Genomic DNA, 228,353 nt, shown 5'->3' with positions numbered 1-228,353 from the left:
GAATATTTAGACGAAGTAATGACTGGTATTCGTGAGAAATTAAAAGAAGTTGCAATTCAACCTGAGATTTCTGGAAGACCGAAACATATTTACAGTATTTATCGTAAAATGGCACTGCAAAATAAGCAGTTCAATGAAATTTACGATTTATTAGCTGTACGTGTCGTTGTAAATAGTATTAAAGATTGTTATGCGGTGCTTGGAATTATTCATACGTGCTGGAAGCCGATGCCAGGTCGTTTTAAAGATTATATTGCAATGCCAAAAGCAAATCTATATCAATCTCTTCATACGACTGTAATTGGACCGAAAGGTGATCCACTTGAAGTGCAAATTCGTACGAAAGAAATGCACGAAATTGCAGAATTTGGGATCGCGGCACACTGGGCATACAAAGAAGGAAAAACAGCAGAAACAACAGGTACATTAGAGAAGAAACTCACATGGTTCCGTCAAATATTAGAATGGCAAAATGAAGCTTCTAATGCAGAAGAATTTATGGAGTCATTAAAAATTGATTTATTCTCTGACATGGTATTCGTCTTTACACCGAAAGGCGATGTAATGGAATTACCACTTGGATCTGTTCCAATTGATTTCGCGTATCGTGTCCATTCGGAAATTGGGAATAAAACAATTGGTGCAAAAGTAAACGGGAAAATGGTGACGCTGGATTATAAATTAAAAACAGGCGACATCATTGAAATTTTAACGTCGAAACATTCATATGGCCCAAGCCAGGATTGGGTAAAACTTGCTCAAACATCTCATGCGAAAAATAAAATTCGTCAATTCTTTAAGAAACAACGTAGAGACGAAAATATTGAAAAAGGCCGTGAACTTGTTGAAAAGGAAGTACGTGGTCTAGAGTATGAGATGAAAGAAGTATTGGCGCCGGATAACTTAAAACGCGTCGCTGAGAAATTTAACTTTGCAAATGAAGAAGATATGTTTGCAGCAGTTGGATATAGCGGAATTACAGCTTCGCAAATTGTTACGCGACTAACGGACAAGTTCCGCAAACAACGCGAAGAAGAAGAAATTGTTGAAGTTAAAGAAGTCCGTAAACCGATGAAAATTCGAAAATGGGATTCTGGTGTAAAGGTAAGCGGTGCTGATAATTTATTAATCCGTTTATCGAAATGCTGTAACCCAGTTCCGGGCGATGATATCGTTGGGTATATTACGAAAGGCCGAGGTGTATCAATTCACCGCCGTGATTGTGTAAATGTTCATACAGAAGAAGCTGTAGAACGATTATTAGAGGTAGAGTGGGAAGGTAGCCCTGAAAAAGAAATTGAGTATAACGTTGATATTGAAATTTCAGGTTACGATCGCCGCGGTTTATTAAATGAAGTATTGCAAGCTGTTACAGAGACGAAAACATACATTTCAGCTGTTTCTGGTAGAAGTGACCGTAATAAGATGGCAACAATTAATATGTCAATCTCGATTCGTAACTTACAACACTTGAAAAAAGTAGTAGAACGCATTAAACGCGTTCCAGAAATTTATGCAGTACGACGCATGATGCATTAATAGGGAGTGTAGAAAGATGAGAGTTGTTTTACAACGATCAAAGAAAGCGTCTGTCACAGTAGACGGTGAGATCGTAGGACAAATTCCGTTCGGTTTAACATTACTAGTTGGCATTACGCACGAAGATACAGAAAAAGATGCAACTTACATTGCGGAAAAAATTGCAAACTTACGTATTTTTGAAGATGAGAGCGGAAAGATGAATCATTCTGTACTTGATGTAGAAGGACAAGTTCTATCTATTTCGCAATTCACATTATACGGAGATTGCCGCAAGGGCAGACGTCCAAACTTTATGGATGCTGCGAAACCTGACTATGCAGAGCGTTTATACGATTTCTTTAATGAAGAAGTTCGTAAACAAGGATTACATGTGGAAACAGGAAAGTTTGGAGCAATGATGGACGTTTCTTTGGTCAATGATGGTCCGGTGACCTTAATTGTAGAAAGTAAATAGTGTTCATAAAAAAGAGAGGGTTATATAATCCTCTCTTTTTTATACATTGTTGTATGTTTTGTTCATTTATTTGGAATCAATAGCAGTTTCGGTTATGTATAACTCTCTCATCAATATGGAACAATAAAAAGTAAAACATCCATATTGAATGTGAGGGATATACGTATGCGTATGAATGAAAAAGGGCATTCTGTTACAAATGGTGCAAATCAACTGTTTAACGTGAATTTTCATGATTTTATTTCAAAAGAGCAAAACAATACTTCAATGGAGCTTGCTTCGGAGTTTGGGATTTCTCTTCAAGATGTAAAGCGTTTAAAGAAGCAGATTGAACGTTCTTAGAGCACTTGACAATCCTACTTAACAAACGTATAGTAATTTTATATTTACATATGAATATAACCGTTGATAGAGAAGAGTAAATGAGACACACATGGAAAGAGAAGGAATGTCTTAGGCTGAAAACATTTCTGCATGATGACTGATTGAATGACACTCTAGAGGTTTCAACTTGAACGGCATATATGCTTAGTAGGGATGAACGCATATTTAAGCGTTATTAAAAAAGTGGAAGCATACGTGCTTCAATTAGGGTGGCACCACGGGTATAATACTCTCGTCCCTACTGTTTAAACAGTAGAGGCGGGAGTTTTTTTATTTTTATTAAGATTAAAACAATTTGAGGAGGAACTGAATATGTCTATTCAAATCCCACGCGGAACGCAAGATATTCTTCCAGGCACTGTTGAGTTATGGCAGTATATCGAAGGGCAAGCACGCGAAATTTGCCGTCGTTACAATTATAAAGAAATTCGTACACCAATTTTTGAACACACTGAGCTATTTTTACGCGGTGTTGGTGATACGACAGATATCGTACAAAAAGAAATGTACTCATTCCAAGATCGTGGAGAGCGTAGCTTAACATTACGTCCAGAAGGTACTGCACCTGTTGTACGTTCTTACGTTGAAAATAAAATGTTTGGTGATGCGACACAACCAACGAAATTATACTATATCGGTCAAATGTTCCGTTATGAAAGACCACAAGCAGGTCGCTATCGTCAATTCGTACAATTCGGTATCGAAGCAATCGGCAGTAATGACCCTGCAATTGATGCAGAAGTAATTGCACTTGCTGTTGAATTTTACCGCGGCATGGGCTTAAAAAATATTAAAGTTGTATTAAACAGTTTAGGTGACGCAGCGAGCCGTCAAGCACACCGTGATGCATTAATCGCACACTTTGAGCCACGTATCGGCGAATTCTGTTCTGACTGTCAATCTCGCTTAGAAAAGAACCCACTTCGAATTTTAGACTGTAAGAAGGACCGTAACCATGAATTAATGGGAACAGCACCATCTATTACAGAATACTTAAACGAAGATTCAGCAGTATACTATGACAAAGTTCAAGAACTATTAACGATGATGGATGTTCCATTTGAAAAAGATCCGAACTTAGTGCGTGGTTTAGACTATTATCAACACACTGTTTTTGAAATTATGAGTGAGGCAGAAGGTTTCGGTGCAATCACTACATTAAGCGGTGGTGGCCGTTATAACGGACTGGTACAAGAAATCGGTGGACCAGAAATGCCAGGTATCGGTTTTGCAATGAGTATTGAACGTTTAATTATGGCGCTAAAAGCTGAAAACATTGAATTACCACTTGAACATAGCATTGATTGTTACGTTGTAGCGCTTGGCGAAAAAGCGAAAGACCATGCTGCAAAAGTTGCGTTCGATCTTCGTAAAGCTGGATTGTCAGTTGAAAAAGATTATTTAGATCGCAAAATGAAAGCACAATTTAAATCAGCAGATCGTCTAAAGGCGAAATTTGTAGCTGTATTAGGAGAAGATGAGCTAGATAAAGGTATCATTAACTTAAAAGATATGGCAACAGGTGAACAAGAAGAAGTAGCGTTAGATGTATTTGCTTCATACGTAGCAGAGAAATTAATATAGGGGGAACTTACAGTGGCTGAAAGAACACATGCATGTGGAAAAGTAACAGTAGAAGCTGTTGGACAAACAGTTCAATTAAAAGGTTGGGTACAAAAACGCCGTGACTTAGGTGGATTAATCTTTATCGATTTACGTGACCGTACAGGTATCGTACAAGTTGTATTTAACCCAGAAACATCAAAAGAAGCGTTAGAAGTAGCAGAAACAATTCGTAGCGAATACGTATTACACGTAGAAGGTACAGTTGTTGAACGTGGTGAAGGCGCAATTAATGACAATATGGCAACTGGTCGTATTGAAGTACAAGCAACAAAAGTAAATGTACTAAATGCAGCGAAAACAACGCCAATTATCATTGCTGATGATACAGATGCATCAGAAGATGTGCGTTTAAAATATCGTTATTTAGACTTACGTCGTCCTGTAATGTTCAACACATTCAAAATGCGTCACGATGTAACAAAAACAATTCGTAACTTCTTAGATACAGAAGAGTTCTTAGAAGTAGAAACACCAATTTTAACGAAAAGCACGCCAGAAGGAGCTCGTGACTATTTAGTGCCAAGTCGTGTACATGATGGTGAATTCTATGCATTACCACAGTCACCACAGTTATTTAAACAGCTTCTTATGGTCGGCGGATTTGAGCGTTACTATCAAGTAGCACGTTGTTTCCGTGATGAAGATTTACGTGCGGATCGTCAACCAGAATTCACGCAAATCGATATCGAAGCTTCATTCTTAACACAAGATGAAATTTTAGATATGATGGAGCGTATGATGACGAAAGTTATGAAGGATGCAAAAGGTGTAGAAGTGAGTGCACCATTCCCTCGTATGAAATATGCTGATGCAATGGCTCGCTACGGTTCTGATAAGCCAGATACACGCTTTGAAATGGAACTAACAGACTTATCTGAGTTTGCAGCAGATTGTGGCTTTAAAGTGTTTACAAGTGCTGTAGAAAGCGGCGGACAAGTAAAAGCAATTAATGCAAAAGGTGCTGCAAGTAAATATTCTCGTAAAGACATCGATGCATTAACTGAATTTGTGAAAGTATACGGTGCAAAAGGTCTAGCTTGGCTTAAAGTTGAAGAAGACGGCCTAAAAGGACCGATTGCGAAATTCTTCGGTGAAGAAGATGCAAATGTGTTAATGAGCACATTAGAAGCTACTGCTGGCGACTTATTACTATTCGTAGCAGATAAGAAGAGCGTTGTTGCAGATAGCTTAGGCGCACTTCGTTTACGTCTAGGTAAAGAGCTTGAGTTAATTGATGAAAGTAAATTTAACTTCCTATGGGTAACTGATTGGCCACTACTTGAGTACGATGAAGATGCAGATCGTTACTTCGCAGCTCACCACCCATTCACAATGCCATTCCGTGAAGATGTTGAGTTACTAGAAACAGCACCAGAAAAAGCACGTGCACAAGCATATGACCTTGTATTAAACGGTTATGAGCTTGGTGGGGGATCACTTCGTATTTACGAGCGTGACGTACAAGAAAAAATGTTCAAAGCACTTGGATTCTCACAAGAAGAAGCGCAAGAGCAATTCGGATTCTTATTAGAAGCATTCGAATACGGTACACCACCACACGGCGGAATCGCATTAGGTTTAGATCGTCTTGTTATGTTACTTGCAGGCCGTACGAACCTTCGTGATACAATTGCATTCCCGAAAACAGCAAGCGCAAGCTGCTTATTAACAGAAGCTCCAAGCCCAGTTGCAGAATCGCAGCTTGAAGAACTGAACTTAAAATTAAGCTTGAAAGAAGAGAAGTAAGAATAGGGTCTAGATGGTTATACTATAACCGTCTAGACTTTTTTTGAGAGGTTGTTTAAAAAGTCCGGTTTAGATAACTGTCGCATCTCATCGTTGCTTCGCCAGTCCGGTGCTCGAGTAGTGTTTCTACACTGCGCTCCTCCTGGCTTCAGCGCCTCGATCTGCTCGGTTCTCTAAATCCTCTTTTTTAAACGTGTATTTAGGAAGAAATAAAATTCTGGTCTATGTTTTCATTCTCGAAATATGTATTTTTAGGAATTCTATAACTTTTTCTATACAAATAGTCGGAAAAACGCTAGAATACATGGTAGACCATTTTTGTAATAGGAGTGTAGAGCTGAATGTTACATCAATTTTCACGTAATGAATTAGCCTTCGGTAAAGAAGGACTTGAAATATTAAAAAATAGTACAGTCGGTATTTTAGGAATTGGCGGTGTAGGTTCTTTTGCAGCTGAAGCGTTAGCACGTTCTGGCGTAGGACGTCTCGTATTAGTTGATAAAGACGTTGTAGATATTACAAACGTAAACCGTCAAATTCACGCTTTAGTATCTACTGTAGGACGTTCAAAAGTAGAATTAATGAAAGAGCGTATCGCGGACATTAACCCAGAGTGTGAAGTAATTGGACTAGAAATGTTTTATACAGATGAAACATATGAAGAGTTCTTTAAGTACGGTTTAGACTTTGTAGTGGATGCATCTGATACGATTACGTTCAAAATTCATTTAATTAAACAATGTTTACGTCGTAAAATTAAAATTATCTCAAGTATGGGTGCAGCGAATAAAATGGACCCAACTCGTTTCCGTATTGCGGACATCTCTAAAACACATACAGATCCAATTGCGAAAGTCATTCGTACGAAGCTTCGTAAAGAGGGTATTAAAAAAGGTGTAAAAGTTGTCTTCTCTGACGAAAACCCAATCGTAATTCGTGAAGAAGTACGTAAAGAAATTGTACCAGACGAGAATGCAAAAATTCGTAAGGCGAAATTACCGCCTTCATCAAATGCATTCGTACCATCTGTGGCAGGCTTAATTATGGCAAGTCACGTTGTACGTGAACGCATTAAAAACGTAGAAGTGAAACGTGTAGGGCAAGAATAAAAGAAAAGCATATATCCATTTTGGATATATGCTTTTTTATATGTATTAAAGAAATATGAATATTTGCATCACTACTAGTTCAAATGTAAGTAAGGTTAGTAAGCAATAATCATATTTATCTGATTTATAGGCGGATGTCTTTTTTAGACTGTTAATGGTGAAAAGAGCTAAAGTTAGGACGAGAAGGCCAAGAGTTATTTTGAAGATTATTAATGAAATAGCAACCATCTCCCTTTAAAGGTATATGTTTATAATAACATTTTAGTAAAAAATATCCAATCCGTTTTAGGAGTTTCCTTGTATGACAAGGAGGAATGTTATTGTCAATCTTTGTCGTTAAATCGATATCCTTTATTGAATCGTTGATATATTGTAAGTTGTGATAGATATATTTGAAAAATCGTTGATATATTGCAAGTTGTGATAGATATATTCGAAAAACCGTTAATATAATTTCATTTACCGATATCTATATATGGTTCACCGAAAACAAACAGGGATGTCACTCAGTTAAAAAAGTGACATCCCTGTTTTTAATTCTCTGCAGAATAAATAATATCTAAATTCCCATTTTGATCGGTTTTGAAAATCGGGGCAATTTGCTCTTCTTGCTCTTCGACTGAAACAAGTTTTCGAGCACGATCCATAATTCGAACAAGCATCGCGTAATCTTCTTCGATTGCTTGTTGTTTTTTTGTGAGTACCGCTAATTTCGTTTCAAGTTCATGATTCGTTTTTTGCAGAGAGGTGAGTTGAGCTTGTAATACATCATTTTCAGTTTGCAACTTTGCAAGTGAAGGATTGTTATGTTCTAAATTTTGTAAAAATGAAATGACATTTTGCATTGTAAGATCTTGTTTACTTGGCGTAATATCTTCTGAAAAATCGGCGTCAATTACGAGTTGTTTCGTTTTCGTGAACCGATTTTTTTCTATATTAGCTTCAGAACGTTTTAATTCTTTACGTTGTTTTTTTGCAAGCTGCACCGCATCTTCGTAATTCGGTCTTACTTCAGCATTCCATCTAAAGCCGCAAGCTGCTGAAGTCCGGTTCAACGCATCGCCAACTTCATCAAATGCTTTTATTTGTGTACTTCCGCTGCGAATATGTCGTAAAACAGTTTCTGCTAAAAGGAGATCATCTTCTTTTGTCCATGCATCTTGACGTGTTTTCATAAGCGAAGCCTCCATAATGGTGACGTTTTCGTTTATGTTACCCTTTATTTTTCGTTTTATTCGAAGTTTGTAATCTTTCATAAACAGTAGAAAGTGCTTGCTCAAATTTTCCTGTCGTTTTCGGTTTATAATATTGCTTGCTTTTTATTTTATCAGGTAAGTATTGTTGCCTTACCCAGCCGTTTGGATGGTCGTGCGGATATAAATATCCAATGCCTCTTCCAAGTGATTCTGCGCCTTTGTAATGACTATCTTTTAAATGGCTTGGAATGTCACCTGTTTGACCGTTGCGTAAATCGTGTAATGCAGCATCAAGTGCTTTATAAGCTGAATTTGATTTTGGTGATAAGCATAGCTCGATAACGGCATTTGCAAGTGGGATGCGTGCTTCTGGGAATCCAACTCGTTCAGCTGATTCAATTGCAGCTAGTGTACGTGGTCCAGCTTGTGGGCTAGCAAGTCCAATATCTTCATAAGCCATAATAAGAAGGCGTCTGCCAATGCTTTGTAAATCACCTGCTTCAATAAGGCGTGCTAAATAATGGAGTGCTGCATTTACATCACTTCCGCGCACTGATTTTTGAAATGCTGATAATACATCATAATGAGCATCGCCGCCTTTGTCGTGGACGAAGCTCTTCTTTTGTAAGCATTCTTCTGCAATCTCGAGTGTGATTTCAGCCGCTTGATCGTCTGTAGTAAAGCTAGATAATACAGCAAGCTCAAGTGCGTTATAAGCGGAACGCATATCACCACCAGAGGCGTTTGCAAAGTGATGTAGTGCTTCATCTGTTACCGTTACTGCATATTCTCCAAGCCCTTTTTCTTTATCTTCTAAAGCTCTTTTTAACCCAATTAAAATATCTTCTTCTGTTAGTGCGTGTAATTCGAAAATTTGACACCTGCTTCGAATAGCGGAGTTTATTGCATGGAATGGATTACTTGTCGTAGCACCAATTAAAGTAAGAAGTCCGCTTTCTAAGTGAGGTAATAGAAAGTCTTGCTTTGCTTTATCTAGACGGTGAACTTCATCTAAAATTAAAACGAGGTGTCGATGCATCTTCGCTTCTTGTACGACAACTTCCATATCTTTTTTATTGTGAGTAACAGCGTTCAATAGACGAAGCGGGGTACCGGTACTTCCTGCAATTGCACTGGCAATGGATGTTTTTCCTGTACCTGGAGGACCGTATAAAATCATAGATTGAAAATGATTGGCTTGGACCATTCGCCATAAAATCTTTCCTTCACCAACTAAATGTTGTTGCCCAATAATTTCTTGAATATTTGTAGGGCGCATTCGATGTGCGAGTGGTTGTTTCATTTGGACCGTCTCCCTTAATATATAATCTCGTTCTATCGTATCATTTTTTTCTACGGAATTTGAAATAGGATGCTGTTTTATGGGAAAAATGAAGGTTAATATTTTCATTTTTCTTTCAATTGTAATAATTTCCGAGTTTTTCAATGTGATTTTATGTTATCATTTTGATACACAAGTTGAAATTTCTTATAATACTATATTATGCTATAATTTCATAGGATTTTAAATTGTGTTCTTTTTATAAATAAGATATAACCAATAGAAGTGAAAATTTGAAAAGAGGTGCAAAATAGATGAAGATTTCAACAAAAGGCCGCTATGGCTTAACAATTATGATTGATCTTGCAAAAAAGTTTGGTGAAGGTCCGATTTCATTAAAATCAATTGCGCAGGCGCATGACTTATCCGAGCATTACTTAGAGCAATTAATTTCACCACTTCGTAACGCTCGTCTTGTAAAGAGTACGCGCGGGGCATACGGCGGATATGTATTATCTGATCAACCGGCTAACATTACAGCTGGGGATGTAATCCGTGTATTAGAGGGACCGATTAGTGTTGTAGAAATGATAGAAGAAGAAGAGCCAGCACAGCGCCAGTTATGGATGCGTGTTCGTGATGCGGTGCAAGAAGTGTTAGATAGTACAACGTTAGAAGATTTAGTACGTTATGAGGAAGAAAATCACGGGGGCTATATGTTTTACATTTAATTCCTTGTGAAACGATTTGGAAAGAAGGAGATTTAATGGAACGCATTTACTTAGATCATGCTGCGACATCTCCGACTCACCCAGAAGTGGTCGAAAAGATGATTCCATATATGACAGAAATATTCGGGAACCCGTCTAGTATTCACTTTTATGGACGTCAAACTCGACATGCAGTAGATGAGGCGAGACGAGTGTGTGCACGCAGCATTCATGCGAATCCGAATGAAATTATATTTACGAGCGGTGGTACAGAAGCTGATAATTTAGCGCTTATCGGTGTAGCACGTGCGAACCGTCATAAAGGTAACCACATAATAACGACGCAAATTGAACATCATGCGATTTTGCATACGTGCGAATTGTTAGAGCGTGAAGGGTTTGAAGTGACATATTTACCTGTCGATGAAACAGGGCTTATTCAAGTTTCTGACATACAAAAGGCATTAACAGAAGAGACGATTCTTGTATCTGTTATGTTTGGGAATAATGAAGTAGGGACAATGCAACCAATTGTGGAAATAGGAAAGTTGCTAAAAGATCATCAAGCTTATTTCCATACAGATGCGGTACAAGCTTACGGTTTAGTAGAAATTAATGTGAAAGAGTTTGGAATTGATTTATTATCAATTTCAGCTCATAAAATTAATGGGCCAAAAGGTGTAGGGTTCTTATACGCTGGTGCAAATGTGAAATTTGAACCGTTATTAATAGGCGGAGAGCAAGAAAGAAAACGCCGTGCTGGTACGGAAAATGTGCCTAGTATTGCTGGGCTTCAGCATGCAATTCTTATAGCTGAAAAAACTCGTGAGCAAAAAAATGCCCAATATGAAGAGTTTAAAGATATAATGGTATCTGTCTTCAAAAATGAAGGCATTACTTTCGAGGTAAACGGAAACTTAGAACATCGCTTACCGCATGTACTTAATGTAAGTTTTACAGGAATGAACATTGAACCATTTCTTGTGAACTTAGACCTTGCTGGCATTGCAGTATCAAGCGGTTCTGCTTGTACAGCTGGTTCGATTGATCCATCACATGTATTAGTAGCGATGTTTGGAAAAGACTCCGATCAAATACGTTCATCCGTACGCTTTAGTTTTGGACTTGGAAATACGAAAGAGCAAATTGAAAAAGCGGCGTACGAAACAGTGAAAATCGTGAAGCGATTAACACAAAATTAGCATGGGAGGTGACATGATGAACAAACTACCTCACGAAACACGCGTTGTCATCGGAATGTCCGGTGGCGTCGATTCATCTGTAGCAGCACTTTTATTAAAAGAGCAAGGTTATGATGTAATCGGAATTTTTATGAAAAACTGGGATGATACAGATGAGAATGGTGTTTGCACAGCAACAGAAGATTACAATGATGTAATTGAAGTGTGTAACCAAATTGGTATTCCGTATTATGCAGTAAACTTTGAAAAACAATACTGGGATAAAGTATTTACGTACTTCTTAGATGAGTATCGAGCTGGTCGTACACCAAACCCAGATGTAATGTGTAATAAAGAAATTAAATTTAAAGCATTTTTAGAGCATGCAATTGCGCTTGGTGCGGATTATGTGGCAACAGGCCATTATGCACGCGTTGCTTATATGGACGGCGAATATAAAATGCTTCGCGGCGTTGATGACAATAAAGATCAAACATATTTCTTAAATCAATTAAGCCAAGAGCAATTATCAAAAACAATGTTCCCGTTAGGTGAATTAAAGAAACCGCAAATTCGTGAAATGGCGAAAGAAGCTGGCTTAGCGACAGCGGCGAAAAAAGATAGTACAGGTATTTGCTTCATTGGTGAGCGTAACTTTAAAGATTTCTTAAGTAACTACTTACCGGCACAACCAGGTGTAATGCAAACATTATCTGGTGAAGTGAAAGGGAAGCATGACGGTTTAATGTATTATACAATTGGACAACGTCATGGCCTTGGAATTGGTGGTAATGGTGATCCATGGTTTGCTGTTGGGAAAAATCTAAAAGAAAACATTTTATATGTTGATCAAGGATTCCATAACGAACTTCTATATGGTGATGAAGTTATTGCTACGAATGTAGGATGGGTAAGTAACAAAGAAAAAGAAACCGAATTTAAGTGCACGGCGAAATTCCGTTATCGTCAAGAAGACAATAAAGTAACGGTTCAAATCGTTGATGAAAATACAGTTCGTATTCTGTGTGATGAGCCAATTCGTGCAATTACACCAGGACAAGCAGTCGTTTTCTATGATGGAGATGAGTGCTTAGGCGGTGCTACAATTGATGAAGTATACCGTAGTGGTAAGAAATTGGATTATTTAGGATAAACGAGAAGCCTCTGCCGATTAGCGGTTAGAGGTTTCTTTTACATAAAGCGAATTTTCGTTCGCTTGGAAAATACATTCTTTGTTATAATTTGTTGTAGAGGTGAAGGACATGTCAAACAAACTTGAAACAGGTATTCAATATATGCAAGAAGGAAACTGGGAAGAAGCAGCTAAAAATTTTACAGAAGCAATCGAAGAAAATCCGAAAGATGCGCTTGGATACATTAATTTTGCAAATTTATTAGACGTATTAGGTGATAGCGAGCGAGCGATTTTATTTTATAAACGCGCACTAGAGTTAGATGATAAATCTGCAGCTGCCTATTATGGTTTAGGAAATGTATATTATGGCCAAGAGCAATTTACTGAGGCGAAAGCTGTATTTGAACAAGCAATGCAAGCTGGATTACAATCAGCTGATGTAACATTTATGTTAGGTATCACACATGTACAGCTTGGAAATGATCGTCTTGCACTACCATTCTTACAAAGAGCAACAGAATTAGATGAAAACGATGTAGAAGCTGTATTCCAGTGCGGACTTTGCTTCGCGCGATTAGAACATGTTCAAGAGGCGAAACCTTATTTTGAAAAGGTATTAGAAATGGATGAAGAGCATGCAGATGCGTATTACAATTTAGGTGTTGCGTACGTATTTGAGGAAAATAATGAGAAGGCTCTCGCTTTATTTAAGAAAGCAACTGAAATTCAGCCAGATCACTTTTTAGCGGGTAATGGCGTTCGTTTATTAGAGCAAGAAGCTGAATAAGATAAAAATATAGTTTAATGGGTAGTTATCCCTCATCTAAAAAGGTGGGGGATGTACTGCTCATTAAAGTGAAAATATCGGAAAGGAGAGGAAAGATGGGAAATCAACATGCAATGGATTTGTTTGAGGAAGAGAAAAAGTTTATAAAAGCGCAAGTTCTTCATACCATTTTCCACAACGAAGAAAACCTCTATTCCGTTGTCAGTATGAAAGTCATTGAAACGAATGAAACGTATGACGAAAAGAAAGTAATGATAAACGGTCATTTTCCCCGCATGCATGAAGATGAAGTGTTTACATTGACAGGTCATTTTAAGGACCATCCAAAGTATGGAAAACAATATATGGTTGAAACATTTAAAAAAGAATTGCCGCAAACAAAAGCAGGTATGGTGCAATATTTAGCGAGTGATTTATTTAAAGGGATAGGAAAACGTACAGCTGAAAAAATTGTGGACCATCTCGGAGAACATGCTATTTCTAAAATTATGGATGACCCTGAGGCGTTAAATGGTGTTGTTAATAAACAAAAGGCTCAGGAAATATATGAGACAATTGTTGAACATCAAGGATTAGAGAAAGTAATGAGCTTTTTAAATGGCTACGGTTTTGGAACGAAACTTTCTATTAAGATTTACCAGCAATATAAAGAGATGACATTAGAAGTGATTCGTAATAATCCGTATCAACTTATTGAAGAAGTGGACGGGATTGGTTTTGGAAGAGCGGATGATATAGGGCGTGCGTTAGGGATATCGGGTAATCATGACGACCGTGTACGAGCGGGATGTTTTTACACATTAGAGAATGTCTCATTACAACTTGGTCATGTTTATATGAGGAAAGATCAACTTGTAAGAGAAACGATGTCACTTTTAAACAATCAAGAAGGAAGAGTGACTGAGGAAGATATTATAGGTTGTATTGAAACGATGCAAAGTGAAGGGAAAGTCATCATAGAAGAAGAACGAGTGTATTTAGCGACGTTATTCTACTCTGAAAAAGGTGTTGTAAAGTCTATTCGCAGGCTTATGAATCAAGAAGAAACACCTTCATTTCCAGAAGCGGAAGTGTTAAAAACGTTAGGTGAAATTGAAGAACAACTGAACGTACAATATGCACCGTTTCAGCAAGAAGCAATTCAAACGGCACTTCATAAACCGATGATGTTATTGACAGGTGGACCAGGAACCGGGAAAACAACAGTTATTAAAGGGATTGTTGAAATGTATGCGTCACTTCACGGATTATCGTTAAATCCGAATGAATACAGTGATGATAATCCATTTCCAATACTATTAACAGCTCCAACAGGAAGAGCAGCGAAGCGGATGAGTGAATCGACAGGACTTCCAGCTTGCACAATTCACCGTTTACTTGGTTGGACGCCAGAAGGATCTTTCCAGCGTAATGAAACGGATCCTGTCCAAGGTAAGCTCCTTATTATCGATGAATTTTCAATGGTTGATATTTGGCTTGCAAATCAGCTATTTAAGTCGTTGCCGACGAATATTCAAGTTATCGTTGTAGGTGATGAAGATCAGTTGCCATCTGTAGGACCTGGACAAGTATTAAAAGATTTATTAAATGCAGGCGCAGTTCCGACAGTGAAGCTTACTGAAATTTATCGTCAAGCGGAAGGCTCATCAGTGATTCAACTTGCCCATGCGATAAAAAATGGAACTCTACCACCAGATTTAGCGCAAAACAAAAAAGATCGTTCGTTTATCAGCTGTACAGGGGCTCAAATTGTTGAGGTTGTGAAAAAAGTTTGCGAAAATGCTAAAACAAAAGGCTTTAGTGCAAGGGATGTTCAAGTATTAGCACCGATGTACCGCGGGCCTGCTGGTATTAATGTATTAAACGAAGCGCTGCAACAAGTATTTAATCCGAAGAGGGAAAAGAGTAAAGAAATTGCTTACGGTGATGTTGTGTACCGAAGAGGTGATAAAGTACTGCAACTCGTGAATCAGCCGGAGAGCCAAGTGTTTAATGGTGATATTGGGGAAATTGTTTCGGTGTTTTATGCAAAAGAAAATGTTGAGCAACAAGATATGATTATCGTTTCATTTGATGGAATTGAGGTAACGTATACGAAGCCCGATTTAAATCAAATTACGCATGCATATTGTTGTTCTATTCATAAATCACAAGGTAGTGAATTTCCGATTGTTATTATGCCAATCGTGAAAAGTTACAACCGTATGTTACGTCGTAATTTAATTTACACGGGTATTACAAGAAGTAAGAAGTTCCTTATTATTTGCGGGGAGGAAGCAGCTTTCCAATCTGGTGTAAATCGCCTTGATGATGCAATGCGTCAAACAACTTTAGCTAGTCGCTTGCAAGAATCACAAGGAGAAGTACAGATGGTCACAGTTAATGGCGAGGAAATGGACGTGGAAAACATTTCACCGTATGATTTCATGTAACAAGGTGAAATTATATAGTGAAACTTTCAAACGCATAGCGTTGAAAGGCTCCAGTAATGTATAAATGAATGCAGTTTGGACATAATGGCGAATAGAATCTGGGAGACTGTAAGGAGATGAAAGCCATATGTTCATTTGTCCAAATTGCAAAGGGAAAGACATTGGAAAAATAGGTGTCAACCAATTTTATTGCTGGAATTGTTATATCGAATTATCGGTTTCAAAGGGGAAAATCCATACACATCAAGTTGAGGAAGACGGTTCATTAAGCTCTCTTGATGATTTATTTGATGAGAATGAAAGAACGATCGGATAACGAAAAGGGGGATTTACTTTGAATCTACGCAATTCATTAATCGCATTAGGTGTTGGAGCTGCAGCATATCAATATGCTCGTAAACAAGATGTATTTTCAAAACGCAATATGAAAAAAGCACGTAAGATGATTAAGTCTTACTTATAATCATTTCGATAAATTGAAAAACTCCCTTGTAGACAAGGGAGTTTTTTTATGCACCCATATGCAAATAAAAAAGTCCGATCTCTGAGGAAAGATAAGATAGACCGTAGCAGCCAACGCCAAGTATTCCATACTGCCATAATTGCTTCGCTTTTTCTTTACGTGAGGAATGAATAAAGAACCCCTTCCAAATACCGAACCCGATACAAATCCATTCAAGAATCATAAAAAGTGCTGATAATCCAAGCATAAACAAAACCATAATTAGCCCTCCTGATTATATTAATTCATGCTGTATTCTCAGGGGTGGTTGTCCTTGTTATGTTATTTATATGTACGTCTTTAAAAAACAGTATGGTCCGTATGAAAAGATTTTAAAAGTTTCGCACATAACCTACCCCATTTATTTTCAAAATAAAGGTGGAGGAGGTTTTTCATGTGAAGAATCTTAAAATCATTTGGATATATCGTTTAGGATTATTGTTACTTGTTTTTCTTTGTCTGCTCGTCTTTTTAAAAATTAAGCCGCTATGGGCACCGATTATTTTTGTATTTAAAGTAGCAATCACGCCGTTTCTTATCGCGTGTTTTATTGCGTATTTATTGCACCCTTTAATTGAAAAAATTCATAAGGAAGGGATGCCCCGTACACTTGCCATTTTGCTCATTTATATCCTTTTCTTTGGCGGAATTGGTTATGGGATTTATAAAGGAACACCAGTCGTTATTAAACAGTTACAAGAGATTAATGAACAATTTCCCCAGTTTACAAAGATGTACGATTCGTGGATGGATGGCGTTACAGAACAAACAGCGAATTTCCCTTCGTTCATTCATGAAAAGGTGAAACAACTTTTTGTGGGTGTGGAAACGAAGATTCAAGCGCTTTTAAATAAAGTGATGAGTACAGCTCGTGGTGTACTCGATTCATTGCTCATTATTTTCTTAATACCGTTCATTGTATTTTACATATTAAAAGATTATGGTGAGTTTTATCATATCTTTTGGAAACTAGTCCCAAGTAAATGGCGAGGTACGGGGCAAATGCTTGCGAAAGAAATTGATAAGTCACTTGGAAGCTATATTCGAGGACAGTTATTTGTTTGTTTAGTATTAGGGGGAGTATCAGCTCTTTCTTTTTGGTTTATCGGTATGAAATATCCATTATTGCTTGGCATTATTATTGGGGTAACGGATATAATCCCATACTTCGGTCCTATTTTAGGAGCGATCCCGACGTTAATGATTGCAGCAACAGTATCAACGAGTTTACTTATTAAGGCGGGGATCACGATTGCGATTTTGCAATTTGTGGAGAGTAACATTTTATCGCCTTACATCGTTGGTAAGTCACTTCGTATGCATCCCGTTATTATTATGCTTGCCTTACTAGTTGGGGGAGAGGTAGCTGGGATTGTAGGATTGCTAATATCGGTTCCGATTTTAGCAGTTATTCGCACTGTCATTGTTCATGTGAGACCGCTCTTGAAAAAAGAAGATGTGTAAGTATAGAAGCCCTCTATGTAAGAAATAGAGGGCTAATCATATATTTATTTAGAAAGTTGCTCGTGTATTTTTTGAATGAGGGAGCTCACATCATTTGTTTGAATATGTTTTATTTTTTTCCATTCGTTATCATACATAAATATAATTTGATTGTTGAAAAGACGCTTTTGTTCTTTTAGATTAGAAATTTTTGCGAAAGAGTACTCTTCAAATATTGGATTCTTACTTACATCTGGCCCATAAAAGAATAGTCTTTTGTTCGTTAAAATTAGCAATCCTGGCCTTGCGACGGAACGATAAATAAATATGTCTAATGAACATGCTGCGTAAAATAATATCGTTTCGTCAGTCGCTAATATGTTTTTAGCTTTGCTAAGTAAGGTTGTCATTGTGATCGCTCCTTTATTTTATTAACAATAATTTAATTATAGCAAAAAAAGTAATATTTAGAAATTTTTATAAATCATTCTTATAAGGAGATTCCGATTTGTTAATAAACGCATAATATATGAAAAGGCTGTTAAGAATGAATAGTAGAATACCTATGATTAATAAGCAATTAATACAATATAAATGATTATCTACATTGACAAACTTAAGAGAATTCTATTATATTTAGTCATATAATACATTAAATCAATGACGGAACAAGTACGTTACAGTCCATTTATAGAGAGAAGCTTCCATATGGCTGAAAGAAGCTTTAAATGAAGGGTAACAGAAAGCTAATCCTGAGAGCAGCTAATCACTGCCGTCTTGCCACGTTACGGCACCATGAGGTGATGAATTGATTGTTATTGTAATCAATTCATAATTAGGGTGGTATCGCGAGTTAACTCTCGTCCCTTTTATAGGGACGGGAGTTTTTTATATTTAAGGAGGAAAATACAATGAAACAACTAACAGGCGCACAAATTCGTCAAATGTTTTTAGACTTTTTCCAAGAAAAAGGACATGCAGTAGAACCTAGTGCATCACTAGTTCCACATGAAGATCCATCTCTTCTATGGATTAATAGTGGTGTAGCTACATTAAAAAAATATTTTGATGGACGTGTAATCCCACAAAATCCACGTATTACAAATGCTCAAAAATCAATTCGTACAAACGATATTGAAAACGTAGGGAAAACAGCTCGTCACCATACATTCTTTGAAATGTTAGGAAACTTCTCAATTGGTGATTACTTCAAAGAAGAAGCAATTACATGGGCTTGGGAATTCTTAACGAGCGACAAATGGATCGGATTCGATAAAGAATTACTATCAGTTACAATCCATCCAGAAGATGAAGAAGCATTCACAATTTGGAATGAGAAAATGGGCGTTCCAAAAGAGCGTATTATCCGCTTAGAAGAAAACTTCTGGGATATCGGTGAAGGGCCAAGTGGACCGAATACAGAGATTTTCTATGACCGCGGAGAAGCTTACGGTAATGACTTTAGTGACCCAGAATTATATCCAGGCGGAGAAAACGAGCGTTACTTAGAAGTATGGAACCTTGTATTCTCTCAATTTAACCATAATCCAGACGGTTCATATACACCACTTCCTAAGAAAAACATTGATACAGGGATGGGTCTAGAGCGTATGACATCTATCGTTCAAGATGTACCTACGAACTTTGATACAGACCTATTCATGCCGATGATTGGTGCAACAGAAACAATTTCTGGTGAAAAATATCGTAATGGCGATTTAGAAAAAGATATGGCATTCAAAGTAATTGCTGACCATATCCGTACAGTAACATTCGCTGTTGGTGACGGTGCTCTTCCATCTAACGAAGGCCGTGGTTATGTATTACGTCGTTTATTACGCCGCGCTGTTCGTTATTCGAAGAAATTAAACATCAACCGTCCATTTATGTTTGAATTAGTACCGGTTGTTGGAGAAGTAATGAAAGACTTCTATCCAGAAGTACTTGAAAAGAAAGATTTCATTGCGAAAGTTGTGAAGAACGAAGAAGAGCGTTTCCATGAAACACTTCATGATGGTGAAGCGATTTTAGCTGAAGTAATTGCAAAAGCAAAAGAAGAAAAAACAACTGTTATTTCTGGAGTAGATGCGTTCCGTCTATATGACACATACGGTTTCCCAATTGAATTAACAGAAGAATATGCAGAAGAAGCTGGCATGACAGTTGATCATGAAGGTTTTGAAAATGAAATGGAAAAACAACGTGAGCGTGCACGTGCTGCTCGTCAAGACGTTGATTCTATGCAAGTTCAAGGTGGTGTCCTTGGAGAAATTAAAGTAGCGAGCGAATTCGTTGGTTACGGTACAGTTGCAACAGAAAGTAACGTTGTTGCACTTGTGAAAAACGGCGAATACACAGACAGCTTACAAGCTGGTGAAGAAGGACAGTTAATTCTTGATGTAACACCATTCTATGCTGAGAGTGGTGGACAAATTGCAGACCGTGGTTACCTTCTTGCAGATGGTGTGAAAGTTCTTGTAAAAGACGTACAAAAAGCACCAAACGGCCAAAACTTGCATAAAGTTGTTGTTGAAGAAGGTACATTAACGAAAGATGCGGCTGTAAAAGCTATTATCGATACGAAAAACCGTAGTAGCGTTGTAAAAAATCATACAGCAACTCACTTACTACACCAAGCATTAAAAGACGTACTTGGAACACACGTTAACCAAGCAGGTTCTCTTGTAACTTCTGAACGTCTACGTTTTGACTTCTCTCACTTCGGTCAAGTACAAGCTGACGAATTAGAAAAAATTGAGCGTATGGTAAACGAAAAAATTTGGGAAAGTATTGATGTTGAGATTTCTCAAAAAGCAATCGAAGAAGCGAAAGAAATGGGCGCAATGGCATTATTCGGTGAAAAATACGGAGATGTTGTACGCGTTGTACAAGTTGGCGATTACAGCTTAGAGCTTTGTGGTGGTTGTCACGTTGATAATACAGCTTCTATCGGTATTTTCAAAATCGTTGCTGAGTCTGGTATTGGTGCAGGAACTCGTCGTATTGAAGCAGTAACTGGTAAGTCTGCATACGAATTAATGAACGATCAAGTAGGTTTATTAAAAGAAGCAGCAGGAAAAATGAAAACAAATCCGAAAGATATTTTAACAAGAGTTGATGGTCTATTTGCTGAAGTGAAACAACTGCAAAAAGAAAATGAATCTCTTGCTGCGAAATTAAGCAATATCGAAGCTGGAAACTTAACTGATTCTGTAATGACAGTTGATGGTGTGAATGTATTAGCAGCGAAAGTAAATGTTGCAGATATGAACAACTTACGTACGATGATGGATGATCTGAAAAATAAATTAGAGTCAGCAGTTGTTGTATTAGCGTCTGTTAATGACGATAAAGTAAACATCCTAGCAGGTGTAACGAAAGACTTAATTAGCCAAGGTTACCATGCTGGTAAACTTGTGAAAGAAGTAGCTTCTCGTTGCGGCGGTGGCGGTGGTGGCCGTCCTGATATGGCACAAGCAGGCGGTAAAAACCCAGCTCAAGTCGAAGAAGCTTTAGCATTTGTACAAGAGTACGTTAAATCTGTTTCAAAATAAAGAGATAGTAGTGTACAATGGTAGGGAGAGGAGAAGTTCTTCTCCCTATACTTACTATATAAGTGAGGTGCTTGAAATGGACGGTTTTGATAAAACAATGAAGTTTAGCATTCAAGATGAAAAACAGAGTGTCCATGTAAATGATGTACTTTTAACTGTGTATGATGCACTTCAAGAAAAAGGCTATAATCCGATTAACCAAATCGTCGGTTATTTATTAAGTGGAGACCCAGCATACATACCTCGCCATAAAGATGCACGTAGCATCATTCGCAAGCTTGAACGTGATGAGTTAATTGAAGAGCTTGTGAAGTCTTACTTGAAACATCATCGTGAGGAGTAGTTTATGCGGATATTAGGTTTAGATGTAGGTACAAAAACAGTCGGAGTTGCAATTAGCGACGAGATGGGCTGGACAGCACAAGGATTAGAAACAATTAAGATTAACGAAGAACGAGGTCACTTTGGTTTTGATCGTATTTCTGAGTTAGTAAAGCAGTACAATGTGGACAAAATAGTAGTAGGTTTACCTAAAAATATGAATGGTACAATTGGCCCACGTGGTGAAGCGTGCCAACAATTTGCAGAAAACCTACGAGAGCTGTTACAATTAGACGTTGTAATGTGGGACGAGCGTTTGTCAACAATGGCAGCGGAACGTCTACTCATTTCAGCTGATGTAAGTCGTAAGAAGCGAAAACAAGTAATCGATAAGATGGCTGCAGTCGTAATCTTACAAGGATTTTTAGATAGAAAATAAGAGGTGACCAAAATGGAAGAACGTCAAATTACAATTGTAGACGAAAAAGGTAACGAACATTTATGTGAAATTATTTTCACTTTTGATGCTGACAAATTTGGTAAAAAATCATACGTAATCTTCTCTCCAATCGGTGAAGTAGATGAAGATGGAGACCCAATTTATGATGCAATGGCTTATGAGCAAAATGAAGAAGAGGGCGGAGTTTTACTTCCAATCGAATCAGAAGAAGAGTGGGAAATGGTACAAGAAACGTTTAACACTATTGCTGATGAGCAAGAAGCTGAATAATAAGTACTGAAAAGATGGACGACATACAGTCCATCTTTTTTTGTATTTATATGTAAAATGAAAGATTTTTTGTCGAAACTGTGTAAGTCTTTGTAGTATAATGAGACGGATTGTAGAAAAATAAAGTATCAATTAAAAAAGATAAGTGAATTTGTTGCGTTTTTACATCGTGCTGTATAGAAAGGTGTACATACGGTCTACAATTAAGTAAGGAGGAAATGTTTTGATAGAGAATCAAGTGAAAAAGAAGCGTAGACGCATCTTTTTATTTTCGATTATTGCACTGCTTTTAGTTTGTGGTTCAGTCTATGCGTATATTTCATCCGCATTAGGACCAGTTGATAGCGGGAATAAAAAAGAGATTGAAGTAGAAATTCCGAAAGGATCATCTACAAGTAAAATTGGAGAAATTTTAGAAGAAAAAGGCGCTGTAAAAAACGGTACAGTTTTTAGTTTTTATACAAAGGCTAAATCGAAAAGTTTACAAGCAGGTACATATTTATTAAATCCTTCAATGAATGCTGAAGATGTGATCGAACAAATGTCATCTGGCAACGTGCATCGTCCAGCTCTTTATAAAGTGACGATTAAAGAAGGGGCGCAAGTAACTGAAATTGCAGAAACGATTGCGACAGAACTAAAGTGGAATAAAGATGATGTTACGCGTCAATTAAACGATAAAGCATTTATTCAAAAAATGCAGCAAAAGTATCCGAAGTTATTAACAGATAAAATCTTTGATAGTAATATTAAATACCCATTAGAAGGTTATTTATATCCTGCAACGTATTCGTTTTATAAGAAAGATACGACGTTAGAAGAAATTGTAATTCCAATGCTTGAGAAAACAAATGCAATCATTGTTCAAAATGAGGCGAAAATGAAAGCGAAGAATTGGGATGTTCATCAGCTTTTAACATTATCTTCACTTATTGAAGAAGAGGCAACTGGTTTTACAGATCGTCAAAAGATCTCTAGTGTCTTTTATAATCGTTTAACAAAAGGTATGCCACTTCAAACGGATCCAACGGTATTATATGCACTTGGAAAGCATAAACAACGTGTATTATACGAAGATTTAAAGGTCAACTCACCGTATAATACGTATGTTGTAAAAGGATTGCCGGTAGGGCCGATCGCAAACTCTGGTAAACATTCAGTGGAAGCTGCGTTAGAACCTGCGCAAACAGATTATTATTATTTCTTAGCTGCACCAAGTGGTGAAGTGTATTATGCGAAAACATTAGAAGAGCATAATGCATTAAAGCAAAAATACATTACGAAAAAACAGTGAAATGGGGAGGGATAGCGAAAAAAGTCGCACATCCCTCTTTTTTGTGGTAAAATATATCGGGTTAAAAACTGGCAGAAGAATCGTTTTTAATATCAAAACGGGACGTACAAGCTAAGGGTAAAGCTGGCTTGTATTTTTATTGCATTCTATGTGTGAAAAGACGTCATAGAGGCACTTCTCCATGTAAATAAGGAGGACCATTTATGGAGGATGCAGTTAACGAGTACCTATTATCATTTATTGATCCGAAAGATAAATTAATTCTTGAAATGGAAGAATATGCAACAGAAAATCATGTGCCGATTATGGATCGACTTGGAATGGAATTTATGCTGCAATTTTTACGTTTAATTGGACCGAAAAGCATTTTAGAACTTGGAACAGCAATCGGTTATTCTAGTATTCGTATGATGCAAGCTATTCCAAATTCACGTATTGTGACAGTTGAGCGCAATCGTGAGAGATATGAAAAAGCACTTGAATATATAGAACGTTCCCCAGTAACAGATCGTATTTCAGTTATTTACGGTGATGCGTTAGAGACAGGTGAACAAGTAAAAGAACACGGGACATTTGATGTTATTTTTATTGATGCAGCAAAAGGACAGTATCGTCGCTTTTTTGACTTATATGAACCGTTATTAAATCCTGGTGGAGTAATTATTTCAGATAATGTTATGTACCACGGTCTTGTAACGACAAAAGAGAAAATTGAAAACAGACGTACACGTGGTTTAATCCGTCGTATTAAGACGTACAATGAGTGGCTTATGAATCATGAAGGATATGATACAACGATTTTCCCAATTGGTGATGGAGTAGCTGTTAGTAAAAAGAGAGGGTGACCAAGGTATGAAGAAACCTGAATTGTTAGTAACGCCAAGAGCGGTGGCGGATATCGAACCTCTTGCGAAAGCAGGAGCAGATGCGGTAATGATCGGTGAGCAAAAGTTTGGTTTACGTTTAGCAGGGGAGTTTTCACGTGAAGATGTAAAACAAACTGTGAAGATTGCACATGAAAATGGTGTGAAAGTATACGTAGCCATGAACGCTATGTTCCACAACGATAAAGTAGAAGAATTAACAGATTACGTTTCATTTTTAAACGAAGTAAATGTAGATGCAATTGTTTTCGGAGATCCAGCGGTATTAATGGCTGTTCGCGAAGTAGCACCAAATATGCAGTTGCACTGGAATACAGAAACGACAGCAACAAACTGGTTCACTTGTAACTACTGGGGACAAAGAGGAGCGAAGCGCGCTGTATTAGCTCGTGAGCTGAGCTTAGATGAAATTGTTGATTTAAAAGAAAATGCTGAAGTGGAACTAGAAGTACAAATTCACGGTATGACTTGTATGTTCCAATCGAAGCGTTCATTAGTAGGAAACTACTTTGAGTATCAAGGACGTAATCTTGACATTGAAAAGAAAAAATATGAAGAGAATATGTTCTTATATGACCCAGAGCGTAACAATAAATATCCAATTTATGAAGATGAAAATGGTACTCACATTATGAGTCCGAACGATATTTGTTTTATCGATGAATTAGAGGAACTAATCGAAGCTGAAGTTGATAGCTTAAAAATCGACGGTGTACTAAAAAGCTCTGAATACATTATTGAAGTAACGAAGAAATATCGTCAAGCGATTGATTTATGCGTAGAAGATCGTGATGCATATTATGACGTGAAAGATGATCTATATAAAGAAATAGAAGAAATGCAACCAGTAAATCGTCCATTAGATACAGGATTCTTCTTTAAAGAAACGGTTTACTAAACGAGGAGGGTGTAGGAAATGACTGTACAAGAAATTTCACGAGTAATCGATGGCAAACGTGTTATTGTGAAGAAACCTGAACTGTTAATCCCTGCGGGTAACTTAGAAAAATTAAAAGTAGCTATCCATTACGGGGCAGATGCTGTATATTTAGGTGGACAAGAATTTGGTCTTCGTTCGAATGCAGGTAACTTTACGCTAGAAGAAATGGCAGAAGGCGTTGAGTTTGCAAAGAAGTATGGAGCAAAAATATACGTAACAACAAATATCTTTGCACATAATGAAAATATGGACGGGCTAGAGGAATATTTAAAAGGGATTGAAAAAGCTGGCGTAACGGGAATTATCGTTGCTGATCCGCTTATCATTGAGACTTGTAAACGCGTAGCGCCTTCTGTTGAGGTGCATTTAAGCACACAGCAATCACTATCCAACTGGAAAGCAGCACAGTATTGGAAAGAAGAAGGTTTACATCGTCTTGTATTAGCTCGTGAAGCAAGCTATGAAGAAATGAAAGAAATTAAAGAAAAAGTGGATATTGAAATTGAAGCATTCGTACATGGTGCAATGTGTATCGCATATTCAGGAAGATGCACATTAAGTAACCATATGACAGCGCGTGATTCTAATCGTGGTGGTTGTTGCCAATCTTGCCGCTGGGATTATGATTTAGTTCAAACAGTATCACAACATAAAGATGCAAAAGAGCTTCCTCTATTCCAAGAAGGAGATGCTCACTTTGCGATGAGTCCAAAAGATTTAAATTTAATTTTATCAATTCCGAAAATGATTGAAATCGGAATCGATAGCTTAAAGGTAGAAGGACGTATGAAATCAATCCATTACGTAGCGACTGTAGCAACTGTATATCGTAAAGTAATTGATGCTTATTGTGCGGATCCAGATAACTTTGAGTTTAAACAAGAATGGTTAGATGAGCTTGATAAATGTGCAAATCGTGATACAGCTCCTGCATTCTTTGAAGGGGTTCCAGGACATCAAGAGCAAATGTTTGGAAATCATAGTAAGAAAACAACGTATGATTTTGCTGGTTTAGTGTTAGATTATAATGAAGAAACGGGCATCGTAACGATTGAGCAACGTAATCATTTCAAACCAGGACATGAAGTGGAGTTCTTTGGACCAGAAATAGAAAACTTTACGCAAACGGTGGAGAAAATTTGGGATGAGGATGGAAACGAATTAGATGCAGCGAGACATCCGTTGCAAATCGTGAAATTCAAAGTGGATCAACGAGTGTATGTGAATAATATGATGCGCAAAAGCATACTTCAATAAGAAAGAGTGATAGTCGAATGGGGACGAATAAGCCTGTTGTAATTGGAATTGCTGGTGGTTCGGGATCAGGTAAAACGAGTGTAACGAAAGCGATTTTTGACCATTTTAAAGGTCATTCTATTTTAATCTTAGAGCAAGATTATTATTACAAAGATCAAAGCCATTTACCAATGGAAGAGCGTTTAAAAACAAATTATGATCATCCGCTTGCGTTTGATAATGATCTGTTAATTGAACATTTGCAGCAGTTGCTTGCATATGAGCAAATTGATAAGCCTGTATATGACTATACATTGCATACGCGTTCAGAAGAAATTATTCCAGTTGAGCCGAAAGATGTAATTATTTTAGAAGGAATTCTTATTTTAGAAGACCCACGTCTTTGCGAGTTAATGGACATTAAATTATTCGTTGATACGGATGCTGACCTTCGTATTCTGCGTCGCATGCAGCGTGATATTAAAGAGCGCGGTCGTACGATGGATTCAGTTATTGATCAGTACGTAAATGTTGTACGTCCAATGCACAATCAATTTATTGAGCCTTCTAAGAAATTTGCGGATATTATTATCCCTGAAGGTGGACAAAACCACGTTGCAATTGATATTATGGTGACAAAAATTGCAACAATTCTTGAACAAAAAGTAAATTTGTAATAGCATAGTAAAAGATATACGGTAGGAAGGGATTTTTTCCCTTCCTATCGAATACAATGAAACATGCAACCTCATCTATATATAGGTGAGGGCATATTTATATCAACTTTCCATACATATCTTCTTTATATAAGGAAGAATTGGAAATACGGGGTTGTATGTGACAACTCCCCTAGTGCAAGGGTACTAGAAACCTCCGCTAACAATGGAAGCGGAGGAGTTTTCATATGGAACTCCTCTTTTTTTCGGGGGATTGGTATATAAAAGGAGTGGAAAATATGTCAACAGAAAAAACATACCCTATGACGCAAGAGGGTAAGCAAAAACTAGAGAACGAACTTGAGCAATTAAAAACAGTAAGACGTAAAGAAGTAGTAGAACGTATTAAAATCGCACGTAGCTTCGGGGACCTTTCTGAGAACTCTGAGTACGATGCAGCGAAAGATGAGCAAGCGTTCGTAGAAGGACGTATTACACAATTAGAAAATATGATTCGTAACGCAGTTATCATTAAAGATAATGGCGAAGTATCTACTGTTGTTACATTAGGTAAAACAGTAACATTTAAAGAATTACCAAATGGAGATGAAGAAGCGTACACAATCGTAGGTAGCGCGGAAGCTGACCCATTTGAAGGAAGAATTTCTAACGATTCTCCAATCGCAAAAAGCTTATTAGGTAAGCAAATTGGTGAGAAAGTAACAATCCAAACACCAGGCGGAGAAATGCAAGTAGAGATTGTCTCTGTAAAATAAAAAAAAAGATTCTCCTATCGGGAGAATCTTTTTTTTTTATCCCGCTATTTTCCAGGCAGTAAGACCACTATCTCAAACTTCAGCGGAAGTAAAGAAGTTAGGTGGGCGTCGGACTGCTCGTAAACGCCCGCTTGGTGAGGGCTAATTAAAGTTTCACTTTATCTGTAGAATAGAAAAAATTGTGTAAACCTGGGAGTGATTCGACAAAAAATGTCAAAAAAACATTTTAAACTTTGATATCATAATTGGAGAATATAGGTTTCAAAAGGGAAAAGGGGCTAATTATGAAACATAAAATCTTTACAGGATTGGTTTGTAGTATCTCTATATTAGGACTTGCTGCCTGCGGAACGAAAGAGGAAACTACATCATCAAAGGGAGAAAAAGTGAAGCAAGAAGAAAAACAGGATATTAAAGCAACTGAGAGTTCAAAAGCCTTAGCAAATCCACAAGATAAAAAGAAATTCAATGATTTTGATGTAGCGTATCAATTAGCTATTGTGATGAAAATATTTCAAGATGTAACGATTAAGTACGATTATGCGATTGGGAATCCAGATTATTTATTGCGAGATTCGATGGATCAAAAAACAATAGATGATATGAAGAATATGTTACAAGAACAGGCGAAAAATAATGATAAAATTTTAAAAGATGAAGTGAATCAAGCATATACATATTTAAAACAATCGAAAGTAAGTAATAAAGATGACGTTCAAAAAATAATAGATGCACAAAATAATTATTTACATATTGTAGATAAGATGATTACTTGTATTGATTCTGTAACAGTTGAGAATGCAAAAGAAAAAAGAAATGAAATGGATAATTTCAGTAAGGACTATTTAAAAGTAGCGGCTAATGTAACAACTACTGTAATTGAAGTTGCTAAAAACACTGGAGTGAATGAAACTGAATTTAAATCGCTTCTTACGAAATTTTTAGAGAAGCCAAAAAAACAATAATAGCTTTATATAATATCTATTTTTGTCTTGGAGCTAGTATAAATAAAATAGTACCTCGTCTAAACTACAATAGACGAGGTGTTTTTTATGAAAATAAAACGGAGAATTACAATTGTTTTAATTTGTTTTATGAGCGTTATGTTTTTATTGCTTTGTCGTTTAATCCAAATTCAAATTATAGATACAGAATCATTTACTGATCGCAAAATAAATTTAATTGAAAAAAGTGTTACGCAACGCACACAATCCATTACAGTAGACGATGGACGTGGGCAGTTTATAGATCGTAATGGTAAAGAAATAGGTGAGGAAAAATATCCTGTTTTAATTATTTTTCCATTTTTACAAATAAAAAATGACATGTTAGAGAAAATCGCGCATATCATTGGTGTGTCGAGACAAGAGATTAGAAGACAAATGAAAAATAACAAAAATGCATTTACCCTACAAGGAGAAACTGCTCCATTTCGAGTGACACGAGAGCAGATGGAGAAGGTAAATGAATTACATGTATTAGGTATTGTAGCAGCTGAAGTGCGATTAAAACAAACTGGAGAGATAAGTCATTTAATTGGTGATGTAGGGGAGAACGAAAGGGAATTTCAAAAGCGATATGGAGAATTGAAAAAAATTTCAAAACAAACGCCGATAGGTATTTCAGGATTACAGCAATCATTTGATGAATTTCTATTGACTGATGGAGAGGCAAAAGTATTATATCAAGTAGATCGGCAAGGAGAACCAATTTTCGGAAAGCAAGCGAAATACACTTCACCAGGAAATCCATTTTATCCAGTTAGGATTCAAACTACTTTACATAAAGAGTTGCAGCAAAAAGCAGAAGAAGTGATTGAAGCAAACGAAATAAAGAAGGGGGGATTAGTATTACTTGATGTAAAGACAAATGAAATATTAGCGATGGTTAGTAAGCCGTCTTTACAAGTAAGGGATGAGAATTTATATAAAACTACACTTGAAAATCAAATGTTAACGCCACATTTTCCAGGCTCTGTTTTTAAAACAGTAGTTGCAGCTGCAGTCATTGATCAAAAAGTAAATTTGTTTAATCGGACATTTAACTGTAATAAAGATTTATATGGTGAAAACGACCCGCAAGTTAGGATGGGTACGCTTAACTTTAAAGAGAGCTTTGCTAGGAGCTGTAACAGGACATTTTCCGAGTTAGGTAACGAGCTATTACAAAAGGATAGGACGGTGTTAGAAACATACGTAGCAGCTCTAGGAGCAAATGAAAAGGTTGGATGGAAAGGTTCTGTATTTCATACACCTCATTTTGAGCAAATGCCAGAAGAGAAAGGCACTACTATTTGGGGGAATGAAGAAAATAAAAGTAATAAAAAAGCGGTAGAACAAACAGCGATTGGACAGAAAGATGTACGTATATCACCTCTAGCAATTGCAAATATGATGGCGACGATTGCGAGGAATGGAGAAAAGATGGAAGTGAAAGCTGTTGAAAAAATAGTATATAAAAATGGAGCGGATTTTTTTACATTTGAGAGCCATACGTTAAATGGAAAACAGCTTTCGTATGAAACAGTGAAAACATTACAAGAGTTATTAAGAGGCGTTGTAACAAGGGAGAAAGGAACAGGAACAGCATTCCGTTCGTTGCCACTAAGTGTTGCTGGAAAATCCGGGACAGCGCAAACAGGGAAAGGGACGAGGGTGAATCGCTGGTTTGCAGGTTATTTTCCGTATGAGAATCCAAGATATGCTTTAGTTGTTGTTGATCTAGAGACTGATAGCAAAGTGAATAAAGTTACACCTACTTTTAAAGATATGGTGGGAGCAATCTATCAATTGGAGAATGAAAAGTAATCTTGCAATTTATAGTGAAATGTCTTCATTTCATGAAAATATCATTGTAAATGTTCAACCTTTCTAGATTTAATGTTACAATAGCAATTAGGAAAAACTGCATGGAGGTTTGGAGAATGGCAGGAGGATCAAGATTCCAACAGAAACAACAAAAACGTCGTCAAAACGGTGTTTTAAATATTGCAATCGCTATTGTATTACTATTAGTAGCTATTGTAGCATATCAATTGTTCGTTCCTAGTATGAAAGAGCAAGCATCTTCTACTGATAAGAAAGTCTCTCAACAAACAACAAAGAATGAGAAAGCTGGAAAATCAGAAGATAAAGAATCTGCTAAGAAAAAAGAAAAAGAACAAGAGCAAGCAGAAGCTAAGAAAAAAGCTGAAGAAGAGAAGCTAAAGGCTGAAGAAGAACAGAAAAAAGCTGAAGAAGAAGCGAAAGCTAACGAGAAAGTATCAGCTGAAAAAACTGTATCTAAGGCAAAAGAGGCTTACACAAAACCTTCTTGGAAAGCTGTAGGAACAGAACAAGGTTCATCACCGGCGATGACGTTTAAACAAGGGTCATCAGATTGGAATGAGATGCAAAGTGCAATTGCTGCAGGTGTTGAGATACCGAAAGAGCAATTAGTATTCCATTTTGTTGGAAGAGACAAAACTGGAAAGAGCAAAGCTTATGGTGATGTTCAAGATAAGCAAAGTGGGAAAAGATATTACGTAAATATTGATTGGGTAGACAATGAGGGCTGGAAACCAGTACTTGTTCAAACTCTAAACTAAAAAAGAGAAGCTCCTTAGGAGCTTCTCTTTTTTGTTAACGCAATTTCTTTAATTTAAAATGAACAACCGCGCTATAATACGGTCTTTTGCTTTCAGGATCCATAACCATTTGATGAGAGATGTGATGAACTTCAAGCATAAGTGCTTTATTATTATCAATTTGTTCACTAATTTTTCGTTCTAAAGAAGCTAAGTCTCCCGCTTCAAAAAACTCTACTTTATCTTCTAACATTTCAAAGGTAAATGACATGAAGACGGCCCCTCTCCTATGTAATCAACTATAGTGTAACAAAGAAAAGAAGGAAATACCATGTACATTTCAATTGACATTTTTAGAAAGAGGGAATATCATACTGATAAAACCGATAAGAAAAAGGGGAATTTTTATGGGTACAGAATTTAATGGTTTATTTGATGAGTGGGCTCATACGTACGACTCATTTGTACAAGGCGAAGATATACAATATAAAGAAGTTTTCGCTCATTATGAGGACATTCTAGAGGATGTAGTTAACAAGTCATTTGGTAATGTATTAGAATTTGGTGTCGGTACAGGTAATTTAACAAATAAATTATTACTTGCTGGCCGCACAGTTTACGGTATAGAACCGTCGCGTGAAATGCGCATGATTGCAAAAGAGAAATTGCCAAAAGAATTTTCAATTACAGAGGGTGATTTTCTTTCGTTTGAAGTTCCAAATTCAATTGATACCATTGTAAGCACCTATGCATTTCATCATTTAACAGATGATGAAAAAAATGTAGCGATTGCGAAGTATAGTCAATTGCTAAACAAAGGTGGTAAAATAGTGTTTGCTGATACGATATTTGCAGATCAAGATGCATATGATAAAACTGTTGAAACAGCAAAAGAAAGAGGTTTCCACCAGTTAGCAAACGATTTGCAAACGGAATACTATACACGTATTCCAGTTATGCAGACTATTTTTGAAAACAATGGCTTCCATGTAACTTTCACGAGATTAAATCATTTCGTTTGGGTAATGGAGGCAACTAAGCAATAGAAAGAGGGATTAGATTGAGAATTGCTGTAATTGGAGCAATGGAAGAAGAAGTACGTATTTTACGTGACAAATTAGAACAAGCAGAAACAGAAACGGTTGCTGGTTGTGAATTTACGAAAGGGCTATTAGCAGGGCATGAAGTAATCTTGTTAAAGTCTGGTATTGGTAAAGTAAACGCAGCGATGTCAACGACAATTTTATTAGAAAAATATAAGCCTGAAAAAGTAATTAATACTGGTTCAGCTGGTGGATTCCATCATTCTCTAAACGTTGGTGATGTAGTTATTTCCACTGAAGTTCGTCACCATGACGTAGATGTAACAGCATTTAACTATGAATATGGTCAAGTACCAGGAATGCCGCCTGGATTTAAAGCTGATGAGGCGTTAGTTGCATTAGCTGAGAAATGTATGCAGGCTGAAGAAAATATTCAAGTTGTAAAAGGTATGATTGCAACAGGTGATTCATTTATGAGTGATCCGAACCGCGTTGCAGCCATCCGTGATAAATTTGAAAATCTTTATGCGGTAGAAATGGAAGCAGCAGCTGTTGCACAAGTATGCCACCAATATGAAATTCCGTTTGTTATCATTCGCGCACTTTCTGATATTGCTGGTAAAGAATCAAATGTTTCATTTGATCAGTTTTTAGATCAAGCAGCTCTTCATTCTACAAACTTTATCGTAAAAGTGTTAGAAGAGTTAAAGTAATGTAACAAAAAGGCAACTGTCTCATATAAAGAAAATACATACAGTTGCCTTTTCTTTATTGGCAAACAAGGGGGAGAACACGATGAATGTATATCGTGGAGTTCATGAGTTAATTGGTCATACACCAATTGTAGAAATTACTCGTTTTTCACTTCCAACAGGGGTCCGTTTATTTGCAAAGCTTGAATTTTATAATCCAGGCGGAAGCGTTAAGGATCGTTTAGGAAGAGAATTAATCGAAGATGCGCTAGAAAAAGGGCTTGTTACCCAGGGTGGAACAATTATTGAACCGACTGCTGGGAATACTGGTATTGGACTGGCACTTGCAGCATTAGAACATGATTTACGTGTTATTGTTTGTGTACCAGAGAAATTTAGTATTGAAAAACAAGAATTAATGAAAGCACTAGGTGCAACTGTCGTGCATACACCGACTGAGCAAGGAATGACCGGTGCAATTGCCAAAGCAAAAGAGTTAGTAAATGAAATACCGAATTCATACTCTCCAAGTCAGTTCGCAAATGAGGCAAATCCTCGTGCATATTTTAAAACATTAGGACCTGAACTGTGGGACGCATTGAATGGAGAGATTAACATATTTGTTGCTGGAGCAGGAACTGGCGGTACATTTATGGGGACTGCATCTTATTTGAAAGAAAAAAATATAGATATTAAAACAGTTATCGTAGAGCCAGAAGGATCTATTTTAAATGGTGGTAAGGCTGGTTCACATGAGACCGAAGGAATTGGACTGGAATTTATCCCGCCATTTTTGAAGACATCTTATTTTGATGAAATTCATACGATTTCTGATCGAAATGCATTTTTACGAGTGAAAGAATTAGCGCAAAAAGAAGGACTTCTCGTTGGGAGCTCTTCAGGAGCAGCATTTCATGCGAGCTTACTTGAGGCAGAGAAGGCAGCACCAGGTACAAATATTGTAACCATTTTTCCTGATAGCAGTGAGCGCTATTTAAGTAAAGACATATACAAAGGATGGGAATAAAAAATGAGAGCAAAGACAAAGTTAATTCATGGTATTCGCATAGGAGAACCTTCAACTGGATCTGTAAACGTACCGATTTATCAAACAAGTACGTACAAACAAGAAGCAGTTGGTAAGCATCAAGGATATGAATATTCACGTACAGGTAACCCAACACGTGCAGCTTTAGAAGAAATGATTGCTGTATTAGAAAATGGGCATGCTGGATTTGCATTTGGTTCAGGAATGGCTGCTATTACAGCGACAATTATGTTGTTCTCAAAAGGTGACCACGTTATTTTAACAGATGATGTTTATGGCGGAACATACCGCGTTATTACAAAAGTATTAAACCGTTTCGGTATTGAGCATACATTTGTAGATACAACAAACTTAGAGGAAGTTAAAGAAGCGATTCGTCCAAATACGAAAGCAATTTATGTGGAAACACCAACGAACCCACTACTAAAAATTACTGATATTAAGAAAATATCTACTCTTGCTAAAGAGAAAGACTTATTAACAATTATTGATAACACATTCATGACGCCATATTGGCAGTCGCCGATTTCTTTAGGAGCAGATATTGTGCTTCATAGTGCAACGAAATATTTAGGAGGTCATAGTGACGTAGTTGCAGGTCTAGTAGTTGTAAATAGCCCACAACTAGCAGAAGATCTTCACTTTGTACAAAACTCAACAGGAGGTATTCTTGGGCCGCAAGATAGCTTCTTACTACTTCGTGGTTTAAAAACATTAGGAATTCGTATGGAAGAACATGAAACGAATTCACGCGCTATTGCTGAGTTCTTAAATAATCATCCAAAAGTAAATAAAGTATATTACCCAGGTCTTGAATCACATCAAAACCACGAATTAGCAACAGAACAAGCAAATGGATTTGGTGCTATTATCTCATTTGATGTAGATAGTGAAGAGACATTAAATAAAGTACTTGAGAAATTGCAGTACTTTACACTTGCTGAAAGTTTAGGAGCAGTAGAAAGTTTAATTTCTATTCCATCTCAAATGACACATGCATCAATCCCAGCTGATCGCCGCAAAGAATTAGGAATTACAGATACATTAATTCGTATTTCTGTCGGTATTGAAGATGGTGAAGATTTAATTGAAGATTTAGCACAAGCGCTAGCATAATAAAAAAACGCACTGCTAATATAGAGCAGTGCGTTTTTTTATTACATCATTTTGTGAAATATTTCACAAAATAGACATACACAAACGAAATGATTTCATGTATATTGAATTCAGGAAATGTTACTCACGAACAAACTTGTGAAACATTTCACAAACAATGAAATTCATGTAGGAAAGCATCTCTATTTTTTTATGTTAATTGGGACTTATTTTGACCTATAGGGACATATAAGGACCGTGATAGTAGAATAGGAGGAAATTTACATGGTAGTCAAAGAGAAAGTTGTAAATGAAATGCAGGAAGTAAAAAAGATGATTGATACGCTAGTAAATAATGGTCAACAAGCTTTACAAGCATTAGAAAGTTTTACACAAGAGGAAATTGACAACATTGTTCATGAAATGGCATTAGCAGGTGTTGATCAACATATGCCGCTAGCAAAATTGGCAGTTGAAGAAACCGGCCGTGGTGTATATGAAGACAAATGCATTAAAAATATTTTTGCCACTGAATATATTTGGCATAGTATAAAGCAAGATAAAACGGTAGGAATTATTCACGAAGATTCTCATGAAGAAATAATAGAAATCGCGGAACCTGTCGGTGTAGTAGCTGGGGTAACGCCAGTAACGAATCCAACGTCGACAACAATGTTTAAAGCGTTAATTGCGATAAAAACAAGAAATCCAATTATTTTCGCATTTCATCCTTCCGCACAAAAATGTTCTGTGGCAGCGGCGAAAACAGTATATGATGCAGCGATGAAAGCTGGTGCACCAAAACACTGTATTCAATGGATTGAAAGACCGTCTGTTGAAGCGACGAAACAATTAATGAACCATGATGGTGTAGCACTCGTTCTAGCAACTGGAGGCGCTGGTATGGTGAAATCAGCTTACTCTACTGGAAAACCAGCGTTAGGTGTTGGGCCTGGTAATGTACCGTGTTATATAGAAAAATCAGCACATGTAAAACGAGCTGTTAATGATTTAATTTTATCGAAAACATTTGATAACGGTATGATTTGTGCATCGGAACAAGCAATCATTGTCGATAAAGAAATCTATGATGATGTTAAAACAGAAATGATTGAAAACAATTGTTACTTTGTAACAGAAGAAGAAAGAAAAAAATTAGAAAAGCTTGTTATAAATGAAAATACATGTGCAGTAAATAGTGATATTGTAGGGAAATCAGCACAGTATATTGCCGATTTAGTTGGGATTACTGTTCCTGAACATACAAAAATGCTTGTAGCTGAAATTCAAGGTATCGGAGCAGCATATCCGTTATCTCGTGAGAAACTGAGTCCAGTATTAGCTTGTGTGAAGGCGAATTCATTAGAAGAAGGATTTACATATTGCGAAGAAATGTTGAACCTAGGTGGTTTAGGACATTCAGCAGTTATCCATTCTACAAATAAAGATGTGCAAAAGCAATTTGGGTTACGTATGAAAGCTTGCCGTCTCATTGTAAACGCACCTTCATCACAAGGTGGAATAGGGGATATATATAATGGATTTATTCCATCACTTACACTTGGTTGTGGTTCATACGGAAAGAATTCAGTTTCCCAAAATGTAACAGCCACTCATTTATTAAATATAAAAAGGCTGGCAAATAGAAAAAAGAATATGCAGTGGTTCAAATTGCCACCAAAAATTTATTTTGAAAAACATGCTACAGCTTATTTAGCAAATATGCCTAACATTTCACGTGCATTTATTGTAACGGACCCTGGAATGGTTGAACATGGCTATGTCGATACAGTCGCGCACTATTTAAACAAGCATGCAAATGATGTGAAAGTTGAAGTTTTCTTTGAGGTCGAACCAGATCCATCAGATGAAACTGTTTTTAAAGGTGCGGAAATGATGAGAAGCTTTAAGCCAGATGTAATTATCGCACTTGGTGGTGGTTCAGCTATGGATGCAGCAAAAGGAATGTGGTTATTCTATGAGCATCCAGAAACGACATTCTATGGCATTAAACAGAAGTTTTTAGATATAAGAAAACGTACATGTAAATATCCGGAATTAGGAAATAAGGCGCAGTTTGTTGCGATTCCAACGACATCAGGAACGGGATCAGAAGTGACACCATTTGCGGTTATTACAGATAAGAAAAATAATATAAAGTATCCGCTTGCAGATTATGAATTAACACCAGATGTAGCAATTGTTGATCCGCAATTTGTAATGACAGTTCCACCACATGTAACAGCAGATACTGGTATGGATGTTTTAACACATGCAATTGAGGCGTATGTGTCTGTTATGGCAAATGACTATACAGATGGATTAGCATTAAAAGCTATTGATCTCGTATTCAAATATTTACCGAGAGCATATAAAGATGGAAATGATGAAGAAGCAAGAGAAAAAATGCATAACGCTTCTGCAATTGCAGGTATGGCATTTGCAAATGCTTTCCTCGGTATTAATCACAGCTTAGCACATAAAATTGGACCAGAATTCCATATTCCGCACGGACGCGCAAATGCCATTCTAATGCCGCATGTAGTCCGCTATAATGCTATTAAGCCAAGAAAACACGCATTGTTCTCAAAATATGAGCACTTTGTGGCAGATGAAAGATATGCACATATAGCGAGAATGCTCGGGCTTCCAGCAAGCTCGGCAGCAGAAGGGGTGGAATCACTCGTCAAAGCAATTATTGAGCTTGGAAAAAGCTTAAATATTAATATGAGTATTGCAGGACAAGGAGTAGATAAAGAGCAATTTGAAGAGGTTGTTGGAGTATTAGCAGAAAGAGCTTTTGAAGATCAATGTACAACTGCTAATCCAAAGTTGCCGCTTATTTCAGAACTGAAAGAAATTTATATGGAAGCATATAAAGGTGAATAATGATTAAAAAAGAGCCGCAGTAAAGCGGCTCTTTTTTATTGGAAAACATCTCCCAGAATGCCTGTATTTACTGGTCTTTCAGTTTCATAGAATATGATACAGTGAAATGGAGGAGTGAGAATATAATGAAAGAATTAAAAGGAAAAATAGAAGACTATACTCGGTTCGGACAAATTCTTCTCGCTGTAAGTACATTGTTAATGGTTGGCTTGTTGATTCCGAATGGAGCAAAAGAGACAATCCAATTTTTTGTTATGATGGGGAGCATCGTTATATTTTTAAGTTTATCGTTCTTTTTCTTTCAGCGTGTGAAAGTGATGCGTGACCAGCTAGAGGAAAATGAATGTGAATAATATTGTTAACTAGAGCGCGGCGAAAAGAAAAAATCTTTTTGTCACGCTTTTTGTTTTTTGTAGAAAAATGTATGCGTTTCGTGTTGACAATGATAATCCTTATCAATTAAAGTAGAATAGTAGTTAATGATTATCATTATCAATTAGAGGTGAAGGAATGAAAAAATCTATTACGCTATTTACAGCGATTTTATCTATTTTTTTCTTGTTAATAGGTTGCAGTGCCAAAGGGGACGAAAAAGCGTCTGCAACCAAAACAGAAAAAGGAAAAGAGAAAATCGAAATTACCGACCTATCAGGAAGAAAGGTGACATTCGATAAAGTGCCAGAAAGTTTTGCAACATTAAGTATGGGGGACATGGATATTATTCATGCTTTAGGTGGAAAAATAGTAGGTCGCCCGGATACGAAATTAACTCTTCCAGAGGAGTTAAAGAAAGCACAAGTAATTGGGAATGCACATCAACCGAATTTTGAGCAAATTGCTAGTTTAAAGCCCGATGTACTTGTTGCTAACAATGGATTCCAAAAGAATGTGCCAACGGTTGAAGGACAAGGAACGCAAGTTATCATTTCTTCTGCGAATTCTGTACAAGATATTCAAAAGAATATTGAATTATATGGAACGGTAATGAAGAAAGAAGATAAAGCAAAAGAAATTAATCAAAAAATGAATGATCAAATGAAGAAATATGAGAAAAAGAGCGATGTGAAAGCATTGCTAGTGTATGGCGCACCAGGTACTTATTTAGCGGCATTACCAACATCTTTATCAGGTGATATTTTAGAAAAAACAGGCGGAAAAAATATTGCTTCTGATTTTCCAGAAACGAAAGAATATCCGCAATATGCACAGCTAAGTGTAGAACGTATTATTGAGGCGAATCCAGATGTGATTTATTTAATTACACACGGAGATCCAAAAAGTGTGAAAAAAGCATTCGAAGGCGAAATGATGAAAAATGAAGCGTGGAAAAATTTAGAGGCAGTAAAACAAAACCGCGTAGTTATTTTGCCACCTGATTTATTTGGATCTAATCCTGGTACAAAAGTTACAGAAGCAATGGACTTTATGTATAAAAGTATACAAGATGTAAGGAAATGATACGTATGGAAAGTAGTGAAGTAGTAAGAGAAAAGGAACATCCTTTTGCGAAAAAAAGATGGATAATAGCAGTTACTTTAGTTATATTAACAATCCTAGGTCTCTTGTACGGTCTTTTCGCAGGAAGTTTATCCTTTTCTATACGAGATATTTTAACAGGTATACAAGAGGAAGGTTCGACAGTTCATCGAATTGTATGGGATCTTCGCATACCGAGAGTGCTTATTGGGTTTATAGTAGGAACATGTTTAGCTGCATCTGGTACACTGCTACAAGGGGTTATGAGAAACCCTCTTGCAGATCCTGGTATTATCGGAGTTTCATCTGGAGCAGGCTTTGTAGCAATTGTCATCATGATTTTATTCCCACAGCATCTAGCTTTTTTACCACTAGGGGCGTTTTTAGGAGCTTTCATAACAGCGATGGTTATTTATGCTTTATCATGGCAAAAAGGGGCACCACCTTCAAGGATCGTCTTAGTAGGGGTGTCGATCAATGCATTAATTGGTGCAGCAACGTCAGCATTAATGTTATTACATAGTGACAAAGTACAATCGGTGTTACCGTGGTTAGCGGGCGGTATTGGTGGTGTAAGTTGGGCACATTTAAACATGATTATTTATTATGCAATATTCGCCATTATATTAGCTTTCTTTGGTATTAAGCATATTCGAGTGTTAATGCTTGGAGATGAAATGGCAAAGTTATTAGGACATAATGTGGAAAAAAGTCGGTTTTATTTAATCGTAGTAAGTACATTATTAGCTGGAATTGCAGTAAGTGTGTCTGGTCTTATTGGATTTGTCGGTCTTGTCGTACCACATATGCTACGTTTATTAGTTGGAAATGATTATAGATATTTGCTACCTTTATCATGCCTTGGCGGCGGGGTATTACTTGTTTTTGCGGATGCAATAGCTCGAAGTTGGTTTGACCCAATCGAATTGCCTGTTGGTATTTTACTGTCCTTCTTAGGTGGTCCGTTCTTCTTATATTTAATTCATAGAGGAGGAAAACAAAGTGATTTCCGTTAACAAAGTGTTTTACGCACACTCTGAAAGATTTCAAATGCAAAATATGAATGTACATATTAAGGTTGGAGAAATCGTTAGTTTAATTGGTCCGAATGGATCGGGAAAATCTACTTTGCTTCGTTTAATAGCAAGGCTACTGAAACAAAGCGAAGGGGACATCATTTTAGATGGGAAAAATATTCATATGATGAAGAGTGCTGATGTAGCGAAGCAATTAGCAATGTTACCACAAATGCATGATCATCAATTAGACTTAACAGTGAAAGAACTAATTGAGTTCGGAAGAGGTCCACATAAATCATGGAGTAGCCGCTTAAATAAAGAAGATGAAGAAATTGTTGATTGGGCATTGTCTGTTACAAATCTTGAAGGGTATGAATATCGTCTTTTACATTCTTTATCAGGAGGGGAACGGCAACGTGCTTGGATTGCGATGACGCTAGCGCAACGTACAAATGTCTTATTATTGGATGAACCAACAACCTTTTTAGATATCGTTCACCAGTTGGAAGTAATGGAACTTGTGAAACGATTAAATGAGGAGTTTGGAATGACAATTATAATGGTTTTACATGACATTAACCAAGCTGCTCAATATAGTGATCGTTTACTTGTATTAAAGCGAGGAAAGATTCAGTATGATGGTATACCAGAAGAAGTACTATGCCATGAAATGTTTCAACATGTATTTGGCATAGATGTAGATATTTTTCAGGGAAGTGACAAGCCTTTTTTTACACCGAAACGAATTTCTAAAAGGGGAGAAGAGCGATGCAAACAGAAGAGCGTATTACCACTGAATTAGTAAGAGAATTTGTTATGGCAGCTCACGGGGATTTAGAGAAAGTACAAGAGCTATTGGTTGAATCACCAAGCTTACTTCACGCTTCTTATAATTGGGGTGGATCAGATTGGGAAAGTGCGTTAGGCGCATCGGCACATGTAGGTCGTAAAGATATTGCTCTTTATTTACTAGAAAAGGGTGCTCGGATGGATATTTTTGCAGCAGCTATGCTTGGTGAATTAGAAGTTGTACAAGCTATTTTAGTAGCTCAACCAGAAGCATTGCGTGCATCTGGCCCTCATGGTATTTCTCTTCTTCAACATGCACGAATGGGTGGAGAGAAATCTAAGCGTGTATATGATTATCTAGCAATACTATCTTAATGAACGAAGGAAGTTCTTATGAGCGGTAAACTTTTCACTTGAAACAATTGGAAAGTTTACCGCCCGTTAGAACGGGATAAGTATCTAGTATATTTGAAAATCCTACACCCCCCTCAATTGTAGTTTTCTTTATGCTAGTTATGATATGGATGCAGTGGACAATATTTGTCTACTGCTTTTTTTAGTTATTTGGAATGAATATTGTGTATTTTATCGTTGGTTCATTTATCCCGCTATTTTCCAGGCAGTAAGACTCTTGCCTAAAAATTCAGTTAAAGCAAAGAAGTTAGACGGGAGATCCACTGCCCGTAAACGTCCGATTGGTAAAGGCTAATAATCAGTGGGGTGAACAAAATTCCCCACTGATTAAAGTTTCACTTTATAATAAATAGTAACATACCGTATACATACAAAACATGATCGTGAAATGAAGAATAAATTAGTGGAAAGGAGTGCCAGCATGTTTCATACAGAACGTTTACAAATTCGCAAATATACAATGGATGATTTACAGTTCTACGCTTCACTATGGGGGAACGAGAAGGTAATGCGTTATATTGGAAATGGGACATTAAAAACATATATGCAGTGTAAAAAAAGTCTGGAGGAATGGGTGATTCCTAGCTATAAAAACGGTCTCGGTTTATTTGTATTGATTGAAAAGGAAACGGGAACAAGAATTGGTCATGCAGGGCTGGTAAAGCAGAAAATAGATGGAAAAGAGGAAATTGAAATTGGTTATTGGTTACTTCCTCAGTATTGGGGAAAAGGGTATGCAAAAGAAGCGGCGGCAGCATTTCGTGACTATGGTTTCCAAGCATTACGAATGAATAAATTAATTTCTCTTATTAATCCGAATCATCCTGCCTCAATATTTGTTGCTAGAAAAACTGGGCTCAGCTACGAGAAAACAACGTCATTTCATGGAATCGATGCTCTAGTTTATTCTATTAAGCGTGTTGGATGAAAAAATTACTTTTTTAAAGGTAAATTGCATTTTTTGAAGAATGGTATATGAAAATAAAGGGAGGGGTTACATGTACATTTATCATAATGGACTTATTATTCGTGAGGGAACGAGTAGTATACCAGCATATGCAATTAAAGCTTTATTTGAAGATGCCGGTTGGAGTAATGATAATATCCCTTCTTGGCAAATTGAAAAATTTACGATAGCATTCGAAAATTCAACATGGGCTTTCACAATTTGGGATGAGGAAGAGATGATTGCGATGGTTAGAGTCATTTCTGATGGAATTATGATTGCGAACATAGTAAATTTAGTTGTGAAGTGTGAATATAGAGGGAAGGGATTAGGTAAGAAGCTTGTAGCTCTTTGCCTGCAAAAACTTCCCCACGGTGATTGGTTTGCGCATACATCAGCGAACAATTTTGATTTTTATAGAAGCTGTGGATTTGAAGTTAGAGAGCTATCGAGAAATGGAACATGTGCGTATTATGGATACCAAGTCGCGAAAAGAGATGGTCACCGATAAATGAATGGAAAGTAAAAAAGTATAGCGAGGTAATTTTGAGACTTTTGATAATAGAGAATGGATTGAGGCTCGTTTTATGATAAAATAAAAGAAAATTCTGTTTATTATTAGGGGGATAAAAATGAGTGTAAAAGCTGGGGATGTATTTAAATATGAAAGAAGATTTACTGAGGAAGAAGTTTTTGAATTTGCAAATATTACCGGTGATAAAGGTAGACACCATGTGGAATACGATGAAAATGGAAGATTAATGGTTCATGGTTTATTGACTGCTAGCATTGGAACGAAAGTGGGAGAAGAGTTACATTACATAGCAAGAGAATTAGTAAGTGAGTTTATTAGACCAGTTTTCACAGGAGATACGATCACTTGTGAACTAACTTTAACAAATGTTGAGCAAATGGAAGGCTATAAAAAAGTTTCAATCGAGTCAGTTTATCGCAATCAGCATGAAAAGACTGTACTAGTTGGGACAAGTTATGGAATTATAAGGGGATAAAAAAGAAGCCTGTTTAACAGGCTTTTTTTTTTTTATTATTTAATAAACACGTTTTCGATTTTCCGCATAACTAGAGATGAGTAATAATGCAGTTTCTTCTCCTATATTACGAACAATATGAGGAACGCATGCATTCCATGAGAAAGAATCACCTTCTTCTACAATTGCAATATCTTCACCGTGCTGAACTTCTAGTTTTCCGCGTAATACAAGGTGACATTCTTCCCCTTCATGGGCATTTGGTGAGTTTTCTTTCGGGAATCCAGTAGGGATTTCTACTAAAGATAGGCGAAGGCCCCCTTGCTCCGCAACATGTTCAATTCTTTGCTCATCTTTGCCGTATACACTGTATTTCCGTTCTTCTTTTTTGACAATTTTTAATCGATCTTTTTGCTCTAACAATAAATAGGGAAGGGGAACGTTTAAAAAATTGGAGATCGTTTCTAAAGTTGAGATAGATGGTGATGTTTTATTATTTTCAACCTGACTCATAAATCCTTTAGAAAGACCTGTTCCCTCACAAATTTGTGCGATTGTTATGCCCCTACGTTGACGAATTTCACGTATTGCAGAACCAATATTCATAAAATCAAGCTCCTTTTTGTAAACAACTATTTGTATCATAGCAAAAAAAATATATTTTTTCCCAGTGAAAATGAATTGACGAATAAAAAAAATTAGTGTATGTTTTGTAATGTAAATAAAAGTTTTGTATAAGAAAACTATAAAGGAGAGAAAGAAATGAATCAACATATTGGTAACTTAATTATTCGTATCGTGTTAGGGGTAACATTCTTCATGCACGGTTTAACAAAATTCCAATCAGGAATTGACAATATTGCAGGGTGGTTTACAAGCATTGGTTTACCAGGAGGACTTGCATACGGTGTAGCAACATTTGAATTAGTTGGAGGCCTATTATTAATTCTAGGTTTAGGTGTAAGATATATTGGATTATTATTTGCGCTTGTTATGGTTGGAGCAATCGTAAAAGTGAAATGGTCAGCTGGTTTATTGGGAGATGGAAAAAATCCTGGTTTCGAATTAGAACTTGCATTATTAGCAATGGGTGCATATTTATTTGTTGCAAAAGCTGATGGTTTTGTAGATAATTTCTTAAAAGAAAAAATGTCAAAGAAGAACTAATTTAAATGGGGGGGCTAACAAGATGAGTTTTCAACTTCATCCCGATACAACACTTGATGTTGTTCATTTATACGTATCTAATGTAAAGAAATCACTAGAGTTTTATACGGAAGTACTAAGTATGAAGGTGCTAAAAGAAGAAGAAGCAGTCGTTACATTTGGGAATGAAAATGATGAACCACTTCTTATCATTGAAGAAAAGAAAGAAGCTTTTCCGAAACAAAGAGGAAGAACAGGGTTATATCATTACGCAATTTTATTACCAAGTAGGCAGGATTTAGCGAATGTTCTTCGTCATCTTGTAGAGATGGTATATCCACTACATGGCGGAGCCGATCATTACTTTAGTGAAGCTCTTTATTTAGCTGATCCAGATGGAAACGGGATTGAAATTTATCATGATCGACAAAAAGAAGTTTGGCGTGATGAGAATGGAGAACTCCCATTTGTTAGTAACCCGTTAGCTGGTGAAGAATTATTACAGCAAGGAAGTACATGGAATGGATTTCCAGCTGGTACTGTGATGGGGCATATTCATTTCCATGTAGCTGATTTAGAGGAAGCGAAACGTTTCTATGTTGATGGTCTTGGTTTTGAAGTAACGATCCCAGCTCGTAATGGAGCGTTGTTCGTATCAGCAGGTGGTTATCATCACCATATCGGTTTAAATACGTGGCAAGGTGAAGGGGTACCACCGCAAATGCCAGGTTCTGTTGGTTTAAAATATTTCACAATTGTACTAGCGGATGAAAAACAAAAAGAGCAAGTATGTGAAAGCTTAAAAAATATTGGCAAGATTGCTACGTACAAAGATGGAATATTACAAGTCGAGGATCCATTTGGACATTGTATCCATTTCAAAATAAAAGGAGAAGCCTAAAAAGGCTTCTCTTTTTTATTTTCTTATAATTGCGTTTTCGTTTTGTAAAAATAGTTCATCAAATTGTTTTGCAAGCTCAAAATCTAGTTTCGTTAAACCTTTTGCATTCCAAGATGACAAAGTAATAATAACTGCTTTATACTGGATAAGGATAAATGGATGGTGATTATGTTCTTCTGATAGTTTGGCGGCTTCAGAGACAAATTCGACTCCTTTTAAGTAGTCGGAAAACATATATTTTCGTTCAATCCATTTCTCATCTTTTACCATCCATTTATCTACCTTCAATAATTCCTCGTGAACTTCTTCTTCAGTTAATCTTAGCATCATTTTTCACATCCTTTACTGGAAGTAACGCAAGACCATTGTTAATAAGGCGTGTTACAGCTTCGTCAGTTGTGAAAGTAGAAAGTTGATGTAGTAATGCTGCAGATGTTTCATGCCCTTTGTTATGCTCTAAAAGTAACTCTAATACTTCAAGGCGCAGCAACCATTCTTTCGCATAAAATTTATTTAATACTTCTTGAATTGCTACTAATTGATCGATATGCGCTTCGTGTAAAATCCCCTCACTTCGAATATCTCGAACTGTTTGATACATACGTTCAAGTTCATTCAGTACAAGTGGAGCAGGAATTTCTTGAACTTCTTCATCCATTGGGAAAAATGCTGCTGCATCTGCGGCACCTGGGAATACTGAAGTGATTTGTGAGCCAACAGCCATATCAAATGCGCCCCATGAAGCATCAAATAAAACGCGGGCGTTATAAGTAACTGTGCAATCGATAAAGGAAATAAGAGCAATTTTCTTATCGTTTTTTACAATATCTGTTACTGTTCCTTTTACATGAATACCACTTGCAAAAGTAAACTCAGCGATAGTTCCAATTGTAATTCCTAATGATTGTAGTTGTTCGTCTGTACAATTTTCTAATGCAATATTTTCAGTGAGTAATCCAATTGGTGTTCCAAATCCGTCACTGTGTACAGAAGTAGAATGATTCGCTAACTGTTTATTATGAAGTGCTAATGCCGTTGGCGAATTTGTTCGCATGTAAATTAATTCACCTGCATCGTTTTCAATTGTCTCGCTAAATGTACCTGTAATTTGTAATCCGCTATTTAGCTCAGCTGTTGCATAGTTCTCAGAGCGAATTGCTTTTTCTAAACCTTCTTTTCCACCTGTTTTAAAGGCCATTGTTTTAGAAAATGTTTCAAGCGCATCTGTTAATTCTTCAAAGGACTTGCAAACGAATAGTTGTGGTTGCATTTTTGTTACGTCATAAGTTGTCCCTGTACATGCTTCGATAGAAAATGGAACTTTTTCTACAGCGTCTGTTAAGCAATGTTTGCTTTCGCCAACAGAAGAAAGGAGACCAGCACCATATATTTTTGGATCATCTATATTTCCAATCAATCCATATTCTACTGTCCACCAGAAAAGACGTGAAATTTGTTCAGCTTCTGATAAACCAGAAACTAAGTTTTGTTTTTCAATTACAGCATTTTCAGCAGCCTTAACTTCATCAGGAGTAGAAGTAGGGCTTTCTTTTACTATCGTTAATGTACGAACAGCTTCAAATGCATCATGTTCTTCTTTTGTAGAGAAAGCTTTTGCACCAATTTGCCCAAAACGTTTCACATATTTTGCATATGTAGGATCAAGTAAAATCGGTGCGTGTCCTGCGGCTTCGTGTACGATATCTGGCGCTGGTGTGTACTCGATATTTTCTACTTTCCGAATATCTGTTGCGATTGGTAGTAATCCGTGTCCTTGGAAATCGAAGAATGCTACGCCGGGAATAAGTCCGTCAATCGTTACAGCACCCCAGCCACTTGGTGCCAAACACTCATTCATTTCTTCTACTTTTGGAATTGAATCTATATTAATACCAGATGATTGTAGTCCGTTCACATAGGCTGGATGAGCAACGTCTTTTAAGAAGCTATGATTTTGTCTCATAATATAACGCCACACAGCGTGATTCACCGGTGTGTATTGATCATAATGTTGTGTGGATACGAATGGTTTTAAATGTGATGGAATTTCTGTTTTCTTTGTCATTTAGACATCCTCCTTTTTTTCAATAAAATTGAATATCGATTTCGTATAGCTTGTATCACCTCCTTTCATTTTTGTAAGCGCTTATAAAATTTTATCATAAGATTCGGAATTATTTAACATCTGTTTCTGTGAGAAATAGAAAAAGCCCCTATCGGAAAGTCCGATAGGGGCGAAAGAATCGCGGTACCACCCTATTTGTAAGTGAAAATATACTTACATCTCAATTAATGATAACGGAAAAATTCCGTCTTTTCCTTCATGCATAAAAGCACTACGAAAAAAAAGCTCCAGAATTGTAATTCATACTTATATATGTGCTAATTTCCACCGACCATTAGCTCTCTGTAACAGGGATATAAGATACTACTGCGATTCTTTCAACGCGTATATATGAAATTGTGTAAGAGGATGGACGCAAAAAAGTCCCTATCGGAAAATCCGATAGGGACGATAAAAATCGCGGTACCACCCTATTTGTAAACAACTAATTGTTTACCACTCACTTTACGATAACGGAAAGATCCGTCTTTCTCTTCATGCATAAAAAGCATTACGGGAAAGAAGCTCCAGAATTGTAATTCACGCTTGTATATGTACTGATTCGCACCAACCATCAGTTCTCTGAGACAGTGATATAAGTCGCTACTAGTATTCCTTCAAAGCCGATATATAATTCGTTCAACTAAACTATGTTTTGTATTATAAAACTATATTAAAAAAATTGTCAACAAAAATTTTTTATCCCGTGTTAATGAGCAGTAAAATTCCTACCTCAAAATTCGGTTGGAGTAAAGAAGTGAGAGGGGAGATTAACTGCCCGTAACTCCCGATTGGTGAAGGCTAATAATCAGTGGGGATGAACGAAATCTCCACTGATTAAAGTTTCACTTTATTTCACTTCTAAATTAACAGTTAAATTAGAGGTATTGCCAGCTGCATCAGTTGCTACAATGTGAATAGTATTTTTTCCTTCTTGTAATTGAGTACGATCGAAATAAATGTCATAGCTTTTCTCCCAAGGGTTCAGGAATGCCTGGTCCCATACACCATTTCCATTAATTTCATATTGCATTCTCACTGGAATACCAGGTGCTATCCAACCAGATTCTGACATCCAATCTAGTAGAATATCATCAACTTTTCCTTTAATTACGAGATTTTCTTGGTCAACTTCGTATGTTAACTTAGGTGCAGTTCGATCAAGAAATACAGCAGCTGTTTGTTTTGTTTCTCCGCCAGAATTAGAAGCAACTGCTTCGATTTGATATAGCCCGTCAGCTAAAGGAGTGCCATCGGCTTTTGTACCATTCCATTTGAAAGGTTTGTATCCAGGAGTTGCATTTTTAGCTTGATGGATAATCCCTTGATACGTTACACGTTCTTTCATAACTAAATTTGCATGCAATGTGACATCATCCACAGGCGCAACTAAATAGTAGTTGATGAGATTATCATCTAGTACGTGGTCGCCATTTGGGCTAAAAGTAGAATTAATAATTTCAAGTCCATCGATACGTTTATAATCTTTAGGATCGATACTAAATGTGAATGGAATTCGAATTTCTTCTTTTGCCCCTTGTTCTTTTACATATACATTTTCAGTATACACACCTTGTGGTAGTGAGCTATCTACAGTGATAGTAAATGGTTTTTCGGTACTACTATTCGGTTGAATGCTAATAGATGAAGGGACAGAAGCTTTTACTTTTGTGTTTGCATCTAGTAACTCCACACGAGTTGAAAAACTTTTCTTTTTACTAGAAAGGTTTTGTAATGTAACATTTTGCGTCAGTTTTACTTTTCCGCTATTTGGCTTAATAAGACCAAAGCTGACATTGTTAGGTTTTACTAATACATTTGTTTGAGCTGCTTTCGGAATGTTAATTAAACCTGATCCTTGTGCCATAACAGGGTATGTATTTTCATTGACATCATGTAATGTTTTTGCATTGTTAGCAAGAGCCGCTTTCAATTGTTCTGTCGTCCAATCAGGATGCATTTGACGCAAGAGGGCAACCGCTCCAGCTACTTGCGGAGCAGCCATACTTGTTCCGTTATGCGATTCATAGCCGCCTCGCGGTACTGTACTAGTAATTTGTACTCCAGGTGCAACAACATCAGGCTTTATTAGCCAACTTCCTTGTGATGGTCCTCTTGAACTAAAGTTACCGATAAGCTCTGTTTGCTTTGGTTGTCCAATTTTTATATTTTTCTTTCGTTTTGTAATTAAAGTTTTTAATTCTTCCCCATTTGTATTTGATAATTGCATTACTGGGACAGCTAGATGTTCACGTGAAAAATATTCCGGCATCATATTAATTTCTTTTTCGCTAGAGATTAATAACACACCAAGTGCCCCAGCTTGCTTCGCTTGTTCTGCTTTTACTAATGTACTAGAAGTACCTTGTAAAATAAGTGCGAATTTCCCTTTCACATCTTGTTTTGCATAATCACTTGGATTGCCATAACCAACGTATACAAGAGGGGAATCATTTCCTATTGGAAAATCGGATTTTGATAACGGTAACCCTTGATATGTTTTGCTGGAACCAGCTACTTGGAATGTTGGAAACGGGATAGAAACCGTAGATGCTCCAACAGAAATGACACTACTTGCGTTACCGGGAGCATCAACAGACCAAGGTTTTGGTCCGTCATTTCCATTTGAAACGACAGTAGTAACACCAAGTTTCGCTGCTCGTTCTAACGTTAATGTTACAGGCTGATCAGGTACATTTAAATCCTGCCCAAGGGAGAGGTTTAACACATCCGCACCATCTTGAATCGCTCGCTCAATCCCTTGGATAATATCATCTGTTGTACCAGTTCCACCGTCATTCATTACACGATAGGCTAGAATAGAAGCGTTTGGAGCAACGCCTTTAATTTTTCCGTTACCAGCAATAATTCCAGCTACATGAGTACCATGTACGTTACCATCCATTGGATCGCTATCTTCATCAACCGTGTCATATCCACCGATATAATTTGCCTTTAAGTCAGGGTGTGTATAGTCTACGCCAGAGTCGATAATGGCTACTTTCATGCCTTTTCCATCAAGCGGTTTGCCAGATGGATCTTTTAAATTCCACGCTTCAGGTGCACCAATTGTCGGTCCACCGATATTTGGTGCTTCTTCGTTAGTAGTACTTTTTGATGTTTCATGCAATTTATATGTTAAGTTCGGATAGACTGCTTTTACTTCAGGTAAAGAGGCAAGAGAGGTAATTTGATCTCCAGGAACTGAAATAGAGAATCCGGAAAATAACGTATTATACACTTCTTTAATTTTTGCACCAGGTGCTTTTTCTTTTATTTTCTTAGTCGTATCTTCTTGTGCTTTTTTGAGCTCAGCATGATAAGACTGCGCATTACTATTTTGTAAATCTGGAGCATGCTGAATATTACTTTGAGCAGCGAGAGGTGCATGTTGCAATTCTACAATTACTGATATTTCTTTTGTTGTTTTCGTTTCAACATTTTGAGCAATTTTATGTTCTCCCCACTGTTCAATCGTTGTTTTTAATTGTGGACTAAATTGCTTCTCCTTTTGTAGTGATTCAGCATGAGCGCTTAAAGCTCCAAAACTAGAAAAGACAAGCGCCATGCTTAATAGTGTAGATGTAGTTTTTTTCATTGATACTCCCCCTAATAAAAAGTGCCAATATTCAGAAATGTAATCTTACATTTTAGTTAGAACTTATACATATAAATGTTGGCTAAACTATACTTTCGACATAATTCATACCAATCCTCTATGAATTGAAAATTTCTTGGGGAATTTTTTCTGATTATGTCGAATCGATATTTTTCACATATTGTAGGAAGAAAGTGAGGAATGCTATGAGGGAAATGGAGTGATGGTATGAAAAGGCTAATAGTAAGTGGTAGTGTAGTGTTGTTTATGTTTTTATGTTCTATCGCTATTACTAGCGCAGAAAATAATAGTGTGAAAGTTGCTTTTATTCGTCATCATAACCTTTGGATTAAAGTTGATGGGAAAGAAAAACAACTTACAAAAGGAGAGAACATAACAGGGCCAAAGTGGTCACATGATGGAGAATGGCTGGCATATGTAAAAGGGGAGAAACAAAATATTCTTGAGTTATATCGGCTGAAAGATGGAAAGAAAGTTACGCCGTTTCACTCAGAAGCATCGAATTATCAATGGTCACCAACAGAAAATATAATTGCATTTATATTTACAGGTACATTAAATACATTTGATGTAGAAAAAAAGAATGCAGATTTTGAAAATGTATCGGCTGGTGTAGGGGATTATGCATGGTACCCCGATGGAAAGAACTTTCTTGTATCCTCTGAAGCGCACTTACTTCCAACAGGATGGACAGGGGCTCAGCTATATGAAGTGCAAAAAGATGCACATATGAATCCTCACAAAATGAAGCATTTGTATGCATTGCCAAATGAACACGATGATTTCCTAGCGCTAGTAGCAAGTGGCTTTAAGTGGTCACCAGATCAAAAGTGGATTTCATTTTTAGCAGTACCGACAGCTTCATGGTCAGCTGATAGTAATACGCTTTGCTTAGTTCGTGCAGACGGCAGTCGGTTTGAAAAAGTAGATCAAATGTTATTAAACGCACAATGGTTTCAATGGGCACCATCAAAAAATATATTAGCTTATATTGAAGGGAGCGGAAGAGTTGCATTAGAAAATAAACATTTAAAAGTAAAGGAATTGCCAGCACTTCAGCAGAACATATTTACGCCGAAAGGATATGTTGATTGGGATTTTGTATGGAAGAACGATAGAGTAATTATCGTTTCACGAGCAAAAGAGGCAGGGATAGAAACTCCACCAGAAAAAAGGCCACTACCATCTTTATATGAGGTCGATAGTACAAGTAATGCACAGCATCAAATCACAAAGAAAACGAACAAGCAAGGGGATTACCACCCGATCTTCATGAAGAAGAGTAATCAATTAATTTGGATACGTTCAGACCGTAAGAAAGCGGATGTATGGCTTGCTCATAAAGATCGGAAGCAGGAAAAGAAGTGGATTGAAAATATAGATGTACCAGCGTGGTATTATGAGAAATGGAATTGGGGAAATGTTATCTCGGTGAAAGAAGAATAAAAAAACTGCCTAAAAGATAATTTTAGGCACATTTTTTTATCCTTTTCGGCAAGAAGACTCCATGTGATTTGTGTTACGGGTGAAACCCAACAATTCAGATGGAGATGAATTGCTATCAGAAGGTAGGCCGAACTCTGTTGTTTCGCTCATAATAATGTTTGAGGGCGAATGTTTGTTTCTTTTTTTCTTACGATATCATGTAGATAAATAGGAAATAGATTGTAAGACAACGAAATTATATAATGATAATGATTATCATTCTGCTACTTGAGTGAAAAGGAATTACGATGAAGAACATGTACGCATGTTGTTTCATTTCGTTCCAAATATTGATTTGTCAAAAGTAATGAACTCTCTAAGAAAGGTGGTGAAAACAATGGCTAGAAAGAAGGCAGTGAAAGTATTACGGAAACAAAAGAAAAGAGAAACGATGCAACGATTCACGCAGAAACAGAATATCGGACGAGCTTGCCTGACTGCAAAAGAATTTCGTTTACTTCAGCGCATGTCGCATAGTTCAAAAGCACTGCGAAATGTTGGGTTGTACACGATAAAACAAAGTTATTTGAACGATAACAGGGTGGCTACTGTAAAAGAAGTGGACAATGCCATGCAGGCTGATATGAACTACTCGGGCGTTCAATCAAACTCTGTTCAAGCTATTCGTAGAGCCTTATTTACAGAAGTGAAGAGCTTTTTTAAAGCGTTGGAACAGTGGAAGAAACATCCTGATAAGTTCACAGGTCGCCCTAAGTTTCCAAATTATTCTTATTCCACTGACAAGCGAATCATTGAAATCTATCAAGTGCCAAAAGTGGATGAGAACGGGTATTGGATCATTCCGATGAATGTTGCATTTAGAAAAAAATTCGGTTCTATTAAGATACGTATGCCGAAAAATTTAAGAAATAAAAAAATCTCCTACATTGAGATTGTACCAAAGCAAAAAGGTCGGTTCTTTGAGGTGCATTATACATATGAAATGCACGTTTCTCAAATGAAGAAACAACCCATGACTACGAGTAACGCTTTAGGTTGCGATTTAGGTGTAGACAGATTAGTAAGTTGCGTGACCAATACAGGTGATGCCTTCTTAATTGATGGAAAAAAACTTAAATCCATAAATCAATACTTCAACAAAATGATATGTAACCTCCAGCAGAAAAATGTGGAAAATGGACTTTCAAAACGAATTGTAACGAACAAAATCGCTGCACTTTGGCATAAACGAGAACGACAAATATATGGTTACATTGCACAAACGGTAGGCTTGTTGTTCAAAAAAGTGAAAGAATTCGATATAGATACGATTGTTGTAGGGTATAACGCTGGTTGGAAACAGAAATCTCATATGGGGAAAAAGAATAATCAAAAGTTTGTTCAAATCCCATTTCAAAAATTGATTGCTGCGATTGAGAATAAATGTGTAAAAGAAGGCATCCGATTTTTCAAACAAGAAGAAAGCTATACTTCAAAAGCTAGTTTTCTTGATAAGGATCCGGTTCCAGTTTGGTCTAAGGATGATAGGACGCAGTATCGCTTTAGCGGCAAACGAATTACTCGTGGTATGTATCAAAGTAAAGCAGGAACATGTATTCATGCTGATATGAATGGTGCGCTGAATACATTGAAAAAATCAGGAGTTATAGAATTGGATGACAATCTGAAAGTAAAAACGCCGATTCTATTAGAAGTGCAAAAACGTAAGGCTGTTGCTTCACGCATAGCTTAGTGGGTGCGTCAACCATCCATGTGTACGCGACTTGTCGGGGCTTGTAGCACACGCCGGGATTCATCTGAGTGGTGGCTTCTTCCACACGGGAGAATTGCTCTTTTTCGAAAGGGTGGTGCAAGTGGGAAAACAATCGTTCGTTGCCAGTACCAACCAAAAACATACTTGGGGTGTTACCATAAGGTGGCATGAATGCTAGAGCGTCAAACTGTCTAGCGATAGACGAAAAGACCTAGCGTTCGAACTCAAGCCCCCACTGAAAGGCTTTATCTCAGTGGGGGTAGTTGACTGTTATTTATGTGTTTTATTTGGCTTTTTTTTCGCTGGGTTTCCGTTCCCTTGGCGCTTTCTATTTTGTTCATCTTTTGCTTGTTTTTCATGTAGTGTATCTAAAAATTCATTCGAGTTACTCATGTTTATATCTCTCCTTTCATTTTGTCATGATTACTATAACCATTTAGGAGGATAATCATGAGTTAGAAGTTAGGCACTTAATTTTCTTCGATAATGTAAGTAAAATATTCCATACATAACAAATAGCATGAGTAAAACTTGTAACTCTACATTTGCCTTTAAAATAGCTGCGATAGGGTCTGGTAAGTACGGTGAGTTATCATTTGTGCTTAAACCTAACCATTTATTTAAGAGGCTAATGGTACAAAACATAAAAACACCGGACCAGCTTGCCGTAATTGCTTTTTGTTTAATTTTTGTTTCACGTTCATCATCTGTAATCCAAGGATTAGCAGTTTTATCACTACTAAAGAAGCCGTTTATATATCACCATACAATCATTCCAATAAAGACAATTATCCATTTCATATATGTAATTCTCCTTCCGGTGTAAAAAGTATTTTACATGTAATATTGTAATATTTTACAAACTTTCGTGTCGAATCTTTTTTACATATCGGTTTTTATACAGCAGGAATAAAGAATGCAATAGGGAAGAAATATGTGTGAGGATTTTATAGTAAGAGGAGACTGAATATGAAAATCGTTTTTGTTCGGCATGGTGAAGGTGAACATACAACGGATTTACCAGAAAGTTTACAAGTGTTTGACCCACCATTGACGAGAGTAGGAAAGGCTCAAGCTAAATTACTTCAACGTGATGTATCATTACAAGAAGCGGATATATTAATTGTTAGTCCTACACTTAGAACTTTACAAACGGCGACAATATGGAGTGCGAAAGTAGCTTGTCAAAAAATAGTCCATCCATATGTATCTCCGCGTATTTTTCCTTATCGAGAAGGAGCGAAAACATTACCGTGCGATTATATAGTAGATCAGGGAATGATAACAAAGTTATTTCCGCATTTTTCGATAGAGAAAAGCTCAAATAATCAGTTATGGAAGGAAGGTATAAACACTATTTCAGAGAATAGTTTTCAGCAAATAGTAGATGAATTTCTTCTTTGGTGTTATGAACTGGGTGCGGAAAGAATTTGCATTGTATCTCACGATGGAACAATTACAGCATATAGGCAATATTTACATAAAGTCATTTTAACTAGATCAGATTTTTTGAAAGAAACAGGTATATATGAAATGGATTTATCTCATAAAAGTCTGATTGATAAGGGCTGATTATAGGATGGAGGTTGTTTGTTGAATATTGCATTAGTAGTTGGTTTTAATTCGGATTTAGAGGCGCAATCAATACGAGCATCTCTTGAGTATTTTGGTGCAAGAGTTGTGACATATTGGATTGGTAGACCGAAAGATTTTGTGGAAGTTCTTTCTGGAAAGAACTTATTTGACGATATTAATTATATTATTTTTTGCTTTCATGGTGAAGAAGGAAAGTTTGTCATGGAAGAGTTAGGCGAAGAAGTATATGAACAAGATGAACCGAGAGGGTATTTTGGTAAAGCAGAAATTTATAAATATGCAAAATTGCATAATACACATATTGTAAATAGCGGGTGCACATTAGGGGAGCAAAAACTTGCAAAATCTTTTTTACATAGTGGTGCAAAATCATATATTGGACCGATTGATTATGTAGATGGAAATGCAGCACTTATGTTTACTATACGCTTATTTTATGGGGTTATTAACCATGGGAAAACGTTAGAAGAAGCGTTTCAAGAAGCGAGTTTAATTGATGAGGAGACACATACATTTCGATTCTATAATTAGTATGAAACACGTTTATTCTATATTCGAATAAACGTGTTTCACATTTAACTCACAATTTTTTTACATTTTTTTCAATGAAAATGATTATCACCTGTGGTATGATATGTTCAAGTTTTTACAGGTAATAAAAGTTACTATATAAACGTTAGTTTTTAATGTTTCATACACATGTCATGAATTATTCATAATTAACGTTTGAAAAATGAGTAACTAATGTTATTATATTAACTGTAACTAACTTAATTACAACTTTAGGAGGAAGATATGGTTATTCAATTTTTAAGAGAAAACAAAGCAGTTTCTTTTGCATTAGCAGTAATTCGAGTATATCTTGGTTACACATGGTTAATGGCTGGAATCGGTAAACTACAAGGAAAAGGATTCGATGCAACAGGTTATTTGCAAGGGGCAATTGAAAAATCTAAAGGTGCACAACCGGCTGTTCAATCTTGGTGGGCATCATTCTTACAAGAATTTGCAATTCCAAATGTAGATTTGTTTAATACACTTGTAACATGGGGAGAAATTTTAGTCGGAATTGGTTTAATTGTAGGCTGTTTAACAAAAACAGCGGTCTTTTTTGGTCTTGTAATGAACTTTTCCTATATGTTTAGTGGGTCAATTGGTGTGAACCCTGAGATGGTTATCTTATCTATGTTTGTTCTTGTTTCCGGTATGAACGCTGGGAAATTTGGAATGGATGGCTTCGTTATCCCGAAAGTATTAGGATCAAAAACTCCAAAACGCCAAAAGCAAGCTGCTTAATATATGAAAACGGGTATCTCATTTTGAGATACCCGTTTATGTTATTTTTCAACTTTAATCGGATTGTTCTTAAAGAAATCTTTTACATACCCGACAAATTCTTGTGGTTCTTGGCGAAATGGTGCATGATAACCTTTTTCAATAATATGTAAAGTGCTATTTTTTAAGAATTGATGATACGTTTCTCCTTCTTTCCAGGAAACGCTACTATCATTTCTGCCCCATATAATTAAAGTTGGCTGTTTTATTTCATTTGCATTAATTTTAAGACGTCTAGGCCATAATTTCATTTTATTATAATGCTCTTCATCATTACGTTTGAATTTCACTTTGCTTTCATCATAATCTGTAATAGAAGAAACGGCATTTAAATCAGTCGACAATTGTGGTTTTGGTGAGCCTTGTTTATTAACGAATGTATGAGGGCCACCTGTAGCATCAGTTAAAATAAGGTGAGAAACTGCTTCAGGATATAAATATGTTAAATTTAGAGAAATTTCTCCCCCCATGGAATGCCCCAGTATTGCGAATGAATCATACCCTAGTTTTTTCATTAATTTATAATACAAATTTGCATGAGTTGGAAAAGAATAATAAAAATCCATTGGCTTAGATGAGCGCCCGAATCCTAAAGCATCTACAGAAATAATTGTATGATCTTTTGCTAAATCGGAGTAAATCTTTTGAAAACCATCTGATGACCCTCCAAAGCCATGAATCATAAGTAAAGGTGGTTTTTCATTACCAATCTTTTTAAAGTAAATGGTTTGACCATCTATTTCTACCATTTTTTCCTCGGTAGCTAGTTTCGCTGTAATTGTATTTTTAACTTGTTTTACTTGTTCTACTGGCTTTTCTGCTGCACTACATCCTACTAATAGTGTAAGAGTAAGACAACCTACCATAAAATAGCTAAATCGCTTCAATTAGGTGTCTCCTTTCTAACATAACGCTGTATCTATCATAGCAAATAGCATATTACGATTTCCAGGAAGTTGGCTACCATTTTTTATCATAAGAGGTGAAAGGAGCGTTTCTTGGAAATTTTCTGTTTGAAGAAATTGACGAAATGTAAATTGTGAGTGTGGAACATCAATTCGTACTATACCATTCCAACATTCACATATCTTTTTTAATAATTGGATAGCATCTTCTTCTTGCTTGGCGATAAGTGGATTGATACATAATATATTGCCCTTTTGTATGCATAATGAAAAAGCTTCTATACAGTTATTTCTTTCAATTTTAAAAGAGTATACGGCCCTTGGTAATAGCAAAGAGTAAAGTAGAGAACGATTCATACCAGTTGCAATTTGATCCAGAGAAGTAAGAGATATAAGGTCTTCTTCTTGTACTTGTTGTAAGTGAGAAGGATACGTCTTAATAGTCTGCTTTTCAAAACGATGAATCGTTGTTGCTGTTTGAAATCCACATGATGTGTATAGAGGTTCGCCAGCTTTTGTCGCAATAAGTGCAATGGGTTGTTTTGGATGAATTTGTTCCAAGCAATGATTTAGCAACATGCGCCCTAATCCGCGTCCTTGAAAATTAGGGTGAACGATTAACATACCAATGGAAGCGAAGTTACTTGGAAAGGGAAATACTCCTCCAGTCGCAATGAGTTTGTTTTCATGAATGTAACCTACAAGTGTGCCGATAGAAAGATACATTTCGAATTGTTTTTTCATAAAAATTTCATCGTGTAACCATCCAACAGATTTGCAAAGATTAAGTAATTCAAAAATAAAAGACTCATTTAGCTTTACTATTTTCATAAAGGCTCACCGCATTTCTATTTATTTTCATAAAAATAGAGTCAAAATGTAAAAAAAGAGATTTACGTTAAATGAAATCCAACTTGTTTATATTTAAATTGTAAAGGGCGGGATGATTGATACAAAAAGACAAAGTTATACAAATTATAACTGATATTTACATAAGTTAACAAAAAATTTACATACAGCTAATTTTCTCTTAATAGTCTTCCATTAAATTTGATAGTGGGAAATGAATAACCTAATTAGGGGGACAAGACAGTGAAAAAGTTTGTGAAAAAAGCATGGCCATTTGCAGTTGTGGCATCATTAGCAGTTACTTCGGTAGCAACATGGAATTTTACTCGTTCTAGTGAGGTTAATGCAGATGAGAACGGAAGCAATGCAAAGATTAAAAATGTTATCGTATTAATTGGGGATGGTATGGGCCCTTCATATATGACGGCTCACCGTTATATGAAAGATAATCCAAAAACCTTTGAAATGGAATCTACAGAATTTGATAAGCATCTTGTAGGAACACAAAAAACATACCCAGAAGATGAACATGAAAATATTACAGACTCTGCATCGGCAGCAACAGCTATGTCAGCAGGGATTAAAACATATAATGCTGCAATTGCAGTTGATAATGATAAAGCGGAAGTGAAAACAGTTCTTGAGCAAGCGAAAGAAAAAGGGAAATCAACGGGACTCGTTGCAACTTCTGAAATTACACATGCAACACCAGCTGCTTTCGGTGCGCATGACATTAGCCGTAAAAATATGGACGCAATTGCAAATGATTATTTTGATGAGAAAATTAAAGGGAAGCATAAAGTAGATGTTATGCTTGGCGGCGGCGTAAAGAACTTTGTTAGAAAAGATCGTAATCTTACAGAAGAGTTCAAGAAATCTGGTTATAGCTATGTAACGGATCGAGATCAATTGTTAAATGATAAAAATGATCAAATTCTTGGTTTATTTGCACCAGGTGGATTAGATAAAATGATTGACCGTAATGAGAAAACACCTTCATTAGAAGAAATGACTAATGCAGCAATTGAGCGTTTGAACAAAAATAAAAATGGTTTCTTCTTAATGGTGGAAGGAAGTCAAATCGACTGGGCTGGACATGATAATGATATTGTTGGTGCAATGAGTGAAATGGAAGACTTCGAAAAAGCTTTCAAAGCAGCGATTGAGTTTGCGAAAAAAGATAAAAATACGTTAGTTGTTGCAACGGCAGATCACGCTACTGGTGGATTATCTTTAGGTGCCAATGGCGAGTATAACTTTAAAGTAGATCCAATTAAAGCTGCAAAGCGTACACCAGACTTTATGGCAAATGAGATTGCAAAAGGTGCAAATGTAGAAGAAACATTGAAAAAGTATATTGATTTACAATTAACTCCAGAAGAAATTCAAGCTGTAAATGATATAGCTCCTTCAAAAGATGTAACAAAGATTGATAATGCAATTGAAGATATTTTCAATAAGCGCTCGGTTACAGGCTGGACAACGGGTGGACATACAGGGGAAGATGTGAACGTATATGCATTTGGTCCAGGTAAATACTTGTTCTCTGGCGTTCAAGAGAATACAAATATAGCGAAACGTGTCTTTGATATTGTTGGCGGCGGCGATCCGAATAAAGGAAGACGCTAATTAAGAGCGAAAGTGAGGCGAAATGCCTCACTTTTCTTTTTAGGAGTTGGGAATATGAAAAATTTATTTAGGAAATTAAGATTCCTTTTAGTATTTGTAGTATTACTAGTTGGATGTCAACAAGAAGAGAATAATGTAGAACAAAAATCTACTACTAAAAAAACTGAGGAAAAGGTACAAATAACAAAAGAAGAAGAGAGATCTATTCAAGATGTTATTCATACATTTGTGCGAACGACGAATGAAAAAAATCTTGCAGAACATATGGAGTTATTTTCAAAGAAGATGCCTAGTGCTGAAGACTTAAAAACACAAAAAGAAGCCGCATTTCAAAAGGGAAATAAGAAAATTGAATTGGAACATATAGATATGAAAGTTAGTAAAGTAGGGTATGTTATTGTTGAAACGAAAGAAAAGGAAGTAGACGACAGTATCACTCTTCAAAAGAAAGTACAGTATGCCCTTGGAAAAGAAGAGGATAAATGGAAGATTGAAGAGGTTCGAACAATAGAGAAAAAATAACGTGAAACTTTAATAAGTGTAGGAGTCGTACTTCCCAAAATGGTAGAAAAAAGGTTCTCATTGGCGAGAACCTTTTTTTATAGTGGTAGCATAATTTGATTTGAACATGCCTCAATATCATCAATATCTTGACGAATTGTGGCCATTTTATTATCCAGATCTTCAGCTTTCATTGCTGCATCATGTAGTTCATCTTTTAAATACTCCGGTATTTTCCCTTCATATTTATAATAAAGTTTGTGTTCTAAACTTGCCCAAAAGTCCATTGCCAGTGTACGTAACTGAATTTCTGCAAATACATCTTTTGTACCAGAATTTAGTGATAAAGGGTATTTAATGATCATGTGTAAACTTTTATATCCGTTTCGTTTTGGGTTAGCGATATAATCTTTTACTTCTATGACTTCCATATCTTCGCGTTTTTGAATGACTTCTTTCAAATGATAGATATCTTCTACGAAGCAACATGTAATACGAATACCAATAATATCTTGTAAATGTGTTTGAGCGTTTTCAACTGTTGGTAATAAGCTTTTGCGCTCTAGTTTTTTAATAATACTTTCAGGTTGTTTTAGTCTTGTTTTTATATGTTCAAACGGGTTGTAATCCTCTAGAAATTGAGCTTCCCGGTTCATAATTTCAAATTTAGTTTTTAACTCTTCTAAAGCAAATGTATATGGTAATACAAAAGCTTTCCAGTAGTTAACTGTTGATTGATTATATTCCATTTATATACACACCTTTTCCTATTTGCAAGTGAGGTCGTTATTATACTAAATACCAAATCATATAAGCGCAAGCAGCAAATGATGAGATCATAAAGCGATATTTAGTTTTCATACTTTCAACTCCTTTCGAGTAAGATTTTATATAAATAAACGTGATTGTTAATAAGTTCACTATGTACAGTTTCTATAGTAATAGATTCGTGTGAATTTCGTATGAACTAATTGTTTCAGCTTTTTGTCTTTTTTGCTGTTAATCATAATTATTATTCGGATTTAAAGTGTTTTTATTTGATTTATCTATTTGTATAAATTAATGTATATTTGAATTTATAGTTATTGAGGAGGATATATGGTGAACTTTGAAGAATTAGCAATTGCTAGACGTTCTGCAATGAAATTTATACAAGGTATAGAAATCCCTAATGAGGATTTTAAAAAAATATTTGAGTTAACTAAGCTTTCTCCATCTTGCTATAATTTGCAGCACACACATTATGTTGTAATTCGTGATCAAGAGCGAAAAGAAAGATTAAAAGAATTAGCTTTCGGTCAATATAAAGTATCGAGTGCATCAGCGGTAGTGCTCGTTTGTGGTGATAAAAAAGCATACCAAAATGTTGAAAATATTTACTTCGGTATGAAAGTTTTAAAAATGATTGATGAATGTGAATATGAAGATACAATTAGGCAAACGAAAGGTTTATATGAAGGAAAAGGAGAGCGTTTCATGGAGGATGAAGCGATTAGAAATGCTTCGTTAAGCGCGATGACTTTTATGTACGCAGCTAAATATTATGGCTATGATACATGTCCAATGATTGGTTTCGATGAAAAAGCAGTACAAAGTGAATTAAATATGCCGGAGCATATAGTACCTGTTTTAATGATTACGATAGGAAAAAGTGATATGACTAAAACTCGCCCACGAGGATATCGAAAGCCGATTAGTGAATTTGTTACATACGAATCGTTTTAATAAAGTGAAACTTTTAATTAGTGGGGGTCTTACTGCCCGTTAATGCGGGAGAAAATTGATTTAACTATAAAAACAAGGGGATTCTAAATGGAATCTTCTTGTTTTTGCAATTGACAAATAGAATGAAGTTTTATAATATATAAATCGTAATCATTACGTTTTAGTTGCGATCTTTGAAAGAAAGGAGAATTAAATATGCGTGTAAATATTACATTAGCTTGTACGGAGTGCGGCGATCGTAATTACATTTCTAAGAAAAATAAACGAAACAATCCAGAACGCATCGAACTAAAAAAATATTGTCCACGATTAAAGCGAGTAACGTTACATCGTGAGACGAAGTGAAAGACTAGAGATATCTCTAGTCTTTTTTTATAGTTCCTTGTTTTTGTTTGCTATAATTACCTTAAAATGTAATAAAGGGAGCGGTATGATGAATCAAAAAGATAAAGAAAGAAAAGAGCGAGTGGCTCATATTATTAACATTCCAGATGAATATAGTCTTGTTGTAGATGATCAAGAAGGGGTTGATGACCCGTATCATCTATTATGGTGGGAGCATAAAGAGGATCAGGAGAGAACGATACAAATTACATTGAATAGACATACTGGTAATTTAATTGCATTTAGGATAGATGATGGAAATTATTTTTCGAGTGATAAGGAAGTTATAGAGGAGAATAGGGTAAGAGAGATTGCAAATGTATTTATAAAAAAACACGTGGAAGAAGGATTAGAGTTTTATACATATGTAACTATCCAGGATGATTGGCGTGGCTGGAAAGAAATAAATTATATGCAAGAAGTAAATGGATATCCATTACCGGATACAGGATGTGTGGTGCAAGTGCATCCTTCAGGGAATGTTGTGAATTTTCATTATAACGGACGAGAAAGCATAAAAGAAAAGCCGTTATGGCCAAGTGAGATTGTTGAGGAGAATATCGTTTTAGACAACTTAAAGGCTAAACAAGATATGAGGCTTGTATTTGTAGATTTAACACATTCTTTATGTAAATATGAAAATGGAGAAGAAGTAAAAGGGTACCACCTTGTGTATGTACCAGAACCTAGTCATGTATTTATTGATGCAAGTACAGGTAAAGATTTATTTGGACCAGATCATTATAAATTACCGCCAACAGTGGCTGTTAGAAAACAAAAAAGGGGTAGCCAACGAGGTGACGTATTCGAATTATTTGACTGGAATAAAGAAGGTTTTACAAAAGTAGATGAGACGGAAAATGATGATGAAATAAGGATGAAATTTGTTCCGAAAGAGGAATTACAAAAACAGAAAGAAGAAAAGAATCCATATTTAATGAATGAATTCTTTAACAAGCATTTACCGATGTTGAAATATAATAATTTAGTTAGCGTTACAATTGATAAATTAACCAATGAATTAACTGGTTTTATAAAACTGACAGATGATAAAGAAGTAAAGCAAATACTGTCTAGAGAGGAATGTTTACAAAAAGCACTTCAATTTTTAGAACGAGTTATTCCAGATATCAAACAATATCTGCGTCTTTGGGAGGAACGTGAAGCAGAAGAAGATGGGATTGAAAGATTTATCTTTTCTGTATATATAAATGATATTCCGGCAGAGTATAACCAATTTATGATCAACATCAATGCAGAAAATGGTGCTGTTATGCACTACTCGGGGGAGTCTAGCAACTTTATAAAAAAATTACTTACATATGAAACAACACCAAAAGTAACAAAAGAAAAAGCGTTAGAAATATACAGAGCGGCTATCCGAGTTAAATTAGAATGGTTTGTAGATCATGATGCAGAGGAAACGAAATACAAACTACTGTACAAACAAACGACAGATGAAAAATATAAAGAACCTTTTGATTGTAGTCGGGAAATTCGTTATATTGATGCCCAAACTGGGAGAAAGATTTGGAGTAAGTAAAATAAAAAGAGTTATTTTTCAAAGAAAATAACTCTTTTTATTTTTATAATTTGCCTGTTCGCTTTTCAAAAGTAAATGTGATAGGAAGATTGGAATGAGAACTATCACTTTTAAATATTACTTTCCATTCTTTAGTATGGGCTTTAATTTCAAAATTAAGAAGATTTATCGCTCTACGTTTATCTATTTCTAAAAACATATTATGAATTTCTGGTTCTTGCTGTAAATTAAGAGCCTTTAGTGTGACTGTAAATGTGAAAAAATTCTGCCCTTCATATACTATTTTTGATATTTTTGTTTTTTGTGTATTTAACAGCACATAAAAACGGTCTGATGGAGTTAATTGTACAGAGTCATCAGTAATTTCATTCTCGCTATTATGAAGTTCAACTAAGAAAGATGTACTATGGGAAGAATCTTTTTTGCTTGTAATCTGTAATTCAGTAGGAATCATCGGTATTTCATAAAAGTCATTCCTTATTATGTTATTGTAATCCTCTGAAAATTTACGGACTTCTTTTGGAAAAGAGTCTTCTTGTGTACTTAAAAAAGTTTTATGTTGCTTTGGAATTTTTTTACTAAAATTTAATGTTTCTTTAAAGTAATAATTGGATCCAGTTAAAAATAAAAAACTACAAATTAATAAAAAAATTCGATACAGATTTTGAAAATGAAAGAACAATAGTATACATGTAATAATTCCAATTACATAGAAAATAAAGATAAGTAGTTCTAGTTTTGAGTGAAACGAGAAACCATAGTTATGAAAAAATTTTATTCCAGTTATAATTTGAGCTCCAAAAAATAAAGAAATTCCAAATTGAAAAAATAATAAATCAGGCCCTCTTTTAATAACAAAAGTAATGAACGAAATGAAAAGTAAAAATACTCCTAAATAAATTGTTACATTTAATAATCGTTCTAATGTAATCATGAATAATGTCCCCTTTAATAGCATATTCATATATAAATAACAATTTTATATAATTATAATATAACAATAAATTATTTTAAATGTTGGAAGTGTTGAGTTTTATAAATAAACTGTACAGACACAAACAACCTCACGCCCACATACACATAATAAAGACCACTATTTTGGCGGAGGTGAAAGGTTTGAGTCTATTCGCCGCAATTGGATATATGGTTCGAGAAGTGTTTGTCTTTGTTTCTTATGTGAAGAATAATGCGTTCCCGCAGCCGTTATCATCAGATGATGAGAGAAAGTACTTAGAGTTAATGGAGCAAGGTGATGCTCAAGCGAGAAATCTTTTAATTGAACATAATTTACGGCTTGTAGCTCATATCGTTAAAAAATTTGAGAACACAGGAGAAGATGCAGAAGATTTAATTTCAATTGGTACGATCGGGCTCATTAAAGCGATCGAGAGCTATTCTGCTGGAAAGGGAACGAAGCTTGCGACGTATGCAGCACGCTGTATTGAAAATGAAATTTTGATGCATTTACGTGTACTAAAGAAAACGAAAAAAGATGTTTCACTTCATGATCCGATCGGGCAAGATAAAGAGGGCAATGAAATATCGCTTATTGATATATTAAAATCAGAGTCTGAAGATGTAATTGATATGATTCAGCTTAGTATGGAGTTAGAAAAAATTAAAGAGTATATCGATATTTTAGACGAAAGAGAAAAAGAAGTGATTGTGAAACGTTTTGGACTTGGGCTAGATAAGGAGAAAACACAGCGGGAAATCGCTAAGGCGCTTGGTATTTCTAGAAGCTACGTATCACGGATTGAAAAGCGTGCTTTAATGAAAATGTTCCACGAGTTTGTAAGGGCAGAGAAAGAGAAAAAAGCGAAAGAGTAAAGTGTATTAGAAGCAGCCATATTTAAAATGGGCTGCTTTTCTTATTGTAAATAAGAAAAGAAAACGCGTTATGCTAAGAAGAAATACATGTTCACTGTTGAAAATGACGGATTCTATCTGTAATATTAGAAGGTGCTAAATAATTTAAGAATAATACCATACTTAGTTTTCTGTATGTATAATAAGGTTGCTTTATATGATATGTGGGAATAAGAACCAATTTTACATATGATATAGAAAGAAAAGAAGGGAAAACTAAAGTTATAGACTGATTAGGGGGTTTCGCAATTTGCGACGTACATTATATCGACTTATGATAGAACTTACAAATGGTCGCTTTACTTCTTATATATTACGTAAATTTGCACAATCTCGTTTGAGCTCTATCATTATTCCATCGTATGCGAAAGTTTTTCAAATTAATCAAGATGAGATGGAAAAGGGTTTGAAGGAATATAGAACATTGCATGAATTATTTACGCGTAAGCTAAAAGAAGGAAAGCGTAGTATTGATACAGATGCATCGAGTATCGTTAGTCCTGTTGATGGTGTTTTTGCAGATCAAGGTCCTATTGAGGATACAAAAACATTTGATATTAAAGGAAAGCGCTATTCAATTGTGGATATGCTAGGTAATGAAGAACGTGCAACGCGATATGCAGGCGGTACATATATGGTAATTTATTTGAGTCCAAGTCATTATCATCGCATTCATAGTCCGCTTTCTGGTTCTGTGACTGAAAGATTTGTACTCGGTAGAAAATCATATCCGGTAAATGCAGCTGGTATGGAATACGGGAAAGAACCACTGTCAAAAAATTATCGTTCTGTTACAGAAGTAAGCAGTGATGGCGAGCATATGGCTCTTGTAAAAGTAGGTGCCATGTTTGTTAATAGTATTGAGCTTTTGCATGAGAGAGACACTGTTCAAAAAGGTGAAGAAATGGCATACTTTACATTTGGTTCAACAGTTGTGTTATTGTTTGAAAAAGATATGATAGAAGTAGTGCAGGAATTAAAGAGTGGACAAGAGCTTCGTCTTGGTCAAAAAATAGCTACTCGCTTAGCTCATAAATAAAGAAAAGCTTTTATAACCGTAAGTAAGAGTTATGGGCAAAGATACTTAATGATGAAATCCCCTAGATGGGAGTACTTGTTTATTCGAGAGCCATCGTAGGATGGCTCTTTTTACAGGGCATCCAATAAATTATCCTTTAACTGTTTAATTGGTAAGGGCTGATTAAACTTTCACTTTATATGTAATCAAGATGATTTGACAAGCTTGTCCTCTAATGAGCGTCTAATGATTTCTTGTTTTATAAGTAAAATGAAGTCGGGATTTAATTTTAGTTCTTTTGCTTTATAATAAGACTCAGTGAGTAACTCAGTGGATAACTGTTCCATATGTTTTGTTTTCAAGGTGAGTCACCTCCTAATAATATAAGGATTGATTCGTTGATGCATTTAATGTACCAAAAAAATATGACAGTCACAAACGAGTGGTTATCCACATACCTAGGTGGATAAAGTGTGTATAGTTTGTTAGTAAATTCCAAATTAACTGAAAAATTAATGTGGAAAATGTGTACAATTTTATCCACAGGTTATATATCGAAAAATGTTGTCGAAAAATTTTATGAAAAATCCTCAAAGAGGTGAAAGAAATTGAAACTATTTTTACCAAATGAATATGTGAAAAATGTATATCATGTTCAACCAGAAGATTTAAAAAAACGTGGGATTAAAGGCGTTATTACTGACTTAGATAACACTTTAATTGAATGGGATCGTCCCAATGCAACACCGCAACTTGAAAAATGGTTCTTGGAAATGAAAGAGCAAGGCATTCAAGTAACGGTCGTTTCAAATAATAATGAGCAACGTGTAAAAGATTTTGCTGATCCATTAGGTATTCCATTTATTCATAGTGCACGTAAACCATTTGTTCGCGCATTTAAGCGTGCGATACAAGAGATGCGTTTGCAGCCAGATGAAGTTGTAGTAATTGGAGATCAGTTACTGACGGACGTGCTTGGTGGCAACCGAGTAGGCCTTCATACAATTTTAGTTGTACCGGTAGCACAAACGGACGGATTAGTAACGCGCTTTAATCGAAAAATTGAACGAAGAATTATGAAAAATATGAAGAAAAAAGGTTTAATTAACTGGGAGGAATAAAGTTTGACTGAAACAATTAAATGTATTGGTTGCGGTGTAGAAATTCAAACAGAAAATAAAAACGAAGTGGGTTATGCTCCTGCCTCATCTTTAGAGAAAGAACAAGTTATTTGTCAACGTTGTTTTCGCTTGAAGCATTACAATGAAATTCAAGATGTATCGTTAACAGATGATGACTTCCTACGCATTTTAAATGGAATTGGAAAATCAGATGCATTAGTAGTCAAAATTGTAGATATTTTTGATTTTAATGGTAGCTGGTTACCTGGCTTACATCGTTTCGTAGGGAATAATAAAGTATTACTTGTTGGAAATAAAGCTGATTTAATTCCAAAGTCAGTAAAACATGATAAAGTAAAACATTGGATGCGCTATAGTGCAAAGCAGCTAGGATTAAAACCAGAAGATGTCTTTTTAATTAGTGCAGCGAAGGGACAAGGAATCGCTGAACTAGCAGATGCTATTGAGTATTATCGCGGCGGCAAAGATGTTTATGTTGTTGGATGTACGAATGTAGGGAAATCGACATTTATTAATCGTATGATTAAAGAATTTAGTGATGAGACTGAAAATGTAATTACAACATCTCATTTCCCAGGAACAACACTTGATTTAATTGATATTCCATTGGACGAAGAGTCTTCTTTATATGATACGCCAGGTATTATTAACCACCACCAAATGGCTCATTATGTTGGAAAGCAAAGCTTAAAGCTTATTACACCAACAAAAGAAATTAAGCCGATGGTATTCCAATTAAATGAAGAACAAACGTTATTCTTTAGTGGATTGGCACGTTTTGATTATGTAAGTGGTGGTCGTCGTGCATTTACTTGTCACTTCTCGAATCGCTTAACAATCCATCGTACAAAGCTTGAGAAAGCAGATGAATTATATAAAAATCATGCCGGGGATTTACTAAGCCCACCAACGCCAGAAGAATTAGCAAATATGCCTGAGCTAGTGAAATACGAATTTAATATTCGTGAACCTAAAACGGATGTTGTATTCTCTGGATTAGGATGGGTTACTGTGAACGAACCAGGAGCAAAAATTGTTGCACACGTACCAAAAGGAGTAAGTGTTTCACTACGTAAATCTTTAATTTAATATGGAGAGGGATTTATGAAACAATTATATGGTGTAATCGGAAATCCAATTGGACATTCATTATCACCCGTTATGCATAATGATGCATTTGAACACTTGAATATGGATGCCCATTATCATGCGTTCCTTGTTGAAGAGGAATTGCTAGGGGAAGCAGTAAGAGGTTTAAAAGCATTAGGTATTTCAGGATTTAATGTAACAACTCCGCACAAGGTTGCTATTATGGAGTATTTGGATGAGATTGACCCATTAGCAAGGAAAATCGGTGCAGTAAATACAGTGGTTCATAAGGATGGAAGATTAATTGGCTATAACACAGACGGGATTGGTTTTGTTCGAGCGCTGCAGTCAATTAGTAATGAACCACTTCAAGGGAAACGTATTTTGTTACTTGGTTCAGGTGGTGCTAGCCGAGCTATTTATTTTTCTCTTGCTAATGTAGATGTAAAAGAGATTGATGTAGCCAATCGTACAGTAGATAAGGCAAAGGAACTTATTGCTGCACGTACGGCCGATGTTAATTCTGTTGCTTTGTCGTTAGAAAAAGCGACAGAAGAACAAGGAAATTATGATATTATCATTCAGACGACAACGATAGGTATGCATCCACACGTAGAACATACGCCATTACAAATTTGTTCGTTAAAAAAAGGAACGATTGTATCAGATATAATTTATAATCCATTTGAAACGAAAATTTTATGTGAGGCAAAAGAGCAAGGTGCAATCATTCAAAATGGTATTGATATGTTTGTTTATCAAGGAGCACTTGCATTTGAAATGTGGACAGGACGCACGCCAAATATCGAGAGAATGAAACAATTAGTTATAGAAAAGCTTGGAGGCTAACATACATGTTAACAGGAAAACAAAAAAGATTTTTACGTGCACAAGCACATCATTTAACACCAATTTTTCAAGTAGGAAAAGGCGGAGTAAATGAAAATATGATTAAACAAATCGCAGATACTTTAGAAGCTCGTGAGTTATTTAAAGTAAGTGTATTACAAAACTGTGAATTTGATCGCCGTGAGGTTGCGGAAGAACTTGCAAAAGGTGCACGTGCTGAAATCGTTCAAGTAATTGGAAGCACAATCGTTTTATACAAAGAATCAAGAGAAAATAAACAAATTAAGCTTCCTCGATAAAAAGACTAGCATGCGCTATTTTTATCGTTTATGCGTAATGATGTAGAGAGCGAAACCAATTGAACTTTTATTAATAGCAACTCTCTTCATTCCTAACCGAGGAGAGTTGCTGTATGTAAAAGGAAGGGGCGTTTCTTTTGAGAAAAATTGGCATCATTGGCGGTACATTTGATCCGCCTCACTATGGACATTTGCTAATTGCAAATGAAGTATATCACGCTTTGAACTTGGAAGAAGTATGGTTCTTGCCAAACCAGATTCCGCCACATAAACAAGGGCGGAATATTACAAGTGTAGAAAGTCGTTTACATATGTTAGAGCTCGCGACTGAGGCAGAAGAGCACTTTTCTATTTGTTTAGAAGAGCTAAGTAGGAAGGGCCCATCTTATACGTATGACACTATGTTACAATTGACGAAGAAGTATCCGGATGTGCAGTTTCACTTTATTATTGGTGGGGATATGGTTGAGTATTTACCGAAGTGGTATAACATTGAAGCTTTACTTAATCTTGTAACGTTTGTTGGAGTTGCAAGACCTGGGTATACATTGCATACACCATATAAGATTACTACAGTGGAAATTCCGGAATTTGCAGTTTCTTCATCCTTATTACGTGAGAGATATAAGGAGAAGAAAACGTGTAAATATTTACTTCCCGAAAAAGTACAGGTATATATCGAGAGGAATGGGTTGTATGAATCGTGAGAATGCACTGCATATTGTCAAACAACAAATGCATGAAAAACGTTATATACACACAATTGGTGTAATGGAGACAGCGATTGAGCTTGCTAAGTTATACGGTGTGGACGAAAAAAAAGCAGAGATGGCAGCTATATTCCATGATTATGCGAAATGTAGAGCAATTTCAGAGATGGAAGAGATTATTAAACGTGAAGATTTGCCGAAAGATTTACTTTGCTATAACAAAGAGTTATGGCATGCACCTGTTGGGGCATACTTAGTAGAAAAAGAAGTAGGCATTACGGATTCTGAAATTTTGCAAGCTATTACATATCATACAAGTGGTCATGAGAATATGACGATGTTAGATAAAGTGATTTATGTAGCGGATTACATTGAACCTGGGCGAAAGTTTCCAGGAGTGGAAGAGGCTCGTAAACTCGCATATACGGATATAAATCAAGCTTTATTATTTGCGTTAAAGAGAACAATTCAATTTTTAATGGAAAAAGATCAGACGATTTATCCATTAACATTCCAAACATACAATGCAGTTATCAAGGAGGAAATGAGTAAATGAACGATAAAGATTTATTAGTATTAGCGGCAAAAGCAGCTGATGATAAGAGAGCAGAAGATATGGTTGTCCTAAATATGCAAGGTATTTCACCAATTGCAGATTATTTCATTATTTGTCATGGGAATTCAGACAAACAAGTGCAAGCAATTGCACGTGAAATTAAATCAAAAGCACATGAGTTCCAAATCGACGTACAACGTATGGAAGGGTTTGACGAAGCACGTTGGGTATTAGTTGATCTTGGAGATGTAGTTGCTCATGTATTCCATAAAGATGAGCGTAATCACTATAATTTAGAGCGTCTATGGGGCGATGTGCCACGTGAAGATATTACAGAAGAGTTAGGCCAATGAAATACGAACAATTTGCATTGTTGTACGACGAACTAATGAATGATGTCCCTTATGATAAATGGGTGGAATTTACAGAGGAAAGTTTACAGCAGGCAGATATGAAAGAGGCAAAAATTCTTGATGTAGCATGCGGTACAGGTAATGTAACCCTGCCGCTTGTGCAAAAGGGTTACGATTTAATAGGTGTCGATCTTTCAGAAGAAATGTTAACAGTCGCTCAGCAAAAACTAGGAGGAGAGGGATACTTTATTCCTTTTTATCAACAAGACATGCGAGAGCTTGATGTTCCAGGTGAGTTTGATTGTGTAACCATCTTTTGTGATTCATTAAATTATGTATTGCAAGAAGATGGAGTACAAGAAACATTTAGAAGAGTATTTCATCATTTACGTCAAGATGGTTTGTTTTTATTTGATGTACATTCTTTATATAAAATACATCATGTATTTCAAAATGAAACGTATACAGTGAATGGAGAAGAAATATCTCTTATTTGGAATTGCTTCCCTGGTGAAGAATCAAATAGTGTAGAGCATGATTTAACATTCTTTGTTCAAGATCCGGAAGAAGATGTGTACCATCGGTTTGACGAATGTCACGTGCAACGTGCATATCAAGTGGAAGAGTTAACGAAATGGCTTGAAGAAGCAGGTTTTACAGTGCTTCGTGTAACAGGTGATTTTGAGCGACTTGAAGTTACAGAACAAACAGAGCGTATTTTCTTCATGGCGAAGAAAAACGGATAAAACAAAAGCAACCGAGAAGGTTGCTTTTGTTTTATAAAGAAGATGTATTTTTAGTTCTAGCATAATCTGAAGATTGTATGCGTAAAGTGTGGGAATAGTAGTTGAAGTGAAAATGTATTGTAAAAAAGTAAGTATTTATAAAAAGGATTTGGAATGAAAATGACGTATTTATTATGTGTGTTTATTGAATTGCTGATCAACGCATTCTAAATCTTCATCAAATTTTTCATGTGTTCGCTCGATTAACTTATGGAACATATCTCCAACGTGCTCTTCTAAAACCCGAATGCCCTCCCCAGTAACGCCGCCTTTCACGCAAACCTTTTCTTGTAAGGTAGGTAATGTGAAGATTTCTTTTTCAAGTAATTTCCCCATCCCCACGACCATTTCACTTACTAAAGTAGTAGCCTCTTCGTGTGTAATATTTGTTTTATCTACAGCAGCGTTAATGAAGCATTGTAGTAAATAACTAAAGAAAGCAGGACCGCAACTTGCTATATCAGATGAAACGCGCGTTATATCTTCTTCTATTACAAGAGGTGTAGAAATGTTTTTGAATAGACGAAGTAGTTTTTGTTGCCATTCTTCAGAGCAATTATCTCCAAATGTAAATAGTGAGGCGCCAGAGAGCGCGCGATTTGTGATACTTGGAATGATACGCGCGACGTGGCAAGGTACGAGAGTCTCTAATTGTGATGGAGATATTGGACTTGTAATAGAAACTAAGCACGTTTCATCAGAAAAATGTTCAGCGTATTTTTTTAGGATAGGGTATATATCTATCGGCTTGACACAAATAAAAATAAGTTGTGATTGTTCGATTACTTCCGGGATTGTTTTTGCTATATGAACAGAAGGGTATTTTTCTTTTATATGATATGCTTTTGCAGGCGTCCGATTAATGATTGTAAGGCACGAAGGTTTGACAGCACGGGTTTCTAAAAATGCATCGATTAGTATATTCCCCATGTTTCCTGTCCCTATAATTCCTATGTTCAAAGTTTCATCCCTCCTTCGTAACAGCTTTCTCCTAAACAATATGAATGATGTTATAAATTTATGATTAGAGGTGTAAAATGATGTGGGATTTTCCGAAAAAGTGGTTAGGTTTAGTAGCTATTATTGGAACTTTACTTTTTCTTGTTTTTTGGAAAACGAATCAGAGTGTAGAACGAATGCCTATTACAATGAATGTACAAGAGAAGGAGATCGAAAAAAAGGGTAAACCGAAAATATCGGATACAAAGGAACAGAAAAGAACAATTATAATTGATGTGAAAGGAGCGGTTAGTAAAGAAGGGGTATATGAAATGAAGGAAGGAGATCGCGTAAAGGATGCGGTTCAAAAGGCTGGTGGTTTTTTATCAGAAGTAGATATGAAAAAAGTGAATTTAGCACAAATTGTACAAGATCAAATGCTTCTTTATATACCGAGTAAAAATGAATCAGAACAAGGGGTGCTTACTTCTTCTAAGGAAGATGGCAAGATTCGAATAAATACAGCGGCGAAAGAACAACTAGAAAAAATTACAGGGATTGGCTCTCGAAAGGCAGAAAGTATTTTGAAATATCGAGAAGAACATGGTCCGTTTCAGAAAATAGAAGATTTATTAGAGATTGATGGGATTGGTGCGAAGTCTCTTGAAAAGATAAAAGATCAAATTATTATTCCGTAAAAGATTGACGAAGTTTTTCTTCTTTCGCTACACTACAAGTAGACAAAAAAGTAGGTGAAAAATATGGAACGAATTTCATGGGATCAATATTTTATGACGCAAAGCCATCTACTATCTTTGCGTAGTACATGTACAAGGCTTGCGGTAGGAGCGACAATCGTTCGCGATAAACGAATTATTGCTGGTGGATATAATGGTTCAATTAAAGGTGGCGTACATTGTATAGATGATGGTTGTTACGTAATCGATAATCATTGTGTTCGGACAATTCATGCCGAAATGAATGCTTTATTACAATGTGCCAAGTTTGGTGCGAAAACAGAGGAAGCAGAAATTTACGTTACGCATTTCCCTTGTTTACAATGTTGTAAGGCAATTATTCAAAGTGGTATTACAGCGGTTTATTATGCGCAGGATTATAAAAATCATCCATACGCCATAGAGTTATTTGAACAAGCGAATGTGACAGTGAAACACGTTCCGCTAGAATATGATATTGCTGCATTAGAGGATCAAAAACGTTATACAGAGTTGAAAGAATTATTTGCGTCTTTAGAAAAAGATAATTTATCAATGGAAGAATTACAGCATGTATTCACGAAATCAAAAATGATGCTATAAGGAGTGAGTATAAGTTGCAAGAACAATGGGGGTATGTTGCAATCTCGTTTATAATAGGGATTGCAATTGCCTTTTCCTCGTCACTTTTATTGATAGTTTTTTGCCTCTTTTTAAATGTTTTCTTCTGTTTATATCGCACTTCGCGTAAAACCTTCATTTTTTGTATTGTAGCGTGCTTTAGTAGCGTTATATATACTTCCTATGTTCAAGTATGGAATAAGCCTCTAGGGAAGCCCTATGCAGTTACAAGAGGGGTTATACAAAACACACCGCTTGTTAATGGGGATCGCCTATCTTTTCAATTTGAAGATCAGAATAAAAATATAGTGCAGTTAAGTTATAGAATAAAATCAGCTTTGGAAAAGAAAAAAATGCAACAATTATACGCAGGGATATCATGTGTATTCGAGGGTGAGAGGAAAGAACCGGAAACAGCTCGGAATTTTCATGGTTTTAATTACCGTGATTATTTATACAAGCAACATATTCATTTCACATTTGAGGCTACATATATTTCTGAATGCTATAAAACATCACTGTCGCTCACGCAATGGATTCTTCTTTTAAGGCAACAAGCAATCTCGAAAGTTACAGAAATGTTTCCAGAGCAATCAGGTGCTTTTATGAATGCATTACTCTTTGGTGATAGACAACAAATGACGTTTGAAGTGGAAGAGCAATATCAACAATTTGGTCTTGTACATTTGTTAGCAATTTCAGGTTCACACATTGTATTGTTGATGGTGATAGTATATTTTATTTTGCTAAGAAGCGGTGCGACGAGGGAGGTAGCAACAATTTGCCTTATCATTTGTATTCCTTTGTATATGGTTTTAGCAGGGGCTTCACCCTCTGTTATAAGAGCTTCTATAACAGGGGTTTTGATGTTGATTGCTTTTATGTGCTCGATTCGTTTATCTAGTTTAGATGCTTTAAGTGTAACAGCTATATGTATGCTTATATATGACCCTTATCTTGTTTTTAATATTGGATTTCAGTTTTCTTTTGTAGGTAGCTTCGCTTTACTTTTGTCTGCTCCGTTATTGTTAGGGAGTAGCAACGGAGTAATCCGAAATTCTATTTATATTTCTATCATTTCACAGCTCGTTAGTACTCCGATTTTGTTATATCACTTTGGTTATTTTTCTCCATATAGCATTCTCCTCAATCTCTTATACGTTCCGTTTTTATCTATCATTGTATTACCATGTAGCATTATTATTTTACTGTGTATGCCAATTGTCCCGTTTCTCGCAAAAGGATTTGCGGATGTATTATCAATAGGCTTGAGTATGTCTAATGATTTTCTAAGTTATTGTGAAAGTTTACCATTTACCCAGCTTATCTTCGGGGAAACGCCCTTCAATCTTGTAGCTGTATATTGCGCGAGTGTTGTCAGTATATTGATGGTTTGGGAAAGAAGAGCGCCGAAAAAAATGGTTTGTATAGTTGCGAGTGTATTTATTTTTATTAGCACATGTCATTATGTATATCCATATTTTAGAGGAAGCGGAAGTGTAACATTTATTGATGTTGGACAAGGTGATGCAATATTAATTCGCCTTCCGTATGATAAAGGGATTTATCTTATTGATACAGGTGGAACGCTTCGTGTGAATAAGGAAGAATGGCAACAAAAAAAGCATGAATTTTCTGTTGGGAATGATGTTTTAATACCCTTTTTACAAAAAGAAGGTATTAAAACAATTGATAAATTAATCGTAACGCATGGAGATGCAGATCATATAGGTGCTGCGCAAGAATTATTATCATATATACCTGTAAAAGAAGTGGTATTTGGCCGAAAGGGAAAAGATGCAGTATTAGAAAAAGTAGTCAAGAAACAGGCATTAGAAAAGGAAATGAAAATAACTGAAGTGGGGGAAGGGGCGAGTTGGAGTGTAAATGAAGCGGAATTTTTCGTTTTAGCTCCAAAAGGAAAAGAAAAAAGCGAAAATAACGCTTCAATTGTAATATGGGCAAAATTTGGAGGGTTGAAGTGGCTATTTACAGGCGATTTGGAAGAAGAAGGGGAAAAGATTTTAGTAGAGGCATATCCAGATTTACAAGTGGATGTTTTAAAAGTTGCTCATCATGGGAGTAATACGTCATCTATAGAGCCTTTTTTGAACGTCATACAGCCTCGTGTAGCGATTATATCTGTTGGTAAGCAAAATAGGTATGGACACCCGCATAAAGAAGTGATAGAGCGTTTTGAGAAGATGGGGAGTGCGATATGGCGCACGGACAAGCAAGGTGCTATTTCCTATGTTTTTAAAGGGGAAAATGGAACCTTTAAAAGTAAAATCACATATGATAAAACACATAATAGATGAAAAAGAGAAGACTGCCATGAAGTGGCAGTCTTTAAGAACCGATAAATTTAATAACAGTTGCAATGATGAAAAGTGTTGCGAAAAAACCAAATGAGACGATAAATCCTACCCCTGAATCAATAGCGTCATTGCGTTTACTTTGAACGTTTTGTTCAAAATCATTCATTTAGAATCCCTCCCCAACATTCCACTTTAGTATAAAATATTGTCAGAAAAAAATCTACAATTTCCATATGAAGAGAAAACGAGCTTTTTTGCTACTTTTAAATCATGAAGTAATGTGAGTTTTTCGTTTCCAAGCATGTTAACAGTTGGCACTTATACTCAAATTTTTATTGCGAATAATAAAGGGAAGGTGATTACCGCACACCAATAAGAAACCCGGGGCTTATTGCGTGGCGTTTAATATAAATAAAGGGACGGGTTATAAAGCCTGTTCCTTTGTACTTGTAAAACAAAAGCCAGGGCATTAGTATAAATATATATTGCCAAGTTAGGGAGTAGGAAAAAGTATGAGTGATATACATAAAAAAATTAAAAAGAAACAGTTTGCTCCGTTATATTTACTATATGGAACGGAAGCTTTTTTTATAAATGAAACGATAAAGCTTATTACGACAGAAGCACTTGAAGAAGAAGATCGAGAGTTTAATGTTGTGACATACGATTTAGAAGAAGCGTATTTAGAAGATGTGGTTGAGGATGCGCGTACGCTTCCTTTCTTCGGAGAACGGAAAGTACTGTTAATAAAATCACCGCTATTTTTGACTTCGCAAAAAGAAAAGTTAGAGCAAAATATAAAAATTTTAGAAGAATACATTGGTGAACCTTCTCCATTTTCTATTCTTGTTTTTGTTGCGCCTTACGAAAAACTTGATGAGCGAAAAAAAATTACAAAACTATTAAAGAAAACAGCAGATGTAGTAGAAGCAAATGCGATGCAAATACAGGATGTTCAGAAGTGGATTGTTGCTCGTGCAGATGAAGTGCATGTGCATATTGATAACGCGGCTGTTAGTTTGTTGCTAGAGCTTGTGGGAAGTAATGTAACAATGTTGGCGAAGGAAATGGACAAGTTAACGTTATACGTTGGTATGGGTGAAGAGATTACGACGAAACTTGTTGCAGAGCTTGTACCAAAATCCGTTGAGCAAAATGTATTCGCTTTGACAGAAAAAGTGGTGAAAAAAGATATTGCAGGTGCAATGCAAATTTTGGATGGATTATTTACGCAGCAGGAAGAGCCGATTAAATTGCTTGCGTTATTAGTGAGTCAATTCCGCTTGTTGTATCAAGTGAAAGAGCTACAGCAACGTGGTTATGGACAAAATCAAATTGCGTCTCATATTGGTGTACATCCGTATCGCGTGAAGTTGGCAATGAATCAAACGAAGTTTTTCTCTTTTGAAGAATTAAAAAAAGTGATTATAGAATTAGCGGAAGCTGATTATAGTATGAAGACGGGAAAGATGGATAAGAAACTTGTGCTCGAGTTTTTCTTAATGCGATTAAATCATATGTGATGACACAAAAAAGTTCATGTACTAAGTACATGAACTTTTTTGTATATAAAAAAACGATCCAAATGGATCGTTTTTTAAACGCCTTACGCGTTTACTTGTTTCGCTAAGCGAGATTTTTGACGAGCTGCAGCGTTTTGGTGGATAAGACCTTTACGAGCTGCTTTGTCAAGTTTTTTAGAAGCAGTTTTGAAAGCTTCTTTAGCATTTTCAAGATCGTTATTAGTAACTAAAGCTTCTACAGTTTTAACAGCAGAACGCATGTCAGACTTGATAGAAGCGTTATGTGCACGACGCTCTTCGCTAAGTTTAGCGCGTTTGATAGCAGATTTGATGTTTGCCATACTTTTCACCTCCCTGGTGCAATCGAATGACTCGATTCTTACATAGAACAAGTGATATTCTATCAAACGGTGAAGAGAATTGCAATAGTATATCCATGAAATTTCACGTAAAGGAAAGAATGACCTTATATAACTTTGGGAAATCTAACGATATTTACTATGAATTACGGAGGAGATACGATGAAAGAACCATTAGATTTAAGTAAATATAGCATTAGAACTGACCTTGCTGTAGAAGCCCATCAAATGTTGCAAGAAAGCCAAGAGGAACAAAAAGGGATACAGGGAGTTATTGTAAAAGAGAGAGAAGAAGAGGGGACTATAATTACAAAAGTAACAATTGATGAAGCTGCCTCTGAAGCGATGGGTAAAAAGCCTGGAAATTATTTAACGCTTGAAGTTCAAGGTATACGTCAGCAAGATACAGAACTTCAACAAAAAGTGGAGCGTATTTTTGCAAAAGAATTTTCTAATTTCTTAGAAGAGGTTGGCGTTACAAAAGAAGCAAGCTGTTTAATTGTAGGTCTTGGGAATTGGAATGTAACACCAGATGCTCTTGGACCGATAGTTGTAGAAAATGTATTAGTAACGAGACATTTGTTTCAATTACAGCCTGAAAGTGTAGAAGAAGGGTTTAGGCCTGTTAGTGCAATTCGGCCGGGGGTAATGGGAATTACAGGGATCGAAACGAGCGATGTTATTTATGGGATTATTGAGAAGACGAACCCGGACTTTGTAATTGCGATTGACGCATTAGCTGCCCGTTCTATTGAACGAGTAAATAGCACGATACAAATTTCTGATACTGGAATTCATCCCGGATCGGGGGTTGGGAATAAACGTAAAGAACTAAGTAAAGACACATTAGGTATCCCTGTAATCGCGATTGGTGTTCCGACTGTGGTCGATGCTGTTTCGATTACAAGTGATACGATTGATTTTATTTTGAAACATTTCGGCCGAGAGATGAAAGAAGGAAATAAACCTTCACGCTCTTTGTTACCAGCGGGATTTTCATTTGGAGAAAAGAAAAAATTAACGGAAGAAGATATGCCGGATGAAAAGAGCAGAAATATGTTTTTAGGTGCTGTTGGTACGTTGGAAGAAGAAGAAAAAAGAAGGCTGATTTATGAAGTGCTATCTCCTCTTGGTCATAATTTAATGGTAACCCCAAAAGAAGTAGATACTTTTATTGAGGATATGGCGAATGTAATAGCGAGTGGTTTAAATGCGGCGCTGCATCATCAAATTGATCAAGATAATACGGGAGCATATACACATTGAGGGGAACAGATGATTATCGTTTGAGTCGCTTTACGCTTTTGTGTATATGTAGTGTGGCTTTATGTTTACTTATGATGATAGCAGGAGTGGCACTTGCTAATCATGGTTTGAAAAGTATGAAAGGCTATCAGCAACTGTCATATGAACAAATAGCTCATATGACAGGGACAGAAAGTACAGGTGCTGAATCAGAAATTTTGGGTAGCTCGTTTTCGGCCTCAGAAAAACAACAACAGTTAGAACGTTTAAGAAGTTTTAATGTTGTAGAAGGAATTGGAATGGCAGTAGCAAGTGTAGCTTATGAAATGACGAAGTTCGGAACGGATATCGTTGTTGGGAAAATAAAAGGAATTTTTAGCTAAGAGTAACATGGGAGGCGGTTGTTTTACTGGTTTGTAAGACAGCCGTTTTAAAATTTGAAAAGGGTTTGTCTCTTATGGTTTATTCGCATAAGATATAGATAGAATGATTTGTATCGTAAGCAGCACGAGTTTTCATTGAATCTTTGTTGCTCTATTGATATAATCAGTGCTAGTGTATATTGGCGAGACTATTAGGAGTTGAGAACATAGATGAATAAAGAAGAAAGAGCAAAAAGACAGTCCAAAATTCGTAATTTCTCTATTATTGCTCATATTGACCACGGAAAATCAACGTTAGCAGACCGTATTTTAGAGAAAACAAACGCGTTAACACAACGTGAAATGAAAGCTCAGTTGCTTGACTCTATGGATTTAGAGCGTGAGCGTGGTATTACAATCAAATTAAACGCAGTACAATTAAACTATAAAGCAAAAGATGGTGAAGAGTATATTCTTCATTTAATTGATACACCAGGACACGTCGACTTTACGTACGAAGTATCTCGTAGTTTAGCGGCTTGTGAAGGCGCGATTCTTGTAGTAGATGCAGCGCAAGGTATTGAAGCGCAAACGTTAGCAAACGTATACTTAGCGCTTGATAATAATTTAGAAATTTTACCAGTTATTAATAAAATCGACTTACCGAGTGCGGATCCAGAACGTGTACGTCAAGAGGTAGAAGATGTAATTGGTTTAGATGCATCAGAAGCGGTACTTGCTTCTGCGAAAGCTGGAATTGGTATTGAAGAAATTTTAGAACAAATTGTTGAAAAAGTACCAGCTCCGTCGGGTGATTCAGAAGAGCCATTACAATGTATGATTTTCGACTCTTTATATGATCCGTACCGCGGTGTAATTGCTTATATCCGTGTTGTAAATGGAACAGTAAAAGTTGGCGATAAAGTACGTATGATGGCAACGGGTAAAGAATTTGAAGTAACAGAAGTAGGTGTATTTACACCGAAAACTACGCAACGTGACGAGTTAACAGTAGGTGATGTAGGTTTCTTAGCAGCATCGATTAAAAATGTTGGTGACACACGTGTTGGTGATACGATTACACATGCGAAACGTCCAGCTGCAGAGCCGTTAGCAGGTTACCGTAAGTTAAACCCGATGGTATTCTGTGGTCTGTATCCAATTGACTCTGCTCGTTATAACGATTTACGTGATGCATTAGAAAAATTAGAGTTAAACGATTCTGCTCTTGAGTTTGAACCAGAAACATCTCAAGCGCTAGGATTTGGTTTCCGTTGTGGTTTCTTAGGGCTTCTTCACATGGAAATCATTCAAGAACGTATTGAACGTGAATTTAAGATTGACTTAATTACAACAGCGCCAAGCGTTATTTATAAAGTTTATTTAACTAACGGTGAAGATGTTATTGTTGATAACCCATCTAATATGCCAGATCCACAGTCTATCGATCGTGTAGAAGAGCCGTTTGTGAAGGCTTCAATTATGGTTCCGAATGACTATGTTGGAGCTGTAATGGAGATTTGCCAAGGTAAACGTGGAACGTTTATTGATATGCAATATTTAGATGAAACGCGTGTTACATTAACATATGAAATCCCGTTATCAGAAATCGTATATGACTTCTTCGATCAATTGAAATCAAATACGAAAGGGTATGCATCATTTGACTACGAGTTAATTGGCTATAAGCCATCTAAACTTGTGAAAATGGATATTCTTTTAAATAATGAACAAGTGGATGCTTTATCATTTATCGTACACCGTGATTCAGCGTATGACCGTGGTAAAGTAATCGTAGAGAAATTAAAAGAATTAATTCCGAGACAACAGTTCGAAGTGCCAATTCAGGCGACTATCGGAAATAAAGTTGTAGCACGTTCTACAATTAAAGCGATGCGTAAAAACGTACTTGCAAAATGTTACGGCGGTGACATTTCTCGTAAGCGTAAACTTCTTGATAAGCAAAAAGAAGGTAAAAAACGTATGAAGTCTGTTGGCTCTGTAGAAGTACCGCAAGAGGCATTCATGGCTGTACTGAAAATGGATGACAACTAATATTTGAAATAAAAAAGAAGTCGTTTGTGCGGCTTCTTTTTTCTGTATAATTACTTTTTAGACATCTGAGCAGCTCTCATTTACAATAATGAGAGAGCTTTTTAGTTCATATAGAGTTAGGAGATTGTTAATGTCCGAAAATATTCGAAAAGATATTCAAGATAAAATACAAAATGGTAATTTTAATTGTGAAAAGGAATTGACGCTTTCTATTATTAGTGGAAAGTGGAAAGTTGTGATACTGTGGCATCTTGGTGTGGAAGGGCCGCATCGTTTCAGTGAATTACAACGGTTATTCCCAAGCATTTCTCATAAAGTTTTGTCGAACCAATTAAAAGAGTTAATGGAAGATGGGATTGTTGATCGGACAGTATATCCCGAAATTCCTCCTCGCGTTGAGTATTATATGACGGAACTAGGCATGTCACTTTTACCGATCGTTGAAATGATGTATGATTGGGGAAAAATGCGAATGGAACAAATTCGTAATACGTTAGAGAAGTAGAGAACCCTCCGGAGTGCGGAGGTTTTCTTTTTAGAAAGGTAGGAGTTATATTTGGTACAAGCTGCATACATTCATATTCCGTTTTGTCAGCACATTTGTCACTATTGTGATTTTAATAAAGTGTTTATTGAACGCCAACCGGTTGATCAATATTTAGATTATTTAGAGAAGGAAATAATAAATACGGTTCAAAAAGTTCCATTTGATAGTATGAAAACGATTTTTGTGGGTGGGGGAACTCCGACAGCGTTAAATATGGAACAGACAAAAAAATTACTCGAGATTATTAATCGTCATTTGCGTCCGTTCGCCCCGAATTGTGAATTAACATTTGAAGCGAATCCAGGAGATCTACCGAAAGAGAAGCTAAATGTACTGCTAGAAGGTGGAGTAAATCGAATTAGTTTTGGTGTGCAAACGTTCCGTGATGAACTTCTTGAGAAGATCGGGCGCAAGCATACGAGGGAAGATGCATTCCTCGCGATTCGAGAGGCACAGGAAGTAGGCTTTAAAAATATTAATGTAGATATTATTTATGCTTTGCCAGGACAGACGATAGAAGATGTAAAAGAAACATTAGATATTGCTTTTACGCTTGGTGTACAACATTTCTCGGCATATTCATTAATTGTGGAGCCAAAAACAGTGTTTTATAACTTAATGAACAAAGGGAAATTACGTCTTCCGGGTGAAGACCATGAAGCGAAAATGTATGAAATAGTAATGGATGAAATGGAGAAACACGGTTATAACCAGTATGAAATTAGTAATTTCTCAAAAGGTGACAATAAAAGTAGACATAATCTCACATACTGGAATAATGAAGAGTATTATGGATTTGGAGCTGGAGCTCATAGTTATGTGAACGGAGAACGTATTCAAAATGTTGGTCCCCTGAAGCAATATTTTAATAAAATTGATGAAACAGGATTTCCGTATTTAGATGTTCACAAAGTGACGGAGAAAGAAAGAATGGAAGAAGAGCTGTTCTTAGGGCTTCGAAAAACAAAAGGTGTTTCTAAAACGGCGTTCCGCAATAAATTTAATGTAGAGATGGATCAAGTTTTCGCGAAGCAGTTACAAAGCAACCAAGAGCAGGGATTGCTTGAAGAGGAAGATGGACATGTGCGTTTAACGCGAAAAGGAAAATTATTAGGGAATGAAGTATTCCAATCATTTTTGATTGACTAATTAAATGTTCCATAGGCGTGAAAAAGTTTCATTATTTCGTGACGTTTCCGTTGACAATTGAATGTCAATTTTGGTAAGTTATTAATAGATTTAGCACTCAAAGACAAAGAGTGCTAACAGAGGTGATGATGAGATGCTTACGGAACGTCAGCTCTTAATTTTACAAACAATTATTGATGACTTTATTGGATCAGCGCAGCCCGTTGGGTCTAGAACGTTGGCTAAAAAAGATGAAATCACATTTAGTTCAGCTACTATTCGAAATGAAATGGCGGACTTAGAAGAATTAGGCTTTATTGAAAAAACGCACAGTTCTTCTGGACGTGTTCCTTCTGAGAAAGGCTACCGATTTTATGTAGACCATCTTTTAGCGCCGCAAAACTTACCGAACGCTGAAATTGTACAAATTAAAGATTTATTTGCTGAAAGAATTTTTGAAGCGGAAAAAATTGCACAGCAATCTGCTCAAATTTTATCAGAACTTACGAATTATACGGCAATTGTTCTTGGACCGAAGTTAAGTACAAATAAACTTAAAAATGTACAAATTGTGCCGCTTGATCGTCAAACTGCAGTCGCTATTATTGTAACCGATACAGGGCATGTACAAAGTAAAACGATTACCGTTCCGGAATCTGTTGATTTATCAGATTTAGAAAAAATGGTTAATATTTTAAATGAAAAGCTATCTGGCGTACCGATGGAAGAACTTCATAATAAAATCTTTAAGGAAATTGTTACAGTTTTACGTGGGTATGTTCATAATTACGATAGTGCAATAAAAATGTTGGATGGTACATTTCAAGTTCCGTTATCGGAAAAGATATACTTTGGAGGAAAAGCAAATATGCTTTCGCAGCCAGAGTTCCATGACATTCAAAAGGTTAGATCTTTACTTACCATGATTGATAATGAAGCCGAATTTTATGACATTTTGCGTCATAAACAAGTCGGGATTCAAGTGAAAATTGGTAGGGAAAACTCTTCGACGGCTATGGAGGATTGTAGTTTAATTTCTGCAACATATTCGATCGGCGAAGAGCAACTTGGAACAATTGCTATTTTAGGTCCTACGAGAATGCAATACTCTCGTGTAATTAGTTTGTTACAGTTATTTACGAGACAATTTACTGATGGGCTTAAAAAGTAAATGAGAGTAATACATTCGCTCAAGTGATGAAATTTTCATTGCTGTGTGTAATATATAATGCTTAGGTAATCATGCTATGCATGATACCTAATACCTTTTAAGGAGGTGAATATTGTGGAAGAGCGTAACGAACAAGTGGTAGAAGAAGTAAAAGAAGCGCAAGTTGAAGAAGCTGTCACGCCAGAAAACAGTGAAGAAACTGTAGAAGAAAAAAGTGAGGCTGCTCTTTTACAAGAAAAAGTAGATGAGTTACAAGCGAAACTAACGGAAACGGAAGGTCGCACATTACGTCTACAAGCTGATTTTGAAAATTATAAGCGCCGTGTCCAAATGGATAAACAGGCTGCTGAAAAATATAGAGCACAAAGTCTAGTTTCAGACATCTTGCCAGCTCTTGATAATTTTGAAAGAGCAATGCAAGTGGAAGCGACTGATGAGCAAACGAAATCCTTGTTACAAGGTATGGAAATGGTGCATCGTCAATTGTTAGAAGCGCTGACTAAAGAAGGTGTGGAAGTGATTGAAGCTGTTGGTAAACAGTTTGATCCTAATGAACACCAAGCTATTATGCAAGTGGAAGATAGTGAATTTGAATCAAACGCGGTTGTGGAAGAATTCCAAAAAGGTTATAAATTAAAAGACCGTGTGATTCGCCCATCAATGGTAAAAGTAAATCAATAATTTACATAAAACTAGGAGGATTCGCCATGAGTAAAATTATCGGTATTGACTTAGGTACAACAAACTCTTGTGTAGCTGTTATGGAAGGTGGAGAACCAAAGGTTATCCCAAATCCAGAAGGGAACCGTACAACACCTTCTGTTGTAGCTTTCAAAAATGAAGAGCGTCAAGTTGGGGAAGTTGCAAAGCGCCAAGCAATTACAAACCCAAATACAATTATGTCTGTTAAACGTCATATGGGTACAGACTACAAAGTAGAAGTTGAAGGTAAAGATTATACACCTCAAGAAATTTCTGCAATCATTTTACAAAACTTAAAAGCTTCTGCTGAAGCATACTTAGGTGAAACAGTAACGAAAGCTGTTATTACAGTACCTGCATACTTCAACGATGCAGAGCGTCAAGCAACGAAAGATGCTGGTCGTATCGCTGGTTTAGAAGTTGAGCGTATCATTAACGAGCCAACAGCAGCAGCACTTGCTTACGGTTTAGAAAAACAAGACGAAGAACAAAAAATCTTAGTATATGACTTAGGTGGCGGTACATTTGACGTATCTATCCTTGAGTTAGCAGACGGCACATTCGAAGTTATTTCAACTGCTGGTGACAACCGTCTTGGTGGCGATGACTTTGACCAAGTTATCATCGATCACTTAGTAGCTGAGTTCAAAAAAGAAAATAACATTGATTTAAGCCAAGATAAAATGGCGCTTCAACGCTTGAAAGATGCAGCTGAAAAAGCGAAAAAAGATCTTTCTGGTGTAACACAAACTCAAATTTCATTACCATTCATTAGTGCTGGAGCTGCTGGTCCATTACACTTAGAATTAACGTTAACAAGAGCGAAATTCGAAGAGCTTTCAGCAGGTCTTGTTGAAAGAACATTAGAGCCAACTCGTCGTGCATTAAAAGACGCTGGTTTTGCTCCAAGCGAATTAGATAAAGTTATTCTTGTTGGTGGATCTACTCGTATCCCAGCTGTACAAGAAGCTATTAAACGTGAAACTGGTAAAGAGCCATATAAAGGTGTAAACCCTGATGAAGTTGTAGCATTAGGTGCTGCAGTTCAAGGTGGCGTACTTACTGGTGATGTAGAAGGCGTTCTATTATTAGACGTAACTCCACTTTCTTTAGGTATTGAAACTATGGGTGGCGTGTTCACGAAATTAATCGAGCGTAACACTACAATTCCAACAAGTAAGTCACAAGTATTCTCGACAGCTGCTGATAATCAACCAGCAGTAGACATTCACGTATTACAAGGTGAGCGTCCGATGTCAGCTGACAACAAAACGTTAGGTCGTTTCCAATTAACTGACCTTCCACCAGCACCACGTGGTATTCCACAAATCGAAGTAACATTCGATATTGATGCGAACGGTATCGTTAACGTACGTGCGAAAGACTTAGGAACAAGCAAAGAGCAAGCTATTACAATCCAATCTTCTTCAGGTCTTTCTGATGAAGAAGTAGAACGTATGGTACAAGAAGCGGAAGCAAATGCTGACGCTGACCAAAAACGTAAGGAAGAAGTTGAACTTCGTAATGAAGCTGACCAACTTGTATTCCAAACAGACAAAGTTGTAAAAGATTTAGAAGGTAAAGTAGATGCAGCTGAAGTTGCAAAAGCAACAGAAGCGAAAGAAGCATTACAAGCTGCAATCGAGAAAAACGAGCTTGAAGAAATTCGTGCGAAAAAAGATGCTTTACAAGAAATTGTACAACAATTAACTGTTAAATTATACGAGCAAGCTCAAGCAGCTGCTGGTCAAGCAGAAGGTGCGCAAGGTGCACAAGACGCTGGCGCGAAGAAAGACAATGTAGTTGATGCTGAGTTTGAAGAAGTAAAAGAAGACAAGTAATTCAACTGTAAACATAATAAGTAAGATGACAAAAAGTCAAAGTCAAGCGTGCCTTGACTTTGGCTTTTTTCACGAATGAGAAGCGATGTGTGAGGATCTTAAGTTTTTCGCTTTGCATACTGTAAGTGAGGAAACTTTGTTGCAAAGCACTTTCTTTCGGTGTTAAAATTACGTTTATGTGAAAGATTCGGGGGTTGTAAATTTATGAGTAAACGAGACTATTATGAGGTCCTTGGACTTAGCAAGGGCGCTTCAACAGATGAAATAAAAAAAGCGTATCGTCGTTTGGCTAAAAAATACCATCCAGACGTAAGCAAAGAAGAAAATGCAATTGAAAAGTTTAAAGAAGTACAAGAAGCATACGAAGTGTTAAGTGATGATCAAAAGCGTGCGCAGTACGATCAATTTGGTCATGCTGGTGCAAATCAAGGATTCGGTGGATTTGGCGGCGGAGGAGACTTCGGCGGTGGCTTCGGTTTTGAAGATATATTTAGTTCTTTCTTTGGCGGTGGTGGCGGCAGACGTCGTGATCCAAATGCTCCGCGCCAAGGCGCTGACTTACAATATCAAGTCACTTTAGATTTTGAAGAAGCTATTTTTGGTAAGGAATTAAATGTGGAAATTCCAGTAGAAGATCCATGTGATACTTGTAAAGGTAGTGGAGCAAAACCAGGAACTTCAAAAGAAACATGTAAACATTGTTCAGGTTCTGGTCAAGTGAGTGTTGAACAAAACACACCGTTTGGTCGTATCGTAAACCGTCAAGCTTGTGGTCATTGTTCAGGAACTGGACAAATTATTAAAGAAAAATGTACGACATGTCACGGTTCAGGTAAAGTTCGTAAACGTAAAAAAATTAATGTTAAAATTCCAGCGGGTATTGATAATGGTCAACAAATTCGTGTGTCTGGAAAAGGTGAAGCCGGTGTAAATGGCGGACCAGCAGGAGACTTATATGTTGTTGTTCATGTAAGAAATCATGAATTCTTCGAGCGTGAAGGAGACCACATTATTTGCGAAATGCCATTAACATTTGCACAAATGGCACTTGGTGCTGAAGTGGAAGTCCCTACTGTTCATGGTAAAGTGAAGCTGAAAATCCCAGCAGGAACACAAACTGGAACAGAGTTCCGCTTAAAAGGAAAAGGTGCTCCGAACGTACGTGGATACGGTCAAGGAGATCAATATGTAGTCGTTCGTGTTGTTGTACCGACGAAATTGACTTCACAGCAAAAAGATTTATTACGTGAATTTGCAGGACAAGAAGAGCAGGATGATAGTTTATTCGGAAAGCTTAAACGTGCTTTCAAAGGGGAATAATGGAAATAAAAAATGGAGTTGGTAAATTGTGAAATGGTCAGAAATTAGTATTCATACAACAGAAGAAGCAGTAGAAGCTGTCTCTCATATTTTACATGAAGCTGGTGCTAGCGGAGTTGCGATTGAGGATCCAGCGGAGTTAACGAAAGAGCGCGAGCAACAATATGGTGAAATTTATGCATTGAATCCAGATGAATATCCGGCGGAAGGTGTATTAATAAAAGCATATTTCCCGCAAACCGATTCTTTACATGAAACGATTGCAGGTGTAAAATCATCTATTGATGTGCTTCCATCTTACGACATCGAAATTGGTACTGGAAATATTACCGTTAACGAAGTCAATGAAGAAGATTGGGCTACTGCTTGGAAAAAATATTACCATCCAGTACAAATTTCTGATACATTCACAATCGTACCGACTTGGGAAGAATATACACCATCTTCTCCTGATGAAAAAATCATTGAATTAGACCCGGGTATGGCGTTTGGTACAGGAACTCATCCAACAACAACGATGTGTATCCGTGCTTTAGAAAAAACAGTACAGCCAGGTGACGCTATTATTGATGTAGGAACAGGTTCTGGTGTACTTAGTATTGCAGCAGCAAAATTAGGTGCGTCTTCTGTTCAAGCGTATGATTTAGATCCGGTTGCGGTTGAAAGTGCAGAAATGAATGTACGTTTAAATAAAACAGATGATATCGTGTCTGTTGGACAAAATAGTCTTTTAGAAGGTATTGAAGGTCCTGTTGATTTAATCGTAGCTAACTTATTAGCAGAAATTATTCTATTATTCCCTGAAGATGCAGCAAGAGTTGTGAAGTCAGGTGGATTATTTATTACATCGGGCATTATTGCTGCGAAGGAAAAAGTAATTTCTGAGGCGCTAGAAAAAGCTGGATTTACAATTGAAGAAGTGTTACGAATGGAAGATTGGGTAGCAATTATTGCACGAAATGCGTAATATAGATTTTAGTCTATAATGAAAAGGGGAGTCTCTCACTATAAGGTGAGGGACTTGCCGTTTGTTATATGAAAAATGATAACGTTTCGTTTTTTTCGTAAGTGTTGACTTACGAAAGGAACGAAACTCTACTAAGGTGATTATATGCAACGTTATTTTGTAGAAGAGAAATATGTAAATGAGACAAGTATTCGCATTGTAGGTGATGACGTACATCATATCGCAAGAGTGATGCGTATGTCAGCTGGTGATCATATTTATTGCTGTGTAAATGGAAAAACAGCAGTATGTTCAATTGATGAAATTACCAGTGAATTTATTAATACGGCTATTGTAGAATGGGTAGAGGCGTCAAGTGAACTTCCTGTTTTCGTGACGATTGCAAGTGGACTGCCAAAAGGAGACAAGCTAGAGTTAATTTTTCAAAAAGGAACTGAGCTTGGGGCAGCTGCATTCTTACCATTTCAAGCATCTCGCTCTATCGTAAAATGGGATGCGAAAAAAGCTGATAAAAAAGTTGAGCGTTTAAGAAAAATTGTGAAAGAAGCTGCGGAACAATCACATAGAAGTGAAATTCCAGAAGTACATGCTCCAGCATCATTTAAGCAATTGCTTTCAATGAGTGGTGAGTATGATGCTTGTCTTGTTGCTTACGAAGAGGAAGCAAAACAAGGCGAGAAATCTAATTTTGCGAAAGCTTTAACGACAATGAAACCAGGTCAAAAGCTATTGATTGTATTTGGCCCAGAAGGCGGTTTAGCTGAGGAAGAGATTACAGCGCTTCGTGAACATAAATTTGTACCATGTAGTTTAGGACCAAGAATTTTAAGAACAGAAACGGCGCCGTTATACGCGTTAAGTGCTGCTTCGTATCATTTTGAATTGATGGGGTGATGATCAATGTCAACTGTTGCGTTCCATACGTTAGGTTGTAAAGTAAACCACTATGAAACAGAAGCCATTTGGCAATTGTTTAAACAAGGTGGTTATGAAAGAACAGAATATGAAAAGAAAGCTGATGTATATGTTATTAACACATGTACAGTAACGAATACTGGGGACAAAAAAAGCCGTCAAGTAATCAGACGTGCTGTGCGTCAAAATCCAGATGCAGTTATTTGTGTAACGGGATGTTATGCACAAACATCTCCAGCTGAAATTATGGCGATCCCGGGTGTGGATATTGTAGTTGGTACACAGGATCGTGAAAAGATGTTAGGTTACATCGAAGAATTCCGTAAAGAGCGTCAACCAATTAATGCTGTCCGCAATATTATGAAAACACGTGTGTACGAAGAACTTGATGTACCTTATTTCACGGATCGTACACGTGCGTCTTTAAAAATACAAGAGGGTTGCAATAACTTCTGTACATTCTGTATCATTCCTTGGGCGCGCGGTTTAATGCGTTCTCGTGATGGAAAAGAAGTTATTAAACAAGCGCAACAATTAGTGGATGCAGGCTATAAAGAAATCGTATTAACGGGTATTCATACAGGTGGATACGGCGAAGACATAAAAGATTATAACTTAGCTGGATTACTTCGTGATATGGAAGCGGAAGTAGGCGGATTAAAACGTCTTCGTATTTCTTCTATTGAAGCGAGTCAAATTTCAGATGAAGTAATTGAAGTGTTAGATAAATCTGAAGTAGTTGTACGCCACTTGCATATTCCGTTGCAATCTGGCTCTAATACTGTATTAAAACGTATGCGTCGTAAATATACGATGGAATTCTTCCAAGAGCGTTTAGATCGTTTGAAAGAAGCGTTACCAGGCCTTGCGATTACATCTGACGTAATCGTTGGTTTCCCAGGTGAAACAGAAGAAGAATTCATGGAAACATACAATTTCATTAAAGAGAACCGCTTCTCTGAGTTACATGTGTTCCCTTACTCAAAACGTACAGGAACACCTGCAGCGCGCATGGAAGATCAAGTTCCTGAAGATGTGAAGAACGATCGTGTTCATCGTTTAATTGAGCTATCTAATCAATTAGCGAAAGAGTACGCATCAGCGTTTGAAGGTGAAGTGCTTGAAATCATTCCGGAAGAGCAATTTAAAGAGGGCGACCGTGAAGGGTTATATGTAGGTTATACAGATAACTACTTGAAAATTGTATTTGAAGGATCAGAAGAATTAATTGGTAAGCTAGTGAAAGTGAAAATTACGAAAGCTGGTTATCCATATAACGAAGCGCAATTTGTTCGTGTTCTTGAAGATGATGTGAAAAAAGAATCAGCTAGCGCATAAAAAGAGCGTGCAACCGGAAACGGTTTGCATGCTTTCTTTATTTGAAGCGGTTAAGTAATAGAAGGTGGGGAGGCGTTTCATGCATCCCTGTATGAAAAAAGATGAAATGATAAAAATATAGTTGTCTTCATCAGTGAAGGATACTAGTTATTTGCATAACTTTTGAAAAGGAAATGCTTCTATTCTTCTTTTATTCTGCCAAATAGTTGACCTGAAGTGATAAAATGTATTATAATCGTAAAAGACATGCTGAAGAAGTGTTTCTTTTTGCATGCTGAAGTTAGTATGTAAGTGTGATGTTTCGGAGGGAGGGAAAGAGAATGTCAAAAACAGTCGTTCGTAAAAACGAGTCTTTGGAGGATGCACTTCGCCGTTTTAAAAGATCGGTTTCTAAAACTGGTACACTTGCTGAAGCAAGAAAGCGCGAGTTTTATGAAAAACCAAGTGTAAAACGTAAGAAGAAATCTGAAGCGGCAAGAAAGCGTAAATTCTAAGAGAGGGTGTAAGTTATGAGTCTTCTCGGTCGTTTAAACGATGATATGAAACAAGCGATGAAGAATAAACAAAAAGAAAAATTAACCGTTATTCGTATGGTTAAGGCTGCTTTACAAAATGAAGGTATTAAACTGCAACATACTCTTACTGAAGAAGAGGAAATAACAGTTTTAGCTCGTGAAGTAAAACAGTATAAGGACTCCCTCCTTGAATTTAAAAAAGCTGGTCGTGAAGACCTTGTTAATAAACTGCAAAGTGAAATTCAGATTTTAAGCGCATATTTGCCAGAGCAATTAACTGAAGAAGAACTAGTTGATGTAATCAAGCAAGTTATTTCTGAAGTTGGTGCGACTTCTAAAGCAGATATGGGTAAGGTGATGACTGCTGTTATGCCGAAAGTAAAAGGTAAAACAGACGGATCACTTGTGAATAAGCTGGTTATCCAGCTATTAGCATAAAAAAACGTCTCATTTCGTATGAGACGTTTTTTTATTGTTCTTATTAAGGAGAAACGCTATATTGCTTAAAAAGCGTTTCTGTAAGTGATAGAAACCCCTCTAGTTAAAGTTTCAATTTATTATTTCCTTGTATAATTCCGATTCTACACCTATTCTTACTTCCTTGACTAAAACTTCTTTCGCGAATAAAAGCTAAGTACCGAGCCTTCTGAAACTCAGATTGAAGTTTTATAGCTTGCTCTTCAGCATAATCCTCAAAGGTAACGAAAGAGATTCTAACTATTTTAGATTTTGCATCAGTTGCATAAAATGGCTGGATATTACTGTCGGTAACTTGTTTTATAACATTCAAAATTTCTTGACCAAAGCCGATTTCCTTTCGTATTTCCTCATTTATTAATTCATTTTTTAATGAACCCTAATATTTTTTGAAATTCATATAACAACCATCTATAAAATATTCTTACTTACAACGTAACATTCACATTGAAGAAATTTTCTTTTTTTTTGATTTTATCCCGCATTAACGGGTAGCCCGATTGGTGAGGATTGATTATAGTTTTACTTTATCTCAGTTGTCCAATAAATGACAACTACTTATTCTATGGTCAGTATGTCACGTCCAGAACGAATTGTAACAGGTTTTTTCAAGTTTCCCACTTCTCGCTAGGCTCAATTTCTTAATGTAACTTGTACTGATATCCTGTAGGGGCGCATATTCTTGTATTAATACTTCTATTATTAAAGGTAACATCCTCTGATCCATCATTGTCCTGACAAATATGATTTCATATAGCGACTGTTTTAATTAACATGATATGAACTCTTGCAGAATATAGTTATGTTAGTGAAGTCGTTATAACACGATAGGCACTTGTGAAGAAATACATATATATGGGATGAGAGGGGGTCTTTCGAGATGAAGAAATTAGAACAAATGAAAAATTGGTTGACAAAACAAGTAGACCTACCAGTGGATGTATTAATGGATCTACCTCGGATTACTCTTGTTGGGCAAATACATATTTATATAGAAAATCATCGGGGGTTATTAGTGTTTTCAGATAAAGAAGTGCGATTGCTTTTAAAACACGGTCAATTATTAATTAAAGGACAATCCTTTGTTATTAAAACGATTCTTCCAGAAGAGCTTTTACTCGAGGGGATAATTGAGCAAGTAACATTTTTAGAAAATGAAAAAAAAGGTGATTGAAGTGAAACTTCCATTTGTGAAGTTTTTCTTCTTTATCCTGTAAAAGTTCCGTTGATAGAGACTGATTACAGTTTTACTCTGTTTTATTTTAGTACGAGCTATTTTAATGCTTCAAATAAAAAGTAGTATATCTACTTTTAGAAAGGTAGTGAAGGTGGTAAATGAAAAATAAATGGTTTATAAAGTGGCTTGGATATGTAAAAGTGCGAATTGAAGGTAGAGGAGCGGAACGGTTTGTTAATGAATGTGTACGGAGGAATTTATTAGTTTGGGATGTTAAAAAGATAGCTGATGAAACGTTAGTTTTTTGTATGTTGTTACGCGATGTGAAAAAAATAAAACCAATTTATAGAAAAAATGAATGTAAATTATATTTTATTGGACGTTATGGTTTTCCTTTTTGGAATAAACGTTTAATTAAAAACAGTGGATTTTTAATTGGTTTTTTAATTTTCTTTTTTGGTGTGATTGCAATGTCAAATATGGTTTGGAAAATTGAAATTACAGGAGCTAAACCTGAAACAGAATATATATTGATGAAAGAATTGGATAAAATGGGTATTAAAAAAGGGAAACTACAATTTCAAATGCCGAATGTAGAAGATGTACAACGCCATTTGACAGATAATATTAATGCCATTACTTGGGCGGGACTAGAAGTAAGGGGAACGACTTATCATTTTAAAATTGTTGAAAAAAACGAACCGAAGAAAGAAAAGGAACAAAGGCCGCAAAATTTAGTAGCAAAAAAAGAAGCGATTATTACAAAAACGTTTGTAGAAGTTGGAAAGCCGGTTGTACTGAAAAATGATCATGTAGAAAAAGGACAGATTCTCGTATCGGGAATATATGGTAATGAGGAAAGTCCGACGATTGTTTCAGCGAAAGGTATTGTATATGGCGAAACGTGGTATACATCTAAGGTGGATGTCCCGTTAAAGACGCAATTCCAAGTGTATACTGGTAATGTATACAATGAACATTTTCTTAAATTCGGGGATACGAAAATAAAAATATGGGGATTTCAGCATGATAAGTATAAACGCTCTCGTACTGAAAGTGTAAAGCATGATGTGAAATTATTTGGTTTTACACTGCCGATTGCATATGAAAAAGATGTTGTGAGAGAAGAGGAAGAAGCGAATCGAGAATATACAGAAAAGCAAGCGCTGAAAGTAGCGAAGGAGATGGCCGAAAAAGAACTAAAGAAAAAATTGGATGAACATGCTATGATTGTAAGTGATAAGATTTTGAGTAAAGAGGTTGAGGCGGATCAACTAAAAGTTACATTGCATTATACTGTGGTTGAAAATATTGCAGAGCCACAACCAATATCCGAATCCGATATTCAAGGAGACTGAGTAATGGCAGAACAATTAGTAGAAATGAACCAACAATTGGAAAATGCTAACGAAGCAATCGCTCTTTTTGGAGTTAATGATGCGCATTTAAAAGTAATTGAACGAGAACTGAATGTATCGATCGTAACTAGAGGAGAAACTGTTCATGTATCTGGGGCAGTTGAAACGGTGGCACTCGTAGAAAAAATCTTACAGCAATTACTTGTTGTAATTCGTAAAAGTATATCAATTTCAGAGAGAGATGTTGCGTATGCGATTCAGCTTGCACAACAAGGGAAAATTGCTCAATTTGAAGAGTTATATGAGGAAGAAATTTTCAAGACTGCAAAAGGTAAATCCATTCGTGTAAAAACAATGGGGCAAAGAAGATATATTCATGCGATGAAGAAGAATGATATTGTCTTTGGGATAGGGCCTGCAGGAACTGGAAAAACATATTTAGCTGTAGTAATGGCTGTGAGGGCTTTAAAACAAGGATATGTAAAGAAAATTATTTTAACAAGACCTGCTGTAGAAGCTGGAGAAAATTTAGGTTTTTTACCAGGGGATTTGAAAGAGAAGGTAGATCCATACTTACGCCCGTTATATGATGCTTTACATGATATTCTTGGACAAGAATATACGCAGCGTATGATGGAGCGAGGAGTAATTGAAATAGCTCCGCTTGCTTATATGAGGGGGCGTACGCTTGATGATTCATTTGTTATTTTAGATGAGGCTCAAAATACAACGGGTGCTCAAATAAAAATGTTTTTAACAAGATTAGGTTTTAGTTCTAAAATGGTTATTACAGGGGACCCTTCACAAGTAGACTTGCCAAAAGGGGTAAAATCAGGGCTATCTATAGCTGCTAATATTTTATCTGGTGTATCAGGTCTGTCATTTATTACATTAGAACAAACGGACGTTGTGAGACATCCATTGGTGCAACGTATTATTGAGGCATATGATAAAATGGAATGATCCTATTTGTCAGGATCATTTCTTTTTGTATGATAAGGTTGGCGAACGTCATATTTTTTACTATCATGAAAGATAAGGAAAATAAACTATTGGTACTAGTGTATAAAATATTGCCTCAAAGTATCGTTTGGTAGAAGAAATGAAAGCTATAAATAGTTTCACTTTATTTCTGGAGAGGAGAAGGTATTGAAATCATGTCAAGATCTCAAGAAATTTCTAAGTGGTTTCGTAATTTACAACATTCGAAAAAACTAAGTTGGATTTCTTACGTTGTGTTAGGAGCAGTGCTGTTTTTTGCGCTTATGAATAATGTAAAACCAGAACAATTAGATGTTAATATGTATTCTATTGCGAAAAAGACAATCCATTCTCCTATAAAAATTGAAGATAAAGTTACAACGGATAAAAAGAAAAAAGAAGCCGCTACAAAAGTTGAAGATCAATATACATATAAAAGTGAGTATAAACAAAACAAAGTTGATATTGTGAATGACGTCTTTGCTAAAGTGGATGAAGTGGTGCAAGAGATTAAAGCTGTTGGACCGGATGATCAAAAAAAGATGACTGATGCTGAGAAAGTGGACAAGTTAAAAAAGAAACTACCCGCTGACTTAACGAAAGAGTTATCTGATTCAAACTTACTGAATTTGATTAATGCAGATCCGAGCCAATTAGTATTAGCGAAAGATGCTGCGGTCACAGCGATTAATAGTATCATGACTGAGCATATTAAAATGGACGAATTGAAAGATGCGAAAGAACGATATGTAAGTGAGATGAATAGTGTTAATGTTGATAATGGTTTAAAAGAATCAATTAAGGCGCTAGGAAGATATGCAATTTCAGCTAACTATTTTTATGACCCAATCTTAACGAAAGAGAAGAGAAAAGCAGAGGAAGATTTAGTTCCACCTGTTTATATTCTTCAAGGACAAGTTCTTGTTAGAGAAGGTGAAACAATTTCAAGTGATGTGTATAATCAGTTGAAATTAGTTGGTTTGTTAGAAAAAGGGAACGGTTTTCAACCTTATGTTGGATTAGCGGTACTCATTGGTGTGTTACTATACTTTATGCATAAACAATTTGAATTATTTTTAAAGAGAAAAAGAGAAGATAGACCGTATGTTTTAGCGTATATTACAATTTTGTCTATCACAATCGTCTTAATGAAAATCATTAGTTTGTTTCAAAAACTTGAATACGCAGGGATTGCATATGTTGTCCCAGTTGCGATGGGAACAATACTTGTAAAACTAATGATTGGTGATCGATTTGTCTTTTTAACGAGTATGATTTTTTCTGTATGCGGAAGTATTATGTTTAATGAAGGAGTAACGAGTACATTAAATTATAGTGTAGGGATTTACGTATTGTTAAGTTCGTTATCGGTTAGTATTTTCTTGCGAGAAAAAAATCGTCGTACAATGATTTTACAAGCTGGTATACTCGTTTCTGTATTAAATGTAGTCGTATTGGCGGCGCTTTTATTATTACGTAATGGGAATTTTTCGCCTCTTGAAATTGGTACGCAATTATTAATGGCTTCACTTTCAGGGATTATATCATCCGTTTTGGCTATGGGGATTTTACCATATTTAGAAAGTGGACTTGGAATCGTATCAAGTATGAAGCTTATGGAACTATCAAGTCCAAATCATCCGCTTTTACGCAGAATTTTGTTAGAAGCGCCAGGGACATATCATCATAGTGTAATGGTAGCGAATCTTTCTGAGGCTGCTTGTGAAGCAGTTGGGGCAAATGGTGTATTAGCGCGTGTAGGGGCATATTATCATGATGTAGGAAAAACAGTACAACCGCAATTCTTTATTGAAAACCAAATGGGAATTAAAAACCCGCATGATAAATTAGATCCTGTAACGAGTAAAGATATTATAATTGCTCACGTAACGGATGGAGTAAGAATGCTCGAAGAATATCATATTCCACAAGAAATTATTGATATCGCTGGGCAACATCACGGTACAACGTTACTGAAATATTTTTATTATAAAGCTATTAAAGAAGATAAAGAAAAATATACAGAAGAGATGTTCCGTTATCCAGGTTCAAAAGCAACTTCGAAAGAATCGGCAATTGTTGGTATTGCTGATAGTGTAGAAGCTGCGGTACGTTCTATGAATCACCCAACGCCAGAACAAATTAATAATTTGGTGCAAAGTATTATTAAAGATCGACTGCAAGACGGTCAATTTAGTGAATGTGATTTGACGTTTAAGGAACTACAAATCGTTGGAAAAACGTTGTGTGAAACGTTAAATGGTATTTTCCATTCGCGTATTACATATCCGGAACCTCCGGAAGAAAAGGAGAAAGAATGAATTTGTTAATTGATTTTATTGATGAAACAGAAGAAGTAAAAGAAGAGTATATGAGTTTAATTCGTGAAGTGTTAGAAAAAGCAGCTCAAATGGAAAATATCGAGGATGGTGCGGAGGTATCGGTGACATTTGTAGATAATGAGCGCATTAGAGAAATTAATCGTGATTACCGAGATAAAGATCAACCTACAGATGTAATATCCTTTGCCATGGAAGAGATGGGAGAAGGAGAAATGGAGATTGTTGGTGCAGAGATGCCGCGCATGTTAGGGGATCTTATTATCTCTATTCCAAGGGCGAAAGAGCAAGCTGAAGAGTACGGACATTCTTTCGATCGTGAACTTGGATTTTTGGCGTTACATGGCTTTTTACATTTACTTGGTTATGATCACATGACAGAAGAAGATGAAAAAGAAATGTTCGGAAGACAAAAAGAAATTTTAGAAGCTTTTGGATTAGGACGATGAAAAAAGGAAAACTTATAGATAGTTTTGGATATGCTATAGCTGGTATATTCTTTTGTTTTCGTCATGAACGAAATATGAAAATCCATTATTTAGCCGCAGTCATTGTTATATGCTGCGGCTTTTATTTCCATATTACGAAAATAGAGTGGATGATATTACTTATTGTAATAGGGAGTGTAATGAGTTTAGAGATGGTAAATACGGCTGTGGAAAAAACGGTAGATTTAGCGACTGCCGATATTCATCCGTTTGCAAAAATTGCAAAGGATGTTGCGGCAGGAGCGGTTTTATTGTTTGCAATTATAGCTGTTATAATTGGTGCTATTATCTTTTTACCGTATATGGTATAGTTGCATTCCGAAGCTTTTATTAAGCTTTGGAAGTGCCGTAAGGGCCTTTAATGAGAGAGTGTATCTCTTCATAGCTGTGAACAGGAAGGATGCGGGAATATGAATAGTAAACAATTAATTCTAGAAGCAATCGAAGCGCGTAAACAAGCGTACGTACCATATTCTAAATTTCAAGTAGGTGCAGCATTATTAACGCGCGATGGAAAAGTGTATCGTGGATGTAATGTTGAGAATGCATCATATGGCTTATGTAATTGTGCTGAAAGAACAGCTTTATTTAAGGCGGTTTCTGAAGGGGATAACGAATTTGTAGCCATTGCGGTTGTAGCAGATACAAAGCGTCCAGTACCTCCTTGTGGAGCATGTCGACAAGTTATGGTAGAATTATGTAAACAGGATACGAAAGTATACTTATCAAACTTACATGGTGACGTTCAAGAGACGACAGTCGGAGAATTGTTACCAGGAGCATTTTTAGCGGAGGATTTACATGAATAGAAAAGGTTATAAATCAGGTTTTGTCTCTATTATTGGCAGACCGAATGTTGGAAAATCTACATTTTTAAACCGTATTATCGGCCAGAAAATTGCTATTATGAGTGATAAGCCACAAACGACTCGTAATAAAATTCAAGGTGTATATACAGAAAATGATGCACAAGTTATTTTCATTGATACACCAGGAATACATAAACCTAAACATAAATTAGGCGACTTCATGGTAAAGATGGCGCAAACGACATTAAAAGAAGTTGATATTGTTCTGTTTATGGTTAATGCAGTTGAAGGATTTGGTCGTGGTGAGGAATTCATCATTGAGAAATTAAAAGAAACGAAACAACCAGTATTTTTAGTCATTAATAAAATTGACCAACTTCATCCAGAGCAATTACTAGAGTTAATTGATCAATATCGTAAACTACATGAATTTGCAGAGATTGTACCAATTTCTGCGTTAGACGGTAATAATGTGGACGCTTTAATTGGAACAATTAAAAAGTATTTACCAGAAGGACCACAATACTATCCAGAGAATCAAGTAACGGATCATCCGGAGAGATTTATTATTGCAGAGCTTATTCGTGAGAAAGTACTACATTTAACACGTGAAGAAGTGCCGCATTCTGTGGCTGTTGTTATCGATGCGATTCAAAAGCGTGAGGGCGGGGCAGTTTATATAAATGCAACGATTGTTGTTGAACGTGCATCACAAAAAGGAATCATCATTGGAAAACAAGGGAAAATGTTAAAAGAAGTTGGTAAGCGAGCTCGTTTTGATATTGAAGCGCTACTTGGTTCTAAAGTATTTTTAGAAGTATGGGTAAAAGTGCAAAAAGATTGGCGTAATAAAATGTCTCAGCTTCGTGACCTAGGTTTCCGCGAGGATGAGTACTAAAATAGAGTAAAGTTGTAATCAGTGGATGGTTGGTTCATCCACTGATTATTGGTTTTTATGAACTTTGATAAATTAGGAAAAATTTTTCTCACATGAAAATGGACAAAATGGGTCAATTTAATAACAACAAAGGAAATTGGTTTATAGGCTACGCTTATTGAGAAAGGTGGATTCTTATGCTAGATTTTACCTGGAAGTTTTTCTCCAAAACAGGAAGCATTGAAACGTACTTGCTTTTGAAAGAAATGGAAAAAGACGTAAACGATGAGATGGATCAACATGAAGAGGAGCTAGCGCATCTAGACTCTCCAATTTCTTGACCCGTTTTGTTCAAACCTTGGATGGTGACGAACATGTTTCAAAAAGTTGAGGGCATCGTTATCCGTACGACAGATTACGGAGAAACGAACAAAATTGTTACAATATTCTCAAGAGAACTTGGTAAGGTAAGTGCAATGGCAAGAGGGGCAAAAAAACCGAAAAGCCGATTAGCATCTGTGTCGCAATTAATGACACATGGCCATTTTCTAATTCAAATGGGATCTGGGCTTGGAACATTGCAACAAGGCGAGATTATTTCAACTATGAAAGAAATTCGCGAGGATATATTTTTAACTGCTTATGCATCATTTATTGTTGAGTTAACTGATAAAGCAACAGAAGATAAAAAACATAATCCGTATTTATTTGAAATGTTATATCAAACGTTGCATTATATGTGTGAGGGTGTTGATCCAGAAGTATTATCATTAATTTATCAAACGAAAATGCTTCCGGTATTAGGGATGCGCCCGTACTTTGATACATGTGCGATTTGTCATCAAGAAACAGACTTTGTCGCCTTCTCCGTCAGGGAAGGCGGTTTTCTGTGCTCACGTCATGCAGAGCAAGACCCATATCGTATACCGGTAGGAGAAGCTGTTCATAAATTATTACGTCTTTTCTTCCATTTCGATTTACATAGGCTCGGAAATGTATCGGTAAAGGATAGCACAAAAAAACAAATGCGTTTAGTATTGAATACATATTATGATGAATATTGCGGAATTTATTTGAAATCAAGACGTTTTTTAGAACAACTTGATAAGTTTCAAATATAATTTTGGGCCGGATACGGTCCTTTTTACATACTTTCTTTTTCGAATAGCATATTTAGTATATAATATTTAAGAGATAGTATAACTTTTTTCGTTGTGCATTAAAGGTGGTGATTATCATAGAGCTGAATAAACGGCAAGAACATATCATTCAGATTGTAAAAGATCACGGTCCTATTACAGGGGAATCAATTGCAGCGCAATTGGGTCTAACACGTGCGACGCTAAGACCAGACTTAGCAATTTTAACGATGGCTGGTTATTTAGAAGCACGTCCACGCGTAGGTTATTTTTATACGGGTAAAACTGGGGGGCAGCTATTATCTGAAGCTGTTAAGAAAATTAAAGTACAAGATTATCAATCTAGACCGGTTGTAATTGATAAAAATGTTTCCGTATACGATGCAATTTGTACGATGTTTTTAGAGGACGTTGGTACATTGTTCGTTGTAGATCAGATGACTCTATTAGTTGGTGTTGTGTCTCGTAAAGATTTATTAAGAGCGAGCTTAGGAAAGCAGGATTTAACCTCTCTTCCGGTTAATATTATCATGACAAGGATGCCAAACATTGCGATGTGTCGTAGAGAGGATTCTTTATATGATATTGCGATGGAATTAATAGAAAGACAGATTGATGCAATGCCAGTTGTAAAAGATACGAAACAAGGTTTAGAAGTGATTGGGCGAATTACAAAAACAAATATTACACGTGCGTTTGTAAATTTAGTAAATAACGAATAAGTGTAATTTGTTTAAAGTGAGGTAATGTAATGGATAATAAAATCGTATATGTCGTATCTGACTCTGTAGGGGAAACGGCTGATTTGGTTGTTCGAGCAGCAATGGGGCAATTCCCGTTTGCTCCTGATATTAGACGTGTACCGTATGTAGAAGATACAGGGACATTAAAAGAAGTGATTTCGATTGCTAAGAGTAATCAAGCACTTATATGTTTTACGTTAGTTAAGCCTGATATGCGCCAGTATTTAGTAACAGAGGCTGCAAAAGAAGGGGTAGAGGCATACGATATTATCGGCCCTCTTATTGATCAAATTGAAGAAATTACGGGGCAAGTGCCGAGATATGAGCCAGGTGTTGTCCGTAGGTTAGATGAAGAATACTTTAAAAAGATTGAAGCGATTGAGTTTGCTGTGAAGTATGATGACGGCAGAGATGCACGAGGTATTTTAAAAGCAGATATCGTGTTGATTGGTGTTTCGCGTACATCAAAAACACCACTTTCCCAATATTTAGCTCATAACAAACGCTTGAAAGTTGCGAATGTACCACTCGTGCCAGAAGTTGACCCACCTGAAGAACTATATCAAGTGGCAAAAGAAAAATGTTTCGGTTTGAAAATTACGCCAGATAAGTTAAATCATATTCGAAAAGAACGATTAAAATCACTTGGATTAAGTGATGGAGCAACATATGCAAATATTAATCGTATTCAAGAAGAAATTGATCATTTTGAGGAAGTAATTAGTAAAATAAATTGCCAAGTAATCGATGTATCGAATAAAGCGATTGAAGAAACAGCAAATATTATTGTGAATGCAGTGCAAAACCAAAAAATGTTTTAGCACATTTACCAAAGGTGAATGTGCTTTTTTCGCTCGTGTGAAATATGATACCTATGGATTTTGTAATAGATTGTAGTGTAATGGTTATACTTATACTCCTTTGTCTTTTAGTATATTCAAGGTGTGAGTTTGTCATCCTGAAATGTAAGATGAAAAAATAAAGGGATATGTAGCGTAGTTGAAGAAAATATATTATAATAAAAAATTGTGATAAAAACCTATATTTTACGTTTAGACTTTAATTTTTCAGAATAAACTAGGGATAGGATTTACGAAAAAGACATGTAATTACGTTAAATCGACAAAATCTATACAAGAAAACGCACATTATGGAAGGATTCACAGAAGGGATGTAGAATACAGAAATATGCAAAACATCAACAACATATTAGTTGGTGTAGATGTATATCCCGTGAAGGCTGAAATTGTGCAAGTTGGAGCGGAATTTCATGTCGGAATTTTGTTTGTCGCATCATATGCTCATCCTTTAAGGAAATAGCAAGGCAATTGGATCATTGTAGATACTGAACAAAATGGAGTTGATTGTTATATGGATCAACATGAAAAAGTTACAGATCTCAAGATCAAACAGTATATGTGGCTTGCTACTCTTCTTGGAAAAAGGTGTATATGTATTGTTTCTAAGAGATACATTTGTAACAGATGAGCAAATGTATACAATTTTATATAGCAAGTATGTATATGCGATTTATGCAGATAAAGGACCTATAGGAAAGGTTCAAAATCGTTTATACAATGTAATCGGCAACACTTTCTAACAAGTTTAGAAAAATATTGTCGAATTATAAAGGAATTTTTTAATTTATATCGAATACAAAATACGACACGGAGATGGAGTTATGGGGAACAGAATTCCCGAAGAAGTTGTTGAACAGATTCGGACATCATCCGATATTGTAGAAGTCATTGGTGAATACGTTCAACTTAGAAAACAGGGGCGTAACTATTTCGGCCTTTGTCCATTTCATGGTGAGAATTCTCCTTCATTCTCTGTTTCATCTGATAAGCAAATTTTTCATTGCTTCGGATGTGGAGAAGGTGGAAATGTATTTTCCTTTCTAATGAAAATGGAAGGACTGGCTTTTACCGAGGCTGTTCAAAAGCTAGGCGAAAGAAATGGAATTGCGGTTGCAGAGTACACATCAGGACAAGGACAACAAGAAGACATATCTGATGACACTGTCATCATGCAACAAGCTCATGAATTATTGAAAAAGTATTATCATCATTTATTAGTAAATACGGAAGAGGGAAATGAAGCACTTTCATATTTATTAAACCGTGGTATTACGAAAGAGATGATTGAGAAGTTTGAAATTGGTTATGCATCACCTGCTTGGGATGCGGCGACGAAAATTTTACAAAAAAGAGGTTTATCGCTGTCTAGTATGGAACAAGCTGGCCTTCTAATAAGAAGTGAGAAGGATGGTAGTCATTACGATCGCTTCCGTGGAAGAGTTATGTTCCCGATCTATACGTTACAAGGTAAGGTGATAGCGTTTAGTGGAAGGGCGTTAGGGGATGACACTCCGAAATATTTAAATAGCCCTGAAACACCGATTTTTCACAAAAGTAAATTGTTGTATAACTTCCACCAAGCAAGACCGTTTATTAGAAAGCGTGGGCAAGTGGTTCTTTTTGAAGGATATGCCGATGTACTAGCTGCGGTAAAAAGTGGTGTGGAAGAAGCTGTTGCGACAATGGGAACAGCTTTAACTGAAGAACAAGCAAAACTTCTGCGACGTAACGTTGAAACTGTTGTTCTTTGCTATGATGGTGATAAAGCAGGGCGAGAAGCGACGATGAAAGCAGGGCAATTATTGCTAAAAGTTGGTTGCCAAGTGAAAGTCACATCCTTGCCAGATAAGCTTGATCCTGATGAATATGTGCAACAATATGGGACTACCGCTTTTGAAAATCTTGTGAAATCAAGTGTGAGTTTTGTTGGTTTTAAAATAAATTATTTGCGTTTAGGGAAAAATTTGCAAGATGAGTCTGGCAAAGAAGAATATGTGAAAAGTGTTTTAAAAGAGTTATCGTTGTTACAAGATGCGATGCAGGCAGAGTCATATTTGAAGTCATTATCGCAAGAATTTTCGTATTCAATGGAAACACTTTTGAATCAATTGCACCAATATCGCAAAGAACAAAAGGTACAGCAAAAACAAATAAAGCAGGTTGCTAAACCGTCTCAAGTCGTTCAAACAAAACCGAAGTTAACAGGTTTTGAAAGAGCGGAAAGAGAAATTATTTACCATATGTTGCAAAGTGCAGAAGTAGCTGTTCGTATGGAATCCCATATAGAAGATTTTCATACAGAAGAACATAAAGGGATTTTATATGAACTATACGCATATTATGAAAAGGGAAATGAACCTTCAGTCGGAACATTTTTAAGTTGGCTCTCTGATGAAAAGTTGAAAAATATTATCACTGATATTTCGACGGATGAATTTATTAATCCAGAATACACAGAAGAAGTGTTACAAGGCCATTTGGAGACGCTTAGACGGCATCAGGAAAAACTTGAAAAGATGGAGATCATCTTTAAAGTGAAACAAATGGAAAAAACAGATCCTGTAGAGGCTGCTAAATATTATGTAGCATATTTACAAAATCAAAAAGCGAGAAAATAGCTTTTTTGATAAAGTTTTAGTATAATGAATGTTTGTATCTCGCGTAAGGAGGGGAACAGATGGCTGACAAACCAGCTCGTTCTAAACAAATTGAAACTGAAATGACCCTTGAGCAAGTGAAAGAACAACTCACTGAGCTCGGAAAAAAACGTGGCGTTCTTACATATGAAGAGATTGCAGAACGCATGAATGGATTTGAAATTGAATCCGATCAAATGGATGAATACTATGAATATTTAGGTGAACAAGGCATTGACTTAGTTGGTGATAATGACAACGAAGAAGGCCCTAATAATCGCCAAATTTCAAAAACAGAAGAAGAGTTTGACCTCAATGATTTAAGTGTACCACCAGGGGTTAAAATCAACGATCCTGTTCGTATGTATTTAAAAGAAATTGGTCGTGTAGACTTACTATCTGCAGAAGAAGAAATTCGACTTGCAACGCGTATTGAAGAAGGCGATGAAGAAGCGAAACGTCGTCTTGCAGAAGCAAACTTACGTCTTGTAGTAAGTATTGCAAAGCGCTATGTAGGCCGTGGTATGCTTTTCTTAGACTTAATTCAAGAAGGTAATATGGGTCTAATTAAAGCTGTTGAAAAGTTCGATTATCGTAAAGGTTTCAAATTTAGTACGTATGCAACTTGGTGGATTCGCCAAGCTATTACACGTGCCATTGCAGACCAAGCGCGAACAATTCGTATTCCAGTCCATATGGTTGAAACGATTAACAAGTTAATTCGTGTACAACGCCAATTATTACAAGATTTAGGTCGTGAACCGTCTCCTGAAGAGATTGGTGAAGAAATGGATCTTGCTCCAGAAAAAGTACGTGAAATCTTAAAAATTGCACAGGAGCCAGTTTCTCTTGAAACACCAATTGGTGAAGAAGATGACTCCCATTTAGGTGACTTTATTGAAGACCAAGAAGCAACATCGCCTGCGGACCATGCAGCCTATGAATTGCTAAAAGAACAATTAGAAGATGTGTTAGATACGCTAACAGATCGTGAAGAAAATGTTCTACGTCTTCGTTTCGGTTTAGATGATGGACGAACTCGTACGCTTGAAGAAGTTGGGAAAGTATTTGGCGTAACGAGAGAGCGTATCCGTCAAATTGAAGCAAAAGCACTTCGCAAATTAAGACATCCAAGCCGTAGTAAGCGTCTTAAGGATTTCTTAGAATAGGTTATTTTTTAAGTTTACTTCACCATTGTGAAGTAAACTTTTTTATTTTGTTAATTTTTGTTAAAATTTAGCTATCGGCAACGATTACAATTTCTTGTAATTTATTTTACAGAATTGTCTTTTGATTTGCAAATGCTCATTTTTCGATTTTTCGATTAATTTTGTTTATTCTATACAAAAATATATGTAGAAAAGCGAAAAATATGATGAGAAACGTTAATAATTATCGAAATAATAAGCGATATGACAATAAAAAACAATAAACTGAATTTATGGAATATTTTTAACAAGTGGTAGTTTACTCTTTTCTGATAGAGCGTTTTCAAGTACAATGGAAATGACTGAATCATCTAACTATTTAGGGGTATAGAGGGGGGAGAAGAGATATGAAACGTAATCCGCTGATTCCGTTCGCTCTTATTGCAGCATTGGGTATTATCGTTATGTTTGTATTTTCATTTCAGGGGCTAAATAAATCTAAAGAGTTAGCTGATGCAAAAAATGGCGGGAAGCCAGCACAAACGGCATCAAAACCAGAAGATATTGTGAAGCAAAGCTGTACGAGCTGCCATGGTGATCAGTTACAAGGGGCAGTTGGACCTAACTTGCAAAAAATTGGTGGGAAACTTTCAAAGGATGAAATTAAAGAAATTCTTTCGAAAGGAAAAGGCAATATGCCTGCCAATATAGTTCCAGCTGATCAAGCCGCTAAAGTAGCTGATTGGTTATCGAAGAAAAAATAAAGTTCCGTATGACAAGCCTTTTGCTTATGCAAAGGGCTTGTTTTTCTATATTTTCTAAAATACGATGAATGATAGAGAAGTGAATTGTTGTTATGGGCTTGCAACAACTACTATAAATTCATTATCATGGAGACAGACTGACAAGAGAAGGAGTAATGGAAATACATGAATGAAGTAAAGCTTTCAAAACGATTAGAAGAAGTTGTACGTGAAATACCAGTAGGATCTACAGTCGCTGATATTGGATCGGATCATGCGTATTTACCGTGTTATACAATTATAAATAATATTGCTACAAAAGCAGTTGCAGGAGAGGTCGTAGATGGACCATTTCGCTCTGCGCAAGCAACTGTAGCTGAAAGTGGTTTACAAGATAAAGTAGATGTGCGTAAAGGGAATGGATTAGCTGTTATCGCACCAGGAGAAGTAGATGTAATTACAGTTGCCGGAATGGGCGGAGCGTTAATTCGTGACATTTTAGAAAGTGGTAAAGAAAAATTAGAAGGTGTAACACGTTTAATTTTACAGCCTAATATTGCAGCGCATCATATTCGTGAATGGTTTATTGAGAATGGTTGGGAGCTTATCCATGAAAAAATCGTAAAAGAAGATGGGAAAATTTACGAAATTTTAGTAGGGGAGCGAGGAAATGTTGCAGCGCCTTACTCTGAAAATAAACAAGCTGAATTGTTTATGGGACCATTTTTAATAACAGAAAAAAGTGAAGCCTTCGTTGAAAAATGGGAAGGAGAATTAAAAAACTTCCAAAATATTTTAAAACAGTTAGAACGTGCAGCTGATTCTGAAGAAACAAAAGCGAAGCGTGGGGAAGTAGAAGCGAAAATGAAAATGATAGGGGAGGTTTTATCATGAGTAAAATTCCAAATGGCCATGAAATTATTTCTTTATTTGAAAGTATGTATCCGAAGCATTTGGCGATGGAAGGAGATAAGATTGGCCTGCAGATTGGAGCGCTTAATAAACACGTGCGGCACGTATTGATTGCGTTAGATGTAACGGAAGAAGTTGTGGATGAAGCAATTCAATTAGGGGCAAATGTCATTATTGCTCATCATCCTTTAATTTTTAACCCGTTAAAAGCGATTCATACAGATAAGGCGTATGGGAAAATTATTGAAAAGTGTATTAAAAATGATATTGCAATCTATGCAGCGCATACAAATGTGGATGTTGCTAAGGGCGGGGTAAATGATTTACTTGCTGAGGCGTTAGGATTGCAAAATACAGAAGTTTTGGCACCGACATATGCAGAAGAAATGAAAAAAGTTGTTGTGTTTGTGCCAGTCACTCATGCAGAAGAAGTAAGGAATGCATTAGGAGACGCAGGTGCTGGTCATATCGGCAATTATAGCCACTGTACGTTTAGTAGCGAGGGTACAGGCACATTTGTACCTCAAGAGGGGACAAATCCTTATATCGGGGAAACTGGACAGTTAGAACGTGTAGAAGAAGTGCGAATCGAAACGATTATTCCAGCTTCATTACAGCGGAAAGTGATTAAAGCAATGGTAACGGCGCACCCTTATGAAGAAGTAGCATACGATGTGTATCCGCTTGATAATAAAGGTGAAACGTTAGGCCTAGGAAAAATAGGATACTTACAAGAAGAAATGACGCTTGGTCAATTTGCAGAACATGTGAAACAATCATTAGACGTGAAGGGCGCAAGAGTTGTCGGTAAGTTAGACGATAAAGTGCGTAAAGTAGCTGTACTTGGTGGAGATGGTAATAAATATATAAACCAAGCGAAATTTAAAGGAGCAGATGTATATGTAACTGGTGACATGTACTATCATATTGCTCATGATGCGATGATGCTCGGTTTAAATATAGTTGACCCAGGACATAATGTTGAAAAAGTAATGAAACAAGGTGTACAAAAGCAATTACAAGAAAAAGTGGATGCAAAGAAACTCAATGTACACATTCATGCTTCGCAGTTACATACAGATCCATTTATATTTGTATAAGAAAAATAAAAACCGTTGCTCATGCAAGCAACGGTTTTTATTATTGTTCTTTTTTCACTTTCACGCGAGGTAATATTTTTTGTAACGGTACTTTTCGAACTCTTTCCCATGTAGCGGGATTCATTGGGTTATATTGCTCTAAGAAAGCGATAACTTCTTTCGTAATTGGCGTTGGAGTAGAAGCACCTGCTGTAACAGCTACGTTTTCTACACCTTGTAGCCACTCTAATTGAATTTCGCTTACATCAGCAACTCGATATGCTTTTGTACCCGCGATTTCTTGTGATACTTGTGCTAAGCGATTTGAATTGTTACTTTTCGGATCACCAACAACAATTGTTAAGTCTGCAACATCAGCTTGTTTAGCGACAGCTTCTTGGCGAACTTGAGTTGCTAAACAAATTTCTTTATGGAATTCTGCTGTTGGGAATTTTTTTTGAATGTCCTCCATTAAATGTTGAACATCCCATTGACTCATCGTTGTTTGATTTGTTACTAAAATTTTATCTGTTGGGATTTCTAATGTTTTTAAATCATCGGCTCTTTCGATAAGGTGAACGATGTCAGGTGCAATACCAACTGCGCCTTCTGGCTCTGGATGATTTTTTTTACCGATATAAATGACATGATACCCTTCCGCTTTCTTAGCTTCGATAAGGTCATGCGTCTTGGTAACATCTGGGCAAGTAGCATCGATTGTTGTTAAACCTTTTTCTTTTGCGCGTTGTTTAACTTCTGGAGAAACACCGTGTGCAGTGAAAATAACAGTACCAGAATCAATTTTATCTAAAATTTCTAAGCGACTTGGACCGTCTAATGTGATGATTCCATCTTCTTCAAAAGCGTCTGTAACATGTTTATTGTGAACAATCATACCTAAAATATAAATGGGTCTCGGCAATGATTTATCTAATGCGGCGTTACGTGCAATTACCATTGCATCGACAACACCGTAGCAATAACCACGAGGGGAAATTTTAACAATTTTCATATGAGTAATCCTCTCCTTCTAAACAAGGGATACTTTTGTGCATAGTCTTTTACATTATAAAGGAGGAGTGGATAGAAAACAAAGGATTGTTACACATATAGTTTTGGTTTTGTTGCTGTTTGTTGAACTGGTTCTTTCGGTAACTCTTTTTCTATTACAGGTTCAATCACTATTTTCTTTCGTTTTCGTTTCTTTTTTTGAGGTGCAGGAGGCGGACTTTCTACTTCAACTGGCTCTGTTACATTTTCCGTTTGATTTTCTTCCGTGCTTTTTCCAGAGGTGAGGATTTTAACAATGCTTGGTAGACTACGCATAATAGGACCGTACTGTTCGACGACAGGACCTACAGATTGAACGACTTGGGATACTTTTTCGATGTTATTTATCATATTAGTTGGATTTGAAATTAAGTTCGAAAAAAAACTGCCGATGCCACTGCTTGCTGTTGCCGCAGCTGTAGTTGTGCCCCCGCGCGTTTCAGTTGATTCATACATTTGAGGCGGTATCATTTGCTCAGGATATTGCTGCATGTATGGTTGATATTGTGGATGTTGCTGCGGATATTGTTGTTGGTATTGCTGCGGATATTGCTGTTGATATTGGGGCGGTGGTGGTTGCTGATGCATCATCGGTTGCCCTTCCATTTGTCGGTAAGGTGGAACCATTTGCATAAAAGGCTCGGTTGGATCGTGTTTTTTAAAAAGCTTAGCAAGAAAACCTTTCTTTTTTTGTGCCATTGGTGGTAGTTGTGGAATTGGATATGGTGTATAAGGTTGCTGCCCTGGATTCGGATACATTTGCCTTGTAGGGGATTTCGGAAACATGTGAGAAATCCTCCTTTCTTCAGTTAGGTATATACACATACAATATGCAATAAAAGGGAAGAAGGTTAGTTTTTGAAGTGAAAACCTAAACTAAAGATGGATTTTACTTGTAGATTTCGATATAATGTAGACTTGACTGATTTGTGCGCGCAGTAGAAATTTTAGAAAGAAGGTGTAACTTATGACACAACAAACTTTTACACAGTATGATTTTAAACCATTTTTAATAGATGCAGTTCGTGAACTACGCTTTACAGAGCCGACAGGAATTCAGCAGAAAATTTTCCCAGTCGTGAAAAAAGGTGTAAGTGTAATTGGACAATCCCAAACAGGTTCTGGGAAAACACATGCATACTTACTTCCTACATTAAACAGAATTAATGCAAGTCGTGAAGAAGTACAACTTGTTATTACAGCGCCTACTCGTGAGTTAGCACAACAAATTTACGAAGAAATCGTGAAATTAACAAAGTTTTGTGCGGAAGACCAAATGATTACAGCACGTTGTTTAATTGGTGGAACTGATAAACAACGTTCAATTGAGAAATTGAAAAAACAACCTCATATCGTAGTTGGGACACCAGGACGTATTAAAGACTTAGTTGAAGAACAAGCATTATTTGTTCATAAAGCAAATACGATTATTGTCGATGAAGCAGACTTAATGCTTGATATGGGATTCATTCATGATGTAGACAAAATTGCAGCACGCATGCCTAAAAACTTGCAAATGTTAGTTTTCTCTGCAACAATTCCTCAAAAACTAAAACCGTTTCTGAAGAAATATATGGAGAATCCAGAGCATATTCATATCAATCCAAAACAAGTTGCAGCTGGAAACATTGAACACTATTTAGTGCCTTCTAAACATCGTAATAAAATTGATTTAGTGCATAAAATGCTACTTCAATTTAAACCGTATTTAGCAGTTGTTTTCACGAATACGAAAAAGATGGCAGACCAAGTTGCTGATGGATTAATGGAACGTGGCTTAAAAGTTGGACGAATTCACGGGGATTTATCACCACGTGATCGTAAAAAAATGATGAAACAAATTCGTGACCTTGAATTCCAATATATTGTTGCGACTGATTTAGCAGCACGTGGTATTGATATTGAAGGAATTAGCCATGTTATTAACTATGAGCTACCATCAGATTTAGATTTCTTCGTTCACCGCGTTGGAAGAACAGCACGTGCGGGGCATTCTGGTATTGCAGTGACGATTTATGATCCAGCAAACGAAGAAGCGTTAGATAGCTTAGAAAAACAACGTCATATCGAGTTTAAACATGTAGATTTACGTGGAGATGAGTGGGCAGATTTAGGTGAGCGTCGTCGTCGTAAGAGCCGTAAAAAACCAAATGACGAACTTGATGTTATGGCAACGAAAGTTATTAAAAAACCGAAAAAAGTAAAACCAAACTATAAACGTAAACTTGCAACAGAACGTGACAAAGTGAAGAGAAAATATAGCAATAAAAAAAGATAAGGGGTTTCCCTTATCTTTTTTTAATCCCGCTAATTTAAATGAAGAGTATAGTCTGTCTAAATAGTCATATGAATTTGTGTAGTGGGTCTTTTGTGAACAAACAATTCACTACATATTTCTACAAATTATGCTATCATTATATCTATTGTATATTGAAGAGGTGATTGTATGTTAAAGATTGGATCTCATGTTTCTATGAGTGGTAAGAAAATGTTATTAGCAGCAAGTGAAGAGGCTGTTTCATACGGTGCAACAACGTTTATGATTTATACAGGTGCACCGCAAAATACACGAAGAAAACCAATTGAAGAATTGAACATAGAAGCAGGAAGAAAACATATGGAGCTGAACGGAATTGAGGAAATTATCGTCCATGCGCCGTATATTATTAATGTTGGGAATACGACGAAGCCAGAAACATTCCAATTAGGCGTAGACTTTCTTCGCATGGAAATTGAAAGAACATCGGCATTAGGTGTAGCGAAACAAATTGTTCTTCACCCAGGAGCGCACGTTGGTGCTGGAGCAGATGCTGGTATTCAACAAATTATTAAAGGGCTTAATGAAGTGTTAACGCCAGAACAGACGGTTAACATTGCGTTAGAGACGATGGCAGGAAAAGGAACAGAATGCGGTCGTAGCTTTGAAGAAATTGCAAAGATTATTGATGGTGTAAAATATAATGAAAAGCTATCCGTATGCTTTGATACGTGTCATACGCACGATGCAGGATATGATATTGTAAATGACTTTGACGGCGTATTAAACGAATTTGATAAGATCGTTGGTATAGATCGTTTACAAGTACTTCATATTAATGATAGTAAAAATGTACGCGGAGCAGGAAAAGACCGTCATGAAAACATTGGATTTGGTCACATTGGGTATAAAGCATTGCATCACATTGTACATCATCCACAGTTAATGCATGTACCAAAAATTCTTGAAACACCGTATGTAGGGGAAGATAAAAAAGATAAGAAGCCACCATATAAATTGGAAATCGAAATGCTGAAAAACGGCACTTTTGATGAAGGGCTTCTTGAAAAAATTAAAGCGCAATAAGGAGGGGAAATCCCCTCCTTATTTTAGTAGTTGCTGAAATAATGTATTTACTTGTTGGGCAGTGGCAGGGGAAGTTACTTTTGCGATCTGTTTTAAGAGCTCTAGTCGCTCGTTGTTATCGTAAATATTAATATTTTTACCCTTCATAAGTAAAACGATTTGGTCAGCTTGTGCGGCTGTAATAGGAACTTCGTATTCTTTGCTATATTTTAATAACTCTTTTGTAGAAATATGATTTAATTTTTTATTAACAATTTGTTTAATGAGGTTCATCTTATTATCCTCCTTCACACGTTCTTCTATCGAAATATATGAGCATGTAGCTTGTACATATTCGTATGGAGTTTCTTTTTTCATGAGGAAAAGAAGCGTATGTTATAATATAAGGACGAAACTACAGAAAAAGAGTACAGGGAGGGCTTATGGAGCAAAAGCAACATCGAAAAGAAAGTGTTATTCATCTCATTTATCGTTTAGTTATGATTATTTTTGGAGCAGCATGCGCGGCGGTGGCGATTGAACTATTTTTAATGCCAAATAAAATTATTGATGGTGGAATTATTGGTATTTCTCTTATATTAGATTATCTTACTCCTAACATTTGGTGGTTAAGTTTTTCTACTTTAGTCGTTGTTCTCAATATCCCATTTATGTATTCCGGTTATAAGCAAATTGGAAAAACATTTATGTTATCTTCGACATTTGGTATTGTAGCGTTAGCTTTCATTGAGTCAACGTTACATGCGGTGCCACCATTTACAACAGAACCTATTTTAGCGACAGTGTTTGGTGGGCTTATTTTAGGTCTTGGTGTAGGACTTGTAATTCGTCATGGTGGGTCGTTAGATGGAACTGAAATTATGGGGATTTTATTAACGAAGAAACTACCGTTCTCTGTTGGTGAATTCGTAATGTTTGTGAACTTATTTATTTTTGCATGGGCAGCATTTGTGTTTGGTGTGGAACAAGCGATGTATTCTGTTATGACGTACTATATCGCATTTAAAACAATCGATACAGTAATTCAAGGGCTAGATGAAACGAAGGCGGTTTTAATTGTATCTGATCAATATGAGGAAGTATCAAACGCGATTTTGCATCGTCTTGGCCGTGGAACGACAAAGCTTGTAGCAAAAGGTGGTTACACGGATAAAGAAAAAGAAGTTATTTATGCAGTTGTAACGCGTCTAGAAGTGACGAAATTAAAGTCAATTGTGCATGAAATTGATGAAAATGCGTTTGTTACGATTATGAGCACGCAAGAGACAAATGGTGGTAAGTTTAAATCGGCTATTCACTAAAAGTTTATAGGAATATTTTTTGAAAGCAGAGAATTTTTCTCTGCTTTTTGTTATAATAGTAAGGTTTCTTGAAAAAATAGATATATTTTAGGCAGATTGGTTTACAACTATAATAAGCTGTACTATAATTCAAATAGATATAAATCGGAATCATTCTGAATTAAAATAGGTGAGATGCTATGAATAATATATTAGAAATTGAAGGTTTAACATTCCGATATGAAGATCGGAATGTGTTAGAAAATATTAATTTGCAAGTTCCGAAGGGAGCTTTTTTAGGTTTAGTGGGACCGAATGGTTCAGGTAAATCAACTTTACTTAAGTGTTTATTAGGCGTTTTAAAGCCAAAAGAAGGAAGCATACGCGTGTTTGGCGTTGATAGTAAGAAGTTTAAGGAATGGAACAAAGTTGGTTATGTATCCCAAAAGGCAAATAGTTTCAATTCTGGTTTTCCAGCAACTGTTTCTGAAGTTGTCTCAATGGGACTTGTTTCGAAAAAAGGGCTTTTTCGCTTTTTTACAAAAGAGGATAAAAAAAAGGTAGAAAAAGCAATTGCTGATGTAGGGATGAGTGAGTTTCAAGGTCGTAACATTGGAGAGCTTTCTGGTGGACAGCAACAGCGTGTATTTATTGCTCGTGCGCTCGTTAGTGATCCTGAATTGCTTATTTTGGACGAGCCTACTGTTGGAATCGATGTGAAAAATGTGGAAAGTTTTTACGAAATATTAGAGGATTTAAACAAAAGGCTCGGGATCACATTAATTCTTGTTACTCATGATATGGGAGCTGTTACCGAAAAAGTAACACATGTTGCATGCCTAAACCAACATCTACATTTCCATGGAAATGTAGAGAAGTTCCGAGAGTTAGAAGATGCAGAAATGTCCGTCTTATATGGACATCATGTTCATCGTTTAGAACACGAACATGAGCATCACGGGAGGATATAATGATACAAGATTTTTTACAATATGACTTTTTACGTAATTCTTTATACGCAGGTATTTTAATTGGACTTGTTGCACCACTAATTGGTGTGTTTGTTGTTATTCGTCGTTTATCTCTTATTGCGGATGCATTAAGTCATGTGACGTTATCGGGTATTGCAGCAAGTTTATTACTTGAAAAAACCATTTTTACAGGTGGATTTTTAAACCCCTTATATATGGGGATGATTTTCTCGATTGGTGGAGCGCTACTAATCGAAAAGTTACGAACTGTATATAAGCACTATCAAGAATTAGCAATTCCAATTATCCTTTCGGCAGGGATGGGGGTTGGAGTTATTTTCATTTCACTTGCAAATGGATTTAACACAGACTTATTTAGTTATTTATTTGGTAGTGTCAGTGCTGTAACAAGTACGGATTTAATTATTATTGGGATTGTAGCAATTGTTGTTGTTGCGATAATTATTTTATTATATAAAGAGCTGTTTCTACTATCATTTGATGAGGAGTACGCAGTATCAACTGGTTTAAGAGCGAAATGGATTCACTTTATTTTCATTATATTAGTTGCTCTTGTCATTGCAGTATCAATGCGTGTAGTAGGAGTTCTTCTCGTATCATCATTAATGACATTACCAGTTGCAGCAAGTATTCGTATTGCTAAAGGATTTAAACAAACAATTTTCTTTTCCATTTTATTTGGTGAAATTGCAGTAATTGGTGGAATGTTTGCTTCGTATCAACTTGATCTAGCGCCAGGTGGTACAATTGTTATGATAGCAGTTCTTATTTTAATCGGTGCGATTTTATGGAAGAAGAAAAAAACTGCATAAAGTAGGGATAGGTATGAATCTAACAGAAGCTTTACGCCTAATGAAAGAAAAAGGATATAAACATACTGGAAAAAGAGAAGAGATGCTCAGATTATTTGCAGCACATAATCGTTATTTAACTGCGAAAGACGTTTTAGAGCATATGAAGGACGATTATCCAGGGCTTAGTTTTGATACGATTTATCGTAATTTAACAGTTTTTGCTGAGATTGGTGTTTTAGAACAAACGGAATTAAATGGTGAAAAACATTTTCGTTTTACTTGTTCTATTATGGAACATCATCATCATTTTATTTGTTTGGATTGTGGGGGGACGAAAGAGATTACTTCCTGCCCAATGGATTTTATGAATAAAGATTTTGCCGGTTATGAAGTAACGGGTCATAAGTTTGAAATATATGGTCGTTGTCCAAAATGTGCAAAGTAAAAGCTCGTCGGTTATATAACTGACGAGCTTTTTTACGTAGAAAAGTTGCTCACAAATATTGTGGCAACCTTCTTTTTATTGTTCTTGTGTCTCTTTTTCTTTTTCTCGTTCAGCAGCCATTTCAGCAGCAATTACGTCAATTTCTTTTTTCAGTTCTTCTACCATTGTTTCTTCTGGCACTTTACGAACGACTTGCCCTTTACGGAATAATAATCCCTCTCCACGTGCACCGGCAATACCGATATCAGCTTCACGAGCTTCACCAGGGCCATTTACAGCGCAACCAAGTACTGCAACTTTAATTGGTACTTGAAGTGTAGAGATGTATTCTTCCACTTCGTTAGCAATGCTAATTAAATCGATTTCAATACGACCACAAGTTGGACAAGAGATAAGTGTTGCTGCATTAGACGCAAGACCGAATGATTTTAATAATTCGCGAGCAACTTTTACCTCTTCAACTGGATCAGCACTTAATGAAATACGTAGTGTATTTCCGATGCCTTTATTTAAGATTGCTCCAAGACCAGCAGCACTTTTTACAGTTCCGGCAAACAATGTTCCAGATTCTGTAATACCTAAATGTAATGGATAATCAAAAGCACGAGCAGCTTTCTCGTATGCTTCGATTGCTAAGTTAACATCAGAGGCTTTCATAGATACGATAATATCGTGGAAATCTAAGTCCTCTAAAATTTTAATATGATGTAGCGCGCTCTCAACCATACCATCTGCAGTTGGGTACCCGTACTTTTCTAAAATGTGTCGCTCTAATGAACCAGCGTTTACACCGATACGGATTGGAATACCGCGCTCTTTTGCTGCATTTACAACAGCTTCTACTTTATGGCGACGACCAATATTACCTGGATTGATACGTACTTTATCGATGCCACCTTCAATTGCTTTTAAAGCAAGGCGATAATCAAAATGAATATCAGCAACAAGTGGAATGTTGATTTGTTTTTTTATATCAGCAATAGCATCTGCTGCGCGTTCATCTGGAACGGCAACGCGGACGACTTGACAGCCGGCTTCTTCTAAACGCTTGATTTCAGCAACTGTTGCTTCAACATCATGTGTTTTTGTTGTTGTCATACTTTGTATAATTAATTCATTATTACCGCCGATTGTTAAATTACCGACTTTAACTGGACGTGTTTTTGTACGATGAGTCATTTCATTCACGAATAGATCGCTCTCCTTATAAAAGAAGTTTCTTATTTAGTCCCTCATATCAATGATAGTATACGTGATATAGGGCTATAGAAACCGAAGTACTCGGTTTCACTTTTACTATTGTATCAGCGCCTTTATGTAATTGACAAGGATTAAGTGATAGCTTATTGATATAACGGGAATTTATAAGACTTTCCAATTTGTATTTTTGTAGCAGATGTACTTTTGTTTAATTGTTTAAAGTCGTCAATGACTTTTTCTATGGAAGGAATTTTTTTCTTGTTAATTTGTTCTGTAATAGAAAGAACTGTCTCACCAGTTTTTACTTCAATTGTTTTATAAGATACATCCGTTTCTTTTTCTGTTTTGTTCGCTTTATTTTGTTGACTGTCTGTGTTTTCTTTTTTAATTGTTTGAGCAGCAGTTGTTTTTTTATATGAACTTAACATCGGTAAAGTACCGATTTTTATATCGTAATAAAATATATAACCGAGAACAAGCACGAATAGGAATATACCTAATCTCTTCATATTCTTCACTCCTTTGCTAGGAATATATGCTTGTCCAAAAAAAAAATGCCTATTTAGGCATTTTTTATTTTTCTTTCGGTTTGGGTACCTCTTTAATCGTTAAGTATAGAACGATTAAAACAACAGCGATATAAATGAACGTTGCTCCAGGTACGACGATTTTGAATAAATCCATAATCATGAAGAAAATGGTTGGGATCGTGTAGCTGTATGCAGTTAGTGTCCAAACTTGTTTATAGGATAGTTTACGTTGACCGCTCATAGCAGAACCGATGAACGCAAGTAAAGTCACGCCTACAAAAGTGATGAATAATTGGAATAGGTACACTAAGAATCCAATAACAAATAATAAAATTGGATAAATATTATCGAATAAAGAAATAAATTCTTGTAGATCTTTTTTCTCAAGAGATGCACCTAACAAATCGTTATAAGAATACGTTTGTGTTTGACCATTTCCCATAGAGACTACTTTATCTTTTAAAACAAATAAACCTGTTTTATTTTGATATTTTTCTAGGTCTGTTGAATTTGGATCAAATACGAAAAGTGTATTTCCTTCTTCTTTTTCAATAGGTTGATCAATATCGGCTTTTAGTTCGCCATTTTCGATTTTAAAATCAGGTAAATCTTTATCGATGACTTGATTTACCATGCCAATACCATCCTGGATAAAACTACCGTACAAAAAAGTTCTTGGAATAGTAGTAATTAAGCAAAGTAGCATAATATACAAAATGGTTTTACCGATTTTTTGAAAACGGAATAGCGCCATATCTTTAGGCGAGTATATGCTTTTTACGAATTGGGTAAATATGGACATAGATTCACTTCCTTTATGTATGTATAAAATCATTGTAACGTAGGAATCTAGAGAATCTCAAGATATATTATATTTACATATAGTGGAGATAACTAAATTTCTTTTATTAACTTTCTTCTTTTAAATAAGAAAAATACAATTGACACTTTTCTTTTCTATATGGTAAATTTATCTTACATTTCTTAAAGAGCATATCCGATAGGAATTCCTCTATTTGATATGTTGTTACATACATAATTGTGGACCCTTAGCTCAGCTGGTTAGAGCAGACGGCTCATAACCGTCCGGTCGTAGGTTCGAGTCCTACAGGGTCCATATCCATTTCGCATGTTTATTATGTTAGCAGGAAGCTTCCTTGTAGAAGGAAGCTTTTTTTACGGAATATATGAGCATTTTAATTGAAAAGAAGTGGGAATTTTGCTACTTTAATGATAGCAAGACAATGTGATTTATTTGTTTGCACCCTATGGCAATTAGGGTAGAATGAAGTTGTATGTCACTTAAGTGGCAATACATAAACTGGGAGGAATATAACAATGGCAAAACACGAATTACCAAATTTACCTTATGCGTATGATGCTTTAGAGCCTCACTTTGACAAAGAAACAATGAACATCCATCATACAAAACATCACAACACGTACATTACAAACTTAAACGCTGCTTTAGAAGGTCATGCAGAATTAGCTGACAAAAGCGTAGAAGAATTAGTTGCAAACTTAAACGAAGTACCAGAAGCAATCCGTACAGCAGTACGTAACAATGGTGGCGGACATGCTAACCATACATTCTTCTGGACAATCCTATCTCCAAACGGCGGAGGACAACCTGTAGGTGAACTTGCAACTGCAATTGAAGCAAAATTCGGTAGCTTCGATGCATTCAAAGAAGAATTCGCAAAAGCTGGCGCAACTCGCTTCGGTTCTGGTTGGGCTTGGTTAGTAGTAAACAATGGTGAGTTAGAAGTAACAAGCACTCCAAACCAAGATTCTCCTTTAACTGAAGGTAAAACTCCAGTTATCGGTTTAGATGTTTGGGAGCATGCTTACTACTTAAACTACCAAAACCGTCGTCCAGACTACATCGGCGCATTCTGGAACGTTGTAGATTGGAACGCTGCTGAAAAACGTTACCAAGAAGCAAAATAATCGTAATAAATATAGAAAAAGCTAGGGGAGAGCTCCTAGCTTTTTTCTATGCTTTCCTTTTACATAATTGGGCTTGTCTTTGGAAGACTAGAACATGAAGTAAAGGAGAGTTGTGTATGAAATGGAAACATATAATTGGTGACGTTGAAGTGAATCGGGATTTAGTGTTATTGCTCCTTATAGGAGGTTTATACACGCTCGCAATTTCTTTATCGAATACGTTTGTAAATATTTATTTATGGAAACAAACACAAAATTATGTGAATCTTGGCTTGTATAATTTAGCCAGCGTGGTATTACAGCCTCTCACATTTCTTGTAGGGGGAAAATTAGCGAAACGTATCGATCGCTCGATTTTATTACGAATAGGAGTAGGGACGCTCGCAATTTTTTTTATTGTTGTCTTAGTAGCAGGGAAAAGTGCTTCTCAGTATATTTTATTAATGGGGGCTCTTTTAGGAGTAGGATACGGTTTTTACTGGTTGGCTTTTAACTTATTGACATTTGAAATTACAGAACCAGAAACAAGAGATTTCTTTAATGGGTTTCTTGGACTTCTTACATCCTTCTCTGGAATGATTGGACCAATAGCAGCAGGATACACAATTTCACGTATGGAGAAATGGAGTGGCTATACTGTTATATTCTTTCTTTCATTAGTTCTATTTGCAATTGCTGTCGTCTTAAGCTTCTTTTTATCTAAAAGAGAATGTGAAGGGCGTTATGAAATCGTGCAAGTATTGAAAGAACGACGGATTGATAAAAATTGGGGAAAGATTACACGAGCTCATTTTTTCCAAGGATTGAGAGAAGGAACGTTTATTTTTGTCATTTCAGTATATGTTTATTTAGCAACTAATAGTGAGTTTGCATTAGGGAAATACAGTTTAGTGAACTCTGCTGTATCCTTTGTATGTTATTACTTAGTTGCTCGTATGTTAAAGAAGGAGTGGCGAAAAAAAGCAATTTTACTTGGAGGCATTATTTTATATGCTGTCGTCTTTTTAGTTATTTTCAATGTTACATACACGAAATTACTTATTTATGCGGCATGTATTGCAATTGCATATCCTATTTTACTTGTTCCGTACGGATCAATGACATATGACGTAATTGGTAGAGCGAAAAATGCGAGAGAATGGCGTGTGGAATATGTCGTTGTTCGGGAGTTGTGGTTAAACGCCGGAAGAATCTGTTCCATTTTAAGTTTTTTATGTGCTGTACTATTCTTTCCACCTGAAAAAAGTTTACCTTACTTATTATGTATTTTAGGTGCTGGACATTTTCTTATTTATTTTGCAGTTAAAAATGTCAAATATGATGAGGGAAATGCGAGTAAAGCAAGTGTTGTAACGCAAGGGAACGCGCAAAATCAAACTGAACCAGAAGGTTAACTTCTCGTTTGTTTTATGCTAGAATAGAAAAAGATGTAAGACAGCAGTGAGGACACCTGTATGAAGGTGTCCCTTTCACATTACATAGCTGTTGGTAGAGGGGGTTTGTATGAGCAAGAAGCAGAAGCAAAATAAGAAAAAGACCCACGTTCCTTTTCGGTTAAACGTGCTGTTTTTCTGCGTGTTTTTAATGTTCTCCGCGGTTATTGTAAGGCTCGGATATGTACAAATTGTTCGCGGTGAAGAATATAAGAATGAAGTGGAGAAGAAAGAAAACTCAACGATAAGTAATCCTGTACCGCGTGGGAAAATATTTGACCGTTATGGGCGACCTGTAGTAGATAATGCAGCCGTTCGTACTATTACATTTACAAAAATGAAAGGATCAACTGCAGAAGATCGCTTAGAAACAGCGAAAAAGCTAGCAGATTTGATTGAAGTACCGACAGATAAATTAACAGATCGCGATAAAAAAGATTATTGGCTTGCTATGCATAAAGAGGAAGCTAAAGAAAAAATTACGAATAAAGATCGTCAAGAGTTTAAAGATAAAAAAATTGATGATAAAGAATTAGACGAGCGTCAGCGAAGTCGTGTAACAGAAGAAGAGATTAATCAATTATCCGCAAAAGATCTAGAAATACTAGCGATTAAAAGTAAGATGGACGGCGGATATGCAATGACACCTCAAGTTATTAAAAAGGATGCTACAGAAAAGGAATATTCGATTATTAGTGAAAACCTAGCAGCATTACCAGGTGTAGATACGAATGTTGATTGGGAGCGAAAATATACGTACGATGATTTATTCCGAAGTGTACTAGGTGGGGTGTCGACATCTGATGAAGGCTTACCGAGAGAAAGACTAGATTACTATCTTGTTCGTGATTATAATCGAAATGACCGAGTAGGAAAAAGTTATCTTGAACAACAGTATGAAGATAGTCTGCACGGTACGAAAGCAGAAGTTAGAAATGTTACAGATAAAAACGGTAATATTTTAGAAACGATTAATGTATCAAAAGGACAAAGTGGTAATGATCTGAATTTAACAATTGATATGGAATTACAAAAGCGTGTGGAAGATATTCTTGCGAAGAATTTAATGAGATTTAAAGGAAGCGAACCTCTTTTAGATCGCGCATTCGTTGTAATGATGAACCCAAAAAATGGTGAAGTTTTATCTATGGCGGGGAAACAATTAGTTAACGAAGATGGTCAAACGAAAGTAAATGACTTTGCATTAGGTACCATGACAAGTTCTTATCCGATGGGATCAACTGTAAAAGGTGCAACAGTACTTACTGGATATCAAACTGGTGCGATTCAACCAGGATCGGTGCAATTGGATGAACCAATTAAATTAAAAGGTACACCTACGAAGTCGTCTTGGAAAACGATGGGATACATTAATGACCTTACAGCTTTAAAAATGTCTTCTAACGTTTATATGTTTAAAACAGCGATGAATATCGCCGGTGTTAAATATGTGAGAGGTGGTACGTTAGATATACCTCAAAAAGCATTTGATACGATGCGTTATTATTTTGGACAGTTTGGACTTGGTGTAAAAACAGGAATTGATTTACCGAATGAATCTGCTGGTCAGATGGGTAGAAGTAGTCAACCAGGTTTCTTACTAGATTTATCAATTGGACAGTATGATACGTATACACCGCTTCAATTAGCGCAATATATTTCGACGATTGCCAATGGCGGATATCGCATGCAACCACAAGTTGTAAAAGAAATTCGTCAACCGGCAGTGAAACCAGATGAAGTTGGGAAAGTTGTTCAATCTATGGAACCGAAAGTATTAAATCGTATTGATATGCCGGAATCGCAAATTAAACATGTTCAAGAAGGATTTAGACAAGTGTATAATGATTCAGGTGGTACAGCTACAAAATACTTTACAGGTGCAAAATATAAAGCGGCAGGGAAGACGGGTACGGCGCAAACTGTGTATGGTGGAGATAAAGAGATTGGTAGAAATGCAAAAGGTGAACGTGTGGAAACATATAACTTAACATTAGTAGGTTATGCGCCACTTGAAGATCCAGAAGTAGCATTCTCTGTTGTCGTTCCATGGGTACATGATGATAAGACTGGTATTAATGGATATATTGGTCGTGAAATTATGGACGCTTACTTTGATTTGAAAAACAAGGAAGTAAATGGTGAAGCTCCAAAAGATGATAAAGACAATAAAAATAAAGAGCAAGATGATGAATAAAAAAGTTGTAAAAAAGCACACTATCTGAAAAGATAGTGTGCTTTTTTTTATGGTTTATGCATATCGTGTAATAAATGTGGACAAGTATACAACATTGAAAAAACGCGGCCGTATAAATGATACTTGTATATGATGGGATAGGGGATAACTGTTTTATAGGGAAATCATCAGAGGAAATGAATAGCTACTACTGAATTAAAATTGTACCGTATGTTGATTTTTGTGGAACTTTACAAAACTTTTACAAACAATTAAAACCGAATTAATAGTTTAGCAGTATTCTTATATCTGTAATCCTGTTATTTCCGGTTACTTCTAGGAGGAAGAACACGTGAAATGGATGCGTACACCGATTAAAGTTTTCGTATTATCAATATGGTTCCTCTGTTTTGAAATGTCTACTGCATTTGCTTTAAATGATACGGGAGAAGTGAGAGTTGATGGATCCTCAACGGTTTTTCCTATTATAGAAGCAGTAGCGGAGGAATATACAAAGGTGCATCCAGACGTGAAAATTTCCATCAGTATTTCTGGAACTGGGGGAGGATTTAATCGTTTCAGTAAAGGAGAAGTAGATATAAATAATGCTTCGAGAGTAATGAAACAAGTCGAGAAAAATGAAATGAAGAAAAACTCTATTCAGTTCACACCTTTTGAGGTTGCTAACGACGGTCTTACGATTGTTGTGAATCGCCATAATACATGGGTAGACGATATGTCAGTAGACGAGTTACGACTACTTTGGAGTGAAGATGGAAGAGAGAAGCGATGGTCACAAATTCATTCAACATGGCCACGTGAACAAGTGAAGTTTTATGCACCAGGCGTAGACTCTGGTACGTATGATTATTTTCAAAATGTCATCTTACAAAATCATCGCATTGTAAAAAAAGTCTCTTTGTCTGAAGATGATCAAGTTATTATGCAAGGGGTAATGAATGATAAACATGCCATTGCTTTTGTAGGATATGCTTATTATATGGCTAATCGAGATAAGGTGAAAGCAATAAAAGTAAATGGTGTATTTCCGACGAAAGAGACCATTCAATCAGGTAAGTATGAGCCGTTATCTAGGCCGCTACTTACTTATGTGAATAATGCATCTATCCGAAATAAAATGAATGTAGCAAACTATGTTGAGTTTATGATTCAGCATGTCGGTAACCTCGCTGAAGAGGTCGGATATGTAAAATTAAGAAAAGAAAAATACAATGAACAGCTGCGTATGTTAACAGAAATAAAAAGGTAATGTCAGGGTGGAAAGGGGTTTTCATCTTTGGCTCATAATGACAAAAGTCAAATTACATTTTCTGTACAACATTTGATTGAAAGAAATACAAAACAAAGAAAAAAAACGCAGCGAATCAATCGAATAGTACCTTTATTACTAAAAATAATTGCTAGTGTTTCTATTGTGACGACACTTGGCATTGTTTTTACGCTCTCTAATGAAACAATCATGTTTTTTCAAAAAATATCATTATACTCCTTTTTGACGGAGAAAGAATGGTTACCATTTTTTGAAGACCCTAAATTCGGTATATTACCACTTATATGTGGAACGTTCCTTGTAACAGCAATTGCTATGTTTGTAGCAATTCCTATCGGTTTAGCGTGTGCCGTATTTTTAAGCGAATATGCTTCAAATAGTGCACGGAAAATATTAAAGCCGATGTTAGAGCTATTAGCAGGTATCCCGACAATTGTATATGGTTTTTTTGCATTAACAGTTGTTACACCGCTTTTACAAAGGATTATACCAGATTTACAGTTTTTTAATGCGATTAGTCCAGGAATCGTTATCGGATTTATGATGATGCCTACAATTGCATCTCTATCTGAAGACGCGATGAGAGCTGTGGCGAAAGGGACGAAAGAAGCTTCATTAGCACTCGGAGCGACGCGGTTTGAAATGGTAAAACAAGTGGTGTTTCCGTCCGCTTTTACAGGGATTATGGCAGCAATTATATTAGCAGCTTCTCGTGCAATTGGTGAAACGATGATCGTTGTAATTGCAGCAGGATCCACACCAAATGTATCGCTTGATCCGACACATTCTATTCAAACGTTAACAGCCTATATTGTGCAAGTAAGTTTAGGTGATGCTCCGCATGGAACGATTACGTATTACAGCATGTATGCTGTAGGCGCAACGTTATTTTTGTTTACCTTTATTATGAACATCATTTCGCAGTCAATTATGCGCCGTTTTAGGAGGATGACATAATATGCGAATGTTGAATCATAAAAAAATACAAAAAAATATGGCATCACGCTTTTTAAAAGATCGAATTTACAAATTGTTATTTTATATAGCAATTTTATTTTCAATCGTAATTTTGTTTTTGTTACTGTTTCAAATTGTTGAAAAAGGTATAAGTTATCTTTCAATAGATTTCTTTACAAATTTCGCTTCACGTAATCCGAAAGAAGCTGGTATTGCTGCAGCTTTGTCAGGGACAATATTATTTATGAGTATTGTTATACCTGTTTCTTTTATATTTGGAGTTGGAACAGCACTTTATTTAGAGCAATATGCGAAGGAATCTCTATTTAAAAAAATAATAGAGATTAATAATCAAACGTTGGCAGGAGTACCATCCGTTGTATTTGGATTGCTTGGTTTAACTATTTTTGTATATGCTCTTCATTTAGGAGAGAGTATAGTTGCAGCAGCATTGACGATGAGTCTACTCGTTTTACCAACAGTTGTTGTGGCGAGTCAAGAAGCAATTCGATCAGTACCAAGTGTTTTATTAGAGGGTTCTTACGGATTAGGTGCTACGAAGTGGCAAACGATGTATCAAATTGTATTGCCATATGCTTTCCCAGGGATTATAACGGGCTGTACGTTAGCGATATCAAGAGCAATTGGAGAGGCTGCACCACTATTAGTTATTGGGGCACTTGCGTTTGCAAATTATGTTCCATTTAGTATGTTTGATAGATTTACAGTTCTACCAATTCAAATTTTTAATTGGATGAGTAGGCCACAAGAAGAATTTCAGTATGTAGCAGCAGCTGGGATGATTGTTTTGTTAGGTTTGTTGCTATTTATCAATATATTTGTTTTATGGTTACGAAATCGAAAATAAGTTGGAAGTGGATGAAAGGGGAATTCAAATGGTAGCAACAGTAGTAAATGTACAGGTGAAAAACGAAGAGAAAATCGAGACTGCGCCAAAGAAGGTAGTATTTGATACGAAAAATTTAAATTTATGGTACGGGGAAGACCATGCTTTAAAAGATATTAATTTAAGTATTCATGAGAATGAAGTTACAGCCATTATCGGTCCAAGTGGCTGTGGTAAATCAACTTACTTAAAAACATTAAATCGCATGGTAGAGTTAGTACCGATCGTTCGAACTACAGGTGTAATTGAGTATAGAGAACGCAATATATTTGATAAATCATATCCAGTTGAAGAATTAAGAACGCATGTAGGAATGGTGTTCCAAAAGCCAAATCCATTTCCAAAATCTATTTATGAGAATGTAACATACGGTCCAAAAATCCATGGTATTCGTGACAAAAAGACATTAGATGAAATTGTTGAAAAAAGTTTACGTGGAGCAGCGATTTGGGATGAGTTAAAAGATCGTTTGCACGATAATGCATACGGTTTATCTGGTGGACAGCAACAGCGTCTATGCATCGCACGCTGCTTAGCTATTGAGCCAGACGTTATTTTAATGGATGAGCCAACATCGGCATTAGACCCAATTTCAACATTAAAAGTAGAAGAATTAATTCAAGAGCTAAAGAAAGATTTTAGTATTGTTATCGTAACGCATAATATGCAACAAGCAGCGCGTATTTCAGACAAAACAGCTTTCTTCTTAAGCGGGGAAGTTGTGGAGTATACAGATACAAACAAATTATTTACGACTCCTTCAGATAAGCGTACAGAAGATTATATTACAGGTCGCTTTGGTTGATATCGTTTCAAAGCTAAGAGCAAATGCCCTCTTAACAGAGGGCATTTCTTATTTTATCTTACTGTTAATAAAGAAGTAATACTTCTCCTTATCTTAAGTTTTATTACAAGCGTAAGAGGCTATGTAGGAGATTTACCCCGCTATTTGCGGGCAGTAAGACCCCCACCTTAAAATTTAGCGAAAGCAAAGAAGTTAGGGAGGGGATCTTGCTGCCTATCAAATCCCGATTGATGAGGGTTGATTAAAGTTTCACTTTTATATAATGGCACATAATATTGAGGGGGAAGAAAAATGGTAAGAGAACAGTTTCAAGGTGATTTAAAAGCGTTACAGCAAAAGGTGATTGAGCTTGGAGAATTAGCAAATGCGGCTTTATTGATTGCTATGGAAGGTCTGCATACAAGAGATGTAGAGAAAGCGTTAGAGGTCATTGATGGTGATTACCGCATGGATAATTTAGAAGAGGAAATAAACAATCTTGCGCTTATGCTCATTACGAAGCAGCAACCTGTAGCAAGTGACTTAAGAAGGATTTTTATTTCAATTAAAACAGCGACAGATTTAGAGCGCATTGCAGATCATGCTGTTAATATTGCAAAGGCTACAATTCGTCTTGGGGAAAAAGAAGTGGCTGTTAGTTTGCACAACCTAGATGAAATGTTTGCGGTTGCAAATGAGATGTTGCATTTAGCGTTAGAAGCATATGAACAAGAAAATTTAACTTTTGCAAAACAAATTGCTGAAATGGATGATTCCGTTGATGAAATATATGGAAAAGCAATTCGTGAGTTTATATCTTCAGTTCCGGAACAACCAGAAGCAATTACGCAAATTACACAATTATCATTTGTCGCGAGATATATTGAGCGTGTAGCAGATCATATTACAAATATTGCTGAAAATGTCTTTTATTTAGTAAAAGGAAAGCATTATTTATTGAATGAGTAGGAATGAAAGTAGGTGATGAGAAATCACCTGCTTTTTTTAGTCAAAACATGACAAAAAAAGCTCGTTGTTTCCTTTAGTTTATGATGATAAGATGTATCATAATGTAATGGGAAAATTAGTATATATGTTTGTCGTTAATAAGTATTATTTACCAATTTATAGTAAGCGCTTTCTTGTTGTTTGAAATGTACTTTTTTATAGGTTAGAAATTTAATTATATAGTCTTCTAAATGAGGATGTGTTTAACTAATCAAGTTTATGCTGCTAGTTCATGTGGGATAGGGAATATACATATGGTATATGGAGTTACTGAACATTATATAAGTGGAGGCTGAAGTATATGAAGGGGGTTATTTTAGCTGGAGGAAAAGGAAGGCGCCTTAGACCATTAACATGTAATACTCCAAAGCCGATGTTACCATTATTAGAAAAACCAGTTTTAGAATATAATATTGAGTTATTACGCCAGCATGGTATTCGTGAAATTGCAATTACTGTTCAATATATGAGTACGACCATTAAGCAATATTTTGGTGACGGTAGTAAATGGGGAGTTAACTTGTATTATTTTGAAGACTCTCCTCCGCTTGGCACAGCAGGGAGTATTAAACAAGCAGAACAATTTTTAGATGAAACATTTGTTGTGATAAGCGGGGATGCATTAACTGACTTTCAATTATCAGAAGGAATTAGGTTTCATGAACAAAAGAAAAGAATGGTAACAATGTTTGTGAAAGAAGTAGAAAATCCACTCTCATTTGGATTGGTTGTAATGAATAAAGACCAGGAGGTTACACGATATATAGAAAAGCCGGGCTGGAATGAGGTAGTATCTAATGTTGTGAATACAGGCATATATATTATGGAGCCAGAAATCTTTTCTTACATACCGCCTAGGCAATTTTTTGATTTCAGTCATGATGTGTTTCCGTTATTGGCAAACAAAAATGTGTTATTCGCATATTTGTCAGAAGGTTATTGGTTAGATATCGGCACATTTAATCAATATCGACAAGCACAATTTGATTTGTTAACGAAAAAGTTACAAGTACCTATTCCTTATACAGAAGTATTACCGATGGTATGGATGGGAGAAGGGGTGACGATTGGTAAAGGGACGAAAATTCATGGCCCCTCTTTTATTGGAGAAGGAGCAAAGATTGGTACAGGAGCTGTAATTGAGCCATATTCTATTATTGGGAAAAATAGTATCGTTTCAAATTATTCTCATCTTCAAAAAAGTATTGTTTTTGCAAATGCCCACATTGGGAAGTATTGTGAACTATTAGAAACGACAATAGGAGAGCGTACAATAGTTGAAGATGATGTTACACTGTTTCAAAAAAGTGTTGTAGCGGATCACTGTCACATCGGAAGAAGTACGGTAATTAAGCAAAAAGGAAAACTATGGCCTTATAAGGCGATTGATAGTCATTCGATAGTAGGAGCGGCTGGTATTCAAGAAAGTGAAATGAGTGCAGGGTGGTTACAAAAAAGCCGCATTGTAGGAAGAGGGAATGTTGAAATTACTCCCCAGTTTATCGTGAAGATTGCGATGGCGTATGGTTCTCTTTTTAAAAAAGGAGAAAGTATATTAATTGGAAGTCAAGAAAATATAGAAACAACCTCTTATAAAAATTTATTTTTACATGCTATTCATGGTATAGGGATTCATACGATGGAATGTAAAGAAATGAACGAGTCACTTTTTCAATATAGTGTTCATCATTTGCAATGTGCAGGTGGGGTTTTCATTCAAGTGGAGAATGAGAATGAGATTGTTATAAAGTTGTATGGTCAAGCTGGCATGCCGTTAACGTATAAGCAGCAAAAAGAGATAGAACAAGTATATATGTCCGAATTGTTTTATTACGTGCATGAGAAAGAGATGGGGCGAAATAAGCTGGTTCATGTTTCTATGAATGAGTATATAGAAGTTATATTGGGGCATATTGATATCGAGAAAATACAGATGCAGAAGTTTCATCTTCTTATTAATAAGAGAAATGATACGTTGCAACATTTACTTATGCTCTTTCTACAAAGACTTGGTTGTACAGTTACATGGATTTATGCAAGCGAACAAAAAGATCATGTGAAAGCTTTGATGAAATCAAGTAAAGCGAATATGGCTCTTATGTTTTCTGAGCAAGGAAATCATTTCGAGTTATACGATAAACATAGTAATATTTACCAAGGTACAGATTTGGAAGAGGTCGATATTCCAGATTTCTTACTCGAATCGACAGGAAATATTTACCCAATGTCTTTGAAGTTAGGAGAATGTTATCTTCTATTTTATACGCAGGATGAAAGAAAGTCGTTTCAAGTAAGGTGGAAGCGAGATATTTTATATCGGATTGGAAAATTATTCGAGCTAATAGCATTGCAAGGAAAAACGTTTCTCAGCATAGTAGAGCAATCACCTCCGCTCTATTTACTTTATGATGAAGTGGTATGTTCATGGAATGAAAAAGGGGAAATTATGAGGAAATTATTGGATGATATAGAAAGGAAGGGAGAAGGTATATTTGAAGGAGTACAGTTCAAATATACTGAAAAAGAGTGGTCTTATATCGTTTCTGACACAAAACAACCAAAATTTTTGGTGTATTCACATGCTAGAAACCCAGTAATAGCAAGGGAAAATATGAAAAATCTTATAGAAAAAATTAGACAATATCAAAAGGTGTAGAATTTTTATTTTAAAAGTGGTATTATAGTATAGTCTGATTTAAGTTATTAGTACTGGAGGGAAATAAGAATGCGTGTGAATATTACTCTAGCATGTACAGAATGCGGAGATCGTAACTATATCTCAAAGAAAAATAAACGTAACAACGCTGAGCGTATCGAGCTTAAAAAGTATTGCAAGCGTGACAAGAAGTCTACGTTACACCGTGAAACAAAGTAAGCAGTAGGAATATTTTCCTACTGTTTCTTTTTTTATTCGATTCCTATGTTAAAAGTGATACACTATCAGCATAGAGTAAAGTGTCACTGTAAGGGGGAGAATGTGTGAAAGCAGAGAAAGTACGTTTACGTAAACAAATAATAGAACACATGAATTCTTTATCAGAAGAACAGTATACAACTTTATCAGAACAGATTGCATTTTCGTTGTATGCGCAAAAAGAGTGGGTTGAAGCTAAAACAATTGGAATTACTCTTTCAATGGAAAATGAAGTGAATACATATCCTATTATCGAAAAAGCTTGGGAAGAAGGAAAGAAAGTTGTAGTTCCTAAGTGTAATAAAGGAACTAGAACGATGTCCTTCCGGCAAATTAATGATTTTGATCAATTAGAAACGGTGTATATGAATTTACGTGAACCGATTCCCGGGCTTACGGAAGAAGTGAATATGGATGAAATTGATCTTCAAATTGTCCCAGGCGTAGCTTATACAGAACGAGGAGAGCGAATTGGGTACGGCGGTGGCTATTATGATCGTTATCTCGTGCATTATAAAGGGAAAACGCTGTCATTAGCGTATGATTTTCAAATGGTAAAACACATTCCAGTAGAGCCATTTGATAAAAACATAGAAAAAATTATTACAGAAAAAGGAACACTGCTTATAAATAAGCTTGTATAGACAAATAAAAATTGACGAGACTTTTTCTTCTTGATTATAATAAAATATGTGAACGTTTTCTTATTATAATTTTTTATAGTAAGTGAGCATAGAGGGTGATGAAATGGTATCTATTTATGATATTCAGCAATTGCTAAAGAAATTTGGTACGATTATTTATACGGGAGATCGAATTGCAGATTTACAATTAATGCAAGATGAATTGCGTGAATTAAATCAATCACAGCTAATCGATCCACAAGACTATCAAACAGCTTTATTTTTATTGAAGCAAGAAATTCAAAAAGAGCTAAATAAGAATTAGATAAAGGTAGGTAAGCAACATGGAAGAGAAATGGTTAGTTGGTGTTGACCTTGGTGGTACAACGATTAAATTAGCATTTATTAATGTATACGGTGAAATTTTACATAAGTGGGAAATCCCTACGAATACAGGTGAGCAAGGAAAACATATTACACTTGATGTTGCGAAAGCAATTGATAAAAAGCTAGAAGAATTAGGCGAATTGAAGAGCAAATTAATTGGTATTGGTATGGGAGCTCCTGGTCCTGTACATGTGGCGTCTGGAATGATTTATGAAGCGGTTAATTTAGGATGGAAAAACTATCCGCTAAAAGATTTATTAGAAGTAGAAACAGGATTACCTGTTGTTATTGATAATGATGCGAACTTAGCAGCGCTTGGTGAAATGTGGAAAGGTGCTGGTGAAGGTGCAAAAGATTTAATCTGTATGACACTTGGTACGGGCGTTGGTGGTGGTGTAATCGCCAATGGTGAGATTGTACACGGCGTGAGTGGTGCTGCTGGTGAGATTGGACATATTACAGTCGTTACAGAAAATGCTTTCCCATGTAATTGCGGGAAGTCTGGTTGCTTAGAAACAGTAGCATCTGCGACAGGTATTGTACGTGTTGCTATGCAAAAAATACAAGAGACTAATAAAGAGAGCGTGTTGCGTTCTATGTTAGCTGAAGAAGGACGTATTACATCAAAAGATGTCTTTGAAGCACTTGGACAAGGTGATGAATTAGCAGGTGAAGTAGTAGAAAAAGTAGCTTCTTATTTAGGATTAGCTGTAGCGAACCTTTCTAGTACATTGAACCCAGAGAAAATTGTTATTGGTGGAGGCGTGTCTAAAGCTGGAGATGCGCTATTAGAACCAATTCAACGCTATTTCGAGCAATACGCTTTCTCACGTGCTGTAAAGAGCACGAAGTTAGCTATTGCAACACTTGGTAATGATGCAGGTGTTATCGGAGGAGCTTGGCTTGTAAAAAAGCACAAATACGAAGCGAAGATGATATAAGTTGTGAAATATGAAAAGAGGAAGGGGGAACCCTTCCTCTTTTTGTGTAAAATCTCGATGAAGAATAAAGTGTAAACGAATTAAGCTGCTGGTGGATACCCGTTATATAGAACAGTCATGATCGTAAACCATCCGAAAACGAGTACAGTTGCAATTGCAAAGCCGCTCGCGAAAAAGTTTTTTTCACGAAGTGTTCTAAGCGTAGCAAATACAGCTAACAGAGTGACAAGTGTAAAAATAATAACAAGGCCCATACAATATCCTCCTCTGTCTACCCATTTCTTATTATGAGTTTTTGGAATATTTACTCTTTTATATTGTACATGTTTTAAAAATGATTGTCGAGATAGCATCCTTTCTTTTCCTCAGAGAAAGAAATGTTGTATCATTAAAAGTAAGTTTTTAATAACTGGAGGAGATTTTTATATGAAATGGATACAAATGCCGTTAGGCCCATTACAAACAAATGCTTATATTTTAATGAACGATCAAAAAGAGTGCATTATCTTTGACCCTGGTCATGAAGGTGAAAAGCTCGTTACATATTTACAAGAAGAACAATTAAAACCATTGGCTGTTTTATTAACACATGCTCACTTTGATCATATCGGTGCTGTTGATGCCGTAAGAGACGCTTTTTATATTCCTGTGTACGTACATAAAGAAGAAGCAGATTGGTTAGGAGATGCAACTGTAAACGGCTCTCAAATTTTTATGATGAACCGCAGTATTACAGCAAAACCAGCGGATCATATTATTGATGCAGAAGGTACATTAACAATTGGATCATTTAATTTTGAAGTTTTTGAGACACCAGGACATTCTCCAGGAAGTATTTCTTATTATAGTAAAGAAGCGAATGCTGTATTCTCAGGAGATGTATTGTTCCAAATGAGCATTGGAAGAACAGATTTGCCTGGTGGAAGTTTTGCTGAATTAATTGGAAGTATTGAAGAGAAATTATTTGTATTACCAGATGAAACAGCGGTGTTATGTGGACATGGTCCAGAAACAAGCATTGGCTTTGAAAAAGAAAATAATCCGTTTTTACAATAAGGAGTTATTATGGGAATGGAGCTCATTTTAAGAGAATGGATGGGGAAAGAAAAGGATTATTCAATTTCATATAGTACGTATATGAACCTTGTATTGTATACGGAGGGTCATGGATATTATATGAAAGAACGTGAAAAGATTGGAAGACAAGGGGATTTTTTTACAAGTAGCAATGTATCCTCTGTTTTTGCAAAAACTTTTGCTAAACTTTTTATTCGTCTTGTTGAAAATGGTGAAGTTGCTTCGAATATTTGTGAGGTTGGTGGGGGAACAGGGAAGTTTGCCTATGATGTTTTACAAGAATGGAAGCAATTATCTCCAAACACCTTTATTAATTTAAACTATTCAATGATTGAAGTGAGCCCTTTTCATAGGAAATTACAGCAGGAGCAACTTGGCTCATTTTCTAATGTATCGTACTATACCTCCTATAGTGAAATGGGAGATTCTTTCGAGGGAATTCTTTTTTCGAATGAGTTGTTTGATGCATTTCCTGTTGAAGTAATTGAGAAAAGAAATGGTATATTGTATGAAGTACGTATTACATATACAGAGGAAGGAAACCTTTCAGAAGTATGTAGGCCGTTAAATAAAAGAATTGGTCGCTATTTATTGAAATATAATATTTATATTGCTGAAGGGCAACGTTTTGAAGTACCAATTGTTATGGAGGAGTATATAAAAGAAATTTCGAAATGGTTTCAAAAAGGTATATGTATTACAGTTGATTACGGATACACAAAAGAAGAATGGATGCATCCAGCACACCGCGAAGGAAGTTTGCGAGGATATTATCAGCATAAGCTAATGCGTAACCCACTAGCGCATCCAGGTGAAATGGATCTTACTACTCATGTTCATTGGGACGAGCTAAAGGAGATCTTTAGTATGCAAGGAATGAGTGCAGTATGGCATAAGAAACAATCTGAGTTCTTGTTAGCTGCAGGGATATTAGAACAGCTTACGAGCCATCAAGATACGAATCCTTTTTCTGAAACGCAAAAACAAAATCGAGCAGTTCGTTCTATGATTTTAAATGGAGGAGTAGGGAGTTCGTTTGATGTTGTTATACATACAAAAGATATGCAACATTTACATTTGGATCAGTATGTAACAATATAAAAAACAAGACACAGTATATACTGTGTCTTGTTTTTTAATACGACTTATGTAGTATTATATATTTCCTCTCATGATATATATTTATATTAAAGATATGAGATAAAAAATATAGAATACGTTCTTTTTCTGCGATTATTAGTCCCTAACCTAATAATACACGAACGAGTTGAATGATTGTTTCATTCTCTACTTTGTAATAAATTTCCAATCCTTTTCTTTCACTAGAAACGATTTTAGCGCTTTTTAATTTTGCTAAATGCTGTGAAATTGTAGATTGTGGCATGTTTAAGCCAGTATACATTGTAGAAACGTTGCTTGGACCGCGCTCGATTAATCCTTTTACGATACATAAACGAACAGGATGAGCTAGCACTTTTAATAATTCTGCATTACTTTCATATAGTTCTAATTCTTTTTGAAAGGTTTCTAACATGTTCTTTTCCACCTCCGTGTGAGCTATTATACCATACTATACATACCAAAAATTTAAAGAAAAGAAAATAGTTGTTGCAGAAAAAAAGTCCTAAAGTAAAGAAATTGTAAGAAAAGAGACCCGGATGTAAATAAAATAGGTAAATTAGCATGTTTTTGTAAAATGACATTTTTGGGTGAAAATTTCGATGCGTTTTAAAAATTGAAAGATATAGATATATTTGTAACACAATTTTATCATGATTTTCTTATTCTTTCAAATGAATATACTAAATTTTTAAAATAATATGACAAAGGAATTATAATGATATATATAGAATATAAAACAGGTTAAAAGAAAAGAAGCTGAATGTCATTCGCTTCTTTATGGTGATAATGAAATATTTGATTACGGCTGATAAATCTTAGGATGATCAAGTCATTAGTCATTTATTCTAAAATTCATCTTTTAGCAACGTTAAAAATCTGTGATTCCATATGTTCTCATAAAAATCAATTGTCTCTTTTGCGGACATAAAAGGATTATTCAACGTAGAGGTTGTTTTCTGTCCCATAAAGTTTTCGTATCCTAGTCCGTGGGCAAACTTAATCGTTGCATCCATACAGTACTCTGTTTGGGCGCCACAAAATTCAATGCGATTTACAGATAATTGATCTAAAATTTCTTTTAAGTTTGTTTTATAAAATGAATTTGCATGTGTTTTTCTTACAAAAAAATCTTGTTCTTGAACATCTAGATCGGTATGAATAGCCCAAAGTTCTTTCTCGGGTACTAAATCATCATCACAATGTTGAACAAAAAGGATTGGTTTATTTAATTTTCTATATGAATAAATTCTTTTATTTACTTTTTTTAGTAAGTTCTGTAAATCAAATAAATGCTCCTCGCTATAACATACGCCATTTTGTAAATCGATAACGATTAAAATATCTGCACAAGTATCCATTATTTTCACCCCTTTTTATTTCTTAATATATCAATTAATCCATTATTTAGAAATAGATGATATACTTTTATTTTTTATGGACTATAAGAAAAGAAGAAATTCAAATGAATATAGCTAAACCGCATAAAAAGAAGATATGAAAACCTAATCTCATATCTTCTTTTTCTCTATGCATTTACAGGTTCTTCTACATAAGAAAGGGCATTTTCAAAATCGGATATTAAATCGTTAACATTTTCAAGACCGACTGATAACCGAAGTAATGAATTAGAGATTCCTCTTTTATCACGAGCTTCTTGCGACAGTGCTGCATGTGACATTTTTGCTGGATAAGAAAGAATTGACTCTACAGCTCCTAAACTAACTGCAAAAACAGGCAATTTTACTTTTGATAAAAATTTGCGGAGTTCATCTTCTGACTGCAAAGTAAACGATAAGACCGCTCCAGCTGATGTTGCTTGAGATTGTTGAATATCAAATCCGAGATGAGTTTGTAATCCCGGATAATAGACATTTTTTACTTTAGAGTGCTCTTGTAAATAATGTGCGATTTTATTGGCATTTTTAGCTGAATGTTCGAGGCGTACATGCAATGTTTTTAGACCGCGAAGTACGAGAGAACAATCTTGAGGTCCTAAAATAGCACCGAATGCATTTTGTAAAAATCCAAGCTTTTGAGCGAGTTCTGAATCTTTTACTACTGCTAATCCGGCAGTAACATCACTATGACCAGCAATAAATTTTGTAGCACTATGAAGAACGACATCAGCTCCAAGTTCAAGTGGTTTTTGGAATAGTGGTGTCAAAAATGTATTATCAACAAAAGTAAGAGCCCCAATAGATTTTGCGAGTTTAGAAACCTCGCGAATATCTGTCACTTTTAAAAGTGGGTTAGAAGGTGTTTCTACATAAAAGAGCTTTGTATTTGGTTTAATGTTTTGTTTTATTTCTTCTAAATTGGTCATATCAACAAATGTATGTGAAACACCGTAACGGGAGAGTACCTCAGTTATCACTCGGTAAGTGCCTCCGTACACATCTTCTGAAATGAGTACGTGATCACCTTGTGAAAGAAGGAGGAATGCAGTGGAAATCGCTGCAATGCCTGATGCAAAGGCGAATCCTTTTGTTCCGCCTTCTAATAAAGCAATGATATCTTCAAGAGCTTCACGAGTTGGGTTTCCTGACCTGCTATAGTCATATTTTCCGAACGTATCTACATCAAACTGGTGAAAAGTTGATGTGTTATAAATAGGAACGTTCACAGCGCCTGTTTGCGAGTCGTGTTTATATTGGTTGTGTAGTAAGAGTGTATCTATAGAATAGCTCATATTCTTACACCTTCTTTTACGAGTTTAATTGCTTGCTTTAAGTCTTGAATTAAATCGTTACTATTTTCAATGCCAACTGAGAATCGAAGAAGACGATTGCATACGCCGTTTGCTGTTCTAATTTCTTCAGGAATATCAGCATGTGTTTGCGTTGCTGGATAAGTCATTAAACTTTCTACACCACCAAGACTTTCGGCAAATGTAATTAAGGATAAAGATTGTAAGAATGGATTAATCCAAGCTTCATCTTTAAGGCGGAATGAGATCATGCCACCTCTTCCTGGATAAAATACATCTGTCACCCCGTCTTCATCATTTAAATACGCAACAACTGCTTTCGCATTTTCTTCATGTTGCCTCATGCGAAGCGCTAACGTTTTCATACCGCGAATTAATAACCATGAGTCAAATGGGCTTAAAACTGCACCTGATGCATTATGATAATGAGCGATTTCCTCGCAAAGTTCCTTTCCTTTTGCAACGACAAGCCCGCTTAGTACATCGTTATGTCCCCCTAAATATTTCGTTGCGCTATGAAGTACAATGTCAGCACCTTCTGTTAATGGTTGCTGTATATAAGGTGTGTAGAAAGTGTTGTCTACAATAAGGAGTAGTCCGTTCCTTTTCGCTACAGTTGCGACAGCAGCAATATCAGTAACTTGCATTAATGGATTAGTTGGAGTTTCTATGAAAATAGCCTTCGTTTCAGTTGTGATAGCTTGCTCAATTTGTTTAATAGACTGTGTATTTACGTATCTACATCGAACATTCCACTTTTTTTCATGCTCAGAAAATAATCGATACGTTCCCCCGTATAAATCTTCAGATACAATAAGTTCGTCTCCAGAGCGGAATAGAGAAAGGACGAGGAGAACAGCCGCCATCCCTGAACTACAGGCATAACCTTGTTCGCCATATTCTAAGTCTGCGATCGCCTGTTCTAAAAGACCTCGAGTTGGATTGCCAGTTCGTGAATAGTCAAAGCCAGTAGATTTACCAATTCCTTCGTGACGATAAGCGGTTGAGAAATAAACTGGTGGATTAACCGTTCCGGTTGTAGTTTCACTGCGATTTCCGATTTGTGCTAGTTTTGTTTCGATTGTTGACATATGAAAATTCCTCCTTTTTAAATTGAAACATTAAGTGAATATAAAATAAAAAAAGCCTTCTAAGAAGAAGGCTTTCGGTTTGAATAGAGTCTTCTTCTCATCTGTCAAATCTTTCACAATTTGCTGGAATTAGCACCTTATTAACAAAATGTTAATGGTTGCTGAGGCGTCACAGGGCCAGTCCCTCTACCTCTCTAGATAAGAATGTTCGTATGAAATTTTTATTATGTTTTTAACTTTACAATAAAATATAACTGAATTGCAACTTTATTTTAAATAATTTTTATTTTTCCGCAAGTGTCATTGACTTTTACTTTTGTGCATGCTAAATTTATTAAAAAATTAACAAACATTGTTAAAAGGGGAACGCATTTCCTTTTAGCTACATAAATAAAATAATAAAGACAACTCTTATTGAGAGCGGTGGAGGGAAAGGCCCTGTGAAACCCGGCAACCTTCAAACGAAATGTTTGAAACGGTGCTAATACCTGCAAAACGAATGTTTTGCATAATAAGAGGAGGAACGATTATGTCCCCCTCTTCAAAGTGAAGAGGGGGTTTTTATATTGATAGAAATGAGGGAGAGTCGTGAAATTACTAGATTTATTATCAAAAGGAATTGTAATAGGTGATGGTGCGGTTGGGACGTTATTGCATTCACATGGTTTGCAAAGTAGCTTTGAAGAATTGAATGTATCTGATCCAGACTTAATTATATCGATTCATAAACAATATGTAGCTGCTGGAGCAGATGTAATTCAAACGAATACGTATGGAGCAAATGAGGCGAAATTACGTATGTATGGTTTAGAAAATCAAGTTACAGAAATTAATAGAGCGGCAGTAAAACTAGCGAAAGCATCTGTGACAGATAAAAATGCAATTTTAGGAACAATTGGTGGTATGAAACATATCGGAGCTGTTACAACGACTGATATGGAAAGAGAGTTTATGTTACTTGAACAGGCAGGGGCTTTACTAGAAGAACAGGTTGATGGATTACTATTAGAAACTTTTTACGATGAATTTGAATTACTTCATGCCGTTAAAGTATTGCGTAAGCAAACGAATATTCCAATTGTTGCGCAATTAGCGTTACATGAAGCAGGTACGACTCAAAATGGAAATGATGTCAATGAAATATTAAAGCAACTTATAGATTACGGTGCAAATGTTGTTGGATTGAATTGTCAACTAGGGCCGCTTCATATGACGGAAGCTTTCAAAATGATATCGATTCCTCAAAATGGCTATTTATCAGCATACCCAAATGCAGGCCTCCCGAATTATGTGGATGGACGTTACGTATATGAGGGAAGTCCAGCTTATTTTGAAGCGATGACACCGAGATTTATTGAGCAAGGTATTCGGTTATTGGGTGGTTGTTGTGGTACGACTCCAGAACATATTCAAAGTATGAAGCGCGCTGTTGCGAATATTACCCCTGTAATAGAAAAAGACACGATTCAAAGGCCGAAAGTCGTTCATACGCATGAGAAACGTTCGAAGGCTCACGTCACTCTAGCAGAGAAAGCGAAAAAACAAACAACAGTTGTAGTGGAATTAGATCCACCGAAAACGTTAGATACACAGCGTTTTTTTGAAGGAGCAAGAGCGTTAAAAAGAGCGGGAGCAGATGCTATTACTCTAGCAGATAATTCATTAGCATCGCCTCGTGTTTCTAATATGGCGATGGGTGCGTTATTAACGAAGCATGATATCCCAGTATTGACGCATTTAACGTGTAGAGATCATAACGTCATTGGACTACAATCTCATTTGTTAGGTTTATCGGCGTTAGGGATGGAAGAAGTGTTAGCTTTAACTGGTGATCCAGCGCGCGTTGGTGATTTTCCCGGTGCCACTTCTGTATATGATTTATCCTCTATTGAGCTTATTAAAATGATTAAAGAAATGAACGATGGACGTTCAATTTTAGGGAAATCAATTGGACCGGCGACAAGGTTTTCTGTAGGCGGCGCATTTAATCCTCACGTGAGGCACTTAAAAGCAGCGGTTAAGCGAATGGAACGAAAAATAGATGCTGGAGCGGAGTATTTTTTAACTCAGCCAATTTACGATATCAAGTTAATTGAAGAAGTGTATGAAGCGACAAAGCATTTGGAACAACCTATTTTTATTGGAATTATGCCGTTAGTAAGTAAGCGGAATGCAGATTTTCTTCATTTTGAGGTGCCGGGTATTACTCTTCCTGAAGAAATAAGAGAGAGAATGGATGGACATGAAACGAAAGAGGCAGCAATTGAGGAAGGGATCCGCATTTCACAAGAATTGGTCGACGCAGCGATGAAATATTTTAATGGTATTTATCTTATTACACCATTTTTAAAGTATGAAATTACAGAACATCTTGTTAAATATGTAAGAGAAAAGCAAGAAGTGAAAGAAGGTATTAATTGATGAAGTGTATAGAAGAAAAATTAAAAAATAGCATTTTAATATTAGATGGTGCAATGGGGACAATGATTCAGCAAGAGGATTTAACTGCTGAAGATTTCGGAGGAGAAGAGTACGAGGGCTGTAATGAATATTTAGTGGAAACAAGACCAGACGTTATTTTAAAGATTCATAAAGCTTATATTGAAGCTGGAGCGGATATTATTGAAACAAATACATTTGGGGCAACGAATATTGTACTAAGTGATTATGATCTGTCTCATTTAGATGAAGAACTAAATGAAAAGGCAGCACTTTTGGCGAAGCAAGCTGTTAAAGAAAGCGGGAAGGAAGTATATGTTGCGGGAGCGATGGGACCAACAACGAAAGCAATTAGTGTTACAGGTGGTGTGACTTTTGAAGAATTGATTGAGGCTTATACAAGGCAGGCACGAGGATTATTAAAAGGAGCAGTTGATGTATTACTCGTTGAGACGAGTCAAGATATGCGTAACGTGAAAGCAGCTTATATTGGAATTCAAGCCGCTTTTGAAGAACTGAAAAAAACGGTTCCTATTATGATTTCAGGAACGATTGAGCCAATGGGAACGACTCTGGCTGGGCAAACAATTGAAGCTTTTTATTTATCAGTAGAACATATGAAACCATTATCTGTTGGGTTAAACTGTGCGACTGGTCCAGAGTTTATGAGGGACCATATTCGTTCACTATCTGATTTATCGGAGTGTTACATTTCTTGTTATCCAAATGCAGGTCTTCCTGATGAAGATGGACATTACCATGAATCTCCATCTTCTCTTGCTGAAAAGGTGAAGCGATTTGCTGAAGAAGGATGGGTTAATATTATTGGTGGTTGTTGTGGCACGACACCAGAACATATAAAAGCAATGAAATCCGCGCTAGCATCTCTTAGGCCTCGTGACCATCATGAGAGAGAAGGACATGGAATTAGTGGATTAGAAGCACTGCAATATGATGAGTCTATGAGACCGTTATTTGTAGGTGAAAGAACGAATGTTATTGGGTCACGTAAATTTAAACGCTTAGTAGCAGAAGGGAAATTTGAAGAGGCTGCTGAAGTGGCAAGAGCGCAAGTGAAGAAAAATGCTCATATTATTGACATTTGTATGGCAGATCCTGATCGCGATGAAATAGAAGATATGGAAAACTTCTTAGCAGAAGTTACGAAAGTTTTAAAAGTACCGATTATGATTGATTCAACAGATGAAAATGTGATGGAGCGAGCTCTTACTTATATTCAAGGAAAAGCTGTTATTAATTCAATTAATTTAGAAGATGGAGAAGAACGATTTAAAAAAGTGACACCGCTTCTTCAAAAGTATGGTGCCGCTATAGTTGTAGGAACAATTGATGAAGACGGTATGGCGGTTAGTGCGGAACGAAAGATAGAAATTGCGAAAAGAAGCTATGAATTACTTACAAAGAAGTATGGGATACGCCCGTCAGATATTATTTTTGATGCACTTGTGTTTCCAGTAGGGACAGGTGATGAAGAATATATTGGCTCAGCGGCAGCGACTATAGAAGGAATTCGCCTTATTAAAGAAGCGTTACCAGAGTGTTTAACGATTTTAGGTGTAAGTAACATATCATTTGGTTTACCACCGGCTGGACGTGAAGTATTAAATTCAGTCTTTTTATATCATGCTACGAAAGCAGGATTAGATTACGCGATTGTGAATACGGAAAAATTAGAACGCTATGCGTCGATTCCAGAGGAAGAAAAACGCCTTGCAGATGCATTACTGTTTGAAACGACGAAAGAGACGTTAGAAGAATTTACAAACTTTTACCGAGTTGCTAAAAAGAAAGATGTCGTTGTGCAAGAAACGTTAACGCTTGATGAAAGACTAGCAAATTATATTGTAGAAGGTACGAAACAAGGATTACACGAGGATTTAAGTCTTGCACTTGAAGAAGGAAGAAAACCTCTTGATATTATTAACGGTCCGCTTATGACAGGGATGGACGAGGTAGGACGACTATTTAATAATAATGAACTTATTGTTGCTGAAGTATTGCAAAGTGCCGAAAGTATGAAAGCCGCTGTAAGCTATTTAGAGCCACATATGGAATCTAGTGATAGTGCGAAAAAAGGGAAAGTATTGTTAGCAACTGTAAAAGGTGACGTGCATGATATTGGGAAAAATCTCGTTGAAATTATTTTAGCGAATAACGGATATGAGATTATTAATTTAGGAATTAATGTACGTTCGGATCGAATTGTTCAAGAAGTACAAGAAAAGAAGCCGGACATTATAGGCCTTTCAGGTTTATTAGTAAAATCAGCTCAACAAATGGTAACGACTGCTGAAGATTTAAAAGCGGCAAATATTGATGTGCCCATTGTTGTAGGTGGTGCAGCGTTAACGAGAAAGTTTACAGATAATCGGATTTCACCATCATATAAAGGACTCGTTTGTTATGCGAGTGATGCGATGACGGGGCTCGATATTATTAATAAGCTTCAAAAAGAAGAAGAGCGTGAGAAGATGAAGCAGGATAAAAAAGAACGTCATCTTCATATCGTAAAAAAAGAGGAGAAGAAAGTAGAAATTCCAGCAGTAATTGAGCCATTACCAAAATCAGAGGTTATGGTGCCTGATTCAACAAAACGAATTGTATTACGAGATGTTCCCGCCCTTCATCTCGCACCATTTCTGAATAGACAAATGCTACTTGGGCATCACCTTGGATTAAAAGGAAATGTGAAGAAGCTTTTGAAAGAGGGAGATAAGAGAGCACATGAATTAAATGATTTAATAGATGAATTATTGCAGGAAGGACAATCTTGGTTAAAGCCGAAAGCAGTGTATCAATTTTTCCCAGCGCAAAGCGACGGACAAAACATTGTAATATATGATCCAGAAGATCATACGCGTGTTATAGAGCGTTTCACATTCCCTAGACAAGGAAAGGCTCCCTATCGTACTTTAGGTGATTATTTGCGCCCAATAGGAGATGAGATGGACTATGTTGCTTTCTTATCTGTTACGGTTGGGGAAGGAGTTCGGGATATTGCTGAAGAGTGGAAGGCGAAAGGTGATTACCTACGTAGTCATGCCATTCAATCGTTAGCGCTTGAATTAGCGGAAGGACTTGCTGAAAAAACACATATGCTCATTCGTGACCGCTGGGGCATTCCGGACTCACCTGAACTGACGATGGAAGAACGTTTCCGTACGAAATATAGAGGAATACGAGTGTCATTTGGTTATCCGGCGTGTCCAGAACTTGCAGATCAAGAAAAGCTATTTCGCTTAATTCATCCAGAGGAAATAGGTATTTCATTAACAGAAGGATTCATGATGGAGCCAGAAGCGTCCGTAACGGCTATGGTATTTTCTCACCCTGAGGCAAGATATTTTAGTGTATTATAGTCTAGAAGGGGGAGACGTATGAAGAAAATAGTCTTTACAGGTGGCGGTTCGGCAGGACATGTAACACCTAATTTAGCCATTATCCCATATTTACAGGAAGACAACTGGGATATCTCTTATATTGGTTCTCACCAAGGTATTGAGAAAACGATTATAGAAAAGGAAGGCATTCCCTACTATAGTATTTCGAGTGGAAAGCTACGTCGTTATTTTGATTTAAAAAATATAAAAGATCCTTTTCTTGTAATGAAGGGTGTTATGGATGCGTATGTAAGAATTCGAAAACTAAAACCAGATGTGATTTTTTCAAAAGGCGGTTTCGTATCTGTACCAGTCGTAATTGGCGGATGGCTAAATAGAGTACCAGTTTTATTACATGAATCTGATATGACGCCAGGACTAGCAAATAAAATTGCGCTTCGTTTTGCTTCGAAAATATTTGTTACATTTGAAGAAGCAGCGAAACATTTACCGAAAGAAAAAGTAATATATACGGGGTCTCCTGTACGTGAAGAAGTGCTGAAGGGAAATCGTGAAAAAGGTTTAGCGTTTTTAGGTTTTTCACGTAAAAAGCCAGTTATTACGATTATGGGAGGCAGCTTGGGCGCGAAAAAAATTAATGATACGGCTCGAGAAGCATTACCAGAACTTCTTAAAAAGTATCAAATTGTTCACCTTTGCGGAAAAGGTAACCTTGATGAAAGTTTACAAAATAAAGAAGGATATAGACAATTTGAATATGTACATGGAGAACTGCCAGATATATTAGCGGTAACAGATTTTGTTATTTCACGCGCGGGCTCCAACGCAATTTTTGAATTTTTAACATTACAAAAGCCGATGGTTTTAATTCCATTATCGAAATTTGCAAGCCGTGGAGATCAAATATTAAATGCAGAGTCCTTTGAAAGACAAGGATATGCCTCCGTATTATATGAAGAAGATGTAAATGTAAAATCTCTTATAAAGTATGTCGAAGAATTAAATCAAAATAATGAGAAGTATAAAACAGCACTAAAAAAATATAATGGAAAAGAAGCAATTAAAACAATCATTCAAAATATTTCAGAGGCATGATGAAATAATCATGCCTCTTTTAGTAGGGTGAAAGATTCCAAGAATTGATATTTTTATGTTACAATAAAGTGAAACTTTAATCAGTTGGGTGCATCCCACATCTAACTTCTTTACTGTTACTGAATTTTGAGGAGGGAGTCTTACTGCCCTCAAATAGCGGGATAACAAATGGGTTAATAGGGAAATTCCAATTAATGAGGCGTGAAAATACGAATGGATTAGGAGTGACTGTGTTGGAGCTAAGTCTCTATGAAAATACTGCACTTATTATATGCTTTGTGTTGTACGTTGGTAGTGTTATTGTTTATATTTCAAGGAAATTTTCGCAAGAAAGAGAGCTTGAAAAGTCGGAGATAACAGCTGAACTAGAAATGTTAGCTGATGAAAGTTATAAAAAACAAAAAATAAAAGAAGACCATGAAGCATCCCATCATTTAAACGCAAATAAGTTTTAAAGATGGGGATTTTTTTTGAAGTTGTTCTTTATTGTAGCTATAACAAATAACGCTAAAAAGGAGTTTCCCTATACATAATGAAGGAGTGTATATAAATGAATTTTTATATCGCCTCAGGTTTCCAAAATAAACATCTTGTACGTTCCGTAGCAAATGAACTGAAACATGCAGGATGGCACCATACATATGATTGGACCAAAAACGAAAAAGCAGCAAATGAAGAACAATTAAGAGAAATTGGTCAGGCAGAACAAAATGCTGTAAAAGAAGCGGATGTATTTTTACTTATATTAGATGGCGGAAATGGGAGCCATACAGAGTTTGGAATGGCGATTGCACTAGAGAAAACGATATATGTATATCATGCAGGAAGCCCGCTCCAAACAACGTTCTATCACTTGCCAGAAATAAATATTTTTGAAGGAGATGTAGCTGAGTTTGCATCTTATGTTATGAATCATATGAAATAATAGTAACTACCTAAAAGGTTATAAAAGTGATCTTTTGGGTACAGTGATGATAAGAAACGTATATAAAGGAGTACATAATATGAAATTAGAAAATGGATGGGAAACGAGCTTTTTAGAAGTCGTACAAAATAGTGAATTTAAGAAAGAGGCACTTCTTAGTCAATTGCTTTGTCAGGATAGTGAAGAAGTAGAAGAGCTTGTGGATGATTACGGCTACGAAGAACTTGTTGAACGTGAACATGATGATGAGTTAGCTGAAATCTTAGGAGAAGAACTTTTTAGTGAGATGGAACGCCAAGTATTCTTATCTTCAAACCCAGAAGAAAAATTGATTTCATTCGTCAATGGATTAGGTTTTCATGTGTTAGATTGGATCGTTCTTCTTGAAACAGAATTTGGCATTGATAGTGCAAACTTTACATCAGATGCTGTGAAGGTGTTAGAAAAGCGTTTCAGACAGTTTCCATACATAGAGGACAAGACAATTTTTGATATGACATTTGGAGAATCGATGGATGTATTAGAATCTGTTACAGGATTACAACTAAAGGAAAAGATGAACGTATAATGAAAAAAGAACGTGATTGGATCACGTTCTTTTTTTACATAATAATAATTTTATCATCTAGTTTTGTCTGCCCGGTAAGAAGTGCGTTTAAATATTCCACTTTTCTTATACAAGCTTGTATATGTCTTTCAATCTCTTGTAACTCTGCTTGGTGATGTGTTTCAATTGGATGAATTTGTACGTTGAATTTTTCAAATTGACTACTATATGTTATTTCTGCATAGCCGCTCATAATATCGGTTTCGTTATGAAATAAAAATTGCCTCGTTTTGTCACAGAATGATACATCCTGAAAGCCATATACTTTTAATGCTTCAATTACTTTTTTAATCATTTTTGTATTCATTTTTTAACCCTCTTTACGAAGTTCTACTTATATATTATAACATAAAAAATTACATAGAAAGCGCTTCCAAGTGTATTTTATTATAAACTTTACGTTTCAATCACAAAAATGAAACAAAGAAAAAATAATTGTAAAGAAGGAAGGACTCTTTTATTGTTTCGTCATATATATAGAGAAATAGTGCAATGAAAGGAAATTTTCCGAGGTGGAGATCGTATTTCCAATTTGAGCGCAGTAAAAGAGGTGAGAATTTTGAACTTTGATATTGTAGGACAAAAAGCATATATAAAAGATGGACCGCATCGGAACCGAATTGGAATTGTAAAGAAAAATGAGACAAAATTAGCATCGCAGTTTGCTATTGTAATTGGAGAACAAGTCATTGATGTAGAGCTAAAGGATATCGTGTTAGTTGGAGTAGACGTAGGACAATTTCATAAATGGTGCGAACAAAATGGTTATTTGTGAAAAGGACGGGCTGTGAGATAATGAAATATATTTGAGGAAAGAGGATATGTTATTGTATTCTCTTTTTCTATGTTTAAGGAGGCGAAAATGAAATATAAAGAACAGGAGTTTACGTTGGAGTTAAAAGAGAACATTCAATGTATGGAGAAGGAAATAGAGCGAATATCACTTAAACTGCATAAAGAGTATTCACATTTATACATAGAAAAACACATGGAATTAGATATGGGATTTGCAAGAGAAAAAGAGAATCCCTTTGAGGTGGGTTATTATTCATCAGTTGCTATAGCTATATTAGATGAAGAAAAAGAGCTGATTGGATTTCATAATATTCCAATTTGGAAATGTGAAAGAATCTTTTTAGGAATGCCAATTCAATCAAACATTTTGGGGAGTAAGAAAGTAGGGGAACTCGCTGATGAATCTTGTTATGAGATTGGGGAAGAGTTAAAAGAGCAACTAGAAGAATACTTAGAGTGATAATTCTCAAGATAAAATCTATAAAGAGGGGACGGAATAAAAAAGACGCTAACAATTGTATGTTAGCGTCTTTTTTCATTATGAAGCAATTTCACCAGTTTTTGTATCATCTTGATTGTACGTATCTTGATCTAATTCACCAAGCCATTTACTTGAAATAAGACCTGCTGTCATAGAGCCACTTACGTTAAGAGCTGTACGCCCCATATCGATTAATGGCTCAACCGAGATAACTAGAGCAACAATACCGATTGGTAAGTTCATTGTAGATAGTACGATTAAAGCTGCGAATGTTGCGCCGCCACCAACTCCGGCAACACCGAATGAGCTAATAGCAACAACAGCGATTAAAGTTAAAATAAATTGTGGTTGTAATGGATCAATTCCTACAGTTGGAGCGACCATCATTGCAAGCATTGCTGGATAAATACCTGCGCAACCGTTTTGTCCGATAGATACCCCAAATGAAGCTGCGAAGTTTGCAATTCCTTCGGAAATACCAAGCTTTTCTTTTTGCGCTTCAATATTTAATGGCATCGCACCAGCACTAGAGCGAGATGTGAATGCAAATGTTAATACAGGGAACACCTTTTTTAAATATTGAATTGGATTTAAACCAGATAGCGCAATTAATAATAAGTGGATAACGAACATTACGATAAGTGCTACGTAAGACGCTAACACGAAGTTGCCAAGTTTTAAAATAGCATTTATGTCGCTACCAGCAACTGTTTTTGCCATAAGAGCTAATACGCCGTATGGAGTAAGGCGTAAAATTAATGTTACCATACGCATTACGATTGCATATACAGCATCAAGCATCTTCTTAAATAGCTCTGCTTGTTCTGGATATTTTCGTTTTACACCTATAAAGGCAATGCCGATAAAGGCTGCAAATATTACGACAGAAATTGTTGATGTTGGACGAGCGCCTGTTAAATCAAGAAACGGATTTGTAGGTAATAGCTCTAATAATTTATCTGGAATTGTTGTCTTTTCAATAGAAGTAAATCTTTCTTCAACTAGTTTCAGACGAGCAGATTCTGCATCACCTTGTTGTAGGCCGGTTGCAGATACATCAAATCCTGCACTTGCAGCGATACCGACAGCTGCAGCGATTCCTGTAGTAAGAATTAAAATACCGATAATAAGGCCACTAATTTTACCAAGGTTTTTCGTTAACTGTAATTTTGTAAATGCTGAAATAATAGATACTAAAATAAGTGGCATAACGATCATTTGAAGTAATTTTACATAACCGTTACCGATTAAGCCAAACCAAGTATTTGATTCAATAATTACTTTAGAAGTTGGCTCATAAATAAATTGTAATATAAGACCGAATAAAATTCCGACTCCTAAAGCGGTAAATACACGTTTATTAAAAGATACATGCTTACGTTGCATATAATATAATACGCCAACTAAGATGAGCATGACTGCAACGTTAATTCCGACAAGCAGTGTATTCATGTTGATTCCCCCTAATTCCAATCTGTTATATAGAATATAAGGTAATAAAACCTATAAGTCAACTAGGAAATTCCGGAATTAAAAAAAAGATGGCAAAATGCCATCTTTTAATGTCCAGCCCCAGGCACAAGTAAGAATGTCGTGTAGTATGTAAATCCTATGAAGAAAACAGTTAAATATGCCCCAAATACGTATATATACATACGCTCTGTTAATTTTAAATAGCTTAAAAGTACGAAGAAACCTGTTTGTCCTAAAAATAGTAGTGCGGCCGGTTGCATATCCCCTACGTAAAACATAACCGAGAAAATTCCAGTCCAAAAGCCGAGAACGCGAAACATGCGCTCCATGCCATCTCCCTCCTTTTCTAAAAAAAGTAAACCTCACCTCATTATAGTTTATTTTTCTTACTATTGTAAATATTCTTTCATATAAAAAGAAGCCAATTATTATTGGCTTCTTTTTATATGAAAAATTAAATTGTTAGTTTATAATTACAAGATTTACATCCATCTAATAGACTATCATTTCGAGTTAATTCCATGTTAGGGAATAGGATTTCAAAAATCCCTTTCATCATATCTCCGTGCATGTTACAAATTTCAGTTGGATGATGAACAGCAACTTCTTTAAATGGACAATTGTGTACATCATAGAAAATTTTTGTTCCATCTGCACTTAATTCAAATGCAGGTGATAAGCCAGCTGTTGAGAAAGCTTCTTTTGCAATTTGAACTTTTTGTTCCACTGTTAAAGCATCTTCACTCACATTTAAACGTTGCATATGTTGTTGCATTAATTCAGCTCCGAATTGTTTTCCTGTTTCGTATAGCGCTTTCTCACCAGCAGCACCAAGACTAAGTAAAGAATTAAATGCGATTCTTGCTAACAATTGATAATCACGGAATGGAAATTGTAATTGGATAACATCTTCAGATAAGACATACAATCTGCTCGGTCGTCCGCCTTTTCCAGTTTTCTTCGTTTCCGATTTTAGCATATGAACATCTTCTAATTTAGATAAATGTAAACGCGCTACGTTTGGATGAATGTCAAACTCATCTGCAATTTCTTGTACCGTTACGTAACTATGTTTTTGCGAAATATATTTATAAATGTAATAACGAGTTGGGTCAGATAATACACCTGTAATTTTTAAAGCTTGTTCCATGAGGATCTCCACCTTTATCACTTTATCCAAGATAATAACATTATAATACAGATAAACATGAGTATAGGTAATTTCAGACAATAATTCGGAAATTGTTCATAATTTCACAAACATATTTTTCCTTTTTCCTCTATTGAAAATACAAAAGTCCAAATTTTTATTGCGCATGTTTTCATGCTATATACATAGTGAGGAGGGAAAAGTGATGAATGGGATTGAAATTTTTGCGAATGCAATTTTAAAAGAAGCGTGTAGGGTACAAGCGTCAGATTTACATATTGTGCCCCGGCAGAAGGATGTAGCGGTTCAACTACGTATAGGAAAAGATTTAATGACGAGACAGTGTATTGAAAAGGAATTTGGAGAAAAACTTGTCTCACATTTCAAATTTTTAGCATCTATGGACATAGGCGAGAAACGGAAGCCACAGAATGGTTCGTTGTATTTGCAAATTGATGGACAAGAAGTGTATTTACGCCTTTCAACACTTCCAACAGTATATCAAGAAAGTCTCGTTATTCGCCTTCATTTACAAGCATCTGTTCAGCCCATATCACATCTTTCGTTATTTCCAAGTACGGCAGCAAAACTACTCTCGTTTTTACGCTATTCACAGGGGCTACTTGTGTTTACTGGACCGACTGGATCTGGGAAGACGACGACAATGTATGCATTATTAGAGGTAATTAGAAAAAAGAAAACACGTCGCATCATTACACTTGAAGATCCGGTTGAAAAAAGAAGTGACGATGTATTACAAATTCAAATAAATGAAAAAGCGGGTCTCACATATGAAACAGGATTAAAGGCTATTTTACGTCATGATCCAGATATTATTTTAGTCGGTGAAATCCGTGATGAAGAAACAGCAAAAATAGCTATAAGAGCAAGTTTGACAGGACATTTAGTAATGACAACACTGCATACGAATGATGCGAAAGGAGCAATCATTCGCTTCATGGATTATGGTATAACGAGGCAAGAGATTGAACAGTCTTTATTGGCTGTAGCTGCACAGCGACTTGTCGAATTGAAGTGTCCGTTTTGCAGAGGAAAGTGCTCAACTTTATGTAAATCAATGAGGCAAGTAAGGCAGGCTAGCATATATGAGCTACTATATGGATATGAGTTAAAACAAGCGCTTAAAGAAGCTGGTGGAGAATGTGTTACTTACAAACATGAGACTTTAGAATCGTCAATACGAAAAGGATATGCTTTAGGTTTTTTAGAAGAAGATGTTTATGTTTAAGAAAACATGGAGTTTAAGTGATCAAGTAGTATTGTTGAAACGTTTAGGAGAATTATTAGAAAAAGGCTACTCTCTTTTACAAGCATTAGAATTTTTACAGTTTCAATTACCTGTAGAAAAGAAAGTACAATTGCAGCGCATGATTGAGGGGTTAAAAGATGGGAAAAGTCTACACGATTCTTTTCATCAGTTAAAGTTTCATCAGGACATGTTAAGTTATTTATTTTATGCCGAGCAACATGGTGATATTTCTTTTGCTTTGCAACAAGGAAGTGCACTTCTTTATAAGAAAGATAAGTATAGGAGAGACATGATGAAAATAATGCAGTATCCTATGTTTTTGATGTTTTTTCTACTAATCATGCTCTTTATTTTTAAACTCATTTTATTACCTCAGGTTGAAATGGTTTATAGTTCGTTCGGTTCTAATACACCACTACTTACAGAACAAATTTTAAGTGCAATAAAACTGCTACCTTACATTATTTTAACCGCTATTTTAACTGTTATTATTGGAGGTATTTTATACATGTTGTATTTTAGGAAACTTCCACATATTAGACAGGTAAAAATTATGCTTCGTATTCCCCTCATCAAAACATTTCTTATTTTAAAGCATTCACATTATTTTGCTACTCAGTTGAGTGGTTTATTAAATGGTGGACTATCAGTATGTGAAGCTTTAACAATAATGATGGAGCAAAGATATCATCCGTTCTTTAAATATGAAGCGAGCCGGATTGAAAGACAATTAATTGGAGGAGAACAGTTACAATCTATCATTGCTAAAAGTGGGTATTACGAGAAAGAACTTTCTTATGTTATTACGCATGGACAAGCAAACGGCAATTTAGGGATTGAATTAGGTGACTATAGCGATCTTATTATGGAAAAGATGGAACGGAAAATTAAACATATGTTAGTTATCATTCAGCCTATTTTATTTACATGTATTGGAGGAATCGTTGTCCTTATGTACTTAGCGATGATTATGCCGATGTTTCAAATGATGAATTCTATTTAGGGGGCATTTGTATGCAGAATGAGGAAGGGTTTACTCTGTTAGAGATGCTATTAGTAATGGTTGTCATAACTATATTATTACTATTAATTATTCCGAATGTAGTTACACAGCGCTCATCGGTCCAAGGAAAAGGTTGTGCAGCTTACGTGAAATCTATAGAAGCGCAAATACAAGTATATCAATTACAACATAATAAAATTCCATCGTTAAAAGAACTGACAGATGAAAAGTATATTACAACTGATAAGTGCCCGAATGGCGAATCTATTCATATTTCAGATGATGGCGCAGTATCAATTAGGGCATTGTGAAACAACAGGGGTTTACTTTTTTAGAAATGTTACTCGTTTTATTTGCTATTTCTGTATTAAGTATAGTTACGTATTTTAGTGTTCATTCCTTATACGAGCGACAAAAAGTTGAACAATTTTTGAGACAGTTTTCAAATGATATTTTGTATATGCAGCAATTAGCGATAAACCGTCAAAAGCACTATACATTACGTTGGCATAAAGATAGAAATATGTATGCTATAAAAGAGTCAGGTACAAAGTATTATATCGTCAAGCGAGAGTATGAAGAAGATATACAAATTGATTTGCATACGTTTCCAAATCCGATGACATATAATCCAAGTGGAAATATTAATAGAGGTGGTACGATTATAATTTCGTATCGAAATTATAAATATGAAATTGTATTTCAGCTTGGAAGAGGGAGATTTACGTATCGTGAAATGTCAAAAAGGATCCATAATGGCTGAAATGATTGTATCGTTAAGTGTTTTAATGATGGCTGTATCGTTACTACTACCGCAAACAGTATTAGTTATGCAAGAAAGAAAAAATATACAAATTCGTTATAAGGCAACTGGATTATTAAAAAAAGAAGCAGCTATATATATGTATGGAAATGAAGACAAGCGAATAATAGAAAAGAATATAAATGGAATTGTGTATTACACATATTGGGGAGGCAATGAAGTTTGTACTGTGTGGAGAGATGTGAAAGACAGAATGATGGAACAATGCTTTTATGTAGGAGAAAAAATAAATTAGAATTTGGTTTTTCATTAATAGAAATGATTGTATGTCTGTTTCTATTATCAATATTTTTTTTGCTCTTTCCCCGCCTACATTTCATTGAAATGGAAAATAAACAGTCGAAAGGGTTAAATGATTGGGAGTGGGATGTGTATTTAGGGCAAATGCAATTGGAGTTTCGTGAAGTATCATCTGGAGAACAGCTAGCATTTGAAAATGGAGAAAGTATTTTACGATTCCGATCGCGTAATGGGAGTGAAGTATCGTATGAAAAAGAGAATAGTCGTCTTATAAGAAAGGTAAATAGGCGCGGGAGGGAAGTTGTTTTACAAAATATTGGAACGGTTTCTTACAAACTAACACCTCATGTACTCATTATAAATGTGAAAGATACTAGTGGGAAAATATATGAAGGTGTAGTTATGCGATATAGCGAAATAGGAATAAACGTATGAGAAAGCAAAATGGATTTACAATGCCTGGAACGATTATCTTTCTTATTTTATTAACTTCTTTTTTTATATACGAAACAAATATGTTGTTTACAGATAAAAATTTTTATATAGAAATAGAACAAAAGTTTTTATTGGATGAATTACTTAACCGATCTATTACAGATATAAAAAAAGATTTACAGCAAAAAGAAAAAGAAGGTACATTTTTCTTTCAGTATGAAAAGGGAGAAGCGAGTGGAAATTATGTCTTTGAAAATGATTTAATTCTCGTTACGTTGCAGTGCACACTCAAACAGGAAGCTTTCTATACGGTAGGTTTTCGGTATAGAAAAAAGGATGGGAAAATAGTCGATTGGATAGAAGGATAATGTATAAAATATATGTAAATAAACCAAGGTTTCCTATTGTAAATTAAATTGATTTTTTAGAAGAAATGGATAAATATAATGATTAAAAGTTTAAATTTTCTCAAAAAAGAGAAAGGTAGAAAGAATATGATATATTCATGCTATCCAATCATTATTTTTAGGGAGAATAGGGAAATGACAAACAACAATCAAATAGGTGAAAATAAGGAACAAACTATTTTTGATCATAAAGGAAATACGATTATGACAGAAGATAGAGAAATACACATTATTTCAAAATTTGAAGAACCTCTTATTGTCGTATTAGCAAATGTACTAAGTGATGAAGAATGTGATGAATTGATTGAAATGTCTAAAAATAAAATGGAGCGTTCTAAAATTGGTTCATCACGTGATGTAAATGATATTCGAACAAGTAGCGGTGCATTTTTGGAAGATAATGAATTTACTTCAAAGATTGAAAAACGAATTTCATCTATCATGAATGTTCCTGCGTCGCATGGTGAAGGATTGCACATTTTAAATTATGAAGTGGATCAACAATATAAAGCACACTATGATTATTTTGCGGAACATAGTAGATCAGCTGCTAACAATCGTATTAGTACGCTTGTAATGTACTTAAATGATGTAGAAGAAGGCGGCGAAACGTACTTCCCAAAATTAAATCTTTCTGTACACCCTAGAAAGGGAATGGCAGTATACTTTGAGTATTTTTATCAAGATCAATCATTAAACGAGCTTACGTTACACGGAGGGGCACCTGTAACGAAAGGCGAGAAATGGATTGCAACGCAGTGGGTGAGAAGAGGTACTTATAAGTAAAAGCGAATGTTACGTTTTGTTCTTCATAGTATAAGAACAAAACGTTTTTTTATTAAACAAAGTAGCATCTTTCGTTATAATAACAATTAATAAATGACGATTGAGAGGACAGAAAATGAAATCTATATACATAACCGGCTACATGGGAGCAGGGAAAACAACAATTGGAAAAGCGTTAAGTAAAGAACTTCAAATGGATGTTGTAGATACTGATCAAAAAATCGAAGAGAAGCAAGAGAAGGCAATTCGAAATATTTTTGCCGAAGAAGGCGAAATGGCTTTTCGGGAATATGAAAGCGAAATGTTACGTTCGCTACCAGTCCATAATGTCATTATTACAACTGGTGGGGGAATTATTGAACGAGCAGAAAATCGCAAGTGGATGAAAGAGAACGGAACTGTCGTGTATTTATATTGTGATCCGCATGTAATTGCAGAAAGGCTTCGTGAAGATACGACACGTCCACTATTTCAAAAGAAAGATATAGATGCATTTGTAACGAAATTTGAATTACGCCGAGCTTATTATGAAGAGGCTCATATTCATATCGATACGACAAATAAGTCTGTAAAGCAAATTATGAATGAATTAAGGGAAAAGATTAATGTATAAAAAAGTGGACATACTAATCAAGTAGAGGTGATGATAATATGTCTACTAATGATTATGTTCGCTTTGTGACGCAGCAGTTTGTGTCGTATATGGATGCTCCAAAAGAAGATCGAAAACAAAAGAAAGAACAACGCCGTGCTGAAAAAGAGCCATTTATGAATAAGTGGTTTGGTGTTATGCCGCTGAGTGCTGCTTTGTTTTATCGAAATGTAAAAAGTAAAAGAAAAAAATCAAGTTAAATTTTAGTCATATGTCTAGCAAAATAAAGATGCCCTAGTGTCGTAATACACTAGGGCATCTTTGTTTACTGCACGGATTCTTGTTCTTCCGTAACGGCATGTATTTTATTGTTCACCCATACGAACCCTATTCCGATACAAATAGAAATACCCCATCCGACAGCGGTCATAATCGCTCTCATTTCACCGTAGCCATCTACACCAAAAACAGAGATGAAATAAATTTTTAAAAAGCTTTTTAATATAAATTGTAGCCCGAAAAATAACGTTAAATATTGCAGTGCTGGATATATACGACTATCACGATACAGCTCACGACTTTTATCACGGTCATGACCTTGCAGTGCTGCAATATCCGCAGCGAAATATAACATGAGTGGTTTTTTTATGAAAATTGTACAGATGACGATAATACCGAGTACGATGTGATAATATGCATCATTCCACAACATTCGTTCAGCTGACCCAGATAATAAATCTACCGTTGTATTAGAAATGAGTGTAATTAAAATAAAGAACCCTGTCACGTTAAACTGTTTTTCTTTTTTAAAGGTATACAGTGTATAAATAATCCCCGGAACAGAGGAAAGTAACATCGCGTAATAAGGATCGATATAAGGTTTTGCAAATTTCCAAATGAGGAATGGGATTACGAGATAAAAGACAAGATCTAATATAGCTTTTTTATTTTGATTCATACAAAGCCTCCTTAAGTCATACATATATTTTATAATATAATTTCTGAAAATTGTATAAGGTTTAATGGGAAAAGAAAAAATATATCAATTTTTGAGGGATTAGTAGATTGAAAAAAATTGCCCCTAGCGTGGTAAGTTTTTTTAGTATATAATAAAGGAAACGCTTTCATTTTTAGTTTGTTCACAAAATGGACGGAAAATCACATATTTACTCTCGATATGTTGCTTTATAATGAAACTAATTAAATATACATGCATACAATATTGTGAAATAAATAACATAAATAATCTATATAAATGTAAACGTTATCAAAAGAGAGAGGTGGAGACAATGAGTAAATTTTTCTTCAATCATAATCCAGCAACAGTAGAGGATGGAAGGCTTGTTAAATATGCTGAAATTATTTATGGAGAAGGTGGCCGTTCTGTATTAGAAAATTTAATGGTGAAGGCATCTATCAGATTGCGTGATCGTTATCCGAATAAATCTGACGAGCAGATCTCGAACCTAGTAAATAAAGGCATCCATGATATGTTTCAAAAATATGTGAGCGAGTAAGAGTGGCCAATGGCTGCTCTTATTTTTTTGTATAAGGATTGTAACTCTAGCTGAAAATAAACATGTATTCTGAAAAACGTAAAAAGGAGTGGGAAAGATGAGCAATGGAATTGGACGTTCGAAAGAAAATCTTCCAACTGATGCAAATCATGTGAGCGCGAAGGATCGTGCGTATCAAAAACGCATGGCAAAGCAAAAACAACAAGAGCGTAATGAGGATAGAGAGTAACTCGAAATAAAGCTCCTTCTAAAGCAGAAGGAGCTTTATTTTGATAGAAAATGATTCGCGGTAACATAAAAGAGTCCACCGTTAATAATTTGCACTGTAATACGTGGTTCATACTGTTCTTGCAGAGCTTGTTTTTCAATTTCATAGCTCTCAGGAAGTTCGTCACTTTCTTCATAAAAACGGTTTAAAAGGTCTAAATCATGATTCCAACGCACTCTTGCTTCTTTTGCCCACGTATGGTCATCTTCTGCAATTATATTTTTTAAAGCGTCTTCTATGCGTTGTAAACCACTTTGAGGTTTAATGATGGGCGAGAGCGTAAAACAAAAATCAGGTATTTTTGGTGTAAGTTTAATGTTTGTTAATGTTTCATGAAAGTTTGCCATCATTGTTCCAGAAATGAGATGAATACCAATCGAGTGAAGGATGTCTTTTTTTCGATCACATTGATAGGAAACTTTTATATTAATACCGAGCCAAGGGTGGAGCGGTGTATGTGTTGCCCCATTATGTCTTACATCCTCATATAAACGTATGTAAGAGCCTAATTCTTTTGTCGTTTGGAAAATTTGATGTAGACGTGGTGAACCGTAGTGAATAAGCTCACCATCATTTTCTTCATTTTCTGGATTTGTAATAAGAGTAAGGCGCATCGGATTCGGTACGCCTCCTGTTTTCTCAAGATAGTGCCAATAAAAAGGGCGATTCATTAATAATTTATCCATCTCAATTGTTAACTGTACATCTAATAAATGAGGAGAACGTTCTAAAATTTCACAGTTATTCGCCTCAAAGAAATTGTATAAGTAATTATGAATTTCATGTTGCTGCATAGCCTTGCACCTCAGCTTCATTTCGTTTCGCAAAGTCGATTATAGATGTTAAGTTTTCCATCTTAATTCTAATTTCACCTTCGCTTTTTGATTGCGCGAAAATTTCTTGAATGTGCGCGTCGATGTTTTTCATATTAATTCTCGTTAAAATTTCATCGAGTTCACCGATAACACGCTCGAATAAGTTGATTTTTTCATATAACAGTTTCAGAATATGTTCTTCAACAGTATGCTTTGTAGCTAAGTTATAAATATGAACATCATTCTTTTGACCGAGACGGTGAATACGTCCGATTCTTTGCTCAAGACGCATTGGATTCCATGGCAAATCATAATTGATCATATGGCTACAAAACTGTAAGTTAATGCCTTCTCCGCCAGCTTCCGTTGCAATTAACACTTGGGCACGATTTTGGAAAAGTTCCTTCATCCAATCTTTCTTCCCGCGTTTAAATCCGCCGCGGAATGGGACAGAAGAAATACCGTGTTGTTGTAAAAACCATTGTAAGTACATCTGTGATGCTCGGTATTCCGTGAAAATGACGACTTTATCGTCAATTTCTTTTATAAGCTCTAGAGCTTTAGTTGCTTTCGAGTTGAAAGGAATATGATTAATTTTGTCCATTAGCACATCGATATGTGGATCTTTTATATAATGTTCATTTTCTTTCTGTCTTTTTTCTACATGCTTTTTCAATGAATAGTAAACAGCCTCACGACTACTACACGCTTCCCGTTTTAACGTTAACGATGAGAAAGCAGATGTGAAGGCGTCTTGTCCTCGCCAATTTTCGATATCATTATATAGAGCTTGTTCTTGTTCATTAAACTCAACAAAAATTGTACGTACATGTCTCTTCGGCCAATCGATACCGGTATTATGTCGTCTATTTCGCACCATTACTTTATTAATGAGAGCTTTTAAGTCTTCATCTGATTCGGCTGAACGATTTTTGGAAGCGTAATATTCTTCAAAGTTGGATTGATTGCCTAAATGTCCTGGTTTTAATAAAGAAACAAGGTTAAAAATTTCATCAATCTTATTTTGAACAGGAGTAGCGGTTAGTAATAAACAAAACTTCTTTTTTAATCGTTGTGCAAATTCATAGTTTTTTGTTTTATTATTTTTCAGTTTATGTGCTTCATCGATAATAATAAGGTCATATTCTAAGTTCAACACGATATCGCGATGTGGTGAACGTTTCGCAGTATCAATTGATGATACGATTACGTCAGCTTGTTCCCACGAGTAGCTTTTCTTTTGTGCTACAGCGGGAATGAAAAACTTTGTATTCAGCTCGTATGCCCATTGTGATACGAGAGAAGCTGGGACAAGTATAAGTACCTTTTTCACAAGCCCGCGGACCATGTATTCTTTCAAAATAAGTCCAGCTTCGATTGTTTTTCCAAGACCTACTTCATCTGCTAGAATCGCTTTACCATTCATTTGTTCAATTACATTTTGAGCGACTTCTAATTGATGCGGAAGCGGTGTGAAATGGGATAAATGTTTCGGTGCTTGTAGTCCATCAAAAGTAGGAACAAGTAACGATTTTTCTGTTTCATAAGCTAAGTGATATAAATCCCAGTTTGTCCAAGGACCATCTTCATCAATTCTATTTAAAAAATTGTTTTGCCACGTCCGATCTACGGAAATATCGACATTCATTACGACTCTCCCACCTTTTATAAACTAAAGTAATTATTTTTTAATGTATGATGATTTGCCTTAAAAGAAGGCATAATTATCGTTATTAAAGGCTATATGATAGACAATAATAAAGTATTAAATCTCAAAAGCTGTATTTATTGTGTTTTAACATAAAAAATTCTAAATTATTTTTTATGCTAGAATATTGATGAAATATAGCGAATGATGTTAGGATAATGGTGTGAAATGTGTGGAATCTTTCGTATTTTATCCAAGAAAGTGATTTTTTATTTACGCTTTCATAAAAAAATATAATGAGATTCCGTATATCCTATCTTTTCAGAATGAAAATGTTTAGAAAAGGGAAGCAACTTTTATTGATTTGTCAAAGCATAAGGGGGAGAGAGCATGATTACATTACAACGTACACCGTTATTTGATGTATACGCGAAGTATGGTGGGAAAACAATCGACTTCGGTGGTTGGGAATTACCAGTTCAATTTTCAAGCATTAAAGAAGAACACGAAGCTGTACGTACAGCTGCAGGTTTGTTCGATGTGTCTCATATGGGAGAAGTTGAAGTAAAAGGTGTAGATAGTTTAGCATTTTTACAACGTGTTGTTACAAATGACGTATCTACCTTAAAGGTAGGGGGCGCACAATATACAGCTATGTGCTACGAAAATGGTGGTACAGTAGATGATTTATTAATCTACAAACGTGGTGAAGAAGACTATTTATTAGTAATCAATGCATCAAATATCGAGAAAGATTACGAATGGTTAGCAAGTCATGTAATTGGCGATGCGACAGTAGTCAATGTTTCTAGTGAAGTTGCACAGCTTGCAATTCAAGGACCAAAAGCAGAAGGCATTTTACAAAAAGTTGTGTCAGAAGATTTGAAAGAAATTAAGTTCTTTAAATTTAAAAACGATATTCTTGTAGATGGAATTCCAGCACTTGTATCTCGTACAGGTTACACAGGTGAAGATGGATTCGAAATTTACTGTAAGAGTGAAGATGCTGCAAAACTTTGGGAGAAACTTCTTGAAGTTGGAGCAGAAGAGGGCTTAAAAGCATGTGGTTTAGGTGCTCGTGATACACTTCGATTCGAAGCAACATTACCACTTTATGGACAAGAATTATCAAAAGATATTACACCGATTGAGGCTGGAATTGGCTTTGCGGTAAAAACAAATAAAGAAGCAGACTTCTTTGGAAAAGCAACGTTAAAAGAGCAAAAAGAAAACGGTGCGCCTCGTAAATTAGTCGGCATCGAAGTAATCGAACGTGGAATTCCTCGTACGCATTACCCTGTATTTATTGGTGAAGAAAAAATTGGGGAAGTAACAAGTGGTACACAATCTCCAACGTTAAAGAAAAGCATTGGTTTAGCACTAATTGATGTAAAATACGCAGCAGTTGATACAGAAGTAGAAATTGAAATTCGTAATAAACGCGTCAAAGCAGTAGTTGTTCCAACACCATTTTACAAACGTTCAAAGTAACGGGGAGAGGGGTAGATTTCATGTTGCATCGTTATCTTCCAATGACAGAAGAAGACAAAAAAGAAATGTTACAAACGATCGGCGTTCAAACGATCGATGAATTATTCTCTGATATTCCAGAGAGTGTTCGTTTTAAAGGGGATTTAAAAATTAAAGAAGCAAAATCAGAGCCAGAGCTTTTAAAAGAGCTATCTCAAATGGCTAGTAAAAATGCTAACTTAAAAGAATACGCTTCTTTCTTAGGAGCAGGTGTATACGATCATTATGCTCCAGTAATTGTAGATCATGTTATTTCTCGCTCAGAATTTTATACAGCTTATACACCATACCAACCGGAAATTTCACAAGGGGAATTACAAGCAATCTTTGAATTCCAAACAATGATTTGTGAATTAACAGGAATGGATGTAGCAAACTCTTCTATGTATGACGGGGGTACAGCTTTAGCTGAAGCGGCAATGTTAGCAGCTGGCCATACTCGCAAAAAGAAAATTCTTGTATCTAGCGCGGTTCATCCAGAATCAAGAGCAGTACTTGAAACGTATGCAAAAGGTCAAAATCTTGAAGTTGTTGAAATTAATCATAAAGATGGTGTAACAGATTTAGATGTATTACAAAGTGAAGTAGATGATACAGTTGCTTGTGTAATCGTTCAATATCCAAACTTCTTCGGACAAGTTGAAAAATTAGCTGATATTGAAAAAATCGTTCATCAACAAAAATCATTATTTATCGTTTCTTCAAATCCATTATCATTAGGCGCATTAACACCACCAGGGAAATTTGGTGCTGATATTGTAATCGGTGATGCACAACCATTCGGTATTCCAACGCAGTTTGGTGGACCGCACTGTGGTTACTTTGCAACAACGAAAGCATTTATGCGTAAAATTCCAGGACGTCTTGTTGGACAAACTGTAGATTCAGATGGTAAACGTGGATTTGTATTAACGTTACAAGCACGTGAACAGCATATTCGTCGTGATAAAGCGACATCTAACATTTGTTCAAACCAAGCGTTAAATGCATTAGCAGCTTCTGTTGCAATGACGGCACTTGGCAAACAGGGTGTGAAAGAAATGGCACGTCAAAACATTTCTAAAGCACAGTATGCAAAACGTCAATTTGAAGCGAAAGGCTTCACAGTAACATTTGCTGGACCATTCTTCAATGAGTTTGTTGTAGATTGCAAACGTCCAGTGAAAGAAGTAAACGATGCATTATTACAAAAGAATATTATCGGTGGTTACGATCTAGGCCGTGATTATAAAGAGCATGAAAACCATATGCTTGTAGCAGTAACTGAGCTTCGTACAAAAGAGGAAATTGACACACTTGTAAACGAAATGGGGGCTATCCAATGAAGAATCAAGACCAAGCACTTATCTTTGAAGTGAGTAAAGAAGGACGCATAGGATATAGCTTACCCAAATTAGATGTAGAAGAAGTGAAACTAGAAGATGTGTTTGAGAGCGATTATATTCGAGTAGAAGATGCAGAGCTACCAGAAGTATCTGAACTTGATATTATGCGCCACTATACAGCACTTTCAAACCGTAACCACGGTGTTGATTCTGGATTCTATCCACTTGGATCTTGTACGATGAAATATAATCCGAAAATTAATGAGAGTGTAGCTCGTTTCGCAGGATTTGCAAATATTCATCCACTGCAAGATGAAAAGACAGTACAAGGTGCAATGGAATTAATGTACGACTTACAAGAGCATTTAATTGAAATTACAGGTATGGATACTGTTACTTTACAACCAGCAGCTGGTGCACACGGAGAATGGACAGGTTTAATGTTAATTCGTGCATACCATGAAGCGAATGGTGACTTTAACCGTACGAAAGTAATTGTACCTGACTCTGCTCACGGAACGAACCCAGCATCTGCAACTGTAGCTGGTTTTGAAACAATTACAGTAAAATCAAATGAAAATGGCCTTGTTGACTTAGAAGACTTAAAACGTGTTGTAAACGAAGAAACAGCAGCACTTATGTTAACAAATCCTAATACATTAGGTCTATTCGAAGAAAATATTTTAGAAATGGCAGAAATCGTCCATAATGCAGGCGGTAAATTATACTATGATGGTGCAAACTTAAATGCGGTATTAAGCCAAGCACGCCCAGGAGATATGGGATTTGACGTTGTGCATTTAAACCTTCATAAAACATTTACAGGTCCTCACGGCGGTGGTGGCCCAGGTTCTGGTCCAGTAGGTGTGAAAGCTGATTTAATTCCGTACTTACCAAAACCGATTTTAGAGAAAACGGAAAGTGGTTATCACTTCAACTACGACCGCCCAGAAGCAATTGGTCGTGTGAAACCATTCTATGGTAACTTCGGAATTAACGTTCGTGCATACACGTATATTCGCTCTATGGGTCCAGATGGTTTGCGTGCAGTAACGGAGTATGCTGTATTAAATGCGAACTATATGATGAGAAGATTAGCGCCATTCTATGATCTTCCATTCGATAGACATTGTAAGCATGAATTTGTATTATCAGGTCGTCGTCAAAAGAAACTTGGTGTACGTACATTAGATATTGCAAAACGTCTGCTTGATTTTGGTTACCATCCACCAACAATTTACTTCCCATTAAATGTGGAAGAATGTATTATGATTGAGCCGACAGAAACAGAATCAAAAGAAACATTAGATGGTTTCATTGATAAGATGATTCAAATCGCTAAAGAAGTAGAAGAAAATCCAGAAGTTGTACAAGAAGCACCGCATACGACAGTCATTAAACGTTTAGACGAAACGATGGCTGCACGTAAACCAGTTTTACGTTATGCAAAGCCAGCTCCTGTACAAGTTTGATTAGAATAACAAAAGAAGAACTCGCTGAGGCGGGTTCTTTTTTTGTATGGATAATTTGTCCCGCATTAACGGACAGTAAACTTCCAACTCAAAACTTAGCTGGTGCAAAGAAGCCAGGTGGGAGATAAACTGTCCGTAAATGCCCGATTGGTTCAACTAATAATCAGTGGGGATGAACAAAAATCCCCACTGATTAAAGTTTCACTTTATGCAGAAATAGTGAAGAAAATGTTAAAAAAATATATTTTTTGTTTCCTAATGGTGTAAAGGTGTAGTTTTATAGGTAGTTTTGTTGAAAAAGTCGGTTTGATAAAAGTATTTATTTTTGTTAGAATTTTATTGAAATTAAGAAGATGTGATGAGGCAAAGATTACTCATTTTTATGTATATGTGAAAAAACGAACAAGACGGGGGTGAAAGTGTGGGATATCGATGTTATAGAATGGTATACCATTTAGAAAATGGAGAAACAATTAAAGATGTAAAAGAATTTTGCTATCGAGACCAAGGGAAAGTGTTAGAAAGAGTAGCAAATCGTGTAATGGATAATAGAGAAGTGACGGCGATTGATAAACAAGGAACAATCATTTCAATAGCATGTGAGGACATTGTAAAGGTGGAACTTGATTACATAACAGAAAGTTAACCTTGAGTCATATCGAATTATTCGATAAAATAAACTGTTGAATGGTGAAGTGAGAAGAGAGGAGTTTATCATGGGTAGTACAAGACACTTTTATATGTTTATCTTAGCGTTTGTTCTTGTTGTGGCATTAACGATTTACTTAATTGTTGACAGCAGCTGGTACAACACGGTTCATCCGGCATTCCTTCTGTTTATGTATATAGGAATTGCAGTAGTAAGTTTCGGAATGAGAGACGAGATGTTAGATCGCTTTGAAAAGTGATACATATACGAAAGACCAACAGGAAAATGTTGGTCTTTTTTTCTTGCCAAAAATAGGATGGTGTGTATATACTGTATATATAAGGTATACACAGTATATACACACACTGGAGGAAAACATGAATATTATTATTTCGAATTCTTCCCAAGACCCTATTTATGTGCAAATAAGAAAACAATTAAGCCAGCTTATTTTAAATGGCGGTTTAAAGGGTGGAGATCAATTACCGTCTATTCGTAGCTTAGCGAAGGAATTACAAATTAGTGTCATTACAACGAAGCGTGCATACGAGGAGCTTGAAAAAGAAGGATATATAGAAACTGTTGCTGGGAAGGGGACTTATGTTTCACGTAAAAATAATGAACTATTAAAAGAACAAAGGCTTCGCCTATTGGAAAGTAAAGCTGAAGAAATCGTAAAAGAAAGTAAAGTGTTGCAGCTTTCACTTGAAGAATTGCAGCAGATGATTGCGTGTTTATATAAGGGGGAATAAGAGATGTTAGAGCTAAAAAATGTTTGTAAAAGTTATCAAGATTTTGCAGTGAAAAATATAAGTTTTGCATTACCACGAGGATATATTATGGGGTTTGTCGGACCAAATGGTGCTGGGAAAAGTACAACGATCAAAATGATTATGAATTTAATTAGAAAAGATAGCGGCGATATAAAAATTTTTGGCAAAGACAATAAGAAAGCCGAAAAGGACATAAAACAAAATATTGGTTTTGTATATGATGAAAATCATTATTACGAAGATTTAACGTGTGAACAAATGAAGCGTATTATTGCACCGTTATATAAAAAGTGGGACGAAGAGCAGTATCAATCGTATATGCATAGATTGCAAGTTCCAAAGTATAAAAAAATTAAAGAGCTATCTAAAGGGATGAAAATGAAGTTTGCGATTGCCATCGCACTTTCGCACCACGCAGAGTTTATTATTATGGACGAACCGACAGCAGGGTTAGATCCAGTTGTTCGAAGTGAATTACTTGATATGTTGCAAGAAATTGTAATGGAAGATGAAGTATCCGTATTATTCTCAACGCACATTACAACAGATTTAGAGCGCATTGCAGATTATATTACGTTTATCAACGATGGAGAAATTATATTTACTGGTGAAAAAGAAGACTTAATGGAGAACTACGTAATCGTAAAAGGAAGTAATGATTTATTAGACCGAGAAGGAAAAGAACTATTTGTTGGATTACGAAAAAATAAATTTGGTTTTGAAGGTTTAGCGAAGGATAAACAAACAATTATCGATTGGTTTGGAAATGAGGTTGTACTAGAAAAGCCTACATTAGATGACATTATCGTTTACACTGCGAAAGGGAGAGGTGCCTATGCGTCAGCTCGTATATAAAGATTTGTTCTTTTTTCGGGTAATTTGGTTAGTGAATCTTGTTATGCCCCTTTTGTTCTTTATGTTAGATGCAAGTGGTGAATTGTTATTTCCAATGAGTTGTCTATTTATAACCTTTTCATCGGTTATGACGTTAACCGTTATGGATGAAAGAAATAAAAGTGACATTGTTATAAATAGTTTACCGGTAAGTCGAAAGGATATCATAATTGCTAGATATATTTCCTGTGCAATATTCATTGTTGGTGCCATTCTCTCTACGATGTTAGTTGTTTTTCTTATAAGGGGTATTGTGGTTATTAGTGATATCGGTGTATATCATCCTAATCTATACATTGAAATTCCATGGTATGAAGTCATAAATGGAGCTGTTTATGCCACATTTTTTGTTGTCACGTTTTTCCCTAGTTATTATGGTACAAAATCGAAGGTAGTAAGAAGTATAGGATCAGCAGCATCAATAGGAGTGGGTGTAATTCTTTGGATATTTATTAGTGATGGGCTGTATGAAACAACATCTTCATTCAGTGAGTGGATTATGAATCCAGTACATATTGGTGTATTTATAGTTGGAGGAATGATATTAGCTAGTGTCTATATCGTTTCTATGTTTCTTACAATTAAAATTTATGAAACGCGTGATTTATAGAGAGGAGAATTTATATGCAACAATTGATTTTGAAGGAGTTTTTCTTACAGAAGAAGATGTTTCCTTTCTATTTTTTAATACCCATTTTATCTATTTTTAAGGATTCCGTCGAACCAATGGGGATTGCAATAGGAGTATTTATAACATGTAGTACGATTATATATATTTCTTTTTATTATGACGAGAAAAGTAAAGCAGAAAAAGTGTTAGTGAGTTTGCCTATAACGAGAACAGAGATAGTTATAGCTAAATATATTGCAAGTTCATTATTTATTATGGCTGGTTTGAGTGTAACTTTTATAGTCGTAATATTAGGAAATATTTTATTGAACAGAGATATAGTTATGCCTGGGTATGCAATATTTTCAGCAATAGTAGCAACTTTGATTTATTGTGCAGTAACGATACCGACTAATTACATTGGGGGATATAAAGTTATTACTGTCTTAAATTTGAGTATGCTTTTTCCTTTAATGGGTATGATTGGTCTTATGTGCAATATTTTTGGTGATAAAACAATTATGCTAAAAGTACTCCACTCTCAAGAGGCTACACTAGCAATGGGTGTTCTTGGTATTGGAGTGTTAGTAAGTATAGTCATATCAATGTTTCTCTCAATGAAAATGTTTCAGGAGGCAGAGTTATAGAAGGGGCATTTTCATATTAGGAGGGGTAATACATGATCAAGCAACTAATTTTAAAAGATTTCATCATTCAATGGAAATTTTTAATTTGGTACATACTGTATCCTGTTTTCTTTTATATGGCCTTAACAGATACGGAAAATCTGTTCATAATTATGTCAGTAATTATTACAATTGGGGCAACAGTAAAAACATTTGAAGCAGATAGTAAAAATGAGAGTGAAGTTATAGTAAATAGTTTACCAATATTGAGAAAACAAATTGTGTATGCGAAATATATAGTAGCAATTATTATTCTTTTTATAAGTGTAACGGTCGGTTGTTTCACGATGGGAATGAAGAGTGGGGTTAACTTATTTGAATTTATTGAAACGACAATGGTTGCTAGTATTAGCTTTATTTTATTGTATTTAAGTTTTGTTTTACCAATATCCTTTTGGCTAGGGTATAAGAAAACCATTTTCATTACGATAGTAATATTCATGGCACCGATAGTTGTTTTAGAAGCTTTGTTTCAAATTAACTTAGAACAAATTCAACTATACAACAGCTTGTTATTCATTAGTTCCATGTGCATGTTCATAGCATCTACCTTTGTTTCAGTAAAAATATATGAAAAAAGAGAATTTTAAAAGGTGCCTTAAAAAAGGCACCTTCTTCAATAACGACAATACGAGAGCAGTAGTTTATAAAAAGAAACGCTATTTGGTACATCTTTTGGAGTATGTAATATAAAGCTGAAAACGATAACGAGAATAAGAAAGAGGAAAAATAAAAATAGAATTTGCTTATGTATAGAATTTTGCATATTATCCACTCCTTTTTTAGGTAGTATGTCCAAAAGAAAGGAGTGTATGAAAAATGTTAGGAGGGGAGAATGATGAACAAAAGAAAATGGTTATATAGAATAGGAATATTTTTATTTTCAATCGGTCTCATATTAGCAAATGTTTACTCGGATATACCACCGTTATTTCCAAGTTTACATAAAAGGGTTGGTATAAGTATTGCCATAGTTGGTCTGTTTTGTCTTATCACATCTAACTTCTACAGAAAGTCTGAATGAATATAAAAAAGGACAGTTACTCTTTTTCAGAAGTACTGTCCTTTTTTAATAACTTATTCCATAGTTTGGCGATACTCCATATAATGACGATTGCAATGGAGGCGATAATGGACCAAACAATTGATATAATTTCAAGTGTCATGTTAGGAAGGAATGTGAGAATGGATAATACTTTATGAAACAATGATTCTATTATATGAAAACTTATTTGTAATAGAATGACGATACCAAGTGTGATCCATGCTAATATTTTCTTTCCTTGTTCTTTCCACATGACATTCACCTCACGTTAGCTTAATAGTTTTAAGCCAACAGCGCCGCATAGAATACAGCTTAAGAAAGCAAGACGACGCCAATCCGCTGATTCTCGGAAAATGAGAATGCCTAGAAGTGCACTTCCAGCAGTTCCGATTCCAGTCCAAATTGCGTAAGCAGTTCCCATCGGTAATGTGTTCATCGCAAGAGATAAGAAGAAGAAGCTTACGCCGAAGTTAGCGATTAAAATAACTTTTGGTGCCCAGCCTTTCTTTTCAGTGGCTACTTTCATAAAGAGTACACCAATAATTTCACAAATACCAGCTAGAATTAAAAATACCCAAGCCATTTTATGCGGCCTCCTTCGCTTCTTTTTCTTCTGTTACTCGTTTTAAACCAATTACTCCGAAGAAGATTAAACCGATTAATAAAACTTTTACGATAGAGAAAGGTTCTCCGAAGATGAAAATCTCTGTAAGAACGATTCCACCAGCTCCGATTCCTGTAAAGACTGCGTATACAGTGCCGACAGGTAAATCTTTATAAGCTCTAAATAATAAGACGAAACTAATTGTAATTAATAGAGCAACACCAGCCCATTCAAGTGGTGCCTCTGCTTTTTTTAGTCCAATCACCCAAAATATTTCAATAATACCAGCGATGATTACATAAATCCATGCCATATGTCATTTCTCCTTCCTACCAGTCGTTAGGTAAAGGGCTTAAAAACGACGCATTGCAAAGGAGCAATCCGTCAGTTTGAAAGTCCGCGCCAAAATACTTTCCAAGAAGCGTCTAAACGTGTCTCAAAACGATTTAAACCTGCGTATAATAGTTCAACCATAAGACCGTCGAGTAAGCATAGAAAAGCCTCTAAGGCGTCTTTTACTTCAATGTTATGCAGCTCATTTTGTTCGCTTGCTCTTTTAAATACAGGGAATAAAAGTTTTCCGACGTTTTCAATGTGTACATTTGCTTTATTAATAATTTGTTCGCGAAATGCATCAGGCGGAAAATAAGAAGTTCGTAACCAAAACATTGATTCTTCACTTTCACCAAATCGTTTTGCATACCCTTTTAATAATTTTAAAAGCAATTCTTCAGTGGACGAATTGGAAAAGCTTTCGATATCGCCTGTGAAGCTCTGCAAATCTTTTTGAAGAGCAGATTCTAAGCATATGAAATATAGCTCTTCTTTTCCTTTAAAGTGTGCGTAAATCGATGGTTTTTTAATCCCAACTTCTTGAGCAATATTTGCCAATGAAGTTCCTTCATAGCCGTAGCGTGCGAAATGAGAAAGTGCTACAGCTTTAATGCGGTTTGCTGTCATTTTCATCCCCTACCTACCGTTCGTTAGGTTCATTATATGAGATGGGAAATATAAAGTCAATAGGTGAAGAGCTGAGAAAGAGCGTTATAAGTAACGCTCTTTTTAGACAGTCTCTCGCTCAATTAAATGGAATGAAAGTTCTTTTGCACTGCCGACAATTTGCTCGCTTTGGATCTGCTTATGGAATAAAGAAAAAGCATGTGAGCCCATTGCGAGACCGGGATGTTCAATTGTGGAAATTTCTAATGCCTTTGAAATTTCATGATTATCAAATCCAAGGATAGCAAGGTCTTCAGGTACTCGAATACCATGTTTTCGAGCCTCTGTTAATAAACCAGCTGCAACTTGATCGTTCGCTGTGAAAATAGCAGTTGGACGATTTTTCATATTTAAAATACGATGGAGTATTTGTGCTCCGTCCTGCATTGTATAGCATTGGTGGAAAATCCATTCAGGATGCAACGTTTTCCCTTCGTTACGAAGTGTATCGGCGAACGCTTTTTCGCGCTCCATGGAATTTACACTTGTTTTTCTTGCTAAACAAATTCCGATTTTTTCATGGCCTCTACTTAGTAAATAGGCAGTACCAAGACGGAAACCTTCATAATGATCTACGTAGATGGATGAAATGAGGGGATGCTTCATTTTTTCACATGAAATAATAGGGGCAAATTTTGCAAAAGGTTCGATTTGTTCCCAAGAGCTCGTTCGGGAGCAAATAATCATCCCATCAAATTGTTTCATTTTCATCATTTCAAGAACACGAATTTCTTCAATGCTATCGTAATTCGTTTGACATAAATTAATATGATACCCAGCTAATAACGCTTCGTTTCCGATTCCTTCAATAATCGTACTGAAGTAGGGGAGGTTAATGAAAGGAAGCATAACGCCAATTGTATATGTTTTCCCTCTTATTAAATGGACAGCATTTATATTTTTTGCGTAGTTTAATTCTTCAACAGCATCTAGAACACGCTTACGCTTTTCTTCTTTTACGTAAGGGTGATTATTCAGGACACGAGAAACAGTTGATATCGATACACCAGCAGTTTTAGCAATTTGTTTTATATTGGCCATATGTATCACCTCTTTCCCTTATTATAAAGGGAAAATAATAAGAAAGAAAAAATCTTGACCTGAAAAGCTTTTCACAAACTATGGTATTAATAAGACTTCTTTTTATTCGCGTAACCTTTTCACTTGGGCGTAAGAATGATAGGGGTCTTTTTTGTTTGCAAAAAGTGTTGTCAAAATGTGTGAGAATAACGTGGAAAGTTTTCAAAGGTGGAGTTTGGTGACAAAGCGAATATGAAGAGAATATCAACGCTTCGTTCGTTAAGAGAGCGATATGAAAGGGCGGAAACAAATTGAAAAAAAGAATCATTTGTTTCGTGTTTTCTAGTTTCGTGCTTAGTTCGTGTTCGTTTCAGCAAACGATGCAAGAAGAAAAACACTTTGTGGGAACAACGGGAGGAGCTATGGATCGTGTTACGGATCCTATTCCGCTAAAGGAACTTCCAAAATATTTTCCGGTGAAGTTTAAAGTTCCAACGTTTTTACCGTACGATATTACAAGTGATGTGAAGGGGGAAGTAAGAACGCTTGGGAAAAAGAACACTGTCTTAACGATTAAATATAAACAGAAAGAACCAGGTAGAAATGAGTATATTGAGTTAAATGTCGCGAACTTTCCTTATAGTTTTCCGGATCTTGTGGAAGAGAAGCGATTTCAAGAACAAATGAAACTGAATAATGGAACGTCTGCTTATTTTAAAAATAAAGATGATTATGAACGTGGTGACGAATTTGCTACGCTTATATGGAAAGAGAAAGGAATTGAATATCAACTGCTGTATCGGAATGTAGAAGAGAACGATGAAAAGGTAATCAAGCAGAATTTATTATACATTGCGAATAAGATGAAATGAAAAAACTAGCTGATTTATTCAGCTAGTTTTTTGTATGTTATTATTTCTTTTTAATTTTGCCTGTCCAAGATTTAAATCCGCCTTGTAATTGGTAGAAATCTTTGTAGCCTTGTTTTTTTAAGTATTGCGCTGCACGACCTGTACGGAATCCGCTTTGGCAATATAAGTAAACAGGTTGATCTTGACGAAGTTCTTTATGGCGAAGGCGAATTTGTGATAACGGAATGTTACGTGCACCTAAAATATGCCCTGCGTTATATTCGTCTGCTTCACGAATATCGATAAGCTGTGCTTTACGGTAGCCAGCGCGAAATTCTTCTTCTGTAAGAGTTTTAATTAATTTTTTCTGATAGAAGTACATCCATACAGTGTAGCCGATAAATGCTACGATTACGGCTAATAAAATAATCCAAGTTGTTGACACGATTCTATCGCTCCCTTTTTTCTTATCCTACTTTCAATATTATAATGCCCTTATGTATTTATGCAACAGATTCATTTGCATATAAGAAGAAATTTCGTATTCTTTCACAAATTTTGTCGAATTTGGTAGACTAGAGAATGTGAAAAATAATTGGTTATATGAGGTGCAGGATGGGAAAAGAAAAATGGTGTTATATTAACTCTGGTCAATGTTCACCGGCATTTAATATGGCGTTAGATGAATGTTTATTAAATTGGCAAAGTGAAAAGAAAATGCCACCAACAATTCGTTTTTATGAATGGGAGGTACCAACATTAACAGTTGGGTATTTTCAACGTGTTGAAAAAGATATTAATATGGATGTAGTTAACGAAAAGAAATATGGATTCGTTCGTCGTCAAACAGGCGGCAGGGGTGTACTACATGACAAAGAGTTAACGTATAGTGTTATTGTGTCTGAAGATCATCCGAATATGCCGAAAACAGTTACAGAAGCGTATCGTGTTATTTCGCAAGGTTTATTAGATGGTTTTAAGGCATTAGGGTTAGAAGCATATTATGCAGTTCCAAAAACAGAAGCAGATCGTGAAAATTTAAAAAATCCACGTTCCGGCGTATGTTTTGATGCACCATCTTGGTATGAAATTGTAGTGGAAGGACGAAAAATTGCTGGTAGTGCTCAAACACGTCAAAAAGGTGTTATTTTACAGCATGGATCGATTCCATTAGAAATTGATTTAGATGAACTATATGATCTATTTTTATTCCCAAATGAACGTGTGAAAGAACGTATGAAGAGTATGTTCTCTTCTAAAGCAGTAGCAATTAATGAATTAACAGACCGTACATTTACGATAGAACAGTTAATTAAAGCGTTTGAAGTTGGCTTTGAAAAAGGATTGGATGTCGAACTTGTTCCATATGAATTAACAGAAGAACAGTTACATGAAGTTCAAACGTTAGCGAAAGAAAAGTATGAAAGTAATGAGTGGAATTATAAAAAATAAGAGATGGCAATTGCCACCTCTTATTTTTTTATAGTAAATTAAGTACTTTTTCTACTTTGATTCCTTTATCTTGTAAAGAACGAAGGCGATTTACAACGTCCATAATTTCTTTGTCAAATGTAACGCTAATACCTTGGCTTTGTAGTTCTTCTTTTAAGCTTTCAATAGAATCATCTATGTCGATGCCAAGCTCGTAATCTTGACAAACTTCAATTGTCTTTTTCACGAGTTTAACATAATTTTCTTGTAGTTTTGAATTTGTTTCAGTCAAAGCAGGCTGCTTCGGTTTTGCAGGAGCAACCGGTGCTGTCTCTTGCTTTGTAACTGGAGTAGGGACCGCTTTTTTCACAGGCGCTGGAGTAACTAGTTCTACAGCTGCTTCTACGCTTACTGGCTTCGGTGTCGGTACCGGAGTAGGCTTAGGTGCCATAGCAGGTGTTTCCACACGCGTAACAGGCTTAGGAGCAGGCGTAATTGCTTTTGGAGCTTCTACAACTACTTCCTTTTTCGGTGCTGCTTCTACCTGTGTTTCTTCTTGCTCGGCAGCTTCTTTATTTTCTTTACTCCACATAACGCGTTCAATTTCTAGAGAAACATTGTTTTTGTTCATCGCTGTTAATGTAACTTTACCAACTTCAGCGTTTCCAGTGAAATCAACAATTTTATAAATAACACTCTTGTTCCAATCCACGTTTCCGCTCAAAAATAATTCTTCGTTACATTTCGGCGTTAAGCCCTCGATTTTAATTTCTGCGTTTACACCGTTTTCACTATATACCATAATTAGCGAAGCATTTACATCTTCGTCTGCTAACATTAGTTCACGTACCATTTTGCCGGTGCGTACTTGCGTTTTCTTCTTAACTGACATCTAATTTCTCCTCTCAAAAATTCAGTAATAATAAAAAAATCGTATAACGAAAAATAATTGCTCACGAAGATTTATGATACCGATAATAAAAGCATCACGTCAACAATTAACTTTAATTATTTTGCATTTTTCTTATTTTCTTTATGAAATTTTTCAATTTGTAAAATTAGACAGAAGAAAAAACAGCCTTTTGAAGGGCTGTTAAAAATTTGATTTTTTATATAGTAATTTATATAAAATAAAAAATAAGATAGCAATTAAAGCATTTTGCCAAAAGTTTAGATGATAAATGAGATAAGGTTGCTTTTGGAAATAAATATTTAAGAATACAGCGGAACAAAATGGAGTAGCAAATGCGAATCCAAATAGAATTCTTCTTTTCCAATTTATTTTCTGATTAAAGGAGTAACGCTTTAATAAATATAAAATAAATAGTATACCTAGTATAATTATTGAAACAGACAAAGTAGTTCCAAGGATGCTAAAAGGCGGACTTGATAATGTATTGTTTTTTTCAAAGAAAAACATAAAAAATGAAATAATTGCATTTATGCCAAACTGTATAGCAAGAAGTAAGCTAATAGAAAATCCAATTAAAGAGGCTTTTTCTAACTTTGTTTGAGTTGGTAAAGCTGATATAAGTTCATCGCAATAAGATTGTAAATTATCTCCAAAGATGTCATAAGCGTTTTTATTTTCTGCTTGTGCTTCGATGAGGTGATCTAATATTTCTAGTAACAGTTCTTCCATTTGTTGCTCTGGCACGTTAGATAAACGAAGATAAACTAACATATCGCTATAAGCAACTTCATTTTCAGGTGTTAGAAGCTCACGTTTTTTATTATTCAATTCAATCATGTCTTGTGCATTCATCCCTATCACTCCCCCTGTAATAAGTTATTTACCGTAGTTGAAACCATTCCCCAGCTTTGTTTAAATTCTTCAAGCTGCTCTAATCCTTTATTGGTTACGTGATAATATTTTCGTTTTGGACCGAGTGAGGAGGCTTTTAATGTTCCTTCAATCAATTTTTCTTTTTGCATACGTAACAATAACGGATATATGCTTCCTTCGCTTACGAATGTAAATCCGTGTTTATTTAATTTTGTGCTCAGTTCATATCCGTACACTTCTTCTTGTGAAATGATGTATAGGATGCAACCTTCTAGTACACCTTTTAACATTTGGCTGTGCATGATTTCACCACCTTTTACTCAGGTAACTTGCGTTGCAAGGTAGCTGTTATCCAAATTATAACATTCAGTAACTTGCAACGCAAGTTACTGAAGTGGAAAACTTTAATGCGTGTTAATTTTTCAACGTTTCCCATACTAACGAGAGGGAGGGAAGTACATGAAACCATTTATGCCAAAACTCGTTTACTTTGAACCAAAGGCACTTGAATATCCGCTTGGAAAAGAGCTTTATGAGAAGTTTACGAAGATGGGATTAGAAATTCGTGAAACGACATCACATAATCAAATTAGAAATTTGCCAGGAGAAAATGATTTGCAAAAGTATCGTAATGCAAAGGCTACACTTGTCGTTGGAGTAAGGAAGACGCTAAAGTTTGATACGTCAAAACCGTCAGCTGAATATGCAATTCCGCTCGCAACAGGGTGTATGGGACATTGTCATTATTGCTATTTGCAAACAACACTTGGGAGTAAGCCTTACGTTCGTGTGTATGTCAATCTTGATGAAATATTTGAGAAGGCAAAGCAATATATGGATGAAAGGGCACCTGAAATAACAAGATTTGAAGCAGCGTGTACATCAGACATTGTTGGGATTGATCATTTAACACATGCATTAAAGCGGGCGATTGAATTCATTGGAGAAAGTGAATATGGGCGCTTACGTTTCGTCACGAAATATTCGCACGTTGATCATTTATTAGATGCAAAGCATAATGGGAAAACTCGTTTCAGGTTTAGTATAAATTCACGATATGTAATTAAAAATTTTGAACCAGGGACATCGCCATTTGAGGAGCGAATTGAGGCGGCACGTAAAGTAGCAGGTGCAGGTTATCCACTTGGTTTTATAGTCGCGCCACTTTATATGCATGAAGGATGGGAAGAAGGATATCGTGAACTATTTGAGCGACTGTACAATGCGCTGAAAGATGTGACGATACCAAATTTAACGTTTGAATTAATTCAGCATCGTTTTACGAAACCAGCGAAAAAGGTTATTCAAGAGCGTTATCCAAATACGAAGCTTGAAATGGATGAAGAGAAGCGGAAGTATAAATGGGGACGATATGGCATCGGAAAATATGTATATAAAAAGGATGATGCAGCAGTATTGGAAGAAACGATAAGAGGTTATATAAATGAATTTTTTCCTAATGCAGAAATACAATATTTTACTTAAGGGGGGTCTGTATGCAAATACAGATTCTTTTTTGTTTTATATATTTAGGCTCGTTTTCAACTTGTCACGTTATTCTTTCTGGTGTATCATTTTATTGATTGCTTCGTACGGAATAAGCAAAATGAACTTGGATGGAGGAAACCGATGCCTACCCCTAGTATGGAAGATTATATTGAACAAATTTATTTGTTGATTGATGAAAAGGGTTACGCCCGCGTATCTGATATTGCTGAAGCGCTTAGTGTACATCCATCCTCTGTAACAAAAATGGTGCAAAAATTAGACAAAGATGAATATCTAATTTATGAAAAATATAGAGGGCTTGTATTAACAACAAAAGGTAAAAAAATCGGAGAACGTCTCGTATATCGTCATGACTTGCTAGAGCAATTTATGCGTATTATCGGTGTGGATGAAAGTAAAATTTACAATGATGTAGAAGGAATTGAACATCATTTAAGTTGGGAAGCGATTGATCGCATTGGTGATTTAGTGCAATACTTTGAACAAGATACAGTCCGAGTGGAAACACTTCGCGGTGTTCAAAGAGCAAATGAAGAGAAAAGTAATTAAGGGGAACGTATGGCGTTTCCTTTTTTATTTCAATTCGAAAAGGATGGGAGAATTATGAAAGCAATTATTTTTGATTTTGATGGATTAATTGTGGATACAGAAACGATATGGTTTCACTCTTTCAGAGATGCTGTTCGTGAATACGGCGGGGAACTACCTTTAGAGGAATTTGCGAAATGCATTGGAACAACAGATGAGGTACTTTATACATATTTAAATGATCAATTAAAAGAGAAGTTTAACAAAAGTGTATTAAAAGAAAAAGTGGCAACTTTACATAAAGAGAAAATGAGAATACCAGAAGCTCGTGACGGGGTAAAAGAATATTTAGAAGAAGCGAAAGAAATGGGATTAAAAATTGCACTAGCTTCTAGTTCTTCTAGAGAATGGGTTATTCATTTTTTAGAAGAGCTACAAATTCGAGAATATTTTGAAGTAATTAAAACGAGAGAAGATGTTGAGAAGGTAAAACCAGATCCAGCTCTTTATCGAGTTGCAATAGAAGAATTAGGAATTAAGCCATCTGAAGCTGTTGTATTTGAAGACTCATTAAATGGATTGAGAGCAGCAGTTGCAGCGGGATTAACGTGCGTTGTGGTACCTAATGATGTGACACGGAATTTACCGTTTGAAAATCATCATCTTCGAATTGAAAGTATGAGAGAGAAAAGTTTAAAAGAAGTGCTTCAAAGTATAAAAAAAGACCGTATTTCCTAAAAGGAAGCACGGTCTTTCTTTTTGCTTTTTTTGCCTTCAATGACAGTTAAATGAGACTGTTTTCTTTTTCGTTTCAAAGTGGAAGAATTCCCTTTTTTACTTTTGTCATTAGAAGTATTTGACTTAAAGAAAGAATTGCCTAGGGGTGCTACATTTTGTTTCCCATGTTTGCGGTTCGATTGTTTTGCCGCACGCTTATATGAGCTTTGCGAATTTGCGGAACCACTGGAATTTGTAAACATCTTGTATAGCAAGTAAAAGATACCGACAACAAGTAACATGTACCCGATATTTCTTAATACACCCATGGGATTTGTAATAACAGATGAAACAAGGCCGAATATTGCCAATCCGATAATAAGCACAAATATAGCGAAAGTAAACGAACGACCGTTCATAAGGGACACCTCCTAAAAACATATATTGAAATTAGTATATTAACGATGAGGAAAGGAGTTGAACACCATTTTTAAATAATTATTGTTTGTTCTCTAAACGTAATAATTCTTCAAACGATGCAATTGCTACTTCCACTTGATCATCTGTTGGTTCTTTCGTTGTTAATAGTTGTAGCCATAATCCAGGATATCCAAGTACGCGTAATACGGGAATGTCTCGTAATCGATTTGTAAATTGCAATACTTCAAAAGAAATACCAAGTACAACTGGAATTAATAAAATTCTGTTTATAACTCGTGCCCAAAGAGGATCTGTAGGGACTAGGAAATAAACGAACATTCCAATAATGACTGTAAATATAATAAAGCTACTGCCGCATCTATAATGGAGACGAGTTTGCTTTTGAACGTTTTCTACAGTCAGAGGAAGGTTATTCTCGTAAGCATTGATTACCTTATGCTCTGCACCGTGATACTGAAATACCCGCTTAATAAGTGGGGTTAAAGAAATAAAGTATATATAGCTCAATAATAGCATGAGCTTAATGACACTTTCGACAATGATTTGCCCAGTATGAGATGGGAAAATCGGTCTCGTTAATTCAGCTAATAGTGCAGGAACTGCTGTGAAAATGACTTTACCGAATATAAAAGATAAAACGCCAACAGCTGCAACTCCTAATACCATCGTTAATTTTGATTGTTCTTCTTTTTTATTTGCAATTTGTTCATCATCTTCTGGGTGGACGTCAAATCGTTCTGAAGCGAAGTTTAAATGCTTTGCTCCATTCGCACTTGCATCCACAATAGCGGCAATCCCTCGTAAAAATGGAATTTTTTTTAGGGTAGATAGTACTTTATTACGAACGCGTGGTAATCGATAAAATTCAATCGATTTATCTTTACGACGAACCGCTGTAACAGTATATTCTCTACCGCCAAACATAACTCCTTCTATGACCGCTTGCCCACCATATATTTGTTTTGACTCTTCTGCCATGTTAACACCAACCTGTATTTGTTTCTCTCTTATGTAGAAAAAGAGGCAATTGTCATACTGGGTTCTGTCGTTTTGAAATAAGACAATCACCGAGTTTCCTTTATTTTATCGGCAAATACAAGTAGATGACAAGGGAAAATGTTATGAGAGTCGGACATTTCTTATTCTTTTTATAGACAAATTTCGCAGGATTTAAACATGCTTCAAAATAGTTTCGGGCATACTATTGAGCGGAGGTGTCGATGTGAGTCAAGAACAATTAGGAACAAGGAATTTTGTGCAGATTGGTTTGTTTGGTGGAATCTTTTGGGGCGGGATCTGGTATTTCCTTCATATATTTTCATTCACGGAGGCGGGACCGAATTATTTCCTTTTACCATTTGCGTTTGGAAGTTGGAAAGAGGGTGTATGGGGCAATGTGTTCGGAATAGTGTGTATGGGACTTCTTTCAATTTTGATCGCCTTTTTGTATAAAGCATTTTTTGCGAAGTTTGAAGGGATTATAGCGGGAATTATTTATGGGCTATTTTGGTGGGCACTACTGTTTTTGGGGATGGGTTTAATGGCTCCTGTTATTAAAAGTGCGCTCCATTTACCAAAAGAGACAATTGTGACGACAATATGTATTTTTATATTGTATGGTGTGTTTATAGCATATTCTGTTTCTTACGCAGTAAATAGCAATAAAGCAGAACAAGAAGGGCAAGAGAAGACGAACTATTCAAATAAGTAACTCCTATGTTAAAATATTGTATAGATATTTAATATTAAGGAGTTTTAAGAATATGAAAAAGTTACTCCTCGTAAACGGTCCTAACCTAAATCGCCTCGGTGTTCGTGAGGTAAATGTATATGGAAAGGGCACGCTAGCGACACTTGAAGCAGATATGAAGCAAGAAGCAGAAACAATGGGAGTGGAGTTAGAATGTTTCCAATCGAATCATGAAGGTGCCATTATCGACATTATTCATGAAGCGGAAGATATATATGAAGGGATCATTTTAAATCCGGGAGCATTTACGCATTATAGCTATGCGATTCGTGATGCCATTGCGAGCATTTCGATTCCTGTTATTGAAGTACATATTTCTAACATTCATCAGCGTGAATCGTTCCGTCATGAATCTGTGACGGCAGCTGTTTGTGCAGGTCAAATTGTAGGATTTGGTTTTTATGGCTATAAGTTAGCATTATTTGCATTAATGGAGAAATTGAGGGAGGCATAAAGTAATGGAGAAAATTGAAAGATTACGAAGTGCATTTGATGAGGCTGGCATTGACGGTATTTTGTTAACAAATGAACATAGTCGTAGATATATGGCTAACTTCACAGGAACAGCAGGCGTTGTTCTTATTTCAAAAGATCGTGCTCAATTTATTACAGATTTCCGTTACGTCGAGCAGGCAAGTAAACAAGCGGTTGGATATGAGGTTGTACAGCACGCAGGATTGATCATTGATGAAGTGGCAAAGCAAGTGAAAGAGCTTGGAATTCAAAAACTTGGTTTTGAGCAAGATACTCTTACATATAGTTCTTATTCAGTGCATAAGGAAGCGATTGATGCTGAATTTATCCCGACTTCTGGACTTGTAGAAAAGTTACGCTTGATAAAGACTGATTCAGAGATTAAGATATTAAAGGAAGCTGCACAGATTGCAGATGCTGCCTTTGAGCATATTCTATCATTCATTCGCCCGGGAGTATCTGAAATTGAAGTGTCAAATGAACTTGAATTTTTCATGAGAAAACAAGGAGCAACATCTTCTTCGTTTGATATTATCGTTGCTTCAGGTCTTCGTTCGGCATTACCGCACGGCGTGGCATCTGAAAAAGTGATAGAAACAGGAGATTTCGTTACATTAGACTTCGGCGCTTATTACAAAGGATATTGTTCTGATATTACTCGTACGATTGCAGTCGGTGAACCATCTGATAAATTAAAAGAAATTTATAATATCGTTTTAGAAGCACAACTACGTGGTGTGAACGGTATTAAAGCTGGTTTAACAGGTCGCGAGGCTGATGCGCTAACGCGTGACTACATAACGGAAAAAGGATATGGTGAATACTTTGGACACTCTACTGGTCATGGAATAGGTCTTGAAATCCATGAAGCACCAGGTTTAGCGTTCCGTTCTGATACAGTACTTGAACCAGGTATGGCTGTAACAGTAGAGCCAGGTATTTATATTCCAGGTATTGGCGGCGTACGTATTGAAGATGATATCATTGTGACAAGTGAAGGTAATGAAGTAATTACGAAATCACCAAAAGAACTTATTATTTTGTAATACACAGGAGGATTTTTTTACATGATTTCAGTAAACGATTTTCGTACAGGTTTAACAATTTCAGTGGACAATGCCCTTTGGCAAGTACTTGATTTCCAACACGTAAAGCCAGGTAAAGGTGCTGCATTCGTTCGTTCTAAACTACGTAATCTTCGCACAGGTTCTGTTCAAGAGAAAACATTCCGTGCAGGTGAGAAAGTAGAAAAAGCACACATCGAAAACCGTCGTATGCAATACTTATACGCAAGCGGTGAGGCTCACGTATTTATGGATAACGGAACTTATGAGCAAATCGAACTTGGTGAAAAACAAATCGAGCGCGAGCTTAAATTCCTAAAAGAAAACATGGAAGTAGCAATTATGACTTACCAAGGCGAAGTACTTGGTGTTGAACTTCCAAACACAGTTGAATTACAAGTTACAGAAACAGAGCCTGGTATTAAAGGTGATACTGCTTCTAACGTAACAAAACCAGCTACATTAGAAACTGGTCTTGTTGTACAAGTACCAATCTTCATTAACGAAGGCGAAATGCTTATCATCAACACTGGTGAAGGTAAATACGTTTCTCGTGCATAGTAAAAAAACACTCGTGATAATTCACGAGTGTTTTTTTTATAGGAAATAGGGTAGATAGTAAATAGCTGTTACTATAAAACTGACTAAAACAAGTGAAAGAGTACCCATAATAGATGGAGTCAAAACAATTTGAAATGGTTTTATTTCGCCAGTCTCAACGCCAGTTAATGTTTTGCTTATTGCGTGATCTGTAATGTTATTTCTATGGTTACTCATAATAATTAACCACATAATTGCAAATATTGCTAAACTACCAAGGAAAAAGGTCTCTATAAATGACCAACCGACTAATAATGAAAAAAGATAAATAAGAGCTAATTCTACTACAACGGTTAAAATAATTTTCAATGCCTTCATATTTTTCCTCCTCATTCTGTAATTTCAACCAGTTTAAAAAATTTTCACGTGACACGACATGCAGAGAGCAAGGTGACCTTACTTCTTTCTCTAGTGCAGCGTGTTCGTCTGGAAACTTGTTTTCCACATGCAATGAAATATAGGATAGTTTTTCTTGTGCTTTTAGTGAGCGGATATTATTCGTTTTAGCACCAGCAAATACGTAGGAAAGTTGTAAGTCTAAAAAGGCGATTTTAAAGATTTCTTTTTTAGCAGCCTCGTTATAGCCTTTTCCCCAGTATGGATAGCCAATCCAACTACCAATGTGAGATTGCTTTTTTTCATTATTAATATGTTTAAGTGTGGTGAGGCCAATTATTTCATTTTCTTCATTCACAATCATTCTCGATAAGGATTTCTTTTGACGCTCTTCTTCTATTGCGAAAAGAAGAAATGTTTTCGTGTCTTCGATGTTTTCTACCGTTATCCCCAATGCATTTTTTATATGTGGATCACTTGATAGCTCGAAAATCACATTTGTATAGCATAAATCTAGTGGTAATAAAGTGACGTGCTGCATGGTTTAAACCCCTTTCAAACTAAATATACCATAATATACCATAAAATAATACGAATATTCAGATTCTAATTCGGACTTTAGAGAAAAATTATGTTTTTACTTCTGAAATAGACAACCTCTGCATATGGTTGTACAAATATATTCTTTTTTAGAATACGAAGTTAGTAACTGTTACGGGAGAAGGTGGAAGAATGAAACAGTGGCTAGCGGCAATGGAAACATCCGTGCTTGTTATGGGGGCACTTCGATTATTTTCAGGTAGTGCGGAGATATTTGCTGCTTTGCTTATGCTTTATGTGAATGATGCGAAGAAAGCGTTGTTTATAAATGGTATGTTGGCGTTTGTTGGACCTACCGTATTAATTTTAACAATGACAATTGGGATAGCAAGTGTAGCAAGTGAAATTTCTTTCTTGAAGCTCTTTTTTCTAGCGCTTGGAATTTGCTGTATTTTTATCGCATTACTGAAATAGTAAGTCGAGTATAGTGGGGAGAAGCCGATGAAAGAGGTATTAGAAGTTTTACCAAAAACGATGAAGTACTTAATTGAAGAATGTAAGCAATACGATGCTTTAGAGGAAATTCGTGTTCGAATTGGAAGGCCGCTAGAGTGTATTGCACACGGAAAGGTGTTTTTTTATGACTATATCACTACTGCAGAGGATGCTATTTACTTATTGAATAAATTAAGTCAATTCTCAATTTATACGATGGAAGAGGAATTAAAACGTGGGTATGTGACGCTTCGCGGGGGGCATAGAATCGGGTTAGCAGGAAAAGTCATTACAGAAAAAAGCGCAGTGAAAATGATTCGTGATGTCTCTTCCTTTAATATTCGTATTGCTCGTCAAAAAATAGGGATTGCTGAACCGCTTTTGCCATATTTGTATGAAAAAAGGTGGTTAAACACGATGGTAATTGGCCCTCCCCAAACGGGAAAAACGACACTTTTAAGAGATGTAGCACGTTGCATGAGTCAAGGGGTAAGTGCTTCGGAAATTCCTTCCTGTAAAGTGGGGATCGTTGATGAACGTTCAGAAATTGCTGGCTGTGTGAAAGGAATCCCGCAATATGATTTTGGTACCCGAGTCGATGTGTTAGACGCATGTCCAAAGGCAGAAGGAATGATGATGATGATTCGTTCTATGAGTCCTGATATTTTGATCGTAGATGAAATTGGCCGTAAAGAAGATAGTGAAGCAATTATGGAGGCAGTGCATGCAGGTGTTCAGCTTTTTATAAGCGCACACGGATTTTCCTATGAGGATGTTGTGAGACGTCCATCGCTCAAGGCAGTGCTAGAGCTTGGTATATTTGATAGGTTTGTGGAGTTGTCAAAAGCGAGGGGTCCAGGAACGGTTATGCAGGTGAAAGATAAATATGGAAAACCAGTGTTATCAAATAGAAAGGCTGAGGGCGTATGGTGAAAATATTTGGTGCAGTGTTAATCGTTGCGGTCAGCACCTTTTTCGGGTTTTCGTACGCTAAAAGATACAGTGAGAGGCCGAGGCAACTTAGGTTATTAAAATCAGCACTTCAATCATTAGAGGCAGAAATTATGTATGGACACACACCTTTATCTGAGGCTGCCGAGCGATTAGTTAAACAAATGCCAAAGCCATTAAATTGGATATTTCAAAGTTTCGCTAAAAAACTAGAAAGTGGAGAACAAACGGTAAGGGAAGCTTGGATAGATAGTTTGAAAGAGAATTGGAAGTTGACGGCTTTTCAACAAACCGAGTATGAAATACTGCAGCAATTTGGTGAAACGCTCGGGCAACATGATCGTGAATCACAACAAAAACATATTCGCTTATGTATTACACATTTGGAGAGAGAAGAAGAGGAAGCGAAAGCTTTACAACTGCAATACGAAAAAATGATTAAGAGCTTAGGGGTACTAGCAGGGCTACTAATTGTAATTTTACTGCTATAGGGGGGAGAAAGGCGATGTCCATTGATGTTGGATTAATATTTCAAATCGCCGGAATCGGCATTGTTTTAGCTTTCATTCATACTGTACTAAAAGAATTGAAGCGTGAGGATATTGCAAATTGGGTTATCCTTGTCGGTTTTGTCGTCATTTTATTTCATGTTGCATTTTTAATTAATACGCTATTCGACAAGATTAAAAGTGTCTTTCTCTTCCAGTAAAGGAGGCGGTTCGAATCGAAATTATACAAATTGTCGGATTAGGCCTCGTTGCTACGTTTTTAGCTGCTGTTTTGAACCAGCATAAATCTAGTATTACATCTTTATTTATTGTGTTCGTAGGTAGCGTGATGTTTCTAATTTTAATCGATCAAATTCATTCTATTTTACAAATGATTGAGAGAGTAGCGAGTGAAGCGAAAGTTAGTAACGTCTACGTGGAAACGTTACTAAAGATTATTGGAATTGCTTATATTGCCGAGTTTGGAGCTCAAATTACAAAAGATGCTGGTCAAGGTGCCATCGCTTCGAAAATTGAACTTGCTGGGAAAATCTTAATTCTCGTTATGGCAATTCCTATTTTGACGGTTGTAATTGAAACTATTCTCGGATTTTTACCGACGGGATAAGGGGGAGTGAATGTTGAGGAGGTTTGGAGCTAAGCTGCTATTTGCTTGCTTCCTTTTCTTTTCTTTACCGGTTGTTGTACAAGCTTCTCCTGTAGAAACAAACGTCGTTGATCAACAATTGGATAAGCTCGGAATTGAAGATGTGAAGCAATTTTGGGACGGGCTTGTTACAAAATATGGAGGCTATTTGCCAGAGAGTCAAAAAGGGAGTTTTATGGAGTTTGTAAAGGGAGAAAAAGAATTCTCTCTAAAAGAGTGGATGATAGGGTTATTAAAATATTTATTTCATGAGCTTGCAGCTAATGGAAAACTGCTTGGCACACTCATTATGCTCACAATCTTTAGTGCATTGTTGCAATCACTGCAATCCGCTTTTTCAAAAAGTAGTGTAAGTAAAATTGCTGATGCTGTTGTATATATGGTACTTATTATTTTTGCTTTAAATAGTTTTTATGTCGTTATGACATATGCAAGAGAAACGATACAAACAATGGTAGATTTCATATTAGCGCTATTGCCAATTTTATTGGCGCTTATAGCGACTGGTGGCGGGGTTGTATCTGTATCTTTCTTTCATCCGATTATCATTTTCTTAATGAATACAAGCGGGCTTCTTATGAATTATATCGTTCTACCGCTTTTATTACTGGCAACGATATTAAGTATTGTAAGTACAATGAGTGATCAATATAAAGTGACGAAATTGTCCAAGCTTCTGCAAAACGTTAGCGTTGGGATTATCGGTATTTTCTTAACGATTTTTTTAGGAGTATTATCTGTACAAGGAACAGCAACAGCCGTTGCTGATGGAATAGCTGTGAAAACTGCTAAATTTGTAACAGGGAACTTCATTCCAGTAGTCGGAAGGATGTTTACAGAAGCGGCAGATACTGTTATTAGCGCATCAGGATTATTGAAAAACACAGTCGGAATTATTGGGCTCGTCATTTTATGTTTAATTGTTGCTTTTCCAGCGATTCAAATTTTCTGTATCGCATTTATTTATAAATTCGCAGCAGCAGTATTGCAACCGGTTGGCGGCGGAGCAATTATTCAATGCTTAGACATTATTGGACGAAGCATCATTTACGTATTTGCTTGCTTAGCTATCGTATCATTTATGTTCTTTTTAAGTATTACAATTATTATTGCTGCGGGGAATATTACACTTATGATGCGGTAGGAGGTGAAGAGTATGCAATTTGTTACAGAGTGGATCAGAAATATTATCGTTTTTTTGCTCTTAGCGACAATGCTTCATCTTATTCTTCCAAATTCGAATTTGCAAAAATACGTTAAATTCGTTGTAAGTCTTTTGTTAGTCGTATTAATTTTAACACCCCTTTTTAAACTATTGCAGACAGATGTAAATGAAGTAATTGCAAATTTTAATGAAGAAAAGTACGTAGCAGAAGGATCTGTAAAAAATTCAATAGATTCGAAGAAAAAAGAAATACAAGCTCTAACACGTGCATATAGTTTAGAAGAGATGGCTACCAAAATGAAAAAAGAAGTAGGAAAAGAGTTTGAGAAACAGTATGGTATGTCAGTCTCTGAAATACAAATAGTCGCAGCGGAAAGCACAGCGGAAGTAAAGTCAGCGAAAGATATTCAATCTGTTGTTGTGACGTTAAAAGAAAAAGAACGTAGTAAAAATGATGCAATCGAAACAGTAAAACCAGTTGAAATTAACACGAAAGAACCACCGAAAAAAGTAGAGGAAACGAATGTAGAAATGAAAGACTTCTTTTCAAGCAGGTGGCAACTAGAGAATAAACAAATCCAAGTTCAAATGGAAGGGAGGACAGGTAGAGTAAATGGACAATAAAGATAAAAATTCGAAGTTCTCATTTTTTCGAAACTTATTGAATGGAGATGAAAAAGAAAGTAATGAGAAGGGAAGAAAGGTAACACCTAAGTTCTTACTTGTCCTACTCATACTTGGAATTTTGCTTATGTTTTCTAGTAGTTTTTTTTCAAGTAAAAAAGAAGAAGTACCTGTATTTAAAGAACAAAAAACTCAAAACCAGGAAAAAGATGTACCAACTTTTGGACAAAAAAATAATGATAATATGTCAAATGTAGAAAAATATGAAAAAGCGTATGAACAAGAATTAAAAACTGCTTTAGAAGAAATAGCAGGAGTAAAAGACGTAACGATTAAAGTGAATTTAGATTCATCTGAAGAAAAAATTTTAGAAAAAAATACAGTGAAACGCTCACAAACAACAGGTGAAACAGATAAAACAGGCGGTAAGAGAGAAGTAGAGGACGAGTCTCTTGATGAAAAGACTGTCATTATACGTGAAGGGGATAAAGAAACTCCTGTTGTTTTACGAACAGAGAAGCCGAAAGTACGTGGTGTTCTTGTCGTAGCAAAGGGAGTGGATAATATACAAGTTAAAGCAATGGTAAAAGAAGCTGTGATAAGGCTGCTAGATGTACCGGCCCATCGCGTTTCAGTTTCACCGAAAAATTGATAGGGAGGAAATAAAGTGTTAAAAAAACAAACAGTTTGGTTATTAACGATGTTAAGTTTAGTTGTTGTACTATCTGTGTATTACGTGACAACTCCTGACAAAATGAATACAGCATCGCCGGCAACAGGTGAAAAGATTGGACAAGAAAAACAAGGTACTGATAAAGCAGTAACAAACGAAGCGCCTAAAGAAACTCCGAAAAAAGAAAATACAAGCAAGGAAACAACAAATAAAGAAACAGACAAAAAAGAAAATGCAAAAAAAGAAACAAGTAAAAAAGAGGGCAATGTATCAGTTCAATCAAGTGATGAGAATTTCACAGCTTTACGTATGCAAATGGAAGATCAGCGTAGTGAACAAAAAGCAAAATTACAAGAAGTGATGAGTTCAACAAAAGCTTCAGCAACAGAAAAGAATAAAGCGAAAGAAAATTTTGATGCCATTACGACAATGGAAACGAAGCAAGAATTACTTGAGACAGTAATTAAATCTCAAGGAGGATATCCAGATGCTCTTGTAAGAGCTGATGGCACTGATATTAGAGTAACGGTTAAAGCGGCAAAACATTCACAGAAAGAAGCAAATAAAATTATTCAACTTGTAAGAAGTGAAGGCGGATCAAAAGATGTAGGTGTGAAATTTGATCCACCAGCGAAATAAGTGAAACTTTAATCCGTAGGGATTTCCCTGCGGATTATTATCTTTTACTAAGCAAAGGGTATGCAAATAGTAAAATAGAGTATGCAAGTAAATGTGTGAATAGAAAAAAGCTATCATTTTCGATAGCTTTTTTCTATGTCGTCTTTGTAATTATTTTTACTATGTTCAACTCGGAATGGAGAAACACGTTGTGAGTAAAAGATTAATGGTTCATGGTACTGATGATTACTTTTTCCGGATTTGACGTGGATGAAAAGAACGCATGCCCAAACGATTACGGCAGGTAAAAAGAGAATGAGCCATATCATATTTCCACACCTCAACACAATATATTTTCTACACTTTGAACATACTATTCTTATATGAAGGAATGATGAACGGCGTGTAAACAAAAAAATAATATTTGGTAAAAATATGTTATTGACTATAGTTGTGGTGAAGAGTGAGGAGGGAATGGCATGTTTGCTTTGTAACGTTTTGCAAAAGTAGTGAATGTTTTTTAAGAAGTGGTCTTGCCAATTTCATGTGAAACTTGGTATTATTACTAGGTATTAAATTTTTATTGGAATAATATTTTTACAGGAATTTCGATTTATTATAAAGAAATATAAATTGGAATGTTTAAAAAATTTATCGTAAGATGGAAATAGTAAATATTTCTATTAGTTAATGAAATATATTTTCTAATAGAGTACATCGTATTTTTACAGTCAATCTAGTTTTCGTGACGAGAATCTGTAAAAACGGGACAAACAAGAGTATGGGAGTGGATTTTACATGTTTAAAATTCAAGAAGTTCGTGAATTAATTAAATTAATTGATAGCTCTAATATTGATGAATTTGAATACAAAAAAGACGGTACAACAATCAAAATGAAAAAGCGTGGTAATGAAGTTGTTGCTGTGCAAGCACCTGCAGCAAAACAAGCTATGCAACCAGTAGCGCCTGTTGAAGTTGAAACGACAGTAGCAGCAGCGCAAGCAGAAGTGCCAAAACAAGAAGAGAAGAAGGTTGTTCAAAATGAAAACCTACATAAAATCACATCACCGATGGTAGGTACATTCTATTCTTCTTCTTCGCCTGATACACCTCCATATGTAAGTGTTGGGGATAGAGTATCGAAAGATTCTATCGTATGTATTGTCGAGGCTATGAAGTTATTTAACGAAATTGATGCTGATGTAGAGGGCGAAATTGTTGAAATTCTTGTTAATAACGGACAGCTTGTTGAATATGGACAACCGCTATTTCTTGTAAAAGCGTAATAAGGGAGTCTTTGTGATGATAAAAAAAGTATTAATAGCCAATCGTGGGGAAATTGCTGTACGAATTATTCGTGCTTGTAAAGAAATGGATATTGAAACAGTTGCAATTTATTCAGAAGCAGATAAAGAGTCACTTCACGTACAGATTGCAGACGAGGCGTATTGTGTAGGACCAACGATTTCGAAAGAAAGCTATTTAAATTTGACAAACATTATTAGCGTTGCGAAGTTAACAGGCTGCGATGCTATTCATCCGGGATACGGATTTTTAGCAGAGAATGCAGATTTCGCAGAGTTATGCCGTGAATGTAACTTGATTTTTATCGGTCCAAGTCCAGAAGCTATTTCAAAGATGGGCACAAAAGACGTTGCTCGTGATACAATGAAAGAAGCAGGGGTTCCGATTGTACCAGGTTCACAAGGGATTATTAAAAATACCGAAGAAGCGATTGAGCTTGCTAATCAAATTGGATATCCAGTTATTATTAAAGCGACTGCAGGTGGCGGTGGAAAAGGTATTCGTGTTGCACGCCATGAAGAAGAGCTTATAAAAGGAATTCAAATTACACAGCAAGAAGCTAGTACCGCTTTTGGGAACCCTGGTGTATACTTAGAAAAGTACGTTGAAGATTTCCGCCATGTTGAGATTCAAATAATGGCAGATACACACGGAAATGCCATTCATTTAGGAGAGCGTGATTGTACAATTCAGCGCCGTTTGCAAAAACTATTAGAAGAAAGTCCATCACCTGCACTTGATGAAGAGATTCGCAAGCAGATGGGTGAAGCGGCAGTTAAAGCGGCGGTAGCGGTTGATTATACAGGTGCTGGTACGGTTGAGTTTATTTATGAATATAAAACGAAAACCTTTTACTTCATGGAGATGAATACGAGAATTCAGGTTGAGCATCCGGTTACTGAAATGGTAACAGGAATGGACTTAATTAAAGAACAAATTCTTGTTGCTTCAGGAGAAAAGTTATCGTTACAGCAAGAAGAAGTACAATTTAATGGTTGGGCAATTGAATGTCGAATTAATGCGGAAAACCCTGCCAAAAAATTTATGCCATCTCCAGGTAAAGTAGAAATGTACTTACCACCAGGAGGATTTGGTATTCGCGTCGATTCAGCTGTATATCCGGGATATTCAATCCCACCTTTCTATGATTCGATGGTTGCTAAATTAATTGTTCACGGAAAAACACGTGAAGAGGCAATTGCAAAAATGAAGCGCGCACTTAGTGAATTTGTCATTGAAGGCGTACATACAACAATCCCGTTCCATTTGCAATTGCTAGATCATCCTGATTTTGTAAAAGGTGAGTTTAATACGAAATTTTTGGAAGAGCATGAACTTGTGACGCAGTGATACATTAAAGGAGGTTTTTTTCATGGCTGAACATATGTTAGATATGGGTCAAGATACAACTCTTGGTAAAGTAGAAATTGCACCAGAAGTAATTGAAGTAATTGCAGGTATTGCAGCTGCTGAAGTAGAAGGTGTAGCGGCAATGCGCGGTAATTTTGCTACAGATGTTGTTGAGAAGTTAGGTAAGAAAAATCATGGTAAAGGTGTAAAGGTTGAATTAGCAAACGAAGATATTATCGTTGACCTTTATGTTGTAATGTATTTTGGTGTAGCAATTCCAGTTGTTGCACAAAAGATTCAAGACAATATTCGCCAAGCACTCTTTACAATGACAGGACTTGAGCCAAAAGAAGTGAATGTTCACATCGTTGGCGTAACATTCGAAACACAAAAAACAGAAATCGAACCAGTGTAAGAATGAAAAGGTGCCTAGTAACATAGGCATCTTTTTTATCGTTTCATTTCTTCACAAATTACAACCCTCTAATTATTATACTATTTCAAAAAATAAGAAATAAACAAGAAAATGTGTCGTTTTTCCAAAAAACGTACATTGTGATAAGATATGGAACTTGAAGTTAATCTTTTTATTATTTTTCAGCCTTGTAACCCGTGTGTGAAACGATAAATTGTGTTATTATCATTGTATTATAAGGTTGGAAAATCAATGAAAACTGTAAGAGTAAGTGAATTGACGGCTTATAAATTATAATAATATAACAAAGTATAAGGAAAGACTTGAAGCATAAAGGAGAGTTACAATGAAACGTAGGACGGCTAGAGAAAGAGCAATGCAAGCATTATACCAAATGGATATTACAGGTGAATTAGAACCGAAAGTAGCAGTGGAAAACACGCTAGATGAAGGCGAAGAAACAAATGAGTTTCTAGAGTCACTTGTAGTAGGTTTTGTAGAAAATAAAGAAGCAATCGATGAAGCGATTCGTCAAAATTTAAAAAAGTGGAAGCTTGAGCGTATTAGTATTGTTGATCGCAGTATTTTACGTGTAGCTGTGTATGAAATGAAATACATGGAAGAAATTCCACACAACGTAACAATTAACGAAGCAATTGAAATTGCTAAAACATTTGGGGATGAGGAATCTCGTCGTTTTATTAACGGCGTTTTATCTAATATAAAAGATACACTGTAAATTCTTTAAGGGGGAATCTTAAAATGGTAGCAGTAATCATCAAAGGAAATGAAGTTGCGGAGAAAAAACGAGCACAATTAACAGAAGAAGTTGTGAAGTTGAAAGAGCAAGGTATTGTACCAGGATTAGCAGTTATTTTAGTTGGAGAAGATCCAGCATCTCGTTCTTATGTGAAAGGAAAAGAAAAAGGCTGTGAACAAGTAGGGATTTACTCAGAGCTAATTGAACTTCCTGAAACAATTACTGAGGAACGTTTGCTTGCTGAAATCGATCGCTTAAATGGCGATGACCGTATTAATGGCATATTAGTGCAATTACCTTTACCAAAACATATTGAAGAAAAAGCTATCATTGAAAGAATTTCACCAGAAAAGGATGTAGACGGATTTCACCCAATCAGCGTGGGACGTATGATGACGGGACAAGATACATTCCTTCCATGTACACCGCATGGTATTGTAGAATTAGTAAAAGAAACAAATCTTGATATTTCTGGAAAACATGTAGTAGTAATTGGAAGAAGTAATATTGTCGGTAAACCAGTGGGGCAATTGTTTTTAAATGAAAATGCCACTGTCACATATTGTCATTCTAAGACGCAAAATATGAAAGAGTTATCGAAGTTAGCTGATATTTTAATCGTAGCTGTTGGACGACCTAAAATGATAACAGCGGATTATATTAAAGAAGGGGCGGTTGTAATTGACGTTGGTGTTAACCGTTTAGAAACAGGAAAACTTTGTGGTGATGTTGACTTTGACAACGTGTTAGATGTTGCGGGTTACATTACACCTGTGCCAAAGGGTGTTGGTCCAATGACAATCACAATGCTTCTTCATAATACTGTTGAATCTGCCAAACGTGCAGGTGTCGTTTGTAAATAATTTGAGTCGGCTATGAGGAGAGAGAAATGGAGAAGCAATATTTAACCGTTACAGCGTTAACACGCTATATAAAAACAAAAATAGAATATGATCCGCATTTGCAGTCTGTTTGGTTAAAAGGTGAAATTTCCAACTTTAAAAATCATAGCCGTGGCCACATGTATTTTACATTGAAAGATGAAAATGCAAGAATCGCAGCGGTTATGTTTGCGGGCCATAATCGTAATATTAAATTCAAACCTGAAAATGGGATGAAGGTACTCGTGAAAGGAAAAATCTCTGTTTACGAGGCGAGTGGTTCTTATCAAATTTATATTCAAGACATGCAGCCTGACGGAGTCGGAAATTTACATTTAGCGTACGAACAGTTAAAAGTTCGTTTAGAAGAGGAAGGACTTTTTTCTCAAGTTTATAAAAAAGCGATTCCTCCTTACGCTAAAACAATAGGTGTGATTACGTCGCCAACAGGAGCAGCGATTCGTGATATTATAACAACGATTAAACGTCGTTATCCAATTGGGAATGTTATTGTATTTCCGGTACTTGTACAAGGGGAGTCAGCGGCTCCCTCGATTGTACAAGCGATTCGTACAGCGAATGAAATGGGAGAGATAGATGTACTAATCGTTGGTCGTGGTGGAGGTTCTATTGAGGAATTATGGGCTTTCAATGAGGAAATGGTTGCAAGAGCAATCTTTAAGAGTGAAATTCCTATTATTTCGGCAGTAGGCCATGAAACAGATTTTACAATTGCAGATTTTGTTGCAGATTTACGCGCGCCAACACCGACCGCAGCAGCTGAGTTGGCAGCACCTAACATTATAGAGTTACAAGAAAAGGTATTACAAAGAACTCTGAGATTGCAAAGAGCAATGAGAGAGTTAGTACATAAAAAAGAAGAAAAACTACAAGTGTTGCAAAAATCGTATGCGTTCCGTTATCCAAGACAAGTATATGAGCAAAAGGAAGAGCAATTAGATAGAGCGCTAGAACAGCTTGTTTTAGCGAAAGAGCGCTATATTGATAAAAAGGTGAATCAGTTAAAGCAACTTTCATTTTATTTAGAGAAGCACCACCCATCTCAAAAAATTATGCAAACGAAGGTAGCTGTGGAAACGTTGCAAAAGCAATTACAACGTGAAATGCAAACGTTACTTCAAACGAAAGAATTTGCCTTTGTAAGAGCTGCTCAAAAACTTGAAGCGTTAAGTCCGCTTAAAGTAATGATGAGAGGGTACGGGCTTGTATATGATGAAGAGAAGCAAGTGTTAAAAAGTGTGAAAGATGTAAGCCTTGGAGATGCTGTTTCAGTTCAATTACAAGATGGAATACTAGATTGTAGCGTATCAGGCATAGAGGAGCGTGAATTGAATAATGGAAAATAAATTAAGCTTTGAAGAGGCAATTTCGCAACTTGAGCATCTTGTTTCTAAGCTAGAACAAGGTGACGTACCTTTAGAAGAAGCGATTTCTTATTTTAAAGAAGGTATGGAATTATCTAAGCTTTGTGATGAGAAGTTGAAGAATGTACAAGAACAAATGGCAGTTATTCTTGGGGAAGATGGAGAGCTTGAACCGTTTACTGCTTTAGGAGATGAAGCATAGTGACGATTGCTTTTGATACTTTTTTGAAAGAAAGTAAAACTTTCGTAGAAGAAAAACTTGTAAGCTATGCAAATGGATTACAATGTCCAAATGTACTTCGTGAAGCGATGGCATATTCTTTGGAAGCGGGTGGAAAACGTCTCCGCCCGTTACTTTTGTTTGCAACATTACAAGCGTTTGGGAAAGAAAGAAATCTTGGAGTAGGTGCAGCTTGTGCTCTTGAAATGATTCATACATATTCGTTAGTTCATGATGATTTACCTTGTATGGATGATGATGATTTAAGAAGAGGAAAGCCCACAAATCACAAAGTATTTGGTGAAGCGATGGCAGTTTTAGCAGGAGATGGCTTATTGACATACGCTTTTCAAGTTATTATGGCATATGAGCAAAAAGAAATTTCTGCTGAAAAAAAAGTAAGACTTGTACTTGAACTCGCAAAAGCAGCAGGACCAGAAGGAATGGTTGGCGGACAAGTGGCAGATATGGAAGCGGAAGGGAAACGCCTTACGATTGATGAATTGGAGTACATCCATAAACATAAGACCGGAAAACTACTTGAATTTGCTGTACTTGCGGGTGCGATACTTTCTGATGCGACAGAAGAGCAAGAAGAAAAGTTGCTTACGTTTGCCAAATATATCGGTCTAGCTTTCCAAATTCGAGATGATATTTTAGATGTCGAAGGAACTGAAGAAGAGATTGGAAAACCGATTGGTAGTGATCTTTCTAATGAAAAGAGCACATATACGACGTTGTTTACTGTAGATAGAGCAAAGGATATTTTAGAAGAAACAATTGCAGAAGCAAAAGGTGCGATTAGCTCCTTGCAATTACAAGATGAATATTTACTATCTATTTGCGATTTGATTGCAAAACGTAATAACTAATATAACAGCGTTTTCATTTGTTGAGTCATTCATCATTTTATGATATAAATGTAGGAAAAGGTTTTTCTTTTCTTGTTATTGGCAAAAATATATGTAGATTACATTGCCGTTATCACTTCGTGTTAGCGGCTATTTTTTTCATCGCCTAAAGAAATATGGTTTATAATAGGATTAAGGCGCAATAGACTGGTTAATAGCGGGACAAGACGAAAAATAGAAAAGAGAATTTCTTGTTTTGTGTAAATGTTTTTTATAATATTTGACATGTTGACAGATTATGAAATGAAAGTGAGTGATCCATGTGGATCTAACGCAAATTCAAAACCCTAGTTTTTTGAAAGATATGTCTATCAGTGAACTAGAGGGATTGAGTGAGGATATTCGTAAGTTTTTAATTGAAGAGCTCTCTCAAACAGGTGGACATATTGCACCTAATTTAGGTGTAGTAGAACTCACAATTGCTCTGCACAAATTATTTGATAGCCCGCAAGATAAATTTTTATGGGATGTAGGACATCAATCCTATGTACATAAAATTTTAACTGGACGCGCGAAAGAGTTTGGCACATTAAGGCAATATCAAGGTCTATGTGGTTTCCCGAAACGTTGTGAGAGTGAGCACGATGTATGGGAAACTGGTCATAGCTCGACTTCGTTATCGGCTGCAATGGGAATGGCTCTGGCACGTGATTTAAAGAAAACGAAAGAATATGTTATACCAATTATTGGAGATGGTGCTTTAACAGGCGGAATGGCTTTAGAGGCATTGAACCATATTGGACATGAAAAAACAGACATGATTGTTATTTTGAATGATAATGAAATGTCAATTGCACCAAACGTTGGTGCGCTTCATAATGTGCTCGGTCGTTTACGTACCGCAGGAAAATATCACTGGGTAAAAGATGAATTAGAGTATATATTAAAGAAAATTCCAGCAGTTGGCGGGAAAGTGGCTGCGACAGCAGAGAAAATAAAAGATAGTCTTAAATATTTACTAGTATCTGGTGTCTTTTTCGAAGAGTTAGGCTTTACATATTTAGGTCCAGTCGATGGGCATGATTATGAAAAGTTATTCGAAACGTTGCAATATGCAAAGAAAACAAAAGGCCCAGTACTTGTTCACGTTATTACGAAAAAAGGAAAAGGTTATAAACCGGCTGAGAGTGATGTTATTGGAACTTGGCATGGAACAGGACCTTATAAAATTGAATCAGGTGACTTCGTTAAGCCGAAAGAAGTTGCACCAGCATGGAGTGCTGTCGTTAGTGAAACAGTACTTAAGCTAGCGAGAGCAGATGAGCGTATCGTAGCAATTACACCTGCAATGCCTGTTGGATCAAAACTTGAGAAATTCCAAAAAGAATTCCCAGATCGTATGATTGATGTAGGTATTGCAGAACAGCATGCTACAACAATGGCAGCAGGTATGGCAACGCAAGGAATGAAGCCATTCTTAGCGATTTATTCAACATTTTTACAAAGAGCATATGACCAAGTTGTTCATGATATATGCCGCCAAAATTTAAATGTTTTCATCGGAATAGATCGTTCGGGATTAGTAGGAGCAGATGGTGAAACGCATCAAGGCGTATTTGATATCTCATTCTTACGTCACTTGCCGAATATGGTGCTTATGATGCCGAAAGATGAAAATGAAGGTCAACATTTAGTTTATACGGCGATGCAATATGAAGATGGACCAATCGCATTGCGTTATGCGCGCGGTAATGGACTTGGCGTTCATATGGATGAAGAATTAAAGGCGATTCCAATCGGTACGTGGGAGACGTTAAAAGAGGGCACACAAGCAGCTATTTTAACGTTTGGTACGACAATACCAATGGCAATGGAAGCAGCTGAGCGTCTTGAAAAAGCTGGGGTTTCAGTGAAAGTAGTGAATGCTCGCTTTATTAAACCAATGGATGAAGCATATTTACATGATCTTCTAGGAAAGAATATACCGATTTTAACGATTGAAGAAGCTTGTTTAATCGGTGGTTTTGGAACAGGAGTAGTTGAATTTGCATCTGAAAATGGTTACCATAGTGCATTAGTTGAACGAATGGGTATTCCAGATCGCTTCATAGAGCACGGAAGTGTAACAAAATTATTAGAAGAAATTGGTTTAACGACAGATGCTGTTGTAGACCGTATTCATACAATGATTCCATCAAAACAAAAAAGGGCGTAACAAATGAGCGTAAAAAAAGAAAGAGTAGATGTACTATTAGTAGAGCGAGGACTTATAGAAACGCGTGAGAAAGCAAAGCGCGCCATTATGGCCGGACTCGTATATGCAAATGAGATGAGACTTGATAAGCCAGGAGAGAAAATCTCGCAAGATACTGAGATTACGGTGAAGGGACAAGTTATGCCGTATGTAAGTCGTGGTGGTTATAAACTTGAAAAGGCATTAGAGACATTTCATCTTGATTTACAAGATAAAGTTATGATAGATATTGGTTCATCAACTGGTGGCTTTACAGATTGCGCGCTTCAAAATGGAGCGAAATTATCTTATGCATTAGATGTAGGATACAATCAACTAGCGTGGAAATTACGTCAAGATGAGCGTGTTGTTGTAATGGAACGAACAAACTTCCGTTACGTGACACCAGCAGACTTAGAACGTGGTTTACCTCAATTTGCAAGTATTGATGTTTCATTTATATCATTAAAGCTTATACTGCCAGTTTTAAAAACAATGCTTATGCCTAACGGAGATGTAGCAGCGTTAATTAAACCGCAGTTTGAAGCTGGAAGAGAGCAAGTTGGGAAAAAAGGTATCGTTCGTGATAGAAAAGTACATGAAGCTGTTGTAGAAATGATTGTCGAGTTTGCTTTAAAAGAAGGCTATGATGTGGAAGGTTTAACATTCTCACCAATTACGGGTGGGGATGGTAATATTGAATTTTTAATTCATCTGAAATGGCATGGTGAACGTGAGAATGGCGAAAATCATTCTCCGATTTCTATAGAGCAAGTTGTTACAGAAGCGCATGAAGTTCTAAAACAAAAAGGGAAAGGGGAATAACATATGTTGTTCCTCTTTTTGCTGTAATTGTATAATGATTGTAAAAACAATTGTGTACAAGAAACGAATTATAAGTTAACATAAATAAGTGAAGTATACCAATGTTTAAACTATGGTAAGAGATAGTGTGAGGTGCAAATGTATGAATAAAGGTCAGCGCCATATTAAAATCAGGGAAATTATTGCAAACAAAGAAATTGAAACACAAGATGAATTAGTTGATATTTTACGTAATGAGGGATTTAATGTAACGCAAGCAACAGTATCGCGCGATATTAAAGAACTGCACTTAGTGAAGGTGCCATTACATGATGGGCGCTATAAATATAGCTTGCCAGCAGATCAACGATTTAACCCGTTACAAAAATTAAAACGAAATCTAGTGGATTCATTTGTAAAATTAGACACGGCAGGACATATGCTTGTGCTAAAAACATTGCCTGGTAACGCTCATTCACTTGGAGCACTTATTGATCATTTAGAGTGGGATGAGATCATCGGAACCATCTGTGGTGATGATACTTGCTTAATTATTTGCCGTACACCTGACGATACAGGTGTTGTCTCTGATCGTTTCTTAAATATGTTGTAACAAAAAATCTTGTTTGCTTTCCATCGTAAAGTGGAAAGTGAACAAGATATTTTTATTGGTTAAAAATATGAATTTTCAATTGTAATATAATATTTTGTTTGCATAAAGTTAGAAAATAGATGGATTGACCCGTAAAACAAATGTTTGGTACAATGAAGCGGGTTAGAAGAGTATATACATACAAATATATAGCATGATTATTTGAATGAAGAACTGAGAAAATCCTTTAGTAAGGGATTATTTTATAACGAGGTGAATGGGGCATTGTTATCGGAATTATCGATTAGAAACTTTGCTATTATTGAAGCATTAAATATTTCTTTTCAAAAAGGTTTAACGGTTTTAAGCGGTGAAACAGGGGCCGGAAAATCGATTATTATTGATGCAATTAGTTTACTTGTAGGTGGCCGTGGGTCAGCAGAATTTGTTCGATATGGAACAGAGAAGGCTGAGATTGAAGGGCTATTTTATGTTGAAGATGAGAAGCATCCATGTATTGAAAAGGCAGAAGAGTTAGATATAGAAATAGAAGATGGCATGATTATTTTAAAGCGTGATATTGCTGCGAACGGGAAGAGTGTATGTCGTGTAAATGGGAAGCTTGTTACACTTAGCATATTAAAAGAAATTGGGAAAACACTTGTTGATATTCATGGACAGCACGAAACGCAAGATTTAATGAATGAAGAACGACATCTGTTTATGCTTGATCACTTTGATGGGGATCGAATCGTTAAACAATTAGACATATATCAAAACGTATACGCTGACTATGAAAAATTAAAAAAACAATTGAAATCGTTAAGTGAAAATGAGCAACAAATGGCACATCGCTTAGATTTAATTCAATTTCAGCATGAAGAAATTTGCAAGGCGGATTTAAAGATGGATGAAGAAAATGAATTAACTGAGGAACGATTGCAAATTTCTAATTTTGAAAAGATTTATAAAGCGTTAGGTGATGCATATCGTTCGTTAAGTGCCGACGGACAAGGGTTAGATAATGTAAGAAGTGCAATGGGGCAAATGGAAAGTATTACACATTTAGATGAAGTGTATCAGGAGAATCATGATTCAATTGCAAATAGCTATTACTTATTAGAAGAGGTTGCCTATCAACTGAGAGAAAAGCTCGATATGATGGAATATGATCCAAATCGTTTAGATGAAATCGAAACACGTTTGAATGAAATTCGTATGCTAAAGAGAAAATATGGAAATACTGTAGAAGAGATTTTAGCGTATGCTGATAAAATTGAACAGGAAATTTTTACGATTGAAAATAAAGACGTTCATATTGAAACGACGAAGAAACAGTTGAAGGAATTAGAAAGTGTTATTCTGAAAGAAGCAACGTTGTTAAGTAATATGCGTCATGAGCTTGCAGAACACCTTACAAATGCAATTCATCAGGAATTAAAAGAATTATATATGGAAAAAACGAAATTTGAAGTGAGAATTATGAAGAGAGAAGGAAATGTAGAAGAGCCCCTTGTGGAAGGTGCGCCGGTAAGACTTACGGCGGATGGTTACGATCATGTGGAATTTTATATTTCAACGAACCCAGGAGAGCCGCTAAAACCACTTTCAAAGGTTGCATCTGGCGGAGAGTTATCTCGTATCATTTTAGCTTTAAAAAGCATTTTTTCTAAGCATCAAGGGGTTGCATCTGTTATTTTTGATGAAGTGGATACGGGTGTAAGTGGCCGGGTCGCACAGGCTATTGCGGAAAAAATTTATCGAGTATCAGTAAACTCGCAAGTACTTTGTATTACGCACTTACCTCAAGTAGCTTCAATGGCAGATTCACATTTATTTATTCGAAAACAAGTAGCGAATGATCGGACAATTACATCGGTTACTGTTTTAACTATGGAGGATAAAGTAACAGAAATAGCTCGAATGATTTCTGGTGTGGAAATCACAGATTTAACGACAGAGCATGCGAAAGAATTACTTACGCAAGCGCATCATTTTAAACAGACAGCAGAGGCTATCCAGTAATGGATAGCTTTTTTTCTCAAATGACGATTTCTTAATTCTTCCGGTTATAAATAAAGCACTGCAAGGAGAGATTAAAAAGTGAAGCCAAGAGGCTGAATGTGGGGTAGGAGCGAGGAGAGTGAACAAGTTGAAATTAGAAAAATTTCGAAAAATAATAGGTCTTTGTCTCCTTGTTTCTTTAGTTTTTATTGGATGTTTTAAACCGCTTCGAACGTTTATTTCATCACCGAAACAACTTGTTGTTTTTGAAGGACAACAATCAGAAATATCATCATTACCAGTTTTCAAAGCTTCATCCACAAATCGTCATGTATTTACAGTGAGTTCGAATGAACAAAAACAAGGACTTATGGTAAATTCTCATCAAAATGGTGAAGCTGATATGGTATTTCAGCTTGCTGGTTTTCCAGTAAAAAAAGTAAATGTGAAAGTGTTAAAAGATTTTAAAGTGATTCCAGGTGGACAATCAATTGGTGTGAAATTAAATACAAAAGGTGTACTTGTTGTAGGCCATCATTTAATTCAAACTGAAAAAGGTAAAATATCTCCTGGTGAAACAGCAGGTGTACAAATTGGAGATATGATTACTGAAATTAATGGTAAAACAATTGAAAGAATGAGTGATGTAGCACCGTTTATTCATAATAGTGGAGAAACAGGTGAACCGCTTAATCTTGTATTGTTAAGAGATGGAAAATATATTCGTACGAAGCTAACTCCACAAAAAGACAACGGTGAATCGTCTTATCGAATTGGCTTGTATATCCGTGATTCGGCAGCTGGAATTGGAACGATGACATTTGTTCATCCAGATTCTATGAAATATGGGGCACTTGGTCATGTTATTTCTGATAATGATACGAAAAAGCCGATTCAAGTCGAAGATGGACAAATTATGCGCTCGACAGTTACATCAATTGAAAGAGGTAGTCATGGGAATCCAGGGGAGAAATTAGCGAGATTCTCACCAGACCGTGAAGTGATTGGCAATATTACAATTAATAGTCCATATGGTATTTTTGGAAAATTAAATACGAATATGAAAAACGGTATAATGGATAAAGCAATGCCTATCGCATTATCTCATCAAGTAAAAGAAGGACCGGCAAAAATATTAACAGTTATTGATCAAGATAAAGTAGAAGCGTTTGATATTGAAGTCGTTAGTACAGTGCAGCAAAAATTCCCAGCCACAAAGGGTATGGTAATAAAAGTAACAGATAAACGTCTATTAGCGAAAACGGGCGGTATCGTACAAGGAATGAGCGGAAGTCCAATTGTACAAAATGGAAAAGTAATTGGTGCTGTTACACATGTATTTGTAAATGATCCAACATCAGGATATGGTGTTCATATTGAATGGATGTTACATCAAGCTGGAATTAATATTTATGATCAAGAGAAAAAAGCGAGCTAATATATATTATTAGCTCGCTTTTTCTGTTGAAAAATTCGTTGAAATTTTGTAAAAGCTCCGCAAGAGGTGTTTTTTGTTGTAAAATAAAAGGAAAGGGTTGAACGTTTCGTTGTATTTCTATGATGGAATGTGTTGCGAAAGGGAATAAATGAACGATAAACATATTTTTTTGTGATTTTATCGGAAAGTAAGAAACTTTAAAAGGGAATTTTCACACAATTGTCGAACAATTCATGTAGCCTAGAAGGATACACATGTCGGAGAATCGATTCGGTAAGGGAGGAAAAGCTGTGGAGAAAATTAAAGTATGTCTTGTGGATGATAATAAAGAACTAGTATCAATGTTAGAGAGCTATGTAGCCGCTCAAGATGATATGGAAGTAATCGGTACTGCTTATAATGGTCAAGAGTGTTTAAACTTATTAACAGATAAGCAACCTGATGTACTCGTTTTAGACATTATTATGCCACACTTAGATGGTTTAGCTGTATTGGAGAAAATGCGACATATTGAAAGGTTAAAACAGCCTAGCGTAATTATGTTGACAGCATTTGGCCAAGAAGATGTGACGAAAAAAGCAGTTGACTTAGGTGCCTCATATTTCATATTAAAACCATTTGATATGGAGAATTTAACGAGTCATATTCGTCAAGTGAGTGGTAAAGCAAACGCTATGATTAAACGTCCACTACCATCATTCCGATCAGCAACAACAGTAGATGGAAAACCGAAAAACTTAGATGCGAGTATTACGAGTATCATTCATGAAATTGGTGTACCCGCTCATATTAAAGGATATATGTATTTACGAGAAGCAATCTCCATGGTATACAACGATATCGAATTATTAGGATCGATTACGAAAGTATTGTATCCAGATATCGCAAAGAAATATAATACAACAGCAAGCCGTGTGGAGCGCGCAATTCGTCACGCGATTGAAGTAGCTTGGAGCCGTGGGAATATTGATTCTATTTCGTCCTTATTCGGTTATACAGTATCCATGTCAAAAGCAAAACCTACGAACTCTGAGTTCATTGCAATGGTTGCGGATAAGCTGAGACTTGAACATAAGGCTTCGTAAACGCTGATATAACAGTATCTGACGCGAATTTAACGTTGAAGATCGTTGAGCAATAAATATCTTTTTTGACCGATAAATAACACGGTCATTTGGTGATAAACACCGTTCTTTTGGTAGTTACTAAAACTATCAAGAGGGCGGTGTTTTTTGTTGTCTGATTTCGAATTTCAAATTGAAAATTTTATGTTGTATTGTACGTCGAAGAATCTTTCGGTCAAGACTTTGAGAAGTTACGAACAAACACTTAAGTTGTTTTCAGCGTACATAAAGAACGAATTTGATATAAGTGAGGTCGATAAGGTTAAATCGGCACACATACGTCATTATATTAAATATTTGAGAGAGCGAGGTAAATATACGGTAACGGTTAACGAAAAATCAGCGAAAGTTAATTATCCTCATAAACGGGATGATTATCGTAAGCCATTAAGTGTTACGACGATTTCTAATTATATTCGAAATATAAAGGTGTTTTTTAATTATTTATACGAAGTAGAGCGGGAGATACGCAAGAATCCAGTCGAAGCGATAGAAAGTATAAAGCCGAGCCGTAAAAAGAAGCCTTTATTATCAAAAGAAGAACTAGAAAAGGTAATGAGAACCTTTGATAATACAACGTTTCATGGATATCGTGATTGGTTAATTACGCGTCTAATATTAGATACAGGAATGCGGATTGGAGAATGTTTATCTCTTATACCTGACGTAATTGATTTTAAAACGAGGTCTATTCTTATTGAAAACCCTAAAAACAATCAACAAAGATATGTGTATTTTTCACAAAAGATATCTAGAGAACTAAAGAATTGGTTGTTATATAGAGATCGTTATTCAAACAGTTTCTACCTATTCCCTACAATAAGAGGGACTCAGTTAGAAATTCGTAATTTTGAAAGAACTCTTAGGTTGAACGGTAAGAAGGTCGGAGTAGATATACATCCGCATCAATTGCGAAATAATTTTGCGAAGTATTACTTATTAAATGGAGGGGACTTCGTTACGTTATCGCGTATTTTAGGACATTCAAGCGTAGAAGTAACGCAAAAAGCGTACTTAGATTTTACAGATAGTGAGATCGGACGCAAATATCAACGTCATTCACCGTTAAGCCATTTAAATATTTAATCGAAAAAGAAAAAAGTCCCCGACGGCAATCGGAGACTCAAAACATTCGCATATAACTAAATAACCGATGATACCGTCATTCAGTACCTTCATTCTATCGAAAAAATTCGAAGGCTGCAAGGCTTAGTTTCTTATTGTCTTTTTTAGGTGCTGATGCGGTAGTAAGTCGAAAAAGCGGAAGCCGTACCGCTATAAAAACGTAAAAGGGTAGCTAGACCGCCGCAACCACTAGCGCTATACAATTAACGCAATTCCGTTCCCTTGCGTGTATAGGTCTAGTGGGTAGCGCACATAATCGGCTAGGGTGGTGTTTGTTGCGATTACGGTCGCAGGAATCAACGAAAGATATCGCATACAGGGGCAAACTTGTATGTAGAAAGTCGTTGAGTACGAAAGTACACGGATAGGAACGGCAAGTACTAGAAACCTCGTTATGCGTGACATGACGCTAGTTTGATCCGCTTCTCTATTCGCTTTTACTGCGAGTAGGGAACGAACTCCGCGCCTATTTCCTGTTATCGTTCCATTCTGCTAGTAAGTGCCTCACCAATCGTCAAAAGTATAGATTCGGTATTAAACGCCACTAACAGAGTGGATTGAATATCGGAGGATGACAAGGGCACGGCAAGAGGTGGAAGACTTACGCATGGAAAACAGGCTTACTATAAGACAATACGCAAAAACAGGTGAAGACATAAACGCAACATTAAACAGAATAGCGCTATCAGCTAAAAAAGAAGTGGAAGATTATTACATGAGAATATGCGATAATAATAAATATAGAACGATAATAAAAGCGCACTATATACCGTTAATAGAGCGCCTAGCAAACAGTAACTGGCATAAGATAAATAACGAGGTACACTTTATAGACGATTGTTTCCGCAGAATAGAATATGCGATTAGAACGTTTGATATAAATAAGGGGAATTTCGATAATCGGGTAAAGACTATTATTTATCAAGGATTACGACATTATTGCGGAGAAAGAGGGAGAAGAAGAAGGGCGTTAATCTTGATCGGAGATATTAGTGGATTGGAAACGTTAGGGGATTGTACAGAAAATATAGAAGAGAATGCAATCTATAATATAAGTACATACGATGAGGTTTACGCAAAATTATGTGAGAAAGAAGCGGATGTTTTGGTATTGGATGCAATGATCTATGCGGCAGAAAATTACGATAAAGTTTCAGAGAGAGAGATTTCCCGATTATTATCGGAAAGGACTGGAAGATCGTTTGATTCCGCTAGAGGTGCGGTGAGAGGATTTAAGCAGAGGATACAAAAAAGAAATATTAGAAAGGAGGATATTGCATGAAGATAAAAATTAAAATAAAAAAGGGGCGGAAACCTTCTGCAATTCTGTTAATAGTTACGTTCGTACTTTTGATAGTTACGAAGATAATAGGGAATGTCATTATGGGAGGATTGGCGGTAGTGTTTGCAATGGCGGTAGCTGCATCGATTGTTACTGCTAGGGTGGGCGAGTTTATTAGTAAAAGGAAAGAAGAAGAGGACGTATAAAGGTTCGATTTAATAAAATTCGTGGCGGAATATACATAAAGGGCAATATCGAAGTGCGTTACGTATGCGAAGTTAAGTTAAGTGCCCTTTATGAAACCTGCTATTAATATATAATGAATTAACATAGGTTGATTAATATGCATTAAACAACACTGGGGGAATTACTATGAAGTCATTAAAGAAAGTAGTTTTATTAGGGGTGGCTACAACGTCAATCTTTAGCGCTTGTTCTACGAAAGAGCAAGCAAACTACGAGCCGTATAAGAAACACGATTCTGTTGAAACTGCGCAAGGAGAAGAGGAAACGTCCAACCCGACTAAGGGCGAAAAGGTTGACGAAGAACCTGCAAAGGACGCGAAGCCGCAACAAGTGGAGGAATCAACGAAGGAAGATGCGGAGATTAACGACAGACGTCCATATTATAAAGATGCAAATAACGACGCGCCATCCGTATCAATAGAACAGTATGACGGCATCAAAGTCGGAATGTCTGCGAACAAGGTTAAAGAGATAGCGGGTGCGCCTAGATTTATCGAGAAATATAAGTCATTCTCTATCTACGGATATTTAGGGCATGGTGGAGAAGGTTCGATGACTATAACGTTTAACCCTGATGGAAGTGTAACGAAGAAAGAGCAAGATGGTCTTAGAAATACTGCGGCTAAAGATGCGAAAGCTAACGAAGACCATGCAACAGGTAATCCTAAACCAGCTACGAAATCTAGTACTAAAATTCCGAACGATTATTGCGGACACGGACACGATGAAACGAAGGAGCCAGAGCACGACTGCGAAAAGATTATTGATAAAGAGGCGCATAGAAGACATTTGGAACAGCAGGAAAGAGAATATGAAGAACAACAACGTGAGGAAGCTAAAAAATACCAAGATGAAATGACGGAAGAAGACAAGGCAAGAATCCTACGTCAGGAAAAACGATGGAATACGCCTAGTGGTGGTATTGGCGATAAGTGGCAAGATGAATTAAAAGAAATGGAAGAGAAGGAAGGTGCGCATTAAGGTTCGATTTAAGAAAGAAGGCGGAAGAATTATACTATGAAAAACAAGCGCAAAGAAACGTTATTCATCATATTCGCATTCGTATTTATGACGGCAGCGAAGGCATTCGGTAATTTGTACGTAGCAGCTTTCGGCGTTGCGTTTGGACTTTCGGTAGGTTTGGCGTTCTTGACCGAAATTATATATAGAAGAAGAGGTAAAGATACTCGCGATTGATTGGGTTAACGAATTTAATATGCGAATGAAAGCGGGGTAATTATGAACGAAGATAAAGTAACTCTAATCATGATAGCGGTTTTGACAGTAGCTTTAATTTTCGTAGGAATCTCGTATAAATTTAATAGCCTAGTTGTTGACATTATCGCCGTACTATTCTTATTGATATCTACTGCGATAGGTGCAGCGATTCTAACAGAACGTCGTAGGAAACGTAGAAAGAATATATGATAAGTGAGACAAAGAAATACGGTTACTTTTGAAAGGGAGTACATATATGAAGATAAAAATTAAAATGAAAAGAGGAAAGAAGAAGGGGAAGTGTAAAGATTTTACGTGAAGAAAATAAAATTAGGGGATAAACAGAATACGCTAAATACATATAGCCATGTACTTCCGATGATGCAGCGTGAGGTGGCGGATAAGTTGTGGATGAGATGTTTGGGGACAATTGATGCGTATGTTAGAATAAATAAAAATGTTGTATTACTGGGAGGGAAATGATAATTGATACCTGAGTTGGACCCGAAGTTGATTAATGATTTTAGGGGAAAAGTTCATGATAATAATGAATTTGTTAGAATCTTTTTTGTGGATTATAAAAAATTCCATGGTACAGAAGGAATAGATATTTGGAGTAAGATATGTTCTTGTATGGATTGGCTAACAGTTGCGGTGGAAGGAATAGAGAAGCCTAATAAGGATAGAAACATGAATAAGACTTCCCTTGAGTTTACTCATTTTATTGTCACTATTGATATGATTGTAGAAGCGGTAAACCATTTGTGGTTATCTATCGGACAATCAACAAAAGACGAACAGCCCTATATTAATGATTGTAGTATTTTCAAAAAGAGAGAGTTTGATAGAGATTATACTGATGAGAAATATGTCAAAGAAGTCCGTTCTTGGTTTGGAATTCATTCAGTTAACGGAAACGAAATTGAACTAAAAGGTTTTGAGAAAAAGGTGCGTTTTTTTAGTAGTTGGTCCACTTCTCATGATGGTCAAGAGTTTTCATTACGTCTCTACTCTAATAACAGAAAAGCTGAAGAAGAATATGGTGGAAGTAAAAAAATTACAGTTGACGCCCTTTTGAAGTTTGTAGCATTAAGGTATAGCACGCTAGAGAAGCTTATGGATAAAATAGATGAACTGTACTGTAGGGTGAAAAAAGAATTACAATCAATTCCAGTTCATTTAGACGAGAGTAGTTCAGAGTTAATACAACTGAAAGAACTTTATGCACAGGCGAAAGAGAGGAAATTGACAAAAGAGCACTACGAAGAAGAGATCATACGGTATATGTCTTTCTTAGAATGTGATTTAAGTTTATTTAAGGAGACTGAAAGAAAAATAGTAACTGACTACTTGTTTGAACTAAAAACGATAATACCTACATACAGGCATATAATTCAGCAGATTGATCATAATGAGTTTGAAGTTTTTAAGATACTGGGAATGAACTCGCAAATATACGCAGATAATTCATATGATTATGGAAAGTCCCTCGAATACGCTGAACAAGATATATTCAACTATAGAAGTAATATTTCTAATGCTATTTCATTAGATTTTCTCATCGAAAAGCAACTGTTACCTAAATATAGCCGTACTTTGCCTGGAAACTATCTATCTTTATTAATTCATGCGATGGATTATGAGAATAATAAGACCCACCCACGTATAAGATATCAAAGCGAAGTTCCACTAATCATAATAGATGATACTGATGAAATCGATGTTGAAGTATTATTTCAGTCAGACGAAAAATAGCCGCCGATGATGGCGGCTTCACTCTTAAGCTATCGGTTCAAAAGAAAACTCTTCTTGTGCTAAAGATAGTGTTTTTGAACCTACGCCTTTAATTTTGCCTAAAATCTCTGGTGTTAACTCTCCTTCTCGAACTCTCACCTTAACAATTTCTTTTGCGATACTACGTGGAACTCCTAATAGGCTCTCTAACTCATCTAAACTTGCTTTATGTATATTTAACTGTTCTTCCTTAGTTGAATAAGAAGGGTCAAGATATTTTAAGATATCTGCTACCATTAAATATGTGTGGAATACAGTTTTAACGGCTTCTTCTCTTTCTAACTCAGCGTGAACGCCTTTATTACTCAGTTTATGGATGCGTTGAAGATAGACTCCTAGAATATCTACGTGCGCCTTAGCTAAGTCTTTATTAGATTTACTTTCAATTGAATTATCCATAAATGCCCACAACCTATTAATATATTGCGTTTTTCCTAATTTTCTCCCGTCTACCTCTTCGCTAATTGGTGGAAATAACTCATCGGCTAAGCCTTCGATAAACCTTCTACATGTAGTTAGTGCTTGTGACCATTCTTCGGGGTTATCCGTTGATACAGACTTAAATGCGAGCATTAATTGTTCAGCTAATTCTGGGTTTAAATCAAGTAATCTATCGTCTACTTCATTTTTTAAAATATCAAAAGCCGTTTGCGCACTGTCTGTGTAAGCAATTTTTGTGTAAAGTGCCGTCACTTTTTCATGCGCCACTCTCTTAACATAACTAATATGAGTAATTAAGCTACTTTTATAAAATGTACCATCGTTCCAACTCTTTAATCGAACTAAGTCATTATACCTTTCCTCAATAAAACCGATTCCTTTATAACCGCCTCCACGTTTATTCAATTTTATACTTAGTTCTTCTATAGAGAAATGGATTTCATCTTTTAATCCTTCTGCCTCTAATTCATCCATAATTCTGTAAGATTCTTCTAATGGATCGCCCGAGAGTCTTCCATCTTCTCCATGTTCTCTAAATAACGTTACAAGCTTTATTAAATCTGTTGTATATTGTTTATTTCCTAATTGGATTTCACACCAAATAACAGTATCTTTATCATCCAAAATCTTAGCAGCGCGAGATAGTTTTTGCACTCCTGTTAAAACACTTCCTTTTTGATTCTCTAATTGATCTAGAGAATCCTCAAGTAGTTTTATTACATCATTTTTTATTTTAGTTCCCATGACATAAATCCCTCCAAATACCCTTATTAACATATCTTGATTTTAACATCTTTAAATAAAACAGAACAGCGAGCCTAGTACTTCTTTGATAAAATACGTCTTAATCACTTGTACTCGCGTAAACTTCCGATATACCTTCCGCCTTTTCTCATTCTTATACTTTGCTTCTACTATCGCTTTTCCATGTCTCTTTTCTCGTATAATTAACAAAACTGAACAAATAAGCGTATTCTCAACGTTATACACTACATATTACCAGTTGAACGCTTGTGACGTATGCCCCCTCCGAAACAGGAAGTATACCGCATAGCATTAACGTTTATTAACTATGCATAAACGTCGGCGTTTTGTTGGCGCTAACCTCAGTGTAAACTTGTGTAATTTTATCGATGAAACGACGAATTCCTTGCGGCTCTAAGCGCCATCCGCATGTAAATGAACGTAAATAGGGTTGCGAGGGTTTACAATTTTCGAGTGATATTCGACTTTACATTAGCGAAAAGGTGTCGGAGAGAAAGGCCTTCTTGAAACAGGGTAGTCGGAACTCTTCCCTTTCTGCGCAACAAAAAACACCGACATTATTTCGCCGATGCTTCGTATTCTTTAACCTTCTTATAAAACGTTGCTTTCTTCATATTAACCGCGGCCATGAATTCAACGGCCATTATCTTTTTTGATTTCCAGTCGCTATATAGCCGATCCCAATCCGCAGGTAATTCCAGGACAGGGCGGCCTAGATGTTTTCCTTTTTCCTTTGCAGCGTCGATGCCTTCTCTTTGACGCTCCTTCGTAGTTCTGCGCTCTTGTTCGGCTATTGACGTATAAACCTCGATAATAATGTTATTGATCATATCGATAACCCAATCTTGTCCAGCGGGGACATCAGTCATTGTCGTCGGTAAATCGATAATTTTAACGCGTATCTTTTCTCGCTTGAAATATTCGAGATATTCTTTTATCTGCGATTTGTTACGGCCTAGCCTGTCGATAGATTTAATGTAGAGCGTGTCGCCTTCTCTCATCGCTTTAAGCATATTCTGAAATCCTTCGCGATCCATATCCTTCCCGCTCGCCTTATCGCTATATATGTATTTCTCATCCGTTACATACGGTTGTAACGCTTTATATTGTCGGTCCAAGTTCTGCTCCTTTGTTGATACACGTACATACGCAAAATTGATTGCCATAATGAAAACCCCGTTTCGTCTGTTGTTACGTTAAATATACACCATACGTCTATAAAGGTCAATTGTTTAATGTACGTTCGCAAAGGTTTATTTTTATCAATTAATAGACGCATGTGCGGCCGTTTTCCTGGCGTCTAGAAACGTGTACCTTTATGGACTACGGACCAGGTTGCGCATTTTATTACGAATAGGGCCGTATATATTCCCGTATTTATCGCAGCACCAAGCGGCTATATGTTCACGGACCAGGGGCGTACTACCTATCGGAACCAGGGCGGCACTACCTGGCGTATATAAGCTATGCGTACAAAGGTACCATGTGGCGGCATAGTACATCGTGTATGCTTCGAATACTTATTGTATTACTAAACGAATAGAAAGCGCGGATGAACGATATGAAAGTCTGCTGGCAATCTGTCGCAGGTATTATCGTATACAAGTGCATGACGTTATGTTGCACAGTATCACGTGGCTGCTGCTGCAATAGTTGCGACTGTTGTTCGATGTTAGTTGCTGCTGATCTTTCTTCGATTGTTGTTCGTTCATTCTTATTTTATTTGTGCGAGTGAAAAGAATTGTTGTTCGTTCTTCTTTGATCGGAAGTTCATTCGAAGTTTGTTGCGTGTTCTTTCTTATTGAATACAATTCGAAAAGCATTTCGAATTGAATCGTTTCTTTAATCGAATTGCAATCGAAATTGAATCGTTTGTTTCTTCGTTGTTAAATTCTGCGTTAAAAATCTTCGTTGAGAAAAGTCTTTCTTGTTCGTGTCCTTTATCGCAAGCATTTCGAATGAGAATCGAAGCGAGCGACAAGCCAGGCCGATCCAAGCCGAGAAAATTCACCAGATCCCCCACTAGCCAGGCAACCATCGTGCAGCAAGCGCAAAAATATACTAAATTTCATTTTGAAACTCGGGTAGTTAAACCGCGCGCACCAACTGTCGCAGCCTCTCACGAAGTAACGTCGAATCTATTTTACCCAGGGCGGCCATTTTGCGTTCTTTCGTTAACCGTAAAAAATTTTCGCATATATTTTCGAAAACCAGGGCGTTTTTAACCCAGGTTCGGAAAAAGCCGCGCCTATGTTTTTGTAAGCGAGAAGAAGCCGACAAGAAACGCAAAATAAATCGTACGGTCGAAACCTAAAATGTATAGGCGATTGCACCTATATTAACAGTTGAGCGGCTGCGGCGATTTTTATACAAAAGATCTCGCTATTAATCTATAACCTTTTATGCGTAAGAGAGTAAGAGTACGCTTTTTGTACTCGAAACTCAAATAAATAAATAATGATTTATAAATAATGCTTTATGTAATGCTTTATTACGTAATCGGAAAAGTACAACACTAAGCATCGGAAAACTACTAGGTAACATTCGGAAAATCACTAGGTAACATTCGGAAAGATCCCAGCAGCGGAAAAGGCTACCTAATCACATATATAAACCAGGAGGAAAAGACATGAATCAGATCAACGAAACAAGCCAGAAAGAAGAAAAGAAAGATTCAAAAAGAAAGGAATTAATTTCAGCAAAAGACGTATTCAAGGAACACGGATCGCAGCCTGAATATAACAAGGAGAATTTTAACGACGGGGTTCGATTCATCCGTACACCAGCGGATCTAAAGCATTACATGTTTATGTCTGACTACGGCGTGAAAGAGTCTACATTGTGGCTATATCTCGTAATTGTCGATAGATACAACGATTTATACGGATATGCATACCCGACTCAAAGCCAGTTAGCATTCGAAATGGGCCGAAAGCCAAACGCAATAAAGCAAAACTTGCGTGTACTCGAAAACGTCGGACTGCTTAAAACGGAAAGCCGCGGCAAGGGTTTCGCTAACGTGTACAAGCCACTCGTACCGATGGAACTCGAACGTATGTTAAAACTTTTCCCGTATGCAAAAGCGAGATACGAGAAATTGCGGGCCGATCTAAAGATATACGACAAAACGAATCTTAATCGAATGCCAGAGTACATGCAGCAGCGTCGAGAGGCATCATTAAAAGAAATCGAAGAACGTAAAGCAGCGAAAGCAGCAGCCGCAACAACAGGCGAAAAATAAAAAACTATAAAAATAATCGGAGGAAACAAAACTATGAAAAAAACTATCAAAAGTCAATCAATCGTAAGAAATACAGAAAAGGACTTCGTTATAACTAAACTAGAGCCGATCAGCATCAGCAAAAGCAAGATTGAAAGATATATTGCTACATTATCTGATGGAACTCAGCGAAAATTCAAACGTTGTTCTGGCGAATGTGACGAACTGCTTACATACGAATCATTCCCGAAACGCCGCAAAAAAAATGATGGTCGGGAAAATGAATGTGGAAAATGTAGGTCTGAAAGATGCCGTATGAACCTGGCGAAAGTATTAAAGCAGGCAGATGAAAACGAAAAACGCACGTGTTCAATGTGTAATGAAGAAAAGAAAATATCCGAATACGGCACCTGTGGATCTGGATACCGAAAAGAGTGTAAAAAATGCCAGAATAAAAGGACAGTTCTTCGAAGACACGACAGAAAAAGTCGAGAGTTAGGGCTACATACAAAGCTAGACGGCGAAGGGATCGAAGAGTTCAAAAATATAGTAATGAATGCAGCTTGTATATTAACGGGAAGTTTCGAAAATGTAACAAGTGATCACATTATCCCAACTACGCTAACAGGTGGATCAAATATCGGGAACCTATTGCCGATCAGACGCGAGTTGAATGCGTCAAAAGGTGCATTGCCGTTCTTCTTATGGATCAGAACGGTTAATTTCTACGAAATCGCGAAAAAGTACGGTGTTAGGCCCGAACGAGTTGAATTTTTTATCGATCTAGCGGCCGCGTTTAATTTCATGACAGCCGATCAGTATGAACGCTATACGCTATGGGTTTGGAAGATGCAGCAGAACGAAGAAACGAAGCATATTACGGCGAATCCTACGTTTTCAGAGGCGAGCGACTACGGAACAGGGGAATTGTGCGGATTTTATCACGACGGGGTTTCATATTACCGACCAACAGTGACAGACGAAGAAAGAACCGAAATATATGTGAAATTCGACGCAGGACAAACGAAATCAATAAAAATATCGTAAAAAGTTGCCCGAATCCTGGGCAATCGGCGCCTATGTTTTTGTAAGGCAAATCGAAGTTGATCGGAAATATTACAAGCGTGTTACATATCGGGAATGAGCGGAATTAATAACCCCAATAGACATTCTATATGTAATAGAGGATCTTTTCCTTTTTCTACTTCATAGTTTTGTATGGTTTGCGGTTTTTGGTAGGGCCGCAAGCCGTTTTCTCCTAATACATATGAGAGGGTGAACAACTAATTTTGCGAAAAGCACATAAGAAAACATAAATCAATTAGCGGCACTGGTACGGCCGCTTAATCGATCTTTTTATTTGATCAAACGGGGTGATATATCCCGACAAGAAAGGAACGAATACACGTGATAACATCTAGCATTCTATCATTGATACTAAAATTTTCAGCATTAACACAATATGAATTTGCTGAAAAAATTGGTATTTCTCAATCAGCGCTATCAAGGTACATCATAGGTGAAAGAGAAATCCCGTACGAAGTGGCCGCAAGGATAACGAAACAGATCGGGGATCACAATATATTTTTGCTGCGAGCTTTTGACAGTGGCTTGAATACGATCGAAATCGATATCAGAAAGCGAATAAACGAAAACTATAAAAATGATAAAGGGGAACCAAAGCTATGACAAACACAAATAATACAGTAGAAATCAACAACAAACTAACAGTAGAGGAAATAAAAGGACGCTTGCAAGATGCTCACGTTCTTCGAAGTTCGCTAACTTCTCATATGGCAAACGAAGTTTTACCACGAACGCGCCAGGCGATCTCGGCTATTAGAAAAGATCAAGAATTAACATACAAAGGACAACAAGCAAAGATCGAGAAATATCAAAAGCAGCAGGAAGTGCGATTGCTGGACGAAATCCACACGTTGAAAAAATCACACGGTTTATTGCTGGCCGATGCAAAAGCGTCAGCAGAAGCGATCCTAATCGCAGATGTTGAGCAGCCAGACGAAACTGCTCAGGCACTATTCAACATGCGAAAACAGAAACTACAATCTGCGATCATGTATGCACCGACACCGCAAGCAAAACTCAAAGCATTATCGGACTTTGCCGAACTAGGAAACGAAGGCCAGGCCTTTGCACGTCAGATTCAAGGCGATTTCCAACAGTTATCGTTAATGGCGATGAATTCTACAACGAATCCAGGCGAATTGCAATCGATCACGAAGACGCTAGGGACGATCAACACGAAACTAGAAAACGCAGCCTACACGGAAGAACAACAAGAAGTGGCCCAACTGTTGCAAAGTATCGATGAGAATCTGAATACGCGTTTTGTAAATACGGCCGTTCTAGGTACGGCATTAAACGAGATTTCACATACAACGCTGGAGTATGCGAATAAAACGGATCAATACGAAATAGATTTCGCTGACAGCGTGACCGAGTACGAAAAGGACAAGAACCTGGCAATATTGATCGACTAACAAGTGAAAAACGGCGGCTGGGCTTCGTGCCTGGTTGCTACAATATGAAACTATGCGGAGAAAACGGAGGAAATCGAAAATGGAAAAGAAAACAAACTATGATGCGATGAACGGGGAAACGATCCAGGGAAAGGACGTAGGCAATGTATTAAATGCAGCTAGAGTTCGCTTTGGTGGGAATTATCTTGTAATAAATACGCAGACGTACAACGATCCACATTGGAAAGCGATCTATAATGGCCCGACAAAGGGAAATGCAGGGATACCCGACGATACGAGATGGATCTAACGTTGATCGGATTTTTTATAATTTCACGTACTGGATTATGTAACGAAGGAGGCTGCGAGAAATGGACATTAAATATCACGGCCAACACGTAACGATCACAGGTGACGAGGATCTGATACAACGGGCTGGAATTACGATAGATCCTGGACCACTAAAAAGAGGTGAGAGATCTATTTCATACGAAGAAGTACGCTATTTCTATGAACGTGCATACAAGACGAAAATGAAAATGATGCAATTCTGTACGTAATAGCGCGCGAAAATTACGTCTCACAAAACGATCACAGAGACAAAAATAAAAGAAAAGGAAAGATGTACTAATATGAAAACACTGCACGAAATCTATCTAGAGGAACAAAAGCTACACAAGGAGAAACAGGACCGACTAAAAGCGCAGGAACAGGCTGAAAAAGAATGGCAGGAAGCCATCATGCGCGTACAAGACGAAAAGGCACGTGTACTAGAGGCTATGAAATGTGAAGGCGAAGGCGTGGCAACTAGTCGGAAGATTGTCGGGTAATAACGAAGCTGGGCGGTGCCTTATCAGCATCGCTCTTTTTATTTAACTATCGAAGGAGGCCGAGACATATGCAAATCAGATACCACGGGCAGCACGTAACGATAACGGGTGACGAAGACATATTCCAACGTGCTGGAATTGAATTGAATCCGACACCACTTCGAAAGGGTGAAATGCCAACAACCTACGAGGAATTGCGCTATTTCTACGAACGTGCATACAAGACGAAAATGAAAAATGATGCAATTCTGTACGTTATTGCACGTGAAAATTATATTGTGCAGAACGATCAACGAAGTGAAAAGGCGAAAACGAAAAAGAAAACAAATAACTGGAAAAAGGAAGCGAGAATATGAGAACACTATCAGAAATCGAAAGAGATATAAGCAGACTGCAAGAAGAAAAATCGCAGGTTATAGCGGATTACTTGCGCAGACTAAACGAAAGAGGTCGAGGGATTAGCGAAGAGCAATGCAAAGAAAGAAGCGAAAAACTATGCAAGGACTATCGCGAAGGCGCGAAAACGGGTCTATAATATGGAAAACTACACAAATAGAATCAAAGCGGCAAACGAAGGTTTGAATATATCGGCTCGCGAGATCGGCTGGACAATTTAATGAAGCGTATAAGAAACGTGTGAAATAAATAACGCAACTTGACGGAGATTCTACGGGGTTTCTGTCTTTTTTATATGTAAATATGCATTTATATTTATTTCGCAATTTGCGAAACATTATAATAGAAAGAGAGGGTATAAAAAGGGGGAAAACAACTATGAATATAAAAGATTTATTACAGATGTTAAAAGAAAATAGAATATCAATAGTAGCAAAAGAAATTGGAATAAGTCAAAAGAAGTTATCCAAAGTCATGAAAGCGGCTGGTTACCAATATAATCGTAGCGTAGGTTGGCACTATACATCTACGGGCGAGCCACCTTTGGAAGCGGATATCAGAGACTTTATAGGAGATACTGATAATGCGCGATCGGAAACTACGAACGATGCCTTGACGGAAAATGAAGTGAACGTGCTACGGGAGATAATTAACGGATGGGATACGACTCAAAATGTCGTTAATACAATCTCACAACAAAAAGAAAAGGTTTCGAAATCTAATGATCCGCAGAAGAATACAAATCCAATTCATTCGTTGTATATGCTTATTAGGGAAAGTGGATCGAAAGAAAAGGTTAGCAGGACAGTGAACCTCGATAAGGAGACGTGTTCGCAATTAGGTACCTTCGAAGATGTGCTTCGAATCAATCGTGATGATATTATAGAGATTGCGCTTCGTGAGTTCTTTGAGAAATATAAGGCGCAATAGTTAAGAGAGGGCGTGGATTTCATTATCTACGTCTTTTTTTCGGCTATAAGTTCGGAAAGGCTCGCTGAGATTTGCATTCTAAGGCGGTTAGAAGTGAACTAATGAATTAGTATGCATCTAAATTCACTCTATATCGTTTTGCGCAGAGTACGAAGACCACGTATATAATAGAAGGAAAAAATTATAATACCGTTAAAACATGTGTTGACTGAGCTAAGTAGACGGCTTATACTAGCATTAACGTGGTAGATACAGTTTGCCGATAAATTCGGTAAAGTTAAACCGATAAACTACCGAAAGAACGGAAAAGATAAAACGATTAAAAACGTTATAGCGTCAGCATTCGATACAGTATCCATGTCAAAAGCAAAACCTACGAACTCTGAGTTTATCGCAATGGTTGCGGATAAGCTGAGACTTGAACATAAAGCTAGCTGAGAGTAGAAGTAGCAATGGGTTTTCGTTTTAGTAAAACCGATGTATGCTGGAACGCTATGCTCGATGTTAATTTTAAAGCCAATAAACTTTTTAATGAAAGACCAATGAATGTTATAATTCGTTGGTCTTTTTATTTTGTTGAGAAAAAGAGATTATTTGATAGTGTGGAAAATAAAACCTATTTTCAGTAATATTACATGTAAGTGAGTTTTTTATAAGGCAATAAAATAGATATAGATAGGGAGAAGGGGAATGGAAAATAAAATTTCAACTTGGCTAGGAATAGTAGCAGCTATGGGAGTTCTTGCTATTGCAGTTACATTTGGAATGTTAGAACTTGCAGATAATCCAGTAGATAAAGAAGTGAGCGCTCAAATAGATAAAAAAGAAGACCAAACAATAGTAGGTAGAGAGGTGGATGGGGTCTTTGTTGATGTGTATGTTACTGAAAATTCTACTGAAAGCGAAGTCATTACAGCGATGCATCGCATGACTCATCAAAAAGTGGTGGCAGAACGAAAATCGGGCTCTATCCCAATGATTCAAAGTAATGCTAAAAAATTAAAAGAAATTATAAATAAGAGTAGCTTTACGAAGAAAAATGAACTTTTAGCAATTGCTGATAGATGGGCGAAAAAAGATTTTAGTAAAATTGTAGAAGATCACAATTATTTCTCGGATGCTCAAGAAGATAGCGTTTGTAAAGTAACTAGAGCAATGGATGCGTTAGAAGAGCAACATTATATTTTAACTACATTCGGGGAGGAAAAAGCGAAAGAACTATACGAATCAGGGGATGCTCCGCACGTTCAATAAAAAATAATATAAAGGACTTCTCTAGTTTTTTTATTATCGTGTTTTAAGGACGTAATGGGACTTATAAATAAATGGTCTGCTTTCTTTATGACGTGTAACAAAAAAAGAAAAGATGTGATTCATTATTAAATGATGAAGGAACGGCTAAATCACATCGTAGTACATCTGTTAAAGGATTTTAGTAGGAAAGGCATCCGTGATATAATAGAAAATAATAAAAAGTCCTGCAAAACAGGACTGTATTATTCTTCGTCTTTATTTTGTTTTTCTAATTCAACTAGCTTTTGAATTAAAATGTGCTGCGGCATATGCATGAGTTGTTCAAGTGGAACACCTAGTACTTTTGATAAGCGGACTGCAGTATCTGGAGAGATTTGTAATGGTCTCATAGAAGTACCTCCTTTTTCGTATAGTATAGCATAAGATTGGGGGAGTGAGGATGACTCTTATATTTGCACATCGTGGTGCGGCTGGAACGTACCCAGAAAATACAATGATTTCATTTGAAGCGGCTGAGTCTTTTAGAGCGGATGGAATTGAACTTGATGTTCAATTAACGAAAGACGGAAAAGTTGTCGTCATTCATGATGAAACGGTGGACCGGACAACAAATGGAAAAGGTGCGGTTCGGAATTATGTATATGAGGACTTATGCAAGTTAGATGCAAGTTATAAATTTGGTGATAAAGTAGGTTTTTGTAAAATACCACTTTTAGAAGAGGTATTAGAATGGCTTGCACAAACGAGTTTGCTACTTAATATTGAACTTAAAAATAATAAAATTCCATACAGAGGTTTAGAGGAAGAAGTTATAACGCTTGTACGGAAATTTAGTCTAGAGGATCGTGTTATATTTTCTTCGTTTAATCACTACAGTATGAAACGGTGCCATATGATGGCTCCTGATATTCAAACAGCAATTTTATATCGCGAAGGTTTGCATAGTCCGTGGGCATACGCGAAAAAAATGGGCGCTACAGCAGTACATCCGAATTATCGTTACCTTCAAGATGCTATTGCCGAACTAACGATGGAAAGTGGTGTAGAGGTTCGCCCTTATACAATTAATGAAGAAACGCTTATGCGTAAATATTTTGATATGAATATATCGGCGATTATTACTGATTACCCTGAAACGGCCAGAACGTTAATGCCAATAAAAAAATGAGACCGCGTGTAACGGTCTCATTTTTTTATTTATAAATAGTGGGGCATTCCTATCTTCTAAAGCGAGCTTGTACTTTATTTCGTTTACGGTCTCGGTGCAAGACGAAGCCACCGAAGATATAAAACCCGAGCCCGAAGCAGAGAGCGCCGATTAAAAATTGTAACCACAGTATAGAGATTGGTGGAAATAGAATCCCGAATACAGTATCTCTCATTAACTTTATACCAAACACAGCTAATGAAATAGGGATGAATGCTAATAGTAGAGCAATGTAACGCTGCATACATAACGCTCCTTTTCAGATTATTTCGTATATTTTAATGATGTTATAAGAAAAGGGGGTTTGTCAAGAGGGTGCTGAACGAGTAAGATAAAGGTGTGAAAAAATTTGCAGAGTTACTTCGAGAGGAAGTGGGATATATGAAACAAAAAGTATTAATTGTTGGTGCAGGTGAAGGCGGGAGCGCACTGCTGAATCTGTTACAAAGTTCGAATATATTTCAAATTATAGGGATTATTGATATAAATCCGTTGGCAAAAGGACTACAAATTGCTAAGGAATACGGGATTGCAATTGGAGAAAGTGTAACTCCATTTCTTTCTATGCATATCGATGTAATATTTGATATGACAGGTGAAGATGATGTGCATAAGGTTTTATTGGAAAAAAAGAAAAAAGACACTCTTCTTATACCAGGTGATATCGCAAAAATTGTTACAGGATTAGCGCATGAGAAGGAAGGGCTGATTGGGCGATTAGAGGAACAAACGCAACAAGGAGAATTAATTTTAAATTCTACACATGACGGCATGATCGTAATTGATCGAGAGGGACAAGTTCGTCTTTTTAATAAAAGTGCAGAGCGTATTATCGGATATAAAAAAGAAGAGGCGATAGGAAAATATATTTTAGAAGTCATTCCAACTAGTAAATTACTTCGCATTATACGTACGAAACAAATAGAAGTAAATTATGAACTAACATTAGAGAATGGAAAGAAAATTATTACAACGCGTATACCGATATTAAAAGAGGGCGGAGAGGTACAAGGGG

At 36.2% G+C, this 228,353-nt stretch carries 258 protein-coding genes, 1 tRNA gene, 2 pseudogenes, 2 riboswitches and 4 other annotated features (2 of these 267 only partly in view); of the genes and pseudogenes, 204 read left to right on the top strand and 57 right to left on the bottom strand.

Translation table 11 applies throughout. The annotated features are described in order from the left end of the window. The 6 genes from relA to ACTFN4_RS04450 all read left to right on the top strand — a co-directional run. Positions 1-1,539: the 3' portion of a GTP diphosphokinase gene (relA, locus tag ACTFN4_RS04475; protein ID WP_001262795.1), read on the top strand. Its footprint begins 645 nt before the window's first position; the window shows 1,539 of its 2,184 coding nt (coding positions 646-2,184); the start codon falls outside the window, past its left edge; it ends in the stop codon at positions 1,537-1,539. A 16-nt stretch (positions 1,540-1,555) separates the two neighbouring features. Continuing rightward, on the top strand, positions 1,556-1,996 hold the full coding sequence (locus ACTFN4_RS04470; protein WP_001266966.1) for a D-tyrosyl-tRNA(Tyr) deacylase: 441 nt from the start codon (positions 1,556-1,558) through the stop codon (positions 1,994-1,996). 165 nt (positions 1,997-2,161) lie between these two features. Then, the gene (locus ACTFN4_RS04465; protein WP_001242605.1) at positions 2,162-2,338 is read left to right on the top strand and encodes a hypothetical protein; all 177 of its coding nucleotides are present in this window, start codon (positions 2,162-2,164) and stop codon (positions 2,336-2,338) included. Between the two features lie 54 nt (positions 2,339-2,392). After that, positions 2,393-2,623 (top strand) — a binding site (T-box leader). A 69-nt stretch (positions 2,624-2,692) separates the two neighbouring features. Beyond that, the gene (hisS, locus tag ACTFN4_RS04460) at positions 2,693-3,964 is read left to right on the top strand and encodes a histidine--tRNA ligase (protein WP_000027084.1); all 1,272 of its coding nucleotides are present in this window, start codon (positions 2,693-2,695) and stop codon (positions 3,962-3,964) included. A 12-nt stretch (positions 3,965-3,976) separates the two neighbouring features. Continuing rightward, the gene (aspS, locus tag ACTFN4_RS04455) at positions 3,977-5,752 is read left to right on the top strand and encodes an aspartate--tRNA ligase (RefSeq protein WP_000840892.1); all 1,776 of its coding nucleotides are present in this window, start codon (positions 3,977-3,979) and stop codon (positions 5,750-5,752) included. 341 nt (positions 5,753-6,093) lie between these two features. Continuing rightward, the gene (locus tag ACTFN4_RS04450; protein WP_000903179.1) at positions 6,094-6,861 is read left to right on the top strand and encodes a tRNA threonylcarbamoyladenosine dehydratase; all 768 of its coding nucleotides are present in this window, start codon (positions 6,094-6,096) and stop codon (positions 6,859-6,861) included. Between the two features lie 533 nt (positions 6,862-7,394). Here ACTFN4_RS04450 and ACTFN4_RS04445 read toward each other — a convergent pair. After that, positions 7,395-8,036 (bottom strand): RsfA family transcriptional regulator, encoded by a 642-nt coding sequence (locus ACTFN4_RS04445; protein WP_000857713.1) that lies wholly within the window; start codon positions 8,034-8,036, stop codon positions 7,395-7,397. A 37-nt stretch (positions 8,037-8,073) separates the two neighbouring features. Then, positions 8,074-9,360: a replication-associated recombination protein A gene (locus tag ACTFN4_RS04440; protein ID WP_439962096.1), complete on the bottom strand. Its 1,287-nt coding sequence runs from the start codon at positions 9,358-9,360 to the stop codon at positions 8,074-8,076. Positions 9,361-9,653: 293 nt separating this feature from the next. Here ACTFN4_RS04440 and cymR point away from each other — a divergent pair, with 293 nt between their 5' ends. The 7 genes from cymR (at position 9,654) to ACTFN4_RS04405 (ending at position 16,047) form a co-directional block, all read left to right on the top strand. Next, positions 9,654-10,070, top strand: a complete 417-nt coding sequence (gene cymR, locus ACTFN4_RS04435; RefSeq protein ID WP_000704116.1) for a cysteine metabolism transcriptional regulator CymR — start codon at positions 9,654-9,656, stop codon at positions 10,068-10,070. A 35-nt stretch (positions 10,071-10,105) separates the two neighbouring features. Continuing rightward, complete coding sequence (locus ACTFN4_RS04430) at positions 10,106-11,251, top strand: cysteine desulfurase family protein (protein WP_000439881.1); 1,146 nt, start codon at positions 10,106-10,108, stop codon at positions 11,249-11,251. A gap of 16 nt (positions 11,252-11,267) precedes the next feature. After that, entirely contained in the window at positions 11,268-12,383 is a 1,116-nt protein-coding gene (mnmA, locus tag ACTFN4_RS04425) for a tRNA 2-thiouridine(34) synthase MnmA (protein ID WP_001038010.1), read from the top strand. Positions 12,384-12,492: 109 nt separating this feature from the next. Further along, a complete protein-coding gene (locus ACTFN4_RS04420) occupies positions 12,493-13,152 on the top strand; it encodes a tetratricopeptide repeat protein (RefSeq protein ID WP_000066409.1) in 660 nt (219 codons plus the stop codon). A 95-nt stretch (positions 13,153-13,247) separates the two neighbouring features. Further along, positions 13,248-15,584 (top strand): SF1B family DNA helicase RecD2, encoded by a 2,337-nt coding sequence (recD2, locus tag ACTFN4_RS04415; RefSeq protein ID WP_000528082.1) that lies wholly within the window; start codon positions 13,248-13,250, stop codon positions 15,582-15,584. Positions 15,585-15,711: 127 nt separating this feature from the next. Beyond that, complete coding sequence (locus ACTFN4_RS04410; RefSeq protein WP_000469281.1) at positions 15,712-15,900, top strand: hypothetical protein; 189 nt, start codon at positions 15,712-15,714, stop codon at positions 15,898-15,900. An 18-nt stretch (positions 15,901-15,918) separates the two neighbouring features. Beyond that, positions 15,919-16,047 (top strand): YrzQ family protein, encoded by a 129-nt coding sequence (locus tag ACTFN4_RS04405; RefSeq protein WP_001053553.1) that lies wholly within the window; start codon positions 15,919-15,921, stop codon positions 16,045-16,047. Positions 16,048-16,093: 46 nt separating this feature from the next. Here ACTFN4_RS04405 and ACTFN4_RS04400 read toward each other — a convergent pair whose 3' ends face one another. Beyond that, positions 16,094-16,306, bottom strand: coding sequence for a hypothetical protein (locus ACTFN4_RS04400; protein ID WP_410989134.1), 213 nt, complete (start codon positions 16,304-16,306; stop codon positions 16,094-16,096). Between the two features lie 176 nt (positions 16,307-16,482). On the opposite strand from ACTFN4_RS04400, the gene ACTFN4_RS04395 reads away from it, so the two are divergent. Beyond that, positions 16,483-17,550, top strand: a complete 1,068-nt coding sequence (locus ACTFN4_RS04395; RefSeq protein WP_000793128.1) for an AI-2E family transporter — start codon at positions 16,483-16,485, stop codon at positions 17,548-17,550. Positions 17,551-17,594: 44 nt separating this feature from the next. Here ACTFN4_RS04395 and ACTFN4_RS04390 read toward each other — a convergent pair whose 3' ends face one another. After that, entirely contained in the window at positions 17,595-17,939 is a 345-nt protein-coding gene (locus ACTFN4_RS04390; protein ID WP_000209577.1) for a PH domain-containing protein, read from the bottom strand. Positions 17,940-18,180: 241 nt separating this feature from the next. Beyond that, positions 18,181-18,400: a binding site (T-box leader), on the top strand. 40 nt (positions 18,401-18,440) lie between these two features. On the opposite strand from ACTFN4_RS04390, the gene alaS reads away from it, so the two are divergent. The 13 genes from alaS (at position 18,441) to ACTFN4_RS04325 (ending at position 31,506) form a co-directional block, all read left to right on the top strand. After that, positions 18,441-21,083: an alanine--tRNA ligase gene (alaS, locus tag ACTFN4_RS04385; protein ID WP_000811825.1), complete on the top strand. Its 2,643-nt coding sequence runs from the start codon at positions 18,441-18,443 to the stop codon at positions 21,081-21,083. 76 nt (positions 21,084-21,159) lie between these two features. Then, positions 21,160-21,426: an IreB family regulatory phosphoprotein gene (locus ACTFN4_RS04380; RefSeq protein WP_000348590.1), complete on the top strand. Its 267-nt coding sequence runs from the start codon at positions 21,160-21,162 to the stop codon at positions 21,424-21,426. Between the two features lie 3 nt (positions 21,427-21,429). After that, a complete protein-coding gene (gene ruvX, locus ACTFN4_RS04375) occupies positions 21,430-21,843 on the top strand; it encodes a Holliday junction resolvase RuvX (protein WP_001221192.1) in 414 nt (137 codons plus the stop codon). A 12-nt stretch (positions 21,844-21,855) separates the two neighbouring features. Next, entirely contained in the window at positions 21,856-22,134 is a 279-nt protein-coding gene (locus ACTFN4_RS04370; RefSeq protein ID WP_000392730.1) for a DUF1292 domain-containing protein, read from the top strand. 223 nt (positions 22,135-22,357) lie between these two features. Beyond that, positions 22,358-23,428, top strand: a complete 1,071-nt coding sequence (gene mltG, locus ACTFN4_RS04365; RefSeq protein ID WP_000572139.1) for an endolytic transglycosylase MltG — start codon at positions 22,358-22,360, stop codon at positions 23,426-23,428. A 203-nt stretch (positions 23,429-23,631) separates the two neighbouring features. Then, positions 23,632-24,273 (top strand): O-methyltransferase, encoded by a 642-nt coding sequence (locus ACTFN4_RS04360; protein ID WP_000389102.1) that lies wholly within the window; start codon positions 23,632-23,634, stop codon positions 24,271-24,273. A 7-nt stretch (positions 24,274-24,280) separates the two neighbouring features. Next, positions 24,281-25,210, top strand: a complete 930-nt coding sequence (locus tag ACTFN4_RS04355) for a peptidase U32 family protein (RefSeq protein WP_000742801.1) — start codon at positions 24,281-24,283, stop codon at positions 25,208-25,210. 18 nt (positions 25,211-25,228) lie between these two features. Continuing rightward, positions 25,229-26,509 (top strand): peptidase U32 family protein, encoded by a 1,281-nt coding sequence (locus ACTFN4_RS04350; protein WP_000217974.1) that lies wholly within the window; start codon positions 25,229-25,231, stop codon positions 26,507-26,509. A 17-nt stretch (positions 26,510-26,526) separates the two neighbouring features. Next, complete coding sequence (gene udk, locus ACTFN4_RS04345) at positions 26,527-27,165, top strand: uridine kinase (protein WP_000537078.1); 639 nt, start codon at positions 26,527-26,529, stop codon at positions 27,163-27,165. Between the two features lie 278 nt (positions 27,166-27,443). Next, the gene (gene greA / locus ACTFN4_RS04340; RefSeq protein WP_014894880.1) at positions 27,444-27,920 is read left to right on the top strand and encodes a transcription elongation factor GreA; all 477 of its coding nucleotides are present in this window, start codon (positions 27,444-27,446) and stop codon (positions 27,918-27,920) included. A gap of 284 nt (positions 27,921-28,204) precedes the next feature. Next, entirely contained in the window at positions 28,205-28,885 is a 681-nt protein-coding gene (locus tag ACTFN4_RS04335; RefSeq protein ID WP_439962095.1) for a hypothetical protein, read from the top strand. Positions 28,886-28,972: 87 nt separating this feature from the next. Further along, positions 28,973-30,727 (top strand): peptidoglycan D,D-transpeptidase FtsI family protein, encoded by a 1,755-nt coding sequence (locus ACTFN4_RS04330; protein WP_000695148.1) that lies wholly within the window; start codon positions 28,973-28,975, stop codon positions 30,725-30,727. Between the two features lie 116 nt (positions 30,728-30,843). After that, a complete protein-coding gene (locus ACTFN4_RS04325; protein WP_439962094.1) occupies positions 30,844-31,506 on the top strand; it encodes a YrrS family protein in 663 nt (220 codons plus the stop codon). A 34-nt stretch (positions 31,507-31,540) separates the two neighbouring features. On the opposite strand, the gene ACTFN4_RS04320 is transcribed toward ACTFN4_RS04325, so the two are convergent. Next, positions 31,541-31,756, bottom strand: coding sequence for a YrzA family protein (locus ACTFN4_RS04320; RefSeq protein ID WP_000010984.1), 216 nt, complete (start codon positions 31,754-31,756; stop codon positions 31,541-31,543). A 136-nt stretch (positions 31,757-31,892) separates the two neighbouring features. Between ACTFN4_RS04320 and ACTFN4_RS04315 the strand changes: the two genes are divergently transcribed. From ACTFN4_RS04315 to ACTFN4_RS04255, 13 genes are all read left to right on the top strand, one after another. Next, positions 31,893-32,531: a class I SAM-dependent DNA methyltransferase gene (locus ACTFN4_RS04315; protein WP_000536320.1), complete on the top strand. Its 639-nt coding sequence runs from the start codon at positions 31,893-31,895 to the stop codon at positions 32,529-32,531. Positions 32,532-32,545: 14 nt separating this feature from the next. Continuing rightward, the gene (mtnN, locus tag ACTFN4_RS04310) at positions 32,546-33,241 is read left to right on the top strand and encodes a 5'-methylthioadenosine/S-adenosylhomocysteine nucleosidase (protein ID WP_001217024.1); all 696 of its coding nucleotides are present in this window, start codon (positions 32,546-32,548) and stop codon (positions 33,239-33,241) included. 82 nt (positions 33,242-33,323) lie between these two features. Beyond that, complete coding sequence (locus ACTFN4_RS04305) at positions 33,324-34,247, top strand: O-acetylserine dependent cystathionine beta-synthase (RefSeq protein WP_001103883.1); 924 nt, start codon at positions 33,324-33,326, stop codon at positions 34,245-34,247. A gap of 3 nt (positions 34,248-34,250) precedes the next feature. After that, positions 34,251-35,384, top strand: a complete 1,134-nt coding sequence (locus ACTFN4_RS04300; protein WP_001201917.1) for a bifunctional cystathionine gamma-lyase/homocysteine desulfhydrase — start codon at positions 34,251-34,253, stop codon at positions 35,382-35,384. A 264-nt stretch (positions 35,385-35,648) separates the two neighbouring features. Then, positions 35,649-38,252 (top strand): bifunctional acetaldehyde-CoA/alcohol dehydrogenase, encoded by a 2,604-nt coding sequence (adhE, locus tag ACTFN4_RS04295; RefSeq protein ID WP_000260510.1) that lies wholly within the window; start codon positions 35,649-35,651, stop codon positions 38,250-38,252. Positions 38,253-38,377: 125 nt separating this feature from the next. Beyond that, complete coding sequence (locus tag ACTFN4_RS04290) at positions 38,378-38,605, top strand: YrhC family protein (protein WP_000661263.1); 228 nt, start codon at positions 38,378-38,380, stop codon at positions 38,603-38,605. A 157-nt stretch (positions 38,606-38,762) separates the two neighbouring features. Beyond that, entirely contained in the window at positions 38,763-39,710 is a 948-nt protein-coding gene (locus ACTFN4_RS04285; protein WP_000748457.1) for an ABC transporter substrate-binding protein, read from the top strand. 5 nt (positions 39,711-39,715) lie between these two features. Beyond that, complete coding sequence (locus ACTFN4_RS04280; protein ID WP_002026345.1) at positions 39,716-40,744, top strand: FecCD family ABC transporter permease; 1,029 nt, start codon at positions 39,716-39,718, stop codon at positions 40,742-40,744. Next, positions 40,731-41,549: an ABC transporter ATP-binding protein gene (locus ACTFN4_RS04275; protein ID WP_000626552.1), complete on the top strand. Its 819-nt coding sequence runs from the start codon at positions 40,731-40,733 to the stop codon at positions 41,547-41,549. The genes ACTFN4_RS04280 and ACTFN4_RS04275 overlap by 14 nt, the downstream gene beginning before the upstream one ends. After that, positions 41,516-41,911, top strand: coding sequence for an ankyrin repeat domain-containing protein (locus ACTFN4_RS04270; RefSeq protein ID WP_001192766.1), 396 nt, complete (start codon positions 41,516-41,518; stop codon positions 41,909-41,911). The genes ACTFN4_RS04275 and ACTFN4_RS04270 overlap by 34 nt, the downstream gene beginning before the upstream one ends. Positions 41,912-42,338: 427 nt before the next feature. Further along, positions 42,339-42,878, top strand: coding sequence for a GNAT family N-acetyltransferase (locus ACTFN4_RS04265; RefSeq protein ID WP_004408018.1), 540 nt, complete (start codon positions 42,339-42,341; stop codon positions 42,876-42,878). A 70-nt stretch (positions 42,879-42,948) separates the two neighbouring features. After that, complete coding sequence (locus tag ACTFN4_RS04260; protein WP_098391023.1) at positions 42,949-43,407, top strand: GNAT family N-acetyltransferase; 459 nt, start codon at positions 42,949-42,951, stop codon at positions 43,405-43,407. 121 nt (positions 43,408-43,528) lie between these two features. Continuing rightward, complete coding sequence (locus tag ACTFN4_RS04255; protein WP_000111564.1) at positions 43,529-43,906, top strand: MaoC/PaaZ C-terminal domain-containing protein; 378 nt, start codon at positions 43,529-43,531, stop codon at positions 43,904-43,906. Between the two features lie 39 nt (positions 43,907-43,945). On the opposite strand, the gene ACTFN4_RS04250 is transcribed toward ACTFN4_RS04255, so the two are convergent. Continuing rightward, positions 43,946-44,491, bottom strand: a complete 546-nt coding sequence (locus ACTFN4_RS04250) for a helix-turn-helix domain-containing protein (RefSeq protein ID WP_001020693.1) — start codon at positions 44,489-44,491, stop codon at positions 43,946-43,948. A gap of 156 nt (positions 44,492-44,647) precedes the next feature. On the opposite strand from ACTFN4_RS04250, the gene ACTFN4_RS04245 reads away from it, so the two are divergent. Both ACTFN4_RS04245 and ACTFN4_RS04240 read left to right on the top strand, forming a co-directional pair. After that, entirely contained in the window at positions 44,648-45,052 is a 405-nt protein-coding gene (locus ACTFN4_RS04245) for a DoxX family protein (protein ID WP_001071553.1), read from the top strand. 22 nt (positions 45,053-45,074) lie between these two features. Then, positions 45,075-45,932 (top strand): VOC family protein, encoded by an 858-nt coding sequence (locus ACTFN4_RS04240; RefSeq protein WP_000009840.1) that lies wholly within the window; start codon positions 45,075-45,077, stop codon positions 45,930-45,932. A 15-nt stretch (positions 45,933-45,947) separates the two neighbouring features. Here the strand turns inward: ACTFN4_RS04240 and ACTFN4_RS04235 are convergent, their stop codons facing one another. The 3 genes from ACTFN4_RS04235 to ACTFN4_RS04225 all read right to left on the bottom strand — a co-directional run bounded on the left by ACTFN4_RS04235 (position 45,948) and on the right by ACTFN4_RS04225 (position 51,634). Beyond that, a complete protein-coding gene (locus tag ACTFN4_RS04235; RefSeq protein ID WP_000979538.1) occupies positions 45,948-46,262 on the bottom strand; it encodes a 4a-hydroxytetrahydrobiopterin dehydratase in 315 nt (104 codons plus the stop codon). Continuing rightward, the gene (locus ACTFN4_RS04230; protein ID WP_000163213.1) at positions 46,243-47,997 is read right to left on the bottom strand and encodes an aromatic amino acid hydroxylase; all 1,755 of its coding nucleotides are present in this window, start codon (positions 47,995-47,997) and stop codon (positions 46,243-46,245) included. The genes ACTFN4_RS04235 and ACTFN4_RS04230 overlap by 20 nt, the downstream gene beginning before the upstream one ends. 162 nt (positions 47,998-48,159) lie before the next feature. After that, positions 48,160-48,387: a binding site (T-box leader), on the bottom strand. 50 nt (positions 48,388-48,437) lie between these two features. Continuing rightward, positions 48,438-48,666 (bottom strand) — a binding site (T-box leader). Positions 48,667-48,886: 220 nt separating this feature from the next. After that, positions 48,887-51,634, bottom strand: a complete 2,748-nt coding sequence (locus ACTFN4_RS04225; protein WP_439962093.1) for a S8 family peptidase — start codon at positions 51,632-51,634, stop codon at positions 48,887-48,889. A 228-nt stretch (positions 51,635-51,862) separates the two neighbouring features. Between ACTFN4_RS04225 and ACTFN4_RS04220 the strand changes: the two genes are divergently transcribed. Together ACTFN4_RS04220 and ACTFN4_RS04215 are read left to right on the top strand one after the other, a co-directional pair. Beyond that, positions 51,863-53,101, top strand: a complete 1,239-nt coding sequence (locus ACTFN4_RS04220; protein WP_439962092.1) for a TolB family protein — start codon at positions 51,863-51,865, stop codon at positions 53,099-53,101. 376 nt (positions 53,102-53,477) lie between these two features. Continuing rightward, the gene (locus tag ACTFN4_RS04215; RefSeq protein ID WP_063537498.1) at positions 53,478-54,833 is read left to right on the top strand and encodes an RNA-guided endonuclease TnpB family protein; all 1,356 of its coding nucleotides are present in this window, start codon (positions 53,478-53,480) and stop codon (positions 54,831-54,833) included. A 291-nt stretch (positions 54,834-55,124) separates the two neighbouring features. On the opposite strand, the gene ACTFN4_RS04210 is transcribed toward ACTFN4_RS04215, so the two are convergent. Next, positions 55,125-55,247 carry a DUF4023 domain-containing protein gene (locus ACTFN4_RS04210; protein ID WP_000071866.1) on the bottom strand — a complete coding sequence of 41 codons (123 nt, stop codon included), beginning with the start codon at positions 55,245-55,247 and terminating at the stop codon, positions 55,125-55,127. Positions 55,248-55,316: 69 nt separating this feature from the next. After that, complete coding sequence (locus tag ACTFN4_RS04205; RefSeq protein WP_439962168.1) at positions 55,317-55,610, bottom strand: phosphoglycerate mutase; 294 nt, start codon at positions 55,608-55,610, stop codon at positions 55,317-55,319. 213 nt (positions 55,611-55,823) lie between these two features. On the opposite strand from ACTFN4_RS04205, the gene ACTFN4_RS04200 reads away from it, so the two are divergent. From ACTFN4_RS04200 to ACTFN4_RS04190, 3 genes are all read left to right on the top strand, one after another. After that, on the top strand, positions 55,824-56,426 hold the full coding sequence (locus ACTFN4_RS04200) for a histidine phosphatase family protein (protein ID WP_439962091.1): 603 nt from the start codon (positions 55,824-55,826) through the stop codon (positions 56,424-56,426). 18 nt (positions 56,427-56,444) lie between these two features. Continuing rightward, a complete protein-coding gene (locus tag ACTFN4_RS04195; protein WP_439962090.1) occupies positions 56,445-56,981 on the top strand; it encodes a delta-aminolevulinic acid dehydratase in 537 nt (178 codons plus the stop codon). Positions 56,982-57,245: 264 nt separating this feature from the next. Beyond that, complete coding sequence (locus ACTFN4_RS04190) at positions 57,246-57,746, top strand: DoxX family protein (RefSeq protein WP_000236592.1); 501 nt, start codon at positions 57,246-57,248, stop codon at positions 57,744-57,746. A gap of 41 nt (positions 57,747-57,787) precedes the next feature. Here ACTFN4_RS04190 and ACTFN4_RS04185 read toward each other — a convergent pair whose 3' ends face one another. Together ACTFN4_RS04185 and ACTFN4_RS04180 are read right to left on the bottom strand one after the other, a co-directional pair. Beyond that, complete coding sequence (locus ACTFN4_RS04185) at positions 57,788-58,672, bottom strand: alpha/beta fold hydrolase (RefSeq protein WP_000819807.1); 885 nt, start codon at positions 58,670-58,672, stop codon at positions 57,788-57,790. A 15-nt stretch (positions 58,673-58,687) separates the two neighbouring features. Beyond that, entirely contained in the window at positions 58,688-59,521 is an 834-nt protein-coding gene (locus ACTFN4_RS04180; protein WP_000706687.1) for a GNAT family N-acetyltransferase, read from the bottom strand. Positions 59,522-59,782: 261 nt separating this feature from the next. Here ACTFN4_RS04180 and ACTFN4_RS04175 point away from each other — a divergent pair, with 261 nt between their 5' ends. Next, positions 59,783-61,168 (top strand): alkaline phosphatase, encoded by a 1,386-nt coding sequence (locus ACTFN4_RS04175; protein WP_000714912.1) that lies wholly within the window; start codon positions 59,783-59,785, stop codon positions 61,166-61,168. Positions 61,169-61,222: 54 nt separating this feature from the next. Then, the gene (locus ACTFN4_RS04170; RefSeq protein ID WP_000792894.1) at positions 61,223-61,690 is read left to right on the top strand and encodes a hypothetical protein; all 468 of its coding nucleotides are present in this window, start codon (positions 61,223-61,225) and stop codon (positions 61,688-61,690) included. Between the two features lie 77 nt (positions 61,691-61,767). On the opposite strand, the gene ACTFN4_RS04165 is transcribed toward ACTFN4_RS04170, so the two are convergent. Then, a complete protein-coding gene (locus tag ACTFN4_RS04165; protein WP_000456230.1) occupies positions 61,768-62,418 on the bottom strand; it encodes a GTP pyrophosphokinase in 651 nt (216 codons plus the stop codon). A 349-nt stretch (positions 62,419-62,767) separates the two neighbouring features. Here ACTFN4_RS04165 and ACTFN4_RS04160 point away from each other — a divergent pair, with 349 nt between their 5' ends. The 3 genes from ACTFN4_RS04160 (at position 62,768) to ACTFN4_RS04150 (ending at position 65,321) form a co-directional block, all read left to right on the top strand. Next, positions 62,768-63,394 carry a nitroreductase family protein gene (locus ACTFN4_RS04160; RefSeq protein WP_000245983.1) on the top strand — a complete coding sequence of 209 codons (627 nt, stop codon included), beginning with the start codon at positions 62,768-62,770 and terminating at the stop codon, positions 63,392-63,394. Between the two features lie 195 nt (positions 63,395-63,589). After that, the gene (gene rpmG / locus ACTFN4_RS04155; protein WP_001265617.1) at positions 63,590-63,739 is read left to right on the top strand and encodes a 50S ribosomal protein L33; all 150 of its coding nucleotides are present in this window, start codon (positions 63,590-63,592) and stop codon (positions 63,737-63,739) included. A gap of 85 nt (positions 63,740-63,824) precedes the next feature. Next, positions 63,825-65,321 carry a YcdB/YcdC domain-containing protein gene (locus ACTFN4_RS04150; RefSeq protein WP_136363640.1) on the top strand — a complete coding sequence of 499 codons (1,497 nt, stop codon included), beginning with the start codon at positions 63,825-63,827 and terminating at the stop codon, positions 65,319-65,321. Between the two features lie 43 nt (positions 65,322-65,364). Here ACTFN4_RS04150 and ACTFN4_RS04145 read toward each other — a convergent pair whose 3' ends face one another. After that, positions 65,365-66,285, bottom strand: coding sequence for a hypothetical protein (locus ACTFN4_RS04145; protein ID WP_002198192.1), 921 nt, complete (start codon positions 66,283-66,285; stop codon positions 65,365-65,367). A gap of 152 nt (positions 66,286-66,437) precedes the next feature. Between ACTFN4_RS04145 and sigK the strand changes: the two genes are divergently transcribed. Both sigK and ACTFN4_RS04135 read left to right on the top strand, forming a co-directional pair. Continuing rightward, positions 66,438-67,151, top strand: coding sequence for an RNA polymerase sporulation sigma factor SigK (gene sigK, locus ACTFN4_RS04140; protein WP_000051382.1), 714 nt, complete (start codon positions 66,438-66,440; stop codon positions 67,149-67,151). 289 nt (positions 67,152-67,440) lie between these two features. Next, a complete protein-coding gene (locus ACTFN4_RS04135; protein ID WP_001255003.1) occupies positions 67,441-68,229 on the top strand; it encodes a phosphatidylserine decarboxylase in 789 nt (262 codons plus the stop codon). A 185-nt stretch (positions 68,230-68,414) separates the two neighbouring features. Here the strand turns inward: ACTFN4_RS04135 and ACTFN4_RS04130 are convergent, their stop codons facing one another. Next, positions 68,415-68,570: a sporulation histidine kinase inhibitor Sda gene (locus tag ACTFN4_RS04130; RefSeq protein WP_000850094.1), complete on the bottom strand. Its 156-nt coding sequence runs from the start codon at positions 68,568-68,570 to the stop codon at positions 68,415-68,417. Positions 68,571-68,816: 246 nt separating this feature from the next. Here ACTFN4_RS04130 and ACTFN4_RS04125 point away from each other — a divergent pair, with 246 nt between their 5' ends. The 8 genes from ACTFN4_RS04125 (at position 68,817) to ACTFN4_RS04090 (ending at position 73,952) form a co-directional block, all read left to right on the top strand. Next, the gene (locus ACTFN4_RS04125; RefSeq protein ID WP_000765314.1) at positions 68,817-69,329 is read left to right on the top strand and encodes a YqeG family HAD IIIA-type phosphatase; all 513 of its coding nucleotides are present in this window, start codon (positions 68,817-68,819) and stop codon (positions 69,327-69,329) included. 3 nt (positions 69,330-69,332) lie between these two features. Then, a complete protein-coding gene (gene yqeH, locus ACTFN4_RS04120) occupies positions 69,333-70,439 on the top strand; it encodes a ribosome biogenesis GTPase YqeH (RefSeq protein WP_000140799.1) in 1,107 nt (368 codons plus the stop codon). Between the two features lie 15 nt (positions 70,440-70,454). Continuing rightward, positions 70,455-71,288 (top strand): shikimate dehydrogenase, encoded by an 834-nt coding sequence (aroE, locus tag ACTFN4_RS04115; RefSeq protein ID WP_410989128.1) that lies wholly within the window; start codon positions 70,455-70,457, stop codon positions 71,286-71,288. A gap of 5 nt (positions 71,289-71,293) precedes the next feature. Next, positions 71,294-71,587: a ribosome assembly RNA-binding protein YhbY gene (gene yhbY / locus ACTFN4_RS04110; RefSeq protein ID WP_000955224.1), complete on the top strand. Its 294-nt coding sequence runs from the start codon at positions 71,294-71,296 to the stop codon at positions 71,585-71,587. Between the two features lie 137 nt (positions 71,588-71,724). Beyond that, positions 71,725-72,294: a nicotinate-nucleotide adenylyltransferase gene (gene nadD / locus ACTFN4_RS04105; protein ID WP_001226048.1), complete on the top strand. Its 570-nt coding sequence runs from the start codon at positions 71,725-71,727 to the stop codon at positions 72,292-72,294. Continuing rightward, on the top strand, positions 72,284-72,853 hold the full coding sequence (gene yqeK, locus ACTFN4_RS04100; protein WP_001078477.1) for a bis(5'-nucleosyl)-tetraphosphatase (symmetrical) YqeK: 570 nt from the start codon (positions 72,284-72,286) through the stop codon (positions 72,851-72,853). The genes nadD and yqeK overlap by 11 nt, the downstream gene beginning before the upstream one ends. Then, the gene (gene rsfS / locus ACTFN4_RS04095) at positions 72,850-73,206 is read left to right on the top strand and encodes a ribosome silencing factor (protein ID WP_000998173.1); all 357 of its coding nucleotides are present in this window, start codon (positions 72,850-72,852) and stop codon (positions 73,204-73,206) included. Before yqeK ends, rsfS begins: the two co-directional genes overlap by 4 nt. Then, the gene (locus tag ACTFN4_RS04090) at positions 73,203-73,952 is read left to right on the top strand and encodes a class I SAM-dependent methyltransferase (RefSeq protein WP_000873069.1); all 750 of its coding nucleotides are present in this window, start codon (positions 73,203-73,205) and stop codon (positions 73,950-73,952) included. Before rsfS ends, ACTFN4_RS04090 begins: the two co-directional genes overlap by 4 nt. Positions 73,953-74,123: 171 nt before the next feature. On the opposite strand, the gene comER is transcribed toward ACTFN4_RS04090, so the two are convergent. Next, positions 74,124-74,951 (bottom strand): late competence protein ComER, encoded by an 828-nt coding sequence (gene comER, locus ACTFN4_RS04085; RefSeq protein ID WP_001020554.1) that lies wholly within the window; start codon positions 74,949-74,951, stop codon positions 74,124-74,126. Positions 74,952-75,028: 77 nt separating this feature from the next. On the opposite strand from comER, the gene ACTFN4_RS04080 reads away from it, so the two are divergent. The 3 genes from ACTFN4_RS04080 (at position 75,029) to ACTFN4_RS04070 (ending at position 78,585) form a co-directional block, all read left to right on the top strand. Then, entirely contained in the window at positions 75,029-75,628 is a 600-nt protein-coding gene (locus ACTFN4_RS04080; protein WP_000989932.1) for a helix-hairpin-helix domain-containing protein, read from the top strand. Positions 75,629-75,691: 63 nt separating this feature from the next. Next, positions 75,692-76,249: a ComE operon protein 2 gene (locus tag ACTFN4_RS04075; RefSeq protein WP_439962089.1), complete on the top strand. Its 558-nt coding sequence runs from the start codon at positions 75,692-75,694 to the stop codon at positions 76,247-76,249. A 14-nt stretch (positions 76,250-76,263) separates the two neighbouring features. Continuing rightward, entirely contained in the window at positions 76,264-78,585 is a 2,322-nt protein-coding gene (locus tag ACTFN4_RS04070) for a DNA internalization-related competence protein ComEC/Rec2 (protein ID WP_439962088.1), read from the top strand. Positions 78,586-78,616: 31 nt separating this feature from the next. Here ACTFN4_RS04070 and ACTFN4_RS04065 read toward each other — a convergent pair whose 3' ends face one another. Next, positions 78,617-78,751: a YqzM family protein gene (locus ACTFN4_RS04065; protein ID WP_000997609.1), complete on the bottom strand. Its 135-nt coding sequence runs from the start codon at positions 78,749-78,751 to the stop codon at positions 78,617-78,619. Positions 78,752-79,097: 346 nt separating this feature from the next. On the opposite strand from ACTFN4_RS04065, the gene holA reads away from it, so the two are divergent. Further along, positions 79,098-80,108, top strand: coding sequence for a DNA polymerase III subunit delta (holA, locus tag ACTFN4_RS04060; RefSeq protein ID WP_242292323.1), 1,011 nt, complete (start codon positions 79,098-79,100; stop codon positions 80,106-80,108). A gap of 83 nt (positions 80,109-80,191) precedes the next feature. Here the strand turns inward: holA and rpsT are convergent, their stop codons facing one another. Continuing rightward, positions 80,192-80,449 (bottom strand): 30S ribosomal protein S20, encoded by a 258-nt coding sequence (gene rpsT, locus ACTFN4_RS04055; protein ID WP_001274011.1) that lies wholly within the window; start codon positions 80,447-80,449, stop codon positions 80,192-80,194. Between the two features lie 180 nt (positions 80,450-80,629). On the opposite strand from rpsT, the gene gpr reads away from it, so the two are divergent. The 33 genes from gpr (at position 80,630) to ACTFN4_RS03890 (ending at position 112,360) form a co-directional block, all read left to right on the top strand. Continuing rightward, positions 80,630-81,733, top strand: a complete 1,104-nt coding sequence (gene gpr / locus ACTFN4_RS04050; RefSeq protein WP_000662618.1) for a GPR endopeptidase — start codon at positions 80,630-80,632, stop codon at positions 81,731-81,733. Continuing rightward, positions 81,730-82,095, top strand: a complete 366-nt coding sequence (locus tag ACTFN4_RS04045) for a YqxA family protein (RefSeq protein WP_001215037.1) — start codon at positions 81,730-81,732, stop codon at positions 82,093-82,095. Before gpr ends, ACTFN4_RS04045 begins: the two co-directional genes overlap by 4 nt. 210 nt (positions 82,096-82,305) lie before the next feature. Then, entirely contained in the window at positions 82,306-84,129 is a 1,824-nt protein-coding gene (gene lepA / locus ACTFN4_RS04040; RefSeq protein ID WP_001030951.1) for an elongation factor 4, read from the top strand. Between the two features lie 130 nt (positions 84,130-84,259). Next, positions 84,260-84,634, top strand: coding sequence for a winged helix-turn-helix transcriptional regulator (locus tag ACTFN4_RS04035; RefSeq protein WP_001293539.1), 375 nt, complete (start codon positions 84,260-84,262; stop codon positions 84,632-84,634). A gap of 51 nt (positions 84,635-84,685) precedes the next feature. Continuing rightward, positions 84,686-85,825, top strand: coding sequence for a radical SAM family heme chaperone HemW (gene hemW, locus ACTFN4_RS04030; RefSeq protein ID WP_000249433.1), 1,140 nt, complete (start codon positions 84,686-84,688; stop codon positions 85,823-85,825). A 133-nt stretch (positions 85,826-85,958) separates the two neighbouring features. Further along, positions 85,959-86,975: a heat-inducible transcriptional repressor HrcA gene (gene hrcA / locus ACTFN4_RS04025; RefSeq protein WP_000954941.1), complete on the top strand. Its 1,017-nt coding sequence runs from the start codon at positions 85,959-85,961 to the stop codon at positions 86,973-86,975. Positions 86,976-87,089: 114 nt separating this feature from the next. After that, positions 87,090-87,656: a nucleotide exchange factor GrpE gene (grpE, locus tag ACTFN4_RS04020; RefSeq protein WP_000392711.1), complete on the top strand. Its 567-nt coding sequence runs from the start codon at positions 87,090-87,092 to the stop codon at positions 87,654-87,656. A gap of 26 nt (positions 87,657-87,682) precedes the next feature. Beyond that, on the top strand, positions 87,683-89,518 hold the full coding sequence (gene dnaK, locus ACTFN4_RS04015) for a chaperone protein DnaK (protein WP_000034700.1): 1,836 nt from the start codon (positions 87,683-87,685) through the stop codon (positions 89,516-89,518). Positions 89,519-89,722: 204 nt separating this feature from the next. Continuing rightward, complete coding sequence (gene dnaJ / locus ACTFN4_RS04010; protein WP_000043946.1) at positions 89,723-90,838, top strand: chaperone protein DnaJ; 1,116 nt, start codon at positions 89,723-89,725, stop codon at positions 90,836-90,838. Between the two features lie 28 nt (positions 90,839-90,866). Then, the gene (gene prmA / locus ACTFN4_RS04005; protein WP_000872097.1) at positions 90,867-91,805 is read left to right on the top strand and encodes a 50S ribosomal protein L11 methyltransferase; all 939 of its coding nucleotides are present in this window, start codon (positions 90,867-90,869) and stop codon (positions 91,803-91,805) included. Positions 91,806-91,949: 144 nt separating this feature from the next. Next, complete coding sequence (locus tag ACTFN4_RS04000; RefSeq protein ID WP_001190154.1) at positions 91,950-92,699, top strand: 16S rRNA (uracil(1498)-N(3))-methyltransferase; 750 nt, start codon at positions 91,950-91,952, stop codon at positions 92,697-92,699. Positions 92,700-92,705: 6 nt separating this feature from the next. After that, on the top strand, positions 92,706-94,058 hold the full coding sequence (mtaB, locus tag ACTFN4_RS03995; RefSeq protein ID WP_000108680.1) for a tRNA (N(6)-L-threonylcarbamoyladenosine(37)-C(2))-methylthiotransferase MtaB: 1,353 nt from the start codon (positions 92,706-92,708) through the stop codon (positions 94,056-94,058). Between the two features lie 320 nt (positions 94,059-94,378). Beyond that, on the top strand, positions 94,379-94,552 hold the full coding sequence (rpsU, locus tag ACTFN4_RS03990; RefSeq protein ID WP_000048061.1) for a 30S ribosomal protein S21: 174 nt from the start codon (positions 94,379-94,381) through the stop codon (positions 94,550-94,552). Between the two features lie 15 nt (positions 94,553-94,567). Then, positions 94,568-95,011 carry a GatB/YqeY domain-containing protein gene (locus tag ACTFN4_RS03985; protein ID WP_000054562.1) on the top strand — a complete coding sequence of 148 codons (444 nt, stop codon included), beginning with the start codon at positions 94,568-94,570 and terminating at the stop codon, positions 95,009-95,011. Between the two features lie 919 nt (positions 95,012-95,930). Continuing rightward, entirely contained in the window at positions 95,931-96,224 is a 294-nt protein-coding gene (gene yqfC / locus ACTFN4_RS03980) for a sporulation protein YqfC (protein WP_000732269.1), read from the top strand. 161 nt (positions 96,225-96,385) lie between these two features. Further along, the gene (gene yqfD, locus ACTFN4_RS03975) at positions 96,386-97,585 is read left to right on the top strand and encodes a sporulation protein YqfD (protein ID WP_000792498.1); all 1,200 of its coding nucleotides are present in this window, start codon (positions 96,386-96,388) and stop codon (positions 97,583-97,585) included. Between the two features lie 3 nt (positions 97,586-97,588). Then, on the top strand, positions 97,589-98,548 hold the full coding sequence (locus tag ACTFN4_RS03970) for a PhoH family protein (protein ID WP_000840501.1): 960 nt from the start codon (positions 97,589-97,591) through the stop codon (positions 98,546-98,548). Positions 98,549-98,742: 194 nt separating this feature from the next. Continuing rightward, entirely contained in the window at positions 98,743-100,887 is a 2,145-nt protein-coding gene (locus ACTFN4_RS03965) for an HD family phosphohydrolase (RefSeq protein WP_000091510.1), read from the top strand. Next, on the top strand, positions 100,884-101,354 hold the full coding sequence (gene ybeY / locus ACTFN4_RS03960) for an rRNA maturation RNase YbeY (RefSeq protein WP_001050397.1): 471 nt from the start codon (positions 100,884-100,886) through the stop codon (positions 101,352-101,354). Before ACTFN4_RS03965 ends, ybeY begins: the two co-directional genes overlap by 4 nt. Further along, entirely contained in the window at positions 101,351-101,704 is a 354-nt protein-coding gene (locus ACTFN4_RS03955; RefSeq protein ID WP_000715464.1) for a diacylglycerol kinase family protein, read from the top strand. Before ybeY ends, ACTFN4_RS03955 begins: the two co-directional genes overlap by 4 nt. A 99-nt stretch (positions 101,705-101,803) precedes the next feature. Then, positions 101,804-102,202, top strand: coding sequence for a cytidine deaminase (locus ACTFN4_RS03950; protein WP_001086283.1), 399 nt, complete (start codon positions 101,804-101,806; stop codon positions 102,200-102,202). Then, entirely contained in the window at positions 102,195-103,100 is a 906-nt protein-coding gene (era, locus tag ACTFN4_RS03945) for a GTPase Era (protein WP_001080230.1), read from the top strand. The genes ACTFN4_RS03950 and era overlap by 8 nt, the downstream gene beginning before the upstream one ends. A gap of 176 nt (positions 103,101-103,276) precedes the next feature. Next, complete coding sequence (locus ACTFN4_RS03940; protein WP_000883924.1) at positions 103,277-103,420, top strand: YqzL family protein; 144 nt, start codon at positions 103,277-103,279, stop codon at positions 103,418-103,420. A 33-nt stretch (positions 103,421-103,453) separates the two neighbouring features. Then, entirely contained in the window at positions 103,454-104,200 is a 747-nt protein-coding gene (gene recO, locus ACTFN4_RS03935) for a DNA repair protein RecO (RefSeq protein WP_000487009.1), read from the top strand. 107 nt (positions 104,201-104,307) lie between these two features. Beyond that, a complete protein-coding gene (locus tag ACTFN4_RS03930) occupies positions 104,308-104,940 on the top strand; it encodes a helix-turn-helix transcriptional regulator (RefSeq protein ID WP_000583756.1) in 633 nt (210 codons plus the stop codon). Positions 104,941-104,969: 29 nt separating this feature from the next. After that, positions 104,970-105,782 carry a pyruvate, water dikinase regulatory protein gene (locus tag ACTFN4_RS03925; protein WP_000368944.1) on the top strand — a complete coding sequence of 271 codons (813 nt, stop codon included), beginning with the start codon at positions 104,970-104,972 and terminating at the stop codon, positions 105,780-105,782. Between the two features lie 367 nt (positions 105,783-106,149). Beyond that, positions 106,150-106,281, top strand: a complete 132-nt coding sequence (locus tag ACTFN4_RS03920) for a hypothetical protein (RefSeq protein WP_002024806.1) — start codon at positions 106,150-106,152, stop codon at positions 106,279-106,281. A 136-nt stretch (positions 106,282-106,417) separates the two neighbouring features. After that, on the top strand, positions 106,418-106,561 hold the full coding sequence (locus tag ACTFN4_RS03915) for a hypothetical protein (RefSeq protein ID WP_000479733.1): 144 nt from the start codon (positions 106,418-106,420) through the stop codon (positions 106,559-106,561). Positions 106,562-106,642: 81 nt separating this feature from the next. Continuing rightward, a complete protein-coding gene (dnaG, locus tag ACTFN4_RS03910; protein WP_000528221.1) occupies positions 106,643-108,439 on the top strand; it encodes a DNA primase in 1,797 nt (598 codons plus the stop codon). A gap of 59 nt (positions 108,440-108,498) precedes the next feature. Beyond that, the gene (gene rpoD / locus ACTFN4_RS03905) at positions 108,499-109,626 is read left to right on the top strand and encodes an RNA polymerase sigma factor RpoD (RefSeq protein ID WP_000764065.1); all 1,128 of its coding nucleotides are present in this window, start codon (positions 108,499-108,501) and stop codon (positions 109,624-109,626) included. Positions 109,627-110,012: 386 nt separating this feature from the next. Then, complete coding sequence (cccA, locus tag ACTFN4_RS03900) at positions 110,013-110,369, top strand: cytochrome c550 (protein WP_000828141.1); 357 nt, start codon at positions 110,013-110,015, stop codon at positions 110,367-110,369. Between the two features lie 165 nt (positions 110,370-110,534). Next, a complete protein-coding gene (locus ACTFN4_RS03895) occupies positions 110,535-111,242 on the top strand; it encodes a tRNA (adenine(22)-N(1))-methyltransferase (protein WP_001006542.1) in 708 nt (235 codons plus the stop codon). Beyond that, positions 111,239-112,360: a Nif3-like dinuclear metal center hexameric protein gene (locus ACTFN4_RS03890; RefSeq protein WP_439962087.1), complete on the top strand. Its 1,122-nt coding sequence runs from the start codon at positions 111,239-111,241 to the stop codon at positions 112,358-112,360. Before ACTFN4_RS03895 ends, ACTFN4_RS03890 begins: the two co-directional genes overlap by 4 nt. 40 nt (positions 112,361-112,400) lie before the next feature. On the opposite strand, the gene ACTFN4_RS03885 is transcribed toward ACTFN4_RS03890, so the two are convergent. Next, the gene (locus ACTFN4_RS03885; RefSeq protein ID WP_000706662.1) at positions 112,401-113,351 is read right to left on the bottom strand and encodes a 4-hydroxy-3-methylbut-2-enyl diphosphate reductase; all 951 of its coding nucleotides are present in this window, start codon (positions 113,349-113,351) and stop codon (positions 112,401-112,403) included. An 89-nt stretch (positions 113,352-113,440) separates the two neighbouring features. Next, a complete protein-coding gene (locus ACTFN4_RS03880) occupies positions 113,441-114,175 on the bottom strand; it encodes a YqfQ family protein (RefSeq protein WP_000484167.1) in 735 nt (244 codons plus the stop codon). A gap of 181 nt (positions 114,176-114,356) precedes the next feature. Here ACTFN4_RS03880 and ACTFN4_RS03875 point away from each other — a divergent pair, with 181 nt between their 5' ends. Continuing rightward, positions 114,357-115,667, top strand: coding sequence for a DEAD/DEAH box helicase (locus tag ACTFN4_RS03875; RefSeq protein WP_000194017.1), 1,311 nt, complete (start codon positions 114,357-114,359; stop codon positions 115,665-115,667). Positions 115,668-115,835: 168 nt separating this feature from the next. Beyond that, complete coding sequence (locus tag ACTFN4_RS03870) at positions 115,836-116,732, top strand: deoxyribonuclease IV (protein ID WP_000912460.1); 897 nt, start codon at positions 115,836-115,838, stop codon at positions 116,730-116,732. Positions 116,733-116,750: 18 nt separating this feature from the next. Here ACTFN4_RS03870 and ACTFN4_RS03865 read toward each other — a convergent pair whose 3' ends face one another. Beyond that, positions 116,751-117,005, bottom strand: a complete 255-nt coding sequence (locus ACTFN4_RS03865) for a DUF2624 domain-containing protein (protein ID WP_001048954.1) — start codon at positions 117,003-117,005, stop codon at positions 116,751-116,753. 149 nt (positions 117,006-117,154) lie between these two features. Here ACTFN4_RS03865 and ACTFN4_RS03860 point away from each other — a divergent pair, with 149 nt between their 5' ends. The 4 genes from ACTFN4_RS03860 to ACTFN4_RS03845 all read left to right on the top strand — a co-directional run bounded on the left by ACTFN4_RS03860 (position 117,155) and on the right by ACTFN4_RS03845 (position 120,243). Further along, positions 117,155-118,033 carry a YitT family protein gene (locus ACTFN4_RS03860; protein WP_000435963.1) on the top strand — a complete coding sequence of 293 codons (879 nt, stop codon included), beginning with the start codon at positions 117,155-117,157 and terminating at the stop codon, positions 118,031-118,033. Positions 118,034-118,212: 179 nt separating this feature from the next. Further along, positions 118,213-118,983 carry a metal ABC transporter ATP-binding protein gene (locus tag ACTFN4_RS03855; protein WP_001059662.1) on the top strand — a complete coding sequence of 257 codons (771 nt, stop codon included), beginning with the start codon at positions 118,213-118,215 and terminating at the stop codon, positions 118,981-118,983. Beyond that, positions 118,983-119,816 (top strand): metal ABC transporter permease, encoded by an 834-nt coding sequence (locus ACTFN4_RS03850; RefSeq protein ID WP_414207829.1) that lies wholly within the window; start codon positions 118,983-118,985, stop codon positions 119,814-119,816. The genes ACTFN4_RS03855 and ACTFN4_RS03850 overlap by 1 nt, the downstream gene beginning before the upstream one ends. Positions 119,817-119,829: 13 nt before the next feature. Beyond that, positions 119,830-120,243: a Fur family transcriptional regulator gene (locus ACTFN4_RS03845; RefSeq protein ID WP_086403948.1), complete on the top strand. Its 414-nt coding sequence runs from the start codon at positions 119,830-119,832 to the stop codon at positions 120,241-120,243. 75 nt (positions 120,244-120,318) lie between these two features. Here the strand turns inward: ACTFN4_RS03845 and ispG are convergent, their stop codons facing one another. From ispG to yqgB, 3 genes are all read right to left on the bottom strand, one after another. Beyond that, positions 120,319-121,422 carry a flavodoxin-dependent (E)-4-hydroxy-3-methylbut-2-enyl-diphosphate synthase gene (ispG, locus tag ACTFN4_RS03840; RefSeq protein WP_153577907.1) on the bottom strand — a complete coding sequence of 368 codons (1,104 nt, stop codon included), beginning with the start codon at positions 121,420-121,422 and terminating at the stop codon, positions 120,319-120,321. Positions 121,423-121,586: 164 nt separating this feature from the next. Then, positions 121,587-121,952: a protein YqfZ gene (gene yqfZ / locus ACTFN4_RS03835; RefSeq protein ID WP_000825414.1), complete on the bottom strand. Its 366-nt coding sequence runs from the start codon at positions 121,950-121,952 to the stop codon at positions 121,587-121,589. Positions 121,953-122,016: 64 nt separating this feature from the next. Continuing rightward, on the bottom strand, positions 122,017-122,775 hold the full coding sequence (gene yqgB, locus ACTFN4_RS03830; protein ID WP_086403947.1) for a protein YqgB: 759 nt from the start codon (positions 122,773-122,775) through the stop codon (positions 122,017-122,019). A gap of 241 nt (positions 122,776-123,016) precedes the next feature. Here yqgB and ACTFN4_RS03825 point away from each other — a divergent pair. From ACTFN4_RS03825 to glcK, 14 genes are all read left to right on the top strand, one after another. Next, a tRNA-Ile gene (locus tag ACTFN4_RS03825) sits at positions 123,017-123,090 on the top strand. A 221-nt stretch (positions 123,091-123,311) separates the two neighbouring features. Beyond that, on the top strand, positions 123,312-123,923 hold the full coding sequence (gene sodA, locus ACTFN4_RS03820) for a superoxide dismutase [Mn] (RefSeq protein WP_001052031.1): 612 nt from the start codon (positions 123,312-123,314) through the stop codon (positions 123,921-123,923). Between the two features lie 116 nt (positions 123,924-124,039). After that, positions 124,040-125,317 carry an MFS transporter gene (locus ACTFN4_RS03815; protein ID WP_000871384.1) on the top strand — a complete coding sequence of 426 codons (1,278 nt, stop codon included), beginning with the start codon at positions 124,040-124,042 and terminating at the stop codon, positions 125,315-125,317. A gap of 109 nt (positions 125,318-125,426) precedes the next feature. Next, complete coding sequence (locus ACTFN4_RS03810) at positions 125,427-127,553, top strand: peptidoglycan D,D-transpeptidase FtsI family protein (protein WP_000038992.1); 2,127 nt, start codon at positions 125,427-125,429, stop codon at positions 127,551-127,553. Positions 127,554-127,884: 331 nt separating this feature from the next. Next, a complete protein-coding gene (locus ACTFN4_RS03805) occupies positions 127,885-128,802 on the top strand; it encodes a PstS family phosphate ABC transporter substrate-binding protein (RefSeq protein ID WP_000871827.1) in 918 nt (305 codons plus the stop codon). Positions 128,803-128,829: 27 nt separating this feature from the next. Further along, positions 128,830-129,780, top strand: a complete 951-nt coding sequence (gene pstC, locus ACTFN4_RS03800; RefSeq protein ID WP_000940918.1) for a phosphate ABC transporter permease subunit PstC — start codon at positions 128,830-128,832, stop codon at positions 129,778-129,780. 1 nt (position 129,781) lies between these two features. Further along, positions 129,782-130,648 carry a phosphate ABC transporter permease PstA gene (gene pstA, locus ACTFN4_RS03795; RefSeq protein ID WP_001242557.1) on the top strand — a complete coding sequence of 289 codons (867 nt, stop codon included), beginning with the start codon at positions 129,782-129,784 and terminating at the stop codon, positions 130,646-130,648. Between the two features lie 28 nt (positions 130,649-130,676). Next, positions 130,677-131,492: a phosphate ABC transporter ATP-binding protein gene (pstB, locus tag ACTFN4_RS03790; RefSeq protein WP_000226686.1), complete on the top strand. Its 816-nt coding sequence runs from the start codon at positions 130,677-130,679 to the stop codon at positions 131,490-131,492. 291 nt (positions 131,493-131,783) lie between these two features. After that, complete coding sequence (phoU, locus tag ACTFN4_RS03785) at positions 131,784-132,440, top strand: phosphate signaling complex protein PhoU (protein WP_439962086.1); 657 nt, start codon at positions 131,784-131,786, stop codon at positions 132,438-132,440. Between the two features lie 340 nt (positions 132,441-132,780). After that, entirely contained in the window at positions 132,781-135,135 is a 2,355-nt protein-coding gene (locus ACTFN4_RS03780; protein ID WP_000679334.1) for a sugar phosphate nucleotidyltransferase, read from the top strand. 69 nt (positions 135,136-135,204) lie between these two features. After that, a complete protein-coding gene (gene rpmG / locus ACTFN4_RS03775; protein ID WP_001265616.1) occupies positions 135,205-135,354 on the top strand; it encodes a 50S ribosomal protein L33 in 150 nt (49 codons plus the stop codon). A gap of 104 nt (positions 135,355-135,458) precedes the next feature. Further along, on the top strand, positions 135,459-136,037 hold the full coding sequence (locus ACTFN4_RS03770) for a 5-formyltetrahydrofolate cyclo-ligase (protein ID WP_000642749.1): 579 nt from the start codon (positions 135,459-135,461) through the stop codon (positions 136,035-136,037). A gap of 103 nt (positions 136,038-136,140) precedes the next feature. After that, on the top strand, positions 136,141-136,341 hold the full coding sequence (locus tag ACTFN4_RS03765) for a YqgQ family protein (protein WP_000253699.1): 201 nt from the start codon (positions 136,141-136,143) through the stop codon (positions 136,339-136,341). A 19-nt stretch (positions 136,342-136,360) separates the two neighbouring features. Then, a complete protein-coding gene (gene glcK / locus ACTFN4_RS03760; RefSeq protein WP_000391704.1) occupies positions 136,361-137,344 on the top strand; it encodes a glucokinase in 984 nt (327 codons plus the stop codon). An 80-nt stretch (positions 137,345-137,424) separates the two neighbouring features. Here glcK and ACTFN4_RS03755 read toward each other — a convergent pair whose 3' ends face one another. Beyond that, entirely contained in the window at positions 137,425-137,598 is a 174-nt protein-coding gene (locus ACTFN4_RS03755; protein ID WP_000524852.1) for a DUF2759 domain-containing protein, read from the bottom strand. 172 nt (positions 137,599-137,770) lie between these two features. Between ACTFN4_RS03755 and ACTFN4_RS03750 the strand changes: the two genes are divergently transcribed. Together ACTFN4_RS03750 and ACTFN4_RS03745 are read left to right on the top strand one after the other, a co-directional pair. Then, positions 137,771-138,400 carry an MBL fold metallo-hydrolase gene (locus ACTFN4_RS03750; RefSeq protein ID WP_000871231.1) on the top strand — a complete coding sequence of 210 codons (630 nt, stop codon included), beginning with the start codon at positions 137,771-137,773 and terminating at the stop codon, positions 138,398-138,400. Between the two features lie 9 nt (positions 138,401-138,409). Then, complete coding sequence (locus ACTFN4_RS03745; protein WP_000525154.1) at positions 138,410-139,522, top strand: class I SAM-dependent methyltransferase; 1,113 nt, start codon at positions 138,410-138,412, stop codon at positions 139,520-139,522. Positions 139,523-139,664: 142 nt separating this feature from the next. Here the strand turns inward: ACTFN4_RS03745 and ACTFN4_RS03740 are convergent, their stop codons facing one another. The 4 genes from ACTFN4_RS03740 to metI form a co-directional block, all read right to left on the bottom strand. Continuing rightward, on the bottom strand, positions 139,665-139,955 hold the full coding sequence (locus tag ACTFN4_RS03740) for an ArsR/SmtB family transcription factor (RefSeq protein ID WP_000894377.1): 291 nt from the start codon (positions 139,953-139,955) through the stop codon (positions 139,665-139,667). Positions 139,956-140,388: 433 nt separating this feature from the next. Beyond that, entirely contained in the window at positions 140,389-140,901 is a 513-nt protein-coding gene (locus ACTFN4_RS03735; protein ID WP_000379156.1) for a cysteine hydrolase family protein, read from the bottom strand. A gap of 167 nt (positions 140,902-141,068) precedes the next feature. Then, positions 141,069-142,232, bottom strand: a complete 1,164-nt coding sequence (gene metC, locus ACTFN4_RS03730) for a cystathionine beta-lyase (RefSeq protein ID WP_439962085.1) — start codon at positions 142,230-142,232, stop codon at positions 141,069-141,071. After that, positions 142,229-143,341 (bottom strand): cystathionine gamma-synthase/O-acetylhomoserine thiolyase, encoded by a 1,113-nt coding sequence (gene metI, locus ACTFN4_RS03725; protein WP_000103897.1) that lies wholly within the window; start codon positions 143,339-143,341, stop codon positions 142,229-142,231. The genes metC and metI overlap by 4 nt, the downstream gene beginning before the upstream one ends. Before the next feature lie 94 nt (positions 143,342-143,435). After that, positions 143,436-143,546, bottom strand: a riboswitch (SAM riboswitch). Between the two features lie 203 nt (positions 143,547-143,749). Beyond that, positions 143,750-143,859, top strand: a riboswitch (SAM riboswitch). A 70-nt stretch (positions 143,860-143,929) separates the two neighbouring features. Between metI and ACTFN4_RS03720 the strand changes: the two genes are divergently transcribed. The 6 genes from ACTFN4_RS03720 (at position 143,930) to ACTFN4_RS03695 (ending at position 151,730) form a co-directional block, all read left to right on the top strand. Next, positions 143,930-145,762 carry a bifunctional homocysteine S-methyltransferase/methylenetetrahydrofolate reductase gene (locus tag ACTFN4_RS03720; protein WP_000770352.1) on the top strand — a complete coding sequence of 611 codons (1,833 nt, stop codon included), beginning with the start codon at positions 143,930-143,932 and terminating at the stop codon, positions 145,760-145,762. Next, the gene (gene metH, locus ACTFN4_RS03715; RefSeq protein WP_000649674.1) at positions 145,762-149,160 is read left to right on the top strand and encodes a methionine synthase; all 3,399 of its coding nucleotides are present in this window, start codon (positions 145,762-145,764) and stop codon (positions 149,158-149,160) included. Before ACTFN4_RS03720 ends, metH begins: the two co-directional genes overlap by 1 nt. A gap of 18 nt (positions 149,161-149,178) precedes the next feature. Continuing rightward, positions 149,179-150,237: an undecaprenyldiphospho-muramoylpentapeptide beta-N-acetylglucosaminyltransferase gene (murG, locus tag ACTFN4_RS03710; RefSeq protein WP_000724776.1), complete on the top strand. Its 1,059-nt coding sequence runs from the start codon at positions 149,179-149,181 to the stop codon at positions 150,235-150,237. Positions 150,238-150,431: 194 nt separating this feature from the next. Beyond that, positions 150,432-150,692 carry a DUF3966 domain-containing protein gene (locus ACTFN4_RS03705; RefSeq protein ID WP_001250699.1) on the top strand — a complete coding sequence of 87 codons (261 nt, stop codon included), beginning with the start codon at positions 150,432-150,434 and terminating at the stop codon, positions 150,690-150,692. 95 nt (positions 150,693-150,787) lie between these two features. Then, positions 150,788-151,162 (top strand): nucleoside 2-deoxyribosyltransferase, encoded by a 375-nt coding sequence (locus ACTFN4_RS03700; RefSeq protein WP_001012342.1) that lies wholly within the window; start codon positions 150,788-150,790, stop codon positions 151,160-151,162. A 79-nt stretch (positions 151,163-151,241) separates the two neighbouring features. After that, positions 151,242-151,730 carry a hypothetical protein gene (locus ACTFN4_RS03695; protein ID WP_000764267.1) on the top strand — a complete coding sequence of 163 codons (489 nt, stop codon included), beginning with the start codon at positions 151,242-151,244 and terminating at the stop codon, positions 151,728-151,730. 34 nt (positions 151,731-151,764) lie between these two features. Here the strand turns inward: ACTFN4_RS03695 and ACTFN4_RS03690 are convergent, their stop codons facing one another. Next, positions 151,765-152,076 (bottom strand): hypothetical protein, encoded by a 312-nt coding sequence (locus ACTFN4_RS03690; protein ID WP_001093239.1) that lies wholly within the window; start codon positions 152,074-152,076, stop codon positions 151,765-151,767. 252 nt (positions 152,077-152,328) lie between these two features. Here ACTFN4_RS03690 and ACTFN4_RS03685 point away from each other — a divergent pair, with 252 nt between their 5' ends. Continuing rightward, complete coding sequence (locus ACTFN4_RS03685) at positions 152,329-152,544, top strand: DUF3912 family protein (RefSeq protein WP_001008327.1); 216 nt, start codon at positions 152,329-152,331, stop codon at positions 152,542-152,544. 87 nt (positions 152,545-152,631) lie between these two features. Next, complete coding sequence (locus ACTFN4_RS03680; RefSeq protein WP_000875395.1) at positions 152,632-153,024, top strand: hypothetical protein; 393 nt, start codon at positions 152,632-152,634, stop codon at positions 153,022-153,024. A 78-nt stretch (positions 153,025-153,102) separates the two neighbouring features. On the opposite strand, the gene ACTFN4_RS03675 is transcribed toward ACTFN4_RS03680, so the two are convergent. From ACTFN4_RS03675 to ACTFN4_RS03665, 3 genes are all read right to left on the bottom strand, one after another. After that, complete coding sequence (locus ACTFN4_RS03675) at positions 153,103-154,497, bottom strand: L-cystine transporter (RefSeq protein WP_001094345.1); 1,395 nt, start codon at positions 154,495-154,497, stop codon at positions 153,103-153,105. Between the two features lie 107 nt (positions 154,498-154,604). Beyond that, positions 154,605-154,847 carry a DUF2626 domain-containing protein gene (locus ACTFN4_RS03670; protein ID WP_000440716.1) on the bottom strand — a complete coding sequence of 81 codons (243 nt, stop codon included), beginning with the start codon at positions 154,845-154,847 and terminating at the stop codon, positions 154,605-154,607. Between the two features lie 125 nt (positions 154,848-154,972). Further along, positions 154,973-155,668 carry a helix-turn-helix transcriptional regulator gene (locus tag ACTFN4_RS03665; protein WP_000434125.1) on the bottom strand — a complete coding sequence of 232 codons (696 nt, stop codon included), beginning with the start codon at positions 155,666-155,668 and terminating at the stop codon, positions 154,973-154,975. 205 nt (positions 155,669-155,873) lie between these two features. On the opposite strand from ACTFN4_RS03665, the gene comGA reads away from it, so the two are divergent. From comGA to ACTFN4_RS03615, 10 genes are all read left to right on the top strand, one after another. Further along, a complete protein-coding gene (gene comGA, locus ACTFN4_RS03660; protein ID WP_439962084.1) occupies positions 155,874-156,917 on the top strand; it encodes a competence type IV pilus ATPase ComGA in 1,044 nt (347 codons plus the stop codon). Continuing rightward, positions 156,910-157,941, top strand: coding sequence for a competence type IV pilus assembly protein ComGB (gene comGB / locus ACTFN4_RS03655; RefSeq protein WP_000475187.1), 1,032 nt, complete (start codon positions 156,910-156,912; stop codon positions 157,939-157,941). The genes comGA and comGB overlap by 8 nt, the downstream gene beginning before the upstream one ends. 11 nt (positions 157,942-157,952) lie before the next feature. Then, complete coding sequence (comGC, locus tag ACTFN4_RS03650; RefSeq protein ID WP_001178687.1) at positions 157,953-158,252, top strand: competence type IV pilus major pilin ComGC; 300 nt, start codon at positions 157,953-157,955, stop codon at positions 158,250-158,252. Continuing rightward, positions 158,249-158,704 carry a competence type IV pilus minor pilin ComGD gene (comGD, locus tag ACTFN4_RS03645; RefSeq protein ID WP_000813141.1) on the top strand — a complete coding sequence of 152 codons (456 nt, stop codon included), beginning with the start codon at positions 158,249-158,251 and terminating at the stop codon, positions 158,702-158,704. Before comGC ends, comGD begins: the two co-directional genes overlap by 4 nt. Beyond that, positions 158,697-158,999: a hypothetical protein gene (locus ACTFN4_RS03640; protein ID WP_000829469.1), complete on the top strand. Its 303-nt coding sequence runs from the start codon at positions 158,697-158,699 to the stop codon at positions 158,997-158,999. The genes comGD and ACTFN4_RS03640 overlap by 8 nt, the downstream gene beginning before the upstream one ends. Continuing rightward, positions 158,969-159,439 (top strand): competence type IV pilus minor pilin ComGF, encoded by a 471-nt coding sequence (comGF, locus tag ACTFN4_RS03635; RefSeq protein WP_000923101.1) that lies wholly within the window; start codon positions 158,969-158,971, stop codon positions 159,437-159,439. The genes ACTFN4_RS03640 and comGF overlap by 31 nt, the downstream gene beginning before the upstream one ends. After that, the gene (comGG, locus tag ACTFN4_RS03630) at positions 159,436-159,807 is read left to right on the top strand and encodes a competence type IV pilus minor pilin ComGG (protein WP_001231317.1); all 372 of its coding nucleotides are present in this window, start codon (positions 159,436-159,438) and stop codon (positions 159,805-159,807) included. Before comGF ends, comGG begins: the two co-directional genes overlap by 4 nt. Before the next feature lie 174 nt (positions 159,808-159,981). After that, the gene (locus tag ACTFN4_RS03625; protein ID WP_000183856.1) at positions 159,982-160,632 is read left to right on the top strand and encodes a 2OG-Fe(II) oxygenase; all 651 of its coding nucleotides are present in this window, start codon (positions 159,982-159,984) and stop codon (positions 160,630-160,632) included. A 115-nt stretch (positions 160,633-160,747) separates the two neighbouring features. Beyond that, positions 160,748-161,245: a shikimate kinase gene (locus tag ACTFN4_RS03620; RefSeq protein WP_078187083.1), complete on the top strand. Its 498-nt coding sequence runs from the start codon at positions 160,748-160,750 to the stop codon at positions 161,243-161,245. Positions 161,246-161,283: 38 nt separating this feature from the next. Continuing rightward, positions 161,284-161,484 (top strand): YqzE family protein, encoded by a 201-nt coding sequence (locus ACTFN4_RS03615; RefSeq protein ID WP_000106083.1) that lies wholly within the window; start codon positions 161,284-161,286, stop codon positions 161,482-161,484. Between the two features lie 65 nt (positions 161,485-161,549). Here ACTFN4_RS03615 and ACTFN4_RS03610 read toward each other — a convergent pair whose 3' ends face one another. Both ACTFN4_RS03610 and ACTFN4_RS03605 read right to left on the bottom strand, forming a co-directional pair. Beyond that, the gene (locus ACTFN4_RS03610; RefSeq protein WP_001073111.1) at positions 161,550-162,182 is read right to left on the bottom strand and encodes a VC0807 family protein; all 633 of its coding nucleotides are present in this window, start codon (positions 162,180-162,182) and stop codon (positions 161,550-161,552) included. A 141-nt stretch (positions 162,183-162,323) separates the two neighbouring features. Beyond that, positions 162,324-162,440, bottom strand: a complete 117-nt coding sequence (locus tag ACTFN4_RS03605) for a GTP pyrophosphokinase (RefSeq protein ID WP_071741173.1) — start codon at positions 162,438-162,440, stop codon at positions 162,324-162,326. Between the two features lie 73 nt (positions 162,441-162,513). On the opposite strand from ACTFN4_RS03605, the gene ACTFN4_RS03600 reads away from it, so the two are divergent. Continuing rightward, positions 162,514-162,741 (top strand): hypothetical protein, encoded by a 228-nt coding sequence (locus ACTFN4_RS03600; RefSeq protein WP_000032702.1) that lies wholly within the window; start codon positions 162,514-162,516, stop codon positions 162,739-162,741. Between the two features lie 97 nt (positions 162,742-162,838). Continuing rightward, a complete protein-coding gene (locus ACTFN4_RS03595) occupies positions 162,839-162,970 on the top strand; it encodes a hypothetical protein (RefSeq protein WP_000064668.1) in 132 nt (43 codons plus the stop codon). Positions 162,971-163,005: 35 nt separating this feature from the next. Here ACTFN4_RS03595 and ACTFN4_RS03590 read toward each other — a convergent pair whose 3' ends face one another. Then, entirely contained in the window at positions 163,006-163,803 is a 798-nt protein-coding gene (locus ACTFN4_RS03590) for a YqhG family protein (protein WP_001183964.1), read from the bottom strand. Further along, the gene (locus tag ACTFN4_RS03585) at positions 163,790-165,472 is read right to left on the bottom strand and encodes a DEAD/DEAH box helicase (protein ID WP_001100040.1); all 1,683 of its coding nucleotides are present in this window, start codon (positions 165,470-165,472) and stop codon (positions 163,790-163,792) included. Before ACTFN4_RS03585 ends, ACTFN4_RS03590 begins: the two co-directional genes overlap by 14 nt. A 390-nt stretch (positions 165,473-165,862) precedes the next feature. Here ACTFN4_RS03585 and gcvT point away from each other — a divergent pair, with 390 nt between their 5' ends. From gcvT to ACTFN4_RS03530, 11 genes are all read left to right on the top strand, one after another. After that, positions 165,863-166,963 carry a glycine cleavage system aminomethyltransferase GcvT gene (gcvT, locus tag ACTFN4_RS03580; RefSeq protein WP_000631769.1) on the top strand — a complete coding sequence of 367 codons (1,101 nt, stop codon included), beginning with the start codon at positions 165,863-165,865 and terminating at the stop codon, positions 166,961-166,963. Between the two features lie 20 nt (positions 166,964-166,983). Continuing rightward, the gene (gcvPA, locus tag ACTFN4_RS03575) at positions 166,984-168,327 is read left to right on the top strand and encodes an aminomethyl-transferring glycine dehydrogenase subunit 1 (RefSeq protein WP_000903240.1); all 1,344 of its coding nucleotides are present in this window, start codon (positions 166,984-166,986) and stop codon (positions 168,325-168,327) included. Next, positions 168,324-169,799, top strand: a complete 1,476-nt coding sequence (gene gcvPB, locus ACTFN4_RS03570) for an aminomethyl-transferring glycine dehydrogenase subunit 2 (RefSeq protein WP_000795703.1) — start codon at positions 168,324-168,326, stop codon at positions 169,797-169,799. Before gcvPA ends, gcvPB begins: the two co-directional genes overlap by 4 nt. A gap of 442 nt (positions 169,800-170,241) precedes the next feature. Beyond that, positions 170,242-170,445, top strand: coding sequence for a DUF3929 family protein (locus ACTFN4_RS03565; RefSeq protein ID WP_000262496.1), 204 nt, complete (start codon positions 170,242-170,244; stop codon positions 170,443-170,445). 70 nt (positions 170,446-170,515) lie between these two features. Continuing rightward, the gene (locus ACTFN4_RS03560) at positions 170,516-170,707 is read left to right on the top strand and encodes a hypothetical protein (RefSeq protein ID WP_000535933.1); all 192 of its coding nucleotides are present in this window, start codon (positions 170,516-170,518) and stop codon (positions 170,705-170,707) included. Between the two features lie 118 nt (positions 170,708-170,825). Continuing rightward, positions 170,826-171,200 (top strand): GntR family transcriptional regulator, encoded by a 375-nt coding sequence (locus tag ACTFN4_RS03555; RefSeq protein WP_001021349.1) that lies wholly within the window; start codon positions 170,826-170,828, stop codon positions 171,198-171,200. 3 nt (positions 171,201-171,203) lie between these two features. After that, a complete protein-coding gene (locus ACTFN4_RS03550; protein WP_000891311.1) occupies positions 171,204-172,076 on the top strand; it encodes an ABC transporter ATP-binding protein in 873 nt (290 codons plus the stop codon). Further along, positions 172,057-172,725, top strand: a complete 669-nt coding sequence (locus ACTFN4_RS03545; RefSeq protein WP_001249555.1) for an ABC-2 transporter permease — start codon at positions 172,057-172,059, stop codon at positions 172,723-172,725. The genes ACTFN4_RS03550 and ACTFN4_RS03545 overlap by 20 nt, the downstream gene beginning before the upstream one ends. Positions 172,726-172,739: 14 nt before the next feature. Next, positions 172,740-173,372: an ABC-2 transporter permease gene (locus ACTFN4_RS03540; RefSeq protein WP_001186551.1), complete on the top strand. Its 633-nt coding sequence runs from the start codon at positions 172,740-172,742 to the stop codon at positions 173,370-173,372. 35 nt (positions 173,373-173,407) lie between these two features. Further along, the gene (locus ACTFN4_RS03535) at positions 173,408-174,001 is read left to right on the top strand and encodes an ABC-2 transporter permease (protein WP_080016442.1); all 594 of its coding nucleotides are present in this window, start codon (positions 173,408-173,410) and stop codon (positions 173,999-174,001) included. 245 nt (positions 174,002-174,246) lie between these two features. Further along, positions 174,247-174,435 carry a hypothetical protein gene (locus ACTFN4_RS03530; protein WP_002164431.1) on the top strand — a complete coding sequence of 63 codons (189 nt, stop codon included), beginning with the start codon at positions 174,247-174,249 and terminating at the stop codon, positions 174,433-174,435. Between the two features lie 16 nt (positions 174,436-174,451). Here ACTFN4_RS03530 and ACTFN4_RS03525 read toward each other — a convergent pair whose 3' ends face one another. From ACTFN4_RS03525 to ACTFN4_RS03505, 5 genes are all read right to left on the bottom strand, one after another. Further along, positions 174,452-174,709: a DUF3975 family protein gene (locus ACTFN4_RS03525; RefSeq protein WP_000265430.1), complete on the bottom strand. Its 258-nt coding sequence runs from the start codon at positions 174,707-174,709 to the stop codon at positions 174,452-174,454. A gap of 15 nt (positions 174,710-174,724) precedes the next feature. Then, entirely contained in the window at positions 174,725-175,039 is a 315-nt protein-coding gene (locus tag ACTFN4_RS03520; RefSeq protein WP_000312623.1) for a DMT family transporter, read from the bottom strand. 1 nt (position 175,040) lies between these two features. After that, positions 175,041-175,373 (bottom strand): DMT family transporter, encoded by a 333-nt coding sequence (locus ACTFN4_RS03515; RefSeq protein ID WP_000312339.1) that lies wholly within the window; start codon positions 175,371-175,373, stop codon positions 175,041-175,043. Positions 175,374-175,444: 71 nt separating this feature from the next. Continuing rightward, entirely contained in the window at positions 175,445-176,026 is a 582-nt protein-coding gene (locus ACTFN4_RS03510; RefSeq protein WP_141536526.1) for a TetR/AcrR family transcriptional regulator, read from the bottom strand. A gap of 96 nt (positions 176,027-176,122) precedes the next feature. Next, entirely contained in the window at positions 176,123-177,100 is a 978-nt protein-coding gene (locus tag ACTFN4_RS03505; protein ID WP_001273985.1) for a LacI family DNA-binding transcriptional regulator, read from the bottom strand. Between the two features lie 314 nt (positions 177,101-177,414). On the opposite strand from ACTFN4_RS03505, the gene ACTFN4_RS03500 reads away from it, so the two are divergent. Next, positions 177,415-177,951, top strand: coding sequence for a hypothetical protein (locus ACTFN4_RS03500; protein ID WP_033666640.1), 537 nt, complete (start codon positions 177,415-177,417; stop codon positions 177,949-177,951). Between the two features lie 40 nt (positions 177,952-177,991). Here the strand turns inward: ACTFN4_RS03500 and ACTFN4_RS03495 are convergent, their stop codons facing one another. Then, on the bottom strand, positions 177,992-178,375 hold the full coding sequence (locus tag ACTFN4_RS03495) for a rhodanese-like domain-containing protein (RefSeq protein WP_000108653.1): 384 nt from the start codon (positions 178,373-178,375) through the stop codon (positions 177,992-177,994). 170 nt (positions 178,376-178,545) lie between these two features. Here ACTFN4_RS03495 and ACTFN4_RS03490 point away from each other — a divergent pair, with 170 nt between their 5' ends. Further along, a complete protein-coding gene (locus ACTFN4_RS03490; protein WP_000514081.1) occupies positions 178,546-179,382 on the top strand; it encodes a lipoate--protein ligase family protein in 837 nt (278 codons plus the stop codon). A 28-nt stretch (positions 179,383-179,410) separates the two neighbouring features. Here the strand turns inward: ACTFN4_RS03490 and ACTFN4_RS03485 are convergent, their stop codons facing one another. From ACTFN4_RS03485 to ACTFN4_RS03475, 3 genes are all read right to left on the bottom strand, one after another. After that, complete coding sequence (locus ACTFN4_RS03485) at positions 179,411-180,253, bottom strand: hypothetical protein (protein ID WP_000111898.1); 843 nt, start codon at positions 180,251-180,253, stop codon at positions 179,411-179,413. 201 nt (positions 180,254-180,454) lie between these two features. Further along, entirely contained in the window at positions 180,455-181,126 is a 672-nt protein-coding gene (locus ACTFN4_RS03480) for a DUF1129 family protein (protein ID WP_000993580.1), read from the bottom strand. Positions 181,127-181,131: 5 nt separating this feature from the next. Then, positions 181,132-181,449: a PadR family transcriptional regulator gene (locus ACTFN4_RS03475; protein ID WP_000556087.1), complete on the bottom strand. Its 318-nt coding sequence runs from the start codon at positions 181,447-181,449 to the stop codon at positions 181,132-181,134. A gap of 157 nt (positions 181,450-181,606) precedes the next feature. Here ACTFN4_RS03475 and splB point away from each other — a divergent pair, with 157 nt between their 5' ends. The 3 genes from splB (at position 181,607) to ACTFN4_RS03460 (ending at position 183,922) form a co-directional block, all read left to right on the top strand. Further along, positions 181,607-182,632: a spore photoproduct lyase gene (gene splB / locus ACTFN4_RS03470; RefSeq protein ID WP_000802110.1), complete on the top strand. Its 1,026-nt coding sequence runs from the start codon at positions 181,607-181,609 to the stop codon at positions 182,630-182,632. 144 nt (positions 182,633-182,776) lie between these two features. After that, positions 182,777-183,205 carry a transcriptional regulator MntR gene (gene mntR, locus ACTFN4_RS03465; RefSeq protein ID WP_001143085.1) on the top strand — a complete coding sequence of 143 codons (429 nt, stop codon included), beginning with the start codon at positions 182,777-182,779 and terminating at the stop codon, positions 183,203-183,205. 54 nt (positions 183,206-183,259) lie between these two features. Continuing rightward, positions 183,260-183,922: an HAD family hydrolase gene (locus ACTFN4_RS03460; RefSeq protein ID WP_025687934.1), complete on the top strand. Its 663-nt coding sequence runs from the start codon at positions 183,260-183,262 to the stop codon at positions 183,920-183,922. Here the strand turns inward: ACTFN4_RS03460 and ACTFN4_RS03455 are convergent. Then, positions 183,919-184,320 carry an SA1362 family protein gene (locus tag ACTFN4_RS03455; RefSeq protein WP_001014463.1) on the bottom strand — a complete coding sequence of 134 codons (402 nt, stop codon included), beginning with the start codon at positions 184,318-184,320 and terminating at the stop codon, positions 183,919-183,921. The two genes, ACTFN4_RS03460 and ACTFN4_RS03455, sit on opposite strands and share 4 nt — an antisense overlap. A 79-nt stretch (positions 184,321-184,399) precedes the next feature. Then, on the bottom strand, positions 184,400-185,320 hold the full coding sequence (locus ACTFN4_RS03450) for a DUF1385 domain-containing protein (RefSeq protein ID WP_000807121.1): 921 nt from the start codon (positions 185,318-185,320) through the stop codon (positions 184,400-184,402). A gap of 244 nt (positions 185,321-185,564) precedes the next feature. Between ACTFN4_RS03450 and ACTFN4_RS03445 the strand changes: the two genes are divergently transcribed. From ACTFN4_RS03445 to efp, 4 genes are read left to right on the top strand one after another with little or no spacing between them, the layout of a single operon-like run. After that, positions 185,565-186,053, top strand: coding sequence for a YqhR family membrane protein (locus ACTFN4_RS03445; protein ID WP_000076881.1), 489 nt, complete (start codon positions 185,565-185,567; stop codon positions 186,051-186,053). 52 nt (positions 186,054-186,105) lie between these two features. After that, positions 186,106-186,546, top strand: a complete 441-nt coding sequence (gene aroQ / locus ACTFN4_RS03440; RefSeq protein ID WP_000735140.1) for a type II 3-dehydroquinate dehydratase — start codon at positions 186,106-186,108, stop codon at positions 186,544-186,546. Between the two features lie 4 nt (positions 186,547-186,550). Beyond that, the gene (gene pepQ / locus ACTFN4_RS03435; RefSeq protein ID WP_000411040.1) at positions 186,551-187,612 is read left to right on the top strand and encodes a Xaa-Pro dipeptidase; all 1,062 of its coding nucleotides are present in this window, start codon (positions 186,551-186,553) and stop codon (positions 187,610-187,612) included. A gap of 21 nt (positions 187,613-187,633) precedes the next feature. After that, complete coding sequence (gene efp, locus ACTFN4_RS03430; protein WP_000626516.1) at positions 187,634-188,191, top strand: elongation factor P; 558 nt, start codon at positions 187,634-187,636, stop codon at positions 188,189-188,191. A 36-nt stretch (positions 188,192-188,227) separates the two neighbouring features. Here the strand turns inward: efp and ACTFN4_RS03425 are convergent, their stop codons facing one another. Both ACTFN4_RS03425 and ACTFN4_RS03420 read right to left on the bottom strand, forming a co-directional pair. Continuing rightward, positions 188,228-188,548: a hypothetical protein gene (locus ACTFN4_RS03425; RefSeq protein ID WP_439962083.1), complete on the bottom strand. Its 321-nt coding sequence runs from the start codon at positions 188,546-188,548 to the stop codon at positions 188,228-188,230. Then, a pseudogene (locus tag ACTFN4_RS03420) lies at positions 188,532-189,107 on the bottom strand (GNAT family N-acetyltransferase); the annotation flags it as partial. The pseudogene ACTFN4_RS03420 and the gene ACTFN4_RS03425, both read right to left, overlap by 17 nt. Before the next feature lie 191 nt (positions 189,108-189,298). Here ACTFN4_RS03420 and ACTFN4_RS03415 point away from each other — a divergent pair. Genes ACTFN4_RS03415 through ACTFN4_RS03375 form a run of 9 tightly spaced genes read left to right on the top strand, consistent with a single transcriptional unit; the run spans position 189,299 to position 194,808 of the window. Continuing rightward, the gene (locus ACTFN4_RS03415; RefSeq protein ID WP_000816050.1) at positions 189,299-189,580 is read left to right on the top strand and encodes a YqhV family protein; all 282 of its coding nucleotides are present in this window, start codon (positions 189,299-189,301) and stop codon (positions 189,578-189,580) included. Positions 189,581-189,607: 27 nt separating this feature from the next. After that, positions 189,608-190,534 (top strand): stage III sporulation protein AA, encoded by a 927-nt coding sequence (gene spoIIIAA, locus ACTFN4_RS03410; protein WP_000665905.1) that lies wholly within the window; start codon positions 189,608-189,610, stop codon positions 190,532-190,534. Next, complete coding sequence (gene spoIIIAB / locus ACTFN4_RS03405) at positions 190,528-191,043, top strand: stage III sporulation protein SpoIIIAB (protein WP_000238702.1); 516 nt, start codon at positions 190,528-190,530, stop codon at positions 191,041-191,043. The genes spoIIIAA and spoIIIAB overlap by 7 nt, the downstream gene beginning before the upstream one ends. A gap of 14 nt (positions 191,044-191,057) precedes the next feature. Beyond that, the gene (gene spoIIIAC / locus ACTFN4_RS03400; protein WP_000020914.1) at positions 191,058-191,261 is read left to right on the top strand and encodes a stage III sporulation protein AC; all 204 of its coding nucleotides are present in this window, start codon (positions 191,058-191,060) and stop codon (positions 191,259-191,261) included. 23 nt (positions 191,262-191,284) lie between these two features. After that, entirely contained in the window at positions 191,285-191,668 is a 384-nt protein-coding gene (spoIIIAD, locus tag ACTFN4_RS03395) for a stage III sporulation protein AD (RefSeq protein WP_077393170.1), read from the top strand. Between the two features lie 10 nt (positions 191,669-191,678). Continuing rightward, complete coding sequence (gene spoIIIAE / locus ACTFN4_RS03390; RefSeq protein ID WP_000946110.1) at positions 191,679-192,851, top strand: stage III sporulation protein AE; 1,173 nt, start codon at positions 191,679-191,681, stop codon at positions 192,849-192,851. A gap of 12 nt (positions 192,852-192,863) precedes the next feature. Further along, positions 192,864-193,496, top strand: a complete 633-nt coding sequence (gene spoIIIAF, locus ACTFN4_RS03385) for a stage III sporulation protein AF (protein WP_001161052.1) — start codon at positions 192,864-192,866, stop codon at positions 193,494-193,496. Then, on the top strand, positions 193,486-194,148 hold the full coding sequence (gene spoIIIAG, locus ACTFN4_RS03380; RefSeq protein ID WP_000368880.1) for a stage III sporulation protein AG: 663 nt from the start codon (positions 193,486-193,488) through the stop codon (positions 194,146-194,148). The genes spoIIIAF and spoIIIAG overlap by 11 nt, the downstream gene beginning before the upstream one ends. A gap of 15 nt (positions 194,149-194,163) precedes the next feature. Then, the gene (locus ACTFN4_RS03375; RefSeq protein ID WP_000914710.1) at positions 194,164-194,808 is read left to right on the top strand and encodes a SpoIIIAH-like family protein; all 645 of its coding nucleotides are present in this window, start codon (positions 194,164-194,166) and stop codon (positions 194,806-194,808) included. 113 nt (positions 194,809-194,921) lie between these two features. Here ACTFN4_RS03375 and ACTFN4_RS03370 read toward each other — a convergent pair whose 3' ends face one another. Next, complete coding sequence (locus ACTFN4_RS03370) at positions 194,922-195,116, bottom strand: hypothetical protein (RefSeq protein ID WP_002179810.1); 195 nt, start codon at positions 195,114-195,116, stop codon at positions 194,922-194,924. A 469-nt stretch (positions 195,117-195,585) separates the two neighbouring features. On the opposite strand from ACTFN4_RS03370, the gene accB reads away from it, so the two are divergent. The 21 genes from accB (at position 195,586) to ACTFN4_RS03265 (ending at position 215,776) form a co-directional block, all read left to right on the top strand. Beyond that, positions 195,586-196,074, top strand: a complete 489-nt coding sequence (gene accB / locus ACTFN4_RS03365) for an acetyl-CoA carboxylase biotin carboxyl carrier protein (protein ID WP_000472866.1) — start codon at positions 195,586-195,588, stop codon at positions 196,072-196,074. Positions 196,075-196,090: 16 nt separating this feature from the next. Further along, positions 196,091-197,443 (top strand): acetyl-CoA carboxylase biotin carboxylase subunit, encoded by a 1,353-nt coding sequence (gene accC, locus ACTFN4_RS03360; protein WP_000592871.1) that lies wholly within the window; start codon positions 196,091-196,093, stop codon positions 197,441-197,443. 22 nt (positions 197,444-197,465) lie between these two features. Continuing rightward, complete coding sequence (locus ACTFN4_RS03355) at positions 197,466-197,858, top strand: Asp23/Gls24 family envelope stress response protein (protein ID WP_000807630.1); 393 nt, start codon at positions 197,466-197,468, stop codon at positions 197,856-197,858. A gap of 346 nt (positions 197,859-198,204) precedes the next feature. After that, positions 198,205-198,597 (top strand): N utilization substance protein NusB, encoded by a 393-nt coding sequence (gene nusB / locus ACTFN4_RS03350; protein ID WP_000830247.1) that lies wholly within the window; start codon positions 198,205-198,207, stop codon positions 198,595-198,597. 23 nt (positions 198,598-198,620) lie between these two features. Next, a complete protein-coding gene (gene folD / locus ACTFN4_RS03345; RefSeq protein ID WP_000226732.1) occupies positions 198,621-199,481 on the top strand; it encodes a bifunctional methylenetetrahydrofolate dehydrogenase/methenyltetrahydrofolate cyclohydrolase FolD in 861 nt (286 codons plus the stop codon). 26 nt (positions 199,482-199,507) lie between these two features. Continuing rightward, on the top strand, positions 199,508-200,866 hold the full coding sequence (gene xseA, locus ACTFN4_RS03340; protein WP_000415249.1) for an exodeoxyribonuclease VII large subunit: 1,359 nt from the start codon (positions 199,508-199,510) through the stop codon (positions 200,864-200,866). Beyond that, a complete protein-coding gene (gene xseB, locus ACTFN4_RS03335) occupies positions 200,856-201,086 on the top strand; it encodes an exodeoxyribonuclease VII small subunit (protein WP_000428423.1) in 231 nt (76 codons plus the stop codon). Before xseA ends, xseB begins: the two co-directional genes overlap by 11 nt. Next, positions 201,086-201,976, top strand: a complete 891-nt coding sequence (gene ispA / locus ACTFN4_RS03330) for a (2E,6E)-farnesyl diphosphate synthase (RefSeq protein WP_000150380.1) — start codon at positions 201,086-201,088, stop codon at positions 201,974-201,976. The genes xseB and ispA overlap by 1 nt, the downstream gene beginning before the upstream one ends. Positions 201,977-202,277: 301 nt before the next feature. After that, positions 202,278-204,170: a 1-deoxy-D-xylulose-5-phosphate synthase gene (gene dxs / locus ACTFN4_RS03325; protein ID WP_000366452.1), complete on the top strand. Its 1,893-nt coding sequence runs from the start codon at positions 202,278-202,280 to the stop codon at positions 204,168-204,170. Between the two features lie 3 nt (positions 204,171-204,173). Continuing rightward, positions 204,174-205,013: a TlyA family rRNA (cytidine-2'-O)-methyltransferase gene (locus ACTFN4_RS03320; RefSeq protein WP_000111875.1), complete on the top strand. Its 840-nt coding sequence runs from the start codon at positions 204,174-204,176 to the stop codon at positions 205,011-205,013. A gap of 142 nt (positions 205,014-205,155) precedes the next feature. Further along, positions 205,156-205,605, top strand: coding sequence for an arginine repressor ArgR (gene argR, locus ACTFN4_RS03315; protein WP_001032580.1), 450 nt, complete (start codon positions 205,156-205,158; stop codon positions 205,603-205,605). Positions 205,606-205,869: 264 nt separating this feature from the next. After that, on the top strand, positions 205,870-207,609 hold the full coding sequence (recN, locus tag ACTFN4_RS03310; RefSeq protein WP_439962082.1) for a DNA repair protein RecN: 1,740 nt from the start codon (positions 205,870-205,872) through the stop codon (positions 207,607-207,609). Between the two features lie 118 nt (positions 207,610-207,727). Beyond that, a complete protein-coding gene (spoIVB, locus tag ACTFN4_RS03305) occupies positions 207,728-209,026 on the top strand; it encodes a SpoIVB peptidase (protein WP_002000940.1) in 1,299 nt (432 codons plus the stop codon). A gap of 290 nt (positions 209,027-209,316) precedes the next feature. Beyond that, complete coding sequence (gene spo0A, locus ACTFN4_RS03300; RefSeq protein ID WP_011110369.1) at positions 209,317-210,111, top strand: sporulation transcription factor Spo0A; 795 nt, start codon at positions 209,317-209,319, stop codon at positions 210,109-210,111. 150 nt (positions 210,112-210,261) lie between these two features. Next, a complete protein-coding gene (locus ACTFN4_RS03295) occupies positions 210,262-211,236 on the top strand; it encodes a tyrosine-type recombinase/integrase (RefSeq protein WP_439962081.1) in 975 nt (324 codons plus the stop codon). Positions 211,237-211,882: 646 nt separating this feature from the next. Beyond that, on the top strand, positions 211,883-212,557 hold the full coding sequence (locus ACTFN4_RS03290; RefSeq protein ID WP_439962080.1) for a hypothetical protein: 675 nt from the start codon (positions 211,883-211,885) through the stop codon (positions 212,555-212,557). Next, positions 212,554-212,763, top strand: coding sequence for a hypothetical protein (locus tag ACTFN4_RS03285; protein WP_439962079.1), 210 nt, complete (start codon positions 212,554-212,556; stop codon positions 212,761-212,763). Before ACTFN4_RS03290 ends, ACTFN4_RS03285 begins: the two co-directional genes overlap by 4 nt. A 166-nt stretch (positions 212,764-212,929) precedes the next feature. Next, entirely contained in the window at positions 212,930-213,784 is an 855-nt protein-coding gene (locus ACTFN4_RS03280) for a hypothetical protein (protein WP_439962078.1), read from the top strand. A gap of 36 nt (positions 213,785-213,820) precedes the next feature. Then, positions 213,821-214,000: a hypothetical protein gene (locus ACTFN4_RS03275; RefSeq protein WP_439962077.1), complete on the top strand. Its 180-nt coding sequence runs from the start codon at positions 213,821-213,823 to the stop codon at positions 213,998-214,000. 39 nt (positions 214,001-214,039) lie between these two features. Continuing rightward, positions 214,040-214,231, top strand: coding sequence for a hypothetical protein (locus ACTFN4_RS03270; RefSeq protein WP_439962167.1), 192 nt, complete (start codon positions 214,040-214,042; stop codon positions 214,229-214,231). A gap of 276 nt (positions 214,232-214,507) precedes the next feature. After that, positions 214,508-215,776, top strand: coding sequence for a hypothetical protein (locus ACTFN4_RS03265; protein WP_439962076.1), 1,269 nt, complete (start codon positions 214,508-214,510; stop codon positions 215,774-215,776). 24 nt (positions 215,777-215,800) lie between these two features. Here ACTFN4_RS03265 and ACTFN4_RS03260 read toward each other — a convergent pair whose 3' ends face one another. From ACTFN4_RS03260 to ACTFN4_RS03250, 3 genes are all read right to left on the bottom strand, one after another. Continuing rightward, positions 215,801-217,000, bottom strand: coding sequence for a ComEA family DNA-binding protein (locus ACTFN4_RS03260; protein WP_439962075.1), 1,200 nt, complete (start codon positions 216,998-217,000; stop codon positions 215,801-215,803). A gap of 578 nt (positions 217,001-217,578) precedes the next feature. Beyond that, positions 217,579-218,187, bottom strand: a complete 609-nt coding sequence (locus ACTFN4_RS03255; RefSeq protein WP_439962074.1) for a recombinase family protein — start codon at positions 218,185-218,187, stop codon at positions 217,579-217,581. Positions 218,188-218,819: 632 nt separating this feature from the next. Continuing rightward, entirely contained in the window at positions 218,820-219,032 is a 213-nt protein-coding gene (locus ACTFN4_RS03250; RefSeq protein WP_439962073.1) for a hypothetical protein, read from the bottom strand. A gap of 618 nt (positions 219,033-219,650) precedes the next feature. On the opposite strand from ACTFN4_RS03250, the gene ACTFN4_RS03245 reads away from it, so the two are divergent. From ACTFN4_RS03245 to ACTFN4_RS03195, 11 genes and pseudogenes are all read left to right on the top strand, one after another. Continuing rightward, positions 219,651-220,262 carry a helix-turn-helix domain-containing protein gene (locus ACTFN4_RS03245; RefSeq protein WP_439962072.1) on the top strand — a complete coding sequence of 204 codons (612 nt, stop codon included), beginning with the start codon at positions 219,651-219,653 and terminating at the stop codon, positions 220,260-220,262. Between the two features lie 294 nt (positions 220,263-220,556). Continuing rightward, positions 220,557-221,288, top strand: coding sequence for a hypothetical protein (locus ACTFN4_RS03240; RefSeq protein ID WP_439962071.1), 732 nt, complete (start codon positions 220,557-220,559; stop codon positions 221,286-221,288). Positions 221,289-221,648: 360 nt separating this feature from the next. Beyond that, the gene (locus tag ACTFN4_RS03235) at positions 221,649-221,930 is read left to right on the top strand and encodes a helix-turn-helix transcriptional regulator (protein ID WP_439962070.1); all 282 of its coding nucleotides are present in this window, start codon (positions 221,649-221,651) and stop codon (positions 221,928-221,930) included. Continuing rightward, the gene (locus ACTFN4_RS03230; protein WP_439962069.1) at positions 221,927-222,742 is read left to right on the top strand and encodes a hypothetical protein; all 816 of its coding nucleotides are present in this window, start codon (positions 221,927-221,929) and stop codon (positions 222,740-222,742) included. The genes ACTFN4_RS03235 and ACTFN4_RS03230 overlap by 4 nt, the downstream gene beginning before the upstream one ends. 79 nt (positions 222,743-222,821) lie before the next feature. Next, positions 222,822-223,031 carry a hypothetical protein gene (locus tag ACTFN4_RS03225; RefSeq protein WP_439962068.1) on the top strand — a complete coding sequence of 70 codons (210 nt, stop codon included), beginning with the start codon at positions 222,822-222,824 and terminating at the stop codon, positions 223,029-223,031. A 61-nt stretch (positions 223,032-223,092) separates the two neighbouring features. Further along, entirely contained in the window at positions 223,093-223,281 is a 189-nt protein-coding gene (locus ACTFN4_RS03220; protein WP_439962067.1) for a hypothetical protein, read from the top strand. Positions 223,282-223,353: 72 nt separating this feature from the next. Next, complete coding sequence (locus ACTFN4_RS03215; protein ID WP_439962066.1) at positions 223,354-223,551, top strand: hypothetical protein; 198 nt, start codon at positions 223,354-223,356, stop codon at positions 223,549-223,551. A 68-nt stretch (positions 223,552-223,619) separates the two neighbouring features. Then, positions 223,620-223,907 (top strand): hypothetical protein, encoded by a 288-nt coding sequence (locus ACTFN4_RS03210; RefSeq protein ID WP_439962065.1) that lies wholly within the window; start codon positions 223,620-223,622, stop codon positions 223,905-223,907. A gap of 418 nt (positions 223,908-224,325) precedes the next feature. Further along, positions 224,326-224,877: a CopG family transcriptional regulator gene (locus ACTFN4_RS03205; RefSeq protein WP_439962064.1), complete on the top strand. Its 552-nt coding sequence runs from the start codon at positions 224,326-224,328 to the stop codon at positions 224,875-224,877. Positions 224,878-225,207: 330 nt separating this feature from the next. Beyond that, positions 225,208-225,315: pseudogene (locus ACTFN4_RS03200) on the top strand (sporulation transcription factor Spo0A); the annotation flags it as partial. 252 nt (positions 225,316-225,567) lie between these two features. Next, positions 225,568-226,131, top strand: a complete 564-nt coding sequence (locus ACTFN4_RS03195) for a PRK06770 family protein (protein ID WP_000428229.1) — start codon at positions 225,568-225,570, stop codon at positions 226,129-226,131. A gap of 242 nt (positions 226,132-226,373) precedes the next feature. Here ACTFN4_RS03195 and ACTFN4_RS03190 read toward each other — a convergent pair whose 3' ends face one another. Beyond that, complete coding sequence (locus tag ACTFN4_RS03190) at positions 226,374-226,520, bottom strand: YycC family protein (protein ID WP_137074556.1); 147 nt, start codon at positions 226,518-226,520, stop codon at positions 226,374-226,376. 50 nt (positions 226,521-226,570) lie between these two features. On the opposite strand from ACTFN4_RS03190, the gene ACTFN4_RS03185 reads away from it, so the two are divergent. Further along, on the top strand, positions 226,571-227,299 hold the full coding sequence (locus ACTFN4_RS03185; RefSeq protein WP_000172575.1) for a glycerophosphodiester phosphodiesterase: 729 nt from the start codon (positions 226,571-226,573) through the stop codon (positions 227,297-227,299). A gap of 49 nt (positions 227,300-227,348) precedes the next feature. Here the strand turns inward: ACTFN4_RS03185 and ACTFN4_RS03180 are convergent, their stop codons facing one another. Continuing rightward, entirely contained in the window at positions 227,349-227,582 is a 234-nt protein-coding gene (locus tag ACTFN4_RS03180; RefSeq protein ID WP_439962063.1) for a DUF2627 domain-containing protein, read from the bottom strand. A gap of 137 nt (positions 227,583-227,719) precedes the next feature. Here ACTFN4_RS03180 and ACTFN4_RS03175 point away from each other — a divergent pair, with 137 nt between their 5' ends. Further along, positions 227,720-228,353, top strand: partial view of a sigma-54 interaction domain-containing protein gene (locus ACTFN4_RS03175; protein ID WP_033666632.1) — the start only. 1,439 nt of this gene lie beyond the right edge of the window; the window shows 634 of its 2,073 coding nt (coding positions 1-634); it begins with the start codon at positions 227,720-227,722; the stop codon falls past the right edge of the window.

Origin of the sequence: Bacillus cereus group sp. MYBK95-2 (genome assembly GCF_051915225.1) — a bacterium.
GTDB lineage: Bacteria > Bacillota > Bacilli > Bacillales > Bacillaceae_G > Bacillus_A > Bacillus_A cereus.
Note: the sequence above shows the minus strand (reverse complement) of the source record. Positions and strands in the feature narration are given on the sequence as shown.

What these genes read in the sequence shown, in the direction of transcription:
- ACTFN4_RS04210 (WP_000071866.1), bottom strand. Translation starts at nt 55,247, where the DNA reads ATGAGTAACTCGAATGAATTTTTAGATACACTACATGAAAAACAAGCA.
- ACTFN4_RS04160 (WP_000245983.1), top strand. Translation starts at nt 62,768, where the DNA reads ATGGTGAACTTTGAAGAATTAGCAATTGCTAGACGTTCTGCAATGAAA.
- ACTFN4_RS03880 (WP_000484167.1), bottom strand. Translation starts at nt 114,175, where the DNA reads ATGTTTCCGAAATCCCCTACAAGGCAAATGTATCCGAATCCAGGGCAG.
- metC (WP_439962085.1), bottom strand. Translation starts at nt 142,232, where the DNA reads ATGAGCTATTCTATAGATACACTCTTACTACACAACCAATATAAACAC.
- spoIIIAB (WP_000238702.1), top strand. Translation starts at nt 190,528, where the DNA reads ATGGTGAAAATATTTGGTGCAGTGTTAATCGTTGCGGTCAGCACCTTT.
- cccA (WP_000828141.1), top strand. Translation starts at nt 110,013, where the DNA reads ATGAAACGTAATCCGCTGATTCCGTTCGCTCTTATTGCAGCATTGGGT.
- adhE (WP_000260510.1), top strand. Translation starts at nt 35,649, where the DNA reads ATGGTAGTCAAAGAGAAAGTTGTAAATGAAATGCAGGAAGTAAAAAAG.
- spoIIIAC (WP_000020914.1), top strand. Translation starts at nt 191,058, where the DNA reads ATGTCCATTGATGTTGGATTAATATTTCAAATCGCCGGAATCGGCATT.
- ACTFN4_RS03255 (WP_439962074.1), bottom strand. Translation starts at nt 218,187, where the DNA reads ATGGCAATCAATTTTGCGTATGTACGTGTATCAACAAAGGAGCAGAAC.
- yqfD (WP_000792498.1), top strand. Translation starts at nt 96,386, where the DNA reads ATGAAAAATAAATGGTTTATAAAGTGGCTTGGATATGTAAAAGTGCGA.
- ACTFN4_RS03750 (WP_000871231.1), top strand. Translation starts at nt 137,771, where the DNA reads ATGAAATGGATACAAATGCCGTTAGGCCCATTACAAACAAATGCTTAT.
- ACTFN4_RS03640 (WP_000829469.1), top strand. Translation starts at nt 158,697, where the DNA reads ATGGCTGAAATGATTGTATCGTTAAGTGTTTTAATGATGGCTGTATCG.
- ACTFN4_RS03425 (WP_439962083.1), bottom strand. Translation starts at nt 188,548, where the DNA reads ATGAAGGCATTGAAAATTATTTTAACCGTTGTAGTAGAATTAGCTCTT.
- gcvT (WP_000631769.1), top strand. Translation starts at nt 165,863, where the DNA reads ATGATTACATTACAACGTACACCGTTATTTGATGTATACGCGAAGTAT.
- ACTFN4_RS04165 (WP_000456230.1), bottom strand. Translation starts at nt 62,418, where the DNA reads ATGGAATATAATCAATCAACAGTTAACTACTGGAAAGCTTTTGTATTA.
- ACTFN4_RS03675 (WP_001094345.1), bottom strand. Translation starts at nt 154,497, where the DNA reads ATGAATACACTGCTTGTCGGAATTAACGTTGCAGTCATGCTCATCTTA.
- ACTFN4_RS04380 (WP_000348590.1), top strand. Translation starts at nt 21,160, where the DNA reads ATGGACGGTTTTGATAAAACAATGAAGTTTAGCATTCAAGATGAAAAA.
- metH (WP_000649674.1), top strand. Translation starts at nt 145,762, where the DNA reads ATGAAGTGTATAGAAGAAAAATTAAAAAATAGCATTTTAATATTAGAT.
- spoIIIAA (WP_000665905.1), top strand. Translation starts at nt 189,608, where the DNA reads ATGAAAGAGGTATTAGAAGTTTTACCAAAAACGATGAAGTACTTAATT.
- ACTFN4_RS03865 (WP_001048954.1), bottom strand. Translation starts at nt 117,005, where the DNA reads ATGAACCTCATTAAACAAATTGTTAATAAAAAATTAAATCATATTTCT.
- ACTFN4_RS04390 (WP_000209577.1), bottom strand. Translation starts at nt 17,939, where the DNA reads ATGACAACCTTACTTAGCAAAGCTAAAAACATATTAGCGACTGACGAA.
- dnaG (WP_000528221.1), top strand. Translation starts at nt 106,643, where the DNA reads ATGGGGAACAGAATTCCCGAAGAAGTTGTTGAACAGATTCGGACATCA.
- ACTFN4_RS04190 (WP_000236592.1), top strand. Translation starts at nt 57,246, where the DNA reads ATGGTTATTCAATTTTTAAGAGAAAACAAAGCAGTTTCTTTTGCATTA.
- ACTFN4_RS04290 (WP_000661263.1), top strand. Translation starts at nt 38,378, where the DNA reads ATGAAAGAATTAAAAGGAAAAATAGAAGACTATACTCGGTTCGGACAA.
- rpmG (WP_001265617.1), top strand. Translation starts at nt 63,590, where the DNA reads ATGCGTGTAAATATTACATTAGCTTGTACGGAGTGCGGCGATCGTAAT.
- glcK (WP_000391704.1), top strand. Translation starts at nt 136,361, where the DNA reads ATGGAAGAGAAATGGTTAGTTGGTGTTGACCTTGGTGGTACAACGATT.
- ACTFN4_RS04410 (WP_000469281.1), top strand. Translation starts at nt 15,712, where the DNA reads ATGTTCATTTGTCCAAATTGCAAAGGGAAAGACATTGGAAAAATAGGT.
- ACTFN4_RS04440 (WP_439962096.1), bottom strand. Translation starts at nt 9,360, where the DNA reads ATGAAACAACCACTCGCACATCGAATGCGCCCTACAAATATTCAAGAA.
- murG (WP_000724776.1), top strand. Translation starts at nt 149,179, where the DNA reads ATGAAGAAAATAGTCTTTACAGGTGGCGGTTCGGCAGGACATGTAACA.
- comGF (WP_000923101.1), top strand. Translation starts at nt 158,969, where the DNA reads ATGCTTTTATGTAGGAGAAAAAATAAATTAGAATTTGGTTTTTCATTA.
- mntR (WP_001143085.1), top strand. Translation starts at nt 182,777, where the DNA reads ATGCCTACCCCTAGTATGGAAGATTATATTGAACAAATTTATTTGTTG.
- comGG (WP_001231317.1), top strand. Translation starts at nt 159,436, where the DNA reads ATGAGAAAGCAAAATGGATTTACAATGCCTGGAACGATTATCTTTCTT.
- ACTFN4_RS04335 (WP_439962095.1), top strand. Translation starts at nt 28,205, where the DNA reads ATGAAACATAAAATCTTTACAGGATTGGTTTGTAGTATCTCTATATTA.
- yqgB (WP_086403947.1), bottom strand. Translation starts at nt 122,775, where the DNA reads ATGTCCATATTTACCCAATTCGTAAAAAGCATATACTCGCCTAAAGAT.
- ACTFN4_RS03815 (WP_000871384.1), top strand. Translation starts at nt 124,040, where the DNA reads ATGAAATGGAAACATATAATTGGTGACGTTGAAGTGAATCGGGATTTA.
- ACTFN4_RS03890 (WP_439962087.1), top strand. Translation starts at nt 111,239, where the DNA reads ATGAGTAAAATTCCAAATGGCCATGAAATTATTTCTTTATTTGAAAGT.
- recD2 (WP_000528082.1), top strand. Translation starts at nt 13,248, where the DNA reads ATGGGAAATCAACATGCAATGGATTTGTTTGAGGAAGAGAAAAAGTTT.
- yqeK (WP_001078477.1), top strand. Translation starts at nt 72,284, where the DNA reads ATGAATCGTGAGAATGCACTGCATATTGTCAAACAACAAATGCATGAA.
- ACTFN4_RS03240 (WP_439962071.1), top strand. Translation starts at nt 220,557, where the DNA reads ATGAACCTGGCGAAAGTATTAAAGCAGGCAGATGAAAACGAAAAACGC.
- pepQ (WP_000411040.1), top strand. Translation starts at nt 186,551, where the DNA reads ATGGAGAAAATTGAAAGATTACGAAGTGCATTTGATGAGGCTGGCATT.
- ACTFN4_RS04305 (WP_001103883.1), top strand. Translation starts at nt 33,324, where the DNA reads ATGAATGTATATCGTGGAGTTCATGAGTTAATTGGTCATACACCAATT.
- yhbY (WP_000955224.1), top strand. Translation starts at nt 71,294, where the DNA reads ATGTTAACAGGAAAACAAAAAAGATTTTTACGTGCACAAGCACATCAT.
- ACTFN4_RS04465 (WP_001242605.1), top strand. Translation starts at nt 2,162, where the DNA reads ATGCGTATGAATGAAAAAGGGCATTCTGTTACAAATGGTGCAAATCAA.
- ACTFN4_RS03275 (WP_439962077.1), top strand. Translation starts at nt 213,821, where the DNA reads ATGAAAAACAAGCGCAAAGAAACGTTATTCATCATATTCGCATTCGTA.
- ACTFN4_RS03415 (WP_000816050.1), top strand. Translation starts at nt 189,299, where the DNA reads ATGAAACAGTGGCTAGCGGCAATGGAAACATCCGTGCTTGTTATGGGG.
- spoIIIAE (WP_000946110.1), top strand. Translation starts at nt 191,679, where the DNA reads ATGTTGAGGAGGTTTGGAGCTAAGCTGCTATTTGCTTGCTTCCTTTTC.
- ybeY (WP_001050397.1), top strand. Translation starts at nt 100,884, where the DNA reads ATGAATTTGTTAATTGATTTTATTGATGAAACAGAAGAAGTAAAAGAA.
- ACTFN4_RS03210 (WP_439962065.1), top strand. Translation starts at nt 223,620, where the DNA reads ATGCAAATCAGATACCACGGGCAGCACGTAACGATAACGGGTGACGAA.
- ACTFN4_RS03475 (WP_000556087.1), bottom strand. Translation starts at nt 181,449, where the DNA reads ATGCACAGCCAAATGTTAAAAGGTGTACTAGAAGGTTGCATCCTATAC.
- ACTFN4_RS03215 (WP_439962066.1), top strand. Translation starts at nt 223,354, where the DNA reads ATGAAAACACTGCACGAAATCTATCTAGAGGAACAAAAGCTACACAAG.
- era (WP_001080230.1), top strand. Translation starts at nt 102,195, where the DNA reads ATGAATAGAAAAGGTTATAAATCAGGTTTTGTCTCTATTATTGGCAGA.
- ACTFN4_RS04320 (WP_000010984.1), bottom strand. Translation starts at nt 31,756, where the DNA reads ATGTCATTTACCTTTGAAATGTTAGAAGATAAAGTAGAGTTTTTTGAA.
- ACTFN4_RS03230 (WP_439962069.1), top strand. Translation starts at nt 221,927, where the DNA reads ATGACAAACACAAATAATACAGTAGAAATCAACAACAAACTAACAGTA.
- ACTFN4_RS03665 (WP_000434125.1), bottom strand. Translation starts at nt 155,668, where the DNA reads ATGGAACAAGCTTTAAAAATTACAGGTGTATTATCTGACCCAACTCGT.
- yqfZ (WP_000825414.1), bottom strand. Translation starts at nt 121,952, where the DNA reads ATGAAGAGATTAGGTATATTCCTATTCGTGCTTGTTCTCGGTTATATA.
- ACTFN4_RS03550 (WP_000891311.1), top strand. Translation starts at nt 171,204, where the DNA reads ATGTTAGAGCTAAAAAATGTTTGTAAAAGTTATCAAGATTTTGCAGTG.
- ACTFN4_RS04235 (WP_000979538.1), bottom strand. Translation starts at nt 46,262, where the DNA reads ATGATGCTAAGATTAACTGAAGAAGAAGTTCACGAGGAATTATTGAAG.
- ACTFN4_RS03590 (WP_001183964.1), bottom strand. Translation starts at nt 163,803, where the DNA reads ATGCAGCAACATGAAATTCATAATTACTTATACAATTTCTTTGAGGCG.
- dnaJ (WP_000043946.1), top strand. Translation starts at nt 89,723, where the DNA reads ATGAGTAAACGAGACTATTATGAGGTCCTTGGACTTAGCAAGGGCGCT.
- accC (WP_000592871.1), top strand. Translation starts at nt 196,091, where the DNA reads ATGATAAAAAAAGTATTAATAGCCAATCGTGGGGAAATTGCTGTACGA.
- ACTFN4_RS03970 (WP_000840501.1), top strand. Translation starts at nt 97,589, where the DNA reads ATGGCAGAACAATTAGTAGAAATGAACCAACAATTGGAAAATGCTAAC.
- spoIIIAF (WP_001161052.1), top strand. Translation starts at nt 192,864, where the DNA reads ATGCAATTTGTTACAGAGTGGATCAGAAATATTATCGTTTTTTTGCTC.
- ACTFN4_RS04330 (WP_000695148.1), top strand. Translation starts at nt 28,973, where the DNA reads ATGAAAATAAAACGGAGAATTACAATTGTTTTAATTTGTTTTATGAGC.
- ACTFN4_RS03755 (WP_000524852.1), bottom strand. Translation starts at nt 137,598, where the DNA reads ATGGGCCTTGTTATTATTTTTACACTTGTCACTCTGTTAGCTGTATTT.
- ACTFN4_RS03320 (WP_000111875.1), top strand. Translation starts at nt 204,174, where the DNA reads ATGAGCGTAAAAAAAGAAAGAGTAGATGTACTATTAGTAGAGCGAGGA.
- ACTFN4_RS03285 (WP_439962079.1), top strand. Translation starts at nt 212,554, where the DNA reads ATGAAGATAAAAATTAAAATAAAAAAGGGGCGGAAACCTTCTGCAATT.
- ACTFN4_RS03220 (WP_439962067.1), top strand. Translation starts at nt 223,093, where the DNA reads ATGGACATTAAATATCACGGCCAACACGTAACGATCACAGGTGACGAG.
- ACTFN4_RS04000 (WP_001190154.1), top strand. Translation starts at nt 91,950, where the DNA reads ATGCAACGTTATTTTGTAGAAGAGAAATATGTAAATGAGACAAGTATT.
- ACTFN4_RS04080 (WP_000989932.1), top strand. Translation starts at nt 75,029, where the DNA reads ATGATGTGGGATTTTCCGAAAAAGTGGTTAGGTTTAGTAGCTATTATT.
- ACTFN4_RS04220 (WP_439962092.1), top strand. Translation starts at nt 51,863, where the DNA reads ATGAAAAGGCTAATAGTAAGTGGTAGTGTAGTGTTGTTTATGTTTTTA.
- ACTFN4_RS03680 (WP_000875395.1), top strand. Translation starts at nt 152,632, where the DNA reads ATGAAATATAAAGAACAGGAGTTTACGTTGGAGTTAAAAGAGAACATT.
- greA (WP_014894880.1), top strand. Translation starts at nt 27,444, where the DNA reads ATGTCAACAGAAAAAACATACCCTATGACGCAAGAGGGTAAGCAAAAA.
- aroQ (WP_000735140.1), top strand. Translation starts at nt 186,106, where the DNA reads ATGAAAAAGTTACTCCTCGTAAACGGTCCTAACCTAAATCGCCTCGGT.
- ACTFN4_RS04470 (WP_001266966.1), top strand. Translation starts at nt 1,556, where the DNA reads ATGAGAGTTGTTTTACAACGATCAAAGAAAGCGTCTGTCACAGTAGAC.
- comGB (WP_000475187.1), top strand. Translation starts at nt 156,910, where the DNA reads ATGTTTAAGAAAACATGGAGTTTAAGTGATCAAGTAGTATTGTTGAAA.
- ACTFN4_RS04370 (WP_000392730.1), top strand. Translation starts at nt 21,856, where the DNA reads ATGGAAGAACGTCAAATTACAATTGTAGACGAAAAAGGTAACGAACAT.
- ACTFN4_RS04300 (WP_001201917.1), top strand. Translation starts at nt 34,251, where the DNA reads ATGAGAGCAAAGACAAAGTTAATTCATGGTATTCGCATAGGAGAACCT.
- ACTFN4_RS04285 (WP_000748457.1), top strand. Translation starts at nt 38,763, where the DNA reads ATGAAAAAATCTATTACGCTATTTACAGCGATTTTATCTATTTTTTTC.
- spoIIIAG (WP_000368880.1), top strand. Translation starts at nt 193,486, where the DNA reads ATGGACAATAAAGATAAAAATTCGAAGTTCTCATTTTTTCGAAACTTA.
- ACTFN4_RS03985 (WP_000054562.1), top strand. Translation starts at nt 94,568, where the DNA reads ATGAGTCTTCTCGGTCGTTTAAACGATGATATGAAACAAGCGATGAAG.
- ACTFN4_RS04230 (WP_000163213.1), bottom strand. Translation starts at nt 47,997, where the DNA reads ATGACAAAGAAAACAGAAATTCCATCACATTTAAAACCATTCGTATCC.
- dnaK (WP_000034700.1), top strand. Translation starts at nt 87,683, where the DNA reads ATGAGTAAAATTATCGGTATTGACTTAGGTACAACAAACTCTTGTGTA.
- ACTFN4_RS03595 (WP_000064668.1), top strand. Translation starts at nt 162,839, where the DNA reads ATGAGCAATGGAATTGGACGTTCGAAAGAAAATCTTCCAACTGATGCA.
- ACTFN4_RS03290 (WP_439962080.1), top strand. Translation starts at nt 211,883, where the DNA reads ATGGAAAACAGGCTTACTATAAGACAATACGCAAAAACAGGTGAAGAC.
- ACTFN4_RS03490 (WP_000514081.1), top strand. Translation starts at nt 178,546, where the DNA reads ATGGGAAAAGAAAAATGGTGTTATATTAACTCTGGTCAATGTTCACCG.
- lepA (WP_001030951.1), top strand. Translation starts at nt 82,306, where the DNA reads ATGAATAAAGAAGAAAGAGCAAAAAGACAGTCCAAAATTCGTAATTTC.
- ACTFN4_RS04180 (WP_000706687.1), bottom strand. Translation starts at nt 59,521, where the DNA reads ATGAAAATAGTAAAGCTAAATGAGTCTTTTATTTTTGAATTACTTAAT.
- ACTFN4_RS04245 (WP_001071553.1), top strand. Translation starts at nt 44,648, where the DNA reads ATGAATCAACATATTGGTAACTTAATTATTCGTATCGTGTTAGGGGTA.
- ACTFN4_RS04360 (WP_000389102.1), top strand. Translation starts at nt 23,632, where the DNA reads ATGGAGGATGCAGTTAACGAGTACCTATTATCATTTATTGATCCGAAA.
- ACTFN4_RS03860 (WP_000435963.1), top strand. Translation starts at nt 117,155, where the DNA reads ATGGAGCAAAAGCAACATCGAAAAGAAAGTGTTATTCATCTCATTTAT.
- ACTFN4_RS03260 (WP_439962075.1), bottom strand. Translation starts at nt 217,000, where the DNA reads ATGGGAACTAAAATAAAAAATGATGTAATAAAACTACTTGAGGATTCT.
- ACTFN4_RS04090 (WP_000873069.1), top strand. Translation starts at nt 73,203, where the DNA reads ATGAAATACGAACAATTTGCATTGTTGTACGACGAACTAATGAATGAT.
- ACTFN4_RS03185 (WP_000172575.1), top strand. Translation starts at nt 226,571, where the DNA reads ATGACTCTTATATTTGCACATCGTGGTGCGGCTGGAACGTACCCAGAA.
- aroE (WP_410989128.1), top strand. Translation starts at nt 70,455, where the DNA reads ATGAAACAATTATATGGTGTAATCGGAAATCCAATTGGACATTCATTA.
- ACTFN4_RS04255 (WP_000111564.1), top strand. Translation starts at nt 43,529, where the DNA reads ATGAGTGTAAAAGCTGGGGATGTATTTAAATATGAAAGAAGATTTACT.
- ACTFN4_RS03950 (WP_001086283.1), top strand. Translation starts at nt 101,804, where the DNA reads ATGAATAGTAAACAATTAATTCTAGAAGCAATCGAAGCGCGTAAACAA.
- hisS (WP_000027084.1), top strand. Translation starts at nt 2,693, where the DNA reads ATGTCTATTCAAATCCCACGCGGAACGCAAGATATTCTTCCAGGCACT.
- ACTFN4_RS03695 (WP_000764267.1), top strand. Translation starts at nt 151,242, where the DNA reads ATGAAATTAGAAAATGGATGGGAAACGAGCTTTTTAGAAGTCGTACAA.
- ACTFN4_RS03875 (WP_000194017.1), top strand. Translation starts at nt 114,357, where the DNA reads ATGACACAACAAACTTTTACACAGTATGATTTTAAACCATTTTTAATA.
- ACTFN4_RS03205 (WP_439962064.1), top strand. Translation starts at nt 224,326, where the DNA reads ATGAATATAAAAGATTTATTACAGATGTTAAAAGAAAATAGAATATCA.
- ACTFN4_RS03765 (WP_000253699.1), top strand. Translation starts at nt 136,141, where the DNA reads ATGGTATCTATTTATGATATTCAGCAATTGCTAAAGAAATTTGGTACG.
- ACTFN4_RS03225 (WP_439962068.1), top strand. Translation starts at nt 222,822, where the DNA reads ATGGAAAAGAAAACAAACTATGATGCGATGAACGGGGAAACGATCCAG.
- ACTFN4_RS03920 (WP_002024806.1), top strand. Translation starts at nt 106,150, where the DNA reads ATGCAAAACATCAACAACATATTAGTTGGTGTAGATGTATATCCCGTG.
- ACTFN4_RS03780 (WP_000679334.1), top strand. Translation starts at nt 132,781, where the DNA reads ATGAAGGGGGTTATTTTAGCTGGAGGAAAAGGAAGGCGCCTTAGACCA.
- gcvPB (WP_000795703.1), top strand. Translation starts at nt 168,324, where the DNA reads ATGAAGAATCAAGACCAAGCACTTATCTTTGAAGTGAGTAAAGAAGGA.
- ACTFN4_RS03740 (WP_000894377.1), bottom strand. Translation starts at nt 139,955, where the DNA reads ATGTTAGAAACCTTTCAAAAAGAATTAGAACTATATGAAAGTAATGCA.
- xseA (WP_000415249.1), top strand. Translation starts at nt 199,508, where the DNA reads ATGGAGAAGCAATATTTAACCGTTACAGCGTTAACACGCTATATAAAA.
- ACTFN4_RS03460 (WP_025687934.1), top strand. Translation starts at nt 183,260, where the DNA reads ATGAAAGCAATTATTTTTGATTTTGATGGATTAATTGTGGATACAGAA.
- ACTFN4_RS03195 (WP_000428229.1), top strand. Translation starts at nt 225,568, where the DNA reads ATGGAAAATAAAATTTCAACTTGGCTAGGAATAGTAGCAGCTATGGGA.
- efp (WP_000626516.1), top strand. Translation starts at nt 187,634, where the DNA reads ATGATTTCAGTAAACGATTTTCGTACAGGTTTAACAATTTCAGTGGAC.
- ACTFN4_RS04315 (WP_000536320.1), top strand. Translation starts at nt 31,893, where the DNA reads ATGGGTACAGAATTTAATGGTTTATTTGATGAGTGGGCTCATACGTAC.
- nusB (WP_000830247.1), top strand. Translation starts at nt 198,205, where the DNA reads ATGAAACGTAGGACGGCTAGAGAAAGAGCAATGCAAGCATTATACCAA.
- ruvX (WP_001221192.1), top strand. Translation starts at nt 21,430, where the DNA reads ATGCGGATATTAGGTTTAGATGTAGGTACAAAAACAGTCGGAGTTGCA.
- ACTFN4_RS03700 (WP_001012342.1), top strand. Translation starts at nt 150,788, where the DNA reads ATGAATTTTTATATCGCCTCAGGTTTCCAAAATAAACATCTTGTACGT.
- ACTFN4_RS03600 (WP_000032702.1), top strand. Translation starts at nt 162,514, where the DNA reads ATGAGTAAATTTTTCTTCAATCATAATCCAGCAACAGTAGAGGATGGA.
- ACTFN4_RS03190 (WP_137074556.1), bottom strand. Translation starts at nt 226,520, where the DNA reads ATGAGACCATTACAAATCTCTCCAGATACTGCAGTCCGCTTATCAAAA.
- ACTFN4_RS03510 (WP_141536526.1), bottom strand. Translation starts at nt 176,026, where the DNA reads ATGAAAATGACAGCAAACCGCATTAAAGCTGTAGCACTTTCTCATTTC.
- alaS (WP_000811825.1), top strand. Translation starts at nt 18,441, where the DNA reads ATGAAACAACTAACAGGCGCACAAATTCGTCAAATGTTTTTAGACTTT.
- argR (WP_001032580.1), top strand. Translation starts at nt 205,156, where the DNA reads ATGAATAAAGGTCAGCGCCATATTAAAATCAGGGAAATTATTGCAAAC.
- ACTFN4_RS04450 (WP_000903179.1), top strand. Translation starts at nt 6,094, where the DNA reads ATGTTACATCAATTTTCACGTAATGAATTAGCCTTCGGTAAAGAAGGA.
- holA (WP_242292323.1), top strand. Translation starts at nt 79,098, where the DNA reads ATGAGTGATATACATAAAAAAATTAAAAAGAAACAGTTTGCTCCGTTA.
- udk (WP_000537078.1), top strand. Translation starts at nt 26,527, where the DNA reads ATGGGGACGAATAAGCCTGTTGTAATTGGAATTGCTGGTGGTTCGGGA.
- ACTFN4_RS03560 (WP_000535933.1), top strand. Translation starts at nt 170,516, where the DNA reads ATGGGTAGTACAAGACACTTTTATATGTTTATCTTAGCGTTTGTTCTT.
- ACTFN4_RS03850 (WP_414207829.1), top strand. Translation starts at nt 118,983, where the DNA reads ATGATACAAGATTTTTTACAATATGACTTTTTACGTAATTCTTTATAC.
- ACTFN4_RS03480 (WP_000993580.1), bottom strand. Translation starts at nt 181,126, where the DNA reads ATGAATGCACAAGACATGATTGAATTGAATAATAAAAAACGTGAGCTT.
- xseB (WP_000428423.1), top strand. Translation starts at nt 200,856, where the DNA reads ATGGAAAATAAATTAAGCTTTGAAGAGGCAATTTCGCAACTTGAGCAT.
- ACTFN4_RS03955 (WP_000715464.1), top strand. Translation starts at nt 101,351, where the DNA reads ATGAAAAAAGGAAAACTTATAGATAGTTTTGGATATGCTATAGCTGGT.
- ACTFN4_RS04350 (WP_000217974.1), top strand. Translation starts at nt 25,229, where the DNA reads ATGACTGTACAAGAAATTTCACGAGTAATCGATGGCAAACGTGTTATT.
- comGC (WP_001178687.1), top strand. Translation starts at nt 157,953, where the DNA reads ATGCAGAATGAGGAAGGGTTTACTCTGTTAGAGATGCTATTAGTAATG.
- folD (WP_000226732.1), top strand. Translation starts at nt 198,621, where the DNA reads ATGGTAGCAGTAATCATCAAAGGAAATGAAGTTGCGGAGAAAAAACGA.
- mtaB (WP_000108680.1), top strand. Translation starts at nt 92,706, where the DNA reads ATGTCAACTGTTGCGTTCCATACGTTAGGTTGTAAAGTAAACCACTAT.
- ACTFN4_RS04150 (WP_136363640.1), top strand. Translation starts at nt 63,825, where the DNA reads ATGATGAATCAAAAAGATAAAGAAAGAAAAGAGCGAGTGGCTCATATT.
- gcvPA (WP_000903240.1), top strand. Translation starts at nt 166,984, where the DNA reads ATGTTGCATCGTTATCTTCCAATGACAGAAGAAGACAAAAAAGAAATG.
- ACTFN4_RS04225 (WP_439962093.1), bottom strand. Translation starts at nt 51,634, where the DNA reads ATGAAAAAAACTACATCTACACTATTAAGCATGGCGCTTGTCTTTTCT.
- metI (WP_000103897.1), bottom strand. Translation starts at nt 143,341, where the DNA reads ATGTCAACAATCGAAACAAAACTAGCACAAATCGGAAATCGCAGTGAA.
- ACTFN4_RS04145 (WP_002198192.1), bottom strand. Translation starts at nt 66,285, where the DNA reads ATGAATATGCTATTAAAGGGGACATTATTCATGATTACATTAGAACGA.
- ACTFN4_RS03855 (WP_001059662.1), top strand. Translation starts at nt 118,213, where the DNA reads ATGAATAATATATTAGAAATTGAAGGTTTAACATTCCGATATGAAGAT.
- ACTFN4_RS03965 (WP_000091510.1), top strand. Translation starts at nt 98,743, where the DNA reads ATGTCAAGATCTCAAGAAATTTCTAAGTGGTTTCGTAATTTACAACAT.
- ACTFN4_RS03565 (WP_000262496.1), top strand. Translation starts at nt 170,242, where the DNA reads ATGGTATACCATTTAGAAAATGGAGAAACAATTAAAGATGTAAAAGAA.
- ACTFN4_RS04240 (WP_000009840.1), top strand. Translation starts at nt 45,075, where the DNA reads ATGAGTTTTCAACTTCATCCCGATACAACACTTGATGTTGTTCATTTA.
- ACTFN4_RS03355 (WP_000807630.1), top strand. Translation starts at nt 197,466, where the DNA reads ATGGCTGAACATATGTTAGATATGGGTCAAGATACAACTCTTGGTAAA.
- ispG (WP_153577907.1), bottom strand. Translation starts at nt 121,422, where the DNA reads ATGACTCATCGTACAAAAACACGTCCAGTTAAAGTCGGTAATTTAACA.
- ACTFN4_RS03745 (WP_000525154.1), top strand. Translation starts at nt 138,410, where the DNA reads ATGGGAATGGAGCTCATTTTAAGAGAATGGATGGGGAAAGAAAAGGAT.
- ACTFN4_RS03670 (WP_000440716.1), bottom strand. Translation starts at nt 154,847, where the DNA reads ATGGAGCGCATGTTTCGCGTTCTCGGCTTTTGGACTGGAATTTTCTCG.
- ACTFN4_RS04355 (WP_000742801.1), top strand. Translation starts at nt 24,281, where the DNA reads ATGAAGAAACCTGAATTGTTAGTAACGCCAAGAGCGGTGGCGGATATC.
- ACTFN4_RS04270 (WP_001192766.1), top strand. Translation starts at nt 41,516, where the DNA reads ATGCAAACAGAAGAGCGTATTACCACTGAATTAGTAAGAGAATTTGTT.
- comGA (WP_439962084.1), top strand. Translation starts at nt 155,874, where the DNA reads ATGAATGGGATTGAAATTTTTGCGAATGCAATTTTAAAAGAAGCGTGT.
- ACTFN4_RS03520 (WP_000312623.1), bottom strand. Translation starts at nt 175,039, where the DNA reads ATGGCTTGGGTATTTTTAATTCTAGCTGGTATTTGTGAAATTATTGGT.
- ACTFN4_RS03370 (WP_002179810.1), bottom strand. Translation starts at nt 195,116, where the DNA reads ATGATATGGCTCATTCTCTTTTTACCTGCCGTAATCGTTTGGGCATGC.
- ACTFN4_RS03735 (WP_000379156.1), bottom strand. Translation starts at nt 140,901, where the DNA reads ATGGATACTTGTGCAGATATTTTAATCGTTATCGATTTACAAAATGGC.
- ACTFN4_RS03280 (WP_439962078.1), top strand. Translation starts at nt 212,930, where the DNA reads ATGAAGTCATTAAAGAAAGTAGTTTTATTAGGGGTGGCTACAACGTCA.
- ACTFN4_RS04215 (WP_063537498.1), top strand. Translation starts at nt 53,478, where the DNA reads ATGGCTAGAAAGAAGGCAGTGAAAGTATTACGGAAACAAAAGAAAAGA.
- phoU (WP_439962086.1), top strand. Translation starts at nt 131,784, where the DNA reads ATGGTAAGAGAACAGTTTCAAGGTGATTTAAAAGCGTTACAGCAAAAG.
- ACTFN4_RS03610 (WP_001073111.1), bottom strand. Translation starts at nt 162,182, where the DNA reads ATGAATCAAAATAAAAAAGCTATATTAGATCTTGTCTTTTATCTCGTA.
- ACTFN4_RS03455 (WP_001014463.1), bottom strand. Translation starts at nt 184,320, where the DNA reads ATGAACGGTCGTTCGTTTACTTTCGCTATATTTGTGCTTATTATCGGA.
- ACTFN4_RS03555 (WP_001021349.1), top strand. Translation starts at nt 170,826, where the DNA reads ATGAATATTATTATTTCGAATTCTTCCCAAGACCCTATTTATGTGCAA.
- ACTFN4_RS03530 (WP_002164431.1), top strand. Translation starts at nt 174,247, where the DNA reads ATGATGAACAAAAGAAAATGGTTATATAGAATAGGAATATTTTTATTT.
- ACTFN4_RS03515 (WP_000312339.1), bottom strand. Translation starts at nt 175,373, where the DNA reads ATGGCATGGATTTATGTAATCATCGCTGGTATTATTGAAATATTTTGG.
- ACTFN4_RS03605 (WP_071741173.1), bottom strand. Translation starts at nt 162,440, where the DNA reads ATGCATGTATATTTAATTAGTTTCATTATAAAGCAACATATCGAGAGT.
- yqfC (WP_000732269.1), top strand. Translation starts at nt 95,931, where the DNA reads ATGAAGAAATTAGAACAAATGAAAAATTGGTTGACAAAACAAGTAGAC.
- ACTFN4_RS03895 (WP_001006542.1), top strand. Translation starts at nt 110,535, where the DNA reads ATGAATGAAGTAAAGCTTTCAAAACGATTAGAAGAAGTTGTACGTGAA.
- pstA (WP_001242557.1), top strand. Translation starts at nt 129,782, where the DNA reads ATGCGAATGTTGAATCATAAAAAAATACAAAAAAATATGGCATCACGC.
- accB (WP_000472866.1), top strand. Translation starts at nt 195,586, where the DNA reads ATGTTTAAAATTCAAGAAGTTCGTGAATTAATTAAATTAATTGATAGC.
- rpoD (WP_000764065.1), top strand. Translation starts at nt 108,499, where the DNA reads ATGGCTGACAAACCAGCTCGTTCTAAACAAATTGAAACTGAAATGACC.
- ACTFN4_RS04035 (WP_001293539.1), top strand. Translation starts at nt 84,260, where the DNA reads ATGTCCGAAAATATTCGAAAAGATATTCAAGATAAAATACAAAATGGT.
- ACTFN4_RS03625 (WP_000183856.1), top strand. Translation starts at nt 159,982, where the DNA reads ATGACAAACAACAATCAAATAGGTGAAAATAAGGAACAAACTATTTTT.
- ACTFN4_RS04400 (WP_410989134.1), bottom strand. Translation starts at nt 16,306, where the DNA reads ATGGTTTTGTTTATGCTTGGATTATCAGCACTTTTTATGATTCTTGAA.
- ACTFN4_RS03925 (WP_000368944.1), top strand. Translation starts at nt 104,970, where the DNA reads ATGGATAATAAAATCGTATATGTCGTATCTGACTCTGTAGGGGAAACG.
- mnmA (WP_001038010.1), top strand. Translation starts at nt 11,268, where the DNA reads ATGAACAAACTACCTCACGAAACACGCGTTGTCATCGGAATGTCCGGT.
- hrcA (WP_000954941.1), top strand. Translation starts at nt 85,959, where the DNA reads ATGCTTACGGAACGTCAGCTCTTAATTTTACAAACAATTATTGATGAC.
- ACTFN4_RS03705 (WP_001250699.1), top strand. Translation starts at nt 150,432, where the DNA reads ATGAGGCGTGAAAATACGAATGGATTAGGAGTGACTGTGTTGGAGCTA.
- ACTFN4_RS04325 (WP_439962094.1), top strand. Translation starts at nt 30,844, where the DNA reads ATGGCAGGAGGATCAAGATTCCAACAGAAACAACAAAAACGTCGTCAA.
- ACTFN4_RS04265 (WP_004408018.1), top strand. Translation starts at nt 42,339, where the DNA reads ATGAAGAATAAATTAGTGGAAAGGAGTGCCAGCATGTTTCATACAGAA.
- ACTFN4_RS03690 (WP_001093239.1), bottom strand. Translation starts at nt 152,076, where the DNA reads ATGAATACAAAAATGATTAAAAAAGTAATTGAAGCATTAAAAGTATAT.
- ACTFN4_RS04170 (WP_000792894.1), top strand. Translation starts at nt 61,223, where the DNA reads ATGAAAAATTTATTTAGGAAATTAAGATTCCTTTTAGTATTTGTAGTA.
- sodA (WP_001052031.1), top strand. Translation starts at nt 123,312, where the DNA reads ATGGCAAAACACGAATTACCAAATTTACCTTATGCGTATGATGCTTTA.
- gpr (WP_000662618.1), top strand. Translation starts at nt 80,630, where the DNA reads ATGAAAGAACCATTAGATTTAAGTAAATATAGCATTAGAACTGACCTT.
- ACTFN4_RS03545 (WP_001249555.1), top strand. Translation starts at nt 172,057, where the DNA reads ATGCGTCAGCTCGTATATAAAGATTTGTTCTTTTTTCGGGTAATTTGG.
- ACTFN4_RS03505 (WP_001273985.1), bottom strand. Translation starts at nt 177,100, where the DNA reads ATGGCCAATATAAAACAAATTGCTAAAACTGCTGGTGTATCGATATCA.
- recO (WP_000487009.1), top strand. Translation starts at nt 103,454, where the DNA reads ATGTTTCAAAAAGTTGAGGGCATCGTTATCCGTACGACAGATTACGGA.
- ACTFN4_RS03245 (WP_439962072.1), top strand. Translation starts at nt 219,651, where the DNA reads ATGAATCAGATCAACGAAACAAGCCAGAAAGAAGAAAAGAAAGATTCA.
- ACTFN4_RS03525 (WP_000265430.1), bottom strand. Translation starts at nt 174,709, where the DNA reads ATGTGGAAAGAACAAGGAAAGAAAATATTAGCATGGATCACACTTGGT.
- cymR (WP_000704116.1), top strand. Translation starts at nt 9,654, where the DNA reads ATGAAGATTTCAACAAAAGGCCGCTATGGCTTAACAATTATGATTGAT.
- ACTFN4_RS04250 (WP_001020693.1), bottom strand. Translation starts at nt 44,491, where the DNA reads ATGAATATTGGTTCTGCAATACGTGAAATTCGTCAACGTAGGGGCATA.
- rpsU (WP_000048061.1), top strand. Translation starts at nt 94,379, where the DNA reads ATGTCAAAAACAGTCGTTCGTAAAAACGAGTCTTTGGAGGATGCACTT.
- ACTFN4_RS04445 (WP_000857713.1), bottom strand. Translation starts at nt 8,036, where the DNA reads ATGAAAACACGTCAAGATGCATGGACAAAAGAAGATGATCTCCTTTTA.
- ACTFN4_RS04065 (WP_000997609.1), bottom strand. Translation starts at nt 78,751, where the DNA reads ATGAATGATTTTGAACAAAACGTTCAAAGTAAACGCAATGACGCTATT.
- ACTFN4_RS03885 (WP_000706662.1), bottom strand. Translation starts at nt 113,351, where the DNA reads ATGAAAATTGTTAAAATTTCCCCTCGTGGTTATTGCTACGGTGTTGTC.
- ACTFN4_RS03940 (WP_000883924.1), top strand. Translation starts at nt 103,277, where the DNA reads ATGCTAGATTTTACCTGGAAGTTTTTCTCCAAAACAGGAAGCATTGAA.
- ACTFN4_RS03450 (WP_000807121.1), bottom strand. Translation starts at nt 185,320, where the DNA reads ATGGCAGAAGAGTCAAAACAAATATATGGTGGGCAAGCGGTCATAGAA.
- ACTFN4_RS04420 (WP_000066409.1), top strand. Translation starts at nt 12,493, where the DNA reads ATGTCAAACAAACTTGAAACAGGTATTCAATATATGCAAGAAGGAAAC.
- ACTFN4_RS04280 (WP_002026345.1), top strand. Translation starts at nt 39,716, where the DNA reads ATGGAAAGTAGTGAAGTAGTAAGAGAAAAGGAACATCCTTTTGCGAAA.
- ACTFN4_RS04260 (WP_098391023.1), top strand. Translation starts at nt 42,949, where the DNA reads ATGTACATTTATCATAATGGACTTATTATTCGTGAGGGAACGAGTAGT.
- ACTFN4_RS03870 (WP_000912460.1), top strand. Translation starts at nt 115,836, where the DNA reads ATGTTAAAGATTGGATCTCATGTTTCTATGAGTGGTAAGAAAATGTTA.
- rpsT (WP_001274011.1), bottom strand. Translation starts at nt 80,449, where the DNA reads ATGGCAAACATCAAATCTGCTATCAAACGCGCTAAACTTAGCGAAGAG.
- ACTFN4_RS03620 (WP_078187083.1), top strand. Translation starts at nt 160,748, where the DNA reads ATGAAATCTATATACATAACCGGCTACATGGGAGCAGGGAAAACAACA.
- ACTFN4_RS03615 (WP_000106083.1), top strand. Translation starts at nt 161,284, where the DNA reads ATGTCTACTAATGATTATGTTCGCTTTGTGACGCAGCAGTTTGTGTCG.
- ACTFN4_RS04075 (WP_439962089.1), top strand. Translation starts at nt 75,692, where the DNA reads ATGGAACGAATTTCATGGGATCAATATTTTATGACGCAAAGCCATCTA.
- ACTFN4_RS04200 (WP_439962091.1), top strand. Translation starts at nt 55,824, where the DNA reads ATGAAAATCGTTTTTGTTCGGCATGGTGAAGGTGAACATACAACGGAT.
- ACTFN4_RS03540 (WP_001186551.1), top strand. Translation starts at nt 172,740, where the DNA reads ATGCAACAATTGATTTTGAAGGAGTTTTTCTTACAGAAGAAGATGTTT.
- splB (WP_000802110.1), top strand. Translation starts at nt 181,607, where the DNA reads ATGAAACCATTTATGCCAAAACTCGTTTACTTTGAACCAAAGGCACTT.
- ACTFN4_RS03585 (WP_001100040.1), bottom strand. Translation starts at nt 165,472, where the DNA reads ATGAATGTCGATATTTCCGTAGATCGGACGTGGCAAAACAATTTTTTA.
- pstB (WP_000226686.1), top strand. Translation starts at nt 130,677, where the DNA reads ATGGTAGCAACAGTAGTAAATGTACAGGTGAAAAACGAAGAGAAAATC.
- ACTFN4_RS03845 (WP_086403948.1), top strand. Translation starts at nt 119,830, where the DNA reads ATGAATCTAACAGAAGCTTTACGCCTAATGAAAGAAAAAGGATATAAA.
- ACTFN4_RS04430 (WP_000439881.1), top strand. Translation starts at nt 10,106, where the DNA reads ATGGAACGCATTTACTTAGATCATGCTGCGACATCTCCGACTCACCCA.
- rsfS (WP_000998173.1), top strand. Translation starts at nt 72,850, where the DNA reads ATGAACGATAAAGATTTATTAGTATTAGCGGCAAAAGCAGCTGATGAT.
- rpmG (WP_001265616.1), top strand. Translation starts at nt 135,205, where the DNA reads ATGCGTGTGAATATTACTCTAGCATGTACAGAATGCGGAGATCGTAAC.
- ACTFN4_RS03810 (WP_000038992.1), top strand. Translation starts at nt 125,427, where the DNA reads ATGAGCAAGAAGCAGAAGCAAAATAAGAAAAAGACCCACGTTCCTTTT.
- ACTFN4_RS03485 (WP_000111898.1), bottom strand. Translation starts at nt 180,253, where the DNA reads ATGTCAGTTAAGAAGAAAACGCAAGTACGCACCGGCAAAATGGTACGT.
- ACTFN4_RS03180 (WP_439962063.1), bottom strand. Translation starts at nt 227,582, where the DNA reads ATGCAGCGTTACATTGCTCTACTATTAGCATTCATCCCTATTTCATTA.